Origin of the sequence: Natronorubrum marinum, from assembly GCF_052040125.1 — an archaeon.
In the GTDB taxonomy this organism is placed as follows: domain Archaea; phylum Halobacteriota; class Halobacteria; order Halobacteriales; family Natrialbaceae; genus Natronorubrum.
Genome location: NZ_JBPPFV010000002.1, coordinates 337,710 through 559,382 on the forward strand (window position 1 = coordinate 337,710; position 221,673 = coordinate 559,382).

A 221,673-nucleotide genomic window follows, 5' to 3' on the forward strand; every position below is an offset into this window, starting at 1 on the left:
TATCGTCTCTCACGCGTTGGAACAATCCTCGTCCGCCGCCGACGAACCGCAAGACAGGAAACCCCCCGGACCGACCACGACGTATGGCCAACTATCTCGTCGCGATGGAAGCCGCGTGGCTCGTTCGTGACGTCGAGGAGATCGACGACGCAATCGGCGTCGCCGTCAGCGAAGCGGGGAAGCGACTCAACAGCGAAAACATGGACTACGTCGAGGTCGAGGTCGGCGCGACGGGCTGTCCCGCCTGCGGCGAGCCCTTCGACTCCGCGTTCATCGCGGCCGAAACCGCGCTCGTGGGGCTCGGACTCGAGATGGAGGTCTTCAACGCTGAGGGCGAGGAACACGCCTCCCGGATCGCAAAGAGCGAGGTCGGCGGTGCGCTGCGAGACGTTCCCCTCTCCGTCGTCGAAATCTTCGAAACGGAAGAGGACGAGTAAGCACCACCGAGGCCGAAACGAGGTGCTGTCACCGCGGCAGTAACTCAACCCAAAACATTTTCTATAACCCGCAGTTATTGTGGCGTATGGAACTCCCGACGCCCGCGGACTTGCGCCAGCGCCGAACCGAACTCGGGCTGACCCAGAGCGAACTCGCGGACACGGCCGACGTCTCCCAGCCGCTGATCGCCCGGATCGAGGGCGGTGACGTCGACCCCCGACTATCGACGCTGCGACGGATCGTCAACGCCCTCGAGAAGGCCGAAGGCGACGTCGTCCGCGCGAAGGATCTGATGAACGAGGCCGTCGTCAACGTCGCGCCGGACGACGCCGTCAAAGCGGCCGCTCGGAAGATGGAGGAGGAGGCGTACTCCCAGTTGGCAGTTATCCAGGACGGGATCCCCGTCGGCTCGATCAGCCAGAGCGACCTCGTCCACCTCGACTCCGAGGCGCGGGACGAACCCGTCGAGGAACACATGAGCGAGAGTTTCCCCACGGTGTCGAAAGACGCCACGCTGGACGAGATTAGCAATCTGCTCGAACACTACAAGGCCGTGATGATCACCGAGGCCGGCGAAACCGTCGGCATCATCACCGAGGCGGACATCGCCTCGCGGTTCTCCTGAATCGGTCGTCGCCCCACGATACCACTGAGTCGAATTTCAGCCGCGTCGGCTCCGCTCGCGACGCGGCCCCGTTTCGAAAGCGGTAGATTGAGGGTCGCGAACGGCGAAGGTCGTGGTATACATGATGGAGACACTACTGCACACCGGAACGGAACATCCCAGCCTGCTGTGGGTACTCGTTCCCAGCCTCCTCACGTTCTTTGTGGGACTGGGTATCGGAACGTTCTCCGAACGGGTCCGAAACTGGATTCACGCACAGACCGATCCCTCGCCCGAATAGGTCGCTCGAGCGGGTGAGCGACGTTCGTCGCGGCTCCGCACGTGCTACTCGCGTTCGACGTCCGGCCGCGGCGCGTTCTCGTACGTGACCATCTTCTCGGGTTTATCGGAAATCGTCTCGTAGATTCGTCGGAGCGTCTCCTCTGCCGCGAGCACGTCGTGTCGCTCGAGGAACGCCCGGCCCTCGTCGGTCAGGCCGTAGAACTTCCAGGGGTAGCCCTGCCGGCGTTCGCCGTCGGGGAGGGCAACCTCCTCGACGACGCCGGCGTCGATCAGTTTCTGGACGTGCTTGTAGACGGTCGCCTCGCTCACGCTCGGATTTAGCTCCTCGAGTTCGTACATCGAGGGCAGTTGCTCGGGGTGTTGCAGGATGTTGGTGAGCAGGGAGAACCGGGTCTTCTGCGTGACGAAATGGAGGAGTTCACGCGTCTCCGCTCCCGTCACCGGCTCCACGTCGGTACTCATGCGCCCACCTACGCGGTCGTCCACCAAGTAGTTTACCCTGGGGTAAATTACTCACCGGTGAACCAGAACCGATAACGGACCAGTTTCGGAAACGGAAACGGTGTAGTAAATCCTATTGTCGTCTCCTGTGAAACGACGGCTATGACCGACGAGTCGCCGCCAGTCCCCGACGACGTGCTCACGAGCGCGACGGAGCGACTCGAGGCCGACGACCTCACGCTCGCGGAGAACGAGAAACTCCTCCACGCGCTGAGCGAGCTAACGCCGATCTACGAGCGTGATCGGTCGTACTTCGTCCTCGGGAACTACGACCGCGAGCAGCTGCGCCGACTCGACCTCGTCGTCGACCGACTCGATCGTCGAACTGGCGCCTGCGCCTTCCGGATGAGCGACGTTCGCGGGAACTGGGACAACGGCATCCAGAAGTTCTGTCTGATCGCGGATCTCGTCACCCACATCGTCGGCGTCGCCGAGCGCGAGCCCAGCGGCTTCCTCGTCGAACAGGGGCTGCTCGTGGGCACCGAGGAGTACTACGAGAAGAGCCACGTCCTCAAACGGGAGTACCCCGACGCCGAGGAGGACCATCCGTACGGTTGGATGGAAGACGGCGTCTTCGAGTTGCTCGAGTCCGACGGGCGACTCCACCGCTGGGAGACCGAAGACGATCTGCTCGAGGCCGTCGAAGCGCTTCCGTAGTCCCCTGTCGTCCGCTGTCCGCGGAAGTCAGGCGTGTCCGGAGACGGGAACCGGCTCGTACGGCTCCTCGAGGTACGCCATATCCGACTCCGACAACGAGATATCGAGCGCCTCGACGGCCTGCTCTAAGTGTTCGACGCTGGTCGTGCCGATAATCGGCGCGTCGACCCAGTCTTTGTGCAACAACCACGAGAGTGCGATCTGCGCCATGGTCACGCCCTTTTCGGCGGCAACCTCCGCCACGCGCTCGTTGATCTCCTGGCCGCCGCCCTCCCGATACGGATGTTCGTACATGTGTTCCTCCGTCTCCCCGCGTTTCGTGGCGTCAATTTCCTCGTGCGGGCGCGTGAGGTAGCCGCGAGCCAGCGGCGACCACGGCATCACGCCGACGTCTTCCTTCTCGCAGAGTGGCAACATCTCCCGTTCCTCCTCGCGGTAGACGAGGTTGTAGTGGTTCTGCATCGTCTGGAATCGCTCGAGTCCCAGCGTATCGCTCGTGTGCAACGCGTCGGCGAACTGGTGAGCCCACATCGAGGAGGCACCGACGTAGCGGACGTCACCCCGACGGACCGCGTCGTCGAGCGCCCGGAGCGTGGTCTCGATCGGCGTCTTGGAATCCCAGCGGTGTGGCTGGTAGAGATCGATCGTCTCCACTCCCAGCCGCTCGCGGCTGGCCGCGAGCTCCTGTTCGATCGCTTTCCGAGAGAGCCCGCCCGAGTTCGGGTCGTCCTCGCGCATCCGGAAGAACCCCTTCGTCGCGATAACCTGTGCGTCCCGGTCGTAGCCCTCGAGCGCCTCCCCCAGCACGCGCTCTGACTCGCCCCGCGAGTACATGTTCGCGGTATCGAAGAAGTTGATCCCGAGGTCGATCGCGCGCTCGATGATCGCCGCGCTCTCCTCGTCCTCTAAGACCCATTCACGCCAGTCGCTCGAGCCGAAGCTCATACAGCCCAGACAAAGTCGACTGACGTGCATCCCGGTCGAACCGAGGGTCGTGTACTCCATACCCGCGAGACGCGCTCCGCCCAAAAAACAGTACGTGGTACGGCAACCTGTGTCACTGTCTCGTGAACACGCCTACTCGCTCTCCTGACGCTCAGACGACGCCTCTGAACAGCGAGCCGAGCACCGGCAGGCCGAACGCGCTGGCGACGACCAGATAGACGACCGGCGTCGTCTCGAGGACGGTCCACGCCGATCCCCCGAGCGTGAGCGCGAAGACGACGAGGACGACGAGACCGAAGCCGACTGCGCCGACGACACCCCGGCGCAGAGTCGGCGAGACGAACGCGACGAACGCCCCGCCGAGAACGAGACCGAACCAGTGGAGCCACGAGGCCAGCAGTCCGAGGACGACCGCGACGACGACGGCGACAGCGTGTGACCGCGGCTCGGTTCTGGTGCGCTCGAGGACGGTTCGGCCGCGCTCGAGAACGGTCTTGCGGCGTCCGACGGCCCCGTTTTCCGCCCCCTCGTCCTCGAGCGGCCCGCTGGCGGTCTCCGCCGCGGCCGCCTCGCTCGTTCCGTTCTCGTCCGAGCCGCTCGCGCTCACGACGATCCCTCCGTGAACGAGACCGCGACGTCGGCCTCGGTCGACAGCGCCATCGATTTCTGATCGTTGTCGATCCAGCGCTCGAACTGGTCGCCGTAGTGGGTGGAGAAGTAGTCGCCCGAGTTCCCGCCGGGGAGGATCGCCGTCGCCTCGCCGCCGGGTTCGACGACCATCCGCCAACTCGAGCCGACGGCGCTCCCGACGCGATAGTTGTCGACGGTCGCTCGCGAGCCGTCGAGCGGTCGCTCGTCGAAGTTGAGAAACGCGGCCTCCACGCCGAAGGGATGTTCGATCGGTCCCGTCGTGTTCCAGTCGCCGTAGGTCACCCACCCCTCGTCGTCGATTTCGTCCAGCGCGGCCTCGAGGGCCTCGAGCATCGCCGCTTCGCGCGATCGATCCGCGTAGAGGTCGCTGTCCGCAGAGAGCGTTGCGATCGCCCAGTCGTTCGGATAGTACGACTCGTCGAGATCGGCCTCCTCGAACTGGGGCTCGACCGTCAGCCGTCGGAACTGGTCCATCCATCGGGCGAACAGGAGCGCCCCCTCCTCGCCCCGGTCCATCCGGCGATTCCAGTCCTCGAGCGTCGCCGCAGCGTCCGCGAGTCGGTCGGAGGCGTCCCGGTCCTCGACGACGTCGAACAATTCGGGCAGGAGCTGATCCGCTCGACCGTCGTCGGTGTCCGACTGGAGGTCACGGTGGAACTCGAGGTCCGTCCCCCCGCCGTTCTCGACGGCTTCGTCCAACCGATCGTAGATGCGCGCACCGCGGTAGGGCGAGGCGTACGCAACACCGACGTAGTGCTCCGGGTCGTCGACGACGCGCTGGTTGGCCGTCGCGAGCACGTCGGGATCGATGGCGTGGGGTTTCTCTTCGAACGGGACGAAACCGTCCCACGAGGACTCGCCGAATGGGGTGAACCCCTCCCACTCGCCTTCGCCCGCGGAGCCGTCGAAGAGCCGGTTGCCGGGCACGTCCTCGCCGTCGATCGTCCGGATTGGGAGCTGTCCCGTCGCGTAGTACAGCGTCCGCCCGTCGACGTCCGCGTAGACGAGGTTCTGCGTCGGGAGGTCGAACTTGCGGGTGGCCTCGAGCAGGTCGGAGAGCCCCCCGCTGCGGCCGAATTCGTCGATCGCTTCGGTCGTCCGCGTGGCGGTGTGGCCGGTCCAGGCGACCCCGACGGTCCGTTCTTCGCGTTCGAGCACCGGCCCGTGGACAGTCTTTCTGACCGTGATCGTTCGATTCTCCCCACCGGCGACGACGAGTTCGCGCTCCTCGCTTTCGAACTCGAGCCACTCGCCATCGTATCGATACCGCTCGCCGCCGTCGTCGATGTCGTACCGATAGCAATCGAGAACGTCCGCGCCAACGTTGGTGAACGACCACGTCCCAGAGTCGTTGGCGCCGGCGATGACGAACGGCACGCCCGGAAACGTCGCCCCGCGAACCGATCGCTCGGGCGTTTCGACGCGCTGTTCGTACCAAAGCGGCGGCGTCATCAGGGAGAGGTGGGGATCGTAGGCGACGATCGGGGTGCCACTTTCCGTATGTGCCCCCGAGACGACCCAGCTGTTCGAACCGACGCCGGTCGGCGACTCGTATCTCGAGAGCCAGGTCGTCAGGCCGTCGCCCACTGAACCGGTCGCGTCGGATCCGTTCGTTCCACCGGTTCTATCGCTATCGTCGCCGTCGCCACCGGTGTCGTTTTGGCTGTCTCCATCGTCCGCCTCGAGCCGGTCCGCATCGACGGCGTCGCGGAGGATCGGCACGTCGTGGTCCATCCGCTCAGGGAACAGGTCGTTGGCGACGGCCTCACCGAGCCGATCGGCGACCAGCGCCGTCCGTAGTTCGCCGAAGTTCCCCGTCAGATCCCACGAGATCTGTTTCTCCATCAGCATCGAGTCCACCGGCGTCCACTCGCGGGGCTCGTAGTCGAGGAGTTCGAACTCGAGGGGGAGCAACCCGGCCTCGATCACGGCGTTGACGCCGTCGGCGTAGGCCTCGACGAGTTCGCCCGCGGGCGTCTCGGCGACGACCTCCCAGGTGGCGTCGGCTGCGCCGGCGAAGTCCATTCGGACGTGGAACTCGTCGTCCTCGAGGGTGGCCTCGCCGACGATTTCGGAGAGTTGCCCTCGCATGACTCGCCGCTGGAGGTCGAGCTGAAACAGTCGGTCGAACGCCTGCACGTAGCCGACGGCGAAGTACGCCGCGGCCTCGTCGTCGGCTTCGACGTGCGGAACACCGTGGTCGTCGACGCGGAGGGTAGCCTCGCCGTAGGGGTTCTCGACGGACTCCGGAAGCGACCGGTCGGCCGCGTTCCAGGCCCGCCCTGACAGCGGTGCGAACTGCAACAGGAGCTCTCGAGCCCCGGTCAGCGTCAGTCCCCCGATCCCCGCGGCGAGCGCGCCCGCGAGCACGCCCCGGCGTGTGGTGTCTGCTGGCACTGTCCACATGGTTCGTCGGTGCCGACTTAACTGTCACGGCGTGTAAAGTTTGAGAGAGCGAGAGTAGCGTATTCGCCGACTCCGACGAGAGCGATTCAGTTCAAAGCGAATCCGCATCGAGCCGAGCGATAGCCGACCGAACCCCGATGAAGACGACGACCGCCACCAGACAGTAGCCAGCGAGGGAGAGCCAGGCCGTCGCCGTCGGACTTCCGATCGCGAACTTCGCGACCGTGTTCGCGGGGTGTTCGGGCAGCAGGGTCGCGACCACTAACGCGGCGACGATCCCAACGGAGTACCCGATCTGGGCCTGCCGTCGGTCGGGCGCGACGAACGCGACGCCGGTTCCGGCCGCGGTGACCAGCAACGCGAGCGCCGAGACTAGGACGATGAGCGCCGTCGGCGACGCGATTCCGGTCCCGTTGACCGCGAGGAGAACGAGCCACGCGGCAGCCTGCAGCGGTGCCAGCGCGGCGATCGAAAGCAGTTTCGCGTCGGCGATATCGACGAGCGACAGCGGGCTGACCCGGAGCAACTCGAGCGTCCCGCGCGAGCGCTCCTCGATCAGCGAGTCGACGACGATCGAGCCGCTGATGAACACCGGCAGGAACAGCAACAGCGGCACCAACACGGTGTAGGTAAACGCGACGTACGGACTCGCGTTGCCCTCCGTCGGGACGGTCAGGGGCGGTTCTTCGAGCGAATCGACGTTAGCGACGCGCTCCTCATGCTCGAGCGCCTCGAGGAGGTCCTGCAACTGGACGACGAGCAGCGTCGTCTCGAGGCCGTCGTCGGCCGCGGTCACCCCGACGACGAGCCGATCTTCGGCGTCTCTGCTCACCTCGAGGACGGCCTCGAACCGCCCGTCATCGAACGCCTGTATCGCCTCGTCGCTGCTCCCGGCGACGGTCGGCTCGAGACCGTCGCGCTCGTCCGCGAGCGCCCGAAGCTGCTGGACGTCCTCGGCGCCCTCGCCGACGATGACGATCTCGGCGCCATAGCCCTCCGCGGAGCCGGGATCGTACAGCGAGACCAGCCCGACGACGAGAAACGAGGAGAAGCCGGCGATAACCAGTTGGATCGCCAGCGCGAGGACGATCGTCTTCTCGGAGCGAAGCGAGCCGAGTTCGCGACGGGCGACGGCCCAGCGGGGACCGAAGAGCGAGCCGATCGGTCCGAGCAGCGAGCCGAGACGGGAGTCTGCACTCGACGTGCTGTCTGCCGGTCGCGGCGGATTCGGGCCGCGTTGGATGGGGACCTGCTCGTCGCGCGCCCGATCGCCGCTCGAGTTGCGCGACTCGTCACGACCGCGCGTCCCACCACGACCGGCCGTTTCGTCACGATCACGCGACAAGCGCGATCACCCCGAGGTTGTAGGCCGCGTGAACGAGCGTCGCGATCACGAACGCGACCGCGTACGCGTTCTCCCCGCGACTCGCGCCGAACGCCGAGATCACGGCGGTCACGACGTGTAAGACCAGCGGTGCGAGGAAGACTGCGACGAGAACCAACGGATCGCTCGAGAGCGCGGGACCGAAGGCGGCGACGCCGACGGTCAGTTCGGGGAGGCCGACGAACTGCGCGACGTGAGTGACCTTCTCGCCGACGAAGAACCCGATCCCGGAGAGGGTCCCGAGGAGGACGGCGATCCGGAAGGAGGACTCGAATCTCGAGCGGGCGAAGCCGGCGTAGACGTGGATGCTCTTGGCGAACTCCTCGATGGCCGCCGCGAGGACGAAGATTACTGGGAGGGCAATCGTCTCCGGAACCGCGAACAGCAGGGCGACGGCCAGCAGCTGGGCCGTGAAGACGAACGGGATAAAGAGCATCGACAGGATCGGGACGCTCCGGTAGCCGCGGAGGCGACTCGCGATCGCGTCGATCACCTTCACCGGGATCGCCTTCTGGGCGAACATGTCCTCCTCGCGGTAGACGCCGAGGCCGAGCAGGAAGCAGACGCCCGCGCTGGCGAGGAACGGCCCCGTCGAGAAGAGGTACTCGCCCAGTCGGGCCGACTCGCCCTGCAGGTCCATCACGATCAGCGTCAGCGGCGAGATCAGTGCGATCGGCGTCACATCGGTGAAGACCGCCGGAATGAACGTGTACGTCGTCAGGAAGACGCTGATCGTGACTGTCACGAACGTGAGCTCCTTGTACGAGCGTGCGAGCATCGCGCCGACGAACGTAGCCGCCAGAAAGAGCAGCGCGATCGGAATCGCCGCAGCGACCGACAGGAGCCCGCCGCCGACCGCAAGGGTAATCGCGACGGCGATAGCGACGAGACCAGCCAGGTACGGCAGCGTCTTTCCGGCGACGATCTCGCGGCTCGAGGCCGGCGACACGAGCAACAGTTCGCCACGGCGTTTCACCCGCTCGTCCATGATCGTGCTTCCGTACGCCTGAATAACGAAGTTCATCGGAACGACGAACAGGAACGCGAGCAGCAGCGACTGGAAGGGAAACGGCGGCGAGATCGACCCCGGCGTCCCCGAGGCGTCCTCCGCGGCGCCGCTGCCGACGTCGGGGACCTGCAGACTGCCGTCGCCCGTGCCACCAGTTTCGTCAGTGGTACCCCCGTCATCGTCGCTCGAGTCCTCAGTACCAGTGACGGAGTCATCGTCGGCAGCGTCCGTCGTCTCACCCGTTCCGCTCCCGTCGGTGCTCGAGTCGTCTTCACCAGTCCTGCTATCGTCAGTGTCAGTGCCGCCATCATCGGCCGTCGCCCCGTCGAGGTCGCGGTTCCGATACTCGAGGTCGACCAGCACGGGATAGGCCGCGGTTTGATTCGCCTCACGGCTCAACCGGTGCTCGTTGTACTGTTCGACCGCGTCTCGGAACGCGTCGTAGGCGACCGCCCCGTTCGGCCCGACGTGGCCGATCTGCCCCCGTTTTGTGACCACCACGTCGGCGTTCGCGCCCGCCCCGTCGTCAGCGATCTCGAGGTCCTCGAGTCCGATCACCCGAAAGGAGTCGCTCTCGACGGCGACGTCGTGGTACTGGCTATCCTCGTCGACGGCGATCACGTAGAGTTCGTCCTCGAGACCGAGCCCCTCGTCGGCGACGGAGATGCCGACGATGCCGACGGTCAGGAGCAGTCCCACGAGCACGAGTGCCGTCTTCCGGTCGACAGTGCCGGTGCTTCGGGAGACTTCCCAGCGGGCGATCCGCGCCGTCCGCGCCAACGCGCCGCGGAGTCGAGCGACGGTGGAGCACGTGTCCCGTTCGCGCTCGTCGCTCACGTGCGCGCCTCCGCCGCGTCCTCGTCGGAATTCGATCTACCGGATTCGTCCCCGTCTCGGTCGTCGCGTTCGGCACCGGTTCGTCCCTCGTTTCTCTCGCGGTTTTCGCTGTTTTCGCGGCTCTCGCTTGCGACCTCGAGGAAGATGTCCTCGAGCGTCGGCGTCTCCGTCTGGATGTCCGTGATCCGACCGCCCTCGCGTTCGACGACTTCGCGGACGCTCTCGACGGCGGCCATATCCGCGACGACGTGGCGGAACTCGTCGTCGTCGGTCGGGGCTCCGTTTCCGGCGTCGACCGTCGCGTAGACGTGGTACTCGGTGCCGCCGTGGGCCTCCCGGATCGCGTCGATGGTCCCGCGGGCGACGATCCGCCCGTCGTTCATGATGATGATCCGATCGCAGACGCTCTCGACGTGAAAGAGGTTGTGCGCGCTGAAGACGATCGTCTTCCCCTCGTCGCTCAACTCCTCCGTGAACTCGATGATGTAGTTGGTCGTCAGGGGATCCAGTCCGGAGGCGGGTTCGTCGAAGATCAGCACGTCGGGGTCGTTTACCAGCGCCCGCGCGATGGCTACCTTGCGTTTCATCCCTTTCGACATGTTGCCGAGTCGGCGGTCCCGGTGTTCGAGATCGAGGCGCTCGAGCGTGCGGTCGATCCGCTCGCGGGCCGCGTCACGAGGCACGTCGTAGAGATCCGCGAAGAACTCGAGATAGTCGGTCGCGGTCATCTCCTCGTACAGGGGTGATTCCTCGGGGAGAAAACCGAGTCGGCAGGCCATCTCGGGGTCACCGGGGGTGTGGCCGGCGACCACGGCGGTTCCGGCGGTCGGCTCGATGAGTCCGGCGAGCATCTTCAGCGTCGTCGTCTTGCCCGCGCCGTTGGGACCGACGACGCCGAAGACCTCGCCGCGCTCGATCGCAAACGAACTGCCGTCGACGGCGGTGAAGCCGCCGTACTCCTTCCGGAGGTCGTCCACTTCGAGTATCGCCATTCGTTACTCGAGCGTCGAAGAGCCGTCAGTAAAGTGTAGCGGCTAGTGACGGTCACCGTCAGTAGCAGATACTGGATCGGTTATGTCGTTCGGGTGGCCTCTCGAGACGCTCGCTCAGTACCGGCGACGGAGCTTGCCACATCGCCCCGGTCGAACTCACCGATGTTTTCCGAACAGCTCTCCGAAACACGTCGCCCCTTCGAGCCGATCCTACCAAACCTCCATACCCGATGCAACCGTACTCTCGAGACAGATGACCCAACTCCGGACTGCACACACCCCGGACGGTCGCCGCCTCGAGGCCTCGCACGTCCTCGAAGCCCCCGCAGCGGACGCCTGGGAACTGCTCGTCGACACCGCCCGATGGCCCGAGTGGTCACCGCTCGTCAACGGCGTCGAGTCGACCGACCGGCGGGTTCGTTCGGGGACCACCGGTCGCGTACGGGTCTCGGGCGTCTGGGTCCCGTTTCGGATCACCGACTGCTCGGATCGGCGATGGAACTGGCGGATGTCGGGAGTGCCGATCGCGGCCCACCGGGTCGACGACCTCGGCGAGAGTCGGTGTCGGATCGTCTTCGAACTCCCGCTGCACGCCGTCGGCTCCGTCCCGATCTGTCTGCGCGCGCTCGAGCGACTCGAAGCGCTGCTCGTCGAGTAGGACGCGTCTCGGTCGTCGTTGTATTTCGGTGTCCGATTCGGTAGGTCTCTATGCGAGTACAACGACTGTTCAAGTTCGCGCGTGGTAGTTCACGTTAGGCCCCACATCACACCGAGAAAGATACCGAGAACCATACCAAATGTAATACCTATCGTAATATCACCCAGTGCGAGTCCAAGAGCGGCTCCTAGTAGCGGTCCGAACGCAATCCCCAGAGCCATCTTATTCAAATCTATCTGGTCGTCTTCTTCGTCAGACACGTGCTGTCTTTGGACTTCCGGTGAAATAAACCCAGAGATCTAATGGCATGTGAGTTGCTTACACTTGCCGCAAGGATTCAGATCGCTTCGAAGCGAGGGCGATTCGCTCCCGCTATCCGGCATCCATTACGGCGGTCGCTCGAGTCCGAACCGATCGTCGGTTCGCGTGTACAGACTCCCCGCCAGCCGGCCGACCGCGTCGACGTCGTTCACGTCGATCTTCCCATCAGTAGTCACCGACTCGTTCAGGTGGACGTACCGGACGTCGCCCAGCACGAGCGTCGAGCCGCCGACGTCGAGCAGGTCCCGAAGGGTGCACTCGAAGGCGATCTTCGCGTCGGCGACTCGAGGCGCGTCGACCACGCTCGAGGCGGCGCGGTCGATGTCCGCGTGGTCGAACTCGCTCTCGCCCGCCGGCAAACTCGCACTGGTCTCGTTCATCGCCGCCTCGAGGCCGTCGGTGACGATATTGACGACGAACTCGCCCGATTCGCGGGCGTTTCGCGGGGTATCCTTGAGTCCCTCGGGACCGTCGACCGGGGCGAACAGCAGGACGGGCGGCTCGACCGAGGCGACGGTGAAGAAGCTGTACGGCGCGAGGTTGTCGACGCCGTCGGCGTTGCGGGTGCTCACCCACGCGATGGGGCGCGGGACGACCGCACTCGAGAGCACGCGATAGAGCGATCCCGAGTGGGTTTCGGGGTCAATCTCGAGGGAAGCGTCGCGGTCGTTCGATTCGGTACCGCCGTCGGTAGTGTCCGGTTCGGTCTCGTCTGTCCCAGGTAAGTCTGTCATGTGAGTGGCTGTCCGTTCGACGTCTACACCGAAACTGCTAACGTCGTGTTAGCTGGTTCGGACCCGAACTGCTAAAACGGTTCGTGTCGTAGCCAGAGCAGATTCAGTCGATGTCTTCCCAACAGCCCCACTCGCAGGAGGAACAGTCCCCGTCCCGCGACGACCAGCCCAACGCCTGCCCCGTCATCGAGTCCCTCGAGCAGATCGGCTCCCAGTGGCGACTGGCCGTCCTCCACGAACTCCTCGAGGGCGAACAGCGCTTCAACGAACTCAAGCGCTCGACCGACGCGAACGCGCGCACCCTTTCGCGCGTCCTCGACGACCTCGGCGAGATGGGCTTTGTCGAACGCCGGATCGAGGAGGACGCTCCCATCGCGACCTACTACAGTCTGACGGACAAGGGCAGGTCCCTCGAACCCGTCTTCGACGAAATCGAGTGCTGGGCTGGCTCGTGGTTGGAGGGCTGCGAAATCTGAGTCCACCCTTCGTCTCTCTCGCGTACGATAGCTGAGCAGCGACATCGAACCGTTCGCGAGCCAGCACATACTTGACTGTTGAACGCTTCTCTGTCGTATGTCCGATCGTTGCCCAACAGATCGAGGAAGCGGGACGCTTTCTCGGCGAACCTTCGTCGCTGGCGGCCTTCTCGTTGGTCTCGGCGGGGCGATGATCGTCGGCGACTCGTACGCGTTCTCCCGGACTCGAGCGAGCCGTGTGGCCAGTGTTTCGACGGCGAACGACGAAGCGGGGCTGCTCGGTGTCGCTCAGGTTTCGAGCGTCGAGGCCGGAAGAGACGGGCAGCCACTCGTGGCGGTGACCAACAATACGGCCACCGCGTTGACGGTCTCGGTATCACTCGTCGACCCGTCTCAAGGTACCGTTTCCCCATCGACTCACTCGCTCGCGAGTGGTGTCTCGAACGCGGTCTCGGTATCGGTAGCGGAGGGGAGTGCGACCGGGGCGAACGCCCTCCCCTTCGAGATTACTGCAACCAATGACGAGTCGATTTCGATCGCCCTGACTCGGGCGGTTGACGTCGATGCAGGGCCGTCTCTGGTCCGATCGATCAGCGACCGGTCACGGAACAATAACGCCGAGTATCAGGTTACCTATCAGGTCAACGGCGTCAGCGATTTCGACAGTATCAGCGTCACGTTCGAAAATCTCGATCTCGGCTGGGTCGATACCGTTACCGAATCGCGGACCGCGACTGAGGGAGTAATCGAGTACGATCGAGGCGGAGCCGGAAACAGCGAATACCGGATTACGTTCGACGTGTACGATTCGAGCGGGGCGATCGTGCTCACGGAGTCAGTTACGGACGTCGCCAACGGGAGCGAACCGCCGGGAAACCAACAGCCGACCGATCCGGACGGGCCACGACTCGAGTCGTTTACTGTCACCGACGAGACCGTGAACAACAACACCGATTATACGGTCGCATACGAGGTATCCAGACCGGACCGGTTCGAGGAAGTCCGCGTGACGTTTACGAACACCGAACCGAACAAGGAATGGGCGACGAGAGAAGAATCGACCGATGCGTTCCCGACGGGAACGGTCACGTACAGACAGGGCGGGACGGAAGGAGACACGTACGATATTACCGTCGAGATCGTCAATATAAACGGGATCGTCGTCGACTCGGGGACGGTGACACACGTGGCAGGGACGGACGGAACCGTCTCGTTCCCGAACTGAGTCAATTTTTAAGTCGGCCGTCGATTGCAGCCCCCTATTCTCCCCAAACGATACACGAACGTGCACATAGAAACCCCTTTACTACCCGACTTCCATCACCGACATGAATGAGTCTTGCCGATTCGGACCACGAACTCGTCGTCGACGAGTTGGAGCGAGAGCCGACTCCAGCCGAGGCGGCGCTGTTCGAGAACCTCTGGAGCGAACACTGCGCGTACCGCTCCTCGAGACCGCTGCTCTCGGCCTTCGACAGCGAGGGCGAGCAGGTCGTTATCGGGCCGGGTGACGACGCGGCGGTCGTCGCGCTGCCCGGAAGCGAGGACGGCGGCGACGAGGAGGGGTCGACCTACATCACGATGGGGATCGAGAGCCACAACCACCCCTCCTACGTCGATCCGTTCGACGGGGCCGCCACGGGCGTCGGCGGCATCGTCCGAGACACGCTCTCGATGGGGGCCTACCCGATCGCGCTGGCGGACTCGCTGTACTTCGGCGAGTTCGACGACGAGCACTCGAAGTACCTCTTCGAGGGCGTCGTCGAGGGGATCAGCCACTACGGCAACTGTATCGGCGTCCCGACGGTCGCCGGCAGCGTCGACTTCCACCCCGACTACGAGGGCAACCCCCTCGTGAACGTCGCCTGCATCGGTCTGACGAACGCGGACCGACTCGTCACGGCCGTCGCCCAGGAGCCCGGAAACAAACTCGTCCTCGTCGGCAACGGCACCGGCCGCGACGGGCTGGGCGGCGCGAGCTTCGCCAGCGAGGATCTGGCGGAGGACGCCGAAACCGAGGATCGACCCGCAGTTCAGGTCGGCGACCCCTACGCCGAAAAGCTGCTCATCGAGGCTAACGAGCAACTCGTCGACGAGGGCCTCATCGAGTCCGCACGCGACCTCGGCGCCGCCGGTCTCGGCGGTGCCTCGAGCGAACTCGTCGCCAAAGGTGGTCTCGGTGCCCACATCGAACTCGAGCGGGTCCACCAGCGCGAGCCGAACATGAACGCCTTAGAGATCCTGCTCGCCGAATCGCAGGAGCGGATGTGTTACGAGGTCGAACCCGACAACGTCGACCGCGTCGCGGAAATCGCTGAGCGATTCGATCTCGGCTGTTCCGTTATCGGCGAGGTCACCGAGCAGAACTACACCTGCACGTTCGAGGGTGAGACGGTCGTCGACGTCGACGCCTCCTTCCTCGGCGAGGGTGCGCCGATGAACGACCTCGCAAGCGAGGAGCCGGCCCAACCCGAGACCGACCTCCCCGACGCAGATCTCGAGGACGCCTTCGAGACGGTCGTCTCGAGTCCGAACACCGCCTCGAAGCGGTGGGTCTACCGGCAGTACGATCACGAAGTCGGCGTGCGAACGAGCGTCGGACCGGGTGACGACGCGGCGATCATCGCCATTAGGGAGGCCGAGCAAGGACTCGCGATTTCGTCGGGTGCGGCGCCGAACTGGACTACCGTCGCGCCCTACGAGGGGGCGAAAGCGATCGCCCTCGAGAACGCGACGAACGTCGCGGCCAAAGGCGCGACGCCGCTCGCGGCAGTCGACTGCCTCAACGGCGGAAACCCCGAAAAGCCGGACGTCTACGGCGGGTTCAAGGGGATCGTCGACGGCCTCGCCGACATGTGCGAGACGCTGTCGGCGCCGGTCGTCGGCGGCAACGTCTCGCTGTACAACGACTCTGTCGCCGGGCCGATCCCGCCGACGCCGACGCTCGCGATGGTCGGTACCAAGGAGGGGTACGACGCCCCGCCGCTGTCGGTCGCGCCAGATTCGGACAGTAAAATCCTGCTCGTTGGCGATCTCGGCCTCGAGAGCGGTGAGGCCCGTCTCGGCGGCTCCGAGTACCTCGCCCGCCACGGCGGCAGCGATGTATTCCCCGAACTCCCCGCCGATCCCGCGGCCGTCGTCGAGACGCTCGCCGACGTGGCGACCGACGACGCGACGCTCGCGGTCCACGACGTCAGTCACGGCGGTCTCGCCGTCTCGCTGGCCGAGATGGTCGCCGAAGACGCGGGACTCGAAATCTCGCTCCCGGTCGCAGACGACGCGGACGACGAGGCGGTCGCTGTAGCCCTCTTCCACGAACAGCCCGGCCGGGCGCTGATCCAGACTGACGCTCCCGAGGCCGTCAGCGCGGCGTTCGACGGCGTCGCACCGGTCGTCGAACTCGGCTCGGCGACCGACGATGGCACGCTCTCGCTCAGCGTCGGCGATCGAACGATCGCGACGGATGCAGCCGAGATTCGAGACTATCGAGCGACGATCGAGCGGGAACTCGAGTAGTCGACGCCCTCGAGCGATCGTCCATCGAACCGGCAATTATCTGACGCCCGATATCTTGATATACCCGCGGTACGATTCCTCCAACGAACTGATAGCCGGAGGATACCGTTCGATGGCCACTACCACCCCGTCCGTCCTGATCGTCGAAGACGAACCGGACCTCGCGGAGCTCTACGCCGCCTGGCTCGGAGAGTCGTGCGAGATCGAGACGGCCTACGACGGCGAGACGGCGCTGAACGCCATCGAGGACGATATCAGCATTGTCCTGCTCGATCGACGCATGCCCGGGCTCTCCGGAGATCGAATTCTCACGGCCATCCGCGACCGCGGTCTCGACTGTCGGGTCGCGATGGTAACGGCCGTCGAACCGGACTTCGACATCATCGGTATGGGGTTCGACGACTACCTCGTCAAGCCGGTCTCGAAGGACGAGCTAGTCCGAATCGTCGAGCAGTTAGAGCTCCGATCGAGTTACGACGAACAGCTCCAGGAGTTCTTCGCGCTCGCCTCGAAGAAGACGCTGCTCGACGCCGAGAAAACCGATGCCGAACTGAAATCGAGCCAGGAGTACGCCCGACTGCAGGACCGACTGGCGGTGCTCCGCGTCGAGGTCAACGAGACGATGGCGGAACTGCTCGAGCAGGACGGCTACCGACAGCTCTGTCGGGACCTCACCCGGGACTCGCTTCTCCAGGAGTCAAACTGACTCGTTAGCTGGAACTCGCTGATTCGCGCTCGAGCGTCGTCACGTCGCGGATCTCGAGTCGCGTGCCGCCGTTTGTGCCATTGTCGACCGTCAGCGACCAGTCGTGGGCTTCGGCGATCGCTCTGACGAGCGCCAGCCCCAGGCCGTCGATGTTCGTCTCGACGCCGGCACTCGCGTCGCCGTCGTCGGTCGTGATGTCGAGCACCCGGTCGTGAGCAGTCGGTGGGATTTCGGTCGCGTCATCCAACAGGAAAAAGCCCCGCGAGCGGTCGCTCGTGCCGAACCCGACGAGGCCGACCTGAATCGTCACCTCGCCGTCGGCGCGGGACGCGGCGTCGTCGAACGCCGTCTCGAGGAGGTGGACGAACCGCTCCGCGTCGGCTCTGAGGGTCGCCGACTGCTCGACAACGACTCGCTCGCCGTCCAATCGAGACCGTTCGAGGGCGTCCTCGATCGCCGACTCGAGATCGATCCGACTCCGGGGGCCGACGGCCGACGCGTTCCGAGCGAACTCTCGGATGTCGTCGACGAGCCGTTCGGTGCGGTCCAGCGTCGCTTCGACCGAGTCCTCCGCGAGCGGGAACTCCCAGTTCTCCGCCGTCTCTCCGCGAGCGGCCGACATCTCGCCGCCCTCAGCCTCGAGCGCGTCCGCGAGCGACGACAGTTGCGCTTTCAGATCGCTCGAGAGGACGTCGGCGACGGACTCGAGTCGTTCGGTCTGGCGCTCGAGTTCCGCAGTTCGTTCCCGGAGGACCTGTTCGCGGTCGGCCCGGTCGAGCGCTGCCCGGGTGTTCTCGACCAGCGTCGAGATGAGGTCGACGTCGGTCTCGTCGAACTGGTGGGCGTCGAACGAGCCGGTCATGAGGACGCCGTGGGTGCCGATGGGCGCGATGATCTCCGACCGGATCGGGGTCTCGGGGTTGTAGACGTCGTCGACCGTCGCGAGGTCGTCGAACCGCTCGACGTCGCCGGACTCGAACGTATCCCAGACGAGGCCTTCGCCGGGGTAGAATCGCGGGAGGCCGCCGAACTCGTCGTGTGCGCCGGCGGTTCCGGCGACCGGTTCGAGGTAGCCCTGTTCTTCCTCGAGCAGCCAGACCCCGCTGATCGGGAGATCGAGCAGGTCGCTGCCGGCGTGGACGGCGATCGCACAGATCTCTTCGGGGTCGTCGGACTCGAGCAACCACCGGGTAATCTCGTGGAGCGACGTGACGACGCGCTCGTACTCGCGCTGGTCGGTCACGTCGCGGACGACGGCAGCGACGGTCGCGAGGTCGTCCTCGATCGGGACGAAGCGGAACTCGCCGATCCGGTCGGTGCCGTTGGCGTCGGTGAACGGCAACTCGAGCCGTCGCTCGGCGGCGTTGCCGACGTCGACGTCGGTGATCGCCCGCCCGATCTCGACGGCGTGCTCGTCGGAGATTCCGGCCCGACTGGTGAGCACTTCGACGTGCTCGCCGGTGAACTCCTGCCGGTCGGCGTCGAGTACGTCCTCGAGAGCGCCGTTGACGGTGACGATCTCCCGGTTTCGGTCGAGGGTGATCACGGCGTCTTGGACGGCTTCGACGACAGCTGCGTGCTGGGCGATGGTCGTCTCCTGAGATTTCCGCTCCGTGACGTCGCGCATGTACACCGAGAGACCGCTTTCGGAAGGGTAGGCGCGGGCCTCGAACCAGGTCTCGAGGTGGGCGTGGTACACCTCGAAGGAGACGGAGACCTGTTCGTCCATGGCGCGGTGGAACCGATCGGGGAACTGGGTTTCGACGGTCTGGGGGAACTCGTCCCACATGACGCGGCCGATTAGCTCCGCCCGAGAGCGCTTCAGCAGGGTCTCTGCGCGCTCGTTGAGGTAGGTAAACCGGAAGTCCGGGTCGAGCGCGAAGAAAGCGTCGGTGACTCGGTCGGCGATCGGAACGGATCGCAGCGTCACGGCTCCACACCCCAATCGTCGCTCGAGATCGCGGTCGCGAGCGGATCCCCCCGGAGCCGACCGACTCGCACTGTCGCTGTATTCATCGAGAGCTAGCTATTGCCTACTTTGCAGTACGGCTATTTCAGTGTCGTGGCTGATCAGTCGACGGTGCTGGCCGCCGCCGACTACAGCGCGGTCGTCGTCCCCCGCTCTCGCTCGACGGCGCGGTCGAAGAGGAACTCGGCCGCCGCGGCGTCTAGCACCGCCGTCCCGACGCTCTCGAGGACGACGATTTCGTCGGCGGACCCGCGGCCGTGGCTGCCGGCTAACACCCCGCCCAGCGAGCGCACCTTGAGGCCGGCGTGGCTCCGAAGATCCCCCGTTTCGGCGGCCTCGCTCGGAACGTCGGCGACTACGCGGGCCGCGCGTTCGACCGTCGCGTCGTCCAGTTCGCGCATCTCGGGCGTGTACGCGCCGACGGCGATCACGAGCGCCCCGTCTGCCAGCGCGTCTCCCGGAAACACCGGCTCGGTACTCGTCGTCGCCGTCACGACGACCGATGCAGCCTCGACTGCCTCCCCCGGACTCGAGACCGGCGTCGTCGCGACGCCGAGTTCGGACTCCAACTCCCGCGCGCAGTCGATCCGGGAGTCGCTCGGCGAGTAGATCCGGATCGACGCGAGTCGGTCGACGCCGACGGCGGCGGCGATGGCGCGGGTCTGCCAGCGGGCCTGTGCCCCCGCGCCGATCACCGCCAGCTCGATCGGACCGTCGGCCGCGAGTTCGCGGGCGGCGAGGCCGCCGATGCAGCCCGTCCGCGCGTTGGTGATCCGGTTGGCCGCGAGGTAGCCGACCGGCTGGCCGGTTTCGGCGTCGGTGAGCGAGAGCTGGGCCGTGACGGTCGGCAGCCCGCGCTCGGGGTTGTCCTCGATGACGGCGACGAGCTTCGTCGCCGCGTAGTCGGCGCCGTGGACGTACGCGGGCATACAGAGGCCGGTTCCAGTCGGCTCCGCGGGCGCGTCGGGATCGAGCCCCGTGCCGATCGGGTAGTGTGGCCGCTCGGGTCGTTCGACCGCCCCCGTCCGTTGCTTCTCGAAGGCGTCGGCGACGACGGGCAACAGCGCCTCGAGATCGAGCACCGACGCGATATCCTCGTCGGAGAGCACGCGAACCATACGCGAAAGTCTTCGCAGGGCCACTTCAGTGGTGCCGTCGCTCGGGCCGCCGGAGATTCCAGCACATCGTCGGCGGAGCGTGTTTGTAGCTGGCCGTGGTACGAGTGCGCATGAAGACCGTCATCGCCGGCGGGGGAATCGTCGGGTGTGCGATCGCCGCGCGACTCGGCGAAACCGACCGCGACGTCACGCTCCTCGAGCGCTTGCGGATCGGTCGCGAGACGACGGCGGCCTCCGCGGGCATTCTGATGGAGACCGTGATCGATCCGACGCCGTTCGACCTGCGATTCCGGGCGCGCGCCCGCTCGGTCTACGACGGACTGTTCGATCGCGGTCCGCTCGAGTCGACGCGAATCGGCGTCTGCTATCTCGCCGAAACGGACCAGTTCGCGGAGCGACTCGAGGCGTCCGCGGCGACGCTCGACGAACACGGCATCGATGCGTCGTACCTTGGGGCGGACGAACTGTCCCGACTCGGCGTCGAGCCCGACGGCTTCGTCGGCGGACTGCACACGCCGAACGACCGGCTCTGCGATCCGGTCGCCGTCGCGAACTGGTTCGCCGACTGCGCCCGACGGACGGGCGTCGACGTTCGGACGGGCGAGACCGTCACCGACGTTCGGACGCGCGACGGAGCCGTCTCGAGCGTCGAGACCGAAGCTGAACGGTTCGACGCCGACTGCGTAATCAACGCGACCGGTCCGTGGGCACCGGAGCTAAACGGGATGGTCGACGTGTCGCTGCCGCTTAGACAGACGCTCGGGCCGATGGCGGCCCTCGAGACCGACCACCCTCTCGAGAGTCCGGTGACGATCCTCCAGTCCAAACGCTACGTTCGCCCGACGGGCGGCGACGACGGACCGGGGGCGTGGGTCGGCGAGTACCGGACGGCGTACGACGACGGCCAGCAGTACGATCCTGACGACTGTACCGTCCCGGACGGATACGCGGATTCCGCCTCGGAACTCGCAGCCGTCGTCCCCGAACTCGAGGACGCGACGGTTGTCGACGAGTGGATCGGCTGTCGAACCGTCACGCCGGACGGCAGACCCATCGTCGGCGAGACGAGCGTCGACGGGTTCGTCGTCGCCTGCGGACTGACCGGACAGGGGATCACGCTCGCCCCGGCCGTGGCCGACGCGGTTTGCGATGGACTCGACGGGGACCTCGAGGACGAATATCTGGACCATCTCTCGCCGGATCGGTTCTGAGCGTCAGTCTGCTCCGTTCGAGCGAATCCTTATCCCGAACCGTGTTGTTCGATATCGTATGACAGTAGTCGTAGTCGGCGGGGGCATCGTCGGACTCTCGAGTGCGTACGAACTTGCCGCTCGCGGCGTCGACGTCGTCGTCTGCGAGCAGGGGTCGATCGGCTCGGGAAGCACCGAGCGATCCGTGGGCGGCATCCGTGCGCAGTTTTCGACGCCAGTCAACGTCGCCCTCTCGTTCGAGAGCATGCGCGTCTGGAACGCCTTCGAGGAACGGTTCGGGACCGACATCGATTACCGGCGGCCGGGATACCTCTTTCTCGCCCGGAGCGAGGCGGTTGCAGCGGGATTCGAGGAGACCGTCGCCATGCAGAACGACCGCGGCGTTCCGAGCGAGGTTCTCACGCCCGACGAGGCGAGCGAGCACTGCCCGGGAATCGACCCCGAACAGTTCGTCGCGGCGACGTACGCCCCGACGGACGGCTTCGCGGACCCGCATCTCGCCCTGCAGGGGTACGCGCGAGCGGCGGCCGACGCGGGGGTCGACGTGCGAACGAAGACGCCCGTCGTGGACGTGATCCGCGAGGAGTCGGGCGCTCGAGACGACCAGAAACCGAGGCGAGTGGTCGGCGTCGAGACATCCGACGGTCGACTCGAGGCCGACTACGTCGTCAATGCGGCAGGACCGTGGGCTGGCGAGGTCGCAGCGTTGGCCGACGTGTCGCTCCCCATCACCCCGAAGCGACGCCAGATCGCCGTCGTCCAACCTGAAATCGCGGTTCCAGCCTCGGCCCCGCTGACGATCGACCTCGAGAGCGGTTCCTACTTTCGGCCCGAGCGGGACGGCGACGCGCTGGTCGGCGGCCACTTCTCGGCGGTCGATCCGGCCTGTGATCCGGACCAGTACACTCGGTCGATGGACTTCGAGTGGAGCGTCGACGCCCTCGAGACGGTTTCGGAGTGGACGACCTACTTCGGTCCCGAGTCGGCGGTCAAACGCGGCTGGGCGGGACTCTACGCGGTGACGCCGGACGACAGCGCGATCCTCGAGGAGACGGTTCCCGGCTTCGTGACGGCGGCCGGCTTCTCGGGCCACGGCTTTCAGCACGCGCCCGCCACCGGAACACTGGTCGCCGAACTCGTCACCGACGGCGAGGCGTCGCTGGTCGATATCGAGGCGCTCTCGAGCGATCGGTTCGATGGGAAGCGGACTCGAGCGGAGCGAAACGTCGTCTGAGATCCGTTAGTCGGCCTCTGCAGCGGACGTTTCGTCACGGTCAGTCCCTGCGAGGTCCTTCCGCCGCGAAACGTACACCGGAATCACCAGCACGCCGCCGAGGGGTACGTAGACCCCCATCGAGTAGTGGGAGGGATTCTCGATGCCGAGCCGTTTCGCGTCGTAGTAGATCACGATAGCGCACAGATACTGGACGATCAGCACCAGCGCCACGCCGACCATCACGATCGTCTCAGAATACACGATCGTTGGCATTACTGCCATATCAGCGTGTCCCTCGAGTGATAGCTTCGGGACCGAAGCGACCGTCAGTACCGATCGCCGTGATAGGTCTCCGTTTCGGGGAAGAGCGTCGAGAGCGTCTCCAGGGCCGTTGAACCCGTCGCCTCGAGTCGCCCCGTTTGCTCGAGCGCCCGCGCGGACCGGAACCCGACCACGAGTTGCGAGAGCGCGCCGATATCGAGGCGGACGTCTGGATCGTCGGCGGCAACCGGTTCGCACTCGCCCCGGCCGTCTTCGACCTCGAGTCGGAACGCGGCGTCGTTCCAGTCGGTCAACGAATCTTCGACGCCGATCGTCAGATCCGCCTCGCAGTTGGGATAGGAGAGTTCGGACAGCGTCTCCTCGACGTCGACGATCCGGACCATCGGCCCGTCGGTGACCGTGGTGTCGATCTCGTCGGGGTCGCGAGCGATGTCGCGGATCGGAACATCCGCGGGCGCTCGAAGTCGAACGCGTTGGACCTGCGAATCGTGATCGTAGCAGAACGAGAGGAGGGCCAACACGGCGTCGTGATCGGTGGCGACGAGTTCGGAGACCGACAGCGTCCGGTCGCCCGTCTCGCCGTCGATCGTGTAGACGAGGTATCCCGCCACCCGGCCGTCGCGCTCGAAGGCGTAGACGAACGGATCGCGGTCGTGGCCGCCGAAGACGCGGTGTCGCCACCAGGTCTCGTCGCGTTCGAGGGCGAGGCCGTACCGTTCGCGGTGGGTCTCGTAGGCCGACTCGAGTCGATCGGAGTCGTCGGCCTCGAGTCGGCGAAAGACCGTGCTATCGGCGCCGGCACCGTCCGTCGCATCCGCCGCGAACGACAGCGTCTCTGGGTCGCACTCGTGGGTCACGATCCGACTGCTGGTGTCCCAGCCGTACTGTCGGTAGAACCGGTACTGGAACGGCCACAGTACCGAAAAGCGAACGTCGTGTTCGCGATACTCCGCGAGCGAGTGGGCGAGCAACTGCCGGACGTGGCCCCGGCGGCGGTACTCCGGCGGCGTCGCGACCGACGCCAGCCCCGCGGTTCGGTGGGTGTCGCCGCGCACGCGGGACTCGAGCCAGTAGTGTCGACAGACACACCGTGGATTCGCGTTGTCGGCCGCCGCCGTGGCGTAGAGGCCGCGGCGGGAGCCGAGCGTGTCCCGCGGCTCCTCGTGCTCGTCGGGATCGTACGCTGGAACCCCTAACTCCGGTCGAAAGGCGTAGCTCCGATACTCGTGAAACACGTCCCGTTCGTCCGGGATAGGACGGTAGTCGGCCATGAGACGGACAGCGTGGGCGACCGAGAAAACTGTTGATGTCGCGGGCCGGTCGCTGGGACCGTCTCGAGTACGGTGTCGTATTTGAACCAGTGCAAAGACTGAACAGACACGGTTCACTATTCGTTGCGTATGGTCGACAGGAACGCGGTTCGTCGGGGATACGACGAACTGATCGGGGACTACGATGCGGAACGTGCGGAAGACGACCGCGGGAACGCGATCCTCGACGAGTTCCTCGATTCGATCGGAACTCCGGCGCGAATCCTGGACGTCGGCTGCGGCCCGGGCGTCCCGGTCCTTCGGAAACTGAGTGCGGAAGCGATCGCCTTCGGAGTCGACCTCTCCCGCGAACAGCTCAAATTGGCCGCCTCGAACGTGTCCGAAGCGGCGCACGTACAGGGGGAGATGACGAGACTTCCCCTCCGTGAGGACGCGTTCGATGCCGTTACCGCCTTTCACTCGCTGATTCACGTCCCGCTCGAGGACCACGGGGCGGCTATCGACGAATTCGCACGCGTCTTGCGCCCCGGCGGTCGCGTACTCCTTTCCGAAGGCCCAGAAGAGTGGTGCGGGACGAATCCGGACTGGCTCGAGCGCGGCGTCGAAATGCAGTGGAACATTGCCGGCGTGGACGCCACGCGGGACCAACTGCGGGACGCCGGGTTTACGATCACCGACGAGTGGGGCACCGCCGGTACGTTCGCCGACAACGACGAGCGATGGCTATTCCTCGCCGCCACACTCGAGGCGTAACCGGTCGACTGCGTCACCGCGTCGGCTCTCGGCCGGATGTTACGAGGCGACCATCGACCGCGATTCGAACCGATTCGCAGGCTGTCCCCGGCGAAGGTGTCGACAGTTCGTCTACCGTGACTTCGAGTATCGAACGAGGCGAGAACCGTGACGTTCTGCAACGAGAACAGGTCCGTCGAACGAAACGACATCGTTCCAAAGACGTATGACTACCGTCACCAGACCAGTGGCAAGCGCGACGGCATCCCGACGGCGGATCACCGACGTCGTCTCCGTCCCCTGCTCGGACAGCGCACACGCGACCTGCTACCCATGGATTCACTCTCCCGACTCTGGAAACGATACGTTGCTCGCAATCCGGACCCGGACGCGTACCGCGTCTACGCATCGTTCCCTTCTCGATCGTCAGACGGCCCACCACTCGGCGCGCTCCGCGATCGGATCGACGACCTCGAGTACGCCTTCGAAGGCCGACTCGACGTCACCGTCACGAGGAAACGACTGGTTGTCACGACGGATACGGTCGCGATCGAGCAGTTCGACCGGACCGCATTCGAGCGGTTCGTCGCGGGGATCGAGAACCTGTACGGCGACGTCTACGACATCGTCCACTACACGAAAACCCGGCAGTCCGATCACGGGTTCGAAAAATCGCACGTTCTCGTCCCGGTCAAACCCCTCTTCTCGAAGCCGGACGAGCCGGCGGGGCTGGACCGAGTGGTTTCGGGGGACCAGTCCAGCTAAACGGTCGTCAGTCGTCGTCGGTGGGACTCGCGCCCGCGCCGGATCCCCGTTGCTGGTCGGACTGGGAAAGCGACGGCGTGCGGCCCGCCCAATCCCCGATGTTCTCCGAGACGTACTCGCGGCCACCGAGACCGAACGAGACGCCGACGCCGATCGCGACGGCCGCGGCGAGCCCCCACGCGAGCGCTCGAGCGAACACGTAGAGGATTCCGACGTCGATCCCCATCGTGTCGAGACCGATTACGATCGCGGTGAAGTACAGGAAGATCCTAACGCCGCTGGCGAACAGCTTCGTGGCCCCGGAGTCCGTCGCTGCTTGGGTCCGCTCGATGACGTCGCCGATGAAGTCGGCAACGACGAATCCGACGACAATGACGGCGATCCCGGCGATAAGCAGCGGCAGGTACGTGACCGCGGTGGCGACCAACGCGGACAGTTCCGGAATCGCGAGCACGTTCGACGCTGCGAGGATCGCGATGGCGTAGACGAACCACTTCGCGAGCGTCCCGAACGCGTGCGAGACCGCGCTCTCGGTTCCGCCGAGCATTCGCCCGAGCGGCGTCTCGAGCACCATTCGGTCGAGTTCGATTCCGTCGGCAATCCGCATGACGACGCCGGCCACGACGCGCCCGACGATCCATCCGACGAGGAGGATCAGGAGCGCGCCGACCAATCGGGGCACGAACGCCACCATACTGGCGACGGTGTCCTGGAGGAATTCCGGCAGCTGTACCTGCTGCAGCGGCAGTTGTTGTACCATCCTCTCGACGGAGGCTCCGGACGCGCTTTGTAATGGAGCTGATACAATAGTGGCAGGGCGTTGTCGACTCCGCGGCGGGGTTGCCAGCTTCGCGGAACTGTTCGTTACCACGACTTGCAGGGAACCGGACCGTAGCGAACGAGGTACAGAGTACGCCGCGCTCGAACTCTCGTGTGACCCGTATTTCCGACCCGCCCCTTCCCCGTCGTCGATAACAGGAAGTTGCCAACCGAACCGGTCTCGTGGTCGCTGGCAATTCTGTTGTAACTCGTTCGACACCAATGCGACGACCGGACACCTCTCTGCTGATTGTCAGTCCCCGCTCACTGACAGTGCCACAAAAATCGCCCAGCGCTACGGCCGAGAATTCGATCCGCACGTCCTCGTTTTCGGAACGCGGTGTCACTTACCCAGACTGCCAGCGACGTCCCGATTCCGGCGGCAATAAGCCCATAGAACCGGCGCAACAGCCGAACCGACGAACGTTGAACCGGTTTGATATCGGCGCTGTCGGTAATCCGTTGTTACGCAGCGACCGGTATATGGGGCGTCGACGAGCGGTGAACACCGCTTGAGGTGGTTCCATCACGCGCGTCACGTCCCGACTGAGCGACCGTTTCGGACGGTCACACGACCGGTGCGAAACTGTGAACACCCCGATAACAGGCCACTCAGGAGTGCTCGCCGACGAACGCCTCGATTCTCGCGAGCGCCTTCCGGAGGTCGTCGAGTCCGGTCGCGTACGAGATCCGCAGGTGACCCTCGCCGCCCTCACCGAAAACGTCACCGGGGACGACCGCAACGCCCTCCTCGCGCAGGACTCCTTCAGCGAACTCTTCGGCGGTAAAGCCCTCGGGCACCTCCGGGAAGCAGTAGAACGCCCCCTTGGCCTCGAAAACGTCCATCCCGATCTCGCGGAACCGCGAGAGGACGAACTGCCGACGGCGATCGTACTGGTTCACCATCTCTCGGACGTCGTTGTCACAGGACTCGAGGGCCTCGAGGGCCGCGTGCTGGGCCGTCGTCGGCGCCGAGAGCATCGTGTACTGGTGGATCTTGTTCATCGCGCCGATGGCCTCGGCGGGGCCGAGCGCGTAGCCGAGTCGCAGGCCGGTCATCGCGTGGGCCTTCGAGAAGCCGTTGAAGACGATGGTGCGCTCGCGCATGCCCTCGAGGCTCGCGATGGAGGTGTGCTCGTGTCCATCATACGTTAACTCGGCGTAGATCTCATCCGAGAGAACCATCAGGTCGTGCTCGCGGGCGAAGTCGGCGATCGGCTCGAGATCCGCTTCGGTCATGATCGCCCCCGTCGGGTTGTTGGGATAACAGAGGACGAGCATGTCCGCTTCGTCCGCACCGGCGTCCTCGAGTGCTTCCACGGTCAGCCGGAAGTCGTCTTCCTGTTTCGTCGGCACCGAGAGCACTTCGCCGCCGGCGAAGATGACGCCGGGTTCGTAGGAGATGTACGACGGCTGGGCGATCGCGACCGTGTCGCCGGGATCGACAAAGGCCCGGAAGGCCAGATCGACCGCCTCGCTCGCGCCGGCGGTGACGATGATTTCCTCGTCGGGATCGTACCCGAGTTCGAACCGGTCGGCGACGTAGTCCGCGATCGCCTCGCGGAGTTCGCGTTTGCCACGGTTGGCCGTGTAGGACGTCTTTCCCTGTTCTAAGGAGGCGATCGCGGCGTCGCGGGCCGCCCACGGCGTCGCGAAGTCCGGTTCGCCGACACCCAGCGAGATGACGTCGTCGCGCTCCTCGGCAATCTCGAAAAACCGCCGGATACCCGAGGGCGGCACCGTCTGGACGCGATCGGCAAGTTCGAACGTCATGGTCAGGGTGAGAACGAGAGCCGTTCGTCGTCTTCGCCGTCGCCGAGTTCGATCCCGTTCTCCTTGTAGGAGGTCATCACGTAGTGGGTGACCGTCTGGGTGATCTCGGGGACGGGCGCGACCTTCTCGCTAATAAACTGCGAGACCTCGCGGATGGAGTCGCCCTCGACTTCCATGTCGAAGTCGTAGTCGCCGCTGACTAGTCTGAGTGCGGTGACCTGCGGAAACCGTGCGAGGCGCTCTGCGATGTCGCCGTAACCCGTCTCGCGGTCGAGGTGGACGTTCAACTCGACTTCGGCACGGACGCGTTCGTCTTCCAGTTTGTCCCAGTCGACGACCGCCTGATAGCCACGGACGACGCCTGTTGCCTCGAGTTCTTCGATCGCCGCCTCGACTTCCCGCTCGTCGAGGCCGGTCATTCGCGCGATATCGTCGGTCGAGTATCGGGCGTTCTCACGAAGCAACTCGAGCACCTCGCGTTCGCTCATACAAACGCGAAGCGCGAGCGCGAGTAAAGGTCTACCGTTGTTCGGTCGGCAACGCGCCGCGGTCGGAGCGGAGCCGAGTCACCTCGAGAGAACTTTCGGCGGCCAGTAGCGGCTACAGACGGAACTGACGATCGCACTCACCTGTTTCCTCACTCGCTCGTTGTGCCTCGTTGCACGTCAGAAACCAACACAACGCCTAATGAAGCGACGATTCACAGCGAGGACAGATACGCGATTGAATCGGAACGCTCCGCTGACAATCCGGACAGGTGATATCCTTCTCCTGCTGAAACGGGTATGCTCGGCTCATTTTTTGGCTTCGTCTCGGAATGTACCGACTACTACCATAAAGTGTATCGAAAGGTGATCGTACTGTCACGTTAGCTGTTCGTTCTCAAATGCCACGGTACTCGGTGACGGCTATTCGATCGCTCCGATCAACCGGTGACGTCTCGAGTGCGGACCGTGACTCGGTCGGCGACGGTGACCGTCGGCCGATAGCACACTGGCAGGCGATTGGCTTCGAGCCGGTCGGCGACAGGAAATTGCAAATCGGTCGGCTGCAACCGCGAGCAGGGATCGATCCGCGGACGATCGCTATCGGACCGCGCGGTCGACGCTATCGATAGTTCTTGAACAGCAGCGCCCGAACGTCGTCTTTCGTCTGGACGTTCTCCGTCGTGCCGTCCGGGAGGTCGACGCTGTAGCGGTAGTCCGCGGAGCTGGACTCCGACCACTTGTCGTCGTGGGTCTCGAGCAGGCTCATCATCTCGTCTAACATATCGTCGTCGTCTGCCGACCCATCACCGCCGCCATCGTTGCCGTCGGCTGCCGTCTCCGCATCGGCCGGCGACTCGCCGTCTCCGGTGGCATCCTCGCTCGAGCCTTCAGCATCGCCGTCGATCTCGCCACTTTCATCGTCTTCGTCGTCAGAATCCGCGTCGGACTCCGACTCATCGTCTTCGTCGGCCGAGTCGTCTTCGATGTAGGAGACCTCCTCGAGATCCTCCGGGGTCGACTCGCCGTCGATCGCAGCGCCGACGGAGGCGGCCACGTCGTCGGTCGCCGAGGAGTCGAGGCCCGCCTCGAGATCTATCTCGAGTTCGGTCTCGCCGTCGAGGTTGTCGATCAGGTACTGGACGGCGTCGCGTTCGCGGACGAAGCCGTACTTGCCGACGACCTGTTCGGAGATCTCTTCGCGGAGTTGCTGGATGACTGCGTACTGTTCGTCGGTGACCTCGAGCGTCTTCATACCACATCGATGTTGCGGGGGGTACAAATAGGTGGGTCGTGCTTTGTGCCACCGTCTCGATCGAGAGCCTGCAGGACGAGGCTCTACGGGACGCCCCGAGGTCAGTTATCATCATTCTATGGCTCTGCCAAGCGGTGGACCGAAAAGCGACGGTGGTCGCTCAGGCGGCGACCTCTTCGGCAGCGAACCGTTCGCGGAGCGTATCCTCGTCCTCGGGAGAGAGGTTCGTCCGGATGACCTCGGGGTCGTATCCGGCGAGGTCCTCGAGGACCCGGTTTTCGGAAACGTCGTGAACCAGCATGAACAGCGCCGAGTGGCCGGGTTCGATAGTCTCAGAAACCTCGTCGATAAACTCGTCGTCGATGCCGACGTCTTTGAACTTGCCCGCGAGCGCACCGCCCGCAGCGCCTGCAGCGAGTCCGAGCCACGGCATCCAGAAAATGATTCCGATCAGCAGGCCCCAGAACGCACCGCCGAGCGCGCCCGCGCCAACCAGGCTTCGAGCCTGCTTGACTTTGACGTGGCCGTCTTCTTTTCTAACGACAACCGCCGCGTCGTCGAGCTGGAGTAGTTCCTGTTTTTGAAGCTCGTACAGTTCGTCTCGAACGTCTTTCGCGCCGTCCATCGAGTCGAACGCGAGTACAATTAGTTCCTTCATCAGCATAGATCGCACACCAAACGGAGATATAAACCTATTTTGGGACTTATTACGACCATCTCCAATATTGTTATAACTCAAAAGTAAATCCGAGTCACGATCCTCGAGCGACTGACGACGACTGACGAAAACGCCGACTTGATCGTGATTCGTGGTGGTCAGTTCACACGTTCGACACCGGGTAATTCGGGAGAGACAAGGCAACTAACCGTGCTGCATCCTGCGCTATATTCAGCACGCAGTTAGTGAAAGCCATTGAAAGTTTGACTCTTTCACCGACAACCGCCGACTTCTACTGGTCGGTAGCGGAGGCGGAAACCAGTCGGCCGAACGATGCGACGAACACGACCCTTAAGGGATCTCGTCCGGAATTCGCCGATATGGTACTGAAAGAGTCCGACACGGAACTGGACGCAGGCGACCCCGCCCCCGACTTCGAACTCGAGGGCGCGGACGGCGAGACGTACACGCTCGACTCGTTCGCGGACAACGAGGCGCTTCTGCTCGTCTTCACGTGCAACCACTGTCCGTACGCGAAGGCGAAGTTCGACCTACTGAACGAACTGGCCGCCGAGTACGACGACGTTGCGGTCGTCGGGATCAACCCCAACGACGCCGAGGAGTATCCCGACGATTCGCTCGAGGCGATGCGAGAGTACGTTGAGGACGGCCGCGTTCGGTACGACGCCTACCTGCGCGACGAGAGCCAGGCGGTCGCGAGGGAGTATGGCGCGGTCTGTACGCCGGATCCGTTCCTCTTCGCCTGGTCCGAGGCCGACGAGGCGTTCCAGTTGGTCTATCAGGGCCGCCTCGACGACGCCCTCAACCCCGACGACGAACCCACGCGGTTCCACGTCCGCGAAGCCATCGACTCGGTGCTCGAGGGCGGATCGGTCGACCTGGAGTGGCAGCCCTCCCAAGGTTGTTCGATCAAGTGGACCGACGAGTGACGAACGGTGCGGAGCCGGTGAGCGAGTGGAAACGGATGCTCCCAGAATATCTGCCGGAGAGGATCTTCGTTTACGGCCACTTCTTATCGGAAATCTGAATTATTATCAGGCTCTACGTGTTACCAGAGCGTGGGTTGAATCACAGAACCGTCGATCGGCTGTATTGGTTGCGGAGGTGCCATTAGACTTCTGACAGAAATTATATATACCCAAACTGCTTTGGGATAAACTATATTTACGGCAAATCGGGTACCCGCAGTGACCGTCCGCTTCAAAACCGATGACACTACCATGCTCTCACAGGTTTCTGCCCTCTGATTGGACGACTGGCGAGAGTGCAGTTCGACGTCGACGGAATCGGACCTCCGTCGGAGACCAGCGATGACGCTAACGCTTCTGTGTGCGTCGGATCCATCGTACGAGGAGGATCTCGTTCGATATCTCCGTTCACAGGAGGCGTTCTCCGTCGTCACGACGCGAACGGGCCGTTCGACACTCGAGCGCCTCGAGAAGGGAGATATCGACGTCTTGCTTTACGGTCGCGACTTACCTGATATGCCCGCCGACGAGTTGCTTCGGCGCGCGCGGCGACGACACGCGTTACTTCCGGCGATTTTGCTCACCGACGGGATGGCGGCACCCGGCGACGAGGACGGTCCGCAACCGACGGCAACCGTCCAGATGCAACGTCCCGATGCAGTCGACCGAGTCCACGAAGCGATTCAGGACCTCGTCGAGTATCTCCAACGCGGCGAGTTACAGCCCCTCGAGGAGCACGACCGGGGCGTTCTCAACCGCATCACGGATAGCTTCTATTCGCTCGACGGCGAGTGGCGCTTTTCGTCCGTGAACCGGAGTGCGGAGACGCTCCTCCAGCGGTCCGCGGAAGAGCTGATCGGTCGCTCCGTCTGGGACGTGTTTCCGGAAGCGACCAACACGCCGCTCTACGAGGAGTTCGTGCGCGCGAGAGAAACCGGCGAACGGACCGAACTCGAGATTTACTACGAGCCGTTGGAAACGTGGTTTCACGTGCTCGCCTACCCCTCGACGGATGGCCTTTCGGTCTACTTTCGAGACGTTACCGATCGGATGCTTCACACGTGGGCGATGGACGCGGCCGAGATTGGCATTCTCATCACGGACCCACACCAGTCCGACAATCCGATCATCTACGCCAACGAGGGGTTCGAAACGCTCACCGGATACGCGGAAGCGGACATTCGCGGCCGCAACACTCGATTTTTGCAGGGGCCGCGAACGGATCCCGCTCCCGTCTCGAGAATGCGTGACGCGATCGATGCGCGACAGCCGGTTACCGTCGAACTCATCAACTACCGAAAGAACGGCACCCCGTTCTGGAACCGGGTCAACATCACGCCGGTGTTCGATCCGAACGGGAACCTCACCCACTTCATCGGCTTCCAACAAGACGTTACCGCCCGCGTAGAAGAAGAACGCCGTGCCGAACTCCTCCACCGGGTGCTTCGCCACAACATCCGAAACAGTATGAACGTGATCCTCGGTCAGGTTTCCACGCTCGAGGGGGCGACCACGCTCGACGACGAGCAGTTAGCTCCGATCACCGAACACGGTGAGGATCTCCTTCGGCTCGCCGAACGGGCGCGCGATATCGACACGGTACTTGAACACGGGCAGTTCGAACCCCGAGCGGTTCCACTGGCGCAACTCGCCGCGGCCGCCGCCGATTCCGTTCGCCGCGCCTATCCGGCTGCAACCCTCGAAACCGACGTTCAGGACGGTATTCACGTTATCGGCTCCGATGCGCTCGCCATCGCGTTCGAAGAACTGCTCGAGAACGGAATCAAACACGCTACGCCGGCCCACCCGACGGTCACCGTAACGACGGACACCGGAACGCAACGGTTCCGCCCCGGAGAATCGGACCGACCGGTCGTCTACGTGAGTTTCGTCGACGCCGCGCCGCCGCTTACCGATCAGGAGCGTGCCTCGCTGACGGGCGAAGACGAGACGCCGCTCCGTCACGGCAGCGGACTCGGACTGTGGCTCGTTCAGTGGATCGTGACGCTGTCCGGCGGATCGATCGACGTGGTGCACCATCCGTCCGGCGGAAACGAAATCACGGTCACGCTCTTCCGGGCGGTCGACGACTCCCAAACTGACCGAGACGCACACTGACCTATCGAGCGGCCTCAAGATAGTCCTCGACTCCCGGATCCGGGTCCGATCGTGGTTGCGTCTGCTGGCTTTTCGCTGAAATGGACCGGTCCGCTATCGATACTGTCGAATGAGTTGGTTCGTTTCGAGCGCTCCGCTGCAGTCGTCCTCACTCCGACCGGACCCGATTCCGTGGATTCAGGAGACGTATCTCGCCTCGCTCGAGATGCAACTCCTCGCGACGGTCGTCCTCGCCGTCGTCGCCCTCCTCGGCTTCGGTGTGGCGTCTCGGTTTCAGGACGTCGTTCGCCGTCGGTCCGGCACCCAGCTCGCCGAGGCCAGTTCCGTCGTGCTTCTCGGTGTGATCGTCATCGGTGGCGTCTACGCGTTTAGCGTGATCTGGCACGTCACGTTCGTCCTCGAGTACACGCTTCGGACGATGGTCATCGATCGGTGGCTCGCCGCCCAGCAGCTGGTGACCGGCGCGATCGTCCTGACCGCCTACCTCGCGATTCGGTTCGTCAATCGATCGATCGACAAGCTCTCCCAGACGAGAGCGATCACGAGACACCAGAGCGAGGTGGCCTACCACGTCTCGGACGTCGCGATCGTCGCCCTTGCCGCGGCGATGGTCCTGACGCTGTGGGGGATCGACCTCACGAACATCTTCATCGGCGCGGGGGCGATTACCGCGATCGTCGCGCTGACCGCCCGCGAGACGCTGACCGCGATGCTCGCCGGCTTCATCCTACTGTTCTCTCGACCGTTTCACGTCGGCGACTGGATCGAGATCAACGAGACCACCGGCATCGTCACCGACGTCACCATCTTCTCCACCAAGATTCAGACGTTCGACGACAAACACGTGCTGGTCCCCAACGACGAGGTGACGAACAGCCAACTGACGAACTACTCCCAGAACGACCAGCTTCGCATCGCGGTCGACGTCGGCATCGATTACGACGACCATCCCGAACACGCCCGCTCGGTCATCGCCGACGCCGTCAGCGATCTCGAGTCGATCAAGAACGCCCCGAACCCGCAGGTGGTCGGCAAGCGATTCGACGATTCCGCGATCGTTCTCGAGTGTCGCGCCTGGATCGGCGATCCGACGATGCGTCGAAAACACGACGCGCAGACGGACGTGATGGACGCGATCGTGGCCGCGTTCGATCGGGAGGGAATCGAGATCCCTTACCCCCAGCGGGTGCATGCGGCTCGAGAGGACGGCTTCCGGATCGAAGAGCGTCGAACACGAAAAGGCGCAGTGTCGTCGCTCGAGGATTGAAGCCCAGAGCGGACGGACGAACGATCGCGTCGATCGGCCGTCCGGCGTCTGATCACTCGACGACGAGGTCGGCGTACTGCGAGCCGGAGTGGAGGCTACAGACGTAGGCCGCCATCTCGGCGGCCGCCGTGAACTCGAGCGAGGCGCTGTCGCCTTCGCTGTCGATCTGGTCGGTCGTCAGTTCGTCGACGACGTCGCCGCCGTCGTCCCAGATCTGGAGGTCGTGTGCCATGTCGTCGGCGTTGACCCACTCGATCGTGTACTCTTCGCCCTCCTCGAGGACGAGCGTCGGATTCTCGACGCCGTCAATCGGGCTGGGTTCGACGCCCTCCCAGTGGGTGTTGTAGCCGTCGACGACGATCTCAGTCCCCGCGTCGATCTCGAACGTTTCGTCGTCGCCGTTGTCGTCCCCGTTCCCGTCTCCGTCACCGTCGTCGTCATCACCGAGACAGCCCGCTGCTACGGCCGCAATCGTCGTTGCGCCTGCCGCTTTCAGCACCGTTCGTCGGGTATGTTCAGTCATAGTTGTCGTCATCGAAACGTCGCGCTTCTCTCCCATTGAAAAAGATACCTAATTCCCATCTCTCGGGATGTCTCACGACTATGTTCGGGAACAATTCGATATTCCCCGATAATTGACGGGGGAGTCCGAAATCGTTCGAAATCGGTCGGGCGTTAGCGAACGCTGCGCCGATACTGAACCGGCCATCGGGAAGCCGCGTCGGTCGTGAGCGCACCGGCCGCACGCAGTCCGAAGTACGGATCCCGGAGGAACTCCCGCCCGACGAGAACGAGGTCGGCCCGACCGTTTCGAATCACGGCGTCGGCCTGCTCGGGTTCGGTGATTCCGCCGACGGCACCGGCAGCGACGTCCGCTCCCTCGCTGACCGCCTGCGCCAGCGGCACCTGAAAGTTCGGTCCGCCTGGCACGTCCTGTTCGGGGTGGAGCCCGCCGGAACTGACGTCGATCAGATCGACGCCGCGGTCGGCGAGGTCGTCGGCCAGCCGGACGGACTGGGCGATATCCCACGACTCGCGGCCCTCAAGCCAGTCGGTGCCGGAGATCCGAACGAACACCGGTTTCTCATCCGGCCAGACGTCTCGGACGGCGTCGACGACCTCCCGGACGATTCGGGATCGGTTCTCGAAGCTCCCACCGTACTCGTCCTCGCGACGGTTCGTCACCGGCGAGAGGAACTCGTGAAGCAGGTAGCCGTGGGCCGCGTGGACTTCGGCGATGTCGAAGCCGGCGGCGAGCGATCGTTCGGCCGCGGCGCGGTAGGCCTCGACCACACCCCGGATGTCGTCCTGCGTCGCCTTCGTCATCGCCGGTCGATCGCCGTCGAACGGCGGGTAGGCGTCGGGCGACGGCGAGAGTACCTCCCAGCCGCCGTCCTCGGGCGCGATTGGGGCGTTGCCCTCCCACGGACGTTTCTTGCTGGCCTTGTGGCCCGCGTGGGCGAGTTGGATCGCCGGCACCCCGTCCTGGTCGCGGATGAACTGCGTGGTGGGTTCGAGCCCGCTCGCGTGCTCGTCGCTCCAGATCCCCAGATCGTGGGGCGTGATCCGTCCGCGGGGACTCACCGCGGTGGCTTCGGTCATGACGATCCCGGCACCACCGACGGCGCGACTCCCGAGGTGGACGCGGTGCCACTCGGTCGGCAGTCCGTCAGTGTCACACGAGTACTGGCACATCGGCGAGACGGCGAGCCGGTTTGGTATCTCGAGGTCGCGAATCGATAACGGATCGAAGAGATCGGGCATCGCTCGAGTGTTATCACAGGCGGGGGAAAACCACGGTGAACGAGGGTGGCCTTGCCGGCTCGAGAGTCGAACCGATCCGCAGCGATTCCGGACGTGCTGGGTGGGTGTGGCCTCTCGGTGGCGCCGGAAATCGTGGTGAGCGACTATCGAACCCGAACCACGGTCCAATGTCGCGCGAGGGGCGAGCGAGCGACGCGGGGCGCGGCGCGTCGCGAGACGCTGACCGCTGAAACCATGAGCCCGAATCGAGTGACACGGTCGGGGAGGCCGTGGATCTCATCGCTGCCAGCGTGAACAACCGGTCTTCGTGACGAGTACGGCTCGTCCACGGCGGTAGTCGTTCGGGGTGACTTATTATATTCGCGCTCACAGCACCGCTATGACACCGACACCGCTACTGGATCGGTTCGATTCGGCTCACCCCGTCGTCGGGATGGTCCACCTCCCGCCGCTGCCGGGCGCACCCGCCTTCGATGGCGACCGAGCCGCAATCCGCAACCGCGCACTCGAGGACGCCCGCCGACTCGAGGCCGGCGGCGTCGACGGCATCATCGTCGAGAACTTCGGTGACGCACCGTTCTACCCGGAGGACGTGCCGAAACACGTCGTCGCGGAGATGACCGCACTCGCGACGAACCTGCCGAGCGCCGTCGACGTCCCCGTCGGGATCAACGTCCTCAGAAACGACGCCGACGCCGCGCTCTCGATCGCCGCCGCCGCAGACGCGGAGTTCGTCCGCATCAACGTCCACGTCGGGGCGGCGGCGACCGATCAGGGCGTCCTCGAGGGACAGGCCCACGAAACCCTCAGGCTCCGGGAACGGATCGACGCCGACGTCGCCATCCTCGCGGACGTCCACGTTAAGCACGCGACGCCCGTCGGCGAGACGGCTATCGAACAGGCCGCCCTCGAGACGGCCGAGCGCGGCCGGGCCGACGGCGTCGTCGTCTCGGGGACCGGAACCGGCTCCGAGACGCCGCTCGAGGACGTCGAACGCGTCTCGAGCGCACTGCGAGAAACCGCCACCGACGATGCCACCCCAGTCTTCGTCGGCAGCGGCGTGACGAGCGAGACGGTCGGCGAGACGCTCGAGGCGGGTGCCGACGGCGTTATCGTCGGCACGGCGACGAAGGAGGGTGGCGAGACGACGAACCCGGTCTCGCTCGAGCGCGTCGAGACCGTCGTCGCGGCGCGGGACTCGAGTCAGTCGTAGTCCCGGCGAACTATTCCCAGTTGTGCAGTGCGTCCCGAAAGATGTCTTCGGCGTCGTCTTTCGTCACCGGCCGCGGATTACAGCGTAGCAGGCGCTGCTGGGTCTCGACGGTCTGGGTCGCCAGCCAGTCGATGTCTTCCTCGGTGACTCCGGCGAGTTCCTCGAGGCCGCTCGGGATCACGTTCAGATCCTGCTGGAGTCGGACGAACTCCCGTCTGGCCTGATCGGCGGCCTCGCGGGTTCCCATGCCGTCGGTGTCGGCTCCGAGCATGTTCGCGACCTCGACGAACCGCTCGGGGTCGCTGGCGACGTTGTAACCGAGCGTGCTCGCGGGCGTCAATACCGCGATGGTCTCGCCGTGGTAGGTATGATAGCGGTTGCCGACGGGGTAGGCCATCGCGTGCGCGAGGCTGGCTCCGGCCGTCAGTCCCGCGATTGCACCGAATAAGGCTCCCTTGAGCATCGCCGCGCGCGCCTCGAGGTTGTCCCCGTTGTGGACCGCCGTCCGGACGTTCCCGGACAGCAGTTCGATCGCCTTCTCCGAGAACATCTCGGTGAGTTCGGTTCGGCCGGCGTAGACGGGCCGAGACTCCGGGTTCGAAGCCCGGAGGAGCCCGTCGAAGGGGTGAGTCGTGTAGCCCTCGATGGCGTGGCCCAGCGCGTCCATCGCCGACTTGGCGGTTATCTCGGGCGGCAGCGTGGTCGTGAACGTCGGGTCGAGGACGGCCGCGTCGGCGCGAATGTGGTTGCTCGAGATCCCCTCCTTGATTTCTTTCTCCTCAACCGAGAGGATGGCGACGGGCGAAATTTCGGCCCCCGTCCCCGCCGTCGTCGGCATGAGCACCAGCGGCGGCCCGGAGTCGGTCAGCGCCTCGCCTTCGCCCGTCGGTTCGGCGATGTAGTCGAGTACCTTCCCGCCGTTGGCGATCACCGCACGAGTCGTCTTCGCCACGTCGATACAGCTTCCGCCGCCGAAGCCGACGTAGAAGTCGTAGCCGTCCTCGCCTTCGTTCTCGCGAACGAACTCGATGCAGCCGTCGACGTTTTCGATCGAGGGCTCGCGTTCCGCGCCGTCCCAGACCGTGACGTCGTAGCCCGCGTCCTCGAGGTGGTCCGTCACCCGACCGACGTGGCCGATGTCGACCAGCTCCTCGTCGGTGACGACGAGCCCGTGGGGGTCGTCGTCGGCACTGACGCCGAGGTCGGCGAGCTGGAACGCCAACTCCTCGACGGCGTCGCGTCCGCACCGGATTTGGGGCATCTGCAGGTGCCAGACCGTCTCCGGCTGGAGTTCGTGTTCCGGCGCGGAGACGGAGCGCTCGTAGCTCATCTCACTGCCCCCATCCGTCTCGAATCTCCTCGAACTGGTCGCTGTCGTGGCCGTAGACGATCTGGGCGTCGTGGCGGCGCTCGAGTTCCTTGATTCGCTGGAGGCTGTCGAACCACTCGGTCTTCCCCCAGAGGAGCAACGCGCCCAGCGGAATCTCGTCCTCGAAGTTCTCCGCTCGGTAGAGTTGGTCGCCGGTGATAACGACGGTTCCGTCCCCATCGAGGTGCATCACGGTCCCAGTCAGGCCCGGCGTGTGGCCGGGGAATCGGACGAATTCGATGTCTTCGAAGTGTTCCTCCCGGTCCTGGTGGAGCACCTGCCAGTTGAGGTCGTGGTCGAAGTCGTCCAGGATGTACGCGCCGCTTCCCTTGTCGGTCTTCGCGCTGTAGTAGGCGTACTTGAGCTCCTTCTCGTGGACGAAAATCGGCACGTCGGTGCCGTCGAAGAACTCCAGGCCGCCGGCGTGATCGAGGTGGAGGTGGGACTGGAAGACGTAATCGATGTCGTCGATGCTGTAGCCCGCCTTCTCGAGGTCGTCGTCGAGCCGGTGTTCGTCGGCGTCGTACGGGTAGAACGCCTGCAACAGCCCCTCCGGCCAGTGGCCCTCGAGCGCCTCGGGGTGGTTGCCGGTGTCCCAGAGGATCGTTCCCTCCGGATGATCGATGACGAGGCTCCAGACGGGAATTTCGTCGTAGTCCACGTCCGGATTCGGTTCGTCGTGCGTGCCGAGGGTGTGGCCCTCGAGCATGTAGTTCTGGTCGCACTCGAGTCCCCCGCGATAGAGGACGTCGACTGTCGCGTTTACCATTGTATTGACACCTCGAGTTTCTACACCAGTTTCGAGCAAAAGGGTTTGTGCGTCATTCACACACAGTCACGGCCGCGGGAACGTTCGAATACCGATCGAGGAGTACCGCGCCGATCACTGCAGCAACAGTAGGGGACCGATCAGCACGCCCATCAGGTGCACGCGTCGTGCCCGAAACCGAATCGGAACCATCCCGACAGCAGCGGCGACGATGAAGACGAAAGTCCCGACGAGACCCGCAAAGAGATACGAGAGGACACAGAGGAGGCCGAGGACGGCCACCGAAATCTTCCAGTACGCCACCGTTCCGACGATCTCGAGGTAGGCGTCCCCGACGACGATCACGAGGACGAACCCGAACAGGCCGGCGAGAACGACGCCACCGAGCAGGATCGGCAACTCGAGGGGAGCGCCCACGTTCTCGAAGGCGACCATCACGCCGGTTCGGGGCTGGCCGATGGCGACCAGCGCGAAGAGCGCGAAGATCGTATTTGCCGTATCCACGCCGCTGGTCGCGACGATATAGCCCCGATCACCGGACTGTCCGGGAACGAGGATGAGAACCGCGACGGCGGCGATCGCGGCCGAGATACCCGGGATGTACCCGACCACGGCACCCGCGAGTGCGCCGGCGAGCGCCGTCGCGCCGACGAGCCAGCGGGGCATCACAATCGGTTCGTCGTACTGCGGCGGCACGCCGCCCCCGCGAATCGCGTCGATCAACACCGGCGCGCCGAAGAGGCCCGCAAAGAGCGGCGCGAGCATCCCGCCGGCCTCGAGGGGCGCGTCCGGCGAGAGATCGAGCGTGAGCAGTCCCAGCGCGGCCGCGAGGAGAAAGGAGACGACGCCGCCGACGCGAGCGCGCCAGGTGTACTCCGAGGCGACCAGTGCGACGACGACCATCGCTAACACCAGCGCCAGGTTGTCCCGAATCGTCGGATAGGCGGCCGTCACGCCCCACGTAATCGGCAGGGCCAGCGGAACCGCCAGCAGGACGGCGAGGATACTCCCGAGGGCGGAGAGTCGGATCGCCTCGTAGCCACGGCCCTCGAGCACCATCCGGTGGCCCGGCAGCGCGGTCACGGCCATCTCCGCGTCGGGCACCCCCAACGCCATCGCGGGGACGGCGTTGAGGAAGGTGTGGACGACGCCCGCGGCGAGCATCGCACAGCCGACGAACAGCGGCTCGCCGGGGATCGACGGCGCGAAGCCAGCGAGCAAGAGTGCGAAGTTGTTGGCGTGGAGCCCCGGAACGAGCCCGCTGCAACTCCCCAGCAGCGACCCGGCCAGCACCCAGCCGAGTAACTGGAGCGTCAGCCTCGGCTCGAGAATGAACTCGACTGGAGTGGCGACCATCGAACGGTTTGGCCGCCCGTTCCGATTTAAAGTTCCCGCCCGTTTCGCAGGCGGCCCCTCCCGAATCACGGCCACCAGAGGCCCTGTATGCGGTCGAGAACCGAGACTACCGCAATGTGGGGCAGCGTGAGAATGGCGATCGTCACGAGGTAGAGTGCCCCCACTTCCGGGACGGTCGCCGGTGTTTGCGGTAGCAACAGCGCGACCGCCCCGAGAACGAGAATCGCGCCCACTGTCAACGGCGTCGCGTCGCGGGCGAATCGGCGACTCGCCCGACCCAGCGCGCCCGCGGCGAGGGCGGAGACGGCACCGTCGTCGACGAGCATCGTCCGGAAAATGTGGCGAACGCTGTGCCAGAAACAGAAGTAACAGCCGATCGCGAGGACCGGCGGAACGGCCGCAAAGAACGCGACGAGGGCGACGGTTTCGCCGGCGTCGATTCGCCACGCCCTCGAGTTACCCGATCGCACGTAGCCGATGCCGAGGGCGGTGACGACCGTAAGTCCGTACCCCAACCCGACGGCCAGTCGGACTCGCGGTTGACCCACGGACTCGAAAGTCGCCGCCGCATCGGGATCGAACAGGCCGACCAGCGTCCCGGCGACGAAGCCGTACTGCTCCGGGAAGGCGACCAGCGGGACGAGCATCGGCGCGCCGCCGCGAACGACGAGCGTGAGTAGCCGTCGCCACGACGCGTCGAGGTAGTCGGCGCCGAACAGATCGACGAGTACGTAAACGTCGCCCTGGCCCCAGTGAAACAGCGTGGCGAGGATAAACAGGACGAACGCGGCAACCGGTGTGACCAGCCAGACCGCAGCGTAGGCCGCACCGACCACGAGATAAAGCGCGCCGACGGCTGCCAGCGATCGAGTCGTGATCGGCTCGTTTCGAGCTCGAGGGAGGACGAGATGGTCGACCGCCCCGTGGGGAAGCCCCAGCACGACGACGCTTACGAGCAACGGAACGTACTGCACCGACAGCGGGAGCGAGCCGGTGACGACTGCGAGGACAGTCCCGAGTACTAGCGCCGCCGTCCCGGCGACGAGGCTCACGGTGCGCGCGACGGCTCGAGCGCGACGCCGTTCAGGATAGATCTCCGGCCGTGTCGACGTTCTCGAGTCAGTCATCCGATTTGAGCCGGCCACCGACGGGGAGCGCAATGGATCCGTCGAGTCGCTCGAGCGTCCAGACGTACAACACCAGCCCTTGCACGACGAACACGTTCGTGACGAGGAAGAACAGCGCCTCCTCTATTGGGAGGCCAAGCAGCGAGATGCCAACCGTGTGTTCGTTGGAGATCACCCAGACCCCGAGTTCGATAGCGACCCGATCGACGAGCCAGAGATAGAGCGTCGGAACGGCGACCGCGAACAGCACCGTTCGTCTGACTGCCCACAGCGCGGTGATACCGAAAGCCCACTGGATGGCGAGGATCGGGCCGGCCCAGAGCAAAATCGCGCCGAGATAGAGCGTCGACGTCGACCCGAGCAACAGCCAGCCGCCGACGCCGATAGCCAGCCCCGCGAGCCAGCCGACGATCCGGTGTGACCGCGGAATCCACAGTGAACGGTCGGGGACCGTGAGGAACTGAAAGAGCCAGAACGCCGTGAGGATCGGCTGGAGGATGAAAAACAGGTACTCCTCGAGCGGGGCGTACCAGACGGTCGCCACGATGGCGTCGTCCCCGTACCACCAGACGCCCTCCGCGATCAGAAGATTGTCCCATGGCGTCGTGTAGGCGAACGCGAGGAGCAGAATAATCGCGAGTCCGCTGAACGCTCGCCGATTCCACCAGGCCGCCGGTCGACGCCACGCGAGCCAGCCGAGCGCGACGATCGGCGGCAACACGAACGCCGCGTGGACGGTCAGATAGCTGATTGCTGCAGTCATCGGGAATCAGCCACGGAGTGCAGTCTTCGACCGGAACACTCTACGGGCCACGCGGTCTCGTTCGTATCCAGTTTCGGTAGCCACCGGCTCACGAACAGGAGTTCGGACTTGAAAAGAAAGAACACGGCACCATACTAGTGAGGATCGCGCTGCTCGAAGTAGCTCTCGGCGAGTTTTCGTTCGGCTGCACGGAGGTGCTGGTGGAACGTCTGCCGTGAGATCCCCATCGTCTCGGCGAGTTCCCCGCCGTCGACCGGTCGCGGCCACTCGAAGTAGCCGTTCAACTGGGCGGTCTCGAGGGCGGTATACTGCCGGTCGGTCAGTTTCGTGTCGATCTGCGAGGCGAACTCGTTCGGCGTTCGATCCCGCCGATCGCGTTCATGTTGCGAGCGGAGTTCGACCGTGTCGTAGTAGGACTCGAGTAGTTCGAGCAGCGGCCGGACCTCGTATTCGACCGGCGTAACAACCGTAAGCGTCCCCTGACTGCCGTCTGCGGTGATCGTGTCGATCGTGATACCGTACTCCGCGAGCTCGTAAACCGGCGTCTCCGCGACGGTGACGGCGATCGTCCACTCCGAGTTGGTGTCGGCGATGATTCGGATCCCCTCGACGAACGGCAGGTCGGTCAACGTGGCCGGTGCTCCCGCTAACGGTGACGCAACTGCCAGATACAGCTCGTACGCCCCGTCCTCGCTGCCCGTCGTCAGTCCGACGTATTCGACCGTCGTCTCGAGTCTGTCGGCAATTGCGACCAGCGGGAACGAGTCGTCGACGATTTCGAACTCGAGTTCGGTCACGCGATCGGCCGTCAGAATCCGCGTCGTTTCGACGGCGTTCAACCCGTTCGCGATCATCCGTCCGATCGCCTCGAACAGTTGCCGTTCGCGGCTGTCGAGCGCTTCGGCCTCGCCGGCGTAGACGCCGAGGAAGCCGTACGTCTTCTCTCCGTAGCGAAGCGGAACGACCAGTAGCCGTCGTCCACCTACCGATGTCGGCCCGAGCGCGTCGGTCGATTCGACGCCGGCATCGAGACACTGTGGTTCGCCGGTTTCGATCGCGTCTGTGACTGCAGACGGGACTCCATCGAGCGACAGCTCCACATTGCCGGTCTCAGGGAGGCCCGAACTCGAGGCGAGTTCGAGTCTGGTTTCGGCGGGATTCGTCCGTCCCAGCCAGCTCGCTACGTATCCCGGTGCGTCGGTAATCACCTCACAGACGCGATCGTCGACGACGGCGCGATCTCGCTCTTCGACGAGGACGCGAGCGATGTCGTTGAGGAGGCCGTTGACTCTGGCCAGTACGTGCTCGAGCGCGGCGCGCTCCTCGGCCAGTTTCGCTTCCCGTTCGTCGGCGGTTTGCTCTGCAGTCTTTCGGTCGGTAACGTCGCTTTGAAAGCCAACGAAGTGCGCTAATCCTCCCTCGTCGTCGTAAATCGGCGCGACGGTGAGTTCGTTCCAGAACGGCGAGCCGTCGCTCCGGTAGTTACGCAGTTCGACGGTCGAGGGCTCCTCGGTTTCGATCGCCCGGTTGATGGCTTCGATTCGCCCCGTATCGGTCTTCGGGCCCTGCAGTAGCCGCGGGCTTCGACCGAGAACGGCCGACTTGTCGTAGCCGGTAATCCGTTGCCACGCATCGTTGACGTAGACGATCGGATTATCCGGGAGCGACGGGTCGCTCACCGTAATTCCAATCGGCGCTTCGTCGACAACCCGGACGATCTGTTCGGCTGCGGGTTCGTGCCCCGAGATATCGGTTGGCTCCGAACTGCGTCCCGCTGAATCGGTTACCTCGGCGACACACGTTCGCAGCTGGTCGAACGAGGACCGTCCGTTCCGCTCAATCACCCTGTTTGCCCCGCTCGAGAGCGCGTCGCTTGCGATCGTCTCGTCGTCGGGGTCGGTGACGAGCACGATCGGCAGCTCCGGATTCGTCTCACGGACGGCCCGAATCAGCGAGAGGCCATCGTCGCCGGGAAGACGGTAGGTACTGACGAGGCAGTCGAACGTTCCCGTCGTCAGCTCGGCCATCGCAGTCGTCGCACGGTTGGCGGTCGTAACCGCACACTCGGATCCCTCGAGTGCGGTTGCCGGCTCCTCGGATTGGTCCACTGGAGCCACGAGAAGCGTACGAGTGACAGACACGTAACAGAATACGGGCCGAGTCAGATTAACGCTTGGCCCCTTACTAATTAAATTAGTAGTACGTACCCACCCGATACACGGGCTCGGTCGACCGAAACGGGCAGATACGGAGGAACGATCGTCGAGACCCGTTCTCGAGATAACCGGGTCCATATAGTTGCACTACCAGACTCGTTAGGCTCGAGTGTGTTGCCTGCCCGCATCCGTCTCCGACGAGCGAGTTCGGACGAAGCGTCGGTGCGCTGTTCCCTGTTACTGGTATGGATTTACCGTTATCCGGTGGTCTTCCTTCAGTGTATTCGTACCATGTTCGAAACGGTTGCGGCCGAGTTTGCGTTGCTCGCACAGTCCGGGGTCCCGCTCGAGATGAGCCAAGCGGAGGTGTATCAGGAGGTCCAGGACAACGCGCTGTTGAACGCGTCGTTCTGGGCGAACATCGCTCTCGCCGGGGTCGCGATCCTGCTGTTCGTGTATATGGGACGCAACGTCACCGATCCGCGGGCACAACTCATCTGGGTCGCCACGCTCATGGTGCCTCTCGTATCGATCGCCAGCTATACCGGGCTTGCATCGGGGCTGACGATAAGCTTCTTCGAGATGCCGAGCGGGCACGCGTTAGCGGGTGAAGAGGTGTTGACGATGTGGGGGCGGTATCTCACCTGGACCCTGTCGACCCCGATGATCCTGCTCGCACTCGGTTTGCTCGCCGGAACGAACCTGACGAAGCTGTTTACGATCATTACGGCCGATATCGCGATGTGCGTGACCGGACTTGCGGCTGCAATGACGACGTCCTCCTACGGGCTCCGCTGGTTCTGGTATTTCATTAGCTGTACGTTCTTCCTTGTCGTGTTGTACGTCCTGCTCGTCGAGTGGCCCAAGGACGCCGAAGTTGCTGACACGGCGGAGATATTCAACACGCTGAAAATCTTGACGGTCGTCCTGTGGCTCGGCTACCCGATCTTCTGGGCGCTCGGCGCGGAAGGGCTGGCAATTCTCGACGTCGCGATCACCTCCTGGGCGTACAGCTTCCTCGACATCGGTGCGAAGTACGTCTTCGCGTTCCTGTTGCTCCGCTGGGTCGCCGCCAACGAAGCGATTATCGCCAACCAGCCGTCGGCGTTCGGCGCCGGCGTCGCTCCCGACTCCGGAACGGGAACCCCTGCAGACGACTGAGACGGGCTGGTGTTTCTGGGTCTCGGAGCGAACGCAAGCCTTTGCGATCTTCGGAACTGACTGAGAGCCCGCAGACTGGGCCATCGTATTGCAAAGGCCGACCGCGTTTCGCGGCGAGCGGGCTCGAGTGGACCCGATCCACAAGGACTATAATCGGATCCGGCCTTGCGCCGTTCGAACTGCATGCACGACCGCGATAAGTACACCCAGCTCGTACTCGAAGGCTCGGAGTACGAGCTGCTCCGGGCCCGACGGGCGCTGTTGAGCAGGTGGACGATCCCACAGAAGATTCGTCGGTGCAGCTATCTGCTGTTTGCCGCGTCATCGATGCTCCCGCTCATGCTCTTTCTCCCGCCTGTCGTCCAACAGCAGTACGTCGGTCCCAATCCCGCGCTTTCTCGCGTGTCGTTTACCGCGCTAACGCTGTTTAGCGTCTGCTGTCTCGTCGGGGCGAGTCTCGGACTCGCCGCCACCGCGACCTACCGGGACGGACTCGAGGAGATCTCCGAGGACCAAGCGTGGTCCCTCGTCGGTATCGAAGGAATGTTCTCGAGCATCGGCTTCGTGAGCGGCCTTCTCGGCGTGACAGCCACGCTCGTCCTGTCGGCCGTCGGCTACGCCGGAGCCGAGACGGTCGACTCCCTGGTCACCTCCGGCGTCGATCCATATCACTCCCAGGCCGGGATCGCCGTCACCGTGGCGACGGCCAGCGCCATCGCGTTCTGCTGTGCGATCACTGTCTTTCTCCTCAGCGTGTTCGTCGAATCGCTCGAGTAGTCCCCGTCGAGTCCTCGACACCCGTGCCCCGGTCGAGTCCCCGATACCCGCGCACCCATCCCAACGCAGACGGCCCCGAATTCAATCGTCTCGTCACCACCGACGTCACGGTGCGGGGCTGGCCGGTTTCGCAATACATGCTGAACGACCCCCTCGAGGCGGAGCGAGTGCTATCGCTGTCGCTGACTACGGCTCGAACTCCGTTGGAACCAGCTGTCGCTCCGGATGTGGCGTCAAAAAATCGAGATCGTCTGCGGTCGTCGTCGCGCGACTTAGCCGAAGAGTTCGCCGAGGCCCTCGCCGCCGGAGTCGTCGTCCTCGTCCTCGTCGTCGTCGTCCGTCGTGTCCGGGACGTCGCTGGTCTCTTCGACCTCTTCGTCGTCGCCATCGTCGCCTGCGGCCGCACCGGCCGCGGCGCCGCCTGCGGCGGCTCCGGCAGCTGGTGCGACGGCAGCCTCGGAAACTGCCTCGTCGATGTCGACGTCCTCGAGTGCGGCGACGAGCGCCTTGACTCGGGATTCTTCGACGTCGACGCCGGCAGCGTCGAGTACGTTCGTCAGGTTGTCTTCGTTGATCTCTTCGCCTGCTTCGTTCAGGATGAGTGCAGCGTAAACGTATTCCATTGTTGTATCCTCCAGTTGTGATTAGCCGAACATCGCGCCGAGTCCTTCGCCGCCGCCAGCGTCATCGTCGTCATCGTCGTCTTCGTCTTCGGCGGCGTCGGCCTCAGCGTCAGTGTCTTCGTCTGCCGATTCGTCGTCGCCGTCCTCAGCGTCCGCTGCCGGCTCGGCGGCGGGCGCTTCGACACCCTGCAGCTCCTCGGGCAGGGCGTCCTCGTCGTCGATCTGGGCCGCGAGCGCACGCAGCTGTGCGTCGGCCTTGGAGACGAGGTCGGGCATCAGGTCTTCGTCCTCGATCGCGGCGTGCAGGCCCAGGCTCTTGGCCTCGCCCGTCGCCTTCGAGATGAGCGTCGGCACGGTCGCCTCGGTCGGGTAGCTCGCGTTGATCGAGAGGTTCCGAGCGCGAGCGGCGGCCGTCGCCACGTCGCTCTCGTAGGCCTCGATATCGATATCGAGGTCCTCGGGGTCGAACAGCACGCCGTCGGCGACGACGGCGCGAAGGTCGAGACCGACCTCCTTGGGCTCGATCCCGAGCTCGTTGAGGACGTTCGAGAGGTCCGCGGAGACTTCCTCGCCGGCCTCTAAGACCGTCGAGTCCTCCATGACCTGAATCGAACCGTCCTCGATGCGCGCGTTCGCGCCGATACCCTGCAGCTCGCCGACGAACGGACCCGGATCGACACCGGTGTCGCCCTCGGGGACGACGATGTCGTTCGGGGCGACTTCGCCTTCGTTGATCGGTGCCGGCGTCTTCGACGCCTCGAGCTCCTTGTAGAGCGAGAAGGGGTTCTCGTTCGTGCCGACGAGACCGACCTGTCCCTCGATGTGAGAGACGAGTTCGTCGAGTCCGGCGTCTTCCAGCGCGTGGACCTGCAGCGTGTTGCGGCTGACGCGCAACTCGGCGGTGCCGTGCAGATCGCGACGCATGTCCTGGAGCTGTTTGCTCGGAATGCCGGTGATACCGACGATGCCGACGCTCTCGTAGCTCTCGATGAGTTCGGCGAGGTCGTCGACCTCCTCTTTCTTCCACTGTGGAAGGTTCTCGGTCTTGCGTTCAGCCTGTGCGCTCATGTTAGACTACCTCCTGAGACGGTCCCATCGTCGTCTTTACGTAGACGCCATCGATGTTCTGTGGACCTTTCTCGAGGTCGGCGTGCAGGCGTCGCAGGATGACGTCGATGTTGTCGGCGATATCTTCGGCATCCATATCTTCGGCGCCGACGAGCGTGTGGAACGTTCGTCGGTCCCGGGAGCGAAGCTGCACGGTGTTCTTGAGTCTGTTGACGGTCTCGACGACGTCGTCGTCGGGGCCGAGCGGGTCCGGCATCTTCCCCCGGGGACCGAGAATGGTACCCAGGTGCCGGGCGATATCTTGCATCATCGCCTCTTCGGCGATGAAGAAGTCCGTCTCGTCCGCCATGTCTTTGGCTTCGTCGTCGTCCAGATCGGCCACGTCGTCCTCCGAGAGAACCTCGTCCGCTGCCTCTTCGGCGCGGACGGCGGTTTCCCCCTCGGCGATAACGACGATACGGGTTTCCTGGCCGGTTCCGGACGGCAGGACGATAGACTCGTCAACTCGATTCGACGGTTCGTTTAGGTCGAGATCGCGCAGATTGATCGCGAGGTCAACCGTCTCGGTGAAGTTCCGATCGGGTGCCTCGTCGAGTGCGCGCGCGACTGCTGTTTCAATATCCGAATCTGCCATCGTTCACCTCCGTAGTACGCAGGAGTGCTCCTACGGGTCAGTGAAACAGGCAATGCCTGTCTCCCTTGAACGAAATGCCATGGCAAACTTAAACCCGTCGAACTGGCTTGCGCACGGTCCAGTACGACCGTCGGAACGGACGAAGTTCGAGTTCTTTTCACGATTGATAGTGGTTACCATTGACCGAAAACACTATTGGAGATGAGAGTATACCGTTCGTATATGGGGCCAGTAGATTTATATAGTGTCAATGGGGCAGTACTTGAGTCAATCGGCCATTTCGCCACGACCGGTATCGGACTCGAGACGTATCAGGCGCTGAGCGCACTGGAGCGAGCGGGGGTTCACTTCGGCGTCACGCTCGTCGTCGCGATGGTTGTCCTCGGCTTGCTGCAGAGCTTCGGGCCGCAAACGGTGACGAAGTGCCGTCGAAGTCCGGTGATCTCGATCTGTATCGGCGCGCCGAGCCTCCTAGTTATCGGCGCCGTCGTGAGCACGGGCTATTTGATCATCGGAACGAGCCTCGGGACGTTCTTCGGTATCGTCTTGGTCGCCATCGGGATAACAGTCGTCCCCGTGCTGACGATCGCCGGCTTCGTCGCGATCGGCCAGTCGATTGCTGCGCGGTTCGGTCGGGACCAGCTGTGGATCGGCGTCGTCGTCGGAAGTCTGCTCAGCGGCCTCGTCGGCCTCTCCGTGCTCGCGACCGTCGTCGCGGTCCTGTTCGCCGGGTCGCTCGGCACCGGTAGCGCCATCCGCGTCATGCGAGGCGCCGGTGGCTCGACCCACCCCAGCGAGCGAACCGTCCCGCCTGCGAACAAAATCTAGGCTCCCGCCCCGGTTAGGCACACGATACTCGAGCGATTCGGCGCAAAGCGTTTTTCGACGCAGATCCAGATCGAGCGTATGGCACCCAGCAGCCGATCTCCTCTCGAGTCAGTCTCGACGCTCCACTGGGTAGCCATCGCGCTGGCGCTCGTGACCGCCGTCATCCACTTGATACTCGGGATCGGTTTTCTTCCTCACTGGATGGGTATCGCCTTCCTCATCGCGACCGCCGGCTTCGGTCTCGGAATCGCACTTGTCTTCCTCGACTACCGCCGACGGCTCGTCTACCTCCTCGGAATCCCCTTTACTGCCGGACAGGTACTTCTCTGGTATGCGGTCAATCAGCCGGCCGGACTCGGCGACCTCACGGCTGCCGGCGTCGTCGACAAAGTCGCACAGGTGCTGCTGATCGTCGTCCTGGTGGTGCTCTACCGCCGTGAGTGACCGATGACCGACGACCCGACGCTGGCCGTCCGACGACGAACGCTCCCGCAGTGGGGTCGCCTCACCGTCGGCAACGCGGCGTTGATCGGCCTCGCGCTGGTCGCACTCGAGATCGGATGGACCGCCGGCCCGTCCGCCGGCTTTCTGGCCATCGTCGGACTGGCGGCGGTCCTCGAGTCGGCGCTCTTCCGCGTCGTCAGCGGACACGGCCATCACCCCGTCACGCTCGCGACGTGGGTGACGGTGGCTCGCAGCGCGGCCGTCGCCGTGCTCGCCGGCTTCGTCGTCGCGGGACCGCCAGCCGGAACGGAGATGATCTCGTGGGTGCCGGCCGCGCTGTTCGCCGTCGCCGCGGCACTGGACGCGGTCGACGGGAAGCTGGCGCGAGCGACGGACAGCGTCACCGATCTCGGGGCGCGCCTCGACGTCGAGATCGACGCGCTCGTCGTGCTCGTAGGGACCCTCGTCGCCGTCCTTGACGGCGCACTTCCCCACGTCTTCCTCGCTGTCGGCGCTGCGCGGTACTTGTTCGTCGCCGGCCGGTGGTGGCAAACTCGCCGCGGCCGTCCCGTCTCCGAACTCCCGCCGAATCGATTCCGTCGGCTCCTCGGAGCGCTCGCGATGCTCGCGATCTGGCTCGCGCTGGTTCCGGTTCTCGCTGGGACTGTTACGTGCGCGTTCGCGATCGCCGTGTCGGTCCCGTTCCTGGCGAACTTCTGTTGGGACTGGCTCGCCGTGTCCGAACGTATCGAGCCGTAACTGCTCGAGACGCACGTCGAAACGCCCACCTACAGCAGTCGGTCGGCTCGGTGGGACGGTCCGTGTCGGTCGTACGGATTCCATACTCGCGTCGTCGGTACAAACGACCAAGTGGCGGCCCGTGGAAGTCGCGCCAGCGTGACCGACTCCGACACACCCCGCGTGCAGCCGGAGGCCGACTCGAGGGCCCGATCCCTCTACTTCACGGGCCCGAGAACCGTCGCCGTCAGGTCCCGTCCGCTCCCGGAACCGGACTCCGACGAAGTCCGCGTTCGGACCGTTGCGTCGGCGATCAGCGCCGGCACGGAGGGGCTGCTCTACCGCGGCGAGGCCCCGACTGAGCTACCCGCCGACGAGGAACTCGAGGCGTTCGACGGCGACCTCTCTTTTCCGCTCAGGTACGGCTACGCCGCGGTCGGCGAGGTCACCGCTGTCGGCGCGGATGTTGACGCTGAGTGGGTCGGCCGGACCGTCTTCGCGTACAACGCTCACGAAAGCCGGTTTCTCGCCGATCCCGAGACGCTCCTTCCGGTCCCTGACGGCGTCTCGCCGCGGGAAGCGACGCTCTTCGCGAACCTCGAAACGGCCGTCGGCTTCCTGCTCGACGGCGCTCCGCTCTTCGGCGAGCGGGTCGCCGTCTTCGGACAGGGAACCGTGGGTCTGTTGACGACGGCCCTGCTCGCTCGCACGCCCCTCGAGACGCTCGTCGCGTTCGAACCCGACGAGCGGCGACGACGGTATGCCGAGCGGTTCGGCGCGGATCACGCGCTCGATCCGGCCGAGGGCGAGTTCCCCGACGCGTTTCGGGAGATCGCCACCGATCGAGCGGATCTGACTTACGAGCTCTCGGGCGATCCCGACGCGCTGGACGACGCCATCGCGACGACGGGCTTCGACGGGCGCGTGCTCGTCGGCTCGTGGTACGGGACGAAGCCCGCGACGCTCGACCTCGGCGGCCGCTTTCACCGCGACCGCATTGAGATCCGGAGCACTCAGGTGAGCACGCTCGATCCACGACTCTCCGGTCGCTGGTCTCGCGAGCGACGCCACGACCTCACCTGGGAGTGGTTGGAGCGACTCGAGGTCTCGCCGCTGCTTACACACGACGTGGCGCTCGAGGACGCCGAGGAGGCCTACGAACTGCTCGAGGAGCGTCCCGACGAGGCGATTCAGGTGCTGTTGACGTACGATTAGCCGCGCGTGCGGGCTAAGTAACCCCTGTCGTTACTACGCTGGGCCGCCTACTCGTCGTATGGCTATCATCGCCGAGATTTCGATTCAGGGCGACGAGTTTCTGCTGGGACAGATCATCGCCGAATATCCCGGTCTGTCGGTCGAAATCGAGCGCGTCGTCCCAGCCGACAAGCGAGTGATGCCGTACATCTGGGGGTACGGAACCGACCTGAAGGAGTTCGAAGCCGCGATGGACGAGAGCCCGAACGTCAGATCGATCACCGTCCTCGACGAGTACGACGACCGGGCACTGTACAAGATCGAGTGGGAGGATCCGGCCGAGCAGCTGATCGCTGGGATCACGGAGACCGACGCGACGATTCTCGAGGCCCACAGCGACGACGAGTGGCTGTTCCGCATCCGATTCGAAGATCACTCCGGGCTCGCCCAGTTCAACGAGTACTGCCGAACGCACGACATTAGCTACCAACTCACTCGCGTCTCCTCGATGGCAGACGCGAACGCCACCGAGACGGACTTCGGTCTCACCGACGCGCAGTACGAAGCGCTCTCGCTCGCCGTCGAACGCGGCTACTTCAAAGTCCCTCGAGACGTCGAGTACGACGAACTCGCCGCGGAGTTGGACGTCTCGGTGCAGGCGCTCTCCGAGCGAATCCGCCGCGGCGCGGACAAAGTACTCCACGATGCGTTGACCCAATCCGGTCCGCGAAACACGAAAAACTGACAGTCATGAACCCCTGAGTACTACATAAAGGGCATGAGCAGCCATGAGTTCATGCTTTGGTAGTCATACTCTAGTCTCTGATATGGTCGAACAACTTCGTCTCGAACAGATCGAAACGCCCGAATTCCTCGATACATTCTATACAGTGTTGGCGAACGCGATCAGACGGAACACCCTCCAGTATCTGCTGACCAACCCGAACCCGGTGTCGACAGATCGGTTGGCTCTCGAACTCGCCGCGATCGAACGCGAACTGCCCGCCGAAGCCGTGACGAGCGACCACCAACACGACCTTCTGTTGCTTCTCACGCACGTCCACCTTCCCGCGCTCTCCGATGCGGGCGTCGTCGAGTGGGACCGAGACTGCGAACAGGTCACGCTGACGCCGTTGCTGAACCAGCTTTCAGTGACTGGCTCGGCGATGAACGGGCTTCCCGAACTGTCGATTTCGACTCGATCGGAGACGAGCCACTGATACTGTCTGCTGTAAGTCGTTTCCGGTGGGACCGCAACCGTCCTGCGGACCCACCGATACATCGGTACAGCAAACCGTATGAGCGCCGTTCGTTCACTGGCTGCAACGCACGGCGGGACATTTAGCCCCTCGCCGACGTATCGTGGGCTATGTACTCGGTCTCCGTCTCCCGGTCCATTATCGCCCAACACTACCTGACAGTGCCCGATCCGGGTCCCGAAGGCGACCGTCATTCCCACCAGTTTACCGTCGAGGCGACCCTCTGCGGTCCGGAGCTGAACGAGTACGAGTACCTCGTCGACATCGACGACCTCGTCGACGCGATGGATACGGTGGCCGCGTTCTACGGCGACCGCACGCTCAACGATCTCCCCGCGTTCGAGGAGGCGAACCCGAGCGCGGAACGGTTCGCCCGCGTCTTCGGCGATCGACTGCTCGAGCGACTCGAGACCGACGGCATCTCCGAACTCCGGATCGAGATCGAAGAGGACGACGTGGCCCGCGTGGCCCACGAGCGCTCGCTCTGACGATGCAGATCGGACTGGTCGTCGAAGGTGACCTCAAGCAAACGTCGGGGGGCTACCGCTACGATCGGAAACTCGTCGCCTTCCTCGAGGCGCGGGGGGACGAGGTCGACGAGATCTCGCTCCCGCCGCGGTCGAACGGCGAGCGAGGAGTCGAGACGGAGTCCACTACCCCCGAAACCGAGCGGTCGATTCGCGAGCGACTGGACCGCCCGTACGACGTCCTCTTACAGGACGAACTCTGTCACCCGACGCTGGTCGAGCACAATCCATACCTCGAGCGACCCGGAGCGATCGTTTCGCTCGTCCACCTCCTTCGGACGCCCGACCCGGCAGTAGACGACTCTCGCGTGCGCGAACGCGAGAAACGCTACCTCGAGTCCGTCGACGCTGCGGTCTGTACCAGTTCGTACACCCGCGATCGGACGACCGACCTCGTGGAGGGCGACCTGCCGACGCTCGTCGCCCCGCCGGCGGGGCGTCACGAGGGGGCGGCACTGTCCGCCGACGCCGTCCGCAAGCGGGCCCGAACCGAGCCATTTCGAATCGCGTTCGTCGGGAACGTCGTCCCGCGAAAGAACGTCGCGACGCTGCTCGAGGCGCTGGCACGGATCGACGGGACCAAACGCAACTGGCGGACGACGGTCGTCGGCACCCTTGAGACCGATCCGACGTACGCTCGCGCGGTCCGCGAGCGCGCACGATCGCTCGGCGTCGACGACCGGGTGACGTTCACCGGGAGGGTCGAGACGGCCGTCCTCGAGTCGGTCCTCGAGCGCTCGCACGTCCTCGCGGTACCGGCGAGCTACGAGGGGTTCGGGATGGTCTATCTCGAGGCGATGGAGTACGGCGTCGTCTCGATCGCCAGCGGTGTCGGCGGCGCGAGCGAGTTCGTCGCGGACGGCCGGAACGGGTTCGTCGTCGATCCGACCGATCCGGAGCCACTCGCGGATCGACTCGGGGCGCTCGCGGCCGACCGTGATCGACTCGCGACGCTGGGCACCGGAGCGCTCGAGACCGCTGCAGCACATCCAACCTGGAGCGAAACGCTAGGATCGGTTCGGGTGTTTCTCCAACAATGTTTCGAGGGCGAGTCGACCGGAGGTGACCCGGCGTGACCGACTCGATGCAGGCGTATCTCGAGGCCAAACGCTCCGTCGACGACCGCGCACTGAACCGGCGCGTCCTCGAGCGGTTCGCGACGGCGCTTTCCGATCGACCGGAGCCGGTTCGGATCGTCGAACTCGGCTGCGGCGTCGGCACGATGATCGCCCGCCTCGCTGAGTGGGAGTGCCTGCCGGCGCAGGTCTCCTACCGGGCCGTCGATCGGGACGTTGCGAGTATCCAACGTGCGCGAAAACTGGTTCCCGCGCGGCTCGCGGCGGCCGGCTATACGATCGATTCCCTCGAGTCAGGGGCCGACGGGACGGTCGAAGGCGGCGTTCCAAAATCGACGACGCTCGTCGCTCGGCCCGACGAGACGAGCGACGGCATCGGAAGCACGCGACTCGAGATCACCCTCGCGGTCGCCGACGCGTTCGGCCTCGAAGACGACGCCGACGCCGTTGTTGCGGCGGCGCTGCTCGACATCCTCGACCTCGAGGACGCGATACCCGGTATCGCCAACCTCCTCGCGGACGACGGCCTGTGCTACGCGCCGATCACGTACGACGGGGGGACGACGTTCGCGCCGCGGGATCGGCTGGACGAGCGGATCGAAGCCCAGTACCACCGCCACATGGACGAGGTTCGGGACAACGGAGGCAGTCGGGCCGGGAGCGACCTCCTCGCGGTGCTCCCCCGGAAGGGGTGGAACGTCCTCGTCACCGGCGGCTCGGACTGGATCGTTCGACCGAGCGCGGGCGAGTATCCCGACGACGAGGCCGCGGTCGTCGCTCGGGTTCTCGAGACGATGGCCGACGCACTCGAGGAGGTGCCGTCACCCGAACTTGGTGCCGACGCTCGTCGGCGGTGGTTCGCTCGTCGGTGGTACGAACTCGAGGACGGCGAACTCGTCTACGTCGCGCACAATCTCGACGTGCTGGCGCGGGTTCCGTAATTCGGTCACTCACAGACCAGCGGCTCTCGAGCGCTGGGTTCGAAAAAGGGTCTCGTCCGGCGTCGACGTTCGAACCGATTATGCGTCGGCTTCTGCAGCAAGAACGTCGTCGTATTCGCCGCCGTCGACTTTCTGTTTGAACTCTCGCGCGTCGTCACCCTCGATGGTGACGCCCATCGAGGCGCAGGTGCCGACGACTTCCTTCGCGGCGTTGATCGTATCGTAAGCGAGCAGGTCGGGGTGTTTCTGCTCGGCGATCTTCTTGACCTGTTCGACGGAGAGATCGGCGACAAAGTTCTTCTGGGGTTCGCCGCTCCCGGTGTCGAATCCGGCTTCGTCCTTGACGAGCGCCGCCGTCGGTGGAACACCGACGTCGATCTCGAACGAGCCGTCGTCATCGTAATCGACGGTGACGGGCACTTCCGTGCCGTCGAACGCTGCCGTCTGGTCGTTGATCTGCTGTACGACTGCCTGCACGTCGACGGGGGTCGGTCCGAGCTCGGGACCGAGCGGTGGGCCAGGGTTAGCCTGGCCACCCGGAACGAGCACTTCGATGGTTCCAGCCATACCCATGGAAACCCGTGCGCGAGTTTTAAGGGTTGCTAATTCGGGCAGTCGTGTCTGTGACGGTCTGTCGTGCGGTAGGCTCCGACAAATCAGTGGTAGTCGTTTCTGCGACCGGTACCGTGATCACAACAATCTAAAAGTACGTGTAGACGTACATCTACACGTATGGCGACGAAAAGCCTCACTATCACCGACGAAGCGTACGATCGGCTGAAAGCGCACAAGCGCGACGGGGAGAGCTTCACGGAGACGATTCTTCGTCTTACCGAGAGCAATCGAGACGTGATGAAAGGCTTCGGCGAAATGAAAGACGTAGACGGGTATCGGGACGCCGTCGAATTGACGCGCGACAAGATGAACGACGATCTCCGAGAGCGTGAGCGACGGTGATCGCGTTCGATACGACGTTTCTGGTCGACTATCTGGATGGCGACGGTGCAACGCAGACGTTCCTCGAGAACCGTGAAACGAAACCGTTCTACGCGCCATCACTCGCCTTATTCGAAGCGTACCGCGGAGCGGCTACCACGGCCGGTCCGGCCGGGATTGAGCGAGTCGCAACCGGCCTCGATTGGATCGACCCCCTGGTATTATCCGATGGTGCCGCTCGAGAAGCCGCAGCGATCGAAGCGGAGTTGCTCGAGAACGGAACGCCGATCAACCTCGGTGACGTACTGATCGCCGGCGTTTGTCGCCACAACGGTGCACACCTCGTCACTCGAGATTCTCACTTCGAACGCGTCGACGGCCTGGAGACGGAGACGTACTGACGGCGTAACCGGTCGTCGAAACGACAGAGCCGATCGCCTACAGCGAGTCATTCGACGCTTTCGGCTCGCCACTCAGCAAAGGACTCGAGGACGTGACTCTCGTCGAAGCGCTCGATGCAGGGGACGTCGTAGGGGTGGATCTCCTCGAGTCGGTCGACGAGGTCGTCGTAGGCGTCGTCGGTGGTCTTCGCGAGCAGGACGGCCTCCTCGTCGTGGTGGATCTTGCCCTCCCAGCGGTAGGTCGACGTCGTCGACAGCCGGTTGACGCAGGCCGCGAGTCGCTCCTCGACCAGCCGTTCGGCGATCTCGTCGGCGTCGGACGGCGGCGCGGTGATGTAGACGGTCGGCATGGCTGGAGGTTAGGTAGACAGCACAAAAAGCGCCGCGAACGTCGCTCGAGCGGGCGCGAGAGAGGATCGTCGTTCGGTCGTAACCGCAGCGCCGAACGTCGTTCGGTATCAGCTTCGATTTTCGACGACTGGATTGAACGTCCCGTTGATATCCCACTCGTGGAGACAGTGGGGGTTTCCGACCTGCTTTTCGCCGTCCTCGCGGACGAGTTGCCAGGCGTCGACGTCCGTATCCCAGTGTTCCGCTCGACCGCACCGTTCGCAGACGCGGGCCGTTGGCGTTCGTACGTGTAGGCTCATTACCGCACTGTGAGAACCACACACACATAACCTTGTTCCCCGCCGGCAAGTGCTGCCGTCCGGCGATTGTGACTGTCTTCTCGTCGAACAAATCGGGCTCTCAAGTGAACAGTCGACCACGAAATGGCGAGAAAAAACGGCGTGACGCAGAGAACAGCGTGCCGCAGGGGCGATCAGTAGACGGCGTCTTTGATCTCCTCGCGCAGTTCGTCGAACTGCTCGAGATAGGTACGTCGGTCGGCCCGCAGGTCGGCGACGGCCTCGTCGTAGTCCTCGACGTGGTCGGGGACGTAGTAGTCCTCGATCTCGAGACCGGGAACGGTCTCGGGGATCGTTAGACCCGTTCGGTCGTCCTCGGTCCACTCGATCGTTTCGCGCGCGGTTTCCGTGAGGATCGTCACGGATTCTTCGACGCCGACATCGGCGGACTTCGCGCCGAGGTAGCCCGTGTTGATCACGTAACACTCGGCGTCGAGTTCGTCGATCAGGTCTCGGAAGATGTTCCCCTCCTCGCCTTCGGAACCCATGATGAACGGGTTCGTGCCGACGACGCGGATCGACTCGCCCGCTCGCGACGGATCGCCCGCGCTGGTCTCGATCGACTCGCCGAGCATGAAGGCGACGGCGGCCTGCTCGTCGGTGAGCTTCGCGACCGGGGGCATCAGCGGATTCCGAGTGATGAAAAAGACCTGATCCATCCGCGCTAAGTCGATATCTTCCGCTGCGCTCTCGAGGTGCTCGCGCTGGACGATCGCCCGGGAGTTCGCGGTGTAGCGGTCCTCGTCGAAGTGGACGGTGCCGTCGTCGTCGACGGCGACGTTCTCGAGGATCGCGGCCTCGTTCGTCGCGGCCTCGTAGAGTTCTGGCTGTTCGTTCTCGTCGAGACCGATGGTCTTGATGAACAGTCCCTCGCCCTCGCTGCCGGGGACCGAGCCGTCCGGGAGGATGCCACAGACGTCGTCCTGGAGCATGGCGGCGTCCTCGTCGCCCTCGAGCCAGCAGCCGTGGGAGGTCAGGGTCGACTTTCCGGTCGCCGAGAGACCCATGAACACCTGGCCGACGGTCCGCAGGTCGCCGTCGGCGTCGCGAACGCGGACGCGCTTGCTGCCCGCGTGGAGCCCGAGCCCGCCCTGTTCTTTGATGCGGTACATGAACAGGCGAAGGAACGACTTCTTCGCTTCGCCGGTGTAGTCGCTGCCGAGGACGATCGTCACGTTCTCGTCGGGGAGGATGCGGATCGCGGTTCGGTCGTAGTCGGGATCCTGTACCGTGTACAGATCGGGTTCGCGACCGTCGGTCGGCTCGAACAGGTTCGCCCAGGCGAGCGCGATGCGGGCGTGTTCGACGGGAACGAAGAGGCGACAGCAGTACGTCGCTTCAGCGTGGCGACCCATGAGACGATCGACACAGAGCATCTCGCGGTTGTCGGCGATGTCGACCGCGTCGCCGATCAGGTCGTGATCGTCGTCGTCGAACTCGTGGTCGACGGTGTTTCTCGTCCGATCTGAACTCCGCGATCGATACTCGCTGACGTACGACGGGGAGCCGAATTCGGTCGTCGTCTCGTCGTCGGCCGCGAGTTCACGAAGCTCCGCAAGCGTTGGGTTGTACCGGACGTTCGACGCGGTCGTCGGGTCGGGAAGCTGTCGAGCCAGCGGACGTGACTCCGCCCCGGTTTCGGACATATACGTAACCCACCAACAGCACGATGTATAAACATGGAGGATTTTGACCGGTGTGTGTCACATCCTACCCACCGATTACCTGTCGTATGGCTGTTCATACCCGTCAACGGCCCGTTCGTAACCAGTTCGTTATCAACCGAGAAGCCATCCAAAATATGATATTTGGAAGAATATACTCGAGTCAGAAATAATTCTAATCGGCCCGCGATGGTTCGAGAGATTCAGTCCCATTCGCGGCCGATAACACCGATACTCACGACCGGTCGTTCGGCAGTGACGCCCGCCGTTCGATACCGTCACCCGCTACGCATGGATCGCCCACGATCCACGACCGGCGTTGATCGTACGGGTTTGCGAAAACGAAGGGATTACTCCGAGACGATGACCGTCCCGATCATGCCGCCGTTGACGTGCGGTTCGCAGATGTAGTTGTACTCCCCGGCTACCTCGAAGGTGTGTTCGTACGTCTCTCGAATTTCGATCTTGCCGCCCTTCTCTTCGTGCCAGGCGTCGACCGCAGTCTGTTGGTCCTCGTAGCCGCCGCTCGCGAAGTACTCGGCGCCCTCCGGTATGCCGTTGTCGAGGGCGGTCACGGTGTGCCGAGCGTCGCTGGTGTTCTTCCAGATGACGGTCTCTCCGACGCTCGCCTCGTACTCCTTGGGGACGAACTCGTTTCTGGTCATCCCGATATCACAGTCGTCGCCGCTGCAGAGTTCGTCGTCGGTGAGGGCGCTCCGAACCGACGAACAGCCCGCCAGGCTGGCGGAGACGGAGGTGCCGACGAGGGCGAGGTAGGCGCGCCTGTTCATACGAACGCTTGGGATAGTTGCGGTATAACCGCCCCGGTTCATTCTTCGAATGTGGGACTGGTCCCGGCGCGGGTCTCCAGTTTCGGTGCCCCCCGTTCGACTCCGGCTCCCGCGTTCCACCTCGAGTTCTGACGCGACGGCTACCGACCGTGTCCGTCCTCACAGCCGTTGCTCGCACCCGGCCTGGGACCACCGCTCTCCATCCGTGTCGAAACGAAAACACGTAAGGTGGCTGCCCATCGATTCGGCGAGTATGCTCCCCCGGTTCGTCGGACGGCTCGGCGTCGCCGACGCGGTGACGATCGCCAACGCCGCCCTGGGGTTCGTCGCCATCGTCATCGCGTTCGTCGACATCGCACTCGCCGCCCGACTCATTTTGCTTGCAGCTATCGCGGACGGACTGGACGGCATCCTCGCCCGTCGCTACGGCGGCACCGACGCCGGCCCGTACCTGGACTCGCTGGCCGACGTCGCCTCCTTCGCCGTCGCCCCCGCGGTCCTCGCGTTCGTCGTCGTCACCGACGGCCTCGAGATCGGTTTCGACGCGGTCAGCGGGGAACTCCTCCTCGTCACGGCGATCTGTGCCCTCTTCGTCGCAGCGGCCGTTACCCGACTCGGCATGTACACAGCCTACGATATCTCCGGCAGCTACACCGAAGGCGTCCAGACGACCCTCGCGGCGACGGTCCTCGGCGCCGCCATCCTCGCCGGCGAGAGCGAACCGTGGCTCGTCCTCGCGGTCACTGGCGCGTTCTGTTACCTGATGGTCTCGCGGATCCAGTACCCCGACCTGCTCGCCCGAGACGCCGGGATTATGGGCGTCGTTCACGCGCTGGCCATCCTGATTCCCGATTTCGCCGGCCGAACGTTCCCCTACGCCCTGTTGACCCTCGGCATCGCCTACATGCTGCTCAGCCCGTGGTTCTACTGGGGCGACCGGGAACGCCACGCGGAACCCGAACTGCATGGAAACGCTTAGGGCCTTCGTGGGACGACTGTAACGCATGTACACTGCCGCGCGTCGGCGTTATCTCCCGGTCCAGATCCAGGTGGTACCATGAGCGATGACGAGGCAGCCGAGAACGGGGCGGACGCCGAGGAGGAATCGGTCGACGAGGAGCCGGAACCGGAGCCGATCGATCTCGAGGCCATTCGCGAAGCCCTCGCGGCCTTCGAGGACGACGTCGAATCGCTCGAGGGGGATCTCGAGGCCGCCGAAACGGAGGACGATCTCGACGTCGTCGAGGCGGACCTCGAGTCGTTCCGAAGCGAGCTCGAAGAGATCGAGATTCCGGAGCCGCCCGAAACCGAAGACGACGAGGACGAAGACGAGGAAGAGGAGGAGATCACGCCCGAGGAGGAACTCCAGGAGCGCTACGACGAGATCGAGGACGACCTCTCGGACCTCGAGGACGACCTCGAGGACCAGCGCGGTCCCTACGGCGAGGACGTCGTGGGCGAAATCGACGGCACCAGCGGAACGATCACGGGTACCCGCTGGACGGAGGAGGGCAACGCCGAACTGATCGAGGCCGTCGACGACTTCCTCGACGATCTCAACGATCTGCTCGACAGCTCGGTCACGCTGGTCAACCAGGGCGAGACCGTCCCCGAACAGCTCGACGCGACGCTCGATAACGCCGCAGCGGCCGTCGAGCAGGCCGCCCTCGACGCGGACGACGACGCCGAGACGATCGCGGGCCTGCTCGAGGCGACCGACGACCTCGAGGAAGACGTCGACGACGCGACCGAGTGGACCGACCTCGAGATTCGCGAGCAGCTTCGACGAGAGGGGTTCTACGACGTGCTCGATCACGTCAAGGACTTCCCGCCGGAGTGGCACGCGATCAAAGTCCACGAGAAACGGGGCAACGTGGACATGATCCTGCTCGCGCTGGAAACCTTCGACTCGGACTTCATGGAGGAACACTGCATGGAGGCCCTCGAACGAATGGGTCCCGAGGAGGCTATCGACCCCATGCTCCAGAAAGCCAACCGACGGGATACGGCCGCGATGCGGATTCTCGGGACCATCGGCGTCGCGAGCGACGAGGTGGTCGAGACGCTGCTGGACTACGTCGACTCCAACCCGAACCTCCAGAAGCCTTCCTTCAGAGCGCTGGGCGAACTCGGCGCCGAGGCGGCGGTGCAGCCGATCGCCAATCAGCTCATCGAGGAGAACCCCGACGTTCGGAGCTGGGCCGCACGCTCCCTCGGCCTGATCGGCGACACGCGGGCCATCGACCCCCTCGCCGACGTCCTCGCGGACGACGAGGAAGACCGCGTGCGCGCTAGCGCCGCGTGGGCGCTCAACCGGATCGGCACCGCGGAAGCACTCGAGATCGTCGCCGACTACGGCGACGACCGGGCCTATCTCGTCCAGGCCGAAGCCGAGAAGGCGAGCCTCGAGCCGGCGACCTGAGCGGCGAGACCCGCTCCCGCCCGTTTTTCGTCCGACAGTTTATATACGAACAGGCGGCCAGACCGCCCGATGGATCGTCGTCGAGCGATGGTCGTCGTCCTCGTCGGAATCGCCCTCGTTCTAGGGGGATTGAGTGGCGGATTTTCGACCTCCGACGCGTCGACGACCGATGTCTCGACGACGAACGGTGGCGTCACTGCCCCATCCTGCCCCGCTGGCGTCGCGGATTCAACCGGCCTGACTGTCTCGACCGTCACCGCCGACGAGCCCGACGCCACCGACGGCAGCGCTCCCCGAATCGTCGAACTGTATCCGAACCCGACGACCCACGGGAACGTCGGCGAGTATCTGGTCCTCGAGACCCCGCCCGACACCCGACTCGAGAACTGGACGCTCACCGACGGCCATACGACCGCCACCCTCCCGAACGAGAGCGTTTCAGGGCGCGTCGCGGTGAGCGCCGATCCGGACGTTACCGCCGAGTTGACCGACGCCGACGATCCGGTACTCGAACTCGAGGGCCACCTGCGACTCGCCGTCGACGGCGACGACCTCGAACTGCGAAACGGCTCGACGACGGTGGATTCGGTCTCCTACGACCGAGCGCCGACGGCCGAGCGTTGGTATCGAAGCGAGGACGAATCGGAGATGGAACGGGCGACCGCGTCGCGTCCAGCCGACGGCGACTGGCACCCGCGAGGCGCGACCTGCCTGCCGGTCTCGAGTGCCGACGTCGACGAGGCGACGGCGTTCGTCCTCCCCGACGAGACGGACCTCCCGCTCGAGACGATCCGCGAGGCCGACGACCGACTCCTGCTCGCCGGCTACACCCTCACCTCGCAGGCGGTCGCCGACGAACTCGTCGACGCGGCCGACCGCGGGGTCGACGTCGCGGTCCTCCTCGAGTCCGGACCCGTCGGCGGAACGCCCGAGGCCACCGAACCCGTTCTCGAGACACTCGAAGATGGTGACATCGACGTTCGCGCGATCGGCGGAGAGGGCTCGCGGTATCGCTACCACCACCCGAAGTACGCCGTCGCCGACGACCGCGTGCTGGTCACGACGGAGAACTGGAAGCCATCGGGGATCGGCGGGGGCTCGAGTCGCGGCTGGGGAGTCCGCCTCGAAGATGACGGACTCGCGGCCGATCTCGCGGCGGTGTTTCGAGCCGATCACGAGGGGTGGGACACCGTCTCCGGCGCCGCGTTTCGAGCGAACGCCTCCTTCGTCGACGACGACAGCGCCGGTACGCCCTCGCGATCGTTTCCAAGCGATCACGAGCCGGAGACGGTCCCGATCGACGCCGCCGAACTGCTGGTCGCGCCGGACAACGCCGAGGGCCGACTGCTCGAGTTGCTGAGCGAGGCCGAGGACGAGATCCTCGTCAAGCAGGCCGCTATCGCGGACGACGTCGCCGTCCTCGAGGAAACGCTCGAGGCGGCCCGTCGCGGCGTCGCCGTCGAGATCCTGCTCGACTCGAGTTGGTATCACGAGGAGGAAAACGAGGCGCTAGCGCGGGAACTGGAAGCGACAGCCGCGGAGGAATCGCTCTCGCTCGAGGTCCGAGTCCTCGAGGAGACGGATCGATTCGAGAAGATCCACACCAAAGGCGTCGTGATCGACCGGGAGACCGCTATCGTCGGGAGTGCCAACTGGAACGAGAACGCCTTCGAGAACAATCGGGAGGTGCTACTCGCGCTCCACGGCGAGGAGATTGCGGCGTACTATGCGGACGTCTTCGCGGACGATTGGGAGGGAGACGGCGGCCTGTGGGCGCTACCGTTCGGACTCAGCGCCACCGTTATCGTGGCGCTCTCGATCGCGGCGCTGATCGGACATCGATACGTTCGGTTCGGGAACCCGGAGTGAGACTGTGAGACCCGCACTCGCAGCGCGTTCGTCCGAACTGAGTTTTCCGATCGTGACAAAATGGTTATCAGTTAGGGCGACGGTTGTACTACTAGTATGGACGATTGTCTCAGCTCGCAAGACAGCATCACGAATCGCCTCTTCTGGTCGGGACACGCCAATCCGGGGAGCGTCTGGACGTTCGTCGGTGCGTACCTGCTGCTCGTGCTGTCTCTCTATCGTCGAAACCGGCCGCTGTTGATCGGAACGCTCCTGTTCGTCGCAGTGAATCCCCTCGCGTTTCCGTCACCGGAAACCGACGACGCGTGGGCGACTCGCGTCGTACTCGGCGAGCAAGTGTGGATCGAACGAGGGCTCCGTCCTTCGAGCCACCGCCGGTTTACGCTCGTCTGCGTGCCGGTGTTCCTGTTCACGCTTCGATCGGCCGCCAAACGCCACCCGCTCAGGACGGGACTCGGGGCGATAGCTTCGGTAGTGGTTATGCTCCTGTTTTTCGATCGAATGGCTCGACTGTACGAGACGACGCTATCGGAATAAGAGAGACGCAATCGATCGTTACGGTTGATGGAGACGATCTGATTCAGTCCGCACAGCCGTCGGGACCGACCTCGAGTCGCTCGCAGTAATCTCGCTCGGGATCGAAGCAGTCCGGACACTCGCTGGGTCGGTCGATAATGGTATCCAGGCGCTCGGCGACGGTGTCGTCGATGACGCTCTCTAAGGCGCGGGCCTCGTCGCGAAACTCCTCGACCTCGAGGACGTTTGCGAGGAATCGCTCGATGATACAGTAGGTCTGGAGCGAGTCGTGGGCGCGTTCGATACCCTCGCTGGTCAGGCTCGCACCCTTGTACTTCTCGTGTTCGACGAGCCCTCGCTCCTCGAGCTTACCGATCATCTCGTTGACGCTGGCCGGACTGATTTCGAGCATGTCCGCCAGCGTGCCGGTCGATGCGGGGCCGTCCTCGATCCGTTGGGCGAGATAGATCGCCTTGAGGTATTGGTCTGCCGTGTTCATCGGATTCCTCCGTCAGTGCTGTCCGTGCGGTCGGTGACGCTCGCGGCGGGCCGGAGCGTCCCGATCATGCTCTGTGCTCCATAATCTCGGCCACTTCTTCGACTCCCTCCTTTTCCTCCTCCCGGATCTCGTACAGCGTCTCGAGCAGTCGGTCGCGATCGATGGCGAACTCGGACTCGGAGGCTTCGACCGCGTCGATCAGATCGTCGTAGAACTTGTAGGCCGTCTCCTCGTTCGCGAGCTGATCGTAGAGCACCCCGTCGGTGTCCTCCGGCGGCCCGTACTGGGCGTCGACTAACGCGTTTATTTCCTCGTACGCCACGGTTTCGGCCTCGAGATCCTCGATCAACGCCTCGAGTCGCTCGCGGTGATCGGCCGACTCCTCGGCGGCCTCCGTGAGCAACTCGCGGATCTCCTCGTCGATCGCCGTCCGTTCGGCTGGCGGGAGCGAGTCGAGATGGTGGGCGGCGCGCGACTCGACGACCTCCTCTAAGACGACCCCAATCTGTAGTAATCGGGTGAGCTGGTGGTCGCTCGAGACGCGCTGTCCCAGACTCATATCACGTTGTCCGGGCCGCTGATACTTAACCGTCCCTACTCGCGGACTGTTCGCCCGCCGGTGGGGTACGGATCGCTATCGACGACCGTCGGTATCCTTCTCGTCGCGTTCGGATACACGATCGTTCGGTGGGATCTGAGCGGCGACGATCACCTCAACAGCGAGTGGTTCGGCTAACCGATTCAGCCGCGATACCGCCAGACGCGCGTTCCCTCGCCACCCTCGACCGCATCGACCTGTTTGAGCCCCTCCTTGATACAGCCCCACCAGCTATCGGCCGTCTCGTAACCGGCCGGACACTCGGCGTAGAGCGCGTCGACGAAATCCGAACGTCGCGCTCGGTCCTCGTCTCGGAGGAAGGCGAGTGCACGACCGACGGCGTGGCGCCGTTTCTCGACCGTCTTGGCTGATCGACCCGGAATCGACAGCGCATCGAGGTCGGCAATATCCTCACCCGGGCGAACGCCGTTTCCGGAGAGGCCATTCGAAGAAGTGTACTCGAGGCCGGTCTGGACGTCCCGATTCAGCCGCTTTCGCGTGGTCGCGACCGCGCGCCGAGAGAGTTCGTCGAGCCGTTCGGATTCGACGTTGCCGAGCATCCCGGCATCCTCGTGGACCGGGTCCTCCGGTATTCGGGCGATTCGCTCGGGCGACAACCCGCCGGATTCCGCTGTGGTTGACGCTGTCGTCGACTCCGACTCCGCGGTCGAATCCGAACTCGAGTCATCGTCCTCAAACGATCGAGGCTGTTGGCACTCTCGTTTGGGGCTCGAGTGCTCGTCGTGGTCCGACCGAACCGTCGAATCTGGGCCCTGCCGAACCGTCCGCGGTGAGCCGCGAACCTCGATCGGCGACTCGCGCTCCGGTGCGTCGCGGCGAGGTTGCCGGCCGCGTGCTTCCTGTCGGTCGGCGGTGTCGTCGGTCACGCCGCCATCGTGAGTCGATTCGTCTACGGCCTTGCTCGCGGTTTCGTTCGTTTCCGTCGTGTTGTCCACCGTCGTCAGGTCGTCGGCCGATCGGGTGTCACCCCCGTCGCGCTCGACGCGAGCGGCGATCGTCGCGACTCGCTCCTCGAGTCTCGCCAGTCGTTGGCCGTGATCGGCCAGCAATCGATCCTGCGTGGTATCGAGATCGTATCCGTCGGCGTCGATCGAGCCGCGGTGTTCGATGATCCACCGCACGTACGCTTGCCGACTCTCGAAGCCGAACAGTTCCCGTTCGGCCTCGAGCGCGGCGACGGTGTCGTCCTCGAGTTCGACGGAGAGGGCCTGCATCGAGCGGGTGTTTTTCGTTCGGATATAAAAAGGATCGTCAGACGCGGTGGCGGGCCCGCGGCTGCCTTGACCGGGATGCAGTACCGACTCGAATCGCAACCATCGGCCGGAGAAAGAACGGCGAAAATCGAAGCCGAAAGACGAGCCTGGTTAGTCGCGCTGGCGAAGACACCGTCGGATCGGAGATCCGACGAGCCGTTCACTCGCTCGCCTACTCACGGAGCGTGTCGCTCCGTTCGTTCGAGGTTCTCGTTCGAGAACCTCGTTACTCTCGCTCGCGAAGACGCGCGCCGATCAATTCCACCAGATCGTCGCGCAGTTCGTCGACGTCGACTTCCTCTAAGACGGGCACGAAGAACCCTTCCACGAGCATGTTGCGTGCGGCACGCGGGTCGACACCGCGGGAGGTCATGTAGAACAGGTCCTCCTGGTCGATCTGGCCGACCGTCGCGCTGTGAGAGGCTTCGGTGTCGTGGTTGTTGATGATCAGCTTCGGGGAGGCGTCGGCCTCACTCTCGTCACTGAGCATCAGCGTGTTCTCGCGCTGGTAGGAGCTGGTGTCCCAGGCGTCGCGGCCGACGTCCTGGACACCCTCGTACACCGACCGAGCGACGTCGTCGGTGACGCCGCGGGTGACGAGGTCGGCCGTCGTGTGCTCGGCGCGGTGCCAGACTTTGACGTCGAGGTCGAAGTGCTGGTCGTTGTGGCCGTAGAAGGCGCCGACGATCTGCGTCTCGGAGCTATCGCCCTCGAGTAGCGTCGAGACCTCGGTCTTGGTCAGCTGCGTCCCGATGTTACCCTCGATCCAGTCGATCGTCGCGTAGGTGTCGGTGACGCCGCGCTTGAGGGTGAAGTTGTAGGCCTCCTCCGAGAGGTTCTGGAGGCTGCCGTACTGGACGTAGCTGTTCTCGCCGGCGGCGACTTCGACGATGCCGCTGTAGTACTGCTCGTCCTGTTCCTCGCCGGTGGACTGGCGCTCGAGGATCGTGACCGAACTCGACTTCTCGGTGACAACGAGCGTGTAGTTGAACAGCGACCGGGAGTTTTGCTCGGTCCGAATCGTCACGTCCTCGGCGTCGACGCCCTCGGGGACGTAGATGACCGTCCCGGTGCTAAACAGCGCCGTCGAGAGCGCGGTCAGGTAGTTTTCCTGTGGGTCGACGATGGTGCCGAAGTGCTCCTTCAGAAGGTCCTCGTGTTCCTGGACCGCGTCGGCCCACGAGAGCACGTCGACCTCGTCGGGACCGACCTGATCCTTGTTCTCCGCCGCGTTCAGCGGGTCCACGAGCGACTCGAAGTCGAGTTCGTGGAGGTTCGTCCAGTCTCGACCCGGCGTCCGAATGACGTCGGGCATGTCGAGTTCCTCGAGGGCCTCGAGCGCCTCGAGACGGGTCTCCGTGAGCCAGTCAGGCTCGTCGAGCTCCTCGCTGATCTGGCGTACCTGTTCGTCGGTCAGATTGGCGTGTACCTGTGTTCCTGCGCTCATATTATCCGAGGCTCCCCTCCATCTCGAGTTCGATCAGGCGATTCAGTTCGACCGCGTACTCGATCGGCAGTTCCTCCGTGATCGGCTCGATGAAGCCGGCGACGATCATCTTCTTGGCGTCGTCGTCGTCCAGACCGCGGCTCTGGAGGTAGAAGATGTCCTCGTCGCCGATCTTGCCGACGGTCGCCTCGTGAGCGACGTCGACCTTCGACTCCTCGATTTCCATGTAGGGCATGGTGTCCGAAGTGGACTCGTTGTCGAACATCAGCGCGTCACACTCGACGGCGGTGGAGGAGTTCTCCGCGCCGTCGGCGATGTGGACGAGGCCACGGTAGTTGGTTCGGCCGCCGTCCTTGGAGATCGACTTGGACTCGATGGTCGAACTCGTATCGGGCGCGTTGTGGTAAACTTTCGCGCCGGTGTCGATGTTCTGACCCTCGCCCGCGAAGGCGATGGTGATGTGGGTGTCCGTCGAGCCGCGACCCTTGAGGATCGTACATGGGTAGAGCATGGTCGCTTTCGAACCCATGCTGCCCGAAACCCACTCCATCGTGCCGTTTGCCTCACAGATGGCGCGCTTGGTGTTCAGGTTGAACGTGTTCTTCGACCAGTTCTGGACGGTCGAGTACTGAACGTGAGCGTCCTCGCCGACGAAAACCTCGACGCCGCCGGAGTGGAGGTTGTGGACGCCGTACTTCGGCGCCGAACAGCCCTCGATGTAGTGGACTTCGGAGCCTTCCTCAGCGATGATGAGCGTGTGTTCGAACTGGCCCATTCCCTCCGAGTTCATGCGGAAGTAGGCTTGGACTGGCATCTCGACGGTGACGTCCTCGGGGACGTAGACGAACGAGCCGCCCGACCAGACGGCGCCGTGGAGCGCCGCGAACTTGTTGTCGCTCGGCGGGACGCAGGTCGTCATGAAGTGCTCTTTGACGAGCTCGGGATGGTCCTTGACGGCCTTGTCCATATTGCAGAAGATGACGCCTTTCTCTTCCCACTGCTCCTGCATGTTCTGGTAGACGACCTCGGACTCGTACTGCGCGCCGACGCCGGAGAGCGCGTTCTTCTCGGCTTCCGGAATGCCGAGCTTGTCGAACGTGTCCTTGATCTCGTCGGGCAGTTCCGTCCAGTCGTCGACGCCTTCGCGCTTGTCGACGTCCGGGCGGATGTAGGGAACGATCTCTTCGACGTCGAGTTCGGAGAGATCCGGCATGCCGGGCCAATCGGTCGGCATCGGCATATTCTGGTACTGCTTGAGCGCACGCAGGCGTCGCTCGAGCATCCAGTCGGGCTCGTCCTTGTCGTCGGAGATCATGCGGATGACCTCTTCGGTCAGGCCTTTGCCGGATCTGACTGCGGAGTTCTCCTCTTTTTTGAACTCGAACCGGGCTTCAGTGTCTGTCTCTTTTAGGTGGTCTTGATCGGAACTCATGATGTGTTGTGTATATGGTTACGGCTGTAGCGTTATTACCGTTGTTCTAGCCGAATTCGGTTACGCCGTGCCGTAGACCTCGTCGCGGACCCAGTCGTACCCCTTGTCCTCGAGCTGCTCGGCGAGCTCCGGACCGCCGCTTTTGGCGATTCGACCGTCGATCATCACGTGGACGTGATCGGGTTCGACGTAGTCGAGGATTCGCTGGTAGTGGGTAATCTGGAGGACACCGGTGCCCTCCTCGTCGCGCAGCGCGTTGATGCCGTTCGAAACGTCCTGCAGGCGGTCGATGTCGAGTCCGGAGTCGATCTCGTCGAGGACGGCGATCGAGGGCTCGAGGATGGCTGCCTGAAGCACTTCGTTCTGCTTTTTCTCCCCGCCGGAGAAGCCGGCGTTGAGGTAGCGCTGGGCGAACTTCTCGTCCATGTCCAGCGCTTCCATCTTCTCCTGGAGGATCTGCTGGAACTCGGCGACGCCCACGTCGCCGTCGTCGGCGGGACCTTCCATCGGCGAGGTCTCGAAGCCTTCGTCTTCCGCCTCTTCTTCCTCGGCGTCTTCGTCCTCGAAGAGCTCTTCTCGCTCTTCGATTTTGGCATTGAGCGCCGTGCGAAGGAAGTTCGTCATCGTGACGCCGTCGATCTCGGCCGGATACTGGAAGCCGAGGAAGACGCCGAGTGCGGCCCGTTCGTTTGGCTCGAGGTCGAGCAGATTCCAGGTTCGCTGGTCCTCATCGATCTCGATTTCGTCGCCGAACTCGCCCTCCTCGAGGTGGAGGAGGACTTCGCCTTCGGTGACCTCGTACTCCGGGTGGCCGGCGATGACCTTCGCGGTCGTCGACTTCCCGGAGCCGTTCGGCCCCATCAGGGCGTGAATCTCGCCCGACTTGACCTCGAGGTCAACGCCCTCGAGAATCTTCTCGTCGCCCTCAGCCACTTCCGCGTGCAGGTTGCGTAGTTCGAGACGTGCCATAGTACTCTGTCGTCTGAAGGGTGGGTCGTCTGACTGATAACGGTTTCGTATCCAATTGGATACGGTCTCACATTAGCAAAATAAGTTTTTGAATCGGAAAGGGCCGTCGTGTTCAGACGGCCGTCCTCGAGTGTGTTTTCGAGCGTTCGTTCGGGGCCTTCGGCCGTTTCTGTTCGCTTTCAGCTGTGGTTATGTCGTCGTCTCGAGCGGGTTCGACGGCCTGAGACGGAACGATAGCTCACATAAAGCTGTCTAGTCCTTTCTGCTCCTGGCCGCTTTTGACTTCAGCCCAGGAGACGCCGAGCGCCTCGAGAATCCGCTCGATCGGGCCCTGCAATGTCTTCTCGAGCATCTTGTCGTAGTCGACCTCGAACTCGTCGGGGATCTGGTCGTCGTACTCGAAGCAGATCACGTCGGGGTCGCGCTTGAACGCGCCGTAGAGGGGGTCCGTCTGGGGGTTGAACCCTTCCTCGCTCTCCATGCGGCGGAAGAAGGCGGGATCGACCCGATCGAGGTAGAGCCGCTTGGGTTTGCTGCCGCGCTGGAAGTTAGTTCCCAACAGGAGGTTCGCGTACTTCGCCCCTCTGACCTGCGCCGTGTCGGTGTCGTAGTTGTCCAGGCGCTTGCCGATGCCGCCCGGGATGGCGATCTGCTCGAGTGAAATATTCCCCGTCTGCACGTCTTCGATGACGCCGTTGACGTACTCCTTCGTGCCCTCGATGTCGCCGTCCCTGACGATCATCTCGATGACCTTGTGCTGAACTTCCTTCGTGATGGGGGCGATGTCCGAGCGCTGGTACTCGAAGCCGACGATGTCGATGGTGTCGACGTCCTTCCCCTCCTTCCAGGTGATGTGGCCCGCGTAGCGTTTCTTCTTGCCCGCCTGGAAGAACCGGCGGTAGAGTTTCTCGAACTCGATCTGGAACCGGTGTTCCTCCGCGTTCAGCTCCTCGCGCGCGAAGTCGTCGTACCGGTCGTTGATGTACTCCTCAATTTCGAAGGATTGCTCGAGGGCCGCTTCCTTCGGGACGTCGGGACCGAGTTCGAGCATGACGGAGTCCGTGTCACCGTACGCGACGGTGTAGTCGAGTTCGGTCGCGGCGGTCTCCGTGAACTCGATCACTTCGCGCCCGGTCGCGGTGATCGCGGACGCCGCCTCCTTGTCGTAGAGCCGGAACTGCTCCCAGCCCGAGACGCCGTAGAGCGAGTTCATGATGACCTTCACCGCGCCCTGCTGGCGGTCGTACTGCTCGTACTCGAGACTTCCCGGCTCGTACTCGTTTCGCAGTTCCTTCTTCTCCTCGCGCTCTGCGAGCAGTTCCGTGATCATCTCGCGCATGACGCCGTCGGGTTCCTTCCGGAAGTGGATCGGCTCGGGTTTCGTGGGGGCGACGTAGGTCTCCCCGTCGTACGTCTCGGGATCGACCTTCGTCTCCGGCGACGCGTTGACCGTCGTCATACACATCGGATACAGCGACTTCAGGTCGAGCACGGTGACGTTCTCCTTGACGCCCGTGATCGGATCGAAGACGGCCCCGCCCTCGTACTCCTCGCCCGCTTCCTGCTGGCCCTTGGAGGGCAGCGAGAACCGACCGTACGCTTCGTGGAGGACGTACATGTCCACCGCGTCGCCCGGCGTCGGCGCGTCCTCGAGTTTGCAGCCGACGAACGAGCGCACCTCGTCCCAGAAGGTGATGATCTCCTGCTGGCGATCGAGTTCGACGCAGAGTTCGACGTCCCGGAGGTTGTACTCGAGCAGTTTCGTGGGGTCGACCTCCCAGAGGTCGCCGATGTCGCCGGCGTAGCGCTCCTTGCCGACGCCCAGTTCGGCCTCCCCGACCGCGTCGAGCCGGTACGAATCGAGTTCGGAGAAGACCATCCGCTGGTAGCCGTAGAGCAGGTCGAAGACGACTCGGCCCTTGATATCGGGACCGCCCCAGTTGCTGCGCCAGACCTCGTCGACCCGCGAGAGCCGGTCGATCGAGAGGTCGTAGTCGTGGTGGGAGCCCGCGAGTTCCTCGAGGCGATCTAAGAAGTAGGGCGCGTCGAAGTCCTCGAAGTTCCAGCCCGTGAGGACGTCGGGATCCGTCTCCCGAACGTAGTCGACGAACGCCTCGAGCATCGCTTCCTCCTCCTCGAAGGCCCGTACCTCGTGGTCGATCTCGCCCTCGATCGGTTCGTACTCCTCGATCTCGGTGGGGATTTCCCCGTCACCGACCGGGGCCTCGTAGAGCCACATGATGTACTCGTCGCGGTAGGAGTCGTGGCTCGTGAGACAGACGATCGGTTCCTCGCCGTCTTCGGGAAAGCCCGCGCGGTCGTTGACCTCGATGTCGAAGGTGTTGACGCGCGGATCGGCGTCGACGTCGACCGCCTCGAGTTCGTCGTGGGGGACGATCAGCGAGTCGTCGTCGGCGCGCCGTTCCGGCACCCGAACGCCGCTGCGAATGTCCTTGTCGATCAGGAGCCGATTCGGAAAGAGGATGTCGGCCTCGAAGTGCTGAAACTCGTCGCGCACCTGTCCGACGTCACGGGGCGTCTGGCCGAATATTTTCGTCAGTTTCTCGCCGCGGATACTCTCGTAGGGCTCGCCGTCCTCGCCGACCTCACGGCTGCCGGTCAGCCGATCGTACTGTTCTTCGGGCGGTCGCTCGAGGCTGTCCGTCGGTGCGTAGAAGTACGGCCGGAAGCCGACGACCTGGACGTGCTCGAGTTCGCCGTCGGCCGTTCGGCCGAAGACGTGCACGATCGGTCGCTCCTCGTCGCCGTAGCCGGCGATGGTGTAGTCGACCTGCATGACGGCGAGTTCGAGTTCGCCGTCGGCCTCGGGAACCGACTCTTCGACGACGTCGATCACGTCGGTACCGCTCGAGCCGCCGTTGCCGGCGATGGCTTTCGCTTCCTCCGCCGGTCGCTCGGCGGACTCGTCGGAAAATGCCTCGAGTCCAGTTTGGCCCGCCTCAGTCATGGTATCGGGGTTGGAAGCGGTCGAATAAAAACCCCCATACTTCGGCTGGTCGGCCCGCTCGCCGCGGACCCCGAATTTTGCAGGGGCAACAAGACATATAATGTGGTAACACATACCATAGGGTCAGGTGATGGAAGTGTCCACCGAAGTGAACGACGATACGACGGACCGAAGCGAGCCGCGTAGTGAACCCGAGGGCACGGAGACGGTCGAGTCCTACGAGACGGAGGACGGTGTCGTCTTCTACGACGCCGAGAACCCGCTCGCGTGGGTGGAGACCTCCCAGACGCTCACGCTCACGGAACTCGCCTGATCGATCTATCGACTGGACTGAACGCCCCCGAACGCGAACCGCCCCCGCCCCCGAACGCGAACGTTTTTTGGGGTACTCGTCGACGATTCGACTGTGGGACTCGACCGGAGCGAACACGAACCCGACGAGTACGATCCCGAGGAGGAGTTCAGGGACCCGGACAGCGACTCCCTGACGATTCCGCAGGTCTCGACCGAGAACGCGGGGTCGAGTCTGCGCTCCGATCTGAAATCGGAACTCGAGGAGGACGCGATCCCGGAGCCCGAGTTTTCGGCGACGGAAACCGACGTCGACGGAGAGACGCTCAAGAGCTTCTGGGCGCTCGTGCTCGTCATCAACGCTGCCGTACTGGCGTACGCGCTCGGAGCACTATTTTTGATCTTCGAGGGAGCGACCACGTACGCCAGTTACCTGTTCGCGGCTGGACTCGTCCTCACCGGGTTCGGTATCCGACGATATCGCGCCTTCCAGCGCGAGGGCGGCACCGACTCCTCCAACTCCTCCAACTCCTCCAACTCCTCCGACGACGACCGAGACCGCGACTCGACCAGTGCGTCGCCCGCGGCGGATGACCAGTCGGAGGCCGCGACACATTCCGATCGAACGAACGAGACGGCAGACAGCGACCGAGATGCCGGTAACACGACTGCTACCGCCGATCAGACGGCCGATACCGCGGAGGACGCCGACCGGAAATAGTTGATCGCAGGCGAAACTACTTCAGGAGGAGTCACCCAACAATAGTCATCGGCCGATCACGACCGATCATGAAAACCGTCCAAGACGACACCGGCAAACGATATCTGCTTCTCAAACGGTCCGAACACGCGAGCCTCGTCCGCGACCCGCAGAACGGCAACGAGTGTTACGTCCAGAACGACCGTCTCGAGGATCTCGAGAGCGAGTCGGCCCTCGAGACGGCCACAGGGTGCGTGAGCGATCCAGTCAAAACGCTCCTGACGAGCGTCCACGATGAGGCGACGCTCGGGCTGCTCGTCGAACTCGAGGAGCGCGGTCCGCTCGGGGTCCGCACTCTCCTCGACGCCTACGACTTCTGCGAGAGCGACCTCCACGGGCGGCTTACGGTACTGACAGCGGCCGGGCTGCTCGAGGAGACTAAGGTCGCCGGCGAGCGAGGATATCAGGTCACGGAGTCCTGTGTCCGCGCGCTCGAGACGGTTCGCACCGACGATAACGACGAGCCGACCGCTCCGGCCGAGACGGCGGACGTTTCGCGGAGCGAACCGAACGAAAGCCAGTCCTGACACGGCCCAACGGCCGCTCGCTCTCGTTTCGGTCCGAACGCGTCTCGTCTTCCTCGCGTTCGGATTCACGACAGTCACGCCGACTCGCCGGCCGTCAGTCGGAGGCGAGCAGTTCGATCTCCGGCGGTTCCCCGCGCTCGAGGCGTGAGCGGTTCGACGTCGCATCCTTCTCGACGCTGACGAGGGAGTCCGCTGCGCCGACGAGTTCCTCGTCGTGGCTGACGACCACGATCTGCTCGACGCCCAGGTCGCGCATGGATTCGACCAGCGAGACGAGTTGCGTGACGTGACCCGAGTCGAGGAAGACCGTGGGCTCGTCCAGAATCAGCGGCGGCATCGGTGCCGCGCCCTCGACCCCCTCGGCGAGCAGTCGATAGATCGCACAGCGCAGGCTGAGGTTGAACAGCGCGCGTTCGCCGCCCGAGAGCTGTTCTGGCTCGAGCGCTTCGCCGTCCTTCTGATAGACGGTCAGCCGGTACTCGCCGTCTAAATCGATCGCCGCGTAGGAGTCGTTCTGGTAGACCAGATCGAACGTCTCGTTGAGCAACCGCTCGAGGGTCTCGACGTTGCGCTGGCGCAGTTCCGACCGCAAGTCGGCGTAGGTCGCCTGCAGCGTCTCGGCCTCGTCGTACAGCGACTCGAGGCGCTCACAACGCTCCTCGAGCCCCGCCAGCTCCTCGCGTCGTTCCTCGAGTTCCTCGAGTTCGCGTTCGACGGCCCCGATGGCGTTCTGGAGGTTCGTTCGCTTTTCCTCGAGATCTTCGATCTTTGCGTCGACCTTCTCGAGGTAGTTTTCGGCGTTTCGTTTGTCCTCGCGTGCGGTCGCGACCCGGTCCTCGTCGAACTCGGACTCGAGGTCACGCTTGCGCTCGCGTTTGCTCGAGAGCGTCTCGCGGCGCTCGTCGTTCATCGTCTGCCAGTCCTGTCGGCGCTCCCGGCGGTTCTGGACGTCGGTCGCGAGATCGGCGCGCTCGGCGTCGATCTCGACGACGCGGCGCAGCGACTCGAGGCTCTCTTTGATCTCGCCGCGCTCGGTGTTGATCGCACCGAGTTCCGATCGAACGTCGTCGACCTCGCTCTCGAGTTCGTCGGCTCTCGCGCGGTTTTCTTCGGCGTCGGTCTCGTACTCCTCGACGTCCTCGCGCAGTCGGTCGCGCTGCTCGCGTCGGTCCGCGAGGCTCTCCCGCTTTTCTTCGACCAGCGTCTCGATATTGTCGCGGTTCTCCTCGAGTCGATCGACCGTTCGTTCGGCTTCGCGGAGGTCCTCGGCGCGCTCGATCCGCTCGTCGAGATCGTCGCGTTCGCCCTCGAGATCCTCGAGTCGCCCCTCGAGGTCGGCGACTTCCTCGCGCTTTTCCTCGAGCACGTCGACGTGCGGCGAGTCCTCGACGGGCTGACCGCACTCCGGACACTTTCCTTCCTCGAGCAGCCGTTCACCCTCCTCGATCGCGTTCTCGACGGTTCGGATGTCGGCCGTGACGTCGCCGATCTCGTTCGTCAGCTCCTGGCGGTCGGTCTCGAGGGAGTCGAGGTGGTCAGCGGCGTCGCCGAACTCGATCGGCGCGTCAGTGAAGCGGTCCCGTGCGGTCTCAATCTGGTCCTCGAGGTCGTTCAGATCCGCCTCGCGGTCCTCGATGGCCTCCTCGTCGGTCTCGAGCGTCGCTTCGAGTTCGTCGGCCTCCTCACGGGCCGCCTCGGCCTGGGACTCGAGATCCTCGGCCTCCTCTCGAAGCCGTTCGATCTCGCCGGTGGTCTCCGTGATCGAGACGCGAACGTCCTCGAGGTCGTCCCGGAGTTCCTCGTCGCAAGCCTCGAGATCCGCGATGCGCTCGTCGACCGCGTCCGCTCGATCGCCGCCGTCGGATCCGGCGTCGAGGTCGACGTCCGCCAGCAGTTCTTCGCGCTCCGCTGCGAGTTCCTCGCGTCGCTCCTCGAGGTCGCGAATCTCGTCTTTCGCGTCCTCGCGCTTGCGTTCGGTCTCCTCGATCTTCGTTCGGAGGTCGTCGATATCGGCCTCGAGCGTCTCGATCTCCTCGCGCGTCTCCTCGTGGCGTTCGAGGACGTCCTCGGCGGTATCGAGCGTTTTTCGGGCTTGCTCGCGCTGGTCTTCGAAGCGGTCGATATCTTCGGCGATGTCGGCCTGGTTGGACTCGAGGCTATTGAGACGCTCGTGGAGGTCCTTGTCTTCCTTCCGTTCGACCTGCTGGCGGACGTTCTCGAGGACCTCCCGCTGCCCGTCGAGCACCGATTTGACGCCGAGTCGGGCGTCGCTGGCCCGCTCGCGGTAGTCCTCGAGGGCCCCCAGCTGGAGGAGGTCGTCGATCATGTCTTGACGGTCGCTCGGCGAGGCGTGAATGAGTTTGTTCACCTCGCCCTGCCGGACGTAGGCGCAGTTGACGAAGGCCTCGGCGTCCATCCGCAGGAGTTCGGTGATCTCCCGGCGAACGTCGCGTGCGCCCTCGATCGTCTCGGTGGGCGTCTCGAGGACGCACTTCGTCGTCGTCGCCCGATCGCCTCGGAGTTTGAGGTGGCGCTCGATGTGGTACTCGCGGCCGTCGTGGGTGAAGTGGAGTTCCACTTCGGCTTCCTCCTCGCCGGTCGTGATCACGTCGTCGAGCGTTCGGTCGTCCAGCGCCTTCGACCCGTAGAGCGCGAAGAAGACGGCCTCGAGCAGCGTCGACTTCCCGCTGCCGTTGACGCCGTGGACGACGGTGACGCCGTGCTCGAGACCGAGGTCGGCTTCGCCGTAGCACTTGAAATTTAGCAGGCGGACGCGATCGACTTTCACGCGAAATCACCCAGCGAGGCGTCGGCATCGGCTGGACTATCGGCCTCGGAGTCGGCGTCCGTTTCCGGGTCCTCCGCGGACGGTTCGTCGGTGTTCGTCTCCGGGTCCTCCGCGGGAAGTTCATCGGTGTCCGTCCCCGAGCCGTTTGACGGCGATTCGTGCTCGTCGGGATTCGTCTCGGTCGCGTCCGCAGGTGGCTCGCCGCCGTCGGTGTCGGCGGTCGCCGCGTCGATCACCGCTTCGACCGCGCTCTCCTCGAGGTCATCGCTCTCGTCGACGGTGTCGATCTCGGTCGCGGCCGATTCTTCGGCCTCGGTACCGTCCTCGAGCTGGTCCGCGACCGTCGTCACGTCCGCGTCCTCGGGACTACGTTCGGGTGCGGGGTCGAACGCCGAGGTATCGTCCTCGAGTAAGTCCCGAACGCGTCGTTCGACGGTTTCTCGAACGTTCGCGTCCACGAGGTCGTCGTCGCGGACCGTCTCGTCGATGTTCCGGGCCGCATCGCTGAGGCCGAGTTCGCGGACGCGTTCGCGGACGGCTGCGTCCGGATCGGCGAAACTCACCGACACCTCCTCGTCCTCGTCGGGCAGTTCCCGGCGATCGTTCACGCGAGCGACGAGCGCGCCGCGGTCGATGGCGGCGCCTTCGATCGTCGCCGGCGTGATCGGCTTGCCGTCGCCCTCGACCGTGACGACGACCACCGCGTCCTCGAGGTCGTACTCCCGAACCCGTTCCTGAATCCGATCGACGCCCTCGCCGGGTTCGAGGTCGACGTCGACGAAAACGAACTCGCGGGTGTCGGTGAGGCCGCGACGACTGATCCCGACCGTGTTGTCGTCCTCGAAGTCGACGAGGTTGTAACCCCGATTCTCGCGCTCGCTGGCGCTCGCACGTTCCGTCGAGCCGCAGTAGGTGACCCAGGTGTCGAGTACTTCCGCCGTGTCCGGTTTGTGGTTGTCCCCGAGGAGCACGGCGTCGAACTCGACCGTCGATTCCTCGAGTAATCGGTCGGTGTCCCAGTCGGCGTGGGCGAACGGCTCGAACAGCCCGTGGCTCACGAGGGTCGCGTGCTCGGCCTCGTCGGGGACGGGAGCAAAGTCGTACTCGAGGTCGTCGCGTCTCGAGCGCGGGACGAAGTCCAGGCCGTAGACGGCCACGTCGTCGATCAGTTCGGGTTCGACTCCGAGTCGCGTCGCGAGACCGAGATCCGAGAAGAGGTCGAGCCACTGGGCGTCGCGTTTGGACTCATGGTTGCCGACGACGGCGAGAAAGGGGATGCCGGCGTCGGCGAGCGTGCGAAGGATTTCGACGGTACCTTGCAGATCGATCAGTCCCGGTCGCCGGTCGTGAAAGAGGTCGCCGGCGTGGATCACGGCGTCGACGTCGTCCGCGACCGCGTCGTCGACGACGGAGCGAAAGGCCTCGAGAAAGTCCTGTCGTCGCTCGGGCGCGTTGTACTGCTGGTACCCGATGTGGGTGTCGCCCGTGTGGATAACCCGCGTCATTGTCGCCTCGTTGGCAGGCCCGCCCTAAAGGGGTTCCGCGACCGTAGTGAAAGTGGAACGAAGTGTCTACAGCGACGGGAGCATCGCGGCAGCGAGAGAAGACACCACAGCAGCCGACCGGTTTCGTGCGGTTGCGTGTGCTGTCGCCCGCCCGAACGGGAGTGAGGGCAGACGATACCACCGCGGGAGCGAGTGACTCGGTTGGAGAGGACGTGGAAATCCTCGTTGCCAGTGTGAGGGCAGTATACGTATTGTACCTATACGGCTCCGTTGAAATCCTCAAAGGGTTACAGGTTCGCCTTGTAATTCGACGGCATGAACGCCCTCCCGAAGGCGCAGATTCCCCGTTTTACTGAGAAGGCGATCCATCTGGCACGCCGAACGGTCTTTCGATACTCCTCGAAGTTCTCCAAACACCGCTACACACTTCCTCAACACGTTGTTCCGCTGTGTCTCAAAGTTCGGAAGAACATGACCTATCGTGGCCTGCTTGATGAACTGATTGAGATGCCACGCATTCGCCGCGTGCTTGGATTAGCCGAACTTCCCGCGCCATCAACGCTCTGTAAGGTGTTCAACCGACTTCATATGGCCGTGTGGCGTGTCTTATCGACTCACTCAGCGGCGCCACTTCCGACAGGCGGCATCGTTGGAGTTGCTGCATCGGTGTTCGACTGCAGTCAGGCTGCGAAGCACTACACGAAACGGGCCGAGCTCACGATTCAGCAACTCAAAGTGACATTGCTGGTTGATACAAAGGTGAACGCAATCCTCGATCTCCACGTGTCAACACGAGGTTCGTCCGCTCACGATCACTGGTGGAAACAGTTCCGAGAACTCACCATCGCCTGTCTCATTCATAATCTCGACCGATCACTCTCAGCGGTCACTAAAGAGAGTGTGGTCAACAGGCATAATCATAGAGAGTGGGGCAGCGGATTTCCGTTGTACTACTGTGATTCGTCATTATCGCTCCGCTTGACCTGTTGGGATTGAATTATCTGATGAGAAATCAATGGCTCCGTGGTGAATGACAATAGATAGTGTCAGTGCAAACACTGCTACAATAAATACCTGTCCGCCGATGTCGGACTCGATTGCAGGGAAGGCCCACAACGACCAGTTGAACGAAGCGTGAAGCAGGATCATCGGGGCGAGGCTACCGCCAGTGTTCTGAAAGACCCACGTCATTACCACGGACAGGAGCGTTATCGTAATCAGGAATCCTACGAGCGGGCGCTGATAATACATAGTCATAGACGGCATGTAGAACCACGGTAAGTGCCAGAGTCCCCAGACGAGCCCTAGCCCTAGACTCCCGACCAGTGCACCGAATCGTTCAATCAACGGTTCAAGTGCGTATCCGCGCCAGCCGAACTCCTCCTGTAGCGGTCCACCAAGGAACAGAATATAGACGAACGCGATAGGAAGCACATACGCTTCGCCCGTCCACGGAAGTGTCGGTTCAATTCCCCAGACGATGGCGACACCGAGTGCCCCAACGGCGAGGACTGGGAACAGCACCAGTACAGGAATAACCCACCGGCGGGGAAACGAAACGTTGATAGCTCGCTTGAAGAGATGGGTGACGCCGCGCCGTCCAGCGTGGTGATACACAAGTAACACAGCAGCCACTGTGGGCCCGAACGCCCCGATCTCCGGGAGCGAGCCGACCACTGCAATCAGGTCGTCTACCACCGTAATTCCCGTCTCAGTCTCTGAAGCTACGGCGACCTTCGGAAGCCACAGTGTCCACGAAAAACCAAACGTCAACACGAAGAAAGCAATTAGCCACCTAAATTCGTTATTTGGACGTTCATTGATGTCTGGAGTAAAACCCATAGTAGACGACTCTACTGTAGAACGTAATATCTCTGATGTTCTGAACAGGCCGCTTTAGGTCGTCTGTGTTCGAGTCCTCCGTACGGCATTCGAACTGTTCAATGACTGGCTGTTTCACTCAACTTCAAGTCTGAACAATAGGGTTTCAACAGAGTCACTAATACATCTCCGAGAACACGGAAAGACACAGACGAACGTCCTGCTGACGCGGACACTATGATTTCTACATCCTCCCCGACCGATTCGTTCAGCCGCGACGATCCTTCACTCGTCCACTGGAAGACACTTCGCGACTTCCAGGCTGCTCGAAACGCGACGCGTTTTCGGCATCACGAACCGGCTCCGCCGTTTCGAACGACGTCGCTCGTTACATTCACGACGACCTCGCACGATGTCGAGTCACGTCTCGTTTACACTCACCGCGACTCGGCGCGCGCCACCGCTCGATGCTAATTCGGCACTGCTACCCTCACTGTCCAAAAGCGGGCGTCGATAGGCAGCGGCGACGACCGATAGTAGCGACCGCTCAGGGCGACGAACGCGAGAAAGCGGTGAAGAAGATCAAACCGCCGGAGCGACGATCGTCCAAGTATCCGGTCAGGTCCGGTTAGGCTTCAATATCGAGACTGTACAGCCGCTTCCGGGCGTCCGAAAAGGAAAAGCGCGAGTCGATCACGTGCTCGTCGTCGAGGCGGTTCAGCGCGTACCGAACCGTCCGCGAGGGGAGCAGCGTCTCGTCGGCGATCTGCTGTTGGGTCATCGTCTCGTTGTACTCGAGCACCTTCGCGACGAGTTTGGCGCTCGGTGGAAGCTCTTTGACGTCGTCCCACGTTCCCCGCGTTTCGGTCTCGTGTCGCAGCGACTCTGAAGCACTCATCAGTACACCGTAGCCGATACAGCGTGATAATATTTTCTGTTTCGAAAAATGCCCTCTAGTAATACGTCTGGCGGGGGTGCACCGACCCGAAGTCTCTTATGAACCAACACCCAAAGGACGGGTGATGAGCGACACCGTGGACGACGTCGACCTCCCATACGACGAGGACGAGGCGTCCCAACAGGAGAAGATCCAGGCACTCGAGGACCGACTCGAGATCCTCGAGGCGCAAAACGAGGAGATGCGGGACAAGCTCCTCGATGCCAACGCCGAGAACAACAAGTACCAGCAGAAACTCGAGCGGCTGACCCACGAGAACAAGAAGCTCAAGCAGTCCCCGCTGTTCGTCGCCACCGTCCAGGAGATCACGGACGAAGGCGTCATCATCAAACAACACGGGAACAACCAGGAGGCCCTCACCGAGGTCACCGACGAGATGCGCGACGACATCGACCCCGACGCCCGCGTCGCGGTCAACAACTCCCTTTCTATCGTCAAGACGCTCTCCAACGAGACTGACGTTCGCGCTCGCGTGATGGAAGTCACCGAGAGCCCCGAAGTCAGCTACGAGGATATCGGCGGCCTCGAAGAGCAGATGAAGGAAGTCCGCGAGACCGTCGAGATGCCCCTCGAGAAGCCCGACGCGTTCAAAGACGTCGGGATCGACCCGCCGAGCGGCGTCCTGCTCTACGGGCCGCCGGGCACGGGCAAGACGATGCTCGCGAAAGCCGTCGCCAACCAGACCGACGCCACTTTCATCAAGATGGCCGGCTCGGAGCTGGTCCACAAGTTCATCGGCGAGGGTGCCAAGCTCGTTCGCGACCTGTTCAAGGTCGCCCGCGAGCACGAACCCGCCGTCATCTTCATCGACGAGATCGACGCTATCGCCGCCAAGCGAACCGAATCCAAGACCTCCGGCGACGCCGAGGTCCAGCGGACGATGATGCAGCTCCTCTCGGAGATGGACGGCTTCGAGGACCGCGGCGAGATCCGCATTATCGCCGCCACGAACCGGTTCGATATGCTCGACCGCGCCATCCTCCGGCCCGGTCGCTTCGACCGACTCATCGAGGTGCCCAAACCGAACGAGGAGGGTCGCGAGATCATCTTCCAGATCCACACCCGCGGCATGAACGTCGCAGATGACGTCGACTTCGCCGAGTTAGCCCTCGAGGCCGAGGAGGCCTCCGGAGCCGACGTCAAGGCCATCTGTACGGAAGCCGGGATGTTCGCCATCCGCGACGACCGCACGGAGATTCGGATGGAGGACTTCCGCAACGCCTGGGACAAGGTACAGGCCGACTCCGAGACCAACGACGAAGTCTCGAAGACCTTCGCCTGAACGGGCCGGTTTCATCTCCTGTTTTGCCGCACCAGATCGCACCAGCGTTGGCTCAGCACCAGCCCAGCGCCCGAGACCGTGACGAAAAATACCGGGAGTACTAACTCAGCTTGTCGACGCTGTCGGATCAGGTCGGCGAGACGAGTGCGTTCGAAGCCGATCGACGCCAGTGGTGATTCTGGCCCGCTACAGGGCCGCGAAAATCAGCCACGGGACGATGAACAGGGCGACGGTCAACACCGCGAGGATCAGTAGATAACCGATACCGGTTCCGACCGCGGTGAGCCACGCCGGATGCTCGAACTCGTTGAGATCGACTGCCATACTGCTATCGTCCGGTGAGACGAGTATAAACGTACCGGAAATTGGAATCGATTGGCGACGTCAGCGCAACGGCGCCACTGACGACAGTTACCGCCATGGCCGGCACGGCGACGGTTACCGCCACGCCTCGAGCGAGGCGGCGTCTCGCTCGACCATCGAGAGCCACGTCTCGTCCCGCGCGATGTCGGCAATGACGAGGTGTGACTGTCCGTCGATCTCGTCGACTGCAGCGACGACGTCGCCGTCGTCTTCCAGCTGACTCCCGACTGCTTCGGCCTCGAGTGTCATAGTTGCTGATTGATTTCGGGCATGCATGAATGTTTCGGCATTCCTCCGATAGGTGATTGAAGACTTTAGAAATCTCGGTTTAATACCGAACATCTGGATCTATTAGCGGAAATAATTTGAAGGGGAGAACCAACGCTGTCGCACATCCTCTCGCGACGACTGAACCGACTCTCGCTCGAGTCGCGTCGACTCGAAAACGCGTTCCGGACCGTTTTTACCGGGTGACTGGCTAGAAGCAGTCAATGACGACGATCGTCGTGGTGGACAATCACGGACAGTTCACCCACCTCGAGCGCCGGGCGCTTCGCGACCTCGGCGTCGACACGGACCTGATCGACAACGAAACGCCTCCCGAGGAGGTCGACGCGGACGGCATCGTCCTCTCCGGCGGTCCCGACATGGACCGCATCGGGAGATCAGCCGACTACCTCGAAGGAGACGTCCCAGTTCTCGGCATCTGTCTCGGCATGCAACTGATCGCCGAGGAACTCGGGGGCCGCGTCGGCAGCGGCGAGTACGGCGGCTACGCCGACGTCACCGTCGATATCGTCGACGATGCGGATCCGCTGACGGGCTCGCTCCACCCCGAGACCCGCGTCTGGGCGAGCCACGCCGACGAGGTCAAGGAACTCCCGAGGGGGTTCGAACTCACCGCGAAAAGCGACGTCTGCGGCGTCGAAGCCATGAGCGACACCGATCGCGACCTCTACGGCGTCCAGTGGCACCCCGAGGTCGCCCACACCGAAGAGGGCGACGAAATCTTCGAGAACTTCCTCGAGATCTGCGAACAGTAGGGGAGCTCGAGTCGAGCACCCAGGAGCACGCCCGGATTCGCACCCGCCCCGAGTAACCCACGGAATTTTCCGATTCGCGAATTTCTCACCCACTCCCGTTCCACCTTCGCTCGTGGCCGAAGAGCGAGCGGAGCCGACGGAACCGACGGAACCGACGTCTACCGGTGGTTCTTCTCGCTCGAGCGCGACCTACGCCATCGTCGAGCAGGGCGTGCGGCCGGGACTCGAGAACTACATTACCGTACTGGACACGGTTCCTCATCTCGAGCTACCGTCGGTACGTCTCGACTCTCCCTCGGTAACACCGGTGTAAGCTGGTATCGCTCGTGTCGCCAAGCGTATATGTAGTTCGCGAACGAATCAGGTAACGTGATGAAACCAGTCCCGAACGGCGTTTCGAACGCGACCGTATCTGCTACGACCACCAACGACCCCGTCGGAGAGGTGAACTAAGATGGCCACCAGCGTCCTCGTCACCGGCGCGACCGGCAATCAGGGCGGGAGCGTCGTTGAACACCTCCTCGAGTCAAGCACCGAGTTCGACGTCTACGGACTCACGCGCGACGCGTCGGGCGACCGCGCACAAGAATTGTCCGAGCAGGGCGTCTCGATGGTCGAAGGCGACCTGAACGACAAGGACTCCCTCGCGCCCCACGTCGCCGAGGTCGACGCGGTCTTCGCCGTCACCAACTTCTGGACGGAGGGCTACGACCAGCAGGTCCAGCAGGGCAAGAACGTCGCGGAGGTCGCGAGCGAGGAAGGCGTCGACCAGTTCGTCTTCAGCGGCGTCGGCAGCCACGAGAAGGACACCGGCGTGCCCCACTTCGACTCGGCCGAGGAGATCGACCAGCACGCACAGGGCCTCGACCTCCCGCTGACCGTCCTCCAGCCCGTGTTCTTCTTCCAGAACTTCGAGGCGTTCGCCGAAGACGTCGTCGAGGACGGCCAGATCGCGCTGCCGCTCGAGGAGGGCGTCTCCCTCCAGATGATCGACGTCGACGACGTGGGCCACGCCGCGGCAGTCGCGTTCGCAAACCCCGACGAATACGTCGGCGAACACGTCGAACTCGCGGGCGACGAACTGACCCTCGCCGAGACGGCCGACGTGCTGAGCGAGGTTACCGGCCGGGACGTCGACCCGGTCCACGTCCCCATCGAGGACGCCTACGAGAGCTTCGGCGAGGAGTTCACCGTCATGTGCGAGTGGTTCAATGAGGTCGGCTACAGCGCCGATATCGACGGCCTCGAGGACCAGTTCGGCTTCGAGTTCACGGACTTCGAGTCCTACCTCCGTGCGAACGGCTGGGAGGACAAGGAGGAGATGGCGTCGGTTCCCGGCTGGGTCAAGGCGATGCAGTAACCGCCAGAATCCGCTTCTTGGACGTATTGCTGTACGTCGAAACGAGCGTACAACGGGTCGAAGATAGGCTAAACCGGATCTCCCAGTCGATTGATGAGGAGGCGGTCCCAAATGAAGCGGTTCGCGATCGTCTCGAATCCCAACAGGAAGACGCACGGACCAATCTCGAAGCAGCACGTGGCGAACCAAGACGTCAAGAACGGATCGACCGATTCCGAATCGCCCGGAAAAATAGTGCTGATGCGGCAGAGATATGGGCGTCGCTCGAGGACGAAGACGCGCCCCTCAATGACGTCAGGTCGGCTACTGACCTGCGCGAAGACGTCTTTACATTCGACGACGAACACAGGTACCTCGTCGGCGAGGACCCGGTCGCCGCGGTCTGTACTCACGGCACTGTCAGACGATTGAGGGACATCGCTATCGAGGAACTGAATTCGTTTCGGACCGTCGACGAACCGGTCCAATCACTGGCCGCCGGGACGATTGCCGGGCATCGGGAAGCAGCACTGGCGGCGCTCGAGGCTGCAAGAGAGATCTACTCGTCGTTCATCGATGGAGTTGACGATTCGGAGACAACAGCTATCCACGACGCCGCGTCGTCTCTCGAGCGAACGTACAGGGACCGAACCCAATCGGTAGCGTCCCCGATCGACGAAGAACCAACCCAGTACGTCGAGTCCGATATCGATCCGGACTCGGCTACGGCCGATGTATTCGAGATCGTTGTCAGTACAGCGTTTCGCCGGACGGATTTCGTCGGATCGGTGGTCGAAAACGCACCGGCACGAGCGATTCGAAACGCATACGTCTCACTCCTCGCCCTTGAGGGACTCAAATGGGTTCAATCTCGGATCGAACCGGGGGAACTGTCCGGGATCACGGACGCGGCCGACGTAACTGACTATCGAGGCGACGCGATCGAGGCGATAGAATCGATGCTCGGCACTGATCCGGACCCACTCGAGCGGTGGACGGCACTGGACCTGATCGACCAATTCGAGCAACCGGATCGAATACTGAAAAACGTTGCCGGTGAGAACGTCGAACGGCGTTCAGTTCACGGCCCCATCGCTCGGTATTGCTGGATCGCCGGAACAGCTGATTCGACATCGAACGTAATCGAGACCGTTCGCGACGCGTTCAGGTGAGTTATCTCGGTCCACTGAAACTGACCGCCAGTATATTGACCGTCGGGCCAAATGCGATAGACGATGACAACCGACACAGTCGGCCGGTTCGAACGCGAACTCGAGGACCTCGAAGTCGGCCTCGAACGCGTACCAGCCGCCGACGCGAGCGAGCGGATTACATCTGTTATCGAGGCACCCGCGGTCGGAACGCCGCTCCCGTTCGACGGCGTCTCGCAGCCGGATTCGGTGACGACGCGGCCGACCAACGGCGACGTCGCGACCGCGCGGACTGGTGTCACTCCCGCGACGTTCGCCATCGCCGAGTACGGGAGCCTCGCAATCGAGTCGCGACCCGCGGGCGACGAACCGATCAGCGTCTACCCCGACCGGCACGTCGCCGTCGTCGCCGCGAGCGACGTCCTCCCGGATCTCGAGGCCGGCTTCGATCGGCTCGAGACGCAGTTCGCCGAGCGCAACAGCGTCGTCTTCGCGACCGGCCGGAGCGCAACGGCGGACATGGGCGACCTCGTCCACGGCGTCCACGGCCCCGGCGAGGTCCGCGTGATCGTCCTGGGGGACCGGTGACACGATGGCCGAGCGCACCAAGCCACCCGAGACGCGGACCGAGACCGCCGCGCGGCTTCGACACCTCCTCGAGACCGAAGGCGACGCAGTTCACGCACACGTAAGCGTCTCGAACCTCCGTCGCGAACAGGCCTACGAGGCGACTGACGACATCGAGGCCCTGCGATCGGAAGCGCGGTCGATCAAGGAGGATGCGATCGACCGACTTCCGGAATTGATCGAGACGGTCCGCGAGGCGGTCGCGGAAAACGGCGGGACCGTCTACGTCGCTGACGACGCCGCGGACGCGAATCGGTACATCTCCGAAGTGGTCGACGGAAAGGCACCGCCGGACGCCGATCCCTCGGTCGTCAAATCCAAATCGATGACCACCGAGGAGATCGATCTCAACGACGCACTCGAGGACGAGGACATCGACGTCTACGAGACCGACCTCGGCGAGTGGGTGCTACAGGTGGCCGACGATACGCCCTCCCACATCGTCGGGCCGGCGATGCATCTCACTAGAGAGGAGATCGCTGACCTGTTCAACGAGCGCTTCGAGCCCGACGAGCCGTTCGAGACGGCCGAAGAACTCACCCGATTCGCCCGAGATCACCTCGGCGAGCGCATCCGCGAGGCCGACGTGGGGATCACGGGCGCGAACTTCGTCGTCGCCGAGAGCGGGACGATAACCCTCATCACGAACGAGGGCAACGCCCGGAAGTCCGCCGTCACGCCGGATACGCACGTCGCCGTCGCGGGCGTGGAGAAGCTGATTCCGACCGCTCGCGACCTCGAGCCGTTCGTCGACATCATCGCCAAGAGCGCGACGGGCCAGCCCATCTCTCAGTACGTGACGATGCTGACGCCGCCGACCGACTCGCCCACGCTAGACTTCGACGAGCCCGACGAACCGCTTGCGAGCGGCGGAGTAGACGGCGAGTCGGCTGACTCGAGCGACACGAGCGATGGGCCCGAAAACGACCGCGAGTTCCACCTCGTTCTGCTCGACAACGGCCGCCTGGACATGCGCGAGGACGACCAGCTTCGGGAGACCCTGTACTGCATCCGCTGTGGGGCCTGCTCGAACTCCTGTTCGAACTTCCAGGCCGTCGGCGGCCACGGCTTCGGCGGCGAGACCTACTCCGGCGGCATCGCGACCGGCTGGGAGGCCGGCGTCCACGGCCAGGACTCCGCGGCCGAGTTCAACGACCTCTGTACCGGTTGTACGCGCTGCGTCGACGCCTGTCCGGTGAAGATCGACATTCCCTGGATCAACACGGTCGTCAGAGACCGGGTCAACCGCGACGCCGAGCCCGAGGCCTACGACTTCCTCGTCGATGGGTTAACTCCGGACGCTGAAGGAGGCGGGCTCGATCTCGGGAAGCGATTCTTCGGCAACGTCGGGACAGCCGCGAAACTCGGCTCCGCGACGGCACCCGTCTCGAACTGGCTCGCCGAAACGAGCCCCGTCCGCGCGGTGCTCGAGCGAACCCTCGGCATCGACCGCCGTCGCGACCTGCCGACCTTCCAGCGGGAGTCTCTCGTCGACTGGTTCGAGACGCGAGGCGGCACGGAGGTTTCGAGACGGCGAGCGGAACGGGCCACAGCCCGCACCAACGGAGCCGATATCGACCGCGAGGTCGTTCTCTATCCCGACGTCTACACGAACTACGTCGACACCGAGCGCGGGAAGGCCGCCGTCAGGACGCTCGAGACTCTCGGCATCCCTGTCAGCGTGCCAGACCTTCCCGAGAGCGGGCGCGCGCCGCTGTCACAGGGGATGGTCGCGACGGCGGACCGACAGGCCAGCCGGCTCTACGCAGCCGTCGCCGAGGATCTCGACGCCGGCCGCGACCTCGTTGTCGTCGAGCCTTCCGATCTGGCGGCGTTCCAGCGGGAGTACGAGCGACTGCTACCGGAGCGGTCGTTCGAGCGGCTTCGGGACAACAGCTACGAGATCTGCGAGTACGTCTACGGATTGCTCGAGAACGGGGCCGACGCGGACGCGCTCTCGACAGGGGCCGGTGGGACCGGCAGCGCGGGCGACGCTAGCGACGGTGACGACCGCGGCGAACCGATCGCCTACCACTCCCACTGCCAGCAGCGCACGCTCGGGCTCGAGGCCCCGACGACGGCCCTCCTCGAGCGCTGTGGCTACGCGCCCCAGACCTCGAGCGTCGAGTGCTGTGGCATGGCGGGCTCCTTTGGCTACAAACAGGAGTACTACGAGGTGAGTATGGACGTCGGCGACCGGCTGGCTCGGGAGTTCGAGCGGGCGGAGACGGTCGTCGCGTCGGGAACGTCCTGTGGTGACCAACTCGAGACGCTGCTCGAGCGGCCCGTCCCGCATCCGATCGAGATTCTGGCACCTGATCGCTGAGCCGACAGCCGCTGAAAACGGTATTTTTCGCCGACGTTCGCGCTCACTCCGCGTAGCGAGCGTCGGTCGCTACGCTCGCTCCCTCTCGAGTTTCTCGGCCCGACGTCGGAACCGCTCGAGCACCGACGGTCGACCGCGACACTCGAGTCGAACCTCCCCGCCCTCGTAGTCGACCGTCTCCACGGACGTCCGATCGTACGCTCGCGAGACGAGCGCCATCGCCTCGTCGCAGTTGGGCAGCCGCACCGTCGCGGATTCCTCGGGGAGCCGATCTAGAATCGCGGTCCGAAGCGTCTCGAGGTTCGTCCCCTCGAGCACGCTCACCGGAATCGGCTCCGGTGTCGATGGGGACAGCGAGTCCGAGGCGACCTCGAGCCGGCGCGTTCGCTCGCTCCTCGAGAGCCGATCGGTCTTGTTCAAGGCAGGGACGATCCGCTCGTCTCCGACGTCCTGTGCGGCGAGCACGTCGAGCGATGCCTCGAGCCGTCGGCGAAAGCGTGCGGGCGGGTCGCTCGCGTCGGCGACAAGGACGACGACGTCCGCCGTCGCGGCCTCCGAAAGCGTCGAACTGAACGACTCGACGAGGTCGTGGGGGAGGTCGTCGACGAAGCCGACCGTGTCGGTCGCGAGCACCGGCCGGCCGTCGATCGTCGCCCGCCGCGTCGTCGTCTCGAGCGTCTTGAACAGCCGATCTTCGACCGCTGCGGTGGCGTTCTTGCTCGAACCTTCAGGATTCGAATCGTCGCCGATCTGTGCACCCTCGAGCGAGAGGTCGTCCGCGAGACGGTGCAACAACGTCGACTTTCCGGCGTTCGTGTAGCCGGCGATCGTGACGAGATCGAACCCCTTCTCGCGGCGGCGGTCGCGGAACTGTTTCGCTGGATTCGGGAGCGAGTCGAGTTTGCCTTCGAGGCGGTCGATCCGGTCCCGAACGTCGTAGACGGGCGATCCCTTCTCGGTTTGCTTGTTGAGCGCACCTTCGTCGGCGGACTCGATGATCCGCGGCAGGTCGTACCTGAGCTGTGCCAGTTCGACCTGCAACTGGGCCCGTCGCGTGCCGGCCTGGGCCTGGAATATCTCGAGCACGAGCCGATATCTGTCGACGACGACCGTTTCGTCGGGTAACAGCGACTCGAGGGTGTGGTGCTGACTCGGCGTGAGTTTGCCGTCGACGACGACCCGCTGGGCGTCGTGGCCGGCGACGGTTTCGGCGAGTTCGTCGACTTTGCCGCGCCCGAGATACGTTCCGGAATCCGCCGGGCCGGTCTGGGTTAGTTCAGCGACGACCTCGTCGCCGGCGGCACGGGTGAGGGCTCGTATCTCGTCGGTCTCTACGGGGGTGGTTGTCGATCGGTTCGCGACGACTGTACGACGGCCTGTACTGCGAGTTCGTGACATAGTGGTTGCGTTGGTTTCATGGTTGGTTGCGATCGGTGCCGACCCCCGCCGCTACGGATTGCAGCGGGGCTATCGGAACGATAACGAACCGGTTGCTCACTCGTGTCGTGACTTGTCGACTCCGTCGACGGCACGTCAGCGGAGCGGAATCCGGCTCAGTGGAAAGAAAGGGTCTCCATCGGCCTACCTCGAACGTCCAGCTTCGGCTACAAATCAGTTTCGGCTGGCATCAGCGCGACCGCGACGACTAGCCGACGATGCGACGCACAGCGTCGCTACTCTCGTTCGAACCGGTGATGACTCCGCAAAAACGGTAACCGAGAGCGTTACTCGCCGAACAGTTCGTCGACTGCCTCTCGGGCAGCCAACGCGGCGTCGTCCGCGACCTGCTCGGCGTCGGGTCCGTCCTCAGTCTCGGGTGCGTTCAGATAGACGTCGACCTCGAGGACGCCTTCCTCGAAGGTGACGGTGACGTCGAGGTCACGCACCGCGGACTGCTTGTACTGCGAGAAGACGTAGCCTTCCGCAGCGTCGGAGGCCGTCTGAACGACCTCGTCGTCAGTCGGCTCGCCGGTCGACATTTATGCGCCGCCTGCGCCCGGACCGCCTGGGCCTGCTGGGCCGCCCATGCCGCCGCCCGCACCGCCGAGCATCTCTTCGAGCTCGTCCTGGAGGCTCTCGAACTGCTCTTGGACTCGATCTTCCTGCTTCTCGAGGGTCTCGAGGCGGATCTCGAGGGAGTCGACCTTGTCCTGCAGGTCTTCTTCGGCCGCGTCGTACTCGGTCTCGACGAGTAGCTCGCCGACCTTTCGGTACATACCGGTTTCCTCGTCGATGTTCTCGAGTTCGTCGAGGGCGTTCTCGGCCTCGGAGAGGCTCGATTCGGCCTCCTGTTTCTGCATGGCGACGGTCTGAGCCGTCTCCTGAAGGTCCTGCAGTTGTTCGATTTTCTCCTGTGCTTCCGGTGGGAGATTGCCTTGCATATCTCGACCGTCGCCCTCCGCACTGATAAAGCCAAGCTTTGACGTCGGCGAGCGGGTCCGACGGCGAGACGACCCGATCCCGTCGACGGCAGCCCGTACGCCTATCCGAGCGGGCGATGTGGAGTGGACGATGCGACGACGCGATGTCCTCGCTACCGGCGGCTGTCTGCTCGCGGCGGGGTCGGCTGGCTGTCTCGAGAGCCTCCGACGCGAGGACGCCTGGCGAGAACTCGTCGTCGACCCGCCCGAGGGCGTCTACGTCCCGTCGCACGCCGACGGGATGCTGACCTACGGGACGACGATCGCCGACGGCAGAGCGATCTCGCTGCTGGCCAGTCGGCCGCACTCGTTCTGGACGGTCGCCGGCACCGAGCGAAGCCGGGCCGACGTCCGGTCGCAACACGACATCCACCTGATGGTAGATGTCAGAGACGCCGAGACGGGTGTCGTCGTTCCCGCGCCGGTAACGACGAGCGTTCGACGGGGCGAGCCGAACGGAGATGCCGACGACCCAATCGACGAGCGGAGTCTCTGGCCGATGCTCTCCCAGCGGATGGGACCACACTACGGCGACAACGTCTCGCTCGAGGGCGATGGCACCTACACGGCAACGATTCGGATCGGCCCGACGAGCGCCGACGCGATCGGGTCTCGTCTCGACGTGCTCGAGGAGCCGACGGTCGTCGACGTCGAGTTCGAGTACGACGCGACCGACATCGAGGCTCTCGAGCGCCGACTGATCGACGAGGACGAGGGTCGTGGCGAGCCGGGCGCGCTCGAGCCGATGGCGAACCACGCTGGTCACCACGAACACGATCACGACGCCTACCTCGAATCCGCGTTCGACACCGAGGGTGCAACTCGACTGGGGTCGAAAACGAACGACGATATCGACTACACCGCCACGCTCGTCGCGTACGACGACCGAGATGGAACGGCGAGGGGGACCGCGGCGCTCGCGGTGACGGCGCGGACGAGGCACAATAGGTATCCGCTCCCGTTCGCGTCTTTCGCCGCGACAGTCTGGCAGGACGACGAGCGAATCGCCGACGGATCGCTCCGGGAAACGGTCGGCTCGAGAAATGGCCACCAGTACCGAACGCCAGTGGATCCATCCGTCCTCGAGGAGGGCGACGAACTCTCGATCGAACTCGAGACGCCGCCGCAGGTGGCGCGCCACGAGGGGTACGAAACCGCGTTTCTCGAGAGCGAGACGGCGACGCTGGCACTGAAATAACGACGGCGCAGTCAGGTCGCTGCGGGGGTGTCGGCGGCGCGTAGAATCACCAGCCCGAGCCCGAGCATGAGCGCGCTCACGACGAGCCAGTGGGGGTTCCACGCCTCGGTCCCATGGACGACGTTGTGCAGGTCGAGGACGTAGTGGCTGACGACGCCGTCGATGACGTTGAAGACGCCCATCCCGACGACGATCGAGCCGACGAGGGACAGCGTCGAAAACCGGCGATCGGCTCCGTTGACGACGCGCCAGAGCAGCCCGAATCCGACGCCCATGACGGTGAGCATGGCCAGCAGGAACAGGCCGTCGAACATCACGTTGGTCTGGTGACCGTCGAGACTGTACGGATCGTAAAATCCCGAGAGAAGATGATGCGTCTGGAGCGTCAGGTGGAAGATCACGGTGTCGATTACCGCGCCGAAGCCGAATCCGATCGTGCCGGCCGAAAGCAGGAGTCGACGTCGCGGGCTGGAGGCAGTCGCCATACGTATCCATCCACGACCGACGGTAAAAATCGGAAACCGGCGACTGCTACGACTCGAGCGCCGCGTCGCCGAGTTCGGCCGTTCGTTCGGCCACGTCGATCAGCGAGAACCAGGTGTTGAGCGCGGCTCGGAGGGCGATCACGTCCGCGGCCACGACGTCGACTCGAACGGTCGCACCGTCGCGGTCGATCGTCGTCCGCGAGCGATCGTCGTCGATCTCGCCGATCTCGCGGGCGACGCTCTCGGCGACGAGCGTCGCTCGAGCCGAGGTCTCGTAGTCGAACTCGAGAGTCGCATCGTGAGAAGACACGCGCGGTCGTTAGTTGACGCCGACTTCCTTGACGTCGCGGCTGCGCTCTTTCAGGAGCACGCGGTGGCCGCAGTACGGGCAGCGGACGCCACCGTACTCGTCGATCTGGACGTCGCGTTTACAGCGGGAGCACTTGTAACTCATACAGGGGATGGGATTATTCGCCGTCTTCGGCGAGTGCAGCGCGGATCGAGCGCTTGACGGTGCGGCCGGCAGGGGTCTCGGGGCGGTAGGCACCGCCGGTGAAAACCTCGCCGGTCTCCTCGTTCTTCCAGATACCGGTTCCGACGCGTTTGACGTCGTCGCCGTCGACCTGAGCGCTGTTCATGTCGTCTTCGATCTCGCTGACGCGACGTCGGGCGACGCGACCGTAGCGCGCGCCGAAGCGGCCTGCACTCCCGACATTTCCTTTTTTGGACATGGTGGTAGCTATCGCCAGCGGATTCTTAAACCTGTTGAGTTACGCCGATCCGTTCTCCGCCCGTTCGGCGACCGGGCCGGTGAACAGTTCCCGAAAGACCAGCGCGAGCGCCGCGAGGTAGCCGACGGGCGCTAACGGTGCGGCGAGGAGCCCCGTTCCGGCACCCGTCACCGCGATGGCCGTACGAAGGGCGAGTCCACTCACAGCGAGCAGCGGAATCGCAGCCAGGACGGCGTCGGGTCGTTCGAGCATGGCTAATTATATCTCATTACTCCCGGTCGGAAAAGGGGCTGACAACCAGCAGCCAGTGTCACTTCCACGAGACCGTGACAGTTTTTGCGCGACGGGAATCGATGGAACGCCTATTGGAACTCCGCGTTGGACAGCACGTCGTTCAGATCCTCGCGGATCCGTTCGCCCATCTCTCGGTCTCGAGCGGTCGTCACGATTCGGTTCTCTTGCACGCTCGAGCCGTCGCGCAGGAGCATGCGAACGTTGCCGCCGTCGTCGGCGCGGGTCACTTTCGCCCGCAACCCGGACTGGGACCCTTTCCCGCCGGCGTCGATGGGCCCCGGAATGACCTTCTTGACGTGGGGGTGGTCCGCAACGGTGTGGATCGCCCGCATGCCCGTGCGGCCGCCGATCAGCGTCGTGTGGCTACCCCCGATCTTGTCGGCCGGCGGCGTCTCGACGACGTCGAGTGCGGGTTCGCCGCGACGCTCGAGGACCGCCTGAACGGGATCGTCGTCCGCGACGCGGTAGAACGGGTGGTGAATATCCTCGCGGACGGCCTGAATCACCGCCCGTTCGCCGCCGGCGTACACCTCCTCGGGGCGCTTGCGGCGGATTTCGTCGCCGATCAGCCCCGCAAAGTTTCGTAACTCGACGACCTCGTTTTCGCCCTCTTCGGGCGTCGTCGTAATCGTCGTCTCACCCAGTACCGGATCGGCGGGTTCGCTCGCCGCAGGCGTGTTCTCGTCGCCGTCGTCTGCAAGCATCGTCAGTGTCGTCCGCTCTCGCCCCGCCTCGAGAACGATCGCCGCGGTGTTTTGCTCCCGGCAGACCAGACAGAAATCGCCGGGTTTCTCGAGCGGCGAGGCGCAGTGACGACACTCCATAACCGTGGTTCGAGAGACGCGTGTAAAATGACCGTGTTTTCGGTCGCGACGCTCGACCGTAGCGGCTACAGCAACTTCTCGAGGATCGTCCGAACCTCCGGCGTCTCGACGACGTCGAAGGGGACCCGCATCGGGGAGACCGAAACCGTCCCCTCGAGCAAGGCGTGGCGGTCGGTGTCGTCGGGGTCGGGAATATCCCGATTGGCCATCTGCTGCCAGAGCCGGTTGGTCAACTGGAACCCGCCGTCCTTGACCGTGGCGTCCATCTCGTAGACCTCGGTCGGCCGGGTGATCGCGAAGCCGTTCGGTTCGACGTCGGGCCGCGGAACGTTGACGTTCAGGTAGTCCACGCGGTCGAACAGCCCCGTACCGGGCGCACTGCTCGCGAGTTTCGCCGCAATCTCGCCCGCGCGTTCGAAGTCCGCGGGCTCGAGGTCGCGTTCGATCCCCAGCGTGTCCATCGAAATCGCGATCGAGGGCGTCCCGAGGAAGGCGGCCTCCATCGCGGCGCTGACGGTCCCCGAGCGCGAGAAGACGTAAGCCCCGAGGTTCGCCCCCTCGTTGCAGCCCGAAACGACGATATCGGGTTCGGGATCGAGCGCGTTGACGCCGACGATGGCGCAGTCACAGGGCGTCCCGCGGACGGCGTAGCCGAGTTCGTGGTCGGCGTGTGGCACCGGCGATGTGAACAGCCCGTCGGCCATGCTCGTCGTCAGCTCCGGATCGTCGGCGTCGGTCGCCGTCCGTCCGTAGGACAACGACCGACCGACGGCGCTCTGGTTGCGGTCGGGCGCGATGACGGTGACCGAGCCGACCGCCGAGAGCGCGTCGTACAGCGCTCGAATGCCCGGCGCGTCGATCCCGTCGTCGTTCGTCAGGAGAATTTCCGGTCCGTCGTCCTGGTCCATGCCCCAACTTCGGATTCGGGCTGGATACGAGTACCTATTCGACTCGACTCGGCGATGATGGCGTCAGTTCGTGGTCTCCATCGCAGTCTCAGCTCGCGGACCCCATCGCGTCCGCTAATTTCGTCCCGCAGGAACGGCAGTATCGCGAGCCTTCGGTGACGACCGCGTCACACTCCGGACAGGGCATTTTGTCTCCATTACCCGCTTCCCGGTCCACTCGGTCCTCGAGATCCTCGCCACACGACGGACAGTACTCCGCGTCGACCGAGACGTCCGCCCCGCAGGACGGACAGCCGGTCGTCTCCTCCCAGAGCACCCGTCGCCTCGAGTTCGAGACGTAGTTGTACGCCCCCCAGAGGACGTTCCCGATCCCCATCGTCCACCAGATGGTCAGTATTGCGACGAGGATGTGCGAGCCAACCGAGCCGAACTCCCGATCGACCATCACGACGCGGTCGCGGTCCTCATCCTCGATCTTCCAGCCCTGGGCGACGAGATCGTCTATCTGTCGTTGCAACCGAGTGCTTCTCATAGTCGGTGAGAGGTCGCGAACGACCAAAAGCCTATCAGCACGAGACCGGTCTGGCATTCCCGATCGAGGACCTACAGACCGCCAATGGATCCGTTTATTTGGCTACGGCGAATTCTCAGTATTCATGATAACGCAATCCGTACTGACCGGGCTACTGATCGCTCAGGCCGATCCCGGGATCGACATCGATATCGGGACCGCCGACAGCCTCCTCGGCGGCGCCGTCAGCGCCTTCCTGACGACGCTGATCGTCGGTGCGATCATGATCGCGATCGCGCCCGCGTTCACCGAACGCATGATGGCCGACGCGCTCGAGAATCCCGTCGGCTCGTTCGTCTACGGTATCCTCTCCATCGTGGGAATCGTTCTGCTGGCGTTTCTCCTGTTTATCACGATCGTCGGAATCCTCGTTGCGATCCCGCTATTGCTCGTCGCGTACCTGCTGTGGGCGATCGGAACGGTCGTCGGCTACCTCGCCATCGCCGACCGGCTGGTCGGACGCGAGGACGGCTGGCTGAAGCCGTTACTCGTCGCGGCCGGACTCAACGGCGCGCTCGCGCTCACCGGGATCGGTGGTCTCGTCTCGCTCTGCGTCGGCGCCGCCGGCTTCGGTGCGGTGCTCCGCGACGTTCTCGACTGAGTCGCCGTCTCCACTATCCACCGATCGACTCAGGCTCGAGTCCACCACGGCAGATATTCCAGACATCGATCCAGCAACGACGGCGACTCGTGACGGACCCGGAGCGTGGTTCCCTCGGTCTCGTAGGTCACTTCGGTCGCGGGAAGCCGTTCGCCGTCGGGCAACTCCACGTACTGGTCACCGGCGGGAACCGTTCCGCCGCTACTCGCACCGAACAACGTCCGCGGCCGGCCCGTCGGTGCCGAGACCGGACCGTCGTACTCGAGGACGTACACCGCCACGCCGTCGTCGGTCGTCTTCTCCCAGTCGATCAACTCGGTGTGTTCGTCCGTTCCAATCATGTGTTCCCCGGTCCCTCTCGGCGATCCGCGTTCGGTCCCCGGTGGCTCGGAGCGCGGCTCTGCACTCCCGAGAAACGAGTCTCGGTATCGACATGAATCTACTGCTCGGTGCAATCCGGACCGATCCGACACCCCAGTACTCAGCCGAGATCAACGGGATCGACCTTCAGAAACTCCCGAAGGACGACCGTGGCGTACGACCCCTTCGGCAGCGCAAAGGAGAGCGTGAGCGGGTCGGTTTCGACCTCGAGATCGGTCCGAACCAGCATCGCTCGTCGGGTGCCGGTCGAGTGGAACTCGCCGGGGAGGTCGAAATTCTCGGGCGTGAGGCCGAGGTCGTCGAGCACCGCTCGTTCGATCTCGCCCTGCTCGCCGTCGGCGAGTTCGGTTTCGGTGCCGACGAGCGGCGCGGTGACGAACGCCCGGCCGCGCTCGCAGTGGCGCGTCACGGACCGGACGCGGCGCTCGTCGACCCGTTGAAGGCGGTCGGTATCGGGCAACTCGAGACCTTCGGGTGCGTCGGTATCCGCGAAGCAGGCCACGTCCCCTTCGACGGGTTCGTCGAACGGCAGGCCGCGCTCGAGGCGCTCGGAGAGCATCAGGTTGAACGCGTACGACTGGGCGGCGTGGACGAACAGCCGCTGGAGGTTCGAGGGGACGCGCTCGAGCGCCGCCCGAAAATCCTCGGGACCCGGTTCGCCGTCGCAGTCGACGACCCCGTGGAGCATCGAGCGCTCGTAGCGCAAGCGATTGGGAAATCGCTCGAGGGCCTCCTGCCAGTCGCGGGTCTCCTGGACGAACGCGCGGGCTTTTTGGGTGCCTTCGGGTTCCGCGTCCGTCGGATTTCCGAGGTAGGACATCACGGCCCCCTCCCAGTTCCCGCGGGCGATCTCGAGGCCAACTTTGTGCGTCACCGGGCGGCGACTGCCGAAGCGCTGCTGGCCGAAGAAGTTGGGGACCCCAATCGACACGCCCGCAGCGTCGGGGGACTCGAGCCCGCCGAACGCGTGCAGTTCGTCCGTAATCTCGCTCGCGTTCTCGGGTCGGTCGGGCTCGCTGACGACGAGTTCGAACGCGTTACCCGCGAGATCGCCGAACTCGAGGTTACGGCCCGCCCGTCCGACAACTTCCACCTCCGCGCCGTCGACGTCCGGCAGGTCCTCGGGGTCGGCGCCGTAGACCGAAAACAGCTGCGTCGTCACCGCGTACTTGTCCTTCGTGCCGGCCCAGTTAACCCGCTCTCGAGACATTTCGAGCGCGTTGGAGAGCCGCGAGGCGAAGTCGTTTGTGTCCCAGCCCGACAGCGTCACCCGGAAGACGAGGTGGGGGTAGGCGTCCGTGGGCGCGTCGACCGGTTCGGTCGCGAAGCGCTCGAGTTCTCGAACCCGAAAGTGGTCGTCGTCCTCGCGGAGGTGGCCGCCGACGCCGTCAGCGTCGCTGACGTAGTGGTCCATTCCGACGGCCTGCTCTGTGGGGTGTGCCGGACGCATGCTGATTGGCGACGCTTCGGCGGCCGGAGGTAAATCGGTTCGTTCTCGAGGTGACGACTCGGATCGACGCCGACAGGTGAGCGTATGCAGGCTGTGTCGGTTTGTCCGCTGAGTCCGAACAGTAAATTATGACATTCCAGCTGCCGACCACGTGTCCGATCTGTCAGGAGACGCTGGCTCCCGACCGCAGTCTCGACGATCATCTCGTCGGGAGTCACACGCACCGCGAGGTCGTGAGTCACTTCGTTTCGGAGTACGACCTCACCGGCGAGCAGTCCGTCGCTGACTGACCAGTCTCTTGCGGGCGACGACTCTCGTTCGCGACGCCTCGGCCGCTGCATCCGTTCGCTCGAGTTCCACTCCCGAAACCGAACCCGTTATCGACAGGTCGATCGAACGATACGTATGGCCGTAGAAGACGTTCGACAGGCGCTCGCGCTGACGGTCGGACTCGCCGTCGGCGTCGGTCTCGTTTCGCTCGTGTCGGGTGGCGGTCTCGAACTGGGGTTCGTGATCGGTACGCTGCTCGTTTTCCCCGTCGTACTTGCGCTGTCGACTATCGACGGCCCGCTCGAGGCACGAACGGCTCGCGCAGGTGCCGTCCTGCTATTAGCGGGACTGCTCGGGGCGGCGTGGTGGCTGTCCTGATCGTCGTCGCCTCGGGGTTCGCGATCAGGCGTCGCTACTGAGATCGGCGTCGACGCGGACCTCCGAGTCGGTGATCGTCTCGATGTTGTCACTCGGAATCTCGAGGTCGTCCTCGCTGGCACCGCCACGGCCGAGGCTTTGAATCCATGCGTTCGTGAGCGTCGGTTTGGGGTCGACGTAGGCGACCTGCTCGATCGGATCAATTTCGGTGACGATCCCGATCTGCTCGCCTCTGACGTCCATCAGGAACTGTCCCTCGTCTTCGGTCGAGAGGACAGACATTGTAGGTGCCTCCTCGGAGACACTGATTATATGCTTTCTGTTCTGTTGTGAAGAAATCACGATCGACTCTCGGTTGTAACGGTAACGAACGGAGGTTACGGACGGAGAAAGTGGGCCCACGGTTCGTGGGCCATCGCTCGGCACAGCGACGAATCGCCGATCAGTCGCGAATCTGCTCCTCGTGGAGTACTTCGCGCTCGCGGAAGACGACCATAACGAACCGAGGGTCGTCCTCGAGTTCGACCGTTCGGCTGTCTCCCTCCTCGATGGTGTCGTCGTCGTCCCACACCACCGGCTCGGACCGTGCAGGCTGGACGTACAGTTGAACGTCGGCGGCGGCGAGTTCGTCGCCGCCCTCGTGGGTGACGGTCAGCGCTTCGTCCTCGGCGTCGTAGTCGACCTCGAAGGCTGCGTCGGGGGCGATAACGTGGTCGCTCACCTCGACCGGGTCGTCCGGAACGGTCCACTCGACGACGAGTTCGGTGCCCGTCTCGAACGCGCCGAGGTCGATCTCGTCGCCGCCCTCGAGTTCGTCGTACTCATCGGCCGGCTGGACGGCGGTCGCGTCGCCGTCCGCGAGGATCCGGAATTCGGCGCTACTGCGATCGACCGTATCGCGGTAGACAGCGACGATCTCTCCATCCCGGGACTGGAAGGAGAATGCGAACCGGGGCTTCGGTGTGAAGTTGAAGACGTGGTGGCGGTACCGGCCTTCGTCGTCGCTGAGGACGACATTGATGCGCTCGTCAACGTCGACGTCTTCCAGCACGACGGCGTCGCCCGTCGTCAGCGTTTCGTGTTCCTCGGCGAACAGCGGCTGTGGGTCGTTGACGGTGGGTCTCGTACTCGGAGCGTACCGCTGGACGCCCAGCCGCGCGGGATCCGCTTGCTGCTCGCCGGTGTAAGCCAGCTCTACCTCGGCCGCGTCGGCGTCGTACGCGGCCTCGAAGGAGTCCGCGGCAGTCACCGTTCGACCGAGCGTGTACTCCCGGTCGACATCGGCTGTGGTCCACGAGAGCGTTCCCTGGACGAACGGCTCCGCCTCGACCGTCAGCTCGTCGCCCGGCTCGAATCGATCGTACTCGTCGGCCGGCTGGACGGCCGTCGGATCACCGCCGCTGCGCAACTCGAGTGTGTCGGCGTCGACGACGTCACCCTCGTCGTGGACGACCGTCAGCTCACCGTCCTCGCCGTCGTACTCCATGGAGAGTCGGATGTCCGGGCGCACGACCAGATCGCCGACCTCCACGGGCTCGTCCGGCTCGGTCCACTCGACGGTGAGCGTCGTGCCGATGTCGTAGTCGCCGAGTTCGACCTCGTCGCCGGGGCCGAGGCTGTCCACGAGGTCTGAAAACTGCGTCTCGGCCTCCTCGCCCTCGATCAGCAGCCGGAACGCTCCGGCGTCGCGCTCGTGCTCGTCGTGATACTGCGCGATGACGCCGCGTCCTCGATATCGACGGAGGAACAGCCGCGGCGGACGTACTCGATAGCTAACCAGCTGCGTCGGTGCGTAACGCGGTTCGTTCGGCACGTCGAGTTCCAGCGAGACGCGGTCGCCGACGCCGACGCTCTCGATGGAGACCGCGTCGCCCGCGGTCAGCACGTCGTACTCGTCGGCAAAGCCATCGAGCGACCCCACATCGACACCGGAGTACGACTGGAGACTCAGCTTCGACGGATCGGCTTCCCGGTCGCCGACGTACTCGATCTCCAAGTGCTCCGCGTCGAACTCGTGGTCGACCTCGAAGGCGTCCCGCCCAACGAGGTAGCTGGCGTACGTGTAGAAGGCGTTCGCATCCTCGTCGAACCAGCGGAGGGTGACCGTGGCGAGAGGGTCGGTCGCGACGGTCAGTACGTCGCCCTCCTCGAAGACGGCGAACGCCTCGGCCGGTCCATCGTCAGAGCGTTCGCCGTCGTGCCACAGCTCGAGGTCGTCGGTATCGATCGACTCGCCGCCCCGATGACGGAAGTTCACGACGCCCTCGTCGTGATCGACCTCGGCGACGATCTGTGCGTCGGGTGCCGCTTCGCGGTCGCGTTTCGGCGGCTCCTCGGCGACGACCGTCGCGTGGATGAGGCCGTCTTCGCGGTCGACCTCGATCTCCGCGACGACGCCGGGTTCCAGTTCGGAGACGATCGTTTCGGCGGTTTCGTCGTCGAGGTCGCCCCCGTCGGCCGGGAACAGAGCGTATCGGTTCTCGACGGTTCCCTCGATCCGGTTGGGGTCGTCCGCAAAGCCCGCTGCGAACGCGTCGAGGGTGTCGGAGCTGATGCCGGGGAATCCCATCTGCTCGACATCCGGTGCGAAGTAGACGAGCGGCTGGTCGCCGAGCAGTTCGAACGCCGTCGCGGCGTCATCGCAGCCCGTGAAGAACGACTCGGCGTCGCCGGCGGCGACGTCGACGGTCGCGTTCCGCAGCGCGGCGGCCTCCTCGCCGTGAGCGACCGCTGCACGATCGTCGGCGGTTGCGTAGGCGCGATCACTGACCTCCGCGAGACGCCAGTCGTCCTCCTCGTCGGTCCCCTCGCCCGGGGTCGGCCGGTCGAAGGAACCGGCAGCGACGCTGACCTGCCCGTAGGGGTCCATGCTGTGGCCCACGGCGACGTAGGAGACGTCGTCGACGTCGAGGTCGTCGAACGATCGAAGAACCTCTCGCACCTCGTAGCCGTACTCGTCTTCGTTCTCGGCGTCCGTGACGTCGGCGAGGATCACCGTTCGGTAGTCGGCGTCCGCGGCCGACTCAGACGGGACCAGCGCGAGTGCGCCCGAAGCCCCGTCGGGGACATCGATGTCGAGACTCTCGAGCTGTTGTGCGTACGATCCGCCCGTCACGCCAGCGAAGCCGACTGCCGTGACGGCGCTCCCGGCGAGGAAGCGCCGTCTGGAGGGACGTTTCACGGGTACTACATCTAAGCAATCCTGTAAATATTTTACTATGACATCACGGGAGTTCTAAATACCGGTGGGGTCGCCGAAGAGTGGCGGAACTGCCCGCGAGAAGGGGATTTAATCTGAGGATCGGCATCTCCTCCGAACCATCCGCTCCCGTCGAGCAGCCTCGTGAGGGGAGCGAGTCGATTCGACGGCCGTCGCTCAGAACAGCGAGAGTTCGCCGGTCACGGCATCGACCCGGTCGTCCGCCGCCGGGCCGACGGCCAGCGCGGTGACGGTGCCGGGCTCGAGTTGGGTGTGGCCCGCATCTCGGACGATCGCGTTCGGAATCCCCTCGCTGTCCGCGATGGCCGACAGCTCGTGCAGTTGGCGTTCGCTCTCGCCCTTGAGAACGACCTTCTTCTGGCCGCCCCCTTTCCACTGGCTCCGGAGCTGATCGTCCGCCTTCTCGTAGGCCGACAGCGACGCGTGAGCGACCTGTGCGGCGAGTTTTCCTTGCCCCATGCCGATGTCCGTGCGGGCGACGATGGCCTGTTTCATGGCTCAACTGTGTGTGTCGACCCCTATAGCCGCAGCGAAACCAGCAGCGCGGATCCGAACGATTTTGGTGAACCAGTTTGTGCGCTGAAATATGGCAACGACACCGTTCGTCGACCCCGACGAGTACTTCGCTCGCGTGGACGCCGGCTCCCTCCCGCGCGCAATCGCCCTCGTGCTCGTCTACTGGGTCGGCTCGCTCGCCGTTGGACTCCTCTGGCGAGCCACGGGTGAGATTCCCCTCGAGCCCGTAACGGTGCTGTACCTGCTCCAGACCCTCGAGGCGACGCTCCTCTACTGGGTTATCCCGACGGTGCTGCTGTACGGAGTGGGCTACGCACTCGGTGCCAGGCTCGAGCCGTCCGACACCCTGGCGCTCGCGGCGTGGGGCCTCGTCCCGATGCTGGCCGGAGAGGTGGTTTCGAACCTAATCCTCTATGCGCTTTCGGCACTCGAGGTCGATCCGACTATCGCTCCGCTCGAGCCCGATGTGCTCGTGTTCGTCCCGCTCACGCTCCTCGCCTGCGGCTGGGCCGTCCACATCTGGCGGGGCGGACTCCAGTACGGATTCGGCCTCGAGCGCTCGACCGCAACGTCAACGGCGCTGCTCACGGCCGGGATCTGTGCGGGGCTGTTGCTGCTTCCAGTTGCACTCATGTAGCAGTAATTTGCAGCTGAGCACCGTTTCACATCGGAGTAGCGATTCGCGCACCTGAGCACCGTTTCGCGGACGACGGACTGCCGTGTTCGTCGAATATCAGTGAACGATCTCGTCGTCGAGTCCGAGCGCCCGTTCAGTTCGTCTCGCCTCCAGCCCCGCTTCGACGAGCGTCGGCTCGGTGGCCGGCTCCGAAAACCGGTCGGGATCGGGCTCGACGCGTTCGACCGCCGTCGAGAAGACCGACCCGCGTCGACCCTCTGCCGAGACGATCCCGCCGTATTTCCGCTTCTCGAAGGATGTCTCGTCCGGATCGGGAAACTCCTCGCGAATTATCGCTGCGGCCTCTCTGACGTAGTCCGCTGCCTGTCGCTGCGAGTACTGGCTCTCCTCGTGGTACGTCTCGACGTACTCGTCGGCTAGCTCCTCCGAAGCGTGTTCCGGCGACTCGTAGTGAATCGATTTCGGCGTGGTGTGTCCGCTGGCGAACCGAATGTTCAGCGTGAAGCACTCGGGATAGCGCACGAGCAGCGGGGCGTACACCATGTCGGTCACGGTGGTTCGTTGTTGGACCCGCCAGACTCCTTCGAAGTAGTACGCGACGATCTCGGCGATTCGGTCGTCGCGCTCACCCCGGTAGTACGCCATCGCCACTTCCTCGTAGTCGTCGCCCGCGATCCGCCGCAGTCGGCGCTCGAAGCTCTCGGCGGCGTGATCGAGTTCCGCCTCGTAGGCGGCAAGCAGCGGCACGTCCGGATCCGCGAGGAGGTCCGCCTTCCGCTCTTTGGCCGCCGCGATCGTCATTACGTTCTCGTGAAACACCCGCTCGGCGTCCACGTCGGGAAGCGGTATCCTGACCGCTCGCTGGTGCAACAGCCGCGTATCGCCGTTGAACCGCTCTTGTTGCCCCGCCATAGCACGAGTCTTCGGGATCCGTCGTACTAACAGATTCGGGCCGAACGAAAGAACGTCCACATTGCTATCACGTTACACTGTGGCTGGATCGGATGGGTCGACCCGCCGGGCGAACCGATTCGAAGAGCGGTCGTTCGTCCGTTCGAGACCGACCGCTCGCCGACTCCGCTCCGACAGTATTAGGGCCCCGTGTTCGCTCCTACTCGATATGATCCTCTCCGACGCGGACATCCTGCAGCGCCTCGAGGACGGCGACCTCGTCGTCGATCCCATAGACGACCTCGACCTCCAGATCCAGCCGGCGAGCGTCGATCTCCGACTCGGCAAGGAGTTCCTCGAGTTCCAGCGGACGAACATCCCCTGCATTCATCCGAACTCCGAACAGGAGGTCGACGAGTACGTCACCGAGACCGTCGTCGAGGACGGCGACGACTTCATCTTACATCCCGGCGACTTCGTCCTGGGAACCACCTACGAGCGCGTCGAGATCCCCGCGGACCTCATCGCCCACGTCGAGGGACGCTCGTCCCTGGGTCGGCTCGCCGTCGTGGTGCACGCGACGGCAGGGCTGTGCGATCCCGGCTATCGCGGCCAGATCACGCTCGAGCTATCGAACCTCGGAACGGCCCCCGTCGCGTTGACCCCCGGCATGCGCATCTCGCAGTTGACCTTCACGGAGCTGAAGACCGAAGCCGAACGGCCCTACGGCAGCGACCGCGGCTCGAAGTACCAGGACCAGGATGGCCCGCAGGCCTCCCGAATTCAGAGCGACGACGAGTTCGGCGGGGACCAACTCGAGCGAAACCAGTAACGGTCGGTGCGCTGTCGCCCGTTCTACCGGTGTCTCGATGACGACGGTGACACGCTGCGTTCGTAGCGACGAGGATTTGTACCTCCTCACCAGCCGATTCGTTCGCATTTCGAGAGCCGTGCGTCGCTCGTGACTCGCTGCGTTCACTGCGATCCAACGCACACCTCGGCAGTGTGCACGTGCGGGTTTCGAGAACGCCGAGCCAACGCCGCCCTCGAGACCCACAAGTTATTTCGACGGCGGCCGTAGCCGCCGATAATGCAATTCGTCGAAGAAATTGTCGTCGACGAGTTTCTCCCGACGGTTCGGTCGCTCCTGGCCGGGGCGCTCCGTGACCGGGGGTTAACTCAGAGCGAGGTCGCCGACGTCCTCGGAATCAGCCAGAGCGCCGTCTCGAAGTACGCCCACGGCGACGTCGCGACCAACGACCGAATCGCCGACGACGAGCGCGTCGAGGCGCTCGTCGAGGAACTCGCCGACGGATTGGCGGCGGGCGACATCACCCCGGTACAGGCCTTGATCGAGATCGAGGTCCTCGTCCGGGAACTCGAGACCGGCGGCGACCTGCTGGCACAGCTTCACGAGGACACCGTCCCCGAACTCGCCGACCACGGCTCGAGTTTCCGCGTCCACGACCCCGAGAGCGACCTGCGAACGAGCGAGCGCGTGCTCTCCTCGCTCCGGCGCGGCCTGCGCCTCCTCGAGAACGCCAGCGGCTTCGCGACGCTGATCCCCGCGGTCGGCTCGAATCTGGTCGCCTGCATCCCCGACGCCGAAGACGTCGACGACGTCGCGGGCGTGCCGGGGCGCATCTTCGACGTCAAGGGGAAGGCGACGGTGCCATCGGATCCCGAGTTCGGCGTCTCCGAACACGTCGCCTCGGTGTTGCTCGCCGCTCGCGATCACGGCGCTGACGTTTCGGCGGCGATCAACATCAAATACGATCCGACGCTGCTCGCCGAGTTGACCGAGCACGGCCACGTCACCGCCGAGTTCGACGAGGGCAGCGACGTCGCCTCGAGCGTCGGGGCGGCGATCGAAGACGAAACCGAGGCGACGGTGCTGTACCAGACCGGCGCGATGGGGATCGAGCCGCTGATCTACGTCCTGGGATCGGACGCGGAATCGGTCGCCGACACGGTCCGGTCGCTGATCTGAGATGGCGGACTTCCGATCGAAGCTCCCCCGAATGGAGCCGGAGACCGCACAGGAGTTCTACGGCCGCTGGGCGCGCCTCTACGACGTCATCGCGCGGCGAACGCCCGGCATCCCGGCGCTGCGCCGGCGTGCGGCCGCCGCCTGTCGACTCGAGCCCGGCGACACCGTCGTCGAGATGGGCTGTGGAACGGGCGCGAACCTCCCGTATCTGCGCGAGCGGGTCGGTCCCGAGGGGACCGTCGTCGGGATCGATTTTACGGGACCGGTGCTCGAGCGCGCTCGGGACCTGACGGCCGCGTACGACAACGTTCACGTCGTTCGTGCCGACGCGACCCAGCCGCCGCTCGACGTCGGAGACGTCGACGCGCTCCTCGCGACGTTCGTCGTCGGGATGCTCGAGGACCCCGCGGGCGCGGTCGACGACTGGTGTGATCTCGTCGGTCCCGACGGGCACGTCGTCCTCGCGAACGCGGCCCGGAGCGACGAGTGGTACGCGCCGCCGGTCAACGGCGTGTTTCGGGCGATCGTCGTCCTCTCGACGCCGCCGACGACGAAACTACGGTACGAGAACGAACCGCACTTACGACTGGACGAGAAGATCGACAGCGCGCACAGCCGCCTGTACGAACGCTCAGCGGCCGTCGCGGACGAGACGCACGTCTTTGGCGTCGTGCGGTTGACCGGCGGTCGACTCGAGTGACGGCTACAAACCGGTCGAGGCCGACGGTCTCGAGGCGATCGGCGGCTGAGAGCCGGCGAACGAACCCAGTGTCGAGGCCTACGCCGGCGCTTCGATCCCGTCGTACGCCTCGATCGGCTCCCGAATCTCGTCGGGGAGCGGGGACGGTCGCTTCGACTCGGAATCGATGTGGACTATCGTCGTCTCGGCCGTCGCAGCGACCTCGTCGCCGACGCTGATCTCGTACTTCATGGTACAACTCGAGTCGCCCAGACGGGCCACCCGGAGCGAGACCGTGGGATCGTCGCCCTTGACGATCGGCCGTCGGTAGTCGATCTCGAGGTTCGCGATGACGAAGGAGATGTTTTCAGCAGCGATGCCGACGACCTCCTCGAGGTAGTCGGTGCGTTCGATCTCGAGGTAGCTCGCGTAAACCGCGTGGTTGACGTGGTTCAGGGGGTCGAGGTCGCGGTACCGAACGGGAACTGAAACGGTAAACGGGTTGTTCATTGCGGGTTCGTAGCCGACTGGGACAAAAGAGGGCTGTGGTTCTGGCAACCGGTCCGCCGTCGTGCGGAATGGGTGTGACTGGCAGCCAGTGCTGCTCCTCACTCGTACAGACTCGCGTGGGCCGTACAGAACTGCGGATCGCGCAACTGGGCGTCGATCAGTTCCTCGTGGTAGTGGGCGTTGGAGAGCCGACACGGCTTCCGTTCGCAGAACGACTCGCCCGTCTCGAGGTAGTGGGACGCCTGCAGGACGTAGCCACAAAGCGCGTCGGTCGTCCGGGGGTCGTCCTCGATCAGGAACTCGCCTTCGACCTGATTCTCGAGCACCTCTCGCGGCGGCGTATCCCCCGACAGGAGGGCGTGCCGTTGCTTTTCCTTGTAGTATTCCTCGGGCTTCGCGGGCGCCTCGTAGAGGCCCGGCACCGAGACCAGCGCGGGCTGGCCGAGGATGTTCACCCGCTTGTGCCAGCGGCCGTCGTGGTCCCCCCAGGTACCGATCGCCCGATCCAGAATCGGGACGTGGAGCGTCTCGAGACTGCGCTCATCGGCCGGCAGCGCGCTGTTAAGCGCCCGCTGAACCTGCAGGCCGTCGTATAGCACCCCGCCCTCGCGTTCGGGGTTCTCGAGGGCACGTTCCTCGTAGCGGACGATTCCCAGCATCGTGTTGCCGGTGTCGCGGTCGTAGGAGGAACCGACCCGCGCCTCGGCGAACCGTTCGACGAGGTCGTCGGTCCGGTGAACGTCGAGGAAACGGTCGCGAACCGTCACCGACGCATCGATTCGGGACTCGAGCCAGTCCCCGATTTCGCCGACATCGGCGACCGTCGAGGGGGCCCGATAGAGGATGACGCTATCGACCATGTATTCACTAGTCGTACCACTCGGTGAAACACTTGCGGTCGCGGATCGATCGCTCGTGTGTCGGCCTCGAGTCGGGCCTAGGGATCCAGAAACGCCGGCCCGTTCACGTCCGCGTCCTCGGCCTCGCGCCACGAGTGTTCGGGCGCCCAACCGAGTTCCCGCCGGGCCTTCGCCGTCGAAAAGGCCGACTGTTCGCCCTCGAGAGCACACGCTGCGGGCAGGTCGCCGAAGACGGTCTCGATCACGTCTTCGGTCTCCCGACCGAGGTAGTTCTCCGCGGCCATCGCGTGGTACGCCTCGTGGCCGTCGATATCGGCCTTGAGGGCGGCGTCGACGGTCGAGACGACGTCGCGGACGTCGACGTACGACCAGAAGTTGCCGCTCGGGTCGGCCGTCTCGGGGTCGAACGCGGCGTTTCCGTCGGTCGCCCGATACTCGCCGGGGTACTGAATCCACGAGGGGCGAATCGAGGCGACCGAAATCCCGTACTTCCGGACCGTCTTCGCCGCGAGTTCCTCCCCGACGAGTTTCGAGGCCCCGTAGCCGTCTTCCGGACGCATCGGGTGGTCCTCGTCGATCGGCAAGGAGTCCGGGAGGAACGGCTCCGCCGCGAACGGCATCCCGTAGAGACTCTCGCTCGAGGCCCAGACCACGTCCGCACCGGCCCGACCCGCCGCTTCGAAGACGTGGTAGGCGCTCGAGACGTTCGTCAAGAACGTCTCGGTGCCGGTCGTGATCCCCATGCGCGGAATCCCCGCGAAGTGGATCACCGCGTCCGGATCGAAATCGAGGATCGCCTCCAACGCCTGGCCTTGTTCGGTGAGGTCGGCCGCGAGGAAGGTCGCGTTCTCGCGTTCGCGCGGCGGTCGCTCGAGGTCGATCCCGATCACCTCGTGGCCGGCGTCCGCGAAGTGATCGACGATCCAGCTCCCCGCAGCGCCGGTCGCGCCGGTGACGACAAGTTTCATGATCGAACGCTGCTCGCGGATCGCGAAAACGGTGTGGATTCCGGTATGCCGACGGCATCGTCGGGAACGCTCGCTCGATCGTCTCGAGGGACTACCGGATCCCAAGAGTGGCGATAGTGTTCGACAAATCGACACGACACACACGGCTGTCCCGACGCACGAAGCCGTGCTTCTAGCCACATCCAGCACCGCCGAATCGCTGGTGACGGTCGTGGTGCTCGCCGCGATCGGCGTCGCAGTTTTCGTCCGAATTCTCGCCGACTTCGAACTGCTGCACGCGGTCGCGAATTCCGAGACGTCGTCCCCCGGCCGTCCAAAACAAACTGTCCGTACGTGTGGTGCTCGCACGACGGTCGACGGCGTCTGTGACTACTGTGGGGAGCAGTTAGCCGACGGTTCTTCGACCGCTGACTGGACGGACGAGACCGGCCGGTCCCGAGTCGAGCCAAAAACCGAGAACGGAATCGAGGGCCGATCAGTCGTCGGCGGGCGCGGCGCGGCTGGTGAGTTCGACGGGGTCGGCGTCGACCTCGAGTTCGTCGAGTGCGACCTGCGCGGCGCGCTTGCCGGAGACGAGCATGGCACCAAAGGTCGGGCCCATGCGCGGGAGGCCGTAGGTCGTCGCGGTGGCCATCCCGGTGGCGATGAGCCCTTCGTGGACGAGGCCGGTGTGCTCGACGACGGCGTCCTCGGACTTGCCGACCCACATCGAGTCGTGGCCGGGCGAGTCGTGGCCGGGTGCGCCGTAGCTGTCGTCGCCGGTCTGATCCATCCCGGTCGCCGACTCCTCGGCGTCGCCGATACCGGGCGCGTCTAAGACGCCGCGCTCGTCGAGTTTCTTGACGGCCATCGCATCGTGGCCCGTCGCGTCGATGACGAGGTCGGCCTCGACCGCGATCGGATCGACGCAGGTGATCTCGCGGGGCAGCGCGTGGACCGGCGTCCAGTTCATCACGATGCCGCCGACGCGGTGATTTTCGCGAATGACGATGTCCGTGAACTCGGTCATGTTCTGCATCTTCGCACCGGCGTCGCAGGCGGCCTTGATGAGCCCGGAACAGGCCTCGGGCCCGTTGGCCACGTACAGCCCCTCGCTGTCCTGGGACTGCTTGTAGGAAACGTCGAGCTCGTCGAGTACCTGCTGGGCGGGGTCGCGGACGGTGACCTTGTTCATCAGGAAGCCGCCGAGCCAGAAGCCGCCGCCGAGGTAGTTGTTCTTCTCGACGACCATGACCTTCACACCGCGTTCTGCGAGTTCCTTCGCGGCCGTTAGCCCCGACGGGCCGCCGCCGACGATGATCACGTCCGAGTCCGAGAAGTCCATGAACTCCTCGGTCCACTCCTGACCAATTGCACGCGTTACGTCGGCTTCGCCGACCTGACTGAACTGTTCGAATTCGCTCATACAACTAGGTGGTAACATTGGGTGGTGAAAGGTTTGTCGGGACCGGTCGGTCGAGACGGCCCTGGTGAATCACTAGACAGCGTCGATTTACGTGGAGAATCACGTCACTCGAGGCGTCACCCTGGAACGATCGTGACTTCGCCCGTGAGGAATCCGGTGGTGACGGACGGATTGATCTATCTCAGGAAGACAACCAGACACTCCATCCCGCCGCAGTATGGCGATTCACCAAAGCCGTCGAGACCGAAACTCTCAGCGGTTGAACCGCCCGGACACACGATTATTCGTGATGGACGGATCGATATGGAAAACGGGCTCGAGACGGGAATGAGGACGACACCAGCGATACTCCGAGACACGCTGTTCGATCGCCGACATCACGCTCGACACCAATGATCCGACCGAACGCTGGCTCCGAACGTCGGCGGCATTCGAGACCGACACCGACTGTGAGCCGGGTCTACCAGATTTCGGTTCTCCAGAACGCTGAAGCCGCGCCGCCACATACGCAGTACCGATGGATCGTCGTGCGTTTCTCGCGTGTGCCGCTCTCGTGCCGCTGTCGGGCTGTCTCGAGTTTCTCGAGGACAACGGCGAGGATATCACCGAGCCCGGCGACGTCGAGATCGTCTGGCACGACCTCGTTCGCGACAATCCGGGGACCGACGACGAGCGGGTGGTCATCTGGGGAGCGGTCAGGAACGTCGGCGATCGAACGCTCTCGTACCTCGAGGTCCGGGCGACGTTCTTCGACGAGGAAGGGGAGGAACTCGAGACCGTTATCGAGAACGTCGATGCCGACGTCTCCTCGGGGGAGGAGTGGCCGTTCGAGGTCGAGTTTCCCAGATTCGGCGAGGACGCTGCGGCGGTTACGACGTACGAACTCGAGCCGGCAACGGGGGTCTGATGGTATCGCGCATGGGGTCGATGCATCGAACGCGCTCGGTGATGAAGCGCTCAAGTGAGCCGTCGGTAGCCGAGGCCGCGACGAGCCGACGGAGGGAAGGCGTGTCATGACCGGCGGCAACTCGGATCCCAACAGCGATTCCGATCCCGGTCGCGACCACGCCGTCGATTCTGATGGGGGCTCGGACGACGGACTCGGTCTCGGCCCGGACACCGATGCCGAGACGGAGAACGACCCGAACTCGGACCGCGACGAGGGGATTTCGACGCTCGCGAAACAGGGAAGCATCACGTTCGTCGGCAACCTCATCAACGGCGCGCTCGGGTTCGCGATCGTCATGCTGATGACCCGGTTCGTCAGCCCCTCGGTCTACGGGCTGTTCGTGCTGGCGACGTCGGTCATCCTGTTCATGCAGGTGTTCGCGAACCTCGGGCTGCCGCTGGCGATCGACTACTTCGTGCCGCAGTATTTGGACGACGGCGAGCACGGGAAGGCCAAGGGCGTGATCGTGCAGGTGACCGCGACCGTGCTGATCACGTCCTCGCTGGTCGCCTTCGCCCTCGCCGTCAGCGCCACGTACATCGCCGACCTCTTCCAGGAGCCGGCGATGGGGATCGGACTCCTCTTGCTCTCGGTGACGATCCCGATGCTCGCCATCTACAACGTCCTGTTGACCTCCTACTACAGCATCAAGAAGCTCCAGTACCGCGTCATCATGCGCGATATCGTGCGGCCGATCGTCCGCTTCGTCGTCACCGCGGGGCTCTTGCTCGTCGGCTACGGGCTACTCGGACTCATCGCCGGCTACGTCGTCGGCCTGTTCGTCGCGATCACGATCGGCGCGGCCGTCTTCGTCTACAAAGCCTGGGGACTCCTGACGGCCGAAATCGAACTCGTCGCGCCGGCCCCGCTCGTCAAGTACTCCGTCCCGCTGGCGATGACCAGCGTCGTCTTCGTCCTGATGGGCCACGTTGACTACTTCGTCCTCGGCTTCTTCCTCGACTCGGACGACGTCGGTATCTACCGCGTCGGCTACATGCTCGGCTCGGGGCTGATGATCATCTTCAACTCGCTGTCGCCCGTGTTCAAGCCGCTGATCGCCGAGACGCGGGACGACATCGATCTGGTCGAGGAGCGGTTTCGGATCATGGCCCGCTGGATCGCTGCAATTACGCTCCCCGTTGCCATCTTCCTCTCGCTCGGCGCGAGTTCGTACCTCGCCGTACTGTACACGCCCCAGTACGCCGAAGCGAACACCATCGTCGCGCTGCTCGCCGCCGCGTTTCTCTTCAACGTCACCTTCGGCGGTCCCGACGGCTCGCTGCTGCAGGGCCTGGGCTACTCGCGGGTCGTCTTTGGCAACACCCTCGTCCTGTTCGGCACGAACTTCCTCGTCTCGTTCACGCTTGTCCCCTTCATCGGGATCGAAGGGGCGGCGATCGGATCGGCAGCAGCGCTCTTTCTCGTGGGCTGTCTGACCCTTGGCGAGATCTACTACTTCGACGGCATCCATCCGTTCACCCGGGACTTCGCCAAAATCGTCTACGCCGGCGTGCCCGCGGTTATCGCCGGCGCGCCGATCGTCTACCTCCTCGAGTCGGACACGATCATCGTCGTCCTGCTCCCCGTCGTGGTCGTCGGCACGTATCTGCTCACGCTGATCGTGACCGACGCCTTCACCGACGCTGACGCGCAGATGGCCGCCGAGTTCAGTCCGACGCTCAGGAAGTGGCTGCCGAGCCGGTAGCGTAGCCACCTCTCAAGCGTTGAATGCCGGTCTCAGGGCGTCAGCATCACCTTGATGCAGTCGTCGTCCTTGTCGTTGAACGTCTCGTAGAGCGCCGGCCCGTCCTCGAGCGACGCCTTGTGGGTCACGACGAACGAGGGGTCGATCTCGCCGTCCTCGATCTTCTCCATGAGGGGGTCGAGGTAGCGCTGGACGTGCGTCTGGCCGGTCTTCACCGTCAGCGCCTTGTTCATCAGCGAGCCGAATGGGATCCCGTCGACGTCACCGGTGTAGACGCCGGGGATCGAGAGCGTGCCGCCCTTCCGGCAGGCCTTGATCGCCTCGCGGAGGACGTACGGGCGGTCGTCCTCGAGGCCGACGCCCTGTTTCAATCGATCCGAAACGCTGCCGACGCCCGTGCCGTGGGCCTCCGTTCCGACCGCGTCGATACACCGGTCCGGACCGCGACCGCCGGTCATCTCCATCAAGCGGTCGTAGACGTCCTCGTGCTCGAAGTTGATGGCCTCCGCGTCGCCGTGGCTGCTCGCCATGTCCAGCCGTTCGGACACGCGGTCGATCGCGACCACCTGATTCGCGCCGAACATCCACGCGCTCTGGATGGCGAACTGGCCGACCGGGCCGCAGCCCCAGACGGCGACGGTGTCGCCGTCCTCAATCTCCGCGTTCTCGGCGGCCATGTACCCCGTCGGGAAGATGTCCGAGAGAAAGAGCACTTGCTCGTCGGGGAGGTCGGAGTCGACCGTGATCGGGCCGACGTCGGCGTGGGGGACTCGCAGGTACTCCGCTTGCCCGCCAGCGTAGCCGCCGAGCATGTGCGAGAAGCCGAAGAGACCGGCCGGCGAGTGACCCATCTCCTTGCGGATGAGTTCGGCGTTCGGGTTCGTGTTGTCGCACAACGAGTACATGTCCGCCCCGCAGAACCAACACGAACCGCAGCTGATCGTAAACGGGACCACGACGCGGTCGCCGACCTCGAGCGTCTCGACCTCCTCGCCGACCTCGACGACCTTCCCCATCGGCTCGTGACCGAGCACGTCGCCCTCCCGCATCCCGGGCATGATCCCGTTGTAGAGGTGGAGATCGGAGCCGCAGATAGCGGTGGCCGTGATCTCGACGATCGCGTCCGTCGGATTTACGATCTCGGGCCGAGGAACCTCGTCGATGCGAACGTCCTGCTCGCCGTGCCAGGTGAGGGCTCTCATCGGTTCCGCCTCCGTTCGGCGATTCGAGATTCGGCCCTCGCTGGCCGGGTTCGGTTCTCCGGCAGTCGATCTCCGTTCGCTGCCGGCCGCGGTGTGAGCGTGTCACTCATCGTGTAACCGTTGCAACGAACAGCCAAGCGGCGAGTAAAGGTGTCACCTGCCTCTGCAACGAGCGGGCCGGAGTCGCGACGGCCGTCCGGCTGCCCTACGAGGTGTCCCCGCTCGAGGACCGATCTCGAGCCCCGTCCATCCCGTCGGTCGTCTCTTGGTCCTCGCCGATGACGCCCTCCGTCCACGTCCCCAATCGGAACCAGCCGACGGCGACGACGAACGAGGCGACCATTCCGAACGAGTAGGCCCACCAGATCCCCTCGATGCCCCACTCGAGGCCGCCGATCTCGAGGCCGACTATCGGCACCGTCACCGTCCAGGCGAACGCGAGCACGAGCGCGACGGGAACCCGGAAAATCCACCGCGAGAGAAAGGAGAGCACCATCGCCTCTCGCGTGTTGCCCGCGCCGCGGAACGCGCCCTGAATGACCATCACGCCGGCGAACAGCGCCCAGAAGGGAGCCATGATCCGCAGGAAGACGACCCCCTCGGCGATCACGTCGGGATCGGCGACAAAGATCCGCATGGCCTGGGCAGGGAAGGCGATCAGCACGGCCGCGATGGCAGCGATCAGGACCATCGTCCCCGCGGTCGCCGTTCGCGCGACGGCCGCGGCTCTGTCGGGCGTCTTCGCACCGAGATTCTGGCCGACGCCCGTCGCCGTCGCGTTGCCGACGGCCCCCGAAACGGCCCACGTCACCGACATCAGCCGGACGCCGATCCCGTAGGCCGCCGTCGGGTTCGCCCCAAACCGGGCGACGAAGCCGGCCATCGCGACCGACGCGAAACTACGCGCCCAGCCGTCGATCGTCGACGGGTAGCCGATGTCGATCAGCTGTTTCAGCACTCCGACGTCGGGCGCGAGGTCCTCGAGTCGCAGCCGAACTCCGAAGCGGCCGTCGAGCAGAATGTAAATTCCGGCCACAGTGGCGAACGCGCGAGCGATGAACGTCGCGACGGCGGCCCCGCGAGTTCCCATCTCGGGGAAGGGTCCCCAGCCGAGGATGAAGAAGGGATCGAGGACGACGTTGATCCCGGCGGAGGCGAAAACGAGCCACATCGCCGTCTTCGTGTCGCCAGCACCCTGTAAGGATGATCGAAAGGCGAAGAAGAGGAAGGTCAGCGGCAGCGCGAGGAAGATCACTTCGATGTAGGCGAGCGCCTCGACGAACACCTGCTCGCGCGCGCCGATCAGGGTCAGGAGGGAGCGGCGGAAGTAGAGTCCGACGGCCGCGAGGACGCTCGAGACGGCCAGCGTGAGCAAGATTGTCTGCCCGACAACCTTGTCGGCCATCCGGTCGTCGTCGGCGCCAACGTACTGGGAAACCAGGGCGATGGTCGCCGCGGTGATTCCCATCGCCGTCGAGACGAACAGCCACGAAAGGGGGAACATGAGCGAGACGGCGGCGACGGCGTCGCTACTGACGCGGCCGACCCAGAACATGTCCGCGAGGTTGTAGAACGTCTGGAGCAGGTTGCCGAGGACCAGCAGCCACGCGAGGTGCAACAGCTTCGGGGGGATCGCCCCCGTCGTCATATCGACGCGCTTGCGTTCCGAATCCGGTGCCGTCACGTCGCGATTCGTCCGTGACTCTCCCGGAGCCGTCAAAAGCACTCGGCTCGCGGGGTGAGTTGCCGGCTCTGCCGGCCGTCGCAGGTGGAGCGCGGACCGCGGACCCGCGCACCCGGTCCTTTCTCACTCGTTCGGAACGGCCCGAAACTATTATCAGACCGATTCCCGACCGGTCACCCATGGGACGATACGGAAACCTCGATTACGCCTTTCTGACCAAAGCCGGATTCTTCCTCGGAGTGAGCCTGTTCGCGTTCGGTGCGGGAGGCGAACTGATCGCTCCGCTCTTGTTCGGTCCCCTCCCCGCGTGGGAACACACGCTGTTCGTCTCCGCCGAGGCGATCGGACTGGTCACCGCCTTCTTTTCGCCGTGGATTTTCGGCGTGCTCCTCCCGCTGACGGAGTAGCGAGCCCCCGACGCCGGAGTTCGTTGTCGGGTATCCTCACGCACGCGCGGCCGATCGAGCGCGCTCGCTCGCCCAGCGCACGTACACCCGCGCTGTCGGCCGGTTTTCGGCGAAAGCGTTATCAGATCCTCAGTCGTACCGGCCGACAATGCAGACCACTCGCCCGCACCGGCTGGCACCGACCGCTCGCGGAGGTGAGCCGTCGTGGAACTGATCATCACGGAGAAGGACAACGCCGCGCGACGGATCGCCGACATCCTCTCCGGCGGCACGTACGACTCGAGTCGCGAGAAGGGCGTCAACGTCTACGAGTGGGGTGGCAAGCGCTGCGTGGGGCTGTCCGGCCACGTCGTCGGCGTCGACTTCCCCGCCGAGTACTCGGACTGGCGGGACGTCGAACCGGTCGAACTCATCGACGCGTCGGTCGAGAAGACGGCCACGAAGGAGAACATCGTCGCGACGCTGCGGATCCTCTCGCGGAAGGCCACTCGCGTGACGATCGCGACCGACTACGACCGCGAGGGCGAGCTGATCGGCAAGGAGGCCTACGACATCGTCCGCGACGTCGACGAGGAGGTCCCGATCCGGCGCGTTCGGTTCTCCTCGATCACCGAAAACGAGGTCCAGAGCGCGTTCGACGAACCGGACGACCTCGACTTCGATCTCGCAGCCGCCGGCGAAGCCCGCCAGATCATCGACCTCATCTGGGGGGCCGCACTGACGCGATTCCTCTCGCTTTCGGCGGGTCAACTCGGGAACGACTTCATCTCCGTCGGTCGCGTGCAGTCGCCGACGCTCAAGCTAATCGTCGACCGCGAGCGCGAGATCGAGGCCTTCGATCCCGAGACCTACTGGGAGCTGTTCGCCGACCTCCGGAAGCGCGAGGGCGAGACGGAACCCTTCGACGCGCAGTACTTCTACCGGGACGAGGACGACAACGAGGCCGAACGCGTCTGGGAGGAGGCCGCCGCGAGCGAGGTCTACGAGACTCTCGCCGAGCGCGACAGCGCGACGGTCGTCGACGTCAACGGCCGAACGCGAACCGACACCCCGCCGACGCCCTTCAACACGACCCAGTTCATCCGCGCGGCGAGCGCGATCGGCTACTCGGCAAAACGGGCGATGTCGATCGCCGAGGACCTCTACACGGCCGGCTACATCACCTACCCGCGTACCGACAACACCGTCTACCCCGACGACCTCGATCCCGAGGAACTGCTCGACGACTTCGTCGGCCATCCCACGCTGGGTGAGTCGGCCGAGAGCCTCCTCGAGTCGGACGACGAGATCGTCCCCACCGAGGGCGACGAGGAGACGACCGACCACCCCCCGATCCACCCGACGGGCGAGATCCCAGCCCGCGGCGGCGACGTGAGCGACGACGAGTGGGAGGTGTACGAACTCGTCGTGCGCCGGTTCTACGCGACGGTCGCCGAGGCGGCCATCTGGGAGCACCTCAAGGTCGTCACCGAGGTCGACGACTACCGGCTCAAGTCCAACGGCAAGCGCCTCGTCGAAGCCGGCTACCACGACGTCTATCCCTACTTCAACACCAGCGAAAACTTCGTCCCCGGCGTCGACGAGGGCGAGCAACTCGACCTCTCCGACGTCGAACTCGAGGAGAAAGAGACTCAGCCGCCGCGGCGATACGGCCAGTCGCGGCTCATCGAGACGATGGAGGATCTCGGGATCGGGACGAAGTCGACCCGCCACGACATCCTCGAGAAGCTGTACGATCGCGGCTACGTCGAGAGCGATCCGCCGCGACCCACGCGCCTCGCGATGGCCGTCGTCGGGGCCGCCGAGGACCACGCCGACCGCGTCGTCAGCGAGGAGATGACGGCCCAACTCGAGGCCGACATGGACGCCATCGCGAGCGGCGAGGCGACGCTCGACGACGTCACCAACGAATCGCGCGAGATGCTCGAGGAAATCTTCGCCAACCTCGCGGAGTCGCGCGAGGAGATCGGCAACCAACTGCGCAAGTCGCTCAAGGACGACAAGCGCCTGGGTCCGTGCCCCGAGTGCGGCGAGGACCTGCTGGTCCGGCGCAGCCGCCACGGCTCGTACTTCGTCGGCTGCGACGGCTATCCCGACTGCGAGAACACGCTGCCGCTGCCGTCGACCGGCAAGCCGCTGATCATGGAAAACGAGTGCGAGGACCACGGGCTGAACGAGGTCAAGATGCTCGCCGGCCGCCAGACGTTCGTCCACGGCTGCCCGCTCTGTAAGGCCGAGGACGCCGGCGAGGGCCCGATCTTGGGCGTCTGTCCGGACTGCGGAGACGAACACGACGGCGAAGTAGCAATAAAGACCCTCCAGAGCGGCTCGAGACTCGTCGGCTGTACGCGCTATCCCGACTGCGAGTACTCGCTGCCGCTGCCCCGACGGGGCGACATCGAGGTCACCGACGAACACTGCGAGGAGCACGACCTCCCCGAACTCGTCGTCCACAGCGGCGACGAACCGTGGGAACTGGGCTGTCCGATCTGTAACTACCAGGAGTTCCAGGCCCGCGAGAGCGAGACCGGGTCGGATCTCGAGGCGCTCGAGGGCGTCGGCGCGAAGACGGTCGAGAAACTCGCCGACGCGGGGATCGAGAGTCTCGACGATCTGACCGACGCCGATGCGGACGTCGTCGCTGCGGACGTCGACGGCATCAGTGCCGAACGCGTCCGGTCCTGGCAGGCAAAAGCCTGAACGGCTCGCGACGAACTCGTTTTCGAGGCGTAAGCGACTGATTTCATCCTGTACGACGCTACCATCGGCTCTATCGCCGGTGTAGCGTCCCGTTGGAAACCAGTCACTCGGAGATAGAATTAACTTGGTGTGTTCGTATGCACAACTATCTGCGCGGCGACGTGTGGCTCTCACGCGCGTCGTGACACGGGTTGGATACATGACAGGGAACGACACGACGCCGACCGATCTCCAGTTGGACGACCAGGGCGACGGAATCGAAGTGACCGTCGGAATCACGCGACTCGAGGCCTTTCTGACGGCCGACGATCCCGAGGTCAGAGAGTACGCCGCGAAGACGCTGGCGACCGAGGCCACGGAGCGACCGGACGAGGTCCGCTCGGCCGTCGAGGCGCTGACCGATCGCCTCGAAGACGAACCGGCGATCAGGTCGCACGCGACAGCGGCGCTGTCGGCCCTCGCCACAACCCATCCCGCGGCAATTCGGGAGTCGGTACCGGCGCTGACCGATCGACTCGAGGGCTCGACGACGATCCGAGCGGACGCGGCCGACGCGCTCGCAGCCGTCGCGGCCGACGAGCCGCGAATCGTCACCGACTCGACCGATGCACTCGGAACCCACGTCACCGACGAGAACGAACGCGTTCGCGTCCGGACAACGGACGCCCTCGCCGCGATCGCCGACGCCGACCCCGAAACGGCCGCGAGGGTCGTCGACGACGTGGCCGAGGCGACCGACGACGAGACTCCTCCCGTCCGCGAAAACGCGACGGCGATCCTCGCCGCGGTCGCGACGAACAGCCCCGAGGACGTCCTCGAGACGATCACGCCGCTCGTCGACCGACTCGACGACGACGACCCCATCAGAGCCAACGCGGCGCGTGCGCTCCGGGCGATCGCCCTCGAGGCGCCGGCGGCGGTCGCAACCGAAGTCGATCCGTTCGCCGACAGACTTGCGGACCCGCAGGTGGAGATCCGGACCGACGTTGCGGTCGCAATCGCCGCCGTCGCCGCGGAGCGCCCCGGTGCAGTGGGCGACGCCGTCGAACCGCTCGCGGACAGGCTCGACGACGTCTCCGAGGTTCGAACCGAGGCCGTCCGAGCGCTCCGCGACGTCGCGGAGAACGATCCCGTCGCCGGCGTTCCGGCCGTCCCGGAACTCGTCGAGCGACTGGACGACTCCCGAGCGGACCTGCGTACGGACGCGGCCGGAGCGCTGTCGGCCGTCGCGTCGAAGCGACCGGCCGCGGTCACCGACGCCGTCGCGCCGCTGGCCGACTGGCTCGAGGAGGGGACGCCGGAAATTCGAACGCACGGCGTCGCGGCCATCGCGGCCGTCGCGGCGGCTTGTCCGACCGCCGCCGAACCCGTGGTTACCGACGTTGCCGGCGTGCTCGACGACGAAGACGAACTCGTCCGTCTCGACGCCGCCCGCGCCATCGCGGCCGTCTCCGAAGCCGCGTCCGACGCGGTCCGGCCGGTCGTCCCCGATCTCGCCGATCGACTCGACGATTCGCACGAACCGGTGCGCCACCGCGCGGCCGACGCTCTGAGCGCCATCGCGCTCGAGGCCGGCGAGGCGCAGGGAGCCTCGGACCGTGCGAGCGGGTCGTCGACCCGCGAGAGCGACGACGGCCCCGACGTTCCCGCGCTCGTCGACCGACTCGAGGACGGTGACGAGTGGGTCCGAGGCTACGCGGCCCGCGCGCTCGCCGAAGTGGCCAGCGCGCAGGTGGCCGACGCCCACCCGGCGATCCGGTCGCTGTGTCGACGGCTCGAGGACGACGCGACGCCGGTTCGCCGGGCCGCAACGCGCGATCTCGTCACGGTCGCGGCCGCGGAGCCGGACGACGTTCGCGTCGCGGTGCCCGCACTCGGCGACCGATTGAGCGACGACGACGACGCGACGGTCAGGAACAACGCGGCGATCGCGCTCGGCCGACTCGCGGAGCGCTATCCGGACGACGTCCGCGAGGCCGACGTACTGGTGTCGCTGTTCGGCGCGCTCGACGATGACGACCGAACGATCGCGACGACTGTCAGAAACGTACTCGCGACGATCGTCTCTGACGTAACGGACGACCGTCGACCGTCGCTCGCGCTCGCGATCGAGGCGACGACCGCCGACGAGGAACGGGTTCGCGTGGCCGCCTGCGAGGCGCTTACGACCCTCGGTGTGGACACCGGCGAAGAGACCGCAGCCGTGATCGACGCCTTCGGCGAGTTGCTGGTCGATCCGACGCCGTCCGTTCGAACCGCGGCGCTGTCCGCGCTCGAGACGACGCTTTCGGCTGACGTCGACACCGAGCCGACGCCGACCGACGCCGTCCTCGAGGTCCTCGCAGCGGGCGACGAGCGCGCGGCGTCCGTCGCCGACGGACTCGCCGATATCGCCCGGAGCGATCCGGAACTCGTCGGCGACGCCGCCACGCCGCTACTGGAGCGATTCGACGCGGCCGAGGGCCGCGAACGAAGAGCCCTCCTGTCCGTGCTGACGACGGTCGTCGAGGCGGGCGACGGCAACCCCGTAACGGGACTCCTGCTCGACCGACTCGAGAGCGACGGAGACCGACGCGCGATCGGTGGAGAGATCGCCCGACTGGCCGCGACGACGCCGGCCGACGTCGTCGCCGAACGCGATCGATTGCAGGAACTGCTCGAAACCGTTTCCGAGGACGACGGGACGACGCGGGCCGGTGAAGACGAGACGATTCGCGGCTACGCCACGCTCGCGCTCGGCACGCTCGCAATCACCGACCATGACGACGAGGAGACGCTGGGATCGGCGCTCGAGCACGTCGACGATCGCCTGCTCGACGCCGCCTCGCTCGCGACCGGCGGCGAGACGCCGACCCACACCGACGACATCAACAAGCAGCTCTCCGGGATGGGGCGGCGACTGGGCGGCGATCCTTGGGCAGCGGGGCTCGCGCTGCTTGCACTCTCCGTGCTGGCCGACGAGTCCGACAGCCTGCGGCCGACCGGCGTCGCGAAGATCGCTGGCGGACTCGAGACCGAGAGCCCGGTCGTCCGGGTTACCGCCGGACGCGTCCTCGAAACGATGGCCGCCGACGATCCGGCGGGATTCGAGGAGGCGCTCCCGGCGCTGATCGACGCGCTCTCCGATCCCGACAGCGATGTCCGAGCGACCGCGGCGGCCGCGCTGGCCGCGTGTGCCGAAGCCAACGCTGGGCCCGGACTCGAGGACGCGGCCGGCGACCATCTCAGGCCGCTCCGTCGGTCGCTCGCCAATCCCGACGGCCGCGTTCGAGCCCGTGCCGTTCGAACGCTCGCGGCGCTCGAGGACGCCGACTCGCTGCCCGCGATCGATTCGCTCGGCGACGATCCCGTGCCGAGCGTTTCGGAGGCGGCGTTGGACGCGACGACGCGGCTCGAGAGCGCACTGGAACGTGACACGGACACCGACGGGGACGACGAGGTCGGCGAGTCCGACTGGACGATGGTCCGCGGTGGGCCGGCGCGTACCGGCCACGTCGCCGGGGAGGCGCTCGATCGTCGAGCGAGCGAACGGTGGCGCGTCGACTGCGACGACGACGTCGACATTGAGAGCGCGCCGGCGCTCGTTGGCGAGGCCGTCGTCGTCGGGCGCGACGACGGCAGCGTGAGCGCGCTGGCGATCGAGGACGGTCACGAACACTGGCGGTTCGAGGCCGGCGGCCCGATCAGATCCGAGCCGGCGGTCGTCGACGGGACGGTGTACCTCGGCAGCGACGACGGTGCCGTCTACGCGCTCGACGCTGAAACCGGCGAGCGCGCCTGGCGCTACCAGACCGACGGTCGCGTCCGGACCGCACCGATCGCCGTCGACGAGACCGTGTACATCGGTAGTGACGAACTCCACGCGATCGACGCCGAAACGGGCCAGCCCGTCTGGACCGCTGATCTCGAGGCCGGGACCGACCACGAAGCGCTCGTGGGGCCGACGGTTGCGGGCGGCACGGTGTACGTCGCCGCCGGCGATCGGCTATTCGCGGTCGCGGCGGGCGACGGGAGTCCGCGCTGGGAGACAACCCTCGAGACCGCCGTCGGGACGCCGCCGGCCGTCGCCGACGGCCGAGTGTACGTGACCTGCGGCGAGACCCTGGTGGCACTGTCAAGTGCCGACGGCTCGTGTGAATGCCGATTTGACACCGGCGGTCGGATCGAGACGTCGCCCGTCGTCGCCGACGGAGCGGCCTACGTCGCCAGTTCGAACGCGAGCGTCTACGCCGTCGACGCGGCGACGGGAACCGAACGCTGGCGCGTCCCCCTCGGCCGGGCGACGACCGGTCTCGCAGCGATCGACGGAGCCGTGTATCTGGGCGTAGAGGGCGGGAATCTCACCGCGCTCGGGACCGCCGACGGCTCGCGACTGTGGCACCACCGGTGTGAGGGTCTCGTCTCGTCACTCGCCGTCGCCAGCGGTCGACTCTGTGCCGTCGGCGAAGACGGGGTCACGACGATTGATGACTCGAACGCGTCGCTGACGGACTCAATCTCCGGGCTGTTCACGCGACTCGGCAGCGGGGATCGGTAGCGACTCGAGCGACGGCGCACGAACCCGCCGCCGGCACATTTTTTCAGGCCTTTCTCGAACGCGAAACGCTCGTTCGTTCACGCCGCCGGGAGGAACTGAACGACCAAGTGGCGCCCGCCCGTTGTGACGGCCATGAGCGACGAGCGCGAGCGGTGGAACGAGAAGTACAATCGCGTCGAGTGGAGCCTTCCCGACACCCCCATTCCCGAACTCGAGCGACGGCTCGCGACCCTGCCCGACGGGCGCGCACTCGACGTGGCGACCGGCACCGGACGGAACGCGCGGTTTCTCGCCGCCAACGACTACGACGTCGACGCCGTCGACATCTCCGACGTGGCGCTCGAGGATGCGCGGGCGCGGGCCGAGGAACGCGATCTCGAGGTGAACTGGATCCGGGCCGACCTGACCGAGTTCGATCTCGAAACCGACGCCTACGACGTGATTACGGTGAGCTTCTTCGCGGCGCTCGAACACCTGCCCGCGCTCAAGGAGGCGTTAGCACCCGGCGGCGTGCTCGTCTACGAACACCACCTGCGCTCGAGTGACGCGGTCGAGGTGGGCCCCTCGAGCGAGCGGTTTCAGTACCGGTCGAACGATCTCCTCCGGGCGTGTCTCGACCTGACGATCCTCTCCTACGAGGAGCGACGCCGGCCCGTCTCGGGCGGTATCGCCGCGGTCGCGACGCTCGTGGCTCGGAACTCCAGCGGTGGCACCCAGTCGTACCCGAAACTTCCGGCGCGCGATTAGGTCCCCGAGTCGTCCGTCGTCTCTTCGCCGTCGTCCGTCCCGTTGTCGTCCGTCTCTTCGTCGTCCGTCCCGTTGTCGTCCGTCTCTTCGTCGTCCGTCTCTTCGTCGTCCGTCTCTTCGTCGTCCGTCTCTTCGTCGTCCGTCTCTTCGTCGTCCGTCGACGCCTGTGCCTCGAGTGCGGTTTCGACGCCGGAGACGATGTTCCCTGCCGTCGTGCCGCCCTCATCGCGCCAGTGGACCTCGCCGTCGCCGTCGATGGCGACCAGGGTCGGGAAACTCCGAACGTCGTAGTAGTCGTTGAGTACGCCGTGTTCGTCGATAGCGATCGTCCAGTTGCCGTCGTGTTCGTCCCACCAGTCGGCCAACTCCTCGGGCGAGTTCGTCGGGCCGGACGAGCCGTCGAAGACGGAGATGACCTCGACGTCCCTCTCGGCGGCCTCGAGTTCAGCCCTCGCTTCGTCGATCGCAGGCAGTAATCCCAGACTGGTCGGACAATCCGTCCGAGTGAAGTTGATGAGCATAACCTGCCCCGCCCGCGGAATCGTGACGGTTCCCGCCTCACTGCCGGGGGCGTCGAGGGTCTGGAGTTCGAACGGCGGCGAGTCGTCGATCGGTTCGGTTTCGCTTTCGTCGGCGGAATCGTCGGTCCCGTCGTCGAGACAGCCCGTACAAGTGACCGAAATGGATCCCACCCCGACGATCACGAACTCCCGCCGTCTCATCGCGACCACCGTTCGCCGTCGGGATTCGATTTCGCTATCCGCTCGAAGCGGGCGGTGTGCTCGAGCCCGATCTGACGCCCTCGGTGTCCCACCATAGTTCGTTTGCGAACGCCGGTACCAAAGAATCGACGGTCCCGATCGAACCACCGAGCGGCTACCGGTACCCACGTTGCGGTGCTTCGGGTGACCGTCCGCTTCGATCCCCGAGTCCTTCACGATATCCTGAGTTTCTCTCAGTCCGACACGGTACCGAAACAACTATGCATATTTTTCCCTAGTAGGTGGTTATACGATGACCAACTGCTCGAGTCGAGTGCTCCTCCGGGTCCTCGACGAGCGCGGGGCGGTCGAAACGGCGTCGCTTGCGGACGCACTCGACGTCCATCCGGTGACGGTGAGCAAGGAGTGTCACGAACTGCAGTCCGACGGGCACGTTCGGCAGATTTCGGGCGGCGTGTACACGATTACGGACACCGGCGAGCGACACCTCGAGAGGCTTTCTGAGTAGCGACAGTTCGGCCCAGCGATCAGGACTCCGGCCGCTGTCGCCGCTCTCGTTCGATCGTCGTCACGTAAATTCCTGCGAGGACGACCAGCCCGCCGACCACGGTCACCGCGTCGGGAACCTCCGCGAGCAACACCAGCGCCAGCAGCGTCGCCCCGACGGGTTCGCCGAGCCAGGCGACGCTCACCACGACCGACTCGAGGTGTTTCAACACCCAGTTGATGACGGTGTGTCCGAAGACGCCGGGGCCAACGGCCATGCCGAGAAAGAGCAGCCACTCCCGCGTCGGATACGCGAGGAAGTCGTGGCCCTGCGCGCCGACGAGCAGGCACAGCGTCAGCGCACAGGCCGTGTAGACGACGGTGACGTAGGGGAACAGCGAGACGCGCTGGCGGATCGATCGGCCGGCGAGCACGTAGCCCGCGACGGTGATCGCTCCGAGCAGCGCGAGGGAATTCCCGTAGAGCGTCGCCTCGGAGACCGGTGCCTGCCCGGCGTCGCCGAACGACAAGACGGCCGCGCCGACGATGGCGACGGTAATTCCCACGACGGTCTCGCGGTTGATCCGCTCGCCGAGGACGAGTGCCGCCCCCAGCGCGACGAAGATGGGCTGGCTCTGGACGATGGTCACGCTCGCCGCGACGCTCGTGTGATTCAGACTCTCGAACCACGCCGCGAAGTGGATCGCGAGCGCGATCCCCGCGAGGATCGCGAAGCCGAGGTCCCGACTCGAGAGTCGACCGAACTCCTCGCGGTGGCGAAGCAGGGCGACCGGGGCGATCAGCACCGTCGTAAACAGCACCCGGTAGAAGGCGGCGACCGAACTCGGGGCCGTACTCCAGCGAACCAGGATGGCGCTGGTGCTCGCCGCGAACACCGCAAACGCCAGGGCGGCGACGGGCGTCACCTCGAGGTCGGAACTGCGCACGGTTCGTGACACTCAGCGGAATCTCAAACGCCTTCCGGAAGCGGGCGCGTCGGCCGTTCTCGACGCTCGCTCGAGTCGACTCCGCTCAGCCCGAGGCGTCGACGGTTCCGGATCGCTGCTGCTAAAGGGCCGACTGCGGGAGTTTCCGTATGGACGAGCGGACGGTCGGCGTCGCGTACGTACTCGCATCTGCCGTCGGGTTCGGAGCCACCGGGATCTTCGGCACGCTCGCCAGCGATGTCGGGCTCTCGATCCCGACCGCCCTCGTCTTCCGGTTCGTCATCGCGGCCGCCGTCCTCTGGCTGTTGCTCGCGCTCCGCGGCCGAGCGCGACTGCTCACCGGCGCCACGCTCGGTCAGGCGACCGTTCTCGGCGTCGCCGGCTTCGGTGCGATGAGCGGCTTCTACTTCTGGGGGCTGGAGTATCTGACTGCAGGATTGGTTGCTATCGTCCTCTACACCTATCCCGCGATCATCGTCATCGTGACAATCGCGACGAACCCCGACCGAGTCAGTCGAACGCTCGTCGCGGCGCTCTGTCTCTCGCTCGGCGGCGTCGCCCTCATCGTCGGCGCGGATCCGGCCGGCGCCGATCCGCGAGGCGTACTCATCGTCTTCTGCGGCGCCGTGAGCTACGCCGGCTACGTAATCGGCAGCGAGCGCGTCCTCGAGTCCGTCGATCCGGAGCTGTTGACGGCACACGTCCTGCCGGCGGCCGGCGTCGCCTTTCTCGCCATCGGCGTCGCGATGGACGCGTTCGCAGTGCCGTCGGCGAGCGAGACGGCGGCCTGGGGCGTCCTGACCGCGCTGTCGATACTCTCCACCGCGGTGCCGATCCTCCTGCTGTACGCCGGACTGCCGCGGCTCGGGGCGAGCAGAGCAGGCATCATTAGTACGGCCGAACCGGCCGTCGCCGTCGTCCTCGGCGCGGTGATACTCAACGAGTCGGTGACGGTCACGACGGTGCTCGGCGGCGGACTCGTCGTGGCCGGCGTCCTCCTGATCCACCGTCGAACGTGAGTACAGAATCGCTCCTCGTCGGTCATCGAACGGGCGGACTCGGGCCCTATATTCGGCCCGGCCGGTAGATCATCGCGACGTCTCGATCGACGTCCTCGAGACCGATGACGTCGTCTTCCGTCAGCTCCTCTGCGTCCCAGTCTTCGACGAACTCGAGGGCGTCGGCTTCGTCGCCGAAGGCACGCGGGTTGATGGTCATCGGATCGTCCACCGCGTCCTCGTCGGTGATGAGGACGTAGTGCGCCTCGGTCGCGTCGACGAGATCGCGGGTCTCGTAGTCCATCGTCCAGGCGTTTTCGATCGGCGAGTCGGACGCCGTCGCGGCGACGTACGCGAACAGGCAGCCGGTCGTGTCGAAGATCGCTCCCGTCCCGTCCTCGTGTGCCAGTTGCGCGTTCCACCGGGAGTAGTTCACCGGGGGCATCCCGCAGACCGGACAGGATTGGTCGCCGGTGAAATCGATCGGATCGTCGCCTGGATGCTCCATGTTGGGCTCGATCAGCCGCTCGTCGGTTCCGTTCTCGTCCTCGTCGTCGGACTCGTCGTCACCGCCGCTACAGCCCGCGAACCCCGCAACCGCACCCGTCCCGAGGAGTCCGAGCAGCCGGCGCCGCTCGAGCGGAACTCCGTCGCGTTCAGTCATACGTGTGGCTATCGGCCGGATCACCAAAACGCACGTGGTTCGGCCGTCGAACGGCGCGGCTCGACGGCCGAGAACCGTGATCGATCACTCGAAGTGCGCCCTCGTCAACCGATGACGCGTTCGAAACATGCCCTCGAATCCGATCTTCGAGAACGGGGTGGCCGCACCGACGAGCCGGCCGATACCCGGAATGTCGCCACCCGGCAGTTCGTACTCGACGCGGTCCCGCAGAACCGTCTCCTCGCCGTCGGCGAAGAACGTGTGCGTGTGGACCCAGTGATCGAACGGGCCGCGGACCATCTCGTCGCGGAAGTAGGCGACACTGTCGCCGCGCTCGCGCTCCGTGATCAGGGAGGTCCAGTACTGGCGCGGACCGACGCCGAACGGCCGCATCGACAGGGATATTTCGGTGCCGGCCTCGAGCACCTCGGGCGCTCGCTCGCCGTCCGGTCCGATCATCGACTCGACGCGCAGCCCCATCCAGTCGGGCGTGAGCGCTTCGAGCCCCTCGATGCGGGAGTGAAACTGCCAGACATCCTCGAGCGGCGCGTCGATCGTGCTCTGGCGATCGTAAGTCGGCATAGCTCTGCCCACGGGGGCCAGCGTAAAAACCGAATGGCCGAACAGTGTCTCACCCCGACGGTTCCGACTACTTCAGACGCTCCTGTAGGAACGACGGATGGGCCGCGGTAACGCCGTCGATCTCGAGGATATTTTCGGAGATGATCTCGCCCAGCGCGTCGCCGTCGGCCGCGCGAACCTCGGCCATCAGCATGTGGTCGCCGCTGGAACTGTAGAGGGCTTCGATCTGCGCGAGACCTTTGAGAGCGTTCGTCGCCTCGACGTAGCGTTCGCTCGCGACGTCGATCCCCACCATGGCGATGGTCTTGCTCGAGAGCTTCTTCGGGTCGATGTCGGCCGAGTAGCCGACGATCACGCCCTCCTCCTCGAGCTTGTTGATGTACTTTCGAACCGTTGGCTTCGAGACGTCCGCGCGGTCGGCGATCTCGGCGTAGGACGCCTGGGCATCCTCTTCGAGAACGTCGAGGATGCGATCCTCCGTCGCCTGTGTGCTCATGAGATACTGTTTTGCTCGGACGGAAAAATATCTTTTGTATCCGAAAACGACCGAAATTCCGGGGACGACGCCGCCATCGGCCCGTTCAGCCGCCGGTATTCGGACACGGAGCGAACCGACGACCTCGCCGACAGTTCGTCGCGTCGTCCACCGAGACGGGACCGAGGGACTTATTCGCGTACTGACCCGAGTTTCGGCGAAGAACATGGTCGATCCGAGTCTCATCAGCGGGACCGTCTGGCTGCTCTGTGGGATCGCGATCCTGTTTCTCGGCTACCTCATCGCGATTCGCGGACGGGCGGACCTCCACGCGAACTACGACGAGTCAGTCGATCCGGCGTACGTCTCGCGGTGGGCCGGCGGCACCGCCCTGCTCATGGGCGCACTCGTCGTCGCCTACGGGATTCGCGAGATGTTCTACGGCTTCCAGCCCGTTGCACTCGGCGGGCTACTCGTCGCCCTGCTCGTCCTGAGTTACCTCACGAAACTGTTCGCACGCGGGTTCGGCTACCGCGGCTGAGGGCACTCGTCGCGCGTCGACTCCACCCGGCGACGACCGGTGAGATAATATGCCACGGGTGTCAACTTGCCGAACATGTCCCCCAGCGATGCCACTCATCAATCCGTCCTCCTCCTGGTGGTCGTCGCACTCGCCTGCCTGAGCGCCGGCTGTGTGGCCCTTCCCGACGAGGGCGTCTCGCAGGACCACCTCGAGGAGCGATTCGCGGAGACGGAGCCGCCCGAGTCGGCCGCTGCGACGGTCGAAATCACCGAGACGGTCGACGGTGAAGTGACCACGCACACCGAAACCGTCTGGCTGCGTGCCGACGGCGCGAGTCGGATCGAGACGACCGAAGACGGCGCCGAAATGGTTATTGTCAACGACGGCAGTGAGCGCTACTTCCACGACCGCGAGGCGGATTCGGTGCGGAGTTACGAGATTGATTCGACCGCGAGGTCCTACCTCGAGGGGCTCTACGAACAGCCCGAGCGGTACGTCGAGAGCTACGACGTAACCGAGATCGAGGAGACGACGGTCGACGGCCACGAGGTCTACCGCGTCGAGTTCGATCCGCCGGCGAACGAGACGATCGATCGCTCGATCAGCGTCCAGCTCGGCTCCGACGAGTACGTGTTGCCACTCGAGACGAGCGAGGTAGATACGGCCGAACGAAGCGCCGACCGGGTCGAACTCTGGCTCGATCAGGAGAGCATGTTCCCGGTCAAACACGCCATCGCCGGCGACGGGATCGAACTGGAGACGGCGTATCGGTCCCTCTCGCTCGACGAGCCGCTCGAGGAGGGGCTGTTCGAACCGCCCGAAACCGAGGACGGGAGCGACGCCGAGGAGTTCGTGTTACCGACGATCACTCACCACGAGTCTGTTAGCGAGGCCGACGCGGCCGCGCCGTTCTCGGTCGCCGAACCCGGGACTGGCGCGCTTCCCGAGGGCGTCGAACTCGAGGAAATCAGTCAGTACGAGTTCCACGACGAGAATCGGACACAGGTGACCCTGAGCTACCGGGACGGGAACGGAAATTCGATCGCGGTCACCACGAGCGACGGCCAGCGGCAGTTCGCGACCGGTGGCGATCCGGTCGCCGTGGGGAACGCGACGGGAACGCTCGCCCACACCGACGAGGGAACCGAACTCCAGTGGTCGTGTGACGGCCTGTACTACTCGGTGTTCGCCGGCAACGGGTACGAAAGCGAGACTGCCGTCTCGATTGGCGAGTCAGCGAAGCCGGTGTGTTAACGACCAGCGTCGGTGACCGTCGAAAACGAGACGGTTCGGACTGATTCACCGGCAGCGGTCGCTCGTCGAGGCTATTACGGTAAAAATCGAATCGCGTCTCGAGCGGCGTCGAAACGCTGCGTCGACGGTTACTTGTGCCGGTCGAGCAGGTCGTAGCTGCGCTCCCACTCGCCGTCTTCGTCGAAGTAGCGCTCGGCGAGGGGCTGGTCGGGCATCTCGCCGACGGCCGACTTCTCCTGCTGGTAGGACGGCCGATCGTCGTCGATGTAGTATCGGCCCGTCAGGACGGTCCCCTCTTTGAGGACGTCCTCGGTCTCGTACATCATCTCGGCGGCTTCGCGCCGGTCGTGGACGTCGAAGTCGTAATCGTCGGACTCCTGGACGTCGATGTAGGGGACGTACTGCCGGGCGTCCTTGTTCCACGTCGGACACTGCGTCAGGAAATCGACGTGGGCGAAGCCGTCGTGTTCGATGGCTTCCGCGATGATTTCCTTTGCCTGGTTCGGGTTAACCGCGGCCGTGCGAGCGACGTAGCTCGCACCGGCGTTCAGCGACATCGACAGCGGACGCAGCGGCGTCTTCGCGCTCCCGGATGGCTGGGTCTTGGACTTGTGGCCCTTCGGACTCGTCGGCGAGGTCTGGCCCTTCGTCAGGCCGAAGATCTCGTTGTTGAAGACGATGTAGGTGATGTCGTGGTTCTCCCGGGCCGTGTGGATCCAGTGGTTGCCTCCGATACCGTAGCCGTCGCCGTCACCGCCCGCGGCGATGACCTCGAGTTCAGGGTTGGCGAGCTTTGCGGCCCGAGCGACGGGCAGCGAGCGGCCGTGGATCGTGTGAAAGCCGTAGGTGTCGAGGTAGCTGTTCAGCTTGCCGGAACAGCCGATTCCGGTGACCGTCAGCACCTCCTCGGGCGTCTTGCCGACTTCCGGCAGAGCCTGCTTGAGCGACTTCAGCACGCCGAAGTCGCCACAGCCAGGACACCAGGTCGGCTGCGGTTCGACACCGGGGGTGAACTCGTCCCGGTCGATCTCTCGTTCCTCTCCGATGGCGTTGAATGCACTCATGATTAGTCACCTGCAGCGGGTTCGATTCGTACCTGTGCGGTCGGCTCGCGGTCCTCCTCGGCGAGGTTGACCTCGTAGCCTTCGACGACTTCCGCCGGTTCGAACGGGTTCCCGTTGTACTTGAGGAGACTGGTCATCTTCTCGCCGAAGAGACCCAGTTCCTTCTGGATCAGGCCGCGGAACTGTGCGGTCGCGTTCATCTCGACGACCATCGCCTCGTCGACGCTCTCGAGGAATTCAGTCATCTCCGCCTCGGGGAACGGCATCATGTCCGAGACGGTGACTCCTTTGACGGAGTGGCCGTCCTCGTTGAGCCGTTCGACGGCTTCGGCGACGGCACCGTGGCTCGATCCCCACGTGATGATGCCGTAGTCGGCGTCGTCGTCGCCGTAGTAGGTCTGGTTCGAGGGGTGCTTCTCGTCGAGTTCGTCGCGAATGGTGTCGAGTTTCTCGATCCGGCGAGTCATCTGCGCGACTCGGTTGTCCGGATCTTCCTCGATGTGTCCGACGGGGCTGTGTTCGTTCCCGGTCGCGAGATAGCGCCCACCCTTCTGGCCGGGCAGCGACCGCGGGACAACGTTGTTCTCGGCGTCCTCGTAGTTGAAGCGCTTGAACTTGCCGCTCGCGTCGTGGGCGGCCTCCTTGAGTTCGTCTTCGGTGAGCGTCGAGCCCAGGTCGGGCGCGGGCTCTCGGTCGAAGAACTCGACGTCGACGTTCTTGTTCTCGCCGGAGAGCTTCTGATCGTAGATGACGATCACCGGAAGCTGGTAGTCCCAAGCGATTTCGAACGCGAGTCGAGTCTGTTCGTACGCCTCCTCGATAGTTCCCGGGGCAAAGACGACTCGTGAGGAGTCGCCCTGGCTCGTGTAGAGGACGAACTCGAGGTCGCCCTGCTCGGGTTTCGTCGGCAGGCCGGTCGACGGACCGGCGCGCATCGATTCGACGAGGACGAGCGGCGTCTCGGTCATCTCGGCGAGTCCGAGCGGTTCGCTCATCAGCGCGAAGCCACCGCCGGAGGAGCCGGACATGGCCTTCGCGCCGGCGTGGCTCGCACCGAGGGCGAGCGCGGCGGCGGCGATCTCGTCTTCGACCTGCTCGGAGATCCCACCCATGTCGGGGAAGTTCTGGCTGAGGATGGTGAAGACGTCCGTCCACGGCGTCATCGGGTAGCCGGCGATGAACCGACAGCCGGCGTCGATCGCACCGTAGGCGATCGCGTTCGAACCCGACAGCAGCGCCTGCTCGGTGTCGTGTGACCCCGTCGGCGCTCGAAGGTCGTGTTCGAACTCGTACTCCTCGTTGGTCATCTCGTAGGCCTCGTGGAGAATCTCGAGGTTCGCCTCGAGGATGTCTCCGCCCATGGCGTCGGACATCAGATCCTCGATGTGCTCGAGATCCATGTCGAGCAGGGCCGCGGTGACACCGACACCGGCGGTGTTGCGCATGACTTCGCGCCCGTGCTCTTTAGCGAGGCCGCGGAGGTCCATCGGGAAGACGTGCCAGTCGTTCTCCTCGGCACGCTCCTCGAGGTTGATTTCCTCGACGTCCTCTTCGCTGACCAGCCCCTCGTCGTAGACGATGATACCGCCCTCACGCAACTCGTCTAAGTTCTCGGACAGGGGTTTGATCTCCTCGTTGCCGTAGTAGGCTTCCTCCTGCGGGTTGCGGGCGAAGGAGTCGCCCAGCGAGAGCAGGAAATTGTAGCCGTCGCCCCGTGACTGTACCTCGTGGGCTGCGGCTCGGATTTCGACGTAGGTGTGGCCGCCGCGAATCCGCGACGGATAGTGCCGATGGGTGAATACGTCGAGCCCCGAGCGCATCAGCGCTTTCGCGAAGTTCTGACTCGTCGAGTCGATTCCGTCTCCGGAACCGCCTGCAACTCGCCAGATAAGTTCGTCGTCGCTCATAGTAGATCAGTGGCCGGTATGGCCAACCGTACCCCGATTTTGATCTACGTGACCTAAAGCCTTTGCTATAGATTATCATGCATCTATCGTGAAGAATGAACAACCACACAATATACGCGATTATTGACCGTGAACGTTCGGTATATTAGTGAATTTACCTATTGTTTGTGTACGATTAAACGACCGATGTCGGCGACGGTGACGCCATACTTGCGCGAGCGGAAATGGTTATATACGGTTTCGAGGCGACGGTCTCGAATACGCTCAGTCGGCGTCTCCGATGTTGGACGACCTGCCGCCGACCGAAACGCGGGTCGAGTGATTCGTAACTCACTCGAGCGAGGAATGAGGCGGCTGCCGGCCCGAGGGTGGCACTCGAGACCGTCGAGCCTCGAGTCAGGCAACAAAAACTCAGAAACGCGAGAACGGTCGCTACTCGTTGTTCGGGTTGCTCGGGTGGTACTCCGTATCGTACTCGCCGGGCTGATCGTCGACGCGGTCGGGATTGAGTCGACCGGACAGTAGCATGAAGTCGACGAGCGTCAGGGCGAGCATGGCTTCGACGACGGGAACGCCGCGCGGCGGCAGAACCGGGTCGTGGCGACCGATGACCTTCTCTTCTTTGAGTTCACCCGTCTCCCAATCGGCCGTCTGCTGGCTCTTCGGGATCGACGTCGGCGCGTGGAGGGTGACCTCGCCGTAGATCGGCTCGCCGCTCGAGATGCCGCCCTGGATGCCGCCGTGATCGTTCTCGACGGGGGTCGGATTCCCTTCATCGTCGAACTCCCAGTCGTCGTTTCGATCCTTGCCGGTCCACTCGGCGGCCTCGGTCCCGAGCCCGAACTCGAACGCCGAGGTCGCCGGAATCGCCATCATCGCCTGTCCGAGTCGGGCGGACAGCGAGTCGAATCGTGGTGCCCCGAGACCGACGGGAACGCCCTGCGCCTCGAAGTAGATGCTCCCGCCGATGGAGTCGCCTTCCTCCTGGTACTCGGCAATTCGGTCTTGCATCTCGTCGGCGGTGTCGGGGTGGGCACAGCGAACGTCGTTTTCCTCGGAGTGCTCGAGCATCTCCTCGAAACTGACCTCCGGGGCTTCGACGTCGCCGATCTGGTTCACGTGGGCCTTGAGTTCGATGCCCTCCCGTGCGAGAAGCTTCTTTGCGATGGCGCCGGCAGCGACCCAGTTAACCGTCTCTCGCGCGGACGAACGACCGCCGCCGCCCCAGTTTCGCGTGCCGAACTTCGCCGAGTAGGTGAAGTCGCCGTGGCTGGGCCGCGGCGCGGTGATGAAGGGTTCGTACTTGCCCGAGCGAGCGTCCTTGTTCTGGATGATCAGTCCGATCGGCGTGCCGGTGGTGTAGCCGTCCTGAATCCCCGATTTGATCGAGACCGCGTCGGGTTCGCCGCGGCTGGTCGTAATCATCGACTGGCCGGGTTTGCGTCGATCGAGGTCTTCCTGAATATCGTCTTCGGAAAGCTCGAGCCCCGCGGGACAGCCGGAGACGGTACAGCCCATCGCTTCCCCGTGGCTCTCGCCGAACGTGGTCACCTGAAAGAGACGACCGAAGCGGTTGCCGTTCATTACGCCCCTCTCGGGGACGGGGACACTTAGCGGTACGTGATTCCGCAACGGTCCGGAATCGGAGTGGGCTTCGGACGCAACGACTCGAAATCGAGGCTGCACATCCATCCCCAATGCTCTTTGTCTTGAACGGTGTGTGCTAGAATATACCATGCAACGCCGTTCGTTGCTCGCCGGCTGTCTCTCGCTCGTCGAGTCGGCAGCCGCCCAGGACGATTCCGAGCCCGAGCCGCCGGCGGAGCCGGCCGATCCGATCGCTCGAGCGACGATTGGCTCCCAGAGCGACGACGAGCCACCCCATCGCGTCCGCCTCTGGAACCTCGACGACGATCGACATACCGTCACCTTCGAGATCGAATCGGCCGACGGAGCCACCTCGTTCGAGGGGAGCTACGACCTCGATCCCGAGGCCCACGTCGTCGTCTTCCTCCATGGGCGGGAGGACTACGAAATCACCGTCGGTATCGACGACGAGGAACCGAGCATGACCGATCTCGAGGAATCGTCGTTCGACGACCCCTGCCCCGGAACCGAGCTGTTCGTCCTCGAGGACGGTGAGGTCGAGACGACGACGGAGTCGGACGCCGACCACTGTTGATCCAGCCGGTCATATCGATGTCTCCGAACCGAGAGTCTACGTCGTCATCCCCTATCGGCGACCAACTGCCAGAGATAGGATGGACACTGTAGTCTCTTGCAAACGCTTTTGTAATACTGAGCCGTAATACTCTACTGTATGACCGAGACAGTCTCGGCGAAGATCCCGGACGAGCTGAAACGGGATATCGATGGCGCGGATATCAACGTGAGTGAAGTCATCCGAGACGCACTCGAGAACGAGGTAAAGGAGTGTCGACGGGAACAACTTCGAAACGACGCCGCTTCCCTTCGGAAAGAGGTCGGCGACGGTGTGGAGACGGACGAGATCGTCTCTGCTATCCGAGAGACGCGCGAGGAGCGATAACGGATGCCTGCTTCGTATGTGTTCGACGCGAGCTCAGTAGTCGAGGTGGTTCTCGGACGGGGCGGATCAAGCGTCGGGATCGACGTCCTGTTCGACGAATACTGGCTCGATTTGACGCGATACGAGGCGTCGAACGTGGTCTGGAAAATCGGCGTTGCTCGAGACGGACTACGCGATTTAGAGGTCGATGAGGCGATCGATATCCTCGATCGGCTCGAGCGCGAGATGGAGTTCGCAGTAGCGACGGGGTCGGAGACGATGCACGTAGCTCGAGAGAACGGCCTGACGTTTTACGATGCGTCGTATCTCGCTGTCGCTCAGCGAAATGAACTCACACTGGTTACCGAGGACGGTCCCCTCGGAGACGCAGCTGCCGATCAGGGTGTACCGACCGCCCAGGTCCAGACGCTCGAGTAGCCCCGAACCCAGTGTGCCGTCGGTCCAGTCACCGAGCGGACCTTCGCTCACGTCGTTCGCGAAGAGACCAAAAACCTAGACCAACCGTCTCAGGGCAATTCGAACTCGATCGCCGCTCCCTGACCGAAGCCGACGCACTCGGTCGCGATGCCGCGCTCGACGCCCTCGCGGTTCATCTCGTGGACGAGCGTGACCGGCAGGCGCGCGCCGGAACAGCCCAGCGGGTGGCCGATGGCGATGGCGCCGCCGTTGACGTTCAGCTGGTCGTCCGGAATCCCCAGTTCTCGCTGGGAGTACAGCGTCTGGCTCGCGAAGGCCTCGTTGATCTCGACGAGTCCGTAGTCGTCGATCTCGCGGCCGGCGCGCTCGAGCAGTCCCTCGGTTGCCGGAACGGGGCCGACGCCCATCTCGGTCGGGTCGACGCCGGCGACGTAGCTGGTGCCGACTTCGGCGAGGATCTCGAGGTCGTTCTCGTCGGCGAAGTCGCGGCTGGTCAGGAGGACCCCGGCCGCGCCGTCGGCGATCTGGGAGGCGTTACCGGGCGTGACGGTGCCGTCTTCCTTGAAGACGGTCGGCAACTCGGCGAGTTTCTCGGGGGTGGTGCCGGGACGCAGTCCCTCGTCCTTGTTGTGGACTCCGTCTTCCGTCTCGAGCGGGACGATCTCGTCGTCGAATTTCCCTTCTTCGGTGGCCTCGACGGCGCGTTGCTGGCTCCGAGCGCCGTACTCGTCCTGTTCCTCCCGGGAGACGCCGTACTTCTCGGCGACCTTCTCCGCCGTCATCCCCATCATGAGGTTGGCCATTCCGTACTCTTCGTCGAGTTTCGGGTGCATGCTCCCGCTCTCGGCCGACCCCATTTTCACGCGGCTCATGCTCTCGACGCCGCCCGCGAAGACCGCCTGCTGTCGGCCCGCGGCGATCGAGTCCGCGGCGCTGATGATCGCCTGTGCGGAGGATGCACACTGTCGGTCGATGGTGGTCGCCGGAACCTCCTCGCCGAGATCGGAGAAGAGGGCGATCTGTCGGGCGATGTTCGCTCGCTGTTCGTCGCGCTGCTGGGCACAGCCCCACATCAGGTCGTCGATATCGTCGCCGGAGAGGCCGGTCTCCGCGAGCATCTCGTTGACCAGCGGGATGGACATGTCCTCGCTACGGAACTCGGACAGTGCGCCGTCTTCCCTTCCCTGGGCCGTTCGGACTGCGCTAACGATTACCGGCGTGGTGTCTGCCATAGTTTATCACCATCTTTGTACGCACATATAGCTAGGTACATCGGTAAAATTTCCAGCGATATGCTATCCACCGTAAACGCCACGCGGTGGTTTACTTAGCTTCGTTACTCGGCTCGCTCGAGCGAGGCGCCGAGGTCCTCGAGCATCGCGAAGAAGCCGGGGAACGAGACGTCGACGTGGTCGGCCCCCTCGACGGTCGTCTCGCCGTCGGCGACCAGTCCAGCGAGCGCGAGCGACATGATGATTCGGTGGTCGCGACGGCCGGAGACCGTGGCCCCCACGAGGTCGGAGTCGTCGCCGTGAATCGTCAGCGAGTCGCGCTCCTCGGTCGTCTCGACGCCCATTTTGCCCAACTCCTCGGCCATCGCGCTCACGCGATCGGTCTCCTTGTAGCGGACGTGCTCGGCGTTTGTAATGTGAGTGTCGCCCTCGGCGACGGCCCCGAGCGTCGCAATGGTTGGCAGCAGGTCCGGCGTGTCCTCCACGTCGACCTCGATCCCCGAGAGCGGAGCGCTCGAGACGTCGATCGTTCCCGCCTCGCGGTCCCACTCGACGTCGGCTCCCATTCGGTCGACGATATCGACGATGGCGGTGTCGCCCTGCGCGCTCGGGTTGGCCCCCTCGATTCGTACGCTTCCGCCGTCCGCGCCGGCGGTGGCACCCGCCGCGAGCGGGTACGAGATCGACGAGAAGTCGCCCGGGACGGCGTACTCGCCGCCGACGGGTCGGTAGGATTGCCCGCCGTCGACCGCAAAGCCGTCCTCGGTCTGGCGCGCGTCGACGCCGAAGTCCGCGAGCACCTCGAGCGTGATGTCGACGTACGGCGCGGACTTGAGGTCGGTCTCGAGGACGACGTCGATCCCCTCGTCGGTGACCGCACCGGCCATCAGGAGCGCGGTGATGTACTGCGAAGAGACGTCACCCGGAATGGAGACCGTCCGACCCGACAGCGGGCCGGTGACGACCAGCGGAGCCTGCCCGTTTCCGCGCGTACTGAACGCCTCGGTGCCGAGATCCTCGAGCGCTTCGAGCAACGGTCCCTGGGGTCGCGTGCGCAGCGATTCGTCCCCGGTGAGCACCGAGGTGCCGTCCGCGAGCGCGGCCGCGGCGGTCACGAGGCGCATCGTCGTCCCGCTGTTGCCGCAGTCGATGACATCTGCGGGGACGTCGGGCCGGCCGTCGAAGCCGTCGATCTCGAGGGTCCCGTCCTCGCGTCGCGTCACGTCGCCGCCGAACAGGTCGACGGCGCGGGCGGTCGCCTGCGTGTCCGCGCTCCAGAGCGCGTCACGAACCGTCGCGCGGTCTCCGTAGCCCGCGGCGAGGATCGCCCGATGGGTGTAGCTCTTCGACGGCGGTGCCCGCGCCGAGCCCTCGACGCTCGAGGGCGTGATACTGACGTTCATGGTCGGTCTGTGGGGTGGCCGCCCTATACCGATACCGATCCGCGAAGTCGAACACCGGCCGTCACGAGGTGAACCGTCGATGCCGACCCGAGCGCACGCTGCCACAGCGGTGGCTCAGTCTCCGGATCGCAGTTCGCGTTCCCGCTCGAGCCGTTGACAGCCGAGGACCAGCGAATCGGGAATGTCGGTCGCCTCAGATTGTAAGGCGTCGAAAACGACGGCGACCTCGTCGAATCGAGGGCCGCGAGAGGCGACGAACGGTTCGGGTTCCCACTCGACGAACCCCACATCTGCTAGCATCGGAAGGTGTCGGTGGAACAACTCCCGTCGGAGATCGTCCGGGTTCGGGGGGACGTTCGGGTTCACCGCGCTCTCCGGCAGCGGAACGGATTCATCGGACGGACTGTCGAGCAGGGAGATGACGAGTTGCCGACGTGGATCGGCAGAGAGGGCCTTGAAGACGGCGTTCCAGCCGCGAATGACACGCTTTCCGTTCTCGAAACGTACTCCGGTCATACTCGTTCTTTCGAACGGTCGGGCATAAATAATGGTGATAGTTGTGGTCGTTCACGTTCAGTTTTCGAATTCAAAACGGCCGCTTCGGACGGTTCAGTACGCCGGTATCGAGTCGGTCCGAGCGTCTCACGGACAGCCGATCGACGCCGCGATATCGCGGAGCGCCTCGTCGGCCGTCAGACTCGAGACTTCGTAGTTCAGGTCGTCACACTCCCAGAAGACGCTCTGGATCCGGCCGTCGCGATAGTAGACCGTCCGGTCGTCGACCTCGATTTCCTCGAGGACGTTCGGCTTGAACCGTCTGACTTCTCGTACGACCACGAACAGTTCCCGAGCGACCGCGTTCGGATCGTTGTACCACAGCGTCGTGGTCGTTCCGAACCGTTCGGCCTTCTCGACGACGGTGATCCGATCGAGTCCGTACGCGCTCGGGACGTCGGGATCCGGCAGGTCGTACGGGACGGCGTCCCCCGCCTCCGTTCGCGACTCGAAGACGCCATCCGGTTCGGGACCGTCGGTGACGACCCGCGCGTCCGTCGGCGGCTGGTACGTGAACGTCTCCGAGTCGGTTCCGTCGTCGATCGAGAGCTCCTCGTACGTGACCGAGACGCTGTACCGCGTCTCGCCGTCGTCCTCGACCGCGTTCCGCTCTCCGACCGGGTACCGGTACTCGTCGTCGATCCAGATCGTCCGCGCGACGTCGAGCCCCTCGAGATCGGCCGCCGACAGCGGAATAACGTACGTCGTATCCCCGACCACGAGGTCGATCGAGCGACCGATGTCGTCGACCGGTGGCCGGGTTTCGACGACGTGCGCCTCGCGGCCGTCGACGGTCGTCGTCCCGTCGTACCCCAGCCGATCCGTTTCAAGCAGGGCCTCGAGGACGAGTCGCGTCCCGTCGGTGTCGACCTTGTGCGGATGGTGCTGCAGATCGACGATCTCCGTCTCCGGATTGTACTCCCACGTCCGTTCGCGGTTCGTCACCGTAACGGAGCCGACCGGCGCGTTCGGATCGGTCGACTCGAGCACCTCGATCCGCTGTTTGGCGGGCGGCGCTCGCACGACGTCTTCGGTTCGTTCGACGGTCCCGTCAGGTGTCTCGACTGACATCGTTCGACGCGCCGTGAGATCGGTCATCCCCCGACGCGTCGCGATCGCATCCTCGACGAGTGCTGCGGCGAACTCCTCGCTAGTGGGTTCGTCCGTCTCGCTACTGGGGTAACTGACGCAGCCAGCCAGCGTGAGTGTGGCTCCCGCCGCCAGAACCCGTCGACGGTTCATATACGGGGAATGACTATCGGTAAATGATAAGTCTATGGGTCCGAATCCAGTTTGCGATCGCTCAGGGTCGACCGCGATCCGCGATATTATGTGCGCCCCGGCCACACTCCGACGTATGGATATCGACGTCGACCTCTCCTCGCTACGGGAGTCGCTCGAGGCGAACGAGGCGGACGGCTACCTGATCGACGACGACGCGTCGGACTCCGACCAGCGGTACGTCTCCGGCTTCACCGCGCCGGATCCCTACCAGACGCTCGTCACGCCCGAAGGCGTCCACCTCCTCGTCTCGGGGCTCGAGTACGGCCGCGCGAGCAAGGACGCGAGCGCCGATTCGGTGGCGCGTCGAGCCGACTACGACTACCAGCAACTCGTCGCGGAACACGGTCCCTACGAGGCCAAGAGCCGACTGCTCGAGGCGTTTCTGGACGATCACGGCGTCAACTCGCTTTCCGTCCCCCGGAACTTCCCGACCGGAACCGCGGACGGGTTACGAGCGCGCGGCCTCGAGGTCACGGTCGAACCAGAGGGAATCGTCGAGGAGATTCGGGCGACCAAACACGAGTGGGAACTCGCACAGATCGACGCGACCCAGGACGCCAACGAAGCCGCGCTGGCGACCGCCGAGGAGTTGATCGCGAGCGCGGATATCGACGACGACGGTACGCTCGTCCGCGACGGCGAAGCGCTCACGAGCGAACGGGTTAAAGAAGAGATCGAGATCACCCTGCTTCGCCACGGCTGCGGGCTCGACGACACCATCGTCGCTTGCGGTGCCGACGGCGCGGACCCGCACAACCGCGGGAGCGGCCCGCTCGAGGCGGACGAACTGATCGTGATCGACATCTTTCCGCGGGACAAGGAGACGGGCTACTTCGCGGACATGACCCGTACGTTCGCCCGCGGTGACCCGGGCGAGGAGGCTCGGCGGCGGTACGACATTACCGAGGAAGCCTACGAAGCCGCCCTCGAGGCCGTCGAGGCGGGCGCCACGGGGGCTGACGTCCACGGCGTCGCCTGCGACGTCATCGAGGACGCCGGCTACGAGACCCTCCGCAGCGATCCGAGCACCGACACCGGCTTCATCCACAGCACGGGCCACGGCGTCGGGCTCGACATCCACGAACAGCCCAGCGTCTCGCCGTCCGGCGGCGAACTCGAGCCCGGTCACGTGATCTCGATCGAACCCGGCATCTACGATCCCGAGGTGGGCGGGGTGCGAATCGAAGATCTGGTGGTCGTTACCGAGGACGGCTACGAGAATCTGACCGACTATCGCGTGGGCCTCGAGCCGAAAAACGAGTAACGGTCCCGCGGGTCGAGCCGAAGCGCGAGTGACGAACCGGCCGATCGAGCGTCACTCGGTCGCCGACTCGGGCGACGATTCCGCCCGCTGTTCGACCTCGAGCTCCTCCAGTTCTTCTAAGCCGCCTTCCGCCGTCGCTTGCTCGATCTTCGCGATCTCCTCCGCGTAGTGGAGGAAGGTGTCGACCGAGGCGACGACGACGCGGGCTTCGATCGTCAGGAGCTCGATCCCGACGACGGAGACGCGCGCCCAGACGTCGATGACGACGCCCTTGTCGAGGATGCGGTCGAGCACTTCGGCGAGACTCGAGGAGTCCGGTCGTCGTTGTGGTGATGCCATTGTGACCTCCACCTGAGCGTCCAGCGCGAGTTCGTTTTATCACACGGGCTGCATCGGCAAGCACTGATCCGGAAAAATGTGCTGGAAAACTCGCTCGACCGATCGGCGAGGCGCCGGAAGGGAAGACGCGCTCGATTTCCGGCACGACGCACCCGATTCAAACGCGTTCCCCGACCTCGAGTCCACTCCGTAACGCGGCGTGTAACCGGCCCTCGCCGGCGACCCAGTCGCCGAGACAGTACAGACTCATCTCCTCAGCGCGTCGAAGGGGATCCCGGTCGACGCCATCCTCCGGCAGCGCGTAGCGCCAGCCCTGGTGGTCCGTCCAGTCGGGCTCGAGCAGGCGATCGTCCTCGACGATGGCCGCAGTCAGCTCGGCGAGTGTCTCGAGATTCGCCGCCGAATCTTCGTCGTACCGATCGGCGGACCACTCGGGACTCGCTTGTACGATTAGCAGCGACTCGCCCTCGGGGACGTGGCCGGATTTGCACTCCTCCCGTGAGATCCAGCCGATTTCGTGTTCCTTGTCCGTGTTGACCAGCGCGTAGTAGGGTTGCTCGAGTTCGAACGGGTAGTGGAAGACGCCCGTCCAAATCGTCCGATACGGAACGTCGTCGATGACGTCGACGAGTTCGTCACGAATCTCGGCGTCCCACGCCGCGGTCCGCAGCAACTCGGCGGTCTGGGGCGCGGGCGGATTCAGCAGAATCGCGTCGAACGGTCCCCATCGCTCGCCGTTCGCATCCTCGAGCCGCCAACGTTCCGCATTGTCGTCCCGAATCACCGTCTCTACGCGCGTCTCGCGGTGAATCGTGGCATCGGTCCGCGAGAAGAGTCGCTTCGCGAGCTGAGTCAGTCCCGACTCGTAGCTCCACTTGTGTTCGTCCGCATCCCGGCCCTCCGACACCTCGCCCGTGCTGTCGAAGGTCCAAACGGGGTCAGTAACGTCGACCAACCCGTCGGCATCGAGCGTCTGCGTCAGTAACTCGACGACGCGCTCGTCGTCAGATTTGACGTAATTCGCGCCGTAGTCGTAGATCACGTCGTCCCGGCGACGGGTCGCCGCGCGCCCGCAGAGGCCGCGGGACTTCTCGAGGACCGTGATCTCGGGGTCGTTGAGTTCGTCCTCGAGCGCGTACGCCGCGGCTGCGGCCGCCGCACCGGCACCAACGATACCGATCGTGGTCATACCGGTACTCCGGGGCCCTCCGGTATGTATTGCAGGCCTACGGAGACCTCAGAGTCGTGACCACTCGCCGAGAGCAGCGTCAGCTACAGCTCGTAGGCCATCATCACCTCATCGACGCACTCCCCGTCGATTTCGTAATGATCTCGTCGAATTGCCTCGGTGTCCCAGCCGTGGACGGTGAGGAACTCGAGCGCGCGCTCGTTGGTGATCGGCACGCTGTTGTACACCTTCCGAAAGCCGTTGGCTTCAGCCCACTCGACGCCGCGGGCGAGCAGTTTGGTACCGATCCCGTGACCTCGGTACGCCTCGCGGACGCCGACCGTCTGTTGGGCCGTGCCCTGTGCGTGCTCGGTCTGGGGCAGATCGAGGTGCGTCCAGCCGACGACGTCGCCGTCGACCGTCGCGACGAAGAACATCCGAGAGCTGACGCTGTTGTGGCGGCTGACGGCGTCCTCGTAGAGCAGTTCCTCCGCGATGGTCTCCGCGACGACGTACGTCTCCGCGGCGGTCACGTCCCGAATCGTGTCGATGAGCCCGTCGAAATCGGCCTGCCTGCCGGGGCGGATGAGGAACGCACAGTCGTCGGTCTCGTACTCCGTGACCGCGCCGAACTCGAGGGCGATCTCGAGCGTTCCGTCTTCCTCTTGCAGGTAGCCGTCCGATTTCAGCCCCTCAAGGTGCTCTCGAAACTCCTCGGAGGGGAGCGACACGACGTCCAGTAACTTGTGTCGCTTGACGGTCCCGTTCCGTTCGACGTACTCGTAGAGCCGTTTGCGCGCGTCCGAGGAAAACGCCGGTCGCTCCATCGCTCCCATAGGGTCGGTACGACGACCTCGGATTTAGAGCTTGGGTGGTGTTGACACACTATCGGCAGGTCGCCGACCCGACGGGAGCGGAAACGTATCGCATTGCCGAACCGACGACCGATCCGCTGCGCCGACAGTCACTCGAGCATATCGATCGAACGGCTTTTGCGATGCCGGGCGGTAGGAGCGAGCGATGGACGTACTGATCGTCGGCGCGGGTGCGATGGGGACGTGGTTTGGCCGCGCCACGGACGCTACCGTGACGTTCGCCGACGTGGACGCCGACGCCGCGGCCACCGCGGCCGAACGGGTAGGAGGTGACGCCGAGACGACGGCGCTCGAGGGAACGGACAGCTACGACGTCGTCTGTCTCGCGGTGCCGATGACTCACGTCGTCGACGCGATCGCCGACCACGCCGATCGGGCCGAACAGGCGATTCTCGACGTCTCAGGCGTGATGGGGCCGCCGCTCGAGGCGATGGCCGAACACGCACCGGACCTCGAACGAGCGAGCCTGCACCCGCTGTTCGCACCCGAGCGGGCCCCCGGGTCGATCGCGGTCGTGCGCGACGAGTCCGGACCGACGGTCGAGGCGCTCCTCGAGAGCCTCGACGCGGGCGGTAACGACCTCCTCGAGACGACGGCGGCGGAACACGACGACGCGATGGAGACGGTTCAGGCGACGACCCACGCCGCCGTCCTCTCTTTCGCCCTCGCCGCGGACTCGGTGCCGGACGGGTTCGAGACGCCGATTTACGAGGGGCTGCGAACCCTGACCGAGCAGTTCACCGAGGGAACTCCGCGAGTCTACGCGGATATTCAACAGACGTTCGACGGTGCCGACGCCGTCGCCGACGCGGCCGCGACCGTCGCCGACGCCGACGCCGAGGAACTCGAGTCGCTGTACCGCGAGGCCGCCGGCCAGTGGCAGCCCGAGCCTCCCGCCGACGAGGCGGGGAGTCGGACCGAGACGGCCGACCACGACGATGCGCGCGACCACACCGAGACGACCGACGACGCGACCAACGAAACTCCCAAATGACCGACCAACGCGAGGCCGTCCGCTCGAACACCAAGTATCTACGCAACGTCAGACCGATCGATCCCGAAGAGATCTGCGACTACATCGACGGGAATCCGCACCCGGCCGTCGTTCGCCAACTCCTCCGAGAGGAGGCCCCCGACCTCGGACTGCTCGAGGACGACGACGGCACCTTCGTCCCCGTCGACGACGAGCCGGTTCGTCCGAACCGGGGTCCCGTCGAGCGGTTTCCCGCCGCCTACGAACGCCGACTCGAGGACTTCCTGGTCGATCGCTACGGCGTCGACTGGCACGAGGACGCCACCGGCGACCTCCTGCGGTCGACGGTTCGACGGTTCAAAGCCCGCTACCTCGAGCGCCAGCACGTCGAGTACGACGACGACGTCGCGGCGGGCTACGCGATCTACCACCTGCCGGGCTACTACGCCGCGGTGCAGTACGCGCTCGACGACCTCGCCGAAAGCGGGCTGCTGGGTCGCAATCTCCGCGTGCTCGACATCGGTGCGGGCGTCGGCGGTCCCGCGCTGGGACTGTGCGACTACCTCCCCGACGACGCCTTAGTCGACTACCACGCCATCGAACCCAGCGCGGCCGCGGACGTCCTCGAGGAACTGCTCGAGGAGACCGGACGGAACGTCCACCCGACGATCCACCGAACGACGGTCGAAGCGTTCGATCCGGGCGTCGTCGCGAACGGGACCGGCGGTGCCGACGCCGGCTCGGACGGCAACGCGAGCGGTGCCGACGGAACCGCCAGCGGCTTCGATCCGACGGCGCCCGACGACGGGTTCGACCTCGTGATCGCCGCGAACGTCTTGAGCGAACTCGAAGAGCCCGTCGCCGTCGCGCGCTCCGCACTCGAGTTGCTCGCCCCCGACGGGACGCTGCTCGCGATGTCCCCCGCGGACAAGAACACGAGCATCCAGTTGCGCGAGATCGAGCGGGAACTCGAGGACGAGCGCATCTGGACCCCCGAGGAGATGGGGGTCGGCGGGAGCGAGTCCGTTGAGGATGTCGACGACGGCGACGGGAGCGCCCGTTCTGAGGAAACTGGCGGTTCCACCGACGCCGGACGACACGGACGGGTCACCGTCTACGGACCCACCGTTCGACTCTGGTCGGGCGCGCGGCCGACGGACCGCGGCTGGTCGTTCGACGCCAGAGCCGACCTCGAGGTCCCGTCCTTTCAGCGAAAGTTCGACGAGGCGACGCCCGAACACGACGAGGAGCACGCGCCCGGCGAGTTCGTCAACGTCGACGTCCAGTTCTCCTACTCGCAGTTGCGCCTCGACGGGCGACGGCGGATGAACGTCTCGCTCAAGGCCAGCGACTGGGCGCGCATGACCGACATGGACCGACACGTGACGAACCGGATCGATCTCGTCGCGGCGAAACTCAGTCGGTCGCTGAGCGGCGGCGACGACGGCGACTACGGGGACGGTTCGAACCGCTCGAATCCGCTGTTCAAGATCAGCGACGGGAGCGAGTCCATCGACCACTACGCCGTCCTCACGGGTGAAACGTCGCTCAATCGGCCATTACTCAAGGCCGACTACGGCGAGATCTGCTCGTTCGAACAGATTCTCGCGCTCTGGAACGACGACGAAGGCGCGTACAACCTGGTCGTCGACGAGGAGACGATCGTGGATCGTATCGGCTGAAGTCGGTTCGCACCGCCTTTTCGTCCGCGAATCACCTCGACTCGCCGGAACGGTGCACTCGATCCGCCGAAGCGGTGGGCTTTTCGCGCCGGCCTCCGACCCGACAGCTATGAGCGACCCACTCGAGATCCTGTTGACGAACGACGACGGGATCCAGAGTACAGGTATCAGGGCGCTGCACGACGCCCTCGCCGAACACGCCAACGTAACCGTCGTCGCTCCGGCGACCGACCAGAGCGCCTGCGGCCGCTCGATGTCGCACGAAGTCGACGTCGAAGAGCGCGACCTGGGGTACGCCGTCTACGGCACCCCCGCCGACTGCGTCGTCGCCGGATTGGCCGAACTCGGGCCCGACCCCGACATCGTCGTCGCGGGCTGTAACAAGGGGGCGAACCTGGGCGAGTACGTCCTCGGCCGTTCGGGGACGATCAGCGCCGCGGTCGAGGCCGCCTTCTTCGACGTCCCCGCCATCGCGACGTCGATGTACGTCCCAGTCTCGGACACGCCGTTGTCCGAGATCGAGCTGGGTCCCGAGGAGTACGCCGAGGCGACCCGCGTGACGTCGTACCTGGTCGATAACGCGCTCGAGGCCGGCGTCTTCGACCACGCTGCCTACCTCAACGTCAACGTCCCGGTCGCCGACGGCGATCCCGCACCGATCGAGATCACCACCCCCTCGAAACGCTACGAGATGGACGCCGAGCGCGACGGGTCGCGCGTCCACATGCGAGACCGCATCTGGGAGCAAATGGATCCCGAAACGCTTCCCGATCCCGGCGGAACCGACCGGCGAGCCGTCGTCGAGGGACGAATCAGCGTCTCACCGCTCACCGCACCGCACTCGACGAACCACCACGAGGCGCTCAGCGCGCTCGCGAAGGCCTATCTCGAGACTGGAAACGTAACGGACCGATAACCTATTGAGCAATCGTCATAATCGAGACTGAGACTCCGACGGCGAGAATGCACTGGCTACCGAACTGATTTGTATCGGGATGGTGAATCGTCTCCTATGACGAGCGTCGAGATCGAATACTGCGTCCCCTGTGGTTTCCTCGAGCAGGCCGAGGACCTCCAGCATGCGCTGCTGTCGACTTTCGGCGAGCAACTCGAGGCGGTGACGCTTGCGACGGGCGCGAACGGAGTCTTCGCGGTCCATGTCGACGACGAACCCGTTTTCGAGAAGCACGAGGAGACGTACGACGTCGACGAGATCGTTCGTCGGGTGCGTGATCGGCTATGAGCACTGTGCACACGCATCATGCGTGTCGGGTCGTTGAAGTGATAACCAACTTGCGGGTCGCAAGGCCGTCGCTATTCGATGATGGTGACATTACGATAGTCATACCGTAACGAGCAGCGACAGGGATAGGTGACAAATGAAACAACAATACACGGACAGTACGCGTTGGAACGGCGTTCGGTTCCCAAGCGGGTGATCGACAATGGTATTCAAGACACTCTGGACCCGCCTCTCGTCACTCTGGTCGACCGGTTCGACCGACGAGACGGCGGATGGTGACGCTGCGACGGACGAATCGGACGAGATGGACGACGAAACACTGAGTTACGCCGAGGAGATCGAGTACGGCGTCGATGAACGTGATCTCCCCGACGAGGACAAGATTCTCAGACTGCTCGTCAAACGCGGCGGTCGCGTCGATCGATCGACGGTCCGCAACGAGACCGGGTGGACGGACGACCACCTCGAGGACGTAATCAGCAACATGGAAGACGACGGCCAGGTTAGCGCGATTACCGTCGGCCGCAAGCGGGTTATCTGTCGGCGGGGATTCGAACCGAAAGGCTATCGCTCGCATCTCAACGAGTAGCGGCTTCGGCGACGGAGTTCCGACCGCCGTTTCGACGGGACGGCGGCGACTGGCTATCGGTTATATCCTGGTGCTGATCGATTCTATTCGCGATCCCTTGCTCGTCCAAACCACGGGTTTTGCTGGACTATGCAGTGCTCATCGTCGAGAGGACGTTGCTCGAGCGCGAGCGGGACGGAACAGGTCCGAAACCCGAGAGACGGACCGTTTCGACGTCGACCGACGTGACGATATCACCGATACGGGAGCGTGTCTGTGGCGTATTCAGGCCGAATTCACTTCCATCGAACTGACGTACGTAGCGGTATGTTAGAACTCGCACTGTTGTTCTTCGTGATCGCGATCATCGCCGGCGCGCTCGGCGCGGGCGGCGTCGCAGGCATGTCCATGGCCATCGCAAAGTGGCTCGTACTGATCTTCCTCGTGCTCGCGATCGTCTCGCTGCTGCTGTGAGCGGGACGCGGGGAGCAGGGACGGCCACCGCGGGCGTCCTCGCGGCGAGCGTCCTCGCGACGGCGGTTGTCCCGTAGCGAACACGCCGGGTACCGCCGGCTCTTTGCAACGGACTCGAGACGGTTACCTGTAGGCGCATGTCGACGACCGTTCTAACAGCAGGTCGTCCCGACAGAGAACGCCGTCGACGAACAGCCGACCGTCGCTCGTCATCGTCACCTCGTGGTCGGCGATGTCGAACCGAAACGTCCACGTGCCGGTGTCCTGGGTGGCTAACTCCGTGAGGACCATCGGATTGATATACTCGTAGAGGGTGTACTCGACCTCCTCTAGCTCGAGTCGGTCGGCTTCGGCCAACGCCTCGACGACGTCGACGATAATCGCATCCCGCTGTGAGTCCGTCGGTCTGTCTCGCTTCGAATCGTAGTTGGTCATCTGTTGGTCTGGATCTGCGTTCGCATCGCGTTCGTCGGTCCGGCCACGTCCCGTTATCTCCCCGCACGGTCCTGCGTCCGCGTCCGTCGACTTTCGTATCGGTCGCGACCGGGGCCGCGCCTCGAGTGCATCCGTCCGAATCGGAACGAATCGGCGGCGGCGGTCTCGACCCGCGGTTCTTGTCGCCGTCGTCCCCGTCGCGTACCGGTGTGAGACGTCGCACTCCCCGAACCCCGGCACACTGCCCGCACGCGACCCCCGAACCGGTCGGTCATCGCTACGGATGGGGCGTCGAGGGGACCGTTATTAAATAGGATGTCACTAAATCTAACAGAAATGGATCGTTCGCTCGAGTACGGCGATATTGACCGATCCAGTGGCTCGAAACATTATATCAGGGGGCGTATCGTGCCTCCGCTGACGAACGTCGTGGACTGCAATACGTCTTCGAACGGCTACTGAGACGGCCGACTGGTTCTCGAGGAAACCGATATTCCACCGACCGTTGATTGCGACTCGAACGTGACAGAAGTGACATACTGACAAGCAGACTATCTAATCCGGTGTCTTCGAACCGCCCGTAGTGATATCGAACCTATCGTTTGAGACACTGGTTCTGGTAACATTTTCTCTTTTTCACCTGACGGTTTCTCGAGTAGAAAGGTTCATTCCATCTATTCGCCTCCTCATATCGTGGGATGGCACACAAAGACGACGTCACGCGGGTTCTCGCCGCGTGTGAGGCATGTGGATCGGTATACGCTGCACGAGAGTGGCCCGATGGGACTATTCGACTCATCGGACAGCAAGACTGTTCGTGTGGCGCGAGTACGTTCGTCGCGGTCGACGACGAGGGAGGGGAGCCAAGCTCCGGAGCGAGTGCGGAGTAGCGTCGACTCGAGCATCGATCTCGATACCGGTTCGCCGCCCAGTCGTCTCCTGAGCGACAGCGCCGCGACCGCTTTGGCTACAGCAGATCGATCCCGTGACGCCGAACTCGACGTTTTCCGGGCAATCGCGGCGACGAAGGACGGAAGACTTAGTGGTCCGGTCCCAACGTGCACCTCATGCGTCTCAACACCGACTCGAGGTGGTCCCGATGATCCTCGACGATTCCGAACGTCCCGCCGCGGAGTACGAGGCCTTAGCCGACGCGCTCGAGGACTTACGCGAGAAAGTCGCCGACGAACCGATCAAGGAGTCGCGACTCGAGGGCCTGTTCGACGAGGCGACGACGACCAATCCCAACATCTGGAACACCGTCACGGCGTTCATCGACGTCGAAGACGGCGAGGCCGTCGTCACCGAGACCTCGAAGCTCGCCCAGGGAAGCTGGGCACCCGAGATCGTCGACGACTGTGACGCGATGTTGACCGTCGATATCACGTACGGGCAGATGCCCGACGAGTTCAAATACACTGTGCTGAAAAAGTTGGAGGAGAAGATCGAGGCTGCGAGAGCGGAGGCCGAGACGGCTCGAACGTGATTTCGACGCGAACGTGAATTCGAAACGCGGCTACGGCGATCGCACGAAGAACGCGACGGCGAATTCGTACGGCTGGTTTATACCCTCGAGACGCCTATAACGTGTACATCAGGAGTCGGTGCCGGGATCGATCCAAATTGAACCCGACCAGTTACGATTCCCGGTGAGCGAACAGCCCATGACGACACTATCAAGACGACGCTTCCTCGCGACGAGCGGGGCGATCCCGTTTTTGGGACTGGCGATGCCGACAGTGGTGAGCGCACAGCAGTCAGCAACCGGTCAGGATCTATCGACCCTCCACGGCGAGTATCGAGGAACCGCCTCCGTGACGATCGGCTACTACGGCACCGTCGCGGAGACCTGCACGACGGACGACTGGGGCTTCGAACTCTGTCTGCCTGACGAGTTCGGAATCACTCACCGGAACACGGTACGAAAGAACGTGAGCCTCGTCATTTCGGAGTCGCTACGAGGTGAAGCGACTACGGAAGACAACCCGTTCAGCGTCGCGATTGCGACGCTCGGGGAACACACCGATACTCCACCGGCGACCGAAGGCGATTTCAACTTCGTCTCCGCACTCGAGGTTCTCGACCCGGAACTCGGGCCGCCACCGGTGCTCCTCCAGTACTGGAACCTCGCGATAGACGGATCGGCGATCACCGGCGAACTCACCAATAGGCACACGAACGTCGGTGCAGGATACAACGTGCTCTGGGCGTACGATCAGTTCGTCCAAATGGACACCCCACACTGGCCCGTCGAAGGGACGACGCTCGAGGGCCTCGCTGACGGGGACAGTATACGTCTCCGGATCGACTCACGGAGCCCCGACCAAGCGAACGAGTACGTCATCGAGCTCGAAGCGGAGCGCGTGTAGGTTTCCGTTGTACTTGAGACGGGCGTGTAACGACTCGAGGAGCACGTTCCTCTACTCGAGGCTCCATCTAGTTTGTATCGTTCGCCAGAACTCTCGCCAACGCCAAATACAGCGGAATTACGTTAGTTGGTAATCAGAACGTATCATCATCAGTTATAGTGAATGATTCAGCAATTTCGGCTGCAACAGCATCGAACTGGTCCGTATAGTCCGCCTCGTAGCGATTAACTTCAACAACGTACAGATACTGGTCAATAGTTATCAGTGTCTTATCTCGTACTAAATCTCCACCATTAGTGTACGTAGTGTCCATGACCATCCCAACGTAATTGTTTGGGAGTGAGATCCGCTCGTGGTTTAGGACCTCGTAGTCGGGGAACTCCCGTTTCCAATCCTGGTTCTTCCGTTCTGTGGCTTGACCAACCGTCTCCTCTTCGTGGTATTTCTCCTCCACGTTGACCGCCATTGTACCACCGGACTGGCCTTCAGAAAAGACTACAAGTTGTGGGTCGGTGTTGTCAACGGCCCACGAATCAGGATACAGTACGCTGTAGGGATAACTACTGCTCGTGTATGTCGAAAGCGAAACATCCTCTTCTTCCGCTGTGGTAGCGTTGTCTGCTTCTTCCGCTGTAGTAGCGTTGTCTGCTTCTTCCGCTGTAGTAGCGTTGTCTGCTTCTTCCGCTGTAGTAGCGTTGTCTGCTTCTTCCGCTGTAGTAGCGTTGTCTTCGCTACTGTTTTCCGTGCCGGTATCGGTTTCATCATCACCGATCGAGATACCGAGTGCGCTACAACCAGCTAGTCCAGCAGTACCGACTGCCACCCCTTGCAATATAACCCGCCGTGAGTGTTTTCGCATGCTGATTCACTACTACTAACTCGCGAACGAGGGAGATAACAGTTGTCGCAGATTTAACAGAAACTACGTATTCCTGTTGAATCGGGAGAGGGACGGAGTTTGGTGACTCAAATGTCCTCATAGATACACCGTCGTCGGTGCAACGTAGCTATTACCCCTACCTGCACAGGATGCTCGTCCGATAGGACGAAGACGAAATCAACACGTGCACCGTTAGACACACCTACAGTAGAGCTCTCGGGACCTCTTTCGGAGATTCGTTAGATTCTACCGGTAAGATCGCGAAGTTCCTGATCGGTAATCACGCCGGCGTCGTACAGTTTGAGTAGTTCTTCGATCCGTTCTTCCGTGCTATTGGTCGCTTCACCGTCGTCGTACTGTTCAGTGGTACTCTGATAGATGCTCCGAACTTCCTTGTACAGGAGGTCGTAAGCCGATAGCTTTCGACGAAGCATGATGACCAAGACGAGAAAGAGGAAGGGAGCGATGATCACTGCCATGTACTCTTCCGGAACGGTCGTCTGAGCATTCGCTGTCGTCACGTTGACCGTGTACTGATTGATCGTGTAGATAACCATCTCGTAGAACGTTCGGATCATTACGATAACGAGCAATCCTTTCACGATAATCGCGCCAGCGAACTTTGGATTGAACTTGGCGAGTCCGAGATAATATCCGGTGAACGCCGTAAACAGCACGTGAGTCGGTGAGACAACCGCGAAAAGGGCTACCTCGCTCATTGCTAATGATCCGTCCTGAATGCCAGTCTGGATCATAGTGGCGTTCAATACGACGACCAGTCCCAGCCCAGCAAATGCCCCGTACACTGCCCCGTCTATCACCGCATTGAAATACCGACAGCGATAGGCGTAGAGTCGGATTGCGAGTAATTTACCTAACTCCTGTAACGGAGCGATGAACAGGAGATAGTATATTGTGGCACTGACGAACCCGATAGACGAGAGCGGATCGATCGTCTGTTGGATGTAAACCAATGCCGGGGCGATTGCAGCCCCGAGAACGAACGTGATCGCAATTGGTCTAAACGGTGTATTTTCGGTCCGATACTTGTACCAGATGTACCCCGCCGTTGCAGTCGCTGGAGCCACCGAGAGGACGAGAAACCGCAACTGTTCTGCGGATGCCGAACTGGTCCAGTACTCCAGATAACTTCCCTGAAGGACCGTGAGTATAACCACGAGATAGATGGAGACGATTATCAGTGGCCACTTTCGAATGCCCTGATACAGCCGCACGGCAAATCGGTCGATCCGCGTTCGGACTTCCCAGCCTGCGATCTCGTTGAGGTTTAATTGCGCGTCGCTGGCGAAAGTCTCCGCGATAGGATCCGTCTTCGAAGAGTGATCTTTCAGGATCGGCAGCACTGGGATTTCGTCCGACTCGTCGGAGTTCACATCTCTCCACGTGAGCCCGATAACGTGATGAACACTAACGAGTAGATAGAACAGGACTGGACCGATGATACCCACTGCTACCGTGTTGAATATCCCAAACGCGATATAAATCATCGCTCCAGCGCTCGCGAGCAGCGTCAATACCACGGCAATTCCGCGCAGATATTGTCTGCTAAACAGGGTCGGTCGCTTCGGTGCGTTGATACCACTCGAGACGCGCCCGTGTTCGACGAAGGTTCCGACCGTCGCCGGATAGACGCCTATCAATACGAGTGCACCGAGTAGCAGGATGTAGTCGGCGAACCCAAGATTATTGAATAGCTGGGAGAACGAGCCGCCTGCTGGACCGCCGATAATTCCAGAGACGAACGCCAACGGAGTCAGCAAGCAGAGAAACGCGATAACTAGCCCTTTCGTTCCGACGATTGTCAGCTTTTTCCACTCCGCACGATCCGAGTGGTGTGGGAAACTAGTCAACGCAACGTTTCTGTTCGCTGACTGGTGAACGATGTAGACGAGATACCCGACTGCGGGGAGTGACATGAGCGAGAAAAGGACTGGAATGATGTACCAGCGCCGTCCGCTTGCTGTTATTGGTATAACCCCAGTATCGATTCTTATGGACTCCGGACTCAGGAGAACCAGCCAGCTAGCGACGACGAGCGGAAACAACAACAACCCGCCGACGAGAACTGTCCGTAGCGGATCGACGTTCGTCAGCGGATATCGTAATCCGACTACCAGCAGTTGAGTGTATCGCTCGTCGAGAAGCCTCCCAAGAGCGTTTTCGACCGTCTCGAGAGTCAATACGTTGTGCAGTTCCACATCTGTATCCGCTGGTTGGGCAGACTCCGTCCGCGTATTTCCGTCTACTTCCTCCTTCTCTCCCCGTCGTGAGTTCGTCGGCATAAACACTCATCCCAGAGGATGCTGTTACAGAGTTCGTCCGCCGGACACCTCTTCGAACGGCATCCCTCCGCAGTAATTACGCAACCGACAGATATAATACTCGCTTCAATCTCTCGCACATAAACTCGTGTTACCGTATGCGTCGCGCTTTCAGGGAAAAGAGAACGCTCGAGAGAAACGGTGTGCCTGTCAGCTCTGGTCCGACTTAATTTGCACCGGAGAGCGACGATTTCGTTCGTCGCTCTCGAGACTCGATGAGTTGTGATAGATTAGCGGTCAGTTTGTGAATTTGAGAGTCGATTCCGTCACTGAGCCGGTTGCACAAAGATGCCGCCGGAGTAACCACAGCGAATAAACCCCGACTAGTGCCCCGATCGCTGCCGTCGCAAACGCGAGTCCGAAGCCGTCGGTATCCAGTGCGACTCCGAACGCGAGGGGCGAAAGCAGGCCGGGGACGAACCCGAGAAGCGACTGTCCCGCCAGTGCGGCACCGGTGTGTTCGTCGTCAACGAGTTCGGTGATCGCGGTCGAGAGCGGTGTACTGTCCGCCGCGAGCAGCACTCCATAAACCCCGAGTACGGCAACCAACATCACCACTGAAGAGAACGAAAACCACCCTAACGCGAGCGTGAGTATTCCGCCGACGGTCATCGCGAACGCGCTCAGCGGAATCCGACCGATCTCGTCGCTGGCCCAACCAGCGACTACGTTGCCGACGGCACCGATCGCAACGACCAGCCCAGCGAGCAGGCCGCCGACAGCCGAGGCGCTGCCGGTCGCGACGACGGCTGGCGTGACGACCAGATAGGCGAGGATCCAGTTCTGAACGGCGAACAGTTCCCAGTTGTGTCCGACGTAGCCGCCGACCGCGTACAGGTACGCTCGGTTCGAAAACACCGAGAGATCGAGATCGAACCCGGCGGTCGTCCGGTTCGGGTGGTCGGCTGCGAGTCCGATCAGTAACGGCCCCGCGAGGACGACGCCCGCGCTCGTCGCGGCGATGGCGACGCGCCAATCGCTTCGAGCGGCGAGACCACCGGCGATCGGAAACACGACGCCGCTACCGACCGAAAAAACGCCGACGTAGATCCCGATAGCTCGGCCGCGGATCGACGGCGGATACCAGTCGGAGACGAGTCGCATCCCCGGGACGTAGACGCCGGCGAAACACAGCCCCGTGAGGAACCGAAAGAGCAGCCCGGAGCCGAGTCCACCGGCGACGAGCCCGAACGCGAGGCTACTGAGCCCGGTCGCGGTCGCGGAGAGTCCGACCAGCCACCGCGCGGATGTTCGGTCGGCGACGAAGCCGGCGGGCAAGATTGCCACGAGATACCCCGCGAAAAAGGCCGCATGAATCAGGCCGGACTCGGTCCCCGTGAGTCTCCAGTCCGCGGCTACGGCCGGTAACACCGCGGCGTAGTTCGACCAGACGAACGTCGCCAATCCGATGACGAGGCTGGCCAGCGCGAGAACGCGAGTCCTACGCTCCATTAGTGGGTCGGCCGCCAGTTCGCCATCGGACAGGGGACGATCGATCCATTATATCGATTCGGGACGTGCCAGATAGCGCTCGATATCGTCGATCGTCTTCGTCTCGAAGACGTTGTACGGCGCGTCGAGTTCGTTGACGATCTCGCGGTATCCGGGGAGAGGGTCGTGCTCGTCGGCCGTCCCGTCGTTGTCGTGGAGGTGGACGACGTAGACGCGGTCTCCGACCGCATCGGCGAACGCCCGCCAGTCGTAGCCGTTGACCTTCGCGTGGCCGACATCGAGGGTTATTTTGAGCGCGTCGTTGTCGACGGTCCCGAGCAGGTCGACCAGATCCGCCGGCGTCGTGGTGTAACGCACCACGTCCTCGGATCGAGGCTGGTTCTCGAGACAGAGCGGAACGCCGACGTACTCTGCGTAGCGCGCACACTCGCGCAGCGAGGTGACGGCGTTGTCGACCGCCTTCCGCTTGACCCGGTCGGGATACCGTCGCGGGACGGAGCCGCCGTGGACGACGACCGCGCCCGCCTCCGCGGCGGCGGCGTCGTCGAGCGTGGCCTTCACCTGGTCGACCGAAGCCGCCCGCGAGGCTTCGTTGAAGCTCCCGAGGTTCCAGTCGCGAAACGGCGCGTGGTAGGTCAGCGTGACGCCGTACTCGTCGGCCAGTTCGCCGATCTCCCGGGCGGACGGCGGCTCCGGTGGGGCGTGCAGATACTCGCGTTTGAGTTCCACGTGGTCCAGGCCGAGGGCCGTCACGTGGTCCACGAACTCCTCGACGGTTGCCTCGAACCGGAGGTCCATCGCCGCACCGACGCTCATCGAACGCCTCCGGTGCGACTGACCTCCTCGCCGCCGACGAAGACGCACTCGACGCGCGGCCCGGGTTCGGGGTCGACGACGACCACGTCGGCTCGAGCGTCCTCTTCGATCCGGCCGCGGTCCGTCAGGCCGACGGCCGCCGCCGGCGCGGCGGTGACCCTGCGAACCCGCTCCGGGAGGGATTCGCCGGTCTCGACGAACGGGGCTTTCAGCAGCGACGGCGGGTGGTAATCCGCACAGAGGACGTCCACGACTCCGGCCCCGATGGCTTCGGCCGTCCCGAGGTTCCCCCACTGGCTGCCGCCGCGAACCAGGTTCGGCGCGCCCATCGACGTCCACAGGCCGCGCTCGGCCGCTCGTTCGGCCGCGTCCATGGTGATCGGATACTCGCTCATGTCGACCCCGTAGTCAGCGAGCCGATCGACTTCGCGGGCCGTCTCGTCGTCGTGGGAGGCCACGCGGACACCCGCTGTCTCTGCCTCCGAGACGACGGTCTCGATCCGGCGCTCGAGTTCGTCCGCACCGACGCTCCGGCGCAGTTCGATGATCTCGTCGGCCTCCGCCTCGGTGTGGTCGGCGCTCCCGACGTACCACTCCTTGAACTGCTCGACGGTCTCGAACTGGCCCGTCCCCGGGACGTGGTTCATCAGCGAGACGAGCCCGACGATGTCCGCCTCGAGGACCGAGCGAACGCCCCGAACGCTCTCGGCCTCGGTGAGTTCACAGCGGGCGTGGATCCGGTGGTCGGCGAGCAACGAGCTCTCCTCGATTCGGTCGACGAGTTCGCTCGCGAGCGCGCTCGAGCGGTTGTCCTCCGGGGCGTCCTCGAAGGCGATCGCGTGGAACTTCGTCGTGATCCCCGCCGCAAGCGTCGCGCGGTCGGTCGCCATCAGCGCCAGATCGATGTCGATCCGCGAATTTCGCGGAAAGAGCTGGTTCTCGATGTCGTCGCCGTGGACGTCGATCAGCCCCGGCATGACGAGCGAGCCGTCGACGTCGATCCGCTCGTCGGCGTCCGCGGCGTTCCGGTCGACGCCGGCGATGCGGTCGCCCTCGAGCAGCAGCGGCCCCCCGATGACCGCACTCGGCGTCACGATTCGGCCGTTCTCGAGGACGACCGTCCGCGAGTTGTGTGACTCGGCTGTATCGGGCTTCGAAACGGCTCGACCATCGCCGCTCATGGGGCCACCTCCGAGCCGAACTCACCGACGGGACGGACCGACTGCAACTGTCCGTCGTCGAGTTCGACGACTCGGTCTGCGACCGCCTCGACGACGTCCCGATTGTGAAAGACGCCGACGAGAGTCGCGTCGTCATCCAGATACGAGTCGAGGACGTCGATCGCCGATTCTCGAGTCTTGGGATCGAGCGCGCTCGTTGGCTCGTCGAGCAGCAGCAGTCTCGGATTTGGGGCGATCGCCCGCGCGAGGTTGACCCGCTGGCGCTCGCCGCCGCTGAACGTCGACGGATAGGCGTCGAACAGTTCCTCGGGAAGTCGAAGCCGCGTCAGCAGTTCGCGTGCGGTCGCTCGCGCCTCATCGGCGTCGACACCAGTTTCCCGAAGCGGACGTGCGACCACGTCGACGGCGGGGACGCGTGGGATCTCGCGAAGGAACTGCGACGCGTAGCCGATCTCCGACTCGCGCAGCGCGAGCAGTTCGCGTTCGGCGCAGGTGGCCAGGTCGATCGTTCCCTCGCGGCCAGCGTATTCGATGTGGCCGGTCGTGGGGGCGTAGGTTCGATACAGGCACTTCAACAGCGACGATTTGCCGCTGCCGCTCTCGCCGACGATCGCCAGAAACTCGCCCCGACGGACGTCGAAACTGACGTCCTCGAAGCCGACGACGCGTTTGTCGCCGAGGACGTGCATCTCGAAGCGCTTCGACAGCCGCTCGATCGAAAGGATTTCGCTCATCTATATCACCGAATTGATTAATTTCTGCGTGTAGGCGTGGTGTGGGTCTTCCATGATGCGGTCGGTCAGCCCCGACTCGATGACGCGCCCGTGGCGCATCACGAGCGTTCGATCGGCTAGCAGTCGGATGACGCCGAGATCGTGAGACACCACGATCGTCGCGACGCCCTGTTCGCGCTGGATCCGCCGGAACATGTCGAGGATCCGCGCCTGAACGCTCACGTCGAGGCCCGTCGTCGGCTCGTCTAAGATCACCAGTTCCGGCTCGTTCGCAATCGCCTTCGCGATCTGGACGCGCCGTTGCATCCCGCCGCTGTAGGTTGCGGTGCGGTCGTCCATCCGGTCGATTGGGATCTCCGTCTCTTCGAACAGCTCCGCGACCCGCTCGCGGATCTCCTCGTAGTTGCGCCAGCTCGCTGCGAGCAACTGTTCCGCGACGTTGCCGCCGCCGGTGAACTCGAGGTCGAGACCGTCTGCGACCTGCTGGTGGACCATCCCGATGTGGGCGCGCTCGAGTTCGCGACGCGTCTGGTAATCCGCGGTAAGGAGGTTGCCGTCGTGACTCCGGTGGCGAACGTCGCCGGCCGTCGCCTCGAGGTCCAGCGCGAGCATCTCGGCGAGACTCGATTTGCCGCTGCCGCTCTCGCCGACGATGCCGAGGACCTCGCCGTCGTGAACGTCGAACTCGACGTCCGCACAGGCGACGACGCTGTCACAGACGGGACAGCGGTTGTCGCCGACCTCGTGGCCGGTCTGCTCGACGCAGTGGTCACACCCCTGCCCGTAGATCTTGGTCACGTCGGTGGCCTCGAGGACGCTCATCGGGGCTCACCCCCGGCGTTCGCATCAGTCCCGTCGGTTGGGGGCGCCGATTCGATCCCACTCGTCGCGGGCCCCCACGAGACGCCCGACCGCTCCATATGGTGATCCGCCTCGAGATCAGGGTCGTCAACGCGTTTTCGGCAGAAGCTGGTGTCGTTGCAGGTGTAGATCCGCTCGCCGTCGTCGGTCTCGACCTCCGTGAGGAACGTGTCCGTGCTGCCACACTCCTGGCAGGCCGTGTCGGGAAACCGTTCGACCTGGAACGACCGATCCTCGAACGCGAGCGGTTCGACCTCGGTGTGAGGCGGCACGGCGTAGATCCGCGCCTCTCGGCCCGCGGCGAAGACGAATAGGTTGTCCGCGTCGTCGAGTTTCGGCACGTCCCAGCGCGGGATCGGCGAGGGGTCCATCAGGTACCGGCCGTCGACCATCACCGGATACCGGGCCGCGATATCGATCTCGCCCCACTCGACGACGTTCTCGTAGAGCGCGACCCAGATCTTGCTGTAGTCGCGGTGGGCGTGGCGCCGCCGGTTGCGGTCGTCGCTGCCGTCGACGCGGCGCAGCGCGTCCGTGATCGGCACCTGCAGGACGAGGATCTGTTCGTCGGTGAGCACCTCTTCGGGGATCCGATGTCGCGTCTGGATCACCGTCGCCTCGGTCGTATCGGTCGTTCCCGCTACGTCCGCCGTCGTTTTCGCCAATCGGCGGATGTTCGCCGCGTTGACGCTCTCGTCGCTCCCCTGATCGATTACCTTGAATCGATCGTCGGGGCCGAGCAGCGACAGCGATGCCTGAATGCCGCCGGTTCCCCAGCCGCGAGCCAGCGGCATCTGCCTCGAGGCGTACGGTACCTGATGGCCGGGGATCGCGATCGCTTTCAGCGTCGCGCGGCGCACCTCTCGCTTCGTGTGTTCGTCGAGGTAGGCGTAGTTGTACCCCTCGCGTCCGCGAGCGCTCGAGTCGGTCTTAGCGACGAGTTCCTCGATACACTCACTCATCGGCCCGCCTCCATCGGGGTCGTCTCCCCGTCGCTCTCCTGCTCCGTCGATTCGTCGCCGATTCGGTCGTCCGTCGCCGTCCGCTCGTTCGTCGCGTTCATGTCGTCGGATTGTGGTGGTTCGTCGGTTCGCTCGCTCCGTTCGCCCGTCTCGCCTCGTTCCGATTCGCCGGCGTTCTGTCCCGCTCGAATCGACCGGATCCGGTCGAGGATGCTCTGGAACGTGACGTAGTGGGGGAGTTTCAGATGTTCGATGAAGCCGAACGAATCCATCCCGTCGACGAGATCGAGTACGAACTCGGCGTCTTCTGCGGGTTCGTCGCCGTCGAGTTGAATCGCCGCATCGAGCATCGACATCGCGATCGCCTTTCGCTCGTTGCGGCCGAAGACGAGCCCGTAGCCGAAGGAAAACTGCGGGTCATCGCGTTTGGCGTACACCGGGACGACGCTTTCGGTCTCGCTGATCTCGACGGTCGTGACTTCGACCGGCTCGCCCGTGTAGGGGTGCTCGATCCGAACCGGCAGTCGTCCGGTCTTGGCTTCCCCGAGCGTCGGGTGGACCTGCCCGTAGCCGCGGATGACGCTGTACCCGAGCGCGGTCACCGCGCCGGTCTCGCCCCGCGAGAGCTCTTGGAGGACCGCGGAGCGAGGAGCAGGGTGGGTGACGGGCCGTCGAGTCGTGTCGTAGGGTTCGTCGGGCTCGGTGTTGGCGTCGGTGGGTTCGGACTCAGCGTCGGTTGGTTCGGACTTGGCGTCGGTTGGTTCGGACTCGGCGTCGGTTGGTTCGGACTCGGCGTCGGTTGGTTCGGACTCGGCGTCGGTTGGTTCGGACTCGAGAGCGGGTAACAGCCCCTCCTCGCGAAGCAAATCCACGACGTTTCGGAGTTGCTCGGGCGACTCCGGCTCGACCTCCCACGTCGCAGTGGGATCGGTCTTCGAATCCGCCCCGTCGAGGTCGAAATCGAGCAGTCGCTGCGTGTAGTCTTTCGTCCCGCCGAGGATCTGCCCGCCGGGGACGTCCTTGAACGCGGGCGAGACTCGCCGCGTCGCGATCATCTCGTCGGTCGTCACCGGTTCGGCGTACCCCCACAGCTCGAGGGTCGACCTGTAGGCCCGGAGGAGGAAGGCCGCTTCCACCGTGTCGCCCTGGGCCTGCTTGATCGCGATGGCCGCGAGTCGGGGCGCGTAGAGGCCCGCCTCGCCCATCACCTGAGACGTGAGTCTGCCGAGTTGCTCGTCGATCTGGTCGACGCTGAGCAGTTCGGCGTCACCGTCGATTCGCGCCTTCTCGAACAGCTTCTCCGCCTTTCGGATCGTCTCTTCGCCGGCTTCGACCGCGACGTACCCCACTCAGATCACCTCCAGGGTCACCGACCGAGGGAGGCAGGCGAGTCGGTCGGTCGTCGTCAACACGACGTCGACGCCGCGCGGATAGTCGGCCTGGGCGTCGCCGATCGCCTCGAGTTCCGCCGCCGGGAGGCCGACGCCGAGCGTTCGGCTTCCCCGAACGCCGGGTCCCTCGAGTCGAACCGTCGTCGCTGCGCCATCGCCGAGTTCCTCGAGGCGATAGACGACGGTCGCGCCCAGGCTGGGTTCTTTGAGCGTCCCCCGCGGTGCCTCGCGGATCGCGCCCTCCGTCGAGCCGGTGCTGTGAATCACCCGCGCCGAATCGATCGGCGCTTCGCGACGGCGCCCTTCGGCCGCCAGCGCGTCGCCGAGCGAGTCGTCGGCCGTCCGTACCGTCACCTCCTCGTCGACGAGCGTCGCGAGCACGGCTCTGTCCGCGGGAGTCGCGGATACCGATTCGAGACTCCCCGGTCTACTCATCGCGTCGACGAGCGCGCGGTACGTCCGGCGAGTGTCGGCGACCGGGTCGAGACAGAGCGCTCTCACGGCTCGTCCTCCATCGTCTCGAACTCGACCGTCGTTTCCGCGCTCTCCGCCCACGTCCGTGCGTGGTCGTCCGCTCGAGCGTCGACGGCTTCCTGCAATGTCCGTTCGATCGCCGGCGCTTCCGGCCGGTCGCCAGCCGCGGCGGCGTCGACGACGGCGCCCGCCAACGCGGCGTGTTCGGCTTTTCCGCCGACTATCGCGAACCCCTTCGCGCCGTCGAGGCGGACCTCGGCGGCGGTCACGAGGACTTCGCCGAGGTTGAACGGGCGCGACTCGACGGGTTCGACGACCCGCTGCATCACGAGTTGCGGTTTCGGCTCCTGTACGACGGCGAGATCCGGATCGGCCTCGAGGACGTCGTCGGCCAGTTCGACGAGCGTCACCTCGTCGCAGGTGGCGATGGCCTCGAACCGCGCCGATCGGTCCATGTCGGTCTGTTGTGCTGCGGTCACGAGCGAGTGCTGTCGAGGACCCGGGTTAAGCGTTGGCTGGGTACTCTACATACCGCTCGCCGGGTTCGGGACCCATCCTTCACTCGAGAACGGCTCTCTATAGATTTCCACGCCCAAAAGGATCAAGCGGTCACCTCACAGTCGACCTACGGAGTCAACAGTGTCGGATTTTCCGTGACCCTTCCTCCCGGCATCCGTCTCAGTCGCCTATACTCTATCCAGACAACGGTTATTGACGGAGCCTGCCGGTTCCGATCTGTATGCGACACCAAGACGCGACGCGATTCGGTGGACGGCGAACGTTCATGAAAACGGCGGCGGCGGCCGCTACGGTCGGTTCGGTCGGGATCGCCGGCTGTGCGGAGGTCATGGGGCGTTCGGACGACAGCCTCGTTTTCGGCATCATCCCGGCGGAGGACAACCTCGACATTCTCCAACAGTGGGGGCCGGTCGGCGACCACCTCCAGGAAAACACGGCGGTAGAAATCGAGTTCTTCGAGGCGACCGACTACACCGGCATCGTCGAAGCACAGGCGAACGACAACGTCGACATCGCGTGGTACGGGGCGTTCTCGTACATCCTCGCACACGAGCGGGCCGGAGCCGAAGCGATCGTCCGCGAGATCGACTCCGGAACGGGCGACACAAGCTATCAGTCGTTCATCACGACCCATCACGATGACGTCGATTCGTTCGCCGATATGGAGGGACTCTCCGCCGCGTTCGTCGACCCCGCGTCGACGTCGGGCTTTCTCATCCCCACCGCGATGATGCTCGACGAGGGCTACAATCCGGAAGACCACTTCGGCAGTCTCCAGTTCTCCGGCGACCACTCGAGCGGGCAGATCATGGTTCGCGAGGAGCGAGCCGACGTCGCGCCCGTCGCATCCATGTATTACAACAATCTCGTCGACGACGGCGAGATCGACCCTGACGAGGTGCGAATCGTCGCCGAGTCGGACCCGATTCCGAACACGCCGATCGCCGTCCACCCGGATCTGGACGACGACCTCGTCGACGAGATCGCCGAGGCGTTCCTCAGCTTCGACGACGAGGAGACGCTGGACATCCTCAACTCCGAGGGCTGGGAGGAGACGAGCGACTCGGACTACGACGTCATTCGCAACGTTCGAAACAACCTCGACGAAGCGGGAATCGAGGTGGGTTCGTGATGGCGGTCCTCGAACTGCGCGACCTCGAGAAGACCTACGACGACGGCACGGAGGCGCTCACGGGCGTCGACCTCACCGTCGACGGCTCGGAGTTCGTCGCCGTCATCGGCTCGAGCGGTGCGGGGAAATCGACGATGCTTCGCTGCGTGAACCAGCTCGTCGAACCGACCGGCGGCGACTGTCTGTTCCGCGGCACCGACCTCACCGACTGCTCCTCGAGCGACCTGCAGGCAGCCCGTCGAGACATCGGGATGGTGTTCCAGCAGTTCAATCTCGTCGACCGACTCACGGCGATCGAGAACGTGATGGTGGGCGACCTGAGCGAACTGGGCCTGTTTCAGATGCTGTTGAAACGGTTCCCCAAAGCGAGTCGACAGGAGGCGTACGAACTCCTCGATTACGTCGGGATCGGCGATCAGGCCGGCCAACGAGCCGATACGCTCTCCGGCGGCCAACAACAGCGCGTCGCCCTCGCCCGGATGATGTACCAAGAGCCCGACCTGATCGTGGCCGACGAACCGATCGCGAGCCTCGACCCGCAGTCGGCCGAGACGGTGATGAACCAGCTTCAGTCTTACTGCAAGACCGAGAACGTTCCCGTGCTCGTCAACCTCCACCAGGTCGATACGGCCCTCGAGTACGCCGATCGCGTCGTCGGTCTCTCCGACGGCGCGACGGTGTACGACGGCTCACCGGAACGACTCGACGAGGACGCGATCGACCAGATTTACGCCGACGGAACGGATCCCGTCGACGTCGACCCCATTGCGGGCGACGTAACTGCGCCGCCCGCCAGTACCACCGTCGAACGACCGGTGGAAACATGAGCCTCGGAACCGGGGATTCCGCGCGGGAGAAACGAGCGAGACAGTACGCCGAAGAGGCCGACACGAGCGATCTCGAGCGAATCGATTACATCGTTCTGATCGGCGCCGGGCTGTTCGGCCTCTGGAGTTTCTTCTGGGTCGGTGCGACGCCGTGGCGATTCGCCGCGGGGGTACCCGATATGCTCGACTTCTCGCTGAACCTGTTCCCCCCGAACGTCGGCTATCTCGTCTCCGATCTGCCGGGGCCCATCGTCGAGACGGTGGCGATCGCGGCCGCCTCGACGTTCATCGCCGTCTTCATCTCGATCCCGATCGCGTTCGGGGCCGCGAAGAACATCACGCCGGCCAAACCCGTCTACGTGTTCTGTCGCGGAATCATCTCGCTGACGCGGACGATCCACGAGATCATCTGGGCGCTCATCTTCGTCGTCGCGATCGGACTGGGCGCGTTCGCCGGCACGCTAGGGCTCGCGTTTCACGCGATCGGCTTTATGGGCAAACTCGTCGCGGAGGAGATCGAAGACATCGATCCGGGCCAGATCGAAGCCCTCGAGTCGACCGGCGCCTCTCGAGCGGCGGTCCTGCGCTACTCGGTCGTCCCGCAGATACTGCCGGCGTTCATCGGTCTCGCGCTCTACCGCTGGGACATCAATCTCCGCTCGTCGGTCATCGTCGGCATCGTCGGCGCCGGCGGGATCGGCTACCACCTCCAGCAGAACATGTCGATGTTCAACTATCAGAACGTCGCCGCGATCCTGCTGGTGATCTTTATCCTGGTCGGCCTCGCGGAGTGGTTCTCCGCGTGGGTCCGCCACCGAATCATCTGAACAATTGCCAGAGTTTTCACCATGTCCAAGAACCCGACACAGCAGTCTGAAACTCACGAGCACCCCGAGTTCCACCGTCGAGAAGACGGCTACTACGTCGAGTCCTCCGGCGGTCCGCGCGTCGACGGCCTTTCACCGGAGCCGACGGTTCATCCGTCCGCACAGCTCACCGACTCGACCCTCGGCGAGTGGACCGAGGTCAGAGACGGCTGTCGCCTTCACGCCAGCGAACTCGGCGACTACAGTTATCTGATGGAACGGGTACAGCTCGACTACGCGACCGTCGGCAAGTTCGGCAACGTCGCCTCCCACGCCCGCCTCGGACCGACGAACCACCCGATCGATCGACCGACGGCTCACCACTTTACGTATCGGTGTGAGTCGTACGATCTCGGACCCGACGACGACTCGATCTTCGAGTGGCGGGCCGACCAGCCGGTCGAGATCGGTCACGACGTCTGGATCGGCCACAACGCGACGGTGTTGCCGGGCGTGTCCGTCGGTAACGGCGCGGTCGTGGCCGCCGGTGCCGTCGTCACGAGAGACGTCGATCCGTACACCGTCGTCGGCGGCGTCCCCGCGGAACCGATCCGACGGCGCTTTTCCGAGGCCGTCGCCGCGCGCCTCGAGGCGACCGAGTGGTGGCGTTGGGATCACGAGACGTTGGGCGAACGGCTCGCGGCGTTTCGGGATCTCGAGACGTTTCTGGACTCGTATGCGCCGGAGAAGCTGGAATCGCTCGAGTAACCATCCTCAGTCGATTGTGGCGTCGTTTTTCGAATGTACTCACACCTCGACGTGACCCGGATCGACACCGCCGTGTAGTCGGACCGCGTGCTCGCCGACGGTGACCCAGTAGTGGATGATGCGCTCGAGCATCCGCGAGATGGTCACGAGATAGCCGTAGACGTCGGGATCGTAAGCCGTCGCGAGTTCGAACAGTTCGGAGAGTTCGCGGTGGATCGCCTTTTCGGCCGCGTGCAGCGTATCGATTCGCTCGAGATCGCACTCGAAGAGAATCGCGACGACGTGGTCGTGGATTTCCTCGCCGGCTTCGAAGATGTCGATCGCGCGGTCTCTGACCGTTCCGCCGGGCTTGGTGTCACCACCCGCGATCGTATCCGAGATGAAGCACGCCCGGTCGCCGACGATCTCGAAGTTCTGTGCGATCGTGGCGATGTCGGCGGCGATCCGATTTCCGGGCCAATCGGTCGTCAGCGTGTACGATCGGAGCTCGCTGAGCACGGTTCCGTACCGTTCGTTAGCTAACGACTCGAGTTGGGCCGCCGTACGCTCGGGCTCGCCGCCTTCGAACGCCATCCGTGCGGCGCGGTACTGATCGAACGTGACGTCGTCGAGGCGACGGAGCAACGCGAGGAGCTCCGGTCCCGTGGTCTCGGCGTCTCCACCCTCCCACAGTTCGGAGACGTCCTCGGCGGCGTCGTACACCGCCTCCTCGTCGACGACGTACGCCTTTCTGACGATCCCGTCCGCCTTGAGCTCCTGGACGAGTTCGGAGAGGTAGTGAATCGAGAGATCGACCTCGTCTGCGAGCTGTTCTTTCGTCTCCGGTGCCGTCGCCTCGACGGCTTCGATGACGTCTGCGATCGTCGATTCTCGACCGGTCTGTGTCGTCCGTCGCATGCTGTACGTTATATTCCGAGAGCCGACCATAGGCGTGCGCTGTAGAGAGTACGGAGTCTATATACTGTCGGCGCCCGTGTCCGGTCAGCATCCCCTATCGCTGTGGCATCCGTTTTTTCCTCGGGATCTACAGTCGCCTACATCGCGTGATATACACCTCTTACCAACGGTTAAGTGGAAAATCCCGCATTCAGCACGTACAGTATGGAGACACGAAAGGTCCAGCTGACGGGCGGCACCACGTTCACCGTTTCACTCCCCAAAGCCTGGGCGACCGAACAGGGTATCGACCCCGGATCGATTCTCTATCTCTATCCTCACGACGACGGATCACTCCTTCTCGAGTCGGAAGCGGAGACGACGACCGGCGACCGAACGACCACGATCGATCTGCGTTCCGTCGACGAGACGAGCGTCCGGCAGACGATTCATGCGTTATACGTCAGCGGCTTCGATTCGATTACGTTCGTCGACACCACCGGTGCAGCGAGCGACTATCAGTCGACCGTGAGCGACGCGGTCTCGAGCCTGATCGGATTCGAGATCATGGAGGCGACGTCGGACCGAATTCAGGTCGATAACCTCACCGACGCCGACAGCGTCTCGATCAGAAAGAGCACCCTTCGGCTTCGACTGATCGCGTTTTCGATGCACCGGGACGCGATTACCGCCGTCGTCGACGGGGACCGCGATCTCGCGACGCAAATCGTCGACCGAGACAACGAAGTCGACAAACTGCTCGCGCTCGTCAGCAGGTACTTCCAGCGAACACTCACGAACCTCCAGGAGATCGAACAGCTCGGAACCACCCGGACACAGCTGTTCGACTACTATTACGTCGCGAGACAGCTCGAGCGGGTCGCGGATCACGCCGAGAAAATCGCCGCCCGAGTTCACGATGACCCGCCCGATATTCCGGCTTCACTCGAGGATGAATTCACCGCACTCGGTACCCAATCCCGACGACTGGTCGAGCGGGCGAGCGACGCCATTCTCATGGACAGCCACGTCTCAGACGCATACGACGCCCTCGAGACTCGTGACGCAATCGTTCACAGAGTCAATCAGCTCGGCCGTGAACTCTACGAAGTGGAGACACCGGACGCACACGACCTCGGTCTCATCCTCGATAGCCTTCGACGAACTGCCGATTACGGTGGGAACATCGCTGAGGCTGCGATTCGTCGGTGTGCGTCCACTGGTACCTTACCAAATCAACGGTTCCCTACCAACTAGTTCCCGTTCAAATCTCGATTGGAGATCGATACCAGATCGCGCTGAACACGCCGCTGTGGGGCGATTGAGGACGAACGAAATGGAAGCGGACTCGCCAGACGTGAAACACAAATCCTCCGCTATCTCAATCGCTGTACGGCGGAAGTGTTCAGGGATGATTCGATACTGCCCTTACTGCGGGAAAAATGGTTATCGAGCGTTCACGTGGTGGACTCCCCCCGCCCGCAATAACGAACCCCACGATCTGCCGGAGGTGTACAACGGACCGTGAGCGTCTTCCCAAAACCCACTGACGGCAAATCGGTGGTTTCCTTGAGGGACGCGACAACGAAACTGAGTCGTGGACTCAAGCCGACCCACGCGACGCGTTGATCGAAGCGTTCGGCACGTTCGGCTACAAGGTCCTCGCGGAAGCTATCGGCTGCGGCTTTCGATCCGAACTCGATACGCTCAGTTATCAGTAGGAGCTAGTGATGTAGCGCGCGAGTCGGCAGTTCTCGAGCGTCCGATCGTAGCCGTCGTAGCCTCCTGGTGGGTCGATCTACTGGAGTGACGACCGCTCGAGGACATCCTCGAGATCGGGCGTAACGTGCTACCACTTCTGGCCCGCTGGCGTGTCGACCCAGATTACCGTCCAGTCCTTGTGCCAGTACCAGCCCGCGGTGTTCGATCCTCAGGTGAGACGGATTGCTCTTGCGAGCACAAAGACGTGAAAGATCAGCCTGTCCGAGTAACTCAGACGGATACGGGTACTTGGGAGGTGTCTGTGATTGATCCGAACGACTACCCCGAAAAGAGAGGCGTAACCCGTGACAAGCCGTTCAACCAGACCTGAGGACATGACGGCCGATGAGATTCGCGAGCACGTGCTCCGGTTCATCGTCAAACAAGACATTAACCGTCACCGTGATATCTACGACAAACTAACTGACGAGTAGCGTTACTATAGTAGACACTGAAATTCAATGTACATCCGATCGCAGGACGGCGTTGCGATCAGTGTGTGAATCGTTACAGTGTCTACTATAGACCGCCGCGTCTGTTCACATAGCAAAGTTGGAGTTCGTCGAAAAGGCTTAGATTCTGCATACGCTCTGCATACATATGAGCACGTCAATTCGTGTCTCCGAAGAGACGAAAGCGAAACTCAATCGTCTCAAGCAGGACGACGAGAGTTTCGACGAGTTACTCGAGCGATTAGCGGATGACGAAGAACCGATTGCAATCGGGTCGTGGGAATCCGGCACCGCTGAGCGTGCTCGTGACGCTATCAGTCGGTCACGAGATAGTTTCGAGCGATGACGTTTCTCGAGTCGTCAGTTATTATCGACATGCTCGAGGGTGTTGATGAGACCGTTACGTACGTCGAATCTCGAGGCACACCGTATCTCACCTCGTCGATCTGCGTCTACGAAGTCCTCGCAGGGACACTCGGTCGTGGTGAGACGAACGTGCGAGAGGAGCGACAGCGTTTCGGCGGCGTCCGCGCGCTCGAGTTCAATGAACGGATTGCACTTGAGGCCGCTCGACTCCAGGACGAACTGCTTGCCGGCGGCGAACGAATGACTGCTCGTGATCTCATGGTCGCTGCAACAGCACGCACAACCGGTGACCAACTCGTCGTCGCTGACGCTGATTTTCAGACCGGCGTGCTCGAAGACACGATGCAGGTCACGAATCTTCGGGACGAGTGACCCTGTCCGCGAACCCCGTCCTCGAGGACGCGGTCGGGAATAATCCACGAGTCGCGACCGTCTTGAGTCGGCGGTCGTCGTCGCTCCAGAGTTGTGCCTTGTGTTTCTCGCGGAAGCTATCGGCAGCGGCTTTCGATCCGAACTCGATGCGCTCAGTCATCAGTAGGAACCAGTGGTGTAGCGGGCGAGTCAGCAATTCTTCAGGGTCCGGTCGTAGCCGTCGTATCCTCCTGGTGGGTCGATCTGCTGGAGTGCCGACCGCTCGAGGACATCCTCGAAATTGGGCGTAACGTGCCAGGACTTCTGTCCGGCCGGCGTGTCGACCCAGATCACCGGCCAGTCGTTGTGCCAATACCAGCCCGCGGTATCCGATCCCCAGGTGAGACGGATTGCTCTCGCGAACGCAATCGCGAGCAGATTCCGGTCGTGGTACACCTCGTCGATAGCTTTGCCATCGTCAGGTGGCGGGTCAGTAGAACCCATACCAGAAGGGTCTCGAGAAAGTAGATATCAGTCTGGAATATCATAGTCTCGTACTAGTGAGGCCAATGTTTAAACAGGTTCAGTGCTAGTTAGAAACGTAGCAATGCCGATCCATCAGTTGACACAAGTTGGTCGTACGTCGGGCGGAGTCGTGCTCCCGAAGAGCGAACTTCGGGCGCTTGGATTGGTCGATGAAAACGGGAACGTGAAAGATCAACCAGTGCGTGTAACGCGAACAGACAAAGGGGTCTGGAAAGTTTCGGTGATTGATCCGAACGACTTCCCGAAATCATAAACGGTCCTAATCAGCTATGATTTTTCAGTAGGAGAGCGGCTAATCCGGTAGATATTGTGGCAAGAAGCGTTGCTAGCTCAAGTTGACTCTGAGCTGCTAATGCAATAGCAACGAATGCAGAAATGCCAGTGAATACCCATACAATAGTCGGATCCCGGAGGTACCCAACATCTATAGCTGCTATTATTGATTCGAAAGGGTCTGGACTGCTCTCCTCAGCACTCTCAACAGGTTCAAAGAGAGGGTTTTTTGATTTGTGATCTAATTCAACTATTATGCGTGAGAAAATGTCTTCGAATGTCTTCTTCAAATACTCTTCATCTCTTCTTTCGACCTCTATAATATAATCTCTAAGCTCCTCCTGGCGTGCTTTCGACAAATATCGATAGTTGCTTTTGTTATTTTTTATATCGGTGAGTTTCAACACCACCTTTTCTATTTCACCTTTCTGAAACTGATCAATTGCGTATGCGATATCATGATATCGAACATCCATACTATTGAGTTCGGATTCTTTTCGTTTCTTTCTAACCATGTATGCAATCGCGAAAGTTACGGCAGTAATCGCTATCAAAATCCCGGTAAGAATAACAAGACCATTTTCATCAGCACTAGCTGCCGACATTATACCCGCAAAAGCACCAGCCACCCATATTATGGGCCCATATTCTTTCCAATTCTTATAGTTTCCAGCTTCAGTTTCGTCTCTCAGATATTCTGATACAAAATTAGATAGTTGGGCATCTGCTTCAGCAGAATCGTATTCAAGGGTAGCTTCCATGAAATCTCGTATGTACTCATAATTGATAAGTTGTAAGGATTTTTGAATGTCAATTTGAAAATCGTTCTAAGGGTGCCCGCGAAGCCCTGAATCGAGGATACTCTGAATAGATCACCTGGTGAGCAGAAACACAGGCTCTACTCATCAAACTCAGATAAACTAGATTGGGTACCTGAGGGAGCGAATATGTTATTAATAAATTCCTCCGACTCTTTTTTCTCAACTGTTTTCATATTTAGAAGGTCAGGACCTGTGTTCCTCAGTCGATTATTGAGTCTTTTCCGCTCCACATCAGAAAGCATTAGCTCGTCCCAGTTTTCAATGCCTATCTCTCGGAGTTGAGATACTAACGACCTCGACTCAACCTGAGAGTGGCAATCCCGACATACAGACACTAAATTCACTGGAAGATGTGCATCGACATTATCAGGAACTTCGGAATCTGCTACAAGGTGATGGACGCTCAATCGTTCGTCACTTTCGGGACCGTCACACCTTATACACCGGCCAGCATCTCTATTCCGAACTGTCATCGCGATCTCTTTGAATCTCCGACCTCTATCCTGACCTTTGCTACTTGTCATTACTGTAAGCTAACATGGGGATGTCTTGGATTTATTGGCTACTTGATTGCCATCCAAATGTCCGAGAAGCCTGTCCTCGATGACATTGACTAACGGTAGGATTCGGAATCGGTATAGAATCACGTCCAACTCTTATTACTACTCTTCTGGAAGATTAAGACATGAATCGGTACTCGACGCGAAACGGTGATCAGATTAGAGTGATCGTTGAAGAAAGCAAGGAACTGTCTTTTTCAAGTGACATTGAGATAACTGCTGTCGGAAACCACGGGAATATCAATAGCACCAATCATGAACCAGAACTCCTCAAAATCTTCCAGAACGATATCGTATTTGATATAGAAATAGAACCATCGGGCTCGAACAAGACCAATCGGTATGAAGGCTGTATGTTAAAATCGCCAACGAAATGGCAGTCCGCCTCGCCACCGTGATGGTTGAATAAAGGCAATTATTTTGTGGTTAGATATTTCTCTGACTACTGTCCGCGAACCCGCTCTTCGAGGACATTTCGACGTCGATTGAGGGGGCACTGACGCACTGATAAGCCTATATTCATGTTCTGTAGGGACAAAAATGGAGATCAAGGACACTCGAAGCCAGTTCAGTACAGTGGTAGCTCAGGCCGACTCCTTGATTTCACTAACAATCTCGTCACTGAGACGGTGACTTTCGACAAGATCGGTTTGGAGAAGCATCTCAACTAAATCAGCAGCTGCGAACAACCGAACCGGATAGGTGGTCGAGTTCTCTTTTTGGGCACTGTGAGTGAAGTGGGATGTAGTAAAAAACAATCCAATCTCGCCGTCATCGATTCTGGAGGCCAATCTGCTGAGTTCTTTCCCAGAAACACTGCTGGCCGTGTTTTTTGCCTGGGCCTTGAAATCGACTGTTGTTGCAGTTCCACTCAGATGAGTATCTGCGAGAAGATCGATACTGCCTGTGAGATCTACGCCTCTGTCACCACTTGGGGGAGTCAACTCTACATTAGTGAATGTGGGGAATTGTTCGAGAAGAAATTTGAGGAGATACTCGAGTTGGACTCCTTTATTCGGACCGTCGAGACGGTTCCGGATATCATCGAGCAGTTCTTTCTCGTGTCCGTCTGGATATTGAGTCTCCTTTGCGCGGATGCTGTCTTTGTATATGGAGTACCGTTGAATTCGTCCGTCCAACACCCACTGGTTCCAAGCGTCAGGTCCGCCGGTATCGACACCGGTTCGCGCCTTTCGATGAATCCATTCCAGGCTAACGGAATCGGTATCGAGAATCGCAAGCTCGATCAGATAGTTGACAGCGGTTTCGCCCTCATCTTTGTGACGTTCGATTCGGAGATCAGTAATCACGCACACTCCACGGAAGGTGACTTTACCTGACTCTGGCTGTTCGAATAATAACACTGGTGGTGCGTCTGCACGCTTGCCCTGAGCGTAGGTTTCCGTATAGTCTGTTTTGACCCAGCCGTTACCCGTGGGTGCGTCTGGATTAGGACGGTGCCTTGCTTTAGCGTCGCCCCAGTAATGAGCAATACCATCAGACATATTGATTACGTCCTCCCACGGGTTTTGAGTCTGAGAGGAACTCGAATCGGAATAGAAGACTAAGAACTCGCGTTCACCGGTGTTCGGATTATTAATCGAACGGATGCCGCCTGAATTTCTGATTCCCGTCTCGATTGGTCCGTTCAACCAGGTCTGGAATTCATCTTTCGCTGGATCCATCGAACTCCGGTATGTCTCATTGACGACGTACTTGTCGCCATAACAGGTCATAAAACATAGATTCTGCTGGAGGTGTTTTGCTCTTATCGTTCACCGACCGTCTCTCTTCACTTCGTATGCAACCGCACTGCGTTTCTGTGTCCGAGAATTGGGGAGTTCTCGGACAGCGCTTAACGGTAGATTCTGCTATTAGTCAATCCACCAATTCTGAGAGCTAACAATTATATTGTCTCCTGACAATGAATCTCCAAATGGCGTCAATCAATGTAGAGGATGCAGTTTTCACACAGGAGCAACAAGATGCAATCGCAATCATAATCGTTGGCTCATATCTTAATTCTAAGCACCCTCACCTAATGACGACGATTGGCGTTTTATATTCCACATCTGTTTGGTTTAAACGCAAATCATTGGAAGCTCCCTCAAAGGTTATAGAAACATTGATTTACGGGGAGATCGGCCGATTTGGCCGTGATTTATTAGAAGGATTTTTGTGATTGTTGACGGGGTCTCTTGACTGGTTCGTTTTTTAAATTAACCCTGCCCCCTATCCGAGATTGTCCTCAAAGTCGGATAAAATTCAATCTTCAGAATCTTTGTCAATTTCCCCCTTCAGTCTCTCTATTTCTCGATAGTTCATATGTGCTGAAAACATGGTCACTACAGTTATAACCAGCAGAAAATAGATTGCCACACTGACTGGGACGGGAAGATTAGAGACATGAAGTGTTCCACCCACAATAATCTCGCGACCCCAGAATGTTGTATAAAATGTCTCGGCAAAGATGCTAGCAATTTGGGTGAGTAGTCCAGTGATCGGCAGCGCTATCATTGCTTGAATGAGAGGATGTTTCTCACGAACCCATTCCCAGAATCCCCAAAACGCATGGGTGGTCCCTTTCAAAACATGAATTGATGCATTTGCAAAGGACTGGACAGACGCATCAAAGTGATCCGAGGAGGAGTCGTTAGATGGATTCTTCTTTGAACTCATTATACCTGGAGAAGATTTGGAATTGTAATAAGTATGGTTGTAAAGCCAACGTCCGAGAACTACGGTAGTCTCGGACAGAATCGACCCGATCTACCCCTCGAGCACCACCGAAAAAACTAGATTGCTGGCGGTTTTTGTCCGACATGCAGGCATCACGGACACATGAATCTTCAACAGCACGAGAAGCGCGACGATATGAAGGTGTGGCTCAGTCAAGACGAAGTGACGGTACTTCTCGGGGCTGCTGGCGAAACTCAGCAGCGGATTGCACTCGCACTCGGTGCACATTGCGGGCTCCGCTCGCACGGAGTGCTTGACGTTGCCCCTGAGGACATCGTCGATACCGACGCCGGAACGATGTTACGGGTATGGCATGGGAAAGGAGACAAGTACCGAGAGACACCGGTGCCGCAAGATATCGCGACAACTATCCGTACTATCGACGACTATCGCGACGCGCCAGCTAGTTCGTCGCTCGTCGAGGTCTCGAGTACGCGGTCACTCCGACGGTGGCTACGGTCTGCTGCTGACCAACTACACGAGGAGACCGGCGACACTGGGTGGTCGTATCTCGGATTCCACGATCTCCGACGCACCTGGGCAACTGCGCTCGCGTCGGATGATGTTGATCCCCTACTGGTCTGTGACTGGGGTGGATGGAACGATCTCGAGACCTTCCTTGAGCATTATCGCGGGAGCTATAGTCCGGAGGCTCAGCAACGTGAAAGAGAAAAGGTCACTTGGTTGTGATTCCTGAGCTCGGTGTTTCTTTTGTCAAATTAAATACTCACATCTTAATCAATAAGTGTATCCGTATAAAATATGTGTATTCCAATATGATATTCAAACGAACAATTATAGGTAATTACTGACGTCATAGAAACGTGCCAAAGATAAAGCTGAATTTTGGAGAGGTTGAGGCTGATGAAACTATTCCGCCTATGGACGCTATTGCAGAAGAAATCGACGAGAACGGTATTTTTGGGTCGACTGGGGACCGACGTGGTGTTGCCACACGGTCAACAGGGGATGAATATTCTGTCGGAGATGACTACATATTTGTCCGCTACGTTCATGAAGTCACTGAAGAAAGGAAGGAAATTGGTGACGGAGAAGTGGTTATTGGTGAGGGCAACATTGCTCGCATCATGCACTTCATGTTGACACGTGACGGAAAGTACGCTTACGAGTCTACATCTGGGGTCTATGATGATGATGCTCTAGAATATTTGATCGGCGAAGACTCATTTGAAATTGGATTTGATTGCACCAGATATAATCGATTCACCCGAGATCAGATGGACGAATTCTATGAGCGTGCATTTCGAGTTCGCGAGCTGAAGCTGAAAGAAGTTGGAAATCGTGAAGAGAACGATGAAGAGGTAGATGACGATGTGTCAAACTATGTTGAGCGAGCAGGCGAAAGTACTGTTCGGGCAGAATTCAGCACAGGTCAACAAGATAATAACTTGAAGGGACCAGATATAATTGATGGCTTTGCCCGTCTCTCGAGGCTTAATTATCTCCGAATGAAGAACACAGAGGGTCAAATTATTGAAGCTCACCGGAACGGACGATATACAGTGAGCTACCCTCCGGATCTTGATGTTCACGAGCTGGGTGAGCGGGTCCGAACTACTCTTACATCGGTAACTGAAGGGCTTACTCGAGAAGAGGACGAGTGAAATAAAAACAAATTGTCATTGCTGAATCAATCGAGGCAATGAATCGTAGGCTGATGGAGATTTTCAACGTCTAATTCACCCTCAAGGTACTCTTGTCTTCTATACGTAATCTCGTACAGATGGTGATCAGCAATTACAGGTGTGACGAGGCCAACCTGAGTAAGCATCCCGCATCACTCTTTGATCCGGTTTCGAGAAACTTGGCTACTTTCGGCCTCTATCCAAGCTAAAACAATTTGATCAACCACGGAGTGACTGAGAAACTGGTCGAGGTTGATTGTCTGCATCAATCTCTCCCTCGAGATAAAGCATTCCCCATCTCGTGATTTCATACATGTCACGATGTACGGGTGCAATCAATCCAGCACAAGCAAGCATTTGACACCGCTCACGAATCCGAGCTTTCGATGCTCGAAACTGCCGTCTTGAATCCATTACTGACACTGAGGATCAGGGCTCCTCATTTAGATGCTCGAGGATTCGATCATCGAGCTGTTGCATCCAGTCTGCTGAGTGTCGTTGGCTCATGTGAACAGTTACGTGGAATTCCGAATGTTGTTTGATGATGCGCTCCCTTCATCGCTGTTTCCGTTAACCTGAGTCCACGTTTCTGTGTCGAGTTCACCTTTGAGGTAGGACTCTCCCTCATCAGTGATTACGTACACGCCGTTGCCAAGATGTGTGAGCAGGCCTTTTTCATTGAGTATTCTACATTTCCGAGCAATGTGCTGTTGAGAGTAGCGAATACGACCTTCATCCTTCTTTTCTTTCGGTGACCCTGAATCGTTTTCGTGAATATATTCTAGAATGCGATTATCCACGAGAGACATCTAGTCTCTTGAGTAGCGCATACTTTCATCGGCGCTTCATAGGTGTCTAAATGTACTCAAAATAGCGTTCGTACTTCATTGGCGTATTTATGTTTCTCTGTAACATTGATCACACAGACTTGTATGGTCGGAGACTGTCCGCACGATCGCGATCCAGAAGACTGCGAAGCAACCGAGTACGGACATTACTACGACTGCCCCAGCAGCCTCTCCCCACACACGATCAGGCGTGGTGCAATCACGCACCAGCTCCGCGCGGATATTTCCGAGAAGATCGCCAGCGACCGATGTGACGTCTCTTCTGAAATCCTCGAGCGCCACTACGACCGACATACAGACCGCAAGAAGTGGAACAGCGGCGCGACTTCATCGAAGACCTATAACAGGAAAATGACTCTCAAGAAAGCAGCTGTCAGCACTGTCGTATCGTTAGCCGTCAGAATCCCCACAGGGAACGGTATTCGGGCAATAGAAGGCCTGGTGCGCCAAATTCCGAGTGGACTCGCCGGGATTGAGCAAACCCGAAGGGTTTGCGATGTTCGGCGAGTCTACGACTGAACGAGCGAAGCGACGTGAAGAAGTGGACTCGCCGGGATTTGAACCCGGGGCCTCTCCCATGCCAAGGGAGTGATCTACCTCTGATCTACGAGCCCTCGTTCGCATTCCTCCATTTTCCACGGGAATAGATAAACCCCTCGAAACGCTCGAGCCACCCCTGACGTTAGCACACACGGTCCCCGCGAACCCACATTCCAGTAGTTATAAGTTAATATCCAGACAAGACCCGTACGGAAGCTACGACTCCGATCCGCCGCAGGGGGCCTGCGCCGAAATGCCCCGGGTGGGCCAACACCCGAGACGTGGCTTCCAAACGAGCGGTTTGCAAGCCATGATTACGTTCCGACCACGACGATATAAACGTCCCGCAAGCCAGGCGTATCGCACTCGAGACACACCCCTCCCACGCACCACTGGGGCGCTAGCATGAGTGAGGAAGAGCCTCACCCGCTGTTAGGCCGGTGTCCCAGCTGCGACGGTCAACTCGCGTGGGTTACCACAATGGGCCCGCACACCCACAGCGCACAGCCCTGTGGCTGTCGGCTCACTGCCCGCCAGATACGGGCGTTGCTGTAGCCACACGCGAGACGGACCACCATTTTTTCGGACCAAACCCACCAGCACCACGACTCCCGAGTCGGTCCCGGTCTAGAAACCCTTTAGTCCGTCCGAGCGAAAGCGCTGGTGGGAAGCGCACGGCCGCAAATCTGACTGTGCCATCCGCTATTCTGGATGGCTTGGGATTGCGGAAGTGCAACGGTAGTCGGATGACCGACTATCGCACAATCGAGCGGTCAGTGCGGTTCCTATCCTCACCAATGGCACGAATGCATACCCGCCGCCGAGGCTCGTCCGGATCGGACAAGCCAGCGGCAGACGAACCGCCGGAGTGGAGCGACGTCGACGCGGACAAGATCGAAGACCGCGTCGTCGAACTGGCAGAGCAGGGCTACGATCCCAGCCAGATCGGGATGAAGCTGCGTGACGAAGGTGTCACGGGCACGCCCATCCCGGACGTCAAGCTGGCGACCGGGAAGAAGCTCACCGAGATTCTCGAGGAGAACGACGCCAAGTCGGACCTTCCCGAGGACCTCGAGAACCTGATGGTCCGCGCGATTCGACTGCGCGAGCACATCCAGGAGAACCAGCAGGACTACCAGAACAAGCGCGCGCTGCAGAACACGGAATCGAAGGTCCGTCGTCTCGTCTCCTACTACCGAGGGAACGAGCTCGAGCCGGACTTCACGTACTCCTACGAGGTCGCGAAGGACCTCCTCGAAGAGTAACCCAACCTCGCTAATGTCCACAGAGGGTCGTTCCGCCGAGCCGTCGTCCGCCTCCGCCGCAAGCGCACTCGAGCGTGCGGGCTTCGTCCACATCGTGGCACGAGCCGACGGCGACGCGCTCGCGGCGAGCGGCCTCCTCGCGAGGGCGCTCCGCGAACGCGAGACGCCGTATCAGGTCAGCGTCGGACGGACCGTCGCGGACCGAACGGCACGCGTTCGCGACCGAGAGCCGGCGGCCGACGACGCCACGGTCGGCGTCGGGGCCGTCGATGCGGATATCACGAGCCTCGAGACGGCCGATCGACCGGCTACGCTCGCGGCACTCGACCTGGTTCGCGACCTCGACGCGACGCCGGATCCCGTGCTCGCGCTCGCCGGCCTCGTCGCCGCCGACGTAGAGCCGGGTGCCGGCGAGAGCGAGTGGCTCCTCGAGACCGCCCGCGAACGCGGGCTCGTCGACCGTCGTCCCGGACTTGCGGTTCCGACCGCGGATCCGGTGGACGGACTCGCCCACTCGACGCGGCTACACGCGCCATGGTCGGGCGACACCGACGCGACGCGCGACGCACTCGCGGGACTCGACGTCGATCTCGAGGCCTCCGAGACGTACGACGGCGACGACCACCGGGCGATTGGCTCGGCCGTCGCGCTCGACGTGATCGGCGACGACGACGCAGCCCCGGTCGCCGCGGAGGCGATCCAGCGCGCGCTCCGGCCGTACGCGACGCCCGACCACGGGTTCGCGACGGTCGGCGGCTACGCTGACGTCCTCGAGGCGACGGCGCGAACGGAGCCCGGAACGGGCGCGGCGCTCGCGATGGGCCACGACGCCCACGAGCCGGCGCTCGCGGCCTGGCGAGCCTACGGCCGAGACGCCCACGCGGCGCTCGAGGGGGCGTCGACCGGCCGCTACGACGGGCTGTTCACGGTCGGTATCGACGACGGGCCGGTCGACGCGGTTGCACGCATGGCCGTCGCGGTCCGTTCGCCGGAGCCATCCGTCCTCGCCGTCGGCGACGGCGAGGCCGCGGTTGCGACCCGGGGCGACGAGCCCCTCGGTGCGACCGTCGAGGCCATCGCCCGCGAGTTCGAAGACGTCGGAATTCCCGACGTCGCCTACGACGGCGGCCGACGGCGCGGCTACCTCAGATACGACGCCGACGTGGACGAGTCGACGATCATCGCGACAGTGAGGGAGATACTGTGAGCCGACGCGCGACTATTCGAACGACCCACGACGACCCGGAACTCGTCGCCCGGGCACTACGTCCGGACAACACGGACGAGATGGAGACCGAAGTCGAAAACGGCGCCGTCGTCACGCGAATCGAACGCGAGACGACCGGCGGACTCCACTCGAACGTCGACGACTACGTGGTCAACCTCGAGGTCGCAATCGACGTCGCACGGACGACCCAGAGCGGAGCCGAACAGCACGACCGACCAGCGGACACGGGGACCGTGTCCGACGCAGACAGCAACACCACACACGATACATCATGAGTGAACGATCAGTTTCACGAGCGAAACAGGAGAAGCGGTGGTATACCATCCTGGCACCGGAGCAGTTCGACCGCCAGGAACTCGGCGAGACCCCCGCTGACGAACCGGAGAAAGTATACGGCCGAACAATCGTCACGACGCTCGGCGAGTTGACGAACAACGCCAGCGAGAACAACACGAAGTTGACCTTCAAAATCAACGACGTCGGCAGCGACTCGGCGTACACGGAGTTCGTCGAGCACTCGCTGACGCGGGACTACCTGCGATCGCTGGTTCGACGCGGCGCCTCGAAGGTCGAGGCCTACGTCACCGTCCTCACGACGGACGACTACCGCGTCCAGATCCAGCCCGTCGCCTTCACGACCAAGAAGGCCGACGCGAGCCAGGAGAAGGCCATCCGCGAACAGATGGTCGCGATGATCGAAGAAGCCGCCGCCGAACGCGACTTCGAGGAACTCGTCGATAGCGTCGTCGAGGGCCGACTCTCCTCGGCGATCTACGGCGAGGCCAAGACGATCTACCCGCTGCGCCGCGTCGAGATCCAGAAGACGACCCTCGAGGCCCGCCCCGAGGAAGTCGCCGAAGAGGAAGCGACCGCGGTCGACGTCGACGAAGAAGACGTCGCAGCCGAGTAATCGCGACTCGACGATCGCACGACGATCGAGATTCGGCAGCACACGTTTTTTCCAGACCGAAACAGACCCAGTCTCGAGTTCGTTCACACTCAGGTGACCAGCACCATCTCGGTAACCTTGTGTGCGCCCGTATTTACTCGGATGGGGAACGACTCGCCCTCGCCCGCGGGATGTCCCGCCCGGAACTCGAGCGTGATCGTTTCCCGATCGCCCGCGCCGAGCGTCAGCAACTGCGAGTCTTCGATCGCGGGATCGTAGCCGACGACGAGGTCGACGTTCGTCCGCCCGGTCTCGCCACCGACGTTCTCGATGGTGGCGGTCACCTCGAGCAGTTCGCCGCCACCGACGGGCGAGTTCGTCCGGACGGTCGACACCTCGAACAGCGCCGGATCCACCGTCTCGCGTCCGTCCTCCGTGACGACGACAATTTCGGTGACCATGTGCGCGCCGGTGTCGAGCCGAACCGGGAAGACCTCGTGACCGCCCGAGGGCTGTCCGGCCTGAAACTCGAAGACGACCGGTTCTCGGACGCGAGGCGGGAGCGTCAGCGTCTGGCTCCCTTCGACCACCGGATCGTAGCCGACGATGAAGTCGACGTCGGTCGTGCCGGTTTCGCCACCGACGTTCTGGATGGTCGCATCTACCCAGAGCAGTTCGCCGGCGCCGATAGGCGAGTTCGTTCCGAGAAACACCACCTCGAACAGCGCCGGGTCGTCTCTCTGTACACCTACCGCCGTGCCCCCGTAACCAGCGGTCCCGACTCCCGCTCCCACGAGGGTGATGAACCGTCGACGGTCCATACCCGGACCTTGGTAGTCAATAACTATCAAACTACACGAGACGTATCGCTGTCGTCCATTGTCAGCCGCCCTGTCTTCTTTTCTCGCCGATCGTCGCTCGAGCGAGTCTCCCGCCGATCGCCGCAGTTCTCGCTTTTAAGACCGATCCGCGCGTACCGTCGCCTATGACACCGACTCGCTCGAGCGACGATCGGCGGGACTCGACCGTCCGATTCGAGTACGATCCGGCGACGATTCGGTTCGGTACCGGTTGCGTCGCGGAACTCGAGACCGAACTCGAGATCCAAGAACTCGAGTGCGCCCTGGTCGTCTGTGGCTCGACGGTCGGGAGCACTCCAGACGTGATCGATCCCGTTACGGAGGGCCTCGGCGACCGACTCGCCGGCGTCTTCGACGAGACGACGCCGAAAAAGCGCCTGCAGACGGCTCTCGAGGGACGCGACCGACTCGAGGACTACGACGCCGACGTCCTCGTGAGCCTCGGCGGCGGCAGCAGTCTCGACGTCGCGAAGGCCATCAGCGTCCTCGCGGCGACCGATCTCGGTCCGGCGGCCGCCGGCCGGGAGTTCGCCGAAACCGGCACGCTCCCCGTCCCGGACGACGGGCTGATTCCGATCGTCGCAATCCCGACGACCCTCGCCGGAGCTGACCTCTCGATGTCCGGGGGGCTCACCGCCTCGCCCGACTCCGGACCGGTCGACGAGGAGATCAGCGGCGGACTCTCGGCGCCGGGACTGATGCCCGCCGCGGCGGTCTACGATCCGGAACTGGTCGCGACCACGCCCGACTCGATCCTCGCGGGCTCGGCGATGAACGGGTTCGACAAGGGGATCGAGGCCATCTACGCGGCCGACGCGACGCCGGTAACCGACGCGACGGCCAGACACGGCCTCGAGAAACTCGAGGACGGCCTCCGGGCGTTCGGCGACGACGACCGCGAAATCGGCACCTTCGAGACGATCCTCGAGGGAATCGTGCTCGTCCAGTACGGCATCTCCCGGCCCAGCGGGTCGATACTCTCGATCGTCCACGCCTTCGGTCACGGCCTGACCCACACCTACGACGTCCAGCAGGGGGCCGCCCACGCCGTCGTCGTCCCGCACGTCCTCGAGTACCTCTTCGAGCAGGAGGGCGTCGACGCGCGGGAGGGGATGCTCGCGAACGCGCTGGGCGTCGACAACGCCGCGGATCACGGCGCTGCGGTCGTCGGAGCGGTCACCGAGCTTCGAGACGGACTCGGTCTGCCCTCGAAGCTACGTGACGTCGACGGACCCGAGCCCGACGAGTTCACCGGGGTCGCCGAGTACGTGCTGGCCGACCGGCTGATGGGGAACGCGCCACCGGGGGTTGATCCCTCCGTCGAGGATATCGAGGGAATCCTCGAGGCGGCGTGGTAGACGCGTGAAAGACACCTCGGTGGCACGTGACGGGAGTTTGTCGGCATTTCGCTGATTATCGATTCGACGGCGTCGATTCCACAGACTGCGGCGGACTGACGCCGCGGCGTGGTGGCTGGAGTCCGTCCTGCATCGGTGAGAGCAGCCACGCGAAGTAGACCGCGAGAATCGCGCCGATCGCCGCCAGAACGAATAACACCGTCGGAACGGCGAGGTGGACGATCTCGAGAAGCGAGAGTCCGAGGCCACCGCTGAAAGCGAGCCCATTACGAAGTTCCGCAACTCATCGGGGACGAAAGCACAGAGCCGCTGACGCCAGTACACCGCGTAGCAGAATCCACAGACGGTTCCGAGGAGCACGGCGCCGGGGCTCTCGAAGGGGTTCGGAAATCCCGTTTGACGCGTGACAGCGAAGCAAAATATCGGCAGGCCGAGCACGAGACCGACGAGTTCGCCGCGGCGACCGTCCGGGGTCGTCCACCCGTCGTCGTCGCGGAACCACTCGAGGAGGGAGACGGCCATTGCTATCAAATCGAACGTATCTGTCAATAACCATTTCGGTGGATCGACTGCGACCTGCGGCTCAGCGACTCGGTCTACCGCTCGCCGGCCTCCTCGACGTACGACGGCCGCTCGGCGTACGCGATCGGATCCCGAACGCCGATGGTCTGGAACGCCTGCAGCCGGAACGCACACGAGTCACAGGTCCCGCAGGCGGGTTCGTTCTCGCGGTAACAGCTCCAGGTGTGTTCGTAGGGGACCTCGAGAGCGGCTCCGCGTTCGGCGATATCCGTCTTCGAGTCCTCGACGAACGGGGCCTCGATCGAGATCTCGGTCTCGGGTTTCGTCCCGACGTCGACGACCTGCTCGAAGGCCTCGAAGAACTCCGGCCGGCAGTCCGGGTATCCAGCGAAATCCTCGCTGTGGGCGCCGATGAAGACGGCCTCGCAGTCGTTGGCTTCGGCGTAGGAGACGGCCATCGAGAGCAGATTCGCGTTCCGGAAAGGGACGTACGACGAGGGGATCTCGTCGCTGTCCATGTCCGCATCCGCGACGGCCAGCTCGTCGTCAGTGAGACTCGAGGCCCCGATCTCGGCGAGGTGGCCGGTCTCGATCTGCAGAAAATCGGCGGCATCGAGTTCGTCGGCGAGTCGGCGTGCGCACTCGAGTTCGCGATCCTCCGTCCGCTGGCCGTAGGAGGTGTGCAGGGCGTAGATCTCGTAGCCGCGGTCGCGGGCCTCGTAGGCTGCGGTGGCACTGTCCATGCCCCCCGAAAGGAGGACGACGGCGCGTTTCGAGGGCTGTTCGTCGGTCGCGGTGGTAGTGGTGTCCGTGTCAGTCATGGTCGAATTCGAATCACGTTTCGGGGGCGTCGTTCCAGAGGTCGACGTGCAGTCGCGGCGTGTACCGGAAGCCGTGGTCCATCGCCAACTGTGCGACTCGAGAGCGGGTGTCCTCGAGTCGCTCCCGCGTCGCGCCTTCGGGCATCAGGAGGACGTCGTCGTCCCGGATCGGGACGGCCGCCGCGTCTCGGAGGTCGGCGAGCAACTCGAGGATTTCGGGTAGGTCCTCTTCGTCGGTGACGACGAACTTCAGTTGGAAGTCGTAGCTCTCGACGAGGTCGGTGAGCGCCTCGAGATCGATCCGGTCGTTCTCGTGGCGCTCCGCCCACTCTCCCTCCCCTTTTGGATCGCGATCGGGCGTCGGCGTGCTGCTCTCGAGTTTCGGGCTGATCGACGCGAGGTCGATCGGCGCGTCGCGGGGGATCGTCCCGTTGGTCTCGACGGTAGTGTGATAGCCGCGCTCCGCGAGCGTCTCGAGCAGATCGACACAGCCCTCGTGAATCATGGGCTCGCCGCCCGTGAGGACGACGTGTTCGGCCTGCTCGTACGACTCGATCTCCGCGAGGATCGCCTCGAGATCCAGCCAGGCGTGGGTCGGCTCCCAAGAGGTGTGATAGGAGTCACAGAACCAACAGCGGAGATTACAGCCGCTCGTGCGGACGAACACCGACGGGACACCGGCGAGCGTTCCCTCGCCTTGCAGGGAGTAGAACAGTTCGTTGATCGGGAGTCCGTCCGTCGACTCGCGGTCGCGCTCGTCGCCGTCGGTCACGCTCGGCCCGGTTTCCTCCCGATCGACCGAGTTCGAGACCGGCATCTCAGAACCGGCTCCCGCCGCAGAGTTCGCTCGTTTCGTTGACCTGAACGCCGATTTCGGTGACGTTCTCGGGCAGCGCGGCCTCGAGCTTTCGCTCTAAGATGACGCTCATCACCTCCGCAGTCGGCGGGTGCTCGAGAACGACCATCCCGTCGTCGTCGCCGGCCGCCTCGAAGGCATCCACGAGAGGGTCGCCCGCCTCGAGGAGGAACATGTGATCCCACTCGTCGATGACCTCGGTAATATCGCCTTTGTCGGCGACCCACCCCTCCTCGGTCAGTTCGCCGGCGACGGTGACGGCGACCTCGTAGTTGTGGCCGTGGGGTCGCGAACACTTCCCATCGTGGTGGAGGATCCGGTGCCCGGCGCTGATTCTGATCGGTCGATCCCGGCCGACGTGGAGGACGCGCTCGGTCCCGGTAATCGCATCTTCGTCGCCGTCGGCACCGATTTCGTCTCGTCGGTCAGACGTCGTTGCTCGCCCAGTCATATCCGGATATTCTCACAGGAGTACTTAACTATGTTCTACTCGGTGCGCGGTTACACGAACTCGCACGGACAGGGCTGCAGTCACATAAACTCGCACGAAAACTCGAGCGTCGTGGTGGACTCGCTAGCGAGAGGAATCGAAATGGCTCTACAAATCCCGCAGTCTCCGTGAGACCGCGGTCGGAAACGGCGAGCGTTGCGCAGTCGATCGTTCCCGACTCGGCACCAACCACCTTCCACCGGGCAGTGTACTGACTGCGCTCGCTCACGAACGACGGGTTCAGTCCTTGAGTTGGTCCTGAAGCCTGTTTTTGGCCTCGGTTCGTCGTTTCCGAGAGAACTGCGGTCGCTCGTCGGAGAAGTCGACTTCGATTTCGTCGAGCGTCCGCCGATAGATGTTCGTTCGCCGACCCTCTTCGGACAGCTGTCGGCCCTCGCAGGTCAACAGTCCGGCGTCGACGAGTTCTTCGATTCGACGGTAACACGTCGCGATCGGGATCTCGATATCGTTACTCAATGCCTGTGCTGATTTCGGTGTGCCTGCAGCACAGAGAATCTCCGCACTGTATTTGTTCCCGAGCGCTGAAAGGACCGTGGTCGAGTCCGCCTCGGGTCGTTCCCTCCGACTATGAGACATCGTTCACTGTGTACTGAATTATCAGGATTTAATCTTGTGGTTGCTTTGGGACCGGATTTATAAGCTCGAGCGACTGTTACCGAACAGTACAGATCGACGACATTAGGGCGCCGAGCGACAACACACCGGCGGCCGCGGGGCCGAACCGACGCCTCGATACTCGTTTTACTCCGCGGCCCGAACGGGGCGTCATGAACGCCGCGGTCGTCACCGTGGGAGACGAACTGCTCGCCGGACGGACGATAAACACCAACGCCACCTGGCTCTGTGACCGGCTCAGCGACCGCGGCGTCTCGGTCGAACGCGTCACCACGATCCCCGACCGGATCGGCGACATTGCCCGCGTCGTCAACGAGTATCGGGCCGAGTACGACGCCGTGATCGTCACCGGCGGCCTCGGACCGACGCACGACGACGTCACTATGGCGGGCGTCGCCGCCGCCATCGGCCGCTCGCTCGAGAAACACGAGGGTGCGCTCGCCTGGCTCGAGGACGACGGCTACTCGCGTGCCGACCTGACCGAAGGGACCGCCGACCTGCCGACGGGGGCACGCGCGCTCCACAACGAGACGGGAGTGGCACCCGGGGCCGTCCTCGAAGACATCTACGTGCTCCCGGGCGTCCCCTCGGAGATGAAAGCGATGTTCGAATCGATCGAAGCCGAGTTTTCGGGGACCGCGACGTACCGCGAGGAGGTCGTCGCCGACGAACCGGAGAGCGCCTTACTCGATCGAATTGCGGACGTCCGAGAACAGTTTGACGTCGTCGTCGGCAGCTATCCGGGTGAATCGGTTCGACTCTCGCTCAAGGGGACCGACGAAGCGACGGTTGCGGCGGCCGCGGCGTGGCTACGTGAGCGCGTCGACGAACCCGAAGAATAACCGTCGACGTTCGACGGCCGGCGGTTCGTTATCGGTACAGGTAGGCGAGCCAGCCGATCGTCACGAGCAGACTCAGCGCCAAGACCCCCCAGCCGGCGATCTCTATCGGCAGTTCCGTCTCCGTCTCGAGCACGGCGAACGCGAGTTGGTTCATGTTCGGCGGTGTGTTCCCATCCCTCTTAATCTTTCAGAATCCCGACCAGGCCGCCGCATCGCTTCGCCCGCGTGACATCCTGGGTCCGACGGTTCGTTCGAGTCCGGCCGGGCCGAAAACACCACACGGCTTTTGGATCGGCTCCGCTTAGATCCGGCATGGAGTCTCTCGGTGTCGTCGTGAACCCGATCGCGGGGATGGGCGGTCGGGTCGGATTGAAGGGAACCGACGGCAAACTCGAGGAGGCGCGACGCCGCGGGGCCGAGCCACGTGCGCCCGATCGGGCTCGAGAAGCACTACAAGCGCTTTACCGGCGCAAACCGGAGCTGACCGTCTACACGGCCGCGGACGTGATGGGCGAGCGAGCGGTGCGGGACGCCGGCTACGAGCCCGTGGTCGTCTACGATCCCGCGACTGCAGAAGAGTCGAGGACGACTCCGGAAACTGCCGAGACGACCGCGGCAGACACGCGGGCAGCGGTCGAGGCGCTTCTCGAGCACGGCGTCGACCTCGTGCTCTTCGTCGGCGGCGACGGGACGGCCGTCGACGTCGCCCGAGTGCTCGAGGAAGAAAGCGATGACCCAACACCGATGCTCGGCGTCCCCGCCGGCGTCAAGATCTACTCCTCGGTGTTCGCGGTGACGCCGGCCGACGCGGGCCGGATCGCCGCGGAGTTCGACCGCGTCGCCGACCGGGAGGTGAACGACATCGACGAGGAGGCCTACCGCGAGGGTGAGGTCCGGACCGAACTGCGGGCCGTCGTCCCGGTTCCCGTCGCGGCCGACGTCCAGTCGAGCAAGCAGGTCTCGAGCGGGAACGTCGACTCGCTGGCTGCCGGGTTCGCCCGCGAAATCGACGCAGATCGGACGTACGTTTTCGGCCCCGGGGGAACCGTCGGAGCCATCGAGCAGGAGTTGGGAATCGACCCCTCGCCGCTCGGCGTCGACGTCTGGCGCGACGGCGAGTTGCTCGCCCGCGACGCCGCCGAGAGCGAGATCCTCGCCGTCCTCGAGGGACCGGCGACAATCGTCGTCTCACCAATCGGGGGACAGGGCTTTCTCTTCGGCCGCGGCAACCATCAGCTCTCGCCGGCGATCATCCGACGCGCCGACGAAATCGAGGTCGTCGCCTCGGGGACGAAACTGGACGGAATCGACGCATTACGCGTCGACACCGACGACCGCGAACTCGACGACGACCTTCGCGGCTGGATGCGGGTCCGAACGGGACGGTTCACGACCCGTCTCGTGAAGGTTGTTTAAGGTATCGATAGAGGCAGCCCTCACAACCAACCATATTACTATCCGAGTCAGATATAAGGATGGTATAGTCAAGATTAAGGTGTCGTCGTTCCATAGATGTCCATATGGAAACGCGGAAAGTGCAGCGACTGGGTCCGTCGACGCTTGCCATGACCCTCCCCGCAGAATGGGCGTCCGAACACGATGTCGAGAAAGGCGACGAAGTCTCCCTGCGAACCAGCGGGAAAGGGACGCTCACCGTCATGCCCGAATCGGCGAGCTCCGAGGAGACGGAGGCGATCATCCACGCCGACGATCTCGACGCCGACGCCGTCGAGCGCGCGATCGTCGCGCAGTACGTACTCGGCCGACGCGTCATTCGGATCGACACCGAAGACGGCGCGCTCGAGTCCGACCACATCAACGCCGTCTACCAGGCAGAAACCCAGCTGATGGGACTCGGCGTCATCGAGGAGACCCCCGAGAGCATCTCGATCCGGTGTTCGGTCGATCCCGAGGACTTCACGCTCGACAACCTCTTAGAGCGCCTCGAGCGAACCGGACAGACGATGCGCGGCGAAGGCATCAAAGCGTTAGCCCACGGCAACCCCGATCTCGCTCAGCGCGCCCTGAACCGGGAGCGGCAGGCGAACAAGATCTTCGTCCTCCTGCTTCGATTGATCTTTACGGCCTACCAGAACCCGAACCTCGCGCGTGCGGTCGGTCTCAACACCGGGTTCCCGCTGATCGGCTACCGGTCGATCGCGAAGAACCTCGAGCTAACGGCCGACAACGGCGAGGACATCGCCGACATCGTCATCGAGACGGAGGGCCACAGCCTCAACGTCGATAGCTCGGTCATGCGAGACATCCGGGAACTGAACGAGTCGGTCGACGAGATTACGTCACTCGCCGTCGAGGCGGCCGTTGAGCGCGACTACGACAAGTCCAATCAGGTTCGAACGCTGTTTCACGAGATCTCCGATCAGGAAAAGGAGATCCTCGCCGAACTGCCCGAGATGGACAACGAGGATCTGCTGCGCATCCGCGAAGTGCTCGTCAGCCTCCAGCAGACCGCCCAGTACGCGATGCGAAACGCCGAGATCGCGGCGAACCTCGCGCTGAACGAGGAGTCCGAGCACACGACGATCAACTGACGACATCCCGCCCGGAACGGCCCGTTCGATCGATCGTGTCCTCCGATTTTTCGTTCCGCTGCTCGAGACGACGAGACGTATCGCCGACGAGTGCCGACGAACTGGGACGCAGATATTTCGATTCGAAAGGATAATCGGCCCGGCTATCGGAGATACGGCCGATGCGGGACCTCCCTCGCCGGATCGTCGCGCAGTTCGCCGTCGACCGACGAGTGCTCGCGCTGGCGTTCGCCCGGATGGCGGACGGCGTCGGCAACTCGTTTCTGATCATCGTCATCCCGCTGTACGTGGCGAGCGACATCGTCGGCGGGGCCACGTTCGGCCTCGAGGAGGCGATGGTCATCGGAATCATCCTCTCCCTGTTCGGGTTCCTGAACAGTAGCTTCCAGCCGTTTACCGGTCGCCTCTCCGATCGCGTGGGCCGTCGAAAGCCGTTCATCCTGATCGGACTCGGCGGACTCGCCGTGACGAACCTCTCGTACATCTTCGCGGAGTCGTACCTCTCGCTGCTGGTGATTCGCGGCCTCCAGGGCGTCAGCGTCTCCTTCATCGTCCCGGCGTCGATCGCGCTCGTCAACGAACTCGCGACGACGCAGGACCGGGGCGGCAACATGGGCGTCTACAACACGTTTCGACTGATCGGGTTCGGCGTCGGTCCCATCGCCGCCGGGGCGGTCGTCAACCTCGGACCGTACGCGATGCCGACGGGCCTGGAAGTCACCGGCTTCGACGCGGTCTTCTACATCGCGACGGTGACGGCGCTGATCAGCTACCTGCTCGTCACCGTCCTCATCTCCGACCCCGACGCGACGAAGGCGAACGCGGGCGCGGACCTCTCGATCGCGATCCGTGATCCGTCCGGCAAACACCTGCTCGACCCGATCTTCACCCTCGGCGTCGCCTCGCTGTTCATGGCGGCCGCGATCGCCCTGTTCGCGACGATTCAGCCCCAGGTCAACGCTCGCCTCGAGCAGGGATCGACCTGGTTCGGACTCCAGTTTGCAGCCTTTATCCTCGCGCAGGTCCTGTTGCAGACGCCGATCGGTCGGGCCAGCGACTACTACGGACGGCGGCCGTTCATCGTCGGCGGAATGCTCCTGTTGATCCCGACGACGCTCGTCCAGGGGTTTATTTTCTCCTCGGAACTCATGTTCGTCGCTCGCCTCGCACAGGGCATCGCGGGCGCGATGGTGTTCGCGCCGTCGCTCGCACTGGCGGGCGACCTCGCCGGCGAGGGTGAGTCGGGGTCGAAGCTCTCGATTCTGACGATGGCCTTCGGCTACGGGATCGCCATCGGCCCGCTCTCCTCGGGCGCGCTGGTCGGCTACGGCTTCTCCGTGCCGTTCGTCTTCGGCACCGTCCTCGCCGTCTTCGGCACGATTCTCGTCTACACGCAGATCGAGGAGACGCTCGAGACCACGCGGCCGATGCCGGTCGTCGGGAGCGATTGACCAAGCGAGAAGCGAGCGCCGACCGGAGCCCGTATCCCTTTGGCAGACGATACCGTACCGGATCGTATGACGACAGCCGACGAGTCGATCGAGCCCTTCGAACTGACGGTCGATCGGGACGCGATCGACGACCTTCGAGCGCGCCTCGAGCGGGCGCGCTGGCCCGACCAACTGCCGGACGCGGGGTGGGCGTACGGAACCGAGCGGGAGACGCTGCGGTCGCTCTGTGCGTACTGGCGCGAGGAGTTCGACTGGTCGGCCTTCGAGAAGCGCTGTAACGCGTTCGACCAGTACACGACCGTGGTCGACGGCCAGCAAATCCACTGCTATCACGTTCGGTCGCCCGAGCCGTCGGCGACTCCGCTCCTGTTGAGCCACGGCTGGCCCGGTTCCGTCGCGGAGTTCTTCGACGTTCTCGGCCCGCTAACCGATCCGGCCGCCCACGGCGGCGATCCCGACGACGCGTTCCACGTCGTCGCGCCCTCGCTGCCGGGGTTTGGCTTCTCCGGGCCGACCACCGAACCGGGCTGGGACGTCCCGCGGATGGCCGACGCCTTCGCGACGCTGATGGACCGCCTCGGCTACGATCGGTTCGTCGCGCAGGGCGGCGACTGGGGCGCGCTGATCACGGCGATTCTGGGGGCGACCTACCCCGACCGCGTCGACGCGATCCACACGAACATGCTCTTTCTGAGCCCCTCGTCGCTCGCAGCGCCGATGGAGATGCTGGACGAGCGGGGACGGGCCGACTACGAGGCGACGAAGGAGTTTCGAGAGACCGGATCCGGCTACCACGAGATTCAGGCGACGAAACCCCAGACGCTCGCCTACGGACTCACCGACTCGCCGGTCGGGCTCGCGGGCTGGCTCACGGAGAAGTTTCGCGCCTGGAGCGACTGCGACGGCGACCTCGAGTCCTCGTTCGATCGCGATCGGCTGCTCGACAACCTGAGCGTCTACTGGCTGACGGGGACGATCGGCTCCTCGATGCGCGTCTACTACGAGACCGACGTCGCGTCGGCGACGCCCGACTCGGTCGACGTGCCGACGGGCCACGCGCGTTACCCCGCGGAGATCCACAAGACGCCGCGCGTCTGGGCCGAGGCGGTCTACGACGTCGTTCACTGGTCCGAGATGCCCGCGGGCGGACACTTCGCGGCGATGGAAGTTCCAGAGCTGTTCGTCGAAGACGTGCGGACGTTCGTCCGTGAGGTCGACCTATAGCGACGATACCGGCATGTGACGCCGCGTCGAGGGTGTCCAGGCCACCGATCGCTCCGTCGGTTCGGGCAGCGTCGGGACGCAACGCAAAAGTAGCGGATGCGCATACGGTTCGACGATGACGCTCTCGGAGGAGGCCACAGAACGACTGGCGGACGTGGTGGAGCTACAGCCGACGAAGAACTCGGAGCTACAGGAGCGATGGGACATGGAGAGCGGCAGCGAAGTCCACCAGTACCTCGAGAACGAACTGGGCGACTACTACTTTCGGGACGACAACAGCCTAATCCGCGCGACGGCGGAGGCGAACGACCTCGTCGACGTCGAGCCCGGAATCGAGAGCGACCCCGAGGACGAGGGGGTCCCATCCCGGATCCGCGTGCCGGAACTCCACGCCCAGATCGTCGCGGTGCTGGCCGGTCCCGACGACGAGTCCGAGAGCGTGGTCTCGGTCCTGCACAGCCTCCGGGACGAGTTCGACGTCGATCCCGACTCCGAGGACGTCCGATCGGGGCTGCAGAGTCTCCGTCGCAAGGGCGTCGTCGAGGTCGAGTACCGCACCGTCCCCACGTTCCGACTGGCCGTCGAGCGCGATGACCTCGAGGTCAGCGTCGCCGACTGAGTGACGCGAAACTCCCGTCTCTGAGTGAGTATCGCGCGGTCGTGTTTGTTTTCGCGATAGCTACAGCCCGGGTCGCCGGCGGCGACGGCGATCCTCGAGCAGTTGCTGGCAGCGTTTCCCCGGCCCGCCTTCGATCGGCCACCCCCGGGTTCGCCAGACGGGCGGTTCCGGTTCGAACGCGGGACAGTTCCCGGAACACTCGGCGGCCGTCTGGCAGCGGCCCTTGTCGGCGCAGTGTGGTCGCAGTTGGCTGTCATCCGCCGCGCGCAACTCGAAGTGTCGACAGTCGGGCCGCATGGTGTCGACGAACGAGCGCCAGCCGCGCTCGTAGGCGCGCTCGGCGATCGCGAGGCGTTTGTCGGCCTTTCTCGCCTGATCGACGTACTCGAATCGTGCCGCCGAGCCGTCCCGCGTCCCGCCGTCGGGGCGCTCGAGAATCCGCGTCCCCGGCTCGTCGACCGCGAGCGATCTGGGGTACCACTCGACCTCGGCCGCGAGCGTTTCGGGCTCGAGCGTCAAAATACCCGCTTCGACCGGGAGTCGCTCGAACAGCGCGGGTTCGACCGCGTCGCCCGTCTCGCGCGTGGCGACCCAAACCTCGTCGGCCAGCCCCATCGCGACGTCGTACTCGAGCTGTGAACCCAGCGCGCGTGCGGCGCTCGCGTCGAGGTCTGGTTTGTTCTCGATGGCGACGAGTCGCTCGAGCCAGTCGGGATAGGGCCACTTCCGGCGAATCTCGATGCGGTTGCCGTTCTTCCTGGTCTCGAGGATGTCCCGGTCGTCGGCCTCGTGTATCGCCTCGCGAACGTACCGCCACGGGTAGCCGGGATGGGGCAGACAGTCGCGGTAGTAGGTCCACTCCGTGGGGGCGTTGCGGACGACGTGGAGGAGGTTGCCATCGAGCCGTTCCCGGCCGAAGTTCGCGCGCTCGCGGAGGGCCTCGGGGTCGCACTCGAGGACGATCGTGTCCCAGCGACGGCGTTTCGTCCCGAGTTGGCGAGCGACGAGGATCGCGCGGTCGTCGCTCGCAGCGTCGGGCGGCCAGACGCGTTCGGCCCACCGGCAGGTCCGCAACTCGAAGCCGAACTCGGCAGTGTGACGAGCCACACCTGCCGTTCGGAGCGGAGAACGAAAAGCGCTACCCGATCCGCTCGCGGTGCCGACTGCGATCGAGCGCGGTCCGGACTCGGACGAGCCCCGACGGAGATTCACGCCTCGGAGACACTCTTCTTCGAAAGACTGTATTCGCATAGCAACTCTTATGAAAATTGACTGTAATCGGAACGCGTGTGGAAAAACATCCCGCACCGCAACTCGGCACGAACGGCGACGTAATCGGTCAACGAATCCTCGCCTTCCTGCTCGATGGCCTCATTATGGGGCTGCTCGGGGGCGTCGTTATCGGACTCGGTGCCATCCTCGGTGACATCGCCTTTCTGTTCCTGTCGCTGATCAGTTTCGTCGGCGTCTTGGTCTACGCGTTCCTCCTCGAGGGACTCTACGGCTACACGCCCGGCAAGTACGTGCTCGGCTTGGTCGTCGTCAAGTCCGACGGTTCCGACTGCACGATCGGAGCGTCGATCCTGCGCAATCTGCTCTGGCTGATCGACAGCCTGCCGGCGTTCAATCTGGTCGCAATGGTACTGATACTGCTCACCGACGAGAACCAGCGCGTCGGGGACCTGGTGGCGGATACGATCGTCGTCAAACAGCGGTAATCGACTACGATCGGCGCGCCAACTACCGGTGGCACCTCGCGACAGGACGCGTGGCGCATCGAGCACACCTCCGAAACCGAACTCCCGCAACTCAGACGGGCACGAGACCGATCCTCGAACGGATTGGCGAGCACAAGGCTCAGACCGAACGGCGGACCGTCTCGATCGCGAGAATCGTGGCCCCTACTCCTCGTCTTCTTCCTCCCACTCGTCGAGGAACACGTGTGCGTCCTCTAAGATCTCCCGCGGCCCGTCCTGCGTGACGGTGTTGACCGCCTGCTCGTAATCGCGCCACTGGAGGTCGCGGTGTTCGTTCGAAAGTTCCGCGCTCGCCTCGAAGGACTTCGCAACGAAGAGGTGAACGGTCTTGTGGATCGTCGTACCGTTCGCCTCGAAGACGTAGTTGTAGTCCTTCCGGAAGCCGTCGAGTAGCCGGAACTGGTCGATACCTGCCTCTTCCTTTACTTCGCGGATCGCCGTCTGTTGTAGCTCTTCATCCCCTTCGACACCGCCCTTGGGGAACTCCCAATCGCCTGGGCGGCTCTTGAGTAGAAGATACTCGCGCCGGCCCCGCGTATCGCGGAAGAGGATCGCGCCTGCGCTCGTAGCTTCGACTGCCATTAACTTCGCTAACAGGTGCGACGTTAAGAGAATATCGGACTGTTCGTCCGCCGTAACGGAATCTCAGCAGGTTTTTACGCGCCGACCGTTCACGTTTGTACGATACCCCACATGACCTTCGTCACCCGTCTCACGCTCCAGAGCGGCGATCGAGCCGCGCTCGACGGCATCGTTGAGGACATCAAAACCTCCGCCGAACGCAAGGGGGCCGCGCTGAAGGGACCCCACTCGCATCCGCCGGAGAAATTCTCGGTTCCCCAGCGGTGTCGACTCCACGGCGACGACGACCGCCGCTTTTCCTCGTGGGAGTACACCGTCTTCACCCGCGAACTCGAGATTCACGGCCACGACAGTCTCGCGCGCAACATCGCCTCGCAGAACTTCCCCGATTCGGTCCACATCGAGGCCGAAGTCGAGCAGATTCACGGCGCGGGCCGCGGAAACTGAGCGATTCCCTCGCAGTTGTCGCCGTCGGTGGTCGGTAGCATTTTCAGCGCTCACGACGAGGAGACGGTATGAGCACGGACGATCTCGTTTCCCTTCGCCGAGACCTACACCGCAAACCCGAACCCGCGTGGTGCGAGTTTTACACCACTGCGCGAATCGTCGCGGAACTCGAGTCGCGCGTCGACCTCGACGAACTCCACGTCGGACCCGACGCCATCGCGGGCGACCACCGGATGGCCGTTCCCGACGAGGCCGAACTGGCCGTCTGGCTCGAGCGCGCTCGCGATGCGGGTGCCGACGAGGCCGTCCTCGAGCGACTCGAGGGCGGTCACACCGGCGCCGTCGCCGTCCTCGAGCGCGGCGAGGGGCCGACCGTCGGCCTGCGCGTCGACATCGACGCCCTGCCGCGAAAGGAAAGCGACGACCCCGACCACGTTCCCGCCGCGGAAGGATTTCGATCCGAACACGAGGGCGCGATGCACGCCTGCGGCCACGACGCCCACGCGACCATCGGCATCGGCGTCTTAGAGCGAATCGCCGAAAGCGACGACTTCGCCGGGACGCTGAAGGTGTTCTTCCAGCCCGCCGAAGAGGTCGTCGGCGGCGGGAAGTCGATGGCCGAAAGCGAGCACATCCGGGACGTCGACTCGCTGCTCGCGATCCACATCGGACTCGACCATCCGACCGGCGAGATCGTCGCCGGCATCGACGGCTTCCTCGCGGTCAAACACCTCGAGATCGAGTTTACGGGCGAGTCGGCCCACGCGGGCGGCCACCCCGAACAGGGTCGCAACGCGGTGCAGGCGATGGCGACGGCCGTCCAGAACCTTTACGGTATCCCGCGGCACAACGACGGCAAGACCCGGATCAACGCGGGCGTCGTCGACGGCGGCAGCGCCGCCAACATCATTCCGGACGAGGCGCGCATCCTCGCCGAGGTCCGGGGCGAGACGACCGAACTCATGAACTACATGGACCGGAAGGCCCGCCACATCGTCCGGAACGCCGCGAACATGCACGGCTGCGACGTCGAGTTCTCGACGGGTGCCGAAGCGCCGAGCGCGACGAGCGATCAGGAACTCGTCGATATCGTCGCCGACGTCGCGGGGCGGACCGAGGGCGTTTCGAGCGTCCTCGAGCGCGACGAACTCGGCGGCAGCGAGGACGCGACGTTCCTGATGCAGGCAGTGCAAGACAACGGCGGGACGGCCTGCTACGTCGGCATCGGGACCGACCATCCCGGCGGCCACCACAGCGCGACGTTCGATGTCGACGAGGCGAGCCTCGCCCACGGGATCGATGTCGTAAGCGGTGCGATCGAGCAGATCAGCCGCGAACAGGTCTGATCGTCGTCGCTGAGAAGGACGACCTGACAGCGAAAAGAACACTTATATTCGGGTGGCGACGTAATCGATACTCAACGTATCGGTCGGAATCGACCCGGCGTGTGGAGCCGCGTCGAATCGAGACAGACTGAATCGCTCGAGCACCCCATGCGAGGACTCTCTCACCGTCGCGTCCGCTTCGGGCTCTGGGTTCGAATGGTCGCCGCGAGTGCGTTCTTGCTCACCGCGTTACTGGTACTGCTGGTCGCCGAATTCCTGTTTGTCTCGCTTCTCGGCGCACTGGTCTACTGGGTTGCCCTCGGAACGCTTTTTCCCGTCCTCGCGTCCGTACCGACGATCGCGGCCGTCGTCGGCCTCGGCTGCTATCTCGTGGTGGCCATCGCGGGCTACCAATCCGTTCGGGTCGCTCGGACGGACGACCTCGAGTACGACCCCAATGTGATCGCCTCGGAGGTGGGAGCGGCGCTCGAGTCCGGTCGGCGACGGGCGGGCCGGCGAGGAACCGTCGCCATCGTGGGTGGCCTGCTCGCGCTCGTCGTCGCGAGCCGCTGGCCCATCGGGCTGCTGGGCGTCGAACTGTTCTTCGCCCCTCTCCCGGCCCTTGCGGCCCTGCTCGTCGTCGGCTCGCACTTCGTCCACACCGTCCGCGTCGAACTCTCTGATGATGTCGCCGTCCTGCGAACGCTCGACGACTCCGTGCATCTCTCGACCGACCTCGAGCGCGATCCCGAGCTCGAGGCCATCCGCCGGCGCGTCGATCGACTGGCTCAGCAGGCCGGCGTCCCGACGCCGACCGTGAAAATCGCTGTGACGCGGACGCCGACGGCGCTTACGGTCGGCTACCGTCCCGCGGCGTCGACGGTCGTCCTCTCGCGCGGGCTGGTCAAAGAGCTCGACGACCGGGAACTCGAGGCGGTGTTGGCCCACGAACTCGCCCACGTCGCGAACCGCGACGCGGCTGTCATGTCGGTGATGACGATTCCGGCGGCGAAAGCCGAAGCGTTCCTCGAGCGATACGACGGGGTCGGCTACCTGGGACTGCTGGCGCTGCTGCTGCAGGCGCTCTCGCGGTGGTGTGTCATCGCCGTCGCTCGCTATCGCGAGTACGTCGCCGACGACGGAGCCGTCGCCATCACGGGTGAGGCGTCGACCCTCGCGAGCGCACTCGAGACGCTCGATCGGTCGGTCGCGCGACGGCCCACGACCGATCTGCGCCGCCATCGGACCGCGGCCGCGTTCTCGATCGTGCCGCCGCCGTGGGAGGAACATCGGTTTTTCGACCGCTCGAGGCGATTCGTGGCTCGGCGGCTGCTCGGAACGCATCCCCCAACAAAAAAGCGGATCGAACGGCTGCGATTCGAGACGCCGGATTCGGCGGCGACCGGCGATCAGTAGCCGTCGTCTTCGTCGTCGTGGTCGTCCTCGTCGTCCATGTCGTCGTGGTACTCGTAGTCGACGACGACCTCGAGGTCGAAGGGTTCGTCAGCGGGGGCCGCGTCGGGCTCGAGGTAGCCGACCGCGAACGCGGAGTAGACCGTCCCGGCCGTGGGTTCGACGTCGAACGTCGCGACGACGTCGCCGTCGTTGTCCTCGGTCGCGGGGCGGACTTCGAGCGTGTACGCGTCAGGGGCAACCTCGACGGCCGCGGCGTCGCCGAAGGCGGCGTCCTCGACCAGTACCGTCTCGCCGTCGCCCACCGTCACGTCGACGGCTGGCGCGTCGGGCGAGGCGTGGACGAGGCGGATCCGGGCGTCCTCGCCGGGATCGCTCAGGTCGTCCTCGAAGACGGCCGGCGCGAACGGCTGGTTCTCCTCGGCCAGTTCGCCGAGGGCGGCGATCGTGTAGTCGCCGTCGCCGACCTCGACTTCGTCGTCGAAGACGACGGTATCGGCGTCGCCCGCGGCCGTGATCATCACGTCGTAGGTCTCGGGCGGGAGCTCGAGGTAGTCGCTGACCGCGCGGTAGGGAACGTCCTCGAGGACGGCGTCGCCGTCGACAAAGACGTCGACGTTCGGCGCGTCGGGCGAGAGGTGGGCGACGCGGACGCCGGCGTCGTCGTCCATCTCGTCGTCCATCCCGTCGTCGTTCATCCCGTCGTCGTTCATCCCGTCGTCGTTCATCTCGTCGTCGTCCGCTGCGTCGTCGTCCGCTGCGTCGTCGTCGCCGCCTAAGCAACCCGCAACTGCGATGACCCCGGTCGTGCCGATCAGTGACAGTGCACGTCGGCGTGTGTGGTTTTCTACCATCAACAAGACATAACCGGCCGACAGGAATATCCGAAGCTCCTAACTAAGTAGGTTTTCGGCCAGACTATATTTATGTCATGAACTGAGTTAGATCGTCGAGAGCCCCCTCCGTCGGCCAGGGAGATGCACAGTTGTTCGACGTTTACTGGCCAGGAGCGGATTCCGAGCATCGCGAGGAATCCGCGACTCGGGGAAAGGCAGGCGGTTCGCCGAAACTCACCGTGAGCGAACCCGAAGGGTGAGCGAGCGGGCCGACGACTGACCCGGAACGAAGTGAAGGGGAAGGAGGAGTGCTTTTCATCAACGCTAAGCGGGATCTTCGATCCCGCGAGGTCCGAGAGAGTGGTTCGAGAGACGCCATAGGCGTCTCTCGTCATGACGAAAGAGCTCCGCTCTTTCGAACCACTTTGCTCTCTCGAGATTTTGCCGAGTGCGGTCGCTTCGCGACCGCACGCAGAGCAAAAGTTTGGCTCTAGTACTTCGGGTCCGCCCCGGTCGTCTCGTACACCTGCTCCATCAACTCGTCGCGGCGGTCCTGCCAGCCCGCGAGCCCCTCGGGAGTGGTCGGGTACTGCTCGTAGTGAGCCAGTAGGTCGTCGGCACAGCGTTTGGTCTGGTAGAGGTTCCAGATGGTGCCCCAGTGACCGCGGCTCTTGAGCAGGGCCTCGAGTTTGAGCTTCAGGCCGATATCCGTACTGCCGGAGTAGAGCGCCTCGGCGAGTTTGTCGCCCGGCATCGCGGCCAGCAGCCCCATCAGATCGTCGACGTCGATAGCCGTCGAGAGGATGTTGTAGACGTCGAGCGCGGCGTAGCGCGCGCCGAAGTGCTCCATGACGCGCTCGTTGTACTCCCAGAAGGTCGCCTCGCTGAAGTCGCCGGTCTCGAGCGCTTCGATCGCCTGATCGGCGGCGTACTTGCCGCCGTAGGCCGCGCCGGCGATGCCGCCGCCGGTGGTGGGGTTGACGTGGCCCGCGGCGTCGCCGACGGCCATGTAGCCGGGGTGGACGGCCGAGTCGTAGGGTCGACGGGTCGGAAGGGCGGCCCCGAGTTTGTCCTCGACTTTCGCGCCGTCGAACTCCGCGCGGTTCTCGAGGTCCTTCTTGAGGTCCGCGACGAGCTTCATGGGTTCCTCGGTCATCTGGAAGCCCAGCCCGGCGTTGATCTCGGTGTCCGTCCGCGGGAAGTACCAGAGGTAGCCCGCGGCGCGCTCGGTCGGCTTGAACACGAGCGCGTCGTCCCACTCGACCGGCTCCTCGACGCGGACGATCTCGCGGTAGGCCGAACAGAAGTGCGAGTAGTTGACGTTGGTATCGAACGTCGAGTCGGAAAAGTCGACGTTGTCCTGTAACACCGACAGCGAACCGGCCGCGTCGATGACGATATCGGCCTCGTACGTCACTGGGTCGCCCTTGCGGATCGTGTCGACGCCCGTCACGCGACCGTCGTCGGCCTGCCTGACGTTCTTTACGACGGTGTCGTACTGGAACTCGACGCCCGTCTCTTCGGCTCCCTCGATGATGCGTCGGCCGTACTCCCAGCGGTCGATGACGGCCAGTTCGCCGGGAACGGGGATCTCGAGGACGGTGTCCTCCTGGGGAATCTCGAAGCGACCGTGGTCGACGCCGGTGTTCGTAAAGGCGGGTTCGAGTTTCGACTTCGGGATCGCCTCGGGGAACGCGTCCGCACCCTTCAGTGCGTCCCCGCAGGCGATGTGGCCCGCCTCTGTCTCCGTTTTTCGCTCGAGAACGACGACGTCGTAGCCCTCGCGTGCGACGGTCGCTGCGGCGTAACATCCTGCAGTCCCGGCACCGACGACGACCACGTCCGGCGAGCGGGTCTCGGACGCGGCGGTGGCGGCGGACTGCTCCTGCGTGCTCATACCAACAGTGTCCACACCACGGGAAGAAAACGTTTTATGTGTCACTTGTCGGATCGGCGAGTTCGACGGCGCTCGCGTCGGTCGATCTAGGGACGAACCGCGCGTCGAGATGAATACAGCCACGCGAACAGAGACGGACGACCGATATTCGTTGTATCGAATACGACAGATAGTCGATAAAGAGTTTTAGTGGGGTCTTTCGTAGCAGCCTGTATGACAGAGTACACGATCGAGTTCGTCGGGACCGGCGAGACGATCACCTGCACGGACAAGCAGACGATTCTCAGTCGCTGTCTCGAGGAGGGTATCGCTCAGGAGTACTCCTGCCGCGTCGGGATGTGTCTGGCCTGTTCGGCCGAGATTCTCGAGGGCGAGGTTACCCAGCCCGCGGCCCGGGGCCTGACGGAAGAAGAGGCCGAGAACTACGCCCTCACCTGCATGGCGCGCCCGCAGTCGGACCTGAAACTCGACCGAGGCAAGTACCCGCCGAGCATCGAGGGCGACCTCGAGGCCGGTGGCACAAACGACGGTGCGGTCGCCGACGACTGAGAGCCGTTACGCTCCAACCGCACAGTTGTTCGGCCCGAGTTCGAGTTCAAACGCCGTTTCTTCGTCGATATCCTCGAGTCCGAGATTCGCCGCCACGATGCGCTCGTGGTTGGCCGGTCGTGTCGGGAGGTCACTCGTCGCGTGAGCGACGAACTCGTCTTCGTCCATCGAAAGCGCCGCGAGCCGATCGCGCATGGCCTCGAGTCGGGTAGCGTACGTCCTGTCAGCCCGCGGTTCGGCGGCGTCGCTGTAGTGACCCGGTGCGATCGTCGTCTCGTCCGACTGCACGAGGACGCGCTCTCGAACGCTCTCGTACAACCGTCGAGCGGCAGCGGCCGCCCCCTCGGCCCCGCCTTCGAGATCCGGCCGGCCGACGCCCTCGAGAAACAGCGTGTCGCCGGTGAATAGGATACCGGAATCACCGCTCTCGAGACGAACGGAGATCGATTCGGTCGTGTGACCCGGCGTCGCCATCGCGGTCAGCGTCGCGTCCCCGACGCGAAGTCCGTCGCCGTCTTCGAGGGTCGTCGCGTCGAACGCCAACCCGCGATCCGTCGCCCCCGCCGGGACGACCGCGGCCGCACCGGTTCGTTCCGCAAGCGTGCGGATGCCGCTGACGTGATCCGCGTGGACGTGCGTGTCGATGGCGTACCGGATCTCCGCGTCCCGCTCGTCGGCAGCGGCGACGTACCGGTCGGCGAACGCTCGAAGCGGATCGATCACCGCCGCCTCGCCGTCGCTGTAGATCGCGTAGGCGAGACAGCCGCTCGAGGGCCGATCGTACTGAACGATCGTCGCGGGCGCGTCGACGTCGAGTTCGCGGGCCGCGTACAGGTCTGCCCAGGCGTCCATCCCGCCGGCGAGGTTACACGCGTCGATGCCCGCCTCACGAAGGAGGCCGACGGCGTGAGCGCTCGCCTCCCCGTGACCACAGACCGCGACGATCGGTTCCTCGAGATCGGCCGCGAGGTCGGTCACGTCGCCGGTGGCCTGGGCCTGAACGAACTTCATGTGCGGAATCTGAACGGCCTCGACTCCGTCGCCTGCGAGGTGCCACCGCTCGAACTCGTCACGGTCGCGGACGTCGAGGACGGTCGTGGTATCGTCGGATCGAAGGCGGTCGGCCAGCGTGTCGGGAGCGATCGAGGGCGTTTCGTCGGTCGGTCGCTCGTCGGCGTCGCTCCGGTCGGTCATGGCAATCGATACGCGTTCTCGGCGGTTAAAGTCGTGGCCGAGCCGGACTGTCACCAACGTTCAACACGCTTCGCGGTGTTGTCTCGGTATGGACGCCGCTGAATTCCAGGACTCGGTCGAAGAATCGATGTCCGACGAACTCGAGCGACTCGGATCGTCGAAACTCCTCGTCGCGCTCACCGACGCGGACCTGACCGAGGAGACGGTCCTTCGGACGGTCGCGGACAGCGAACGCGCTGCGATGGAGACCGTCGAGTCGTGGGCTGACGACGAAGAACACACGGACGCACGGGATGCTTTCGCCGAATTTTGCGAGCAAGAGCGCGAGCACTACGATCGAGTGATGACCTTCCTCGACGGCGAGTACGACGCCGAGGCGGACGCCAGCGAACTGCACGACCGGCTTCGATCGCTCGAGACGACGGCGGCCCGCCTCGGCGGGCTCGTCGGTCGATCGCTGGTCGGCGAACGGACGCACCTGCAGGTCGTGAGCTTCTTCGTCAACGAAGGAGACGAGCGGCGCGCCGACGTGTTCCGAGAACTGCGGACCGAAACCGCGGCTCAAGGTGATCGGTCAGCCGAACTGCTCGAGACGGTCTGTGAGGGGAGCGAGGACTGGAATCGCGCACGGACGGCCGCCGAGGAAGCCATCGACGCCGCCTACGATGCGTACGCAGGGTCGCTGAACGATCTCGGCCTCGATCCGAAGCCAATCTGTTGAAACAGGCCGAGCAGAGGGGGGTGTCGGCTCGAAACCGGCAACCGGGGTGCCGATTCCGACGTGTGGTACGGAGAAACGAACAGCAACGAGATGGGACTCGAATCGCCGACGCGCAGTCGCTCGGGTTCCGCGTTCGCTCCCGATTTCGATCAGTCGACGAAGTCGATGTCTTCGCCCTGTGCGGGCGCTTCGGGCTGGACGGCCTCGCCGTCGGGCTTGCCGTAGATCTGCGGCGACTCGACGCCGGTGACGACGATCATCGTTCGCATGCTGCCCTCGAGACTCTCGTCGATCGAGGTTCCCCAGATGATGCGCGCGTCGGGATCGATCCGGTCGTAGATCTCCTCGACGACGCCCTCGGCCTCCTCGATGGCCATGTCGTTCCCGCCGGTGACGTTGACGAGGGCGGAACTCGCCCCCGAGATGTCGACGTCGAGCAGCGGCGACCGCAGCGCAGTCTTGACCGAGTCCTGGGCTTTCGCTTCGGAGTCCGATTCCCCGAGACCGATCATCGCGACGCCGCCGCGCTCCATGACGGTGCGGACGTCGGCGAAGTCGAGGTTGACAAGGCCGGGTTTCGTGATCAGTTCCGTGATGCCCTTGACCGAGCGCATCAGGACCTCGTCGCTCACCTTGAACGCCTGCCGGACGGGCAGTTTGCCCACGGAGTCGAGCAGCCGGTCGTTCGGAACGACGATGACGGTGTCCGAAACGTCACGCAGGCGCTCGAGGCCGGCTTCCGCGTTCGTGCGCCGAACCTCTCCCTCCGCGGTAAAGGGCGTCGTGACGATCGAAATCGTCAGTGCGCCGGCCTCGCGGGCCGCTTTCGCGACGACGGGTGCGGAACCGGTTCCGGTGCCGCCGCCGAGACCGGCCGTAACGAAGACCATATCGGAGCCGTCGATGGCGTCGTAGATGTCCTGCTGACTCTCGAGGGCGGCCTCCTCGCCGACCTGGGGGAGCGAGCCGGCGCCGCGGCCGCTGGTCTTCTGTTTCCCCATCAGGATCTTGGTGTCGGCCTCGATCTCGACGAGGTGTTGGACGTCGGTGTTCGCAGCGACGAGTTTCGCGCCGTGAATCCCCTCCTCGTGCATTCGGTTGATGGTGTTTCCGCCGGCACCGCCGCAGCCGACGACGGTGATGTCGGTCTGGAGGTCCTGTAGGACGTCCTCCAGTTCGTCGTCGGTCATCGTTCCGGTCTGGTTCGGTTCGTCTCCGGTCGGCGACTGCCCGTCCTGCGGTGGGGCATCGTCGGGGGCGCCTCCCGACTCCCCGTTTTCAGCCTCGTCGATGGCGTCGTCGATGATGGAGTCCATTCTTGGCCCAGTCTAGAAGATGGAGCATAATTACCTTTCCCCTACACGTCAGACGTGTGTCTGACATCGTATCGAGAGATTACTGACCGTCTACTGACGGCTCAAACGCCGATACCGGACCTGATATGCGGCCATTACCGCTCGTTTCGGTCCGATTGTATCCGGAACTGTTCAGTCTCTCTCGAGCGAACTCTCTCGGGACTGATGGGTTCGCCGTCGACGGTGACCGATTCGCCGCTCGCGAGCGCGCCGAACTTCGGTCCCTCCGGAACGCCGGCCTCGAGGGCCAGCGCCGGGTCGAAGGCGCTTCGTTCTGCGATCACGGCATCATCCTCGCGCGTCACTGAGTCGTACTTCTCCTCGAGGACGGACACCAGTTCGACGACGATCGTCTCGCGCGCGCCCCTCGAATCGGGGGTCGAGTCGTCGGCCGAATCGTTAGCGCCGACGTCGGGTACCGCGACTCGAGCGCCGACGCGACTACCGGCGTTTTCGGTCGTGAAGGCGACCACGTTCGTCTCGACGATTGCCCGCACGCGGTCGGGATCGATCCCCTCCGCAGCGCCGACCAGTTCGGCCGGGAGGTCGACGACGGTGAACGCGGCGTCCCGGCGATCGCCGAACCGGATCCCGTCCTCGACGCTTCCGAGTGCCGACTCGACGTCGGCGACCAGGTCGAGCGAGCGGTCGCCGACCTCGCGCAGCCAGGTCTCGGTCACGAGCCGGCAGTCCAGTTCCGCGAGCGTCTCCTCGAGCACCGGCCACTCGCCGTCGATCACGGCGACGTCAGTTCCGCTGGCCTCGAACGCAGCTTCGAGGACGTCCCGATGGGCGCTCGGGTGGCCCATCGCCTCGAGCGCCCAGTCGGCCGCGACGTGGCCGACGGCCCACGGTGTCTCGCGGACGATGCGCTCGAATCGCGGGACGTAGTGGTTGCCGCCGAAGCCGACAAGCTGCCTATTCCGGTGCGGTTCGACCCCCCGAAGCTCGAGGATCGCACGGGCGACGGCGGCCGCGCCCTCGGGGTCGTCCCACTGCTCGTCGTCGCTGCCGAGTTCGGCGAACAACGACGGACAGCCGACGTCGGTGGGGCCGTGGTGAGTACACTCCAGCCCGACGTCGTAGCCGTCCGGTGCGTGGTCGTCGAACGCCTCGAGCAGGCGTGCGAGCGCGTTCGGGGCCGCCTCGGCGACGGCGTCGTCCGCGCCGCCGAACTCGGCCGGACCGAAGTTCCCCGTGACGTGGCCCGTCAGCAGCGGCCCCGTGTCGCCGGAGTGGCGCGAGGCGAAGACGAGCAGGTCGGGGTCGCAGTCGAAGGCGTCGGCGGGGCGCTCGAGTTCGAGGTGGAGCGCCTCGAAGGAGCGCAGTTCGACGCCGTCGAGTCGGTAGTAGGTGCCGCCGCCGTCGGCGTCGGGCTGGGAGTCGTCGGTCGCGGTTTCCCAATCGGCGAGTTCGCGGAGTCGGTCGCAGACGTGGACCGACGCGCGATCGGCCCGACTCTCGACGATAGCGAGATCAGTCATACTCGAGTAGGCGAACCGGGGGCCGGTAACGTCGTCGGTTTTCGATCGCTGTTCGCCGGCATTCCCGGTTGCTACCGCCGCTGGGGCATAAAGCCGTGGCGATGGCTACCATCGGTTTTTCCCGTTCGGGAATGGTCGTTGGCAACCTGCATTACCGTTGCTGATGGTTGGCGGTCCCCGGCCGCGTACACCTACCTATGACTGATTTCCCGTCTAAGTGTGACGACTCAGCGACCGATTCCTCGCCGGAGAGTGACGAATCGGCGAGCGAGTCGCCGTCAGAGACCGACGACGGCCCGGACGACGCCGATCCGACGGACGACCCCGATCCGACGGACGACGCCGAGTTTCCGGACGGGATCAGCCTCGACGTTCGTCAGCTGACCGACCTCGTCAGCGACCACGCCGTCTGGTTGCTCGAGGCCGACGGTCGCGTCGCCACGTGGAACGAACGGGCGGCGGCGCTGACGGGACACGACGAGGGCGAAATCGTCGGAACGCGGTATCGGATCTTCTTCCCGCCGGAGAGCCGCGAAACCGGACGGCCGGAGCAGCTCCTCGAGCGGGCTCGTATCGAGGGACGAGCCGAAGACGACGGCTGGCGACTCCGGAGCGACGGGGATCGACGCTGGGTCCACGAGGTCGTCGCTCCGATTCGAGACGACGACGGGGATGGAAACGGAGAGACAGCGACCGATCGGAGACGCGAGGGTGCGTCGACCGTGCGCATCGGTGTGGGGAACGGCGAGGGGAGCGGCCACCTGCTGGGCTACGCGGTACTCGTCCACGATCGGACGACCGAGTACGAACGGGAACGAGAGATTCGGGAGGAAAAAGCGTTCACGCAGAGCGTCTTCGAGGCCCAGCCCGACATCGTCTACGCGTTCGACGTCGACGGGAACTACGTCGAGTGGAACGATCGAGTGCCGGAGGTGACGGGGTACGACGAGGCGGAACTCGCCGACATGGCGCCCCTCGAGTTCGTCGCGCCCGAGCACCGAGAACGGATCGCCGACGCGATCACGCGCGTTCTCGAGGAGGACACCCACGTCACCGCCGAAGCGGATCTGCTGACGAAAGACGGCACCCGAATCCCCTACGAGTTCAACAGCGCGCGGATCACCGACGAAACCGGAACCGTCCTCGGCTTTACCGGTATCGGCCGAGACGTGAGCGATCGCAAGGCTCGCGAGCGAGAACTGCGCGAGGAAAAAGCGCTCACGGAGAGCGTCTTCGAGGCCCAGCCGGATCTCCTCTACGCCTACGATACCGACCACGGCCTGATCCACTGGAACGACCGGTTCGAGCAACTCACCGGCTACGACACCGACGAACTCGAGGGAATGAACCCCCTCGAGTTCATCGCGCCGCCGGACCGAGAGCACATCGAGCGGGCGATCGAACGGATCATGGAAGACGGCGAGCGCGTCACCGCCGAGGGACGCGTGCTGACGAAGGACGGAACGCACGTTCCGTACGAGTTCAACAGCGCGCGGATCACCGACGAAACCGGGACCGTCCTCGGCTTTACCGGCGTCGGTCGGGACATCACCGACCGAAAGGCCCGGGAACGAGAACTCGAGCGCCTCGAGCGACTCAACGCGACGATTCGAACGATCGACGAGACGATGGTCGCGGCGGAGACCCGCGACGAAATCGAGTCGGCGATCGTCGAGGCGTTCGCCGCCGCCGACGCCTACCAGTTCGCCGCCATCGGCCGGGTCGACACCGGCGTGGCGCCCGATCGGCTTCCGTGGGAGCCACAAGCGCGGGCCGGAATCGATGCGGACGGCGTCGAGAACGTCCGCTCGTCGTTCGTCGACCCGGCCAACGATCCGGGCGAATCGCCGTTCGAGACGGGAGTCGTCCGGTGCTATCGACACCTTCGCGAGAGCGACGTCGACGAGCGGCGAGCCGACGCTCGAGATCGCGATTACGGTTCGGTGGCCGTCGTCCCGATCGTCGCGAGCGGGCGCGCGTACGGCCTGCTCGTCGTCGCGGCCCGCGAATCAGCCGCGTTCGCCGACCGCGAGCGGGAAGTTCTCCAGGAGTTCGGCGGCACGATTGGGCACGCGATCAACGCGATGGCCGTCCGTCGGCTCCTCTATTTGGATACGGTCGTCGAACTCGAGTTCGAGTCGACCGACCGACAGGACGTCTGTATCGACCTCTCGGCTCGAACCGGCTGTCGCCTCTCCCTCGAGCACGTGTTGCCGCTGACCGACGAGCGGTACGTCTACTACGTCACGGTCGGCGACGCCGACCCGGAACGGATCCGCTCGATCGCCGGCGATCGCGGGTCGATCAGCGAGGTCCGACGCATCGATACCACCGGCGACGACAGCCACTGGGAGTTCGTCGTTCAGGGTCCGACGATCACCGGCTTGCTCGCGGATTACGGCGCCCGAATGCGCTCGGAAGTCGTCGAAGATGGCGTCGCGAGTTGCGTCGTCCAGGTCAGTCCGGACGTCGAGGTTCGCGACGTCGTCGAGGCGGTGACGTCGGCCTACCCCGAGATGCGACTCGTCTCGAAGCGCACGGACGAGCAGGCGGTCGAGCCCCGCGGCGACTTCCGCAGACGGCTCGAGCGCGAGTTGACGACGAAACAGCGAACCGCGCTCGAGGCGGCCTACTACGGCGGCTACTTCGAATGGCCGACGCGAAACAGCGATGCGAGCGAGATCGCCGACCGACTCGGTATCGCTCGGCAGACGTTCCACCAGCATCTCCGGGTCGCACAGGAGAAACTCCTCACGGCGTATCTCGACTCCGGCGAGACGAGCGACGGCTGACTGTCACGATTCGCTAGCGTTATCTCCCGGTCATACCAGAGCACGCTGGTACACTCCTTTCCCGCATTCATCGTTTCTATCCGGCAATGAATTCGGACCTCGCTACCGAGCGAACGACTACTGCGTTCGACGTTCTCGCCGATTCCGGCCGCCGACGCGTGCTTTCGACGCTTCTCGAACAGGACGAACCGCTCTCTCTGGAGACGCTCGCGACCGACGTCGCGGTCCGGGAGCACGGGTCTCCGATCGTCACCGAGGATCAATCCCGGACGGTACACATCGAACTCGTCCACAACCACGTCCCGAGACTGCTCGACTGCGGTGTGCTTCGGGAGGTCGGCGACGACGAGACGCGCCGTGTCGCCCTCGCGGACCATCCGCTTCTCGAAGCCGAGTGGGTCACGTATCTCCTCGAAACCGCGGCCGACGGACCGGAACACGACGAAGAGGCGCTGAGTCGGACGCTCGACGCGTTCCAGCCTGCCCGTCGCCGAATGGCCTGTGCTATCCTCTCGAGACGCGACGAGTCGCTCCCGGTCGCCGACCTGGCTACAATGGTCGTCGCTCGGGAAGAAGACACCCGGCTCGTCGACGTCAGCGAGACGGACTGGGGGCCCGTCGAGACGACGCTCGCGCACAATCATCTGCCAGCCCTCGCCGACGTCGGCCTCGTCGACTACGACGCCGAGGGCGAGACCGTCGCGCTCGCGACCGACGCCTCGCAGTGGCGAGCGAACTGGCTGGCCGCGAGTCCGCTCGGGGAGATCCCCACGAGACTCGAGCCGGCCCGGAAACAGTTCGCCGACGGTTCGACGGGTACCGAATTCGATCCCGCGTCCGCACTTGGCCCGTCGGAGTCGGGTGCGTGTTGGACGATCGAGGGCCAACAGAACGTCGTTTCTCGGGGTCACGGCATCGCCGATAGCGCCGAGGAGGAACTGTTCGTGACGGTTCCGGACGCGGGAATGATCCAGAACCGGTGTCTCGAGCGCTGGCGGGCCGCCGCCGAGCGCGGTGTCACCGTTTACATCGGTTCGCGCTCACAGACGGTCCGAGACGCCGTCCGGTCTGCCGTCCCCCAGGCGACGATCTGTGAGCCGCAGTTCGACTGGCTGAACTACCCTCTCGACGGGGTCCACCACGGACGCGTCGTCTTCGCCGACCGCGAACGGGTGTTGCTCGTGACGATCGACGACTCGGGTGCGACCGACAACCCGCACGTGACCGGGATCACCGGCGACGGGTCCGAGAACGCCCTTGCGATGCTCGTTCGCGAGCACGTCGGGCCGCGACTCGACCGACTCGAGTCCCGATGTGCTGCCGGCGACTGGAACGAGCAGGCGACGCCGTTCCCGCTGTAATTTCCCCGCCGAGCAGGTGAGTTCGACGATCGATTCACCGAAACCACCAGTGCTTAACGGATGCCACCCGCAGGTAGCGATATGATTCGAGGTGTGAGCTATGGTTAGCAGTGACGGACTCGGTCGACTCGCAATCGTCGTGCTCGGTGCAGCGGTGTTCGCGGCCCTCGGGATCGCCCTGTTCGTCGTCGCACCGGCAAACATGACGGACCTCGTGGGAGTCGTGCTCGCGCTTGCGGTCGTGCTCGTCGGACTCCGAATCGCGGGGAACGTCGCGAGTTCGCTGTTCCCGGGCTACGACGTCGCCGAGGTCGCCGTCGAGGGGCCGATTACCCGCGACGGCGGCGGGGGACGATTTCCCTCGGGTCCGGGCTCGACCCCGGCCGACGATATCGTCGACCAGATCGACCGTGCCGACGAGGACGAGACCGTCGACGCCTTGCTCTTGAAACTCAACACGCCGGGCGGCGAGGTCGTCCCGAGCGACGACATCCGGCTCGCGGCCGAACGCTTCGACGGGCCGACGGTCGCCTACACGACGGACGTCTGTGCCAGCGGCGGCTACTGGATCGCCAGCGGCTGTGACGAACTCTGGGCACGAGACGGGAGTATCGTCGGCTCCATCGGCGTTATCGGCTCCCGGGTGAACGCGAGCGACCTCGCCGAGAAGGTCGGCCTCTCCTACGAGCGCTTCGCCGCCGGGGAGTTCAAGGATGCCGGCACCCCGCTGAAGGACTTAGAGGAGAACGAACGCGAATATCTGCAGGGACTGATCGACGACTACTACGAGACGTTCGTCGAACGGGTCAGCGACGGCCGCGACCTCGACAGCGAGTTCGTCCGAGACACCGAGGCCCGCATCTACCTCGGCGAGGAGGCCTACGAAATGGACCTGGTCGACCACCTCGGGACGCGCCGAGAGATCGAGACCGAACTGGCAGACCGGCTGGACCGGGACGAGATCTCCATCGAGGAGTTCGAACCCGACCGGCCGCTGATGGCCCGCGTCGGCACCGGTGCCCAACAGGTCGCCTACGCGTTCGGCGCCGGAATTTCGGGGCTCGCCGAGGACCGCGAGTTTCGGCTGCGGACCTAAATCGCCGCGCGTCGGCGTTCGTGCCATCGACGAGTCGAACGAGTAAGTGGTTTTATCGTCACACAGCATGGAACAGCAACTGTGACAACGCTGGTCGTCTGTCTCGACCGGACCGACGACGTGGGACGCAAGACCGGTCTTCGGTCGCCCGTCGTCGGCTGGGAGGCAGTCCGCGCGCTCGTAACCGACGTCGGACTCGCGGATCCGGAGGATTCGGGAGTCAACTCCCTGCTCGAGACGCTGCGCGTCGCCCAGGATCTGCGCGACGAGAACGAAGAGGTCGTCGTCGCGGTCGTCTCGGGGGACCGAGAGTCGATGGTCTCGGCGGACCGAGCCGTCGCAAAGCAGATCGACGAGCTCGTAGCCACGTACGACCCGGACTCCGCGGTCGTCGTCATCGACAGCGCGGAGGACGAGCGGCTGGTGCCGATCGTCGAGAGCCGCGTCCAGGTCGACTCGGTCGACCGCGTCGTCGTTCGACAGGCGCGGGACATCGAATCGACGTACTACCTGCTCAAGCAGTTCCTCGCCGACGAGGAACTGCGCCAGACCGTGCTCGTACCGATCGGGCTGACGCTGCTCGTCTTCCCGATCCTCGCGAGCTTCCTCGGGCCCGCACAGGGGGCCGCCGCGATCACGTCCGTCATCGGTGTTTTCCTGCTCTACAAGGGGTTCAATATCGACGATTGGATAGCCAGAGTCGCCCATCAGGTTCGCGAGTCGCTGTACTCCGGGCAGGTCTCGGTCGTCACTTACGTCGTCGCCGCCGGCTTGACCCTCGTCGGGCTCTTCGCGGGGGTCCTCGGCGTCTCGAGTCTCGACGATCCGCCGGGCGTCGTGATCCCGGCGATGCAGTTCGCCTTCGACGCGGTCCCGTGGCTCGCGATGGCCGCCCTGACGGCCAGCGCCGGCCGACTGCTCGACGAGGCCATCAGCGACGAGCCGATCCGGACGTCCTTCCTCAACCTGCCCTTTATCGTCGTCTCCGTCTCGCTGGTGGTTCGCGGGTTCTCCGCGTACTTCCTCGAGGAACAGGGCGTCGAAGAGTCGTTCTCGGTGCCGGCGTACGAGTTCGGCGTGGTGTCGAACGAGAGCTTCGCGATAACGGCCGGCGAGCGACTCGCGCTGTTCGTCGTCGTCGCGATCGTGATCAGTCTGGTCGGCGCGCGGGTCGCGTCGTACTTCAGCGGGACCCGAAACGAGGACGAGGCGGAACTCGCGGACGGCTCCGGGTCGACGATCGCCGAACCGGATCGAGAATCGAACGCCGATATCCCGTCCGAACTCACCGACGGTGGACCGGAAACGGAGTCGTCTCCGACGATCGATCCGGAATCCGACACGGAATCGGATCCGGGCGAGTAATCCACTTGCAGGACGACTCGGTACGCATTTACTCCCGTAGGCGTACTGACGATCATGAGCGACACAGACGGCACGTGGGTGAGTCTCTTTTCGGGCGGCAAAGATTCCTCCTGGGCGCTGTACCGAGCCCTCGAGGACGGACTCGAGGTCTCCCGCCTCGTCACCGTCCACCCGATGGGCGACTCCTACATGTACCACGTCCCCGCGACGGCTCTCGCCGCACTCGCGGCCGAGAGCACCGGGATTCCGCTCGTCGACGTCGAACCCGAGGATTTCGGCGCGGACGACGCGGCCGACTCGGGCGCACAAGGCGACGACGAACTCGAGCCGCTCGAGGCGGCCCTGACCGAGCTCGACCGGGAACTCGAGGGCGGCATCGCCGGCGTCACCGCCGGGGCCGTCGAGAGCGAGTTCCAGACGAGCCGCATTCAGGGGATGTGCGACCGGCTCGGCTGTGAGCTGTACGCCCCGCTCTGGCAGGAGGAACCACGAGAACTCGCGGACGCGATGCTCGAGGCCGGCTTCGAGATCAAAATCATCCAGGTCGCGGCCGAAGGGCTGGACGAGTCGTGGCTCGGCCGAACGCTCGATCGCGAAGCCATCGAGGAACTCGAGGACCTACACGAGGAGTACGGCGTCCACATCCTCGGAGAGGGCGGCGAGTTCGAGACGTTGGTGGTGGACGGGCCGCATATGGACCGGCGGATCGGCCTCGAGTATGAAACCGAGTGGGAGGGGACGCGAGGGCGGTTGCGGATTTCGGATGCGCGATTAGAATAGCAGCTCTTCTACCGCGAGCGAGCAACGCGAACGAGCGGCTTTTTAGCGCAGATTTTTGCGTGAGCGGTGGCGAACGAAGTGAGCCACCCGAACGGAAAAAGGTGCTTCTGAGACGTTGGTGGTGGACGGGCCGCATATGGACCGGCGGATCGGCCTCGAGTACGAGACGGAGTGGGAGGGAACGCGGGGACGGTTGCGGATTACGGATGCGCGACTCGAGTGAAGAGTGCTGTCCCCCGAGTCGCGATCAGCCGAGATCGACGGTCGATCCCTCCGCCTCGAGAACCGCCTCGCGGTCGTCCCCGTCGGTGAACGTCCACCAGGCGAGGCGATCGATCTCGAGCATCGTGTACGACGACTCGAGCGCCAGCCACTCGCCGGAGGCAATGGTCCGCAGATCGGTCGCCGTATCGAGGGGAGACGACTCGAGGTCGTCGTCGACGGCGTCGATCAGCGCCGCGACCGTCGAATCGGGCGTGATCGCCTCGATCCCCGCGAGCTGGCGGAGGGACTGAAAACTCGAGGGGCCGACGCCGGCGATCGACCCGATGGGATCCGCGTCGTAGCGATACTGGTCTGCCTCGCTGGCCCAGCCGACGAGTGCGTCCAGATCGTCGGTTTCCGGCCGATTCGCGAGCACGCGGGCGGCCTCGAGCAGGACGTGGCGTTTTCGTTGGGCCCCGAACGCGTCGATCAGGTCCTCGTCCTCGAGGTCGAGCGCCGCGAACGCGTCGAACGAATCGACGTGACCGGTCGTCACGAACGTCTCACGGAACCGTTCGACGGTCGGCTTGACGCCGCCGACGAACCCCTGACCGGTCGTCGACGCGGCGGCCTCGGCCAGCAGGAGCCGGGGATCGTCGCCGTTCCAACGGCGATGCTCCCGGAATGCGGCTGCGAGGTCCTCGCAGGGAACGCCCTCGGCGTGCCGGTCGAGGATCGACTGTACCCCCTCGGACATGTAGCTTGTCGACACACATCACACGGGAGACGTATAGCTGTATCGTCCAGCGGCGGCGTCGACTGCGGTTCCGTCGAGAGTCACTGACGAGGATGCCGACTGGCCCGCTACTGCGGCGAACCGTTCGTAATCGTCGTGTGAGCGCCGATCAGTGCACCCGCGAGGTCCAGGTCCTCGAGATGGGTTCCCTCGTCGATGATCGAGCGACGGATGTCGCCGTTTCTGACGGTCGCCTTCGGGAAGATCACCGCCTGATCGAGGTTCGTGTTCTCGAGGGTGACGTCGGCCATGACGTGGACGTTCTCGCCGATCGAGGTGTTCTCGAGGGTCGCCGAGTCGGCGACCAGCGACTCGCCGTCTAAGTGCCAGGCGACGGCGTCGAGGTAGCTCTCGGGGGTTCCGATGTCGAACCAGGCGTCCTCGAACGTGTAGGCGTAGGTCGACTCGCGCTCTTGGAGCCACTGGACGAACCAGCCGGGTTCGTCGGGGTTGTTGCCGTCCTTGAGGTACGTCGAGAGCAGCGAGAGCGAGTCGGCGGGGAAC

226 protein-coding genes, 1 tRNA gene and 3 pseudogenes (1 of these 230 cut by a window edge) are annotated in these 221,673 nt (G+C 63.8%); 109 read left to right on the forward strand and 121 right to left on the reverse strand.

From position 1 onward, the window contains the following. Positions 1-83 precede the first annotated feature (83 nt). From ACSFC5_RS11305 to ACSFC5_RS11315, 3 genes are all read left to right on the forward strand, one after another. On the forward strand, positions 84-437 hold the full coding sequence (locus ACSFC5_RS11305; RefSeq protein WP_440765353.1) for a DUF555 domain-containing protein: 354 nt from the start codon (positions 84-86) through the stop codon (positions 435-437). 86 nt (positions 438-523) lie between these two features. Then, positions 524-1,063, forward strand: coding sequence for a CBS domain-containing protein (locus ACSFC5_RS11310; RefSeq protein ID WP_006091769.1), 540 nt, complete (start codon positions 524-526; stop codon positions 1,061-1,063). A 121-nt stretch (positions 1,064-1,184) separates the two neighbouring features. Beyond that, entirely contained in the window at positions 1,185-1,343 is a 159-nt protein-coding gene (locus tag ACSFC5_RS11315) for a hypothetical protein (protein ID WP_440765354.1), read from the forward strand. A 44-nt stretch (positions 1,344-1,387) separates the two neighbouring features. Here the strand turns inward: ACSFC5_RS11315 and ACSFC5_RS11320 are convergent, their stop codons facing one another. Beyond that, positions 1,388-1,807 (reverse strand): helix-turn-helix domain-containing protein, encoded by a 420-nt coding sequence (locus ACSFC5_RS11320; RefSeq protein WP_440765355.1) that lies wholly within the window; start codon positions 1,805-1,807, stop codon positions 1,388-1,390. A gap of 141 nt (positions 1,808-1,948) precedes the next feature. Between ACSFC5_RS11320 and ACSFC5_RS11325 the strand changes: the two genes are divergently transcribed. Then, on the forward strand, positions 1,949-2,503 hold the full coding sequence (locus ACSFC5_RS11325) for a DUF8170 family protein (RefSeq protein ID WP_440765356.1): 555 nt from the start codon (positions 1,949-1,951) through the stop codon (positions 2,501-2,503). A gap of 27 nt (positions 2,504-2,530) precedes the next feature. Here ACSFC5_RS11325 and ACSFC5_RS11330 read toward each other — a convergent pair whose 3' ends face one another. From ACSFC5_RS11330 to ACSFC5_RS11355, 6 genes are all read right to left on the reverse strand, one after another. Next, complete coding sequence (locus ACSFC5_RS11330) at positions 2,531-3,508, reverse strand: aldo/keto reductase (RefSeq protein ID WP_440765357.1); 978 nt, start codon at positions 3,506-3,508, stop codon at positions 2,531-2,533. A gap of 91 nt (positions 3,509-3,599) precedes the next feature. Next, positions 3,600-4,055 carry a hypothetical protein gene (locus ACSFC5_RS11335; protein WP_440765358.1) on the reverse strand — a complete coding sequence of 152 codons (456 nt, stop codon included), beginning with the start codon at positions 4,053-4,055 and terminating at the stop codon, positions 3,600-3,602. Further along, positions 4,052-6,496, reverse strand: a complete 2,445-nt coding sequence (locus ACSFC5_RS11340) for a penicillin acylase family protein (RefSeq protein ID WP_440765359.1) — start codon at positions 6,494-6,496, stop codon at positions 4,052-4,054. The genes ACSFC5_RS11335 and ACSFC5_RS11340 overlap by 4 nt, the downstream gene beginning before the upstream one ends. Before the next feature lie 100 nt (positions 6,497-6,596). Beyond that, a complete protein-coding gene (locus ACSFC5_RS11345) occupies positions 6,597-7,850 on the reverse strand; it encodes an ABC transporter permease (protein WP_440765360.1) in 1,254 nt (417 codons plus the stop codon). Then, the gene (locus ACSFC5_RS11350; RefSeq protein WP_440765361.1) at positions 7,840-9,735 is read right to left on the reverse strand and encodes a PrsW family intramembrane metalloprotease; all 1,896 of its coding nucleotides are present in this window, start codon (positions 9,733-9,735) and stop codon (positions 7,840-7,842) included. Before ACSFC5_RS11350 ends, ACSFC5_RS11345 begins: the two co-directional genes overlap by 11 nt. Further along, positions 9,732-10,727 carry an ABC transporter ATP-binding protein gene (locus ACSFC5_RS11355; RefSeq protein WP_440765362.1) on the reverse strand — a complete coding sequence of 332 codons (996 nt, stop codon included), beginning with the start codon at positions 10,725-10,727 and terminating at the stop codon, positions 9,732-9,734. The genes ACSFC5_RS11350 and ACSFC5_RS11355 overlap by 4 nt, the downstream gene beginning before the upstream one ends. A 253-nt stretch (positions 10,728-10,980) precedes the next feature. Between ACSFC5_RS11355 and ACSFC5_RS11360 the strand changes: the two genes are divergently transcribed. Further along, entirely contained in the window at positions 10,981-11,385 is a 405-nt protein-coding gene (locus ACSFC5_RS11360) for an SRPBCC family protein (protein WP_440765363.1), read from the forward strand. Positions 11,386-11,474: 89 nt separating this feature from the next. On the opposite strand, the gene ACSFC5_RS11365 is transcribed toward ACSFC5_RS11360, so the two are convergent. Both ACSFC5_RS11365 and ACSFC5_RS11370 read right to left on the reverse strand, forming a co-directional pair. Then, positions 11,475-11,645, reverse strand: a complete 171-nt coding sequence (locus ACSFC5_RS11365) for a glycine zipper domain-containing protein (RefSeq protein ID WP_440765364.1) — start codon at positions 11,643-11,645, stop codon at positions 11,475-11,477. A 126-nt stretch (positions 11,646-11,771) separates the two neighbouring features. Beyond that, positions 11,772-12,440: a flavin reductase family protein gene (locus ACSFC5_RS11370; RefSeq protein WP_440765365.1), complete on the reverse strand. Its 669-nt coding sequence runs from the start codon at positions 12,438-12,440 to the stop codon at positions 11,772-11,774. Positions 12,441-12,550: 110 nt separating this feature from the next. Between ACSFC5_RS11370 and ACSFC5_RS11375 the strand changes: the two genes are divergently transcribed. The 4 genes from ACSFC5_RS11375 to ACSFC5_RS11390 all read left to right on the forward strand — a co-directional run bounded on the left by ACSFC5_RS11375 (position 12,551) and on the right by ACSFC5_RS11390 (position 17,138). Continuing rightward, on the forward strand, positions 12,551-12,916 hold the full coding sequence (locus ACSFC5_RS11375; RefSeq protein WP_440765366.1) for a winged helix-turn-helix transcriptional regulator: 366 nt from the start codon (positions 12,551-12,553) through the stop codon (positions 12,914-12,916). A gap of 97 nt (positions 12,917-13,013) precedes the next feature. Continuing rightward, positions 13,014-14,141: a hypothetical protein gene (locus ACSFC5_RS11380; RefSeq protein ID WP_440765367.1), complete on the forward strand. Its 1,128-nt coding sequence runs from the start codon at positions 13,014-13,016 to the stop codon at positions 14,139-14,141. Positions 14,142-14,248: 107 nt separating this feature from the next. Then, positions 14,249-16,432 carry a phosphoribosylformylglycinamidine synthase subunit PurL gene (gene purL, locus ACSFC5_RS11385; protein ID WP_440765368.1) on the forward strand — a complete coding sequence of 728 codons (2,184 nt, stop codon included), beginning with the start codon at positions 14,249-14,251 and terminating at the stop codon, positions 16,430-16,432. A gap of 112 nt (positions 16,433-16,544) precedes the next feature. Then, a complete protein-coding gene (locus tag ACSFC5_RS11390; protein ID WP_440765369.1) occupies positions 16,545-17,138 on the forward strand; it encodes a HalX domain-containing protein in 594 nt (197 codons plus the stop codon). A gap of 4 nt (positions 17,139-17,142) precedes the next feature. Here the strand turns inward: ACSFC5_RS11390 and ACSFC5_RS11395 are convergent, their stop codons facing one another. Beyond that, positions 17,143-19,068: a sensor histidine kinase gene (locus ACSFC5_RS11395; RefSeq protein ID WP_440765370.1), complete on the reverse strand. Its 1,926-nt coding sequence runs from the start codon at positions 19,066-19,068 to the stop codon at positions 17,143-17,145. 167 nt (positions 19,069-19,235) lie between these two features. Next, positions 19,236-20,225 (reverse strand): ornithine cyclodeaminase family protein, encoded by a 990-nt coding sequence (locus ACSFC5_RS11400; protein ID WP_440765371.1) that lies wholly within the window; start codon positions 20,223-20,225, stop codon positions 19,236-19,238. 110 nt (positions 20,226-20,335) lie between these two features. Here ACSFC5_RS11400 and ACSFC5_RS11405 point away from each other — a divergent pair, with 110 nt between their 5' ends. Together ACSFC5_RS11405 and ACSFC5_RS11410 are read left to right on the forward strand one after the other, a co-directional pair. Then, on the forward strand, positions 20,336-21,436 hold the full coding sequence (locus ACSFC5_RS11405; protein WP_440765372.1) for an NAD(P)/FAD-dependent oxidoreductase: 1,101 nt from the start codon (positions 20,336-20,338) through the stop codon (positions 21,434-21,436). Positions 21,437-21,494: 58 nt separating this feature from the next. Next, on the forward strand, positions 21,495-22,670 hold the full coding sequence (locus ACSFC5_RS11410; protein ID WP_440765373.1) for an NAD(P)/FAD-dependent oxidoreductase: 1,176 nt from the start codon (positions 21,495-21,497) through the stop codon (positions 22,668-22,670). 6 nt (positions 22,671-22,676) lie between these two features. On the opposite strand, the gene ACSFC5_RS11415 is transcribed toward ACSFC5_RS11410, so the two are convergent. Together ACSFC5_RS11415 and ACSFC5_RS11420 are read right to left on the reverse strand one after the other, a co-directional pair. Continuing rightward, positions 22,677-22,925: a hypothetical protein gene (locus tag ACSFC5_RS11415; RefSeq protein ID WP_440765374.1), complete on the reverse strand. Its 249-nt coding sequence runs from the start codon at positions 22,923-22,925 to the stop codon at positions 22,677-22,679. Positions 22,926-22,978: 53 nt separating this feature from the next. Beyond that, a complete protein-coding gene (locus tag ACSFC5_RS11420) occupies positions 22,979-24,205 on the reverse strand; it encodes a GNAT family N-acetyltransferase (RefSeq protein WP_440765375.1) in 1,227 nt (408 codons plus the stop codon). A 129-nt stretch (positions 24,206-24,334) separates the two neighbouring features. On the opposite strand from ACSFC5_RS11420, the gene ACSFC5_RS11425 reads away from it, so the two are divergent. Both ACSFC5_RS11425 and ACSFC5_RS11430 read left to right on the forward strand, forming a co-directional pair. Continuing rightward, positions 24,335-24,958: a class I SAM-dependent methyltransferase gene (locus tag ACSFC5_RS11425; protein WP_440765376.1), complete on the forward strand. Its 624-nt coding sequence runs from the start codon at positions 24,335-24,337 to the stop codon at positions 24,956-24,958. A 312-nt stretch (positions 24,959-25,270) separates the two neighbouring features. Beyond that, positions 25,271-25,702, forward strand: a complete 432-nt coding sequence (locus ACSFC5_RS11430; RefSeq protein WP_440765377.1) for a hypothetical protein — start codon at positions 25,271-25,273, stop codon at positions 25,700-25,702. A gap of 7 nt (positions 25,703-25,709) precedes the next feature. Here the strand turns inward: ACSFC5_RS11430 and ACSFC5_RS11435 are convergent, their stop codons facing one another. The 5 genes from ACSFC5_RS11435 to ACSFC5_RS11455 all read right to left on the reverse strand — a co-directional run bounded on the left by ACSFC5_RS11435 (position 25,710) and on the right by ACSFC5_RS11455 (position 30,692). After that, positions 25,710-26,462, reverse strand: a complete 753-nt coding sequence (locus tag ACSFC5_RS11435) for a mechanosensitive ion channel family protein (RefSeq protein WP_440765378.1) — start codon at positions 26,460-26,462, stop codon at positions 25,710-25,712. A gap of 671 nt (positions 26,463-27,133) precedes the next feature. After that, positions 27,134-28,294 carry a pyridoxal phosphate-dependent aminotransferase gene (locus tag ACSFC5_RS11440; RefSeq protein WP_440765379.1) on the reverse strand — a complete coding sequence of 387 codons (1,161 nt, stop codon included), beginning with the start codon at positions 28,292-28,294 and terminating at the stop codon, positions 27,134-27,136. Between the two features lie 2 nt (positions 28,295-28,296). Beyond that, positions 28,297-28,782 (reverse strand): Lrp/AsnC family transcriptional regulator, encoded by a 486-nt coding sequence (locus ACSFC5_RS11445; protein WP_440765380.1) that lies wholly within the window; start codon positions 28,780-28,782, stop codon positions 28,297-28,299. Between the two features lie 619 nt (positions 28,783-29,401). Beyond that, positions 29,402-30,034 carry a hypothetical protein gene (locus tag ACSFC5_RS11450; RefSeq protein ID WP_440765381.1) on the reverse strand — a complete coding sequence of 211 codons (633 nt, stop codon included), beginning with the start codon at positions 30,032-30,034 and terminating at the stop codon, positions 29,402-29,404. Between the two features lie 160 nt (positions 30,035-30,194). Then, positions 30,195-30,692, reverse strand: coding sequence for a DUF1269 domain-containing protein (locus ACSFC5_RS11455; protein ID WP_440765382.1), 498 nt, complete (start codon positions 30,690-30,692; stop codon positions 30,195-30,197). Positions 30,693-31,072: 380 nt separating this feature from the next. Between ACSFC5_RS11455 and ACSFC5_RS11460 the strand changes: the two genes are divergently transcribed. The 3 genes from ACSFC5_RS11460 to ACSFC5_RS11470 all read left to right on the forward strand — a co-directional run bounded on the left by ACSFC5_RS11460 (position 31,073) and on the right by ACSFC5_RS11470 (position 35,066). Next, complete coding sequence (locus tag ACSFC5_RS11460; protein WP_440765383.1) at positions 31,073-31,642, forward strand: thioredoxin family protein; 570 nt, start codon at positions 31,073-31,075, stop codon at positions 31,640-31,642. Between the two features lie 381 nt (positions 31,643-32,023). Next, positions 32,024-33,799 carry a PAS domain-containing protein gene (locus tag ACSFC5_RS11465; RefSeq protein ID WP_440765384.1) on the forward strand — a complete coding sequence of 592 codons (1,776 nt, stop codon included), beginning with the start codon at positions 32,024-32,026 and terminating at the stop codon, positions 33,797-33,799. A 109-nt stretch (positions 33,800-33,908) separates the two neighbouring features. Next, positions 33,909-35,066 carry a mechanosensitive ion channel family protein gene (locus tag ACSFC5_RS11470; RefSeq protein WP_440765385.1) on the forward strand — a complete coding sequence of 386 codons (1,158 nt, stop codon included), beginning with the start codon at positions 33,909-33,911 and terminating at the stop codon, positions 35,064-35,066. 52 nt (positions 35,067-35,118) lie between these two features. Here ACSFC5_RS11470 and ACSFC5_RS11475 read toward each other — a convergent pair whose 3' ends face one another. Further along, positions 35,119-35,589 (reverse strand): plastocyanin/azurin family copper-binding protein, encoded by a 471-nt coding sequence (locus ACSFC5_RS11475; protein WP_440765386.1) that lies wholly within the window; start codon positions 35,587-35,589, stop codon positions 35,119-35,121. A 152-nt stretch (positions 35,590-35,741) separates the two neighbouring features. Then, a complete protein-coding gene (locus tag ACSFC5_RS11480) occupies positions 35,742-36,830 on the reverse strand; it encodes an NADH:flavin oxidoreductase/NADH oxidase (RefSeq protein ID WP_440765387.1) in 1,089 nt (362 codons plus the stop codon). A 379-nt stretch (positions 36,831-37,209) separates the two neighbouring features. Between ACSFC5_RS11480 and ACSFC5_RS11485 the strand changes: the two genes are divergently transcribed. Then, positions 37,210-38,043 (forward strand): BtpA/SgcQ family protein, encoded by an 834-nt coding sequence (locus ACSFC5_RS11485; protein ID WP_440765388.1) that lies wholly within the window; start codon positions 37,210-37,212, stop codon positions 38,041-38,043. Positions 38,044-38,053: 10 nt separating this feature from the next. Here the strand turns inward: ACSFC5_RS11485 and ACSFC5_RS11490 are convergent, their stop codons facing one another. From ACSFC5_RS11490 to ACSFC5_RS11515, 6 genes are all read right to left on the reverse strand, one after another. Next, the gene (locus ACSFC5_RS11490) at positions 38,054-39,373 is read right to left on the reverse strand and encodes a hydroxyacid-oxoacid transhydrogenase (RefSeq protein ID WP_440765389.1); all 1,320 of its coding nucleotides are present in this window, start codon (positions 39,371-39,373) and stop codon (positions 38,054-38,056) included. A gap of 1 nt (position 39,374) precedes the next feature. Next, positions 39,375-40,181, reverse strand: coding sequence for an N-acyl homoserine lactonase family protein (locus ACSFC5_RS11495; protein ID WP_440765390.1), 807 nt, complete (start codon positions 40,179-40,181; stop codon positions 39,375-39,377). A 114-nt stretch (positions 40,182-40,295) separates the two neighbouring features. Further along, complete coding sequence (locus ACSFC5_RS11500; protein ID WP_440765391.1) at positions 40,296-41,537, reverse strand: tripartite tricarboxylate transporter permease; 1,242 nt, start codon at positions 41,535-41,537, stop codon at positions 40,296-40,298. A gap of 65 nt (positions 41,538-41,602) precedes the next feature. Beyond that, positions 41,603-42,664, reverse strand: a complete 1,062-nt coding sequence (locus tag ACSFC5_RS11505) for a Brp/Blh family beta-carotene 15,15'-dioxygenase (RefSeq protein WP_440765392.1) — start codon at positions 42,662-42,664, stop codon at positions 41,603-41,605. After that, the gene (locus tag ACSFC5_RS11510; protein ID WP_440765393.1) at positions 42,657-43,427 is read right to left on the reverse strand and encodes a lycopene cyclase domain-containing protein; all 771 of its coding nucleotides are present in this window, start codon (positions 43,425-43,427) and stop codon (positions 42,657-42,659) included. Before ACSFC5_RS11510 ends, ACSFC5_RS11505 begins: the two co-directional genes overlap by 8 nt. A 134-nt stretch (positions 43,428-43,561) precedes the next feature. After that, the gene (locus tag ACSFC5_RS11515) at positions 43,562-45,568 is read right to left on the reverse strand and encodes a bacterio-opsin activator domain-containing protein (protein ID WP_440765394.1); all 2,007 of its coding nucleotides are present in this window, start codon (positions 45,566-45,568) and stop codon (positions 43,562-43,564) included. Between the two features lie 306 nt (positions 45,569-45,874). Here ACSFC5_RS11515 and ACSFC5_RS11520 point away from each other — a divergent pair, with 306 nt between their 5' ends. Together ACSFC5_RS11520 and ACSFC5_RS11525 are read left to right on the forward strand one after the other, a co-directional pair. Beyond that, positions 45,875-46,744 (forward strand): bacteriorhodopsin, encoded by an 870-nt coding sequence (locus ACSFC5_RS11520; RefSeq protein ID WP_440765395.1) that lies wholly within the window; start codon positions 45,875-45,877, stop codon positions 46,742-46,744. Between the two features lie 183 nt (positions 46,745-46,927). Next, positions 46,928-47,521 (forward strand): hypothetical protein, encoded by a 594-nt coding sequence (locus tag ACSFC5_RS11525; protein ID WP_440765396.1) that lies wholly within the window; start codon positions 46,928-46,930, stop codon positions 47,519-47,521. Positions 47,522-47,793: 272 nt separating this feature from the next. Here the strand turns inward: ACSFC5_RS11525 and rpl12p are convergent, their stop codons facing one another. The 3 genes from rpl12p to ACSFC5_RS11540 are packed head-to-tail and all read right to left on the reverse strand — an operon-like array spanning position 47,794 to position 49,846. Continuing rightward, complete coding sequence (gene rpl12p / locus ACSFC5_RS11530; protein WP_440765397.1) at positions 47,794-48,144, reverse strand: 50S ribosomal protein P1; 351 nt, start codon at positions 48,142-48,144, stop codon at positions 47,794-47,796. A gap of 21 nt (positions 48,145-48,165) precedes the next feature. Continuing rightward, positions 48,166-49,212, reverse strand: coding sequence for a 50S ribosomal protein L10 (locus ACSFC5_RS11535; protein ID WP_440765398.1), 1,047 nt, complete (start codon positions 49,210-49,212; stop codon positions 48,166-48,168). 1 nt (position 49,213) lies between these two features. Then, a complete protein-coding gene (locus ACSFC5_RS11540) occupies positions 49,214-49,846 on the reverse strand; it encodes a 50S ribosomal protein L1 (RefSeq protein ID WP_440765399.1) in 633 nt (210 codons plus the stop codon). Between the two features lie 222 nt (positions 49,847-50,068). Here ACSFC5_RS11540 and ACSFC5_RS11545 point away from each other — a divergent pair, with 222 nt between their 5' ends. The 9 genes from ACSFC5_RS11545 (at position 50,069) to ACSFC5_RS11585 (ending at position 56,853) form a co-directional block, all read left to right on the forward strand. Continuing rightward, the gene (locus ACSFC5_RS11545) at positions 50,069-50,674 is read left to right on the forward strand and encodes a hypothetical protein (protein WP_440765400.1); all 606 of its coding nucleotides are present in this window, start codon (positions 50,069-50,071) and stop codon (positions 50,672-50,674) included. A gap of 78 nt (positions 50,675-50,752) precedes the next feature. After that, positions 50,753-51,118 carry a DUF7475 family protein gene (locus tag ACSFC5_RS11550; RefSeq protein WP_440765401.1) on the forward strand — a complete coding sequence of 122 codons (366 nt, stop codon included), beginning with the start codon at positions 50,753-50,755 and terminating at the stop codon, positions 51,116-51,118. 3 nt (positions 51,119-51,121) lie between these two features. Next, on the forward strand, positions 51,122-51,877 hold the full coding sequence (locus ACSFC5_RS11555; RefSeq protein WP_440765402.1) for a CDP-alcohol phosphatidyltransferase family protein: 756 nt from the start codon (positions 51,122-51,124) through the stop codon (positions 51,875-51,877). Positions 51,878-52,015: 138 nt separating this feature from the next. Then, positions 52,016-53,071: a zinc-dependent alcohol dehydrogenase gene (locus tag ACSFC5_RS11560; RefSeq protein ID WP_440765403.1), complete on the forward strand. Its 1,056-nt coding sequence runs from the start codon at positions 52,016-52,018 to the stop codon at positions 53,069-53,071. A gap of 58 nt (positions 53,072-53,129) precedes the next feature. Further along, positions 53,130-53,795, forward strand: a complete 666-nt coding sequence (locus ACSFC5_RS11565; RefSeq protein WP_440765404.1) for a helix-turn-helix domain-containing protein — start codon at positions 53,130-53,132, stop codon at positions 53,793-53,795. Between the two features lie 82 nt (positions 53,796-53,877). Further along, the gene (locus ACSFC5_RS11570) at positions 53,878-54,270 is read left to right on the forward strand and encodes a DUF7344 domain-containing protein (RefSeq protein WP_440765405.1); all 393 of its coding nucleotides are present in this window, start codon (positions 53,878-53,880) and stop codon (positions 54,268-54,270) included. Between the two features lie 149 nt (positions 54,271-54,419). After that, complete coding sequence (locus ACSFC5_RS11575; protein ID WP_440765406.1) at positions 54,420-54,797, forward strand: 6-pyruvoyl trahydropterin synthase family protein; 378 nt, start codon at positions 54,420-54,422, stop codon at positions 54,795-54,797. Positions 54,798-54,799: 2 nt separating this feature from the next. After that, the gene (locus tag ACSFC5_RS11580) at positions 54,800-55,912 is read left to right on the forward strand and encodes a glycosyltransferase family 4 protein (protein ID WP_440765407.1); all 1,113 of its coding nucleotides are present in this window, start codon (positions 54,800-54,802) and stop codon (positions 55,910-55,912) included. Next, entirely contained in the window at positions 55,909-56,853 is a 945-nt protein-coding gene (locus ACSFC5_RS11585; RefSeq protein ID WP_440765408.1) for a class I SAM-dependent methyltransferase, read from the forward strand. The genes ACSFC5_RS11580 and ACSFC5_RS11585 overlap by 4 nt, the downstream gene beginning before the upstream one ends. 78 nt (positions 56,854-56,931) lie before the next feature. On the opposite strand, the gene ACSFC5_RS11590 is transcribed toward ACSFC5_RS11585, so the two are convergent. Then, on the reverse strand, positions 56,932-57,420 hold the full coding sequence (locus ACSFC5_RS11590; protein ID WP_440765409.1) for a 50S ribosomal protein L11: 489 nt from the start codon (positions 57,418-57,420) through the stop codon (positions 56,932-56,934). A gap of 165 nt (positions 57,421-57,585) precedes the next feature. Between ACSFC5_RS11590 and ACSFC5_RS11595 the strand changes: the two genes are divergently transcribed. Next, the gene (locus ACSFC5_RS11595; protein ID WP_440765410.1) at positions 57,586-57,810 is read left to right on the forward strand and encodes an antitoxin VapB family protein; all 225 of its coding nucleotides are present in this window, start codon (positions 57,586-57,588) and stop codon (positions 57,808-57,810) included. Beyond that, positions 57,807-58,190 (forward strand): PIN domain-containing protein, encoded by a 384-nt coding sequence (locus tag ACSFC5_RS11600; protein ID WP_440765411.1) that lies wholly within the window; start codon positions 57,807-57,809, stop codon positions 58,188-58,190. The genes ACSFC5_RS11595 and ACSFC5_RS11600 overlap by 4 nt, the downstream gene beginning before the upstream one ends. A 47-nt stretch (positions 58,191-58,237) precedes the next feature. On the opposite strand, the gene cutA is transcribed toward ACSFC5_RS11600, so the two are convergent. The 4 genes from cutA to ACSFC5_RS11620 all read right to left on the reverse strand — a co-directional run bounded on the left by cutA (position 58,238) and on the right by ACSFC5_RS11620 (position 61,334). Then, entirely contained in the window at positions 58,238-58,540 is a 303-nt protein-coding gene (cutA, locus tag ACSFC5_RS11605) for a divalent-cation tolerance protein CutA (RefSeq protein WP_440765412.1), read from the reverse strand. Between the two features lie 108 nt (positions 58,541-58,648). Further along, a complete protein-coding gene (locus ACSFC5_RS11610) occupies positions 58,649-58,840 on the reverse strand; it encodes an HEWD family protein (protein ID WP_440765413.1) in 192 nt (63 codons plus the stop codon). A gap of 173 nt (positions 58,841-59,013) precedes the next feature. Then, the gene (locus ACSFC5_RS11615; RefSeq protein WP_440765414.1) at positions 59,014-60,525 is read right to left on the reverse strand and encodes a phosphoenolpyruvate carboxykinase (ATP); all 1,512 of its coding nucleotides are present in this window, start codon (positions 60,523-60,525) and stop codon (positions 59,014-59,016) included. 368 nt (positions 60,526-60,893) lie between these two features. After that, positions 60,894-61,334, reverse strand: a complete 441-nt coding sequence (locus tag ACSFC5_RS11620) for a cupredoxin domain-containing protein (RefSeq protein WP_440765415.1) — start codon at positions 61,332-61,334, stop codon at positions 60,894-60,896. Positions 61,335-61,587: 253 nt separating this feature from the next. On the opposite strand from ACSFC5_RS11620, the gene ACSFC5_RS11625 reads away from it, so the two are divergent. From ACSFC5_RS11625 to ACSFC5_RS11640, 4 genes are all read left to right on the forward strand, one after another. Beyond that, positions 61,588-62,313, forward strand: a complete 726-nt coding sequence (locus ACSFC5_RS11625) for a protein sorting system archaetidylserine synthase (RefSeq protein ID WP_440765416.1) — start codon at positions 61,588-61,590, stop codon at positions 62,311-62,313. 78 nt (positions 62,314-62,391) lie between these two features. Then, the gene (locus ACSFC5_RS11630; RefSeq protein ID WP_440765417.1) at positions 62,392-63,756 is read left to right on the forward strand and encodes a HEAT repeat domain-containing protein; all 1,365 of its coding nucleotides are present in this window, start codon (positions 62,392-62,394) and stop codon (positions 63,754-63,756) included. A 69-nt stretch (positions 63,757-63,825) separates the two neighbouring features. Then, entirely contained in the window at positions 63,826-65,625 is a 1,800-nt protein-coding gene (locus ACSFC5_RS11635) for a phospholipase D-like domain-containing protein (RefSeq protein WP_440765418.1), read from the forward strand. Between the two features lie 96 nt (positions 65,626-65,721). Then, positions 65,722-66,162: a DUF6653 family protein gene (locus ACSFC5_RS11640; protein ID WP_440765419.1), complete on the forward strand. Its 441-nt coding sequence runs from the start codon at positions 65,722-65,724 to the stop codon at positions 66,160-66,162. 43 nt (positions 66,163-66,205) lie between these two features. On the opposite strand, the gene ACSFC5_RS11645 is transcribed toward ACSFC5_RS11640, so the two are convergent. The 7 genes from ACSFC5_RS11645 to ACSFC5_RS11675 all read right to left on the reverse strand — a co-directional run bounded on the left by ACSFC5_RS11645 (position 66,206) and on the right by ACSFC5_RS11675 (position 75,328). Continuing rightward, the gene (locus tag ACSFC5_RS11645; RefSeq protein WP_440765420.1) at positions 66,206-66,640 is read right to left on the reverse strand and encodes a metal-dependent transcriptional regulator; all 435 of its coding nucleotides are present in this window, start codon (positions 66,638-66,640) and stop codon (positions 66,206-66,208) included. A 64-nt stretch (positions 66,641-66,704) separates the two neighbouring features. After that, positions 66,705-67,199, reverse strand: coding sequence for a ferritin-like domain-containing protein (locus tag ACSFC5_RS11650; RefSeq protein WP_440765421.1), 495 nt, complete (start codon positions 67,197-67,199; stop codon positions 66,705-66,707). 182 nt (positions 67,200-67,381) lie between these two features. Beyond that, positions 67,382-68,473 carry a hypothetical protein gene (locus ACSFC5_RS11655; protein ID WP_440765422.1) on the reverse strand — a complete coding sequence of 364 codons (1,092 nt, stop codon included), beginning with the start codon at positions 68,471-68,473 and terminating at the stop codon, positions 67,382-67,384. Positions 68,474-68,738: 265 nt separating this feature from the next. Then, positions 68,739-69,959, reverse strand: coding sequence for a Fe-S cluster assembly protein SufD (gene sufD / locus ACSFC5_RS11660; RefSeq protein WP_440765423.1), 1,221 nt, complete (start codon positions 69,957-69,959; stop codon positions 68,739-68,741). 1 nt (position 69,960) lies between these two features. Then, complete coding sequence (gene sufB / locus ACSFC5_RS11665; RefSeq protein WP_440765424.1) at positions 69,961-71,391, reverse strand: Fe-S cluster assembly protein SufB; 1,431 nt, start codon at positions 71,389-71,391, stop codon at positions 69,961-69,963. A gap of 60 nt (positions 71,392-71,451) precedes the next feature. Beyond that, positions 71,452-72,360, reverse strand: a complete 909-nt coding sequence (gene sufC, locus ACSFC5_RS11670; RefSeq protein ID WP_440765425.1) for a Fe-S cluster assembly ATPase SufC — start codon at positions 72,358-72,360, stop codon at positions 71,452-71,454. A gap of 238 nt (positions 72,361-72,598) precedes the next feature. Continuing rightward, complete coding sequence (locus ACSFC5_RS11675) at positions 72,599-75,328, reverse strand: DNA-directed DNA polymerase (RefSeq protein ID WP_440765426.1); 2,730 nt, start codon at positions 75,326-75,328, stop codon at positions 72,599-72,601. Positions 75,329-75,458: 130 nt separating this feature from the next. Between ACSFC5_RS11675 and ACSFC5_RS11680 the strand changes: the two genes are divergently transcribed. From ACSFC5_RS11680 to ACSFC5_RS11690, 3 genes are all read left to right on the forward strand, one after another. Beyond that, positions 75,459-75,641, forward strand: coding sequence for a DUF7331 family protein (locus ACSFC5_RS11680; protein WP_440765427.1), 183 nt, complete (start codon positions 75,459-75,461; stop codon positions 75,639-75,641). A gap of 93 nt (positions 75,642-75,734) precedes the next feature. Then, positions 75,735-76,340 (forward strand): DUF7322 domain-containing protein, encoded by a 606-nt coding sequence (locus tag ACSFC5_RS11685; RefSeq protein ID WP_440765428.1) that lies wholly within the window; start codon positions 75,735-75,737, stop codon positions 76,338-76,340. A gap of 68 nt (positions 76,341-76,408) precedes the next feature. Continuing rightward, a complete protein-coding gene (locus tag ACSFC5_RS11690; RefSeq protein ID WP_440765429.1) occupies positions 76,409-76,906 on the forward strand; it encodes a DUF7346 family protein in 498 nt (165 codons plus the stop codon). Between the two features lie 94 nt (positions 76,907-77,000). Here the strand turns inward: ACSFC5_RS11690 and rad50 are convergent, their stop codons facing one another. Next, positions 77,001-79,694 (reverse strand): DNA double-strand break repair ATPase Rad50, encoded by a 2,694-nt coding sequence (rad50, locus tag ACSFC5_RS11695; protein ID WP_440765430.1) that lies wholly within the window; start codon positions 79,692-79,694, stop codon positions 77,001-77,003. After that, positions 79,691-81,199 carry a DNA double-strand break repair protein Mre11 gene (gene mre11 / locus ACSFC5_RS11700; protein ID WP_440765431.1) on the reverse strand — a complete coding sequence of 503 codons (1,509 nt, stop codon included), beginning with the start codon at positions 81,197-81,199 and terminating at the stop codon, positions 79,691-79,693. Before mre11 ends, rad50 begins: the two co-directional genes overlap by 4 nt. A 315-nt stretch (positions 81,200-81,514) precedes the next feature. Here mre11 and ACSFC5_RS11705 point away from each other — a divergent pair. Next, positions 81,515-82,078: pseudogene (locus ACSFC5_RS11705) on the forward strand (transposase); the annotation flags it as partial. A gap of 87 nt (positions 82,079-82,165) precedes the next feature. Here the strand turns inward: ACSFC5_RS11705 and ACSFC5_RS11710 are convergent. Together ACSFC5_RS11710 and ACSFC5_RS11715 are read right to left on the reverse strand one after the other, a co-directional pair. Beyond that, positions 82,166-83,041 (reverse strand): CPBP family glutamic-type intramembrane protease, encoded by an 876-nt coding sequence (locus ACSFC5_RS11710; RefSeq protein ID WP_440765432.1) that lies wholly within the window; start codon positions 83,039-83,041, stop codon positions 82,166-82,168. A 607-nt stretch (positions 83,042-83,648) separates the two neighbouring features. Next, positions 83,649-83,918 (reverse strand): MarR family transcriptional regulator, encoded by a 270-nt coding sequence (locus tag ACSFC5_RS11715; RefSeq protein WP_090307445.1) that lies wholly within the window; start codon positions 83,916-83,918, stop codon positions 83,649-83,651. A 124-nt stretch (positions 83,919-84,042) separates the two neighbouring features. Between ACSFC5_RS11715 and pan1 the strand changes: the two genes are divergently transcribed. Next, positions 84,043-85,260, forward strand: coding sequence for a proteasome-activating nucleotidase Pan1 (gene pan1 / locus ACSFC5_RS11720; protein ID WP_440765433.1), 1,218 nt, complete (start codon positions 84,043-84,045; stop codon positions 85,258-85,260). Positions 85,261-85,446: 186 nt separating this feature from the next. Here pan1 and ACSFC5_RS11725 read toward each other — a convergent pair whose 3' ends face one another. Next, on the reverse strand, positions 85,447-85,584 hold the full coding sequence (locus ACSFC5_RS11725) for a hypothetical protein (protein WP_006091856.1): 138 nt from the start codon (positions 85,582-85,584) through the stop codon (positions 85,447-85,449). 114 nt (positions 85,585-85,698) lie between these two features. Continuing rightward, positions 85,699-85,872 (reverse strand): DUF7556 family protein, encoded by a 174-nt coding sequence (locus tag ACSFC5_RS11730; RefSeq protein ID WP_175529301.1) that lies wholly within the window; start codon positions 85,870-85,872, stop codon positions 85,699-85,701. Between the two features lie 242 nt (positions 85,873-86,114). Here ACSFC5_RS11730 and ACSFC5_RS11735 point away from each other — a divergent pair, with 242 nt between their 5' ends. From ACSFC5_RS11735 to ACSFC5_RS11755, 5 genes are all read left to right on the forward strand, one after another. Further along, positions 86,115-86,666: a GMP synthase subunit A gene (locus tag ACSFC5_RS11735; protein ID WP_440765434.1), complete on the forward strand. Its 552-nt coding sequence runs from the start codon at positions 86,115-86,117 to the stop codon at positions 86,664-86,666. Between the two features lie 454 nt (positions 86,667-87,120). Beyond that, entirely contained in the window at positions 87,121-88,026 is a 906-nt protein-coding gene (locus ACSFC5_RS11740; protein ID WP_440765435.1) for an NmrA/HSCARG family protein, read from the forward strand. 26 nt (positions 88,027-88,052) lie between these two features. Continuing rightward, positions 88,053-89,177 (forward strand): hypothetical protein, encoded by a 1,125-nt coding sequence (locus ACSFC5_RS11745; protein WP_440765436.1) that lies wholly within the window; start codon positions 88,053-88,055, stop codon positions 89,175-89,177. A gap of 63 nt (positions 89,178-89,240) precedes the next feature. Further along, complete coding sequence (locus ACSFC5_RS11750; RefSeq protein WP_440765437.1) at positions 89,241-89,744, forward strand: LUD domain-containing protein; 504 nt, start codon at positions 89,241-89,243, stop codon at positions 89,742-89,744. A 4-nt stretch (positions 89,745-89,748) separates the two neighbouring features. After that, positions 89,749-92,109 carry an LUD domain-containing protein gene (locus tag ACSFC5_RS11755; protein ID WP_440765438.1) on the forward strand — a complete coding sequence of 787 codons (2,361 nt, stop codon included), beginning with the start codon at positions 89,749-89,751 and terminating at the stop codon, positions 92,107-92,109. A 69-nt stretch (positions 92,110-92,178) separates the two neighbouring features. Here the strand turns inward: ACSFC5_RS11755 and hflX are convergent, their stop codons facing one another. The 3 genes from hflX to ACSFC5_RS11770 form a co-directional block, all read right to left on the reverse strand. Next, complete coding sequence (gene hflX / locus ACSFC5_RS11760; RefSeq protein ID WP_440765439.1) at positions 92,179-93,507, reverse strand: GTPase HflX; 1,329 nt, start codon at positions 93,505-93,507, stop codon at positions 92,179-92,181. Positions 93,508-93,833: 326 nt separating this feature from the next. Further along, positions 93,834-94,088: a DUF3194 domain-containing protein gene (locus ACSFC5_RS11765; RefSeq protein WP_440765440.1), complete on the reverse strand. Its 255-nt coding sequence runs from the start codon at positions 94,086-94,088 to the stop codon at positions 93,834-93,836. After that, entirely contained in the window at positions 94,089-94,490 is a 402-nt protein-coding gene (locus ACSFC5_RS11770; RefSeq protein WP_440765441.1) for a prefoldin subunit beta, read from the reverse strand. Positions 94,491-94,620: 130 nt separating this feature from the next. Between ACSFC5_RS11770 and ACSFC5_RS11775 the strand changes: the two genes are divergently transcribed. Further along, complete coding sequence (locus tag ACSFC5_RS11775; protein ID WP_440765442.1) at positions 94,621-95,727, forward strand: iron transporter; 1,107 nt, start codon at positions 94,621-94,623, stop codon at positions 95,725-95,727. An 11-nt stretch (positions 95,728-95,738) separates the two neighbouring features. On the opposite strand, the gene ACSFC5_RS11780 is transcribed toward ACSFC5_RS11775, so the two are convergent. The 8 genes from ACSFC5_RS11780 to ACSFC5_RS11815 form a co-directional block, all read right to left on the reverse strand. Beyond that, on the reverse strand, positions 95,739-96,212 hold the full coding sequence (locus tag ACSFC5_RS11780; protein WP_440765443.1) for a DUF2243 domain-containing protein: 474 nt from the start codon (positions 96,210-96,212) through the stop codon (positions 95,739-95,741). Positions 96,213-96,258: 46 nt separating this feature from the next. Beyond that, on the reverse strand, positions 96,259-96,522 hold the full coding sequence (locus ACSFC5_RS11785) for a KEOPS complex subunit Pcc1 (RefSeq protein WP_440765444.1): 264 nt from the start codon (positions 96,520-96,522) through the stop codon (positions 96,259-96,261). Positions 96,523-96,531: 9 nt separating this feature from the next. Continuing rightward, positions 96,532-96,666, reverse strand: coding sequence for a DNA-directed RNA polymerase subunit P (locus ACSFC5_RS11790; protein ID WP_006091868.1), 135 nt, complete (start codon positions 96,664-96,666; stop codon positions 96,532-96,534). 13 nt (positions 96,667-96,679) lie between these two features. Then, positions 96,680-96,943, reverse strand: a complete 264-nt coding sequence (locus tag ACSFC5_RS11795; RefSeq protein ID WP_440765445.1) for a 50S ribosomal protein L37ae — start codon at positions 96,941-96,943, stop codon at positions 96,680-96,682. A 39-nt stretch (positions 96,944-96,982) separates the two neighbouring features. Then, positions 96,983-97,195, reverse strand: a complete 213-nt coding sequence (locus ACSFC5_RS11800) for a hypothetical protein (RefSeq protein WP_440765446.1) — start codon at positions 97,193-97,195, stop codon at positions 96,983-96,985. Positions 97,196-97,305: 110 nt separating this feature from the next. Continuing rightward, on the reverse strand, positions 97,306-98,061 hold the full coding sequence (locus ACSFC5_RS11805) for a DUF2103 domain-containing protein (protein ID WP_440765447.1): 756 nt from the start codon (positions 98,059-98,061) through the stop codon (positions 97,306-97,308). A 65-nt stretch (positions 98,062-98,126) separates the two neighbouring features. Further along, complete coding sequence (gene surE, locus ACSFC5_RS11810) at positions 98,127-98,969, reverse strand: 5'/3'-nucleotidase SurE (RefSeq protein WP_440765448.1); 843 nt, start codon at positions 98,967-98,969, stop codon at positions 98,127-98,129. An 88-nt stretch (positions 98,970-99,057) separates the two neighbouring features. Further along, positions 99,058-99,501 carry a zinc ribbon domain-containing protein gene (locus tag ACSFC5_RS11815; protein WP_440765449.1) on the reverse strand — a complete coding sequence of 148 codons (444 nt, stop codon included), beginning with the start codon at positions 99,499-99,501 and terminating at the stop codon, positions 99,058-99,060. A 124-nt stretch (positions 99,502-99,625) separates the two neighbouring features. On the opposite strand from ACSFC5_RS11815, the gene ACSFC5_RS11820 reads away from it, so the two are divergent. Continuing rightward, positions 99,626-100,141, forward strand: a complete 516-nt coding sequence (locus tag ACSFC5_RS11820) for a DUF8173 domain-containing protein (protein WP_440765450.1) — start codon at positions 99,626-99,628, stop codon at positions 100,139-100,141. 29 nt (positions 100,142-100,170) lie between these two features. Here ACSFC5_RS11820 and ACSFC5_RS11825 read toward each other — a convergent pair whose 3' ends face one another. Next, entirely contained in the window at positions 100,171-100,482 is a 312-nt protein-coding gene (locus ACSFC5_RS11825; RefSeq protein ID WP_440765451.1) for a hypothetical protein, read from the reverse strand. A 140-nt stretch (positions 100,483-100,622) separates the two neighbouring features. After that, positions 100,623-101,972, reverse strand: coding sequence for a tRNA pseudouridine(13) synthase TruD (truD, locus tag ACSFC5_RS11830; RefSeq protein ID WP_440765452.1), 1,350 nt, complete (start codon positions 101,970-101,972; stop codon positions 100,623-100,625). A gap of 128 nt (positions 101,973-102,100) precedes the next feature. Between truD and ACSFC5_RS11835 the strand changes: the two genes are divergently transcribed. Beyond that, positions 102,101-102,262 (forward strand): hypothetical protein, encoded by a 162-nt coding sequence (locus ACSFC5_RS11835; RefSeq protein ID WP_006091877.1) that lies wholly within the window; start codon positions 102,101-102,103, stop codon positions 102,260-102,262. Between the two features lie 115 nt (positions 102,263-102,377). Then, positions 102,378-102,620, forward strand: a complete 243-nt coding sequence (locus ACSFC5_RS11840) for a hypothetical protein (RefSeq protein ID WP_440765453.1) — start codon at positions 102,378-102,380, stop codon at positions 102,618-102,620. Positions 102,621-102,644: 24 nt separating this feature from the next. Here ACSFC5_RS11840 and ACSFC5_RS11845 read toward each other — a convergent pair whose 3' ends face one another. The 3 genes from ACSFC5_RS11845 to pth2 form a co-directional block, all read right to left on the reverse strand. Continuing rightward, positions 102,645-102,902, reverse strand: a complete 258-nt coding sequence (locus tag ACSFC5_RS11845) for a DUF8593 domain-containing protein (RefSeq protein WP_440765454.1) — start codon at positions 102,900-102,902, stop codon at positions 102,645-102,647. A gap of 160 nt (positions 102,903-103,062) precedes the next feature. Continuing rightward, positions 103,063-105,801, reverse strand: coding sequence for a hypothetical protein (locus tag ACSFC5_RS11850; RefSeq protein WP_440765455.1), 2,739 nt, complete (start codon positions 105,799-105,801; stop codon positions 103,063-103,065). A 195-nt stretch (positions 105,802-105,996) separates the two neighbouring features. Next, positions 105,997-106,335, reverse strand: a complete 339-nt coding sequence (pth2, locus tag ACSFC5_RS11855; protein ID WP_440765456.1) for a peptidyl-tRNA hydrolase Pth2 — start codon at positions 106,333-106,335, stop codon at positions 105,997-105,999. Between the two features lie 91 nt (positions 106,336-106,426). On the opposite strand from pth2, the gene ACSFC5_RS11860 reads away from it, so the two are divergent. Further along, entirely contained in the window at positions 106,427-106,993 is a 567-nt protein-coding gene (locus ACSFC5_RS11860; RefSeq protein WP_440765457.1) for a YIP1 family protein, read from the forward strand. Positions 106,994-107,089: 96 nt separating this feature from the next. On the opposite strand, the gene ACSFC5_RS11865 is transcribed toward ACSFC5_RS11860, so the two are convergent. Next, entirely contained in the window at positions 107,090-107,905 is an 816-nt protein-coding gene (locus tag ACSFC5_RS11865; RefSeq protein ID WP_440765458.1) for a hypothetical protein, read from the reverse strand. A 208-nt stretch (positions 107,906-108,113) separates the two neighbouring features. Here ACSFC5_RS11865 and dcd point away from each other — a divergent pair, with 208 nt between their 5' ends. From dcd to ACSFC5_RS11880, 3 genes are all read left to right on the forward strand, one after another. After that, positions 108,114-108,716, forward strand: coding sequence for a dCTP deaminase (gene dcd, locus ACSFC5_RS11870; protein WP_440765459.1), 603 nt, complete (start codon positions 108,114-108,116; stop codon positions 108,714-108,716). 258 nt (positions 108,717-108,974) lie between these two features. Continuing rightward, positions 108,975-109,874 (forward strand): thiamine-phosphate synthase family protein, encoded by a 900-nt coding sequence (locus ACSFC5_RS11875; RefSeq protein ID WP_440765460.1) that lies wholly within the window; start codon positions 108,975-108,977, stop codon positions 109,872-109,874. Position 109,875: 1 nt separating this feature from the next. Next, entirely contained in the window at positions 109,876-110,574 is a 699-nt protein-coding gene (locus tag ACSFC5_RS11880; RefSeq protein ID WP_440765461.1) for a class I SAM-dependent methyltransferase, read from the forward strand. Positions 110,575-110,652: 78 nt separating this feature from the next. Here the strand turns inward: ACSFC5_RS11880 and ACSFC5_RS11885 are convergent, their stop codons facing one another. The 4 genes from ACSFC5_RS11885 to ACSFC5_RS11900 all read right to left on the reverse strand — a co-directional run bounded on the left by ACSFC5_RS11885 (position 110,653) and on the right by ACSFC5_RS11900 (position 114,296). After that, positions 110,653-111,063: an acyl-CoA thioesterase gene (locus ACSFC5_RS11885; RefSeq protein WP_440765462.1), complete on the reverse strand. Its 411-nt coding sequence runs from the start codon at positions 111,061-111,063 to the stop codon at positions 110,653-110,655. A 98-nt stretch (positions 111,064-111,161) separates the two neighbouring features. After that, on the reverse strand, positions 111,162-111,923 hold the full coding sequence (locus ACSFC5_RS11890; protein ID WP_440765463.1) for a DUF7001 family protein: 762 nt from the start codon (positions 111,921-111,923) through the stop codon (positions 111,162-111,164). A 77-nt stretch (positions 111,924-112,000) separates the two neighbouring features. Next, the gene (locus ACSFC5_RS11895) at positions 112,001-112,891 is read right to left on the reverse strand and encodes an NAD-dependent epimerase/dehydratase family protein (RefSeq protein ID WP_440765464.1); all 891 of its coding nucleotides are present in this window, start codon (positions 112,889-112,891) and stop codon (positions 112,001-112,003) included. Between the two features lie 475 nt (positions 112,892-113,366). Next, positions 113,367-114,296: a sulfide-dependent adenosine diphosphate thiazole synthase gene (locus ACSFC5_RS11900; RefSeq protein ID WP_440765465.1), complete on the reverse strand. Its 930-nt coding sequence runs from the start codon at positions 114,294-114,296 to the stop codon at positions 113,367-113,369. Positions 114,297-114,813: 517 nt separating this feature from the next. Here ACSFC5_RS11900 and ACSFC5_RS11905 point away from each other — a divergent pair. Continuing rightward, a complete protein-coding gene (locus tag ACSFC5_RS11905) occupies positions 114,814-115,203 on the forward strand; it encodes an FxLYD domain-containing protein (protein ID WP_440765466.1) in 390 nt (129 codons plus the stop codon). A 106-nt stretch (positions 115,204-115,309) separates the two neighbouring features. Next, entirely contained in the window at positions 115,310-116,950 is a 1,641-nt protein-coding gene (locus ACSFC5_RS11910) for a flippase (RefSeq protein WP_440765467.1), read from the forward strand. 32 nt (positions 116,951-116,982) lie between these two features. On the opposite strand, the gene ACSFC5_RS11915 is transcribed toward ACSFC5_RS11910, so the two are convergent. Beyond that, on the reverse strand, positions 116,983-118,152 hold the full coding sequence (locus ACSFC5_RS11915) for a zinc-dependent alcohol dehydrogenase (RefSeq protein WP_440765468.1): 1,170 nt from the start codon (positions 118,150-118,152) through the stop codon (positions 116,983-116,985). 205 nt (positions 118,153-118,357) lie between these two features. Then, on the reverse strand, positions 118,358-119,800 hold the full coding sequence (locus ACSFC5_RS11920; RefSeq protein WP_440766303.1) for an MATE family efflux transporter: 1,443 nt from the start codon (positions 119,798-119,800) through the stop codon (positions 118,358-118,360). Between the two features lie 215 nt (positions 119,801-120,015). Between ACSFC5_RS11920 and ACSFC5_RS11925 the strand changes: the two genes are divergently transcribed. The 4 genes from ACSFC5_RS11925 (at position 120,016) to ACSFC5_RS11940 (ending at position 128,227) form a co-directional block, all read left to right on the forward strand. Then, the gene (locus ACSFC5_RS11925; protein ID WP_440765469.1) at positions 120,016-120,243 is read left to right on the forward strand and encodes a DUF7860 family protein; all 228 of its coding nucleotides are present in this window, start codon (positions 120,016-120,018) and stop codon (positions 120,241-120,243) included. A 204-nt stretch (positions 120,244-120,447) separates the two neighbouring features. Further along, positions 120,448-122,943 carry a DNA topoisomerase I gene (locus ACSFC5_RS11930; RefSeq protein ID WP_440765470.1) on the forward strand — a complete coding sequence of 832 codons (2,496 nt, stop codon included), beginning with the start codon at positions 120,448-120,450 and terminating at the stop codon, positions 122,941-122,943. A gap of 199 nt (positions 122,944-123,142) precedes the next feature. Beyond that, a complete protein-coding gene (locus ACSFC5_RS11935) occupies positions 123,143-127,480 on the forward strand; it encodes an outer membrane protein assembly factor BamB family protein (RefSeq protein ID WP_440765471.1) in 4,338 nt (1,445 codons plus the stop codon). Between the two features lie 132 nt (positions 127,481-127,612). Continuing rightward, positions 127,613-128,227 carry a class I SAM-dependent methyltransferase gene (locus tag ACSFC5_RS11940; RefSeq protein WP_440765472.1) on the forward strand — a complete coding sequence of 205 codons (615 nt, stop codon included), beginning with the start codon at positions 127,613-127,615 and terminating at the stop codon, positions 128,225-128,227. On the opposite strand, the gene ACSFC5_RS11945 is transcribed toward ACSFC5_RS11940, so the two are convergent. Further along, a complete protein-coding gene (locus tag ACSFC5_RS11945; RefSeq protein WP_440765473.1) occupies positions 128,224-128,949 on the reverse strand; it encodes a TlpA family protein disulfide reductase in 726 nt (241 codons plus the stop codon). The genes ACSFC5_RS11940 and ACSFC5_RS11945 overlap by 4 nt on opposite strands. Before the next feature lie 292 nt (positions 128,950-129,241). Here ACSFC5_RS11945 and ACSFC5_RS11950 point away from each other — a divergent pair, with 292 nt between their 5' ends. Continuing rightward, positions 129,242-129,457, forward strand: a complete 216-nt coding sequence (locus tag ACSFC5_RS11950; RefSeq protein ID WP_440765474.1) for a helix-turn-helix domain-containing protein — start codon at positions 129,242-129,244, stop codon at positions 129,455-129,457. 19 nt (positions 129,458-129,476) lie between these two features. On the opposite strand, the gene ACSFC5_RS11955 is transcribed toward ACSFC5_RS11950, so the two are convergent. Then, on the reverse strand, positions 129,477-130,382 hold the full coding sequence (locus ACSFC5_RS11955; protein ID WP_440765475.1) for a DMT family transporter: 906 nt from the start codon (positions 130,380-130,382) through the stop codon (positions 129,477-129,479). A gap of 149 nt (positions 130,383-130,531) precedes the next feature. Between ACSFC5_RS11955 and ACSFC5_RS11960 the strand changes: the two genes are divergently transcribed. Beyond that, on the forward strand, positions 130,532-131,401 hold the full coding sequence (locus ACSFC5_RS11960; RefSeq protein ID WP_440765476.1) for a DMT family transporter: 870 nt from the start codon (positions 130,532-130,534) through the stop codon (positions 131,399-131,401). Positions 131,402-131,447: 46 nt separating this feature from the next. On the opposite strand, the gene ACSFC5_RS11965 is transcribed toward ACSFC5_RS11960, so the two are convergent. From ACSFC5_RS11965 to lrpA1, 3 genes are all read right to left on the reverse strand, one after another. Continuing rightward, a complete protein-coding gene (locus ACSFC5_RS11965; RefSeq protein ID WP_440765477.1) occupies positions 131,448-132,044 on the reverse strand; it encodes a nitrous oxide reductase accessory protein NosL in 597 nt (198 codons plus the stop codon). 84 nt (positions 132,045-132,128) lie between these two features. Continuing rightward, the gene (locus tag ACSFC5_RS11970) at positions 132,129-132,626 is read right to left on the reverse strand and encodes an SRPBCC family protein (protein ID WP_440765478.1); all 498 of its coding nucleotides are present in this window, start codon (positions 132,624-132,626) and stop codon (positions 132,129-132,131) included. 67 nt (positions 132,627-132,693) lie between these two features. After that, entirely contained in the window at positions 132,694-133,122 is a 429-nt protein-coding gene (gene lrpA1 / locus ACSFC5_RS11975) for an HTH-type transcriptional regulator LrpA1 (protein WP_440765479.1), read from the reverse strand. Between the two features lie 205 nt (positions 133,123-133,327). On the opposite strand from lrpA1, the gene ACSFC5_RS11980 reads away from it, so the two are divergent. Next, a complete protein-coding gene (locus ACSFC5_RS11980) occupies positions 133,328-133,642 on the forward strand; it encodes a hypothetical protein (RefSeq protein WP_440765480.1) in 315 nt (104 codons plus the stop codon). Between the two features lie 75 nt (positions 133,643-133,717). Continuing rightward, positions 133,718-134,878: a LolA family protein gene (locus ACSFC5_RS11985; RefSeq protein WP_440765481.1), complete on the forward strand. Its 1,161-nt coding sequence runs from the start codon at positions 133,718-133,720 to the stop codon at positions 134,876-134,878. Between the two features lie 128 nt (positions 134,879-135,006). Here ACSFC5_RS11985 and ACSFC5_RS11990 read toward each other — a convergent pair whose 3' ends face one another. From ACSFC5_RS11990 to aroC, 3 genes are all read right to left on the reverse strand, one after another. Next, a complete protein-coding gene (locus ACSFC5_RS11990; RefSeq protein ID WP_440765482.1) occupies positions 135,007-135,942 on the reverse strand; it encodes a thiamine pyrophosphate-dependent enzyme in 936 nt (311 codons plus the stop codon). Positions 135,943-135,944: 2 nt separating this feature from the next. After that, positions 135,945-137,849 carry a 2-oxoacid:acceptor oxidoreductase subunit alpha gene (locus ACSFC5_RS11995; protein WP_440765483.1) on the reverse strand — a complete coding sequence of 635 codons (1,905 nt, stop codon included), beginning with the start codon at positions 137,847-137,849 and terminating at the stop codon, positions 135,945-135,947. A gap of 432 nt (positions 137,850-138,281) precedes the next feature. Continuing rightward, on the reverse strand, positions 138,282-139,433 hold the full coding sequence (gene aroC / locus ACSFC5_RS12000) for a chorismate synthase (RefSeq protein ID WP_440765484.1): 1,152 nt from the start codon (positions 139,431-139,433) through the stop codon (positions 138,282-138,284). Between the two features lie 151 nt (positions 139,434-139,584). On the opposite strand from aroC, the gene ACSFC5_RS12005 reads away from it, so the two are divergent. The 3 genes from ACSFC5_RS12005 to ACSFC5_RS12015 all read left to right on the forward strand — a co-directional run bounded on the left by ACSFC5_RS12005 (position 139,585) and on the right by ACSFC5_RS12015 (position 140,814). Beyond that, positions 139,585-140,031, forward strand: coding sequence for an Ig-like domain-containing protein (locus ACSFC5_RS12005; protein ID WP_440765485.1), 447 nt, complete (start codon positions 139,585-139,587; stop codon positions 140,029-140,031). A gap of 138 nt (positions 140,032-140,169) precedes the next feature. After that, the gene (locus ACSFC5_RS12010) at positions 140,170-140,397 is read left to right on the forward strand and encodes an AF_0619 family ribbon-helix-helix protein (RefSeq protein WP_440765486.1); all 228 of its coding nucleotides are present in this window, start codon (positions 140,170-140,172) and stop codon (positions 140,395-140,397) included. Between the two features lie 45 nt (positions 140,398-140,442). Then, a complete protein-coding gene (locus ACSFC5_RS12015) occupies positions 140,443-140,814 on the forward strand; it encodes a type II toxin-antitoxin system VapC family toxin (protein WP_440765487.1) in 372 nt (123 codons plus the stop codon). A gap of 89 nt (positions 140,815-140,903) precedes the next feature. Here the strand turns inward: ACSFC5_RS12015 and ACSFC5_RS12020 are convergent, their stop codons facing one another. From ACSFC5_RS12020 to ACSFC5_RS12035, 4 genes are all read right to left on the reverse strand, one after another. After that, positions 140,904-142,046 carry a thiolase family protein gene (locus tag ACSFC5_RS12020; protein WP_440765488.1) on the reverse strand — a complete coding sequence of 381 codons (1,143 nt, stop codon included), beginning with the start codon at positions 142,044-142,046 and terminating at the stop codon, positions 140,904-140,906. Positions 142,047-142,150: 104 nt separating this feature from the next. After that, positions 142,151-143,449, reverse strand: a complete 1,299-nt coding sequence (gene aroA, locus ACSFC5_RS12025; RefSeq protein WP_440765489.1) for a 3-phosphoshikimate 1-carboxyvinyltransferase — start codon at positions 143,447-143,449, stop codon at positions 142,151-142,153. 114 nt (positions 143,450-143,563) lie between these two features. Next, entirely contained in the window at positions 143,564-143,965 is a 402-nt protein-coding gene (locus ACSFC5_RS12030; RefSeq protein WP_440765490.1) for a hypothetical protein, read from the reverse strand. Between the two features lie 126 nt (positions 143,966-144,091). After that, entirely contained in the window at positions 144,092-145,246 is a 1,155-nt protein-coding gene (locus tag ACSFC5_RS12035) for a LolA family protein (protein WP_440765491.1), read from the reverse strand. A 115-nt stretch (positions 145,247-145,361) separates the two neighbouring features. Here ACSFC5_RS12035 and ACSFC5_RS12040 point away from each other — a divergent pair, with 115 nt between their 5' ends. Beyond that, on the forward strand, positions 145,362-146,552 hold the full coding sequence (locus ACSFC5_RS12040; protein WP_440765492.1) for a M24 family metallopeptidase: 1,191 nt from the start codon (positions 145,362-145,364) through the stop codon (positions 146,550-146,552). A 51-nt stretch (positions 146,553-146,603) separates the two neighbouring features. Here the strand turns inward: ACSFC5_RS12040 and gvpA are convergent, their stop codons facing one another. The 3 genes from gvpA to ACSFC5_RS12055 form a co-directional block, all read right to left on the reverse strand. After that, complete coding sequence (gene gvpA, locus ACSFC5_RS12045) at positions 146,604-146,891, reverse strand: gas vesicle protein GvpA (protein WP_440765493.1); 288 nt, start codon at positions 146,889-146,891, stop codon at positions 146,604-146,606. Between the two features lie 157 nt (positions 146,892-147,048). Beyond that, positions 147,049-148,080 carry an NAD(P)/FAD-dependent oxidoreductase gene (locus ACSFC5_RS12050; RefSeq protein WP_440765494.1) on the reverse strand — a complete coding sequence of 344 codons (1,032 nt, stop codon included), beginning with the start codon at positions 148,078-148,080 and terminating at the stop codon, positions 147,049-147,051. Between the two features lie 83 nt (positions 148,081-148,163). Further along, a complete protein-coding gene (locus ACSFC5_RS12055; RefSeq protein WP_440765495.1) occupies positions 148,164-148,895 on the reverse strand; it encodes a GNAT family N-acetyltransferase in 732 nt (243 codons plus the stop codon). Positions 148,896-149,079: 184 nt separating this feature from the next. Between ACSFC5_RS12055 and ACSFC5_RS12060 the strand changes: the two genes are divergently transcribed. From ACSFC5_RS12060 to ACSFC5_RS12085, 6 genes are all read left to right on the forward strand, one after another. Next, positions 149,080-149,928 carry a prephenate dehydrogenase/arogenate dehydrogenase family protein gene (locus ACSFC5_RS12060; RefSeq protein ID WP_440765496.1) on the forward strand — a complete coding sequence of 283 codons (849 nt, stop codon included), beginning with the start codon at positions 149,080-149,082 and terminating at the stop codon, positions 149,926-149,928. After that, positions 149,925-151,589: a small ribosomal subunit Rsm22 family protein gene (locus tag ACSFC5_RS12065; protein WP_440765497.1), complete on the forward strand. Its 1,665-nt coding sequence runs from the start codon at positions 149,925-149,927 to the stop codon at positions 151,587-151,589. The genes ACSFC5_RS12060 and ACSFC5_RS12065 overlap by 4 nt, the downstream gene beginning before the upstream one ends. A 109-nt stretch (positions 151,590-151,698) precedes the next feature. Continuing rightward, the gene (gene surE, locus ACSFC5_RS12070) at positions 151,699-152,505 is read left to right on the forward strand and encodes a 5'/3'-nucleotidase SurE (RefSeq protein ID WP_440765498.1); all 807 of its coding nucleotides are present in this window, start codon (positions 151,699-151,701) and stop codon (positions 152,503-152,505) included. 96 nt (positions 152,506-152,601) lie between these two features. Further along, positions 152,602-152,832, forward strand: coding sequence for an Rdx family protein (locus ACSFC5_RS12075; protein ID WP_440765499.1), 231 nt, complete (start codon positions 152,602-152,604; stop codon positions 152,830-152,832). Positions 152,833-153,034: 202 nt separating this feature from the next. Beyond that, on the forward strand, positions 153,035-153,421 hold the full coding sequence (locus ACSFC5_RS12080; protein ID WP_440765500.1) for a helix-turn-helix transcriptional regulator: 387 nt from the start codon (positions 153,035-153,037) through the stop codon (positions 153,419-153,421). 306 nt (positions 153,422-153,727) lie between these two features. After that, on the forward strand, positions 153,728-153,874 hold the full coding sequence (locus ACSFC5_RS12085; RefSeq protein ID WP_440765501.1) for a DUF1328 family protein: 147 nt from the start codon (positions 153,728-153,730) through the stop codon (positions 153,872-153,874). Between the two features lie 123 nt (positions 153,875-153,997). On the opposite strand, the gene ACSFC5_RS12090 is transcribed toward ACSFC5_RS12085, so the two are convergent. Continuing rightward, positions 153,998-154,309 (reverse strand): HalOD1 output domain-containing protein, encoded by a 312-nt coding sequence (locus ACSFC5_RS12090; RefSeq protein ID WP_440765502.1) that lies wholly within the window; start codon positions 154,307-154,309, stop codon positions 153,998-154,000. A gap of 1,099 nt (positions 154,310-155,408) precedes the next feature. On the opposite strand from ACSFC5_RS12090, the gene ACSFC5_RS12095 reads away from it, so the two are divergent. Both ACSFC5_RS12095 and ACSFC5_RS12100 read left to right on the forward strand, forming a co-directional pair. Beyond that, entirely contained in the window at positions 155,409-155,795 is a 387-nt protein-coding gene (locus ACSFC5_RS12095) for a hypothetical protein (RefSeq protein ID WP_440765503.1), read from the forward strand. Positions 155,796-155,973: 178 nt separating this feature from the next. Continuing rightward, complete coding sequence (locus ACSFC5_RS12100) at positions 155,974-156,678, forward strand: hypothetical protein (RefSeq protein WP_440765504.1); 705 nt, start codon at positions 155,974-155,976, stop codon at positions 156,676-156,678. Positions 156,679-156,811: 133 nt separating this feature from the next. Here the strand turns inward: ACSFC5_RS12100 and ACSFC5_RS12105 are convergent, their stop codons facing one another. The 11 genes from ACSFC5_RS12105 to phnG all read right to left on the reverse strand — a co-directional run bounded on the left by ACSFC5_RS12105 (position 156,812) and on the right by phnG (position 168,250). Then, complete coding sequence (locus ACSFC5_RS12105; RefSeq protein WP_440765505.1) at positions 156,812-157,501, reverse strand: PsbP-related protein; 690 nt, start codon at positions 157,499-157,501, stop codon at positions 156,812-156,814. 296 nt (positions 157,502-157,797) lie between these two features. Next, the gene (locus ACSFC5_RS12110) at positions 157,798-159,861 is read right to left on the reverse strand and encodes a PrsW family glutamic-type intramembrane protease (protein WP_440765506.1); all 2,064 of its coding nucleotides are present in this window, start codon (positions 159,859-159,861) and stop codon (positions 157,798-157,800) included. 276 nt (positions 159,862-160,137) lie between these two features. Next, positions 160,138-161,352: an MFS transporter gene (locus ACSFC5_RS12115; RefSeq protein WP_440765507.1), complete on the reverse strand. Its 1,215-nt coding sequence runs from the start codon at positions 161,350-161,352 to the stop codon at positions 160,138-160,140. A gap of 48 nt (positions 161,353-161,400) precedes the next feature. Then, positions 161,401-162,168, reverse strand: a complete 768-nt coding sequence (locus ACSFC5_RS12120) for a sugar phosphate isomerase/epimerase family protein (protein ID WP_440765508.1) — start codon at positions 162,166-162,168, stop codon at positions 161,401-161,403. Continuing rightward, positions 162,165-163,349, reverse strand: a complete 1,185-nt coding sequence (locus ACSFC5_RS12125) for an alpha-D-ribose 1-methylphosphonate 5-triphosphate diphosphatase (protein WP_440765509.1) — start codon at positions 163,347-163,349, stop codon at positions 162,165-162,167. Before ACSFC5_RS12125 ends, ACSFC5_RS12120 begins: the two co-directional genes overlap by 4 nt. Further along, positions 163,346-164,083, reverse strand: coding sequence for a phosphonate C-P lyase system protein PhnL (locus ACSFC5_RS12130; protein ID WP_440765510.1), 738 nt, complete (start codon positions 164,081-164,083; stop codon positions 163,346-163,348). Before ACSFC5_RS12130 ends, ACSFC5_RS12125 begins: the two co-directional genes overlap by 4 nt. After that, positions 164,084-164,905 (reverse strand): ATP-binding cassette domain-containing protein, encoded by an 822-nt coding sequence (locus ACSFC5_RS12135; protein ID WP_440765511.1) that lies wholly within the window; start codon positions 164,903-164,905, stop codon positions 164,084-164,086. Further along, positions 164,902-165,906: an alpha-D-ribose 1-methylphosphonate 5-phosphate C-P-lyase PhnJ gene (locus ACSFC5_RS12140; RefSeq protein WP_440765512.1), complete on the reverse strand. Its 1,005-nt coding sequence runs from the start codon at positions 165,904-165,906 to the stop codon at positions 164,902-164,904. Before ACSFC5_RS12140 ends, ACSFC5_RS12135 begins: the two co-directional genes overlap by 4 nt. Further along, positions 165,903-167,255: a carbon-phosphorus lyase complex subunit PhnI gene (locus tag ACSFC5_RS12145; protein WP_440765513.1), complete on the reverse strand. Its 1,353-nt coding sequence runs from the start codon at positions 167,253-167,255 to the stop codon at positions 165,903-165,905. The genes ACSFC5_RS12140 and ACSFC5_RS12145 overlap by 4 nt, the downstream gene beginning before the upstream one ends. Next, positions 167,256-167,798 carry a phosphonate C-P lyase system protein PhnH gene (gene phnH / locus ACSFC5_RS12150; protein WP_440765514.1) on the reverse strand — a complete coding sequence of 181 codons (543 nt, stop codon included), beginning with the start codon at positions 167,796-167,798 and terminating at the stop codon, positions 167,256-167,258. Next, positions 167,795-168,250: a phosphonate C-P lyase system protein PhnG gene (gene phnG, locus ACSFC5_RS12155; protein ID WP_440765515.1), complete on the reverse strand. Its 456-nt coding sequence runs from the start codon at positions 168,248-168,250 to the stop codon at positions 167,795-167,797. Before phnG ends, phnH begins: the two co-directional genes overlap by 4 nt. A 260-nt stretch (positions 168,251-168,510) precedes the next feature. Between phnG and ACSFC5_RS12160 the strand changes: the two genes are divergently transcribed. The 4 genes from ACSFC5_RS12160 to ACSFC5_RS12175 are packed head-to-tail and all read left to right on the forward strand — an operon-like array spanning position 168,511 to position 171,823. Then, a complete protein-coding gene (locus ACSFC5_RS12160) occupies positions 168,511-169,422 on the forward strand; it encodes a phosphate/phosphite/phosphonate ABC transporter substrate-binding protein (protein WP_440765516.1) in 912 nt (303 codons plus the stop codon). Next, the gene (gene phnC, locus ACSFC5_RS12165) at positions 169,422-170,249 is read left to right on the forward strand and encodes a phosphonate ABC transporter ATP-binding protein (RefSeq protein ID WP_440765517.1); all 828 of its coding nucleotides are present in this window, start codon (positions 169,422-169,424) and stop codon (positions 170,247-170,249) included. Before ACSFC5_RS12160 ends, phnC begins: the two co-directional genes overlap by 1 nt. Continuing rightward, positions 170,246-171,076 (forward strand): phosphonate ABC transporter, permease protein PhnE, encoded by an 831-nt coding sequence (gene phnE / locus ACSFC5_RS12170; protein WP_440765518.1) that lies wholly within the window; start codon positions 170,246-170,248, stop codon positions 171,074-171,076. The genes phnC and phnE overlap by 4 nt, the downstream gene beginning before the upstream one ends. A gap of 21 nt (positions 171,077-171,097) precedes the next feature. Further along, positions 171,098-171,823, forward strand: a complete 726-nt coding sequence (locus ACSFC5_RS12175; RefSeq protein WP_440765519.1) for a DapH/DapD/GlmU-related protein — start codon at positions 171,098-171,100, stop codon at positions 171,821-171,823. Between the two features lie 39 nt (positions 171,824-171,862). On the opposite strand, the gene ACSFC5_RS12180 is transcribed toward ACSFC5_RS12175, so the two are convergent. After that, positions 171,863-172,720 carry a helix-turn-helix domain-containing protein gene (locus tag ACSFC5_RS12180; RefSeq protein WP_440765520.1) on the reverse strand — a complete coding sequence of 286 codons (858 nt, stop codon included), beginning with the start codon at positions 172,718-172,720 and terminating at the stop codon, positions 171,863-171,865. Positions 172,721-172,924: 204 nt separating this feature from the next. On the opposite strand from ACSFC5_RS12180, the gene ACSFC5_RS12185 reads away from it, so the two are divergent. After that, on the forward strand, positions 172,925-173,956 hold the full coding sequence (locus ACSFC5_RS12185; RefSeq protein ID WP_440765521.1) for a PhoU domain-containing protein: 1,032 nt from the start codon (positions 172,925-172,927) through the stop codon (positions 173,954-173,956). Between the two features lie 457 nt (positions 173,957-174,413). On the opposite strand, the pseudogene ACSFC5_RS12190 reads toward ACSFC5_RS12185, so the two are convergent. Further along, a pseudogene (locus ACSFC5_RS12190) lies at positions 174,414-174,701 on the reverse strand (WDGH domain-containing protein). Positions 174,702-175,060: 359 nt separating this feature from the next. Here ACSFC5_RS12190 and ACSFC5_RS12195 point away from each other — a divergent pair. Next, entirely contained in the window at positions 175,061-175,258 is a 198-nt protein-coding gene (locus ACSFC5_RS12195) for a DUF7557 family protein (RefSeq protein WP_440765522.1), read from the forward strand. After that, positions 175,255-175,650, forward strand: a complete 396-nt coding sequence (locus tag ACSFC5_RS12200; RefSeq protein ID WP_440765523.1) for a PIN domain-containing protein — start codon at positions 175,255-175,257, stop codon at positions 175,648-175,650. Before ACSFC5_RS12195 ends, ACSFC5_RS12200 begins: the two co-directional genes overlap by 4 nt. Before the next feature lie 189 nt (positions 175,651-175,839). Here ACSFC5_RS12200 and ACSFC5_RS12205 read toward each other — a convergent pair whose 3' ends face one another. Next, complete coding sequence (locus tag ACSFC5_RS12205) at positions 175,840-176,133, reverse strand: WDGH domain-containing protein (protein ID WP_440765524.1); 294 nt, start codon at positions 176,131-176,133, stop codon at positions 175,840-175,842. Between the two features lie 103 nt (positions 176,134-176,236). Here ACSFC5_RS12205 and ACSFC5_RS23345 point away from each other — a divergent pair, with 103 nt between their 5' ends. Further along, a complete protein-coding gene (locus ACSFC5_RS23345) occupies positions 176,237-176,428 on the forward strand; it encodes a DUF8053 family protein (protein WP_502262689.1) in 192 nt (63 codons plus the stop codon). Between the two features lie 10 nt (positions 176,429-176,438). On the opposite strand, the gene ACSFC5_RS12210 is transcribed toward ACSFC5_RS23345, so the two are convergent. Beyond that, positions 176,439-177,209: a hypothetical protein gene (locus ACSFC5_RS12210; protein WP_440765525.1), complete on the reverse strand. Its 771-nt coding sequence runs from the start codon at positions 177,207-177,209 to the stop codon at positions 176,439-176,441. Between the two features lie 137 nt (positions 177,210-177,346). Then, the gene (locus ACSFC5_RS12215; RefSeq protein ID WP_440765526.1) at positions 177,347-177,793 is read right to left on the reverse strand and encodes an HNH endonuclease; all 447 of its coding nucleotides are present in this window, start codon (positions 177,791-177,793) and stop codon (positions 177,347-177,349) included. 200 nt (positions 177,794-177,993) lie between these two features. On the opposite strand from ACSFC5_RS12215, the gene ACSFC5_RS12220 reads away from it, so the two are divergent. Then, positions 177,994-178,227 carry a hypothetical protein gene (locus tag ACSFC5_RS12220; RefSeq protein ID WP_440765527.1) on the forward strand — a complete coding sequence of 78 codons (234 nt, stop codon included), beginning with the start codon at positions 177,994-177,996 and terminating at the stop codon, positions 178,225-178,227. A gap of 186 nt (positions 178,228-178,413) precedes the next feature. Here ACSFC5_RS12220 and ACSFC5_RS12225 read toward each other — a convergent pair whose 3' ends face one another. Next, positions 178,414-179,565 (reverse strand): restriction endonuclease, encoded by a 1,152-nt coding sequence (locus ACSFC5_RS12225; RefSeq protein ID WP_502262690.1) that lies wholly within the window; start codon positions 179,563-179,565, stop codon positions 178,414-178,416. A gap of 529 nt (positions 179,566-180,094) precedes the next feature. Continuing rightward, positions 180,095-180,508, reverse strand: coding sequence for a hypothetical protein (locus ACSFC5_RS12230; RefSeq protein WP_440765529.1), 414 nt, complete (start codon positions 180,506-180,508; stop codon positions 180,095-180,097). A gap of 162 nt (positions 180,509-180,670) precedes the next feature. Between ACSFC5_RS12230 and ACSFC5_RS12235 the strand changes: the two genes are divergently transcribed. Together ACSFC5_RS12235 and ACSFC5_RS12240 are read left to right on the forward strand one after the other, a co-directional pair. Continuing rightward, the gene (locus ACSFC5_RS12235; RefSeq protein ID WP_440765530.1) at positions 180,671-181,258 is read left to right on the forward strand and encodes a tyrosine-type recombinase/integrase; all 588 of its coding nucleotides are present in this window, start codon (positions 180,671-180,673) and stop codon (positions 181,256-181,258) included. 134 nt (positions 181,259-181,392) lie between these two features. Next, entirely contained in the window at positions 181,393-182,193 is an 801-nt protein-coding gene (locus tag ACSFC5_RS12240) for a hypothetical protein (RefSeq protein ID WP_440765531.1), read from the forward strand. 536 nt (positions 182,194-182,729) lie between these two features. Here the strand turns inward: ACSFC5_RS12240 and ACSFC5_RS23350 are convergent. Continuing rightward, the gene (locus ACSFC5_RS23350; protein WP_502262693.1) at positions 182,730-183,023 is read right to left on the reverse strand and encodes a winged helix-turn-helix domain-containing protein; all 294 of its coding nucleotides are present in this window, start codon (positions 183,021-183,023) and stop codon (positions 182,730-182,732) included. Between the two features lie 123 nt (positions 183,024-183,146). Here ACSFC5_RS23350 and ACSFC5_RS12245 point away from each other — a divergent pair, with 123 nt between their 5' ends. Then, on the forward strand, positions 183,147-183,581 hold the full coding sequence (locus ACSFC5_RS12245) for a hypothetical protein (protein WP_440765532.1): 435 nt from the start codon (positions 183,147-183,149) through the stop codon (positions 183,579-183,581). Between the two features lie 23 nt (positions 183,582-183,604). On the opposite strand, the gene ACSFC5_RS12250 is transcribed toward ACSFC5_RS12245, so the two are convergent. Next, positions 183,605-183,676 (reverse strand) — tRNA-Ala (locus ACSFC5_RS12250). A gap of 723 nt (positions 183,677-184,399) precedes the next feature. On the opposite strand from ACSFC5_RS12250, the gene ACSFC5_RS12255 reads away from it, so the two are divergent. From ACSFC5_RS12255 to ACSFC5_RS12270, 4 genes are read left to right on the forward strand one after another with little or no spacing between them, the layout of a single operon-like run. Continuing rightward, on the forward strand, positions 184,400-184,867 hold the full coding sequence (locus ACSFC5_RS12255; RefSeq protein ID WP_440765533.1) for a 30S ribosomal protein S15: 468 nt from the start codon (positions 184,400-184,402) through the stop codon (positions 184,865-184,867). Positions 184,868-184,880: 13 nt separating this feature from the next. Then, positions 184,881-186,074, forward strand: a complete 1,194-nt coding sequence (locus ACSFC5_RS12260; protein WP_440765534.1) for an exonuclease — start codon at positions 184,881-184,883, stop codon at positions 186,072-186,074. Then, the gene (locus ACSFC5_RS12265) at positions 186,071-186,370 is read left to right on the forward strand and encodes a KEOPS complex subunit Pcc1 (protein ID WP_440765535.1); all 300 of its coding nucleotides are present in this window, start codon (positions 186,071-186,073) and stop codon (positions 186,368-186,370) included. The genes ACSFC5_RS12260 and ACSFC5_RS12265 overlap by 4 nt, the downstream gene beginning before the upstream one ends. Next, a complete protein-coding gene (locus tag ACSFC5_RS12270; protein ID WP_440765536.1) occupies positions 186,367-187,005 on the forward strand; it encodes a 30S ribosomal protein S3ae in 639 nt (212 codons plus the stop codon). The genes ACSFC5_RS12265 and ACSFC5_RS12270 overlap by 4 nt, the downstream gene beginning before the upstream one ends. Positions 187,006-187,094: 89 nt before the next feature. Here the strand turns inward: ACSFC5_RS12270 and ACSFC5_RS12275 are convergent, their stop codons facing one another. Continuing rightward, positions 187,095-187,805, reverse strand: coding sequence for a hypothetical protein (locus tag ACSFC5_RS12275; RefSeq protein WP_440765537.1), 711 nt, complete (start codon positions 187,803-187,805; stop codon positions 187,095-187,097). 164 nt (positions 187,806-187,969) lie between these two features. On the opposite strand from ACSFC5_RS12275, the gene ACSFC5_RS12280 reads away from it, so the two are divergent. Then, a complete protein-coding gene (locus ACSFC5_RS12280) occupies positions 187,970-189,202 on the forward strand; it encodes an iron-containing alcohol dehydrogenase family protein (protein WP_440765538.1) in 1,233 nt (410 codons plus the stop codon). 596 nt (positions 189,203-189,798) lie between these two features. Here ACSFC5_RS12280 and queC read toward each other — a convergent pair. The 4 genes from queC to ACSFC5_RS12300 form a co-directional block, all read right to left on the reverse strand. Continuing rightward, complete coding sequence (gene queC / locus ACSFC5_RS12285) at positions 189,799-190,545, reverse strand: 7-cyano-7-deazaguanine synthase QueC (protein WP_440765539.1); 747 nt, start codon at positions 190,543-190,545, stop codon at positions 189,799-189,801. 13 nt (positions 190,546-190,558) lie between these two features. Next, positions 190,559-191,362 carry a 7-carboxy-7-deazaguanine synthase QueE gene (locus ACSFC5_RS12290; protein ID WP_440765540.1) on the reverse strand — a complete coding sequence of 268 codons (804 nt, stop codon included), beginning with the start codon at positions 191,360-191,362 and terminating at the stop codon, positions 190,559-190,561. 1 nt (position 191,363) lies between these two features. Then, positions 191,364-191,852 carry a 6-pyruvoyl trahydropterin synthase family protein gene (locus tag ACSFC5_RS12295; RefSeq protein ID WP_440765541.1) on the reverse strand — a complete coding sequence of 163 codons (489 nt, stop codon included), beginning with the start codon at positions 191,850-191,852 and terminating at the stop codon, positions 191,364-191,366. Positions 191,853-192,131: 279 nt separating this feature from the next. Then, positions 192,132-192,488, reverse strand: coding sequence for a winged helix-turn-helix domain-containing protein (locus ACSFC5_RS12300; protein ID WP_090304066.1), 357 nt, complete (start codon positions 192,486-192,488; stop codon positions 192,132-192,134). Positions 192,489-192,679: 191 nt separating this feature from the next. Here ACSFC5_RS12300 and ACSFC5_RS12305 point away from each other — a divergent pair, with 191 nt between their 5' ends. Further along, the gene (locus ACSFC5_RS12305) at positions 192,680-193,369 is read left to right on the forward strand and encodes a competence/damage-inducible protein A (protein ID WP_440765542.1); all 690 of its coding nucleotides are present in this window, start codon (positions 192,680-192,682) and stop codon (positions 193,367-193,369) included. Positions 193,370-193,397: 28 nt separating this feature from the next. On the opposite strand, the gene ACSFC5_RS12310 is transcribed toward ACSFC5_RS12305, so the two are convergent. Next, positions 193,398-193,523 carry a hypothetical protein gene (locus ACSFC5_RS12310; protein WP_440765543.1) on the reverse strand — a complete coding sequence of 42 codons (126 nt, stop codon included), beginning with the start codon at positions 193,521-193,523 and terminating at the stop codon, positions 193,398-193,400. Positions 193,524-193,681: 158 nt separating this feature from the next. Here ACSFC5_RS12310 and ACSFC5_RS12315 point away from each other — a divergent pair, with 158 nt between their 5' ends. The 5 genes from ACSFC5_RS12315 to ACSFC5_RS12335 all read left to right on the forward strand — a co-directional run bounded on the left by ACSFC5_RS12315 (position 193,682) and on the right by ACSFC5_RS12335 (position 199,215). Further along, positions 193,682-194,785 carry an ATP-NAD kinase family protein gene (locus ACSFC5_RS12315; protein WP_440765544.1) on the forward strand — a complete coding sequence of 368 codons (1,104 nt, stop codon included), beginning with the start codon at positions 193,682-193,684 and terminating at the stop codon, positions 194,783-194,785. Positions 194,786-194,889: 104 nt separating this feature from the next. Continuing rightward, complete coding sequence (locus tag ACSFC5_RS12320; RefSeq protein ID WP_440765545.1) at positions 194,890-195,921, forward strand: PhoU domain-containing protein; 1,032 nt, start codon at positions 194,890-194,892, stop codon at positions 195,919-195,921. A 161-nt stretch (positions 195,922-196,082) separates the two neighbouring features. Then, positions 196,083-197,372, forward strand: coding sequence for an MFS transporter (locus tag ACSFC5_RS12325; protein WP_440765546.1), 1,290 nt, complete (start codon positions 196,083-196,085; stop codon positions 197,370-197,372). Positions 197,373-197,438: 66 nt separating this feature from the next. Further along, on the forward strand, positions 197,439-198,596 hold the full coding sequence (locus ACSFC5_RS12330) for an epoxide hydrolase family protein (RefSeq protein WP_440765547.1): 1,158 nt from the start codon (positions 197,439-197,441) through the stop codon (positions 198,594-198,596). A 115-nt stretch (positions 198,597-198,711) separates the two neighbouring features. Continuing rightward, positions 198,712-199,215, forward strand: coding sequence for a DUF5797 family protein (locus tag ACSFC5_RS12335; RefSeq protein ID WP_440765548.1), 504 nt, complete (start codon positions 198,712-198,714; stop codon positions 199,213-199,215). A 60-nt stretch (positions 199,216-199,275) separates the two neighbouring features. Here ACSFC5_RS12335 and ACSFC5_RS12340 read toward each other — a convergent pair whose 3' ends face one another. Beyond that, entirely contained in the window at positions 199,276-200,322 is a 1,047-nt protein-coding gene (locus ACSFC5_RS12340) for a DUF5787 family protein (protein ID WP_440765549.1), read from the reverse strand. Between the two features lie 182 nt (positions 200,323-200,504). On the opposite strand from ACSFC5_RS12340, the gene ACSFC5_RS12345 reads away from it, so the two are divergent. Further along, complete coding sequence (locus ACSFC5_RS12345; RefSeq protein WP_440765550.1) at positions 200,505-200,933, forward strand: RDD family protein; 429 nt, start codon at positions 200,505-200,507, stop codon at positions 200,931-200,933. A 183-nt stretch (positions 200,934-201,116) separates the two neighbouring features. On the opposite strand, the gene ACSFC5_RS12350 is transcribed toward ACSFC5_RS12345, so the two are convergent. Continuing rightward, positions 201,117-201,554, reverse strand: a complete 438-nt coding sequence (locus ACSFC5_RS12350; protein ID WP_440765551.1) for a bis(5'-nucleosyl)-tetraphosphatase — start codon at positions 201,552-201,554, stop codon at positions 201,117-201,119. 111 nt (positions 201,555-201,665) lie between these two features. Between ACSFC5_RS12350 and ACSFC5_RS12355 the strand changes: the two genes are divergently transcribed. The 3 genes from ACSFC5_RS12355 to ACSFC5_RS12365 all read left to right on the forward strand — a co-directional run bounded on the left by ACSFC5_RS12355 (position 201,666) and on the right by ACSFC5_RS12365 (position 204,742). Then, the gene (locus tag ACSFC5_RS12355) at positions 201,666-202,001 is read left to right on the forward strand and encodes a 30S ribosomal protein S10 (RefSeq protein ID WP_440765552.1); all 336 of its coding nucleotides are present in this window, start codon (positions 201,666-201,668) and stop codon (positions 201,999-202,001) included. 68 nt (positions 202,002-202,069) lie between these two features. After that, on the forward strand, positions 202,070-203,347 hold the full coding sequence (locus ACSFC5_RS12360; RefSeq protein ID WP_440765553.1) for an amidohydrolase: 1,278 nt from the start codon (positions 202,070-202,072) through the stop codon (positions 203,345-203,347). A gap of 147 nt (positions 203,348-203,494) precedes the next feature. Further along, entirely contained in the window at positions 203,495-204,742 is a 1,248-nt protein-coding gene (locus ACSFC5_RS12365; protein ID WP_440765554.1) for a M48 family metallopeptidase, read from the forward strand. Here ACSFC5_RS12365 and ACSFC5_RS12370 read toward each other — a convergent pair. Continuing rightward, positions 204,736-205,593, reverse strand: coding sequence for a DUF4397 domain-containing protein (locus ACSFC5_RS12370; RefSeq protein ID WP_440765555.1), 858 nt, complete (start codon positions 205,591-205,593; stop codon positions 204,736-204,738). The two genes, ACSFC5_RS12365 and ACSFC5_RS12370, sit on opposite strands and share 7 nt — an antisense overlap. Positions 205,594-206,065: 472 nt before the next feature. Continuing rightward, on the reverse strand, positions 206,066-207,472 hold the full coding sequence (locus ACSFC5_RS12375) for a geranylgeranyl reductase family protein (RefSeq protein WP_440765556.1): 1,407 nt from the start codon (positions 207,470-207,472) through the stop codon (positions 206,066-206,068). Positions 207,473-207,685: 213 nt separating this feature from the next. Here ACSFC5_RS12375 and ACSFC5_RS12380 point away from each other — a divergent pair, with 213 nt between their 5' ends. Beyond that, positions 207,686-208,021 (forward strand): 2Fe-2S iron-sulfur cluster-binding protein, encoded by a 336-nt coding sequence (locus ACSFC5_RS12380; protein WP_440765557.1) that lies wholly within the window; start codon positions 207,686-207,688, stop codon positions 208,019-208,021. Positions 208,022-208,027: 6 nt separating this feature from the next. Here the strand turns inward: ACSFC5_RS12380 and ACSFC5_RS12385 are convergent, their stop codons facing one another. Then, a complete protein-coding gene (locus ACSFC5_RS12385; protein WP_440765558.1) occupies positions 208,028-209,215 on the reverse strand; it encodes an MBL fold metallo-hydrolase in 1,188 nt (395 codons plus the stop codon). 88 nt (positions 209,216-209,303) lie between these two features. Here ACSFC5_RS12385 and ACSFC5_RS12390 point away from each other — a divergent pair, with 88 nt between their 5' ends. Further along, complete coding sequence (locus tag ACSFC5_RS12390; protein ID WP_440765559.1) at positions 209,304-209,936, forward strand: rubrerythrin family protein; 633 nt, start codon at positions 209,304-209,306, stop codon at positions 209,934-209,936. Positions 209,937-210,085: 149 nt separating this feature from the next. Here ACSFC5_RS12390 and ftsZ read toward each other — a convergent pair whose 3' ends face one another. Together ftsZ and ACSFC5_RS12400 are read right to left on the reverse strand one after the other, a co-directional pair. Further along, entirely contained in the window at positions 210,086-211,252 is a 1,167-nt protein-coding gene (gene ftsZ / locus ACSFC5_RS12395) for a cell division protein FtsZ (protein ID WP_440765560.1), read from the reverse strand. A gap of 134 nt (positions 211,253-211,386) precedes the next feature. After that, positions 211,387-212,775, reverse strand: coding sequence for a D-aminoacyl-tRNA deacylase (locus ACSFC5_RS12400; RefSeq protein WP_440765561.1), 1,389 nt, complete (start codon positions 212,773-212,775; stop codon positions 211,387-211,389). Between the two features lie 197 nt (positions 212,776-212,972). Between ACSFC5_RS12400 and ACSFC5_RS12405 the strand changes: the two genes are divergently transcribed. The 6 genes and pseudogenes from ACSFC5_RS12405 to ACSFC5_RS23355 form a co-directional block, all read left to right on the forward strand. Then, entirely contained in the window at positions 212,973-215,567 is a 2,595-nt protein-coding gene (locus ACSFC5_RS12405; RefSeq protein WP_440765562.1) for a PAS domain S-box protein, read from the forward strand. An 86-nt stretch (positions 215,568-215,653) separates the two neighbouring features. Then, positions 215,654-216,928 carry a DUF7344 domain-containing protein gene (locus ACSFC5_RS12410; protein ID WP_440765563.1) on the forward strand — a complete coding sequence of 425 codons (1,275 nt, stop codon included), beginning with the start codon at positions 215,654-215,656 and terminating at the stop codon, positions 216,926-216,928. A gap of 100 nt (positions 216,929-217,028) precedes the next feature. Beyond that, positions 217,029-218,024 carry a signal peptide peptidase SppA gene (gene sppA, locus ACSFC5_RS12415; protein WP_440765564.1) on the forward strand — a complete coding sequence of 332 codons (996 nt, stop codon included), beginning with the start codon at positions 217,029-217,031 and terminating at the stop codon, positions 218,022-218,024. 81 nt (positions 218,025-218,105) lie between these two features. Further along, on the forward strand, positions 218,106-219,389 hold the full coding sequence (locus tag ACSFC5_RS12420; protein ID WP_440765565.1) for a DUF373 family protein: 1,284 nt from the start codon (positions 218,106-218,108) through the stop codon (positions 219,387-219,389). Between the two features lie 54 nt (positions 219,390-219,443). Further along, positions 219,444-220,169, forward strand: coding sequence for a diphthine--ammonia ligase (locus ACSFC5_RS12425; protein WP_440765566.1), 726 nt, complete (start codon positions 219,444-219,446; stop codon positions 220,167-220,169). A 103-nt stretch (positions 220,170-220,272) separates the two neighbouring features. Beyond that, positions 220,273-220,392 (forward strand): annotated as a pseudogene (locus ACSFC5_RS23355) (diphthine--ammonia ligase); the annotation flags it as partial. 24 nt (positions 220,393-220,416) lie between these two features. Here the strand turns inward: ACSFC5_RS23355 and ACSFC5_RS12430 are convergent. Next, positions 220,417-221,130 (reverse strand): hypothetical protein, encoded by a 714-nt coding sequence (locus tag ACSFC5_RS12430; RefSeq protein ID WP_440765567.1) that lies wholly within the window; start codon positions 221,128-221,130, stop codon positions 220,417-220,419. Positions 221,131-221,237: 107 nt separating this feature from the next. Continuing rightward, positions 221,238-221,673: the end of a nucleotidyltransferase family protein gene (locus tag ACSFC5_RS12435; RefSeq protein WP_440765568.1), read on the reverse strand. The gene runs 539 nt beyond the window's last position; only the last 436 of its 975 coding nucleotides appear in the window; the start codon falls outside the window, past its right edge; it ends in the stop codon at positions 221,238-221,240.

What these genes read in the sequence shown, in the direction of transcription:
- ACSFC5_RS12210 (WP_440765525.1), bottom strand. Translation starts at nt 177,209, where the DNA reads ATGGAAGCTACCCTTGAATACGATTCTGCTGAAGCAGATGCCCAACTA.
- ACSFC5_RS11520 (WP_440765395.1), top strand. Translation starts at nt 45,875, where the DNA reads ATGTTCGAAACGGTTGCGGCCGAGTTTGCGTTGCTCGCACAGTCCGGG.
- ACSFC5_RS12300 (WP_090304066.1), bottom strand. Translation starts at nt 192,488, where the DNA reads ATGTCTCATAGTCGGAGGGAACGACCCGAGGCGGACTCGACCACGGTC.
- ACSFC5_RS11550 (WP_440765401.1), top strand. Translation starts at nt 50,753, where the DNA reads ATGGCACCCAGCAGCCGATCTCCTCTCGAGTCAGTCTCGACGCTCCAC.
- ACSFC5_RS11925 (WP_440765469.1), top strand. Translation starts at nt 120,016, where the DNA reads ATGGGACGATACGGAAACCTCGATTACGCCTTTCTGACCAAAGCCGGA.
- ACSFC5_RS11355 (WP_440765362.1), bottom strand. Translation starts at nt 10,727, where the DNA reads ATGGCGATACTCGAAGTGGACGACCTCCGGAAGGAGTACGGCGGCTTC.
- ACSFC5_RS11940 (WP_440765472.1), top strand. Translation starts at nt 127,613, where the DNA reads ATGAGCGACGAGCGCGAGCGGTGGAACGAGAAGTACAATCGCGTCGAG.
- ACSFC5_RS11370 (WP_440765365.1), bottom strand. Translation starts at nt 12,440, where the DNA reads ATGACAGACTTACCTGGGACAGACGAGACCGAACCGGACACTACCGAC.
- ACSFC5_RS11900 (WP_440765465.1), bottom strand. Translation starts at nt 114,296, where the DNA reads ATGAGCGAATTCGAACAGTTCAGTCAGGTCGGCGAAGCCGACGTAACG.
- ACSFC5_RS11960 (WP_440765476.1), top strand. Translation starts at nt 130,532, where the DNA reads ATGGACGAGCGGACGGTCGGCGTCGCGTACGTACTCGCATCTGCCGTC.
- ACSFC5_RS11595 (WP_440765410.1), top strand. Translation starts at nt 57,586, where the DNA reads ATGGCGACGAAAAGCCTCACTATCACCGACGAAGCGTACGATCGGCTG.
- ACSFC5_RS12090 (WP_440765502.1), bottom strand. Translation starts at nt 154,309, where the DNA reads ATGACCAACTACGATTCGAAGCGAGACAGACCGACGGACTCACAGCGG.
- ACSFC5_RS11415 (WP_440765374.1), bottom strand. Translation starts at nt 22,925, where the DNA reads ATGCCAACGATCGTGTATTCTGAGACGATCGTGATGGTCGGCGTGGCG.
- ACSFC5_RS12230 (WP_440765529.1), bottom strand. Translation starts at nt 180,508, where the DNA reads ATGAGTTCAAAGAAGAATCCATCTAACGACTCCTCCTCGGATCACTTT.
- ACSFC5_RS11910 (WP_440765467.1), top strand. Translation starts at nt 115,310, where the DNA reads ATGACCGGCGGCAACTCGGATCCCAACAGCGATTCCGATCCCGGTCGC.
- ACSFC5_RS11815 (WP_440765449.1), bottom strand. Translation starts at nt 99,501, where the DNA reads ATGAGAAGCACTCGGTTGCAACGACAGATAGACGATCTCGTCGCCCAG.
- ACSFC5_RS11730 (WP_175529301.1), bottom strand. Translation starts at nt 85,872, where the DNA reads ATGACACTCGAGGCCGAAGCAGTCGGGAGTCAGCTGGAAGACGACGGC.
- ACSFC5_RS11995 (WP_440765483.1), bottom strand. Translation starts at nt 137,849, where the DNA reads ATGAGCGACGACGAACTTATCTGGCGAGTTGCAGGCGGTTCCGGAGAC.
- ACSFC5_RS12320 (WP_440765545.1), top strand. Translation starts at nt 194,890, where the DNA reads ATGGAAACGCGGAAAGTGCAGCGACTGGGTCCGTCGACGCTTGCCATG.
- ACSFC5_RS11735 (WP_440765434.1), top strand. Translation starts at nt 86,115, where the DNA reads ATGACGACGATCGTCGTGGTGGACAATCACGGACAGTTCACCCACCTC.
- ACSFC5_RS11590 (WP_440765409.1), bottom strand. Translation starts at nt 57,420, where the DNA reads ATGGCTGGAACCATCGAAGTGCTCGTTCCGGGTGGCCAGGCTAACCCT.
- ACSFC5_RS11805 (WP_440765447.1), bottom strand. Translation starts at nt 98,061, where the DNA reads ATGGAGTGTCGTCACTGCGCCTCGCCGCTCGAGAAACCCGGCGATTTC.
- ACSFC5_RS12215 (WP_440765526.1), bottom strand. Translation starts at nt 177,793, where the DNA reads ATGACAAGTAGCAAAGGTCAGGATAGAGGTCGGAGATTCAAAGAGATC.
- sufB (WP_440765424.1), bottom strand. Translation starts at nt 71,391, where the DNA reads ATGAGTTCCGATCAAGACCACCTAAAAGAGACAGACACTGAAGCCCGG.
- ACSFC5_RS11555 (WP_440765402.1), top strand. Translation starts at nt 51,122, where the DNA reads ATGACCGACGACCCGACGCTGGCCGTCCGACGACGAACGCTCCCGCAG.
- ACSFC5_RS11450 (WP_440765381.1), bottom strand. Translation starts at nt 30,034, where the DNA reads ATGAAGACGCTCGAGGTCACCGACGAACAGTACGCAGTCATCCAGCAA.
- ACSFC5_RS12390 (WP_440765559.1), top strand. Translation starts at nt 209,304, where the DNA reads ATGGACGCCGCTGAATTCCAGGACTCGGTCGAAGAATCGATGTCCGAC.
- ACSFC5_RS12180 (WP_440765520.1), bottom strand. Translation starts at nt 172,720, where the DNA reads ATGCGACGGACGACACAGACCGGTCGAGAATCGACGATCGCAGACGTC.
- ACSFC5_RS11635 (WP_440765418.1), top strand. Translation starts at nt 63,826, where the DNA reads ATGGATCGTCGTCGAGCGATGGTCGTCGTCCTCGTCGGAATCGCCCTC.
- ACSFC5_RS12255 (WP_440765533.1), top strand. Translation starts at nt 184,400, where the DNA reads ATGGCACGAATGCATACCCGCCGCCGAGGCTCGTCCGGATCGGACAAG.
- ACSFC5_RS12355 (WP_440765552.1), top strand. Translation starts at nt 201,666, where the DNA reads ATGACCTTCGTCACCCGTCTCACGCTCCAGAGCGGCGATCGAGCCGCG.
- ACSFC5_RS11795 (WP_440765445.1), bottom strand. Translation starts at nt 96,943, where the DNA reads ATGTCCAAAAAAGGAAATGTCGGGAGTGCAGGCCGCTTCGGCGCGCGC.
- ACSFC5_RS11775 (WP_440765442.1), top strand. Translation starts at nt 94,621, where the DNA reads ATGCGACGACGCGATGTCCTCGCTACCGGCGGCTGTCTGCTCGCGGCG.
- ACSFC5_RS11470 (WP_440765385.1), top strand. Translation starts at nt 33,909, where the DNA reads ATGAGTTGGTTCGTTTCGAGCGCTCCGCTGCAGTCGTCCTCACTCCGA.
- ACSFC5_RS12290 (WP_440765540.1), bottom strand. Translation starts at nt 191,362, where the DNA reads ATGCCGGTCTCGAACTCGGTCGATCGGGAGGAAACCGGGCCGAGCGTG.
- truD (WP_440765452.1), bottom strand. Translation starts at nt 101,972, where the DNA reads ATGCGTCCGGCACACCCCACAGAGCAGGCCGTCGGAATGGACCACTAC.
- ACSFC5_RS12175 (WP_440765519.1), top strand. Translation starts at nt 171,098, where the DNA reads ATGTCCAAGAACCCGACACAGCAGTCTGAAACTCACGAGCACCCCGAG.
- ACSFC5_RS11740 (WP_440765435.1), top strand. Translation starts at nt 87,121, where the DNA reads ATGGCCACCAGCGTCCTCGTCACCGGCGCGACCGGCAATCAGGGCGGG.
- lrpA1 (WP_440765479.1), bottom strand. Translation starts at nt 133,122, where the DNA reads ATGAGCACACAGGCGACGGAGGATCGCATCCTCGACGTTCTCGAAGAG.
- ACSFC5_RS11965 (WP_440765477.1), bottom strand. Translation starts at nt 132,044, where the DNA reads ATGACTGAACGCGACGGAGTTCCGCTCGAGCGGCGCCGGCTGCTCGGA.
- ACSFC5_RS12260 (WP_440765534.1), top strand. Translation starts at nt 184,881, where the DNA reads ATGTCCACAGAGGGTCGTTCCGCCGAGCCGTCGTCCGCCTCCGCCGCA.
- ACSFC5_RS11405 (WP_440765372.1), top strand. Translation starts at nt 20,336, where the DNA reads ATGAAGACCGTCATCGCCGGCGGGGGAATCGTCGGGTGTGCGATCGCC.
- ACSFC5_RS12200 (WP_440765523.1), top strand. Translation starts at nt 175,255, where the DNA reads ATGACGTTTCTCGAGTCGTCAGTTATTATCGACATGCTCGAGGGTGTT.
- ACSFC5_RS11420 (WP_440765375.1), bottom strand. Translation starts at nt 24,205, where the DNA reads ATGGCCGACTACCGTCCTATCCCGGACGAACGGGACGTGTTTCACGAG.
- ACSFC5_RS12060 (WP_440765496.1), top strand. Translation starts at nt 149,080, where the DNA reads ATGGACGTACTGATCGTCGGCGCGGGTGCGATGGGGACGTGGTTTGGC.
- aroC (WP_440765484.1), bottom strand. Translation starts at nt 139,433, where the DNA reads ATGAACGGCAACCGCTTCGGTCGTCTCTTTCAGGTGACCACGTTCGGC.
- purL (WP_440765368.1), top strand. Translation starts at nt 14,249, where the DNA reads ATGAGTCTTGCCGATTCGGACCACGAACTCGTCGTCGACGAGTTGGAG.
- ACSFC5_RS12135 (WP_440765511.1), bottom strand. Translation starts at nt 164,905, where the DNA reads ATGAGCGTCCTCGAGGCCACCGACGTGACCAAGATCTACGGGCAGGGG.
- ACSFC5_RS11845 (WP_440765454.1), bottom strand. Translation starts at nt 102,902, where the DNA reads ATGTCTGTCCTCTCGACCGAAGACGAGGGACAGTTCCTGATGGACGTC.
- ACSFC5_RS11950 (WP_440765474.1), top strand. Translation starts at nt 129,242, where the DNA reads ATGACCAACTGCTCGAGTCGAGTGCTCCTCCGGGTCCTCGACGAGCGC.
- ACSFC5_RS12050 (WP_440765494.1), bottom strand. Translation starts at nt 148,080, where the DNA reads ATGACCACGATCGGTATCGTTGGTGCCGGTGCGGCGGCCGCAGCCGCG.
- ftsZ (WP_440765560.1), bottom strand. Translation starts at nt 211,252, where the DNA reads ATGGACTCCATCATCGACGACGCCATCGACGAGGCTGAAAACGGGGAG.
- ACSFC5_RS11865 (WP_440765458.1), bottom strand. Translation starts at nt 107,905, where the DNA reads ATGGCGGGGCAACAAGAGCGGTTCAACGGCGATACGCGGCTGTTGCAC.
- ACSFC5_RS11615 (WP_440765414.1), bottom strand. Translation starts at nt 60,525, where the DNA reads ATGTCCGAAACCGGGGCGGAGTCACGTCCGCTGGCTCGACAGCTTCCC.
- ACSFC5_RS11425 (WP_440765376.1), top strand. Translation starts at nt 24,335, where the DNA reads ATGGTCGACAGGAACGCGGTTCGTCGGGGATACGACGAACTGATCGGG.
- ACSFC5_RS12095 (WP_440765503.1), top strand. Translation starts at nt 155,409, where the DNA reads ATGATCCTCGACGATTCCGAACGTCCCGCCGCGGAGTACGAGGCCTTA.
- ACSFC5_RS11690 (WP_440765429.1), top strand. Translation starts at nt 76,409, where the DNA reads ATGAAAACCGTCCAAGACGACACCGGCAAACGATATCTGCTTCTCAAA.
- ACSFC5_RS11440 (WP_440765379.1), bottom strand. Translation starts at nt 28,294, where the DNA reads ATGACGTTCGAACTTGCCGATCGCGTCCAGACGGTGCCGCCCTCGGGT.
- ACSFC5_RS11980 (WP_440765480.1), top strand. Translation starts at nt 133,328, where the DNA reads ATGGTCGATCCGAGTCTCATCAGCGGGACCGTCTGGCTGCTCTGTGGG.
- pan1 (WP_440765433.1), top strand. Translation starts at nt 84,043, where the DNA reads ATGAGCGACACCGTGGACGACGTCGACCTCCCATACGACGAGGACGAG.
- ACSFC5_RS12430 (WP_440765567.1), bottom strand. Translation starts at nt 221,130, where the DNA reads ATGTCCGAGGGGGTACAGTCGATCCTCGACCGGCACGCCGAGGGCGTT.
- ACSFC5_RS12130 (WP_440765510.1), bottom strand. Translation starts at nt 164,083, where the DNA reads ATGAGCGAAATCCTTTCGATCGAGCGGCTGTCGAAGCGCTTCGAGATG.
- ACSFC5_RS12075 (WP_440765499.1), top strand. Translation starts at nt 152,602, where the DNA reads ATGACGAGCGTCGAGATCGAATACTGCGTCCCCTGTGGTTTCCTCGAG.
- ACSFC5_RS11945 (WP_440765473.1), bottom strand. Translation starts at nt 128,949, where the DNA reads ATGAGACGGCGGGAGTTCGTGATCGTCGGGGTGGGATCCATTTCGGTC.
- ACSFC5_RS11825 (WP_440765451.1), bottom strand. Translation starts at nt 100,482, where the DNA reads ATGATTGGAACGGACGAACACACCGAGTTGATCGACTGGGAGAAGACG.
- ACSFC5_RS12295 (WP_440765541.1), bottom strand. Translation starts at nt 191,852, where the DNA reads ATGACTGGGCGAGCAACGACGTCTGACCGACGAGACGAAATCGGTGCC.
- cutA (WP_440765412.1), bottom strand. Translation starts at nt 58,540, where the DNA reads ATGCCGACCGTCTACATCACCGCGCCGCCGTCCGACGCCGACGAGATC.
- ACSFC5_RS12140 (WP_440765512.1), bottom strand. Translation starts at nt 165,906, where the DNA reads ATGAGTGAGTGTATCGAGGAACTCGTCGCTAAGACCGACTCGAGCGCT.
- ACSFC5_RS12115 (WP_440765507.1), bottom strand. Translation starts at nt 161,352, where the DNA reads ATGGAGCGTAGGACTCGCGTTCTCGCGCTGGCCAGCCTCGTCATCGGA.
- sufD (WP_440765423.1), bottom strand. Translation starts at nt 69,959, where the DNA reads ATGAGCGCAGGAACACAGGTACACGCCAATCTGACCGACGAACAGGTA.
- ACSFC5_RS11540 (WP_440765399.1), bottom strand. Translation starts at nt 49,846, where the DNA reads ATGGCAGATTCGGATATTGAAACAGCAGTCGCGCGCGCACTCGACGAG.
- mre11 (WP_440765431.1), bottom strand. Translation starts at nt 81,199, where the DNA reads ATGACGCGGGTTATCCACACGGGCGACACCCACATCGGGTACCAGCAG.
- ACSFC5_RS12005 (WP_440765485.1), top strand. Translation starts at nt 139,585, where the DNA reads ATGCAACGCCGTTCGTTGCTCGCCGGCTGTCTCTCGCTCGTCGAGTCG.
- ACSFC5_RS12125 (WP_440765509.1), bottom strand. Translation starts at nt 163,349, where the DNA reads ATGAGCGGCGATGGTCGAGCCGTTTCGAAGCCCGATACAGCCGAGTCA.
- ACSFC5_RS12085 (WP_440765501.1), top strand. Translation starts at nt 153,728, where the DNA reads ATGTTAGAACTCGCACTGTTGTTCTTCGTGATCGCGATCATCGCCGGC.
- ACSFC5_RS12055 (WP_440765495.1), bottom strand. Translation starts at nt 148,895, where the DNA reads ATGGGAGCGATGGAGCGACCGGCGTTTTCCTCGGACGCGCGCAAACGG.
- ACSFC5_RS12110 (WP_440765506.1), bottom strand. Translation starts at nt 159,861, where the DNA reads ATGCCGACGAACTCACGACGGGGAGAGAAGGAGGAAGTAGACGGAAAT.
- ACSFC5_RS11535 (WP_440765398.1), bottom strand. Translation starts at nt 49,212, where the DNA reads ATGAGCGCACAGGCTGAACGCAAGACCGAGAACCTTCCACAGTGGAAG.
- ACSFC5_RS12400 (WP_440765561.1), bottom strand. Translation starts at nt 212,775, where the DNA reads ATGACTGATCTCGCTATCGTCGAGAGTCGGGCCGATCGCGCGTCGGTC.
- ACSFC5_RS11780 (WP_440765443.1), bottom strand. Translation starts at nt 96,212, where the DNA reads ATGGCGACTGCCTCCAGCCCGCGACGTCGACTCCTGCTTTCGGCCGGC.
- ACSFC5_RS11495 (WP_440765390.1), bottom strand. Translation starts at nt 40,181, where the DNA reads ATGGTAAACGCGACAGTCGACGTCCTCTATCGCGGGGGACTCGAGTGC.
- ACSFC5_RS11375 (WP_440765366.1), top strand. Translation starts at nt 12,551, where the DNA reads ATGTCTTCCCAACAGCCCCACTCGCAGGAGGAACAGTCCCCGTCCCGC.
- ACSFC5_RS12160 (WP_440765516.1), top strand. Translation starts at nt 168,511, where the DNA reads ATGCGACACCAAGACGCGACGCGATTCGGTGGACGGCGAACGTTCATG.
- ACSFC5_RS12385 (WP_440765558.1), bottom strand. Translation starts at nt 209,215, where the DNA reads ATGACCGACCGGAGCGACGCCGACGAGCGACCGACCGACGAAACGCCC.
- ACSFC5_RS12305 (WP_440765542.1), top strand. Translation starts at nt 192,680, where the DNA reads ATGAACGCCGCGGTCGTCACCGTGGGAGACGAACTGCTCGCCGGACGG.
- ACSFC5_RS11330 (WP_440765357.1), bottom strand. Translation starts at nt 3,508, where the DNA reads ATGGAGTACACGACCCTCGGTTCGACCGGGATGCACGTCAGTCGACTT.
- ACSFC5_RS11755 (WP_440765438.1), top strand. Translation starts at nt 89,749, where the DNA reads ATGGCCGAGCGCACCAAGCCACCCGAGACGCGGACCGAGACCGCCGCG.
- ACSFC5_RS11935 (WP_440765471.1), top strand. Translation starts at nt 123,143, where the DNA reads ATGACAGGGAACGACACGACGCCGACCGATCTCCAGTTGGACGACCAG.
- ACSFC5_RS11435 (WP_440765378.1), bottom strand. Translation starts at nt 26,462, where the DNA reads ATGGTACAACAACTGCCGCTGCAGCAGGTACAGCTGCCGGAATTCCTC.
- ACSFC5_RS12405 (WP_440765562.1), top strand. Translation starts at nt 212,973, where the DNA reads ATGACTGATTTCCCGTCTAAGTGTGACGACTCAGCGACCGATTCCTCG.
- ACSFC5_RS11490 (WP_440765389.1), bottom strand. Translation starts at nt 39,373, where the DNA reads ATGAGCTACGAGCGCTCCGTCTCCGCGCCGGAACACGAACTCCAGCCG.
- phnC (WP_440765517.1), top strand. Translation starts at nt 169,422, where the DNA reads ATGGCGGTCCTCGAACTGCGCGACCTCGAGAAGACCTACGACGACGGC.
- ACSFC5_RS11885 (WP_440765462.1), bottom strand. Translation starts at nt 111,063, where the DNA reads ATGAACAACCCGTTTACCGTTTCAGTTCCCGTTCGGTACCGCGACCTC.
- ACSFC5_RS11580 (WP_440765407.1), top strand. Translation starts at nt 54,800, where the DNA reads ATGCAGATCGGACTGGTCGTCGAAGGTGACCTCAAGCAAACGTCGGGG.
- ACSFC5_RS11485 (WP_440765388.1), top strand. Translation starts at nt 37,210, where the DNA reads ATGACACCGACACCGCTACTGGATCGGTTCGATTCGGCTCACCCCGTC.
- ACSFC5_RS23350 (WP_502262693.1), bottom strand. Translation starts at nt 183,023, where the DNA reads ATGTCTCTCGTGGATAATCGCATTCTAGAATATATTCACGAAAACGAT.
- ACSFC5_RS12205 (WP_440765524.1), bottom strand. Translation starts at nt 176,133, where the DNA reads ATGGGTTCTACTGACCCGCCACCTGACGATGGCAAAGCTATCGACGAG.
- ACSFC5_RS11315 (WP_440765354.1), top strand. Translation starts at nt 1,185, where the DNA reads ATGATGGAGACACTACTGCACACCGGAACGGAACATCCCAGCCTGCTG.
- ACSFC5_RS12010 (WP_440765486.1), top strand. Translation starts at nt 140,170, where the DNA reads ATGACCGAGACAGTCTCGGCGAAGATCCCGGACGAGCTGAAACGGGAT.
- ACSFC5_RS11510 (WP_440765393.1), bottom strand. Translation starts at nt 43,427, where the DNA reads ATGACTGCAGCAATCAGCTATCTGACCGTCCACGCGGCGTTCGTGTTG.
- surE (WP_440765448.1), bottom strand. Translation starts at nt 98,969, where the DNA reads ATGGACCAGGACGACGGACCGGAAATTCTCCTGACGAACGACGACGGG.
- ACSFC5_RS11725 (WP_006091856.1), bottom strand. Translation starts at nt 85,584, where the DNA reads ATGGCAGTCGATCTCAACGAGTTCGAGCATCCGGCGTGGCTCACCGCG.
- ACSFC5_RS12030 (WP_440765490.1), bottom strand. Translation starts at nt 143,965, where the DNA reads ATGACCGGAGTACGTTTCGAGAACGGAAAGCGTGTCATTCGCGGCTGG.
- ACSFC5_RS11970 (WP_440765478.1), bottom strand. Translation starts at nt 132,626, where the DNA reads ATGCCGACTTACGATCGCCAGAGCACGATCGACGCGCCGCTCGAGGAT.
- ACSFC5_RS12370 (WP_440765555.1), bottom strand. Translation starts at nt 205,593, where the DNA reads ATGGTAGAAAACCACACACGCCGACGTGCACTGTCACTGATCGGCACG.
- ACSFC5_RS12080 (WP_440765500.1), top strand. Translation starts at nt 153,035, where the DNA reads ATGGTATTCAAGACACTCTGGACCCGCCTCTCGTCACTCTGGTCGACC.
- ACSFC5_RS11645 (WP_440765420.1), bottom strand. Translation starts at nt 66,640, where the DNA reads ATGAACACGGCAGACCAATACCTCAAGGCGATCTATCTCGCCCAACGG.
- ACSFC5_RS12065 (WP_440765497.1), top strand. Translation starts at nt 149,925, where the DNA reads ATGACCGACCAACGCGAGGCCGTCCGCTCGAACACCAAGTATCTACGC.
- dcd (WP_440765459.1), top strand. Translation starts at nt 108,114, where the DNA reads ATGATCCTCTCCGACGCGGACATCCTGCAGCGCCTCGAGGACGGCGAC.
- ACSFC5_RS12195 (WP_440765522.1), top strand. Translation starts at nt 175,061, where the DNA reads ATGAGCACGTCAATTCGTGTCTCCGAAGAGACGAAAGCGAAACTCAAT.
- ACSFC5_RS12310 (WP_440765543.1), bottom strand. Translation starts at nt 193,523, where the DNA reads ATGAACCAACTCGCGTTCGCCGTGCTCGAGACGGAGACGGAACTGCCG.
- ACSFC5_RS11505 (WP_440765392.1), bottom strand. Translation starts at nt 42,664, where the DNA reads ATGACTGACTCGAGAACGTCGACACGGCCGGAGATCTATCCTGAACGG.
- ACSFC5_RS11320 (WP_440765355.1), bottom strand. Translation starts at nt 1,807, where the DNA reads ATGAGTACCGACGTGGAGCCGGTGACGGGAGCGGAGACGCGTGAACTC.
- ACSFC5_RS11640 (WP_440765419.1), top strand. Translation starts at nt 65,722, where the DNA reads ATGGACGATTGTCTCAGCTCGCAAGACAGCATCACGAATCGCCTCTTC.
- ACSFC5_RS11680 (WP_440765427.1), top strand. Translation starts at nt 75,459, where the DNA reads ATGGAAGTGTCCACCGAAGTGAACGACGATACGACGGACCGAAGCGAG.
- ACSFC5_RS23345 (WP_502262689.1), top strand. Translation starts at nt 176,237, where the DNA reads ATGCCGATCCATCAGTTGACACAAGTTGGTCGTACGTCGGGCGGAGTC.
- ACSFC5_RS11990 (WP_440765482.1), bottom strand. Translation starts at nt 135,942, where the DNA reads ATGAGTGCATTCAACGCCATCGGAGAGGAACGAGAGATCGACCGGGAC.
- ACSFC5_RS11985 (WP_440765481.1), top strand. Translation starts at nt 133,718, where the DNA reads ATGTCCCCCAGCGATGCCACTCATCAATCCGTCCTCCTCCTGGTGGTC.
- ACSFC5_RS11360 (WP_440765363.1), top strand. Translation starts at nt 10,981, where the DNA reads ATGACCCAACTCCGGACTGCACACACCCCGGACGGTCGCCGCCTCGAG.
- ACSFC5_RS11625 (WP_440765416.1), top strand. Translation starts at nt 61,588, where the DNA reads ATGCTCCCCCGGTTCGTCGGACGGCTCGGCGTCGCCGACGCGGTGACG.
- ACSFC5_RS11655 (WP_440765422.1), bottom strand. Translation starts at nt 68,473, where the DNA reads ATGCAGGCCCTCTCCGTCGAACTCGAGGACGACACCGTCGCCGCGCTC.
- ACSFC5_RS12325 (WP_440765546.1), top strand. Translation starts at nt 196,083, where the DNA reads ATGCGGGACCTCCCTCGCCGGATCGTCGCGCAGTTCGCCGTCGACCGA.
- ACSFC5_RS11500 (WP_440765391.1), bottom strand. Translation starts at nt 41,537, where the DNA reads ATGGTCGCCACTCCAGTCGAGTTCATTCTCGAGCCGAGGCTGACGCTC.
- ACSFC5_RS12275 (WP_440765537.1), bottom strand. Translation starts at nt 187,805, where the DNA reads ATGGACCGTCGACGGTTCATCACCCTCGTGGGAGCGGGAGTCGGGACC.
- ACSFC5_RS12360 (WP_440765553.1), top strand. Translation starts at nt 202,070, where the DNA reads ATGAGCACGGACGATCTCGTTTCCCTTCGCCGAGACCTACACCGCAAA.
- ACSFC5_RS11305 (WP_440765353.1), top strand. Translation starts at nt 84, where the DNA reads ATGGCCAACTATCTCGTCGCGATGGAAGCCGCGTGGCTCGTTCGTGAC.
- ACSFC5_RS11790 (WP_006091868.1), bottom strand. Translation starts at nt 96,666, where the DNA reads ATGAGTTACAAGTGCTCCCGCTGTAAACGCGACGTCCAGATCGACGAG.
- ACSFC5_RS11905 (WP_440765466.1), top strand. Translation starts at nt 114,814, where the DNA reads ATGGATCGTCGTGCGTTTCTCGCGTGTGCCGCTCTCGTGCCGCTGTCG.
- ACSFC5_RS11820 (WP_440765450.1), top strand. Translation starts at nt 99,626, where the DNA reads ATGATAACGCAATCCGTACTGACCGGGCTACTGATCGCTCAGGCCGAT.
- ACSFC5_RS11835 (WP_006091877.1), top strand. Translation starts at nt 102,101, where the DNA reads ATGACATTCCAGCTGCCGACCACGTGTCCGATCTGTCAGGAGACGCTG.
- ACSFC5_RS12350 (WP_440765551.1), bottom strand. Translation starts at nt 201,554, where the DNA reads ATGGCAGTCGAAGCTACGAGCGCAGGCGCGATCCTCTTCCGCGATACG.
- aroA (WP_440765489.1), bottom strand. Translation starts at nt 143,449, where the DNA reads ATGAACGTCAGTATCACGCCCTCGAGCGTCGAGGGCTCGGCGCGGGCA.
- ACSFC5_RS11750 (WP_440765437.1), top strand. Translation starts at nt 89,241, where the DNA reads ATGACAACCGACACAGTCGGCCGGTTCGAACGCGAACTCGAGGACCTC.
- ACSFC5_RS11860 (WP_440765457.1), top strand. Translation starts at nt 106,427, where the DNA reads ATGGCAACGACACCGTTCGTCGACCCCGACGAGTACTTCGCTCGCGTG.
- ACSFC5_RS11875 (WP_440765460.1), top strand. Translation starts at nt 108,975, where the DNA reads ATGCAATTCGTCGAAGAAATTGTCGTCGACGAGTTTCTCCCGACGGTT.
- ACSFC5_RS11630 (WP_440765417.1), top strand. Translation starts at nt 62,392, where the DNA reads ATGAGCGATGACGAGGCAGCCGAGAACGGGGCGGACGCCGAGGAGGAA.
- ACSFC5_RS12380 (WP_440765557.1), top strand. Translation starts at nt 207,686, where the DNA reads ATGACAGAGTACACGATCGAGTTCGTCGGGACCGGCGAGACGATCACC.
- ACSFC5_RS12410 (WP_440765563.1), top strand. Translation starts at nt 215,654, where the DNA reads ATGAATTCGGACCTCGCTACCGAGCGAACGACTACTGCGTTCGACGTT.
- ACSFC5_RS11525 (WP_440765396.1), top strand. Translation starts at nt 46,928, where the DNA reads ATGCACGACCGCGATAAGTACACCCAGCTCGTACTCGAAGGCTCGGAG.
- ACSFC5_RS11915 (WP_440765468.1), bottom strand. Translation starts at nt 118,152, where the DNA reads ATGAGAGCCCTCACCTGGCACGGCGAGCAGGACGTTCGCATCGACGAG.
- ACSFC5_RS11895 (WP_440765464.1), bottom strand. Translation starts at nt 112,891, where the DNA reads ATGAAACTTGTCGTCACCGGCGCGACCGGCGCTGCGGGGAGCTGGATC.
- ACSFC5_RS12185 (WP_440765521.1), top strand. Translation starts at nt 172,925, where the DNA reads ATGGAGACACGAAAGGTCCAGCTGACGGGCGGCACCACGTTCACCGTT.
- ACSFC5_RS11475 (WP_440765386.1), bottom strand. Translation starts at nt 35,589, where the DNA reads ATGACTGAACATACCCGACGAACGGTGCTGAAAGCGGCAGGCGCAACG.
- ACSFC5_RS12120 (WP_440765508.1), bottom strand. Translation starts at nt 162,168, where the DNA reads ATGAGCGTCGGTGCGGCGATGGACCTCCGGTTCGAGGCAACCGTCGAG.
- ACSFC5_RS12235 (WP_440765530.1), top strand. Translation starts at nt 180,671, where the DNA reads ATGAATCTTCAACAGCACGAGAAGCGCGACGATATGAAGGTGTGGCTC.
- ACSFC5_RS12335 (WP_440765548.1), top strand. Translation starts at nt 198,712, where the DNA reads ATGACGCTCTCGGAGGAGGCCACAGAACGACTGGCGGACGTGGTGGAG.
- ACSFC5_RS11800 (WP_440765446.1), bottom strand. Translation starts at nt 97,195, where the DNA reads ATGCTCGAACGACCCGACGCCGTCCTGGCTGCGATTCCGCTGCTCGCT.
- ACSFC5_RS11840 (WP_440765453.1), top strand. Translation starts at nt 102,378, where the DNA reads ATGGCCGTAGAAGACGTTCGACAGGCGCTCGCGCTGACGGTCGGACTC.
- ACSFC5_RS11620 (WP_440765415.1), bottom strand. Translation starts at nt 61,334, where the DNA reads ATGAACAGGCGCGCCTACCTCGCCCTCGTCGGCACCTCCGTCTCCGCC.
- ACSFC5_RS12245 (WP_440765532.1), top strand. Translation starts at nt 183,147, where the DNA reads ATGGTCGGAGACTGTCCGCACGATCGCGATCCAGAAGACTGCGAAGCA.
- ACSFC5_RS11610 (WP_440765413.1), bottom strand. Translation starts at nt 58,840, where the DNA reads ATGAGCCTACACGTACGAACGCCAACGGCCCGCGTCTGCGAACGGTGC.
- ACSFC5_RS12330 (WP_440765547.1), top strand. Translation starts at nt 197,439, where the DNA reads ATGACGACAGCCGACGAGTCGATCGAGCCCTTCGAACTGACGGTCGAT.
- ACSFC5_RS12280 (WP_440765538.1), top strand. Translation starts at nt 187,970, where the DNA reads ATGACACCGACTCGCTCGAGCGACGATCGGCGGGACTCGACCGTCCGA.
- ACSFC5_RS12100 (WP_440765504.1), top strand. Translation starts at nt 155,974, where the DNA reads ATGACGACACTATCAAGACGACGCTTCCTCGCGACGAGCGGGGCGATC.
- ACSFC5_RS11390 (WP_440765369.1), top strand. Translation starts at nt 16,545, where the DNA reads ATGGCCACTACCACCCCGTCCGTCCTGATCGTCGAAGACGAACCGGAC.
- ACSFC5_RS11455 (WP_440765382.1), bottom strand. Translation starts at nt 30,692, where the DNA reads ATGAAGGAACTAATTGTACTCGCGTTCGACTCGATGGACGGCGCGAAA.
- ACSFC5_RS11445 (WP_440765380.1), bottom strand. Translation starts at nt 28,782, where the DNA reads ATGAGCGAACGCGAGGTGCTCGAGTTGCTTCGTGAGAACGCCCGATAC.
- ACSFC5_RS12315 (WP_440765544.1), top strand. Translation starts at nt 193,682, where the DNA reads ATGGAGTCTCTCGGTGTCGTCGTGAACCCGATCGCGGGGATGGGCGGT.
- phnE (WP_440765518.1), top strand. Translation starts at nt 170,246, where the DNA reads ATGAGCCTCGGAACCGGGGATTCCGCGCGGGAGAAACGAGCGAGACAG.
- ACSFC5_RS11400 (WP_440765371.1), bottom strand. Translation starts at nt 20,225, where the DNA reads ATGGTTCGCGTGCTCTCCGACGAGGATATCGCGTCGGTGCTCGATCTC.
- queC (WP_440765539.1), bottom strand. Translation starts at nt 190,545, where the DNA reads ATGACTGACACGGACACCACTACCACCGCGACCGACGAACAGCCCTCG.
- ACSFC5_RS11310 (WP_006091769.1), top strand. Translation starts at nt 524, where the DNA reads ATGGAACTCCCGACGCCCGCGGACTTGCGCCAGCGCCGAACCGAACTC.
- gvpA (WP_440765493.1), bottom strand. Translation starts at nt 146,891, where the DNA reads ATGGCATCACCACAACGACGACCGGACTCCTCGAGTCTCGCCGAAGTG.
- sufC (WP_440765425.1), bottom strand. Translation starts at nt 72,360, where the DNA reads ATGGCACGTCTCGAACTACGCAACCTGCACGCGGAAGTGGCTGAGGGC.
- ACSFC5_RS11920 (WP_440766303.1), bottom strand. Translation starts at nt 119,800, where the DNA reads ATGACGACGGGGGCGATCCCCCCGAAGCTGTTGCACCTCGCGTGGCTG.
- ACSFC5_RS11715 (WP_090307445.1), bottom strand. Translation starts at nt 83,918, where the DNA reads ATGAGTGCTTCAGAGTCGCTGCGACACGAGACCGAAACGCGGGGAACG.
- ACSFC5_RS11465 (WP_440765384.1), top strand. Translation starts at nt 32,024, where the DNA reads ATGACGCTAACGCTTCTGTGTGCGTCGGATCCATCGTACGAGGAGGAT.
- ACSFC5_RS11650 (WP_440765421.1), bottom strand. Translation starts at nt 67,199, where the DNA reads ATGAGTCTGGGACAGCGCGTCTCGAGCGACCACCAGCTCACCCGATTA.
- ACSFC5_RS11575 (WP_440765406.1), top strand. Translation starts at nt 54,420, where the DNA reads ATGTACTCGGTCTCCGTCTCCCGGTCCATTATCGCCCAACACTACCTG.
- ACSFC5_RS11460 (WP_440765383.1), top strand. Translation starts at nt 31,073, where the DNA reads ATGGTACTGAAAGAGTCCGACACGGAACTGGACGCAGGCGACCCCGCC.
- ACSFC5_RS12225 (WP_502262690.1), bottom strand. Translation starts at nt 179,565, where the DNA reads ATGACCTGTTATGGCGACAAGTACGTCGTCAATGAGACATACCGGAGT.
- ACSFC5_RS12020 (WP_440765488.1), bottom strand. Translation starts at nt 142,046, where the DNA reads ATGGCAGACACCACGCCGGTAATCGTTAGCGCAGTCCGAACGGCCCAG.
- ACSFC5_RS11545 (WP_440765400.1), top strand. Translation starts at nt 50,069, where the DNA reads ATGGGGCCAGTAGATTTATATAGTGTCAATGGGGCAGTACTTGAGTCA.
- ACSFC5_RS11380 (WP_440765367.1), top strand. Translation starts at nt 13,014, where the DNA reads ATGTCCGATCGTTGCCCAACAGATCGAGGAAGCGGGACGCTTTCTCGG.
- rpl12p (WP_440765397.1), bottom strand. Translation starts at nt 48,144, where the DNA reads ATGGAATACGTTTACGCTGCACTCATCCTGAACGAAGCAGGCGAAGAG.
- surE (WP_440765498.1), top strand. Translation starts at nt 151,699, where the DNA reads ATGAGCGACCCACTCGAGATCCTGTTGACGAACGACGACGGGATCCAG.
- ACSFC5_RS11765 (WP_440765440.1), bottom strand. Translation starts at nt 94,088, where the DNA reads ATGTCGACCGGCGAGCCGACTGACGACGAGGTCGTTCAGACGGCCTCC.
- ACSFC5_RS12270 (WP_440765536.1), top strand. Translation starts at nt 186,367, where the DNA reads ATGAGTGAACGATCAGTTTCACGAGCGAAACAGGAGAAGCGGTGGTAT.
- ACSFC5_RS12375 (WP_440765556.1), bottom strand. Translation starts at nt 207,472, where the DNA reads ATGAGCACGCAGGAGCAGTCCGCCGCCACCGCCGCGTCCGAGACCCGC.
- ACSFC5_RS12040 (WP_440765492.1), top strand. Translation starts at nt 145,362, where the DNA reads ATGGATATCGACGTCGACCTCTCCTCGCTACGGGAGTCGCTCGAGGCG.
- hflX (WP_440765439.1), bottom strand. Translation starts at nt 93,507, where the DNA reads ATGTCACGAACTCGCAGTACAGGCCGTCGTACAGTCGTCGCGAACCGA.
- ACSFC5_RS11565 (WP_440765404.1), top strand. Translation starts at nt 53,130, where the DNA reads ATGGCTATCATCGCCGAGATTTCGATTCAGGGCGACGAGTTTCTGCTG.
- ACSFC5_RS11880 (WP_440765461.1), top strand. Translation starts at nt 109,876, where the DNA reads ATGGCGGACTTCCGATCGAAGCTCCCCCGAATGGAGCCGGAGACCGCA.
- ACSFC5_RS11710 (WP_440765432.1), bottom strand. Translation starts at nt 83,041, where the DNA reads ATGGGTTTTACTCCAGACATCAATGAACGTCCAAATAACGAATTTAGG.
- pth2 (WP_440765456.1), bottom strand. Translation starts at nt 106,335, where the DNA reads ATGAAACAGGCCATCGTCGCCCGCACGGACATCGGCATGGGGCAAGGA.
- ACSFC5_RS12035 (WP_440765491.1), bottom strand. Translation starts at nt 145,246, where the DNA reads ATGAACCGTCGACGGGTTCTGGCGGCGGGAGCCACACTCACGCTGGCT.
- ACSFC5_RS11430 (WP_440765377.1), top strand. Translation starts at nt 25,271, where the DNA reads ATGGATTCACTCTCCCGACTCTGGAAACGATACGTTGCTCGCAATCCG.
- ACSFC5_RS11890 (WP_440765463.1), bottom strand. Translation starts at nt 111,923, where the DNA reads ATGGTCGATAGCGTCATCCTCTATCGGGCCCCCTCGACGGTCGCCGAT.
- ACSFC5_RS11480 (WP_440765387.1), bottom strand. Translation starts at nt 36,830, where the DNA reads ATGCCCGATCTCTTCGATCCGTTATCGATTCGCGACCTCGAGATACCA.
- ACSFC5_RS12425 (WP_440765566.1), top strand. Translation starts at nt 219,444, where the DNA reads ATGAGCGACACAGACGGCACGTGGGTGAGTCTCTTTTCGGGCGGCAAA.
- ACSFC5_RS11410 (WP_440765373.1), top strand. Translation starts at nt 21,495, where the DNA reads ATGACAGTAGTCGTAGTCGGCGGGGGCATCGTCGGACTCTCGAGTGCG.
- ACSFC5_RS11325 (WP_440765356.1), top strand. Translation starts at nt 1,949, where the DNA reads ATGACCGACGAGTCGCCGCCAGTCCCCGACGACGTGCTCACGAGCGCG.
- sppA (WP_440765564.1), top strand. Translation starts at nt 217,029, where the DNA reads ATGGTTAGCAGTGACGGACTCGGTCGACTCGCAATCGTCGTGCTCGGT.
- ACSFC5_RS11675 (WP_440765426.1), bottom strand. Translation starts at nt 75,328, where the DNA reads ATGACTGAGGCGGGCCAAACTGGACTCGAGGCATTTTCCGACGAGTCC.
- ACSFC5_RS11770 (WP_440765441.1), bottom strand. Translation starts at nt 94,490, where the DNA reads ATGCAAGGCAATCTCCCACCGGAAGCACAGGAGAAAATCGAACAACTG.
- ACSFC5_RS11570 (WP_440765405.1), top strand. Translation starts at nt 53,878, where the DNA reads ATGGTCGAACAACTTCGTCTCGAACAGATCGAAACGCCCGAATTCCTC.
- ACSFC5_RS12365 (WP_440765554.1), top strand. Translation starts at nt 203,495, where the DNA reads ATGCGAGGACTCTCTCACCGTCGCGTCCGCTTCGGGCTCTGGGTTCGA.